General features: G+C 71.8%; 181 protein-coding genes and 2 pseudogenes (2 of these 183 running past the window's edge). 103 read left to right on the plus strand and 80 right to left on the minus strand.

Annotation, left to right across the window (positions count from 1 at the left end; genetic code table 11):
- Positions 1–1,003 carry the 5' portion of a Glu/Leu/Phe/Val dehydrogenase family protein gene (locus HB370_RS31215; RefSeq protein ID WP_244405692.1) on the minus strand. It extends 65 nt beyond the left edge of the window, so only the first 1,003 of its 1,068 coding nucleotides appear in the window; its start codon is at positions 1,001–1,003; the stop codon falls past the left edge of the window.
- Between the two features lie 252 nt (positions 1,004–1,255).
- On the opposite strand from HB370_RS31215, the gene HB370_RS31220 reads away from it, so the two are divergent.
- Together HB370_RS31220 and gcl are read left to right on the plus strand one after the other, a co-directional pair.
- Positions 1,256–2,437, plus strand: a complete 1,182-nt coding sequence (locus HB370_RS31220; RefSeq protein WP_030777985.1) for a helix-turn-helix domain-containing protein — start codon at positions 1,256–1,258, stop codon at positions 2,435–2,437.
- Positions 2,438–2,687: 250 nt separating this feature from the next.
- The gene (gcl, locus tag HB370_RS31225) at positions 2,688–4,475 is read left to right on the plus strand and encodes a glyoxylate carboligase (RefSeq protein WP_030777986.1); all 1,788 of its coding nucleotides are present in this window, start codon (positions 2,688–2,690) and stop codon (positions 4,473–4,475) included.
- A gap of 838 nt (positions 4,476–5,313) precedes the next feature.
- On the opposite strand, the gene HB370_RS31230 is transcribed toward gcl, so the two are convergent.
- The 4 genes from HB370_RS31230 to HB370_RS31245 form a co-directional block, all read right to left on the minus strand.
- Complete coding sequence (locus tag HB370_RS31230; protein ID WP_030777988.1) at positions 5,314–5,547, minus strand: hypothetical protein; 234 nt, start codon at positions 5,545–5,547, stop codon at positions 5,314–5,316.
- Positions 5,548–5,966: 419 nt separating this feature from the next.
- Positions 5,967–7,430, minus strand: coding sequence for a catalase (locus tag HB370_RS31235; protein ID WP_030777989.1), 1,464 nt, complete (start codon positions 7,428–7,430; stop codon positions 5,967–5,969).
- 171 nt (positions 7,431–7,601) lie between these two features.
- Positions 7,602–8,492, minus strand: a complete 891-nt coding sequence (locus HB370_RS31240) for a 2-hydroxy-3-oxopropionate reductase (protein WP_030777991.1) — start codon at positions 8,490–8,492, stop codon at positions 7,602–7,604.
- A 68-nt stretch (positions 8,493–8,560) separates the two neighbouring features.
- On the minus strand, positions 8,561–9,409 hold the full coding sequence (locus HB370_RS31245) for a TIM barrel protein (protein WP_030777993.1): 849 nt from the start codon (positions 9,407–9,409) through the stop codon (positions 8,561–8,563).
- A gap of 149 nt (positions 9,410–9,558) precedes the next feature.
- On the opposite strand from HB370_RS31245, the gene HB370_RS31250 reads away from it, so the two are divergent.
- From HB370_RS31250 to HB370_RS31285, 8 genes are all read left to right on the plus strand, one after another.
- A complete protein-coding gene (locus HB370_RS31250; protein WP_037700656.1) occupies positions 9,559–9,822 on the plus strand; it encodes a hypothetical protein in 264 nt (87 codons plus the stop codon).
- Positions 9,819–10,181, plus strand: coding sequence for a helix-turn-helix domain-containing protein (locus tag HB370_RS31255; protein WP_030777998.1), 363 nt, complete (start codon positions 9,819–9,821; stop codon positions 10,179–10,181). The genes HB370_RS31250 and HB370_RS31255 overlap by 4 nt, the downstream gene beginning before the upstream one ends.
- A 152-nt stretch (positions 10,182–10,333) precedes the next feature.
- Positions 10,334–10,846 (plus strand): 2-oxo-4-hydroxy-4-carboxy-5-ureidoimidazoline decarboxylase, encoded by a 513-nt coding sequence (uraD, locus tag HB370_RS31260; protein ID WP_030778000.1) that lies wholly within the window; start codon positions 10,334–10,336, stop codon positions 10,844–10,846.
- 4 nt (positions 10,847–10,850) lie between these two features.
- A complete protein-coding gene (gene uraH, locus HB370_RS31265) occupies positions 10,851–11,252 on the plus strand; it encodes a hydroxyisourate hydrolase (RefSeq protein ID WP_030778002.1) in 402 nt (133 codons plus the stop codon).
- Between the two features lie 4 nt (positions 11,253–11,256).
- A complete protein-coding gene (gene pucL / locus HB370_RS31270) occupies positions 11,257–12,180 on the plus strand; it encodes a factor-independent urate hydroxylase (protein WP_030778004.1) in 924 nt (307 codons plus the stop codon).
- 64 nt (positions 12,181–12,244) lie between these two features.
- Positions 12,245–13,657 (plus strand): nucleobase:cation symporter-2 family protein, encoded by a 1,413-nt coding sequence (locus tag HB370_RS31275; RefSeq protein ID WP_030778006.1) that lies wholly within the window; start codon positions 12,245–12,247, stop codon positions 13,655–13,657.
- 68 nt (positions 13,658–13,725) lie between these two features.
- Positions 13,726–15,111: an 8-oxoguanine deaminase gene (locus HB370_RS31280; RefSeq protein ID WP_030778009.1), complete on the plus strand. Its 1,386-nt coding sequence runs from the start codon at positions 13,726–13,728 to the stop codon at positions 15,109–15,111.
- 273 nt (positions 15,112–15,384) lie between these two features.
- On the plus strand, positions 15,385–16,782 hold the full coding sequence (locus HB370_RS31285; protein WP_244405694.1) for a nucleobase:cation symporter-2 family protein: 1,398 nt from the start codon (positions 15,385–15,387) through the stop codon (positions 16,780–16,782).
- A 90-nt stretch (positions 16,783–16,872) separates the two neighbouring features.
- Here the strand turns inward: HB370_RS31285 and HB370_RS31290 are convergent, their stop codons facing one another.
- The 7 genes from HB370_RS31290 to HB370_RS31320 form a co-directional block, all read right to left on the minus strand.
- Positions 16,873–17,295, minus strand: coding sequence for an acyl-CoA thioesterase (locus HB370_RS31290; RefSeq protein ID WP_030778013.1), 423 nt, complete (start codon positions 17,293–17,295; stop codon positions 16,873–16,875).
- A gap of 67 nt (positions 17,296–17,362) precedes the next feature.
- Complete coding sequence (locus tag HB370_RS31295; RefSeq protein WP_030778015.1) at positions 17,363–17,983, minus strand: hypothetical protein; 621 nt, start codon at positions 17,981–17,983, stop codon at positions 17,363–17,365.
- Between the two features lie 330 nt (positions 17,984–18,313).
- Positions 18,314–18,814, minus strand: coding sequence for a hypothetical protein (locus tag HB370_RS31300; RefSeq protein WP_167513048.1), 501 nt, complete (start codon positions 18,812–18,814; stop codon positions 18,314–18,316).
- A gap of 84 nt (positions 18,815–18,898) precedes the next feature.
- Positions 18,899–19,498 (minus strand): histidine phosphatase family protein, encoded by a 600-nt coding sequence (locus HB370_RS31305; protein ID WP_030778018.1) that lies wholly within the window; start codon positions 19,496–19,498, stop codon positions 18,899–18,901.
- A 78-nt stretch (positions 19,499–19,576) separates the two neighbouring features.
- Positions 19,577–20,158, minus strand: coding sequence for a DUF4232 domain-containing protein (locus HB370_RS31310; RefSeq protein WP_030778020.1), 582 nt, complete (start codon positions 20,156–20,158; stop codon positions 19,577–19,579).
- A 28-nt stretch (positions 20,159–20,186) separates the two neighbouring features.
- Positions 20,187–22,037 (minus strand): trypsin-like serine protease, encoded by a 1,851-nt coding sequence (locus HB370_RS31315; protein WP_244405696.1) that lies wholly within the window; start codon positions 22,035–22,037, stop codon positions 20,187–20,189.
- Between the two features lie 208 nt (positions 22,038–22,245).
- Complete coding sequence (locus HB370_RS31320) at positions 22,246–23,454, minus strand: pyridoxal phosphate-dependent aminotransferase (protein ID WP_030778025.1); 1,209 nt, start codon at positions 23,452–23,454, stop codon at positions 22,246–22,248.
- A gap of 81 nt (positions 23,455–23,535) precedes the next feature.
- Here HB370_RS31320 and HB370_RS31325 point away from each other — a divergent pair, with 81 nt between their 5' ends.
- Entirely contained in the window at positions 23,536–24,162 is a 627-nt protein-coding gene (locus HB370_RS31325) for a winged helix-turn-helix transcriptional regulator (RefSeq protein WP_030778027.1), read from the plus strand.
- A gap of 142 nt (positions 24,163–24,304) precedes the next feature.
- Here the strand turns inward: HB370_RS31325 and HB370_RS31330 are convergent, their stop codons facing one another.
- The 3 genes from HB370_RS31330 to HB370_RS31340 form a co-directional block, all read right to left on the minus strand.
- Positions 24,305–25,102 carry a hypothetical protein gene (locus HB370_RS31330; RefSeq protein ID WP_030778029.1) on the minus strand — a complete coding sequence of 266 codons (798 nt, stop codon included), beginning with the start codon at positions 25,100–25,102 and terminating at the stop codon, positions 24,305–24,307.
- Positions 25,102–26,364, minus strand: coding sequence for a VWA domain-containing protein (locus tag HB370_RS31335; protein ID WP_030778032.1), 1,263 nt, complete (start codon positions 26,362–26,364; stop codon positions 25,102–25,104). The genes HB370_RS31330 and HB370_RS31335 overlap by 1 nt, the downstream gene beginning before the upstream one ends.
- 223 nt (positions 26,365–26,587) lie before the next feature.
- On the minus strand, positions 26,588–28,105 hold the full coding sequence (locus HB370_RS31340) for an IucA/IucC family siderophore biosynthesis protein (protein WP_030778034.1): 1,518 nt from the start codon (positions 28,103–28,105) through the stop codon (positions 26,588–26,590).
- A gap of 360 nt (positions 28,106–28,465) precedes the next feature.
- Here HB370_RS31340 and HB370_RS31345 point away from each other — a divergent pair, with 360 nt between their 5' ends.
- A complete protein-coding gene (locus HB370_RS31345) occupies positions 28,466–29,998 on the plus strand; it encodes an IucA/IucC family protein (protein WP_030778036.1) in 1,533 nt (510 codons plus the stop codon).
- 183 nt (positions 29,999–30,181) lie between these two features.
- Here the strand turns inward: HB370_RS31345 and HB370_RS31350 are convergent, their stop codons facing one another.
- The 3 genes from HB370_RS31350 to HB370_RS31360 form a co-directional block, all read right to left on the minus strand.
- Entirely contained in the window at positions 30,182–31,321 is a 1,140-nt protein-coding gene (locus HB370_RS31350; protein WP_244405698.1) for a serine hydrolase domain-containing protein, read from the minus strand.
- A 153-nt stretch (positions 31,322–31,474) separates the two neighbouring features.
- Positions 31,475–32,254, minus strand: coding sequence for an NUDIX domain-containing protein (locus HB370_RS31355; protein WP_078637387.1), 780 nt, complete (start codon positions 32,252–32,254; stop codon positions 31,475–31,477).
- Positions 32,251–32,634, minus strand: coding sequence for a hypothetical protein (locus HB370_RS31360; RefSeq protein ID WP_030778043.1), 384 nt, complete (start codon positions 32,632–32,634; stop codon positions 32,251–32,253). Before HB370_RS31360 ends, HB370_RS31355 begins: the two co-directional genes overlap by 4 nt.
- A gap of 48 nt (positions 32,635–32,682) precedes the next feature.
- Here HB370_RS31360 and HB370_RS31365 point away from each other — a divergent pair, with 48 nt between their 5' ends.
- A complete protein-coding gene (locus HB370_RS31365; protein WP_030778044.1) occupies positions 32,683–33,441 on the plus strand; it encodes a DeoR/GlpR family DNA-binding transcription regulator in 759 nt (252 codons plus the stop codon).
- 192 nt (positions 33,442–33,633) lie between these two features.
- Here HB370_RS31365 and HB370_RS31370 read toward each other — a convergent pair whose 3' ends face one another.
- From HB370_RS31370 to HB370_RS31385, 4 genes are all read right to left on the minus strand, one after another.
- A complete protein-coding gene (locus HB370_RS31370) occupies positions 33,634–34,119 on the minus strand; it encodes a hypothetical protein (protein ID WP_030778048.1) in 486 nt (161 codons plus the stop codon).
- A gap of 197 nt (positions 34,120–34,316) precedes the next feature.
- Positions 34,317–35,213 carry an RNA polymerase sigma-70 factor gene (locus tag HB370_RS31375; RefSeq protein ID WP_030778050.1) on the minus strand — a complete coding sequence of 299 codons (897 nt, stop codon included), beginning with the start codon at positions 35,211–35,213 and terminating at the stop codon, positions 34,317–34,319.
- 472 nt (positions 35,214–35,685) lie between these two features.
- Positions 35,686–36,600, minus strand: coding sequence for an MBL fold metallo-hydrolase (locus tag HB370_RS31380; RefSeq protein ID WP_051815404.1), 915 nt, complete (start codon positions 36,598–36,600; stop codon positions 35,686–35,688).
- A gap of 379 nt (positions 36,601–36,979) precedes the next feature.
- The gene (locus tag HB370_RS31385; RefSeq protein ID WP_030778055.1) at positions 36,980–37,879 is read right to left on the minus strand and encodes an alpha/beta hydrolase; all 900 of its coding nucleotides are present in this window, start codon (positions 37,877–37,879) and stop codon (positions 36,980–36,982) included.
- An 85-nt stretch (positions 37,880–37,964) separates the two neighbouring features.
- On the opposite strand from HB370_RS31385, the gene HB370_RS31390 reads away from it, so the two are divergent.
- Together HB370_RS31390 and HB370_RS31395 are read left to right on the plus strand one after the other, a co-directional pair.
- Entirely contained in the window at positions 37,965–38,555 is a 591-nt protein-coding gene (locus tag HB370_RS31390; protein WP_167513049.1) for a TetR/AcrR family transcriptional regulator, read from the plus strand.
- 386 nt (positions 38,556–38,941) lie between these two features.
- Entirely contained in the window at positions 38,942–39,856 is a 915-nt protein-coding gene (locus tag HB370_RS31395; RefSeq protein ID WP_030778061.1) for a HipA family kinase, read from the plus strand.
- 70 nt (positions 39,857–39,926) lie between these two features.
- On the opposite strand, the gene aceB is transcribed toward HB370_RS31395, so the two are convergent.
- Both aceB and HB370_RS31405 read right to left on the minus strand, forming a co-directional pair.
- A complete protein-coding gene (gene aceB / locus HB370_RS31400) occupies positions 39,927–41,552 on the minus strand; it encodes a malate synthase A (RefSeq protein WP_030778063.1) in 1,626 nt (541 codons plus the stop codon).
- A gap of 184 nt (positions 41,553–41,736) precedes the next feature.
- On the minus strand, positions 41,737–42,345 hold the full coding sequence (locus tag HB370_RS31405) for a nucleotidyltransferase family protein (RefSeq protein ID WP_030778064.1): 609 nt from the start codon (positions 42,343–42,345) through the stop codon (positions 41,737–41,739).
- A 215-nt stretch (positions 42,346–42,560) separates the two neighbouring features.
- Here HB370_RS31405 and HB370_RS31410 point away from each other — a divergent pair, with 215 nt between their 5' ends.
- Positions 42,561–42,875: a DUF5955 family protein gene (locus tag HB370_RS31410; protein WP_078637388.1), complete on the plus strand. Its 315-nt coding sequence runs from the start codon at positions 42,561–42,563 to the stop codon at positions 42,873–42,875.
- Between the two features lie 581 nt (positions 42,876–43,456).
- On the opposite strand, the gene HB370_RS31415 is transcribed toward HB370_RS31410, so the two are convergent.
- Both HB370_RS31415 and HB370_RS31420 read right to left on the minus strand, forming a co-directional pair.
- Positions 43,457–43,873, minus strand: a complete 417-nt coding sequence (locus tag HB370_RS31415) for a DUF6234 family protein (RefSeq protein ID WP_030778068.1) — start codon at positions 43,871–43,873, stop codon at positions 43,457–43,459.
- A gap of 97 nt (positions 43,874–43,970) precedes the next feature.
- Positions 43,971–44,768: an IclR family transcriptional regulator gene (locus HB370_RS31420; protein ID WP_030778070.1), complete on the minus strand. Its 798-nt coding sequence runs from the start codon at positions 44,766–44,768 to the stop codon at positions 43,971–43,973.
- 275 nt (positions 44,769–45,043) lie between these two features.
- Between HB370_RS31420 and allB the strand changes: the two genes are divergently transcribed.
- The 3 genes from allB to HB370_RS31435 all read left to right on the plus strand — a co-directional run bounded on the left by allB (position 45,044) and on the right by HB370_RS31435 (position 48,473).
- Positions 45,044–46,381, plus strand: coding sequence for an allantoinase AllB (allB, locus tag HB370_RS31425; protein ID WP_030778072.1), 1,338 nt, complete (start codon positions 45,044–45,046; stop codon positions 46,379–46,381).
- A gap of 39 nt (positions 46,382–46,420) precedes the next feature.
- On the plus strand, positions 46,421–47,536 hold the full coding sequence (alc, locus tag HB370_RS31430) for an allantoicase (RefSeq protein WP_030778074.1): 1,116 nt from the start codon (positions 46,421–46,423) through the stop codon (positions 47,534–47,536).
- A gap of 124 nt (positions 47,537–47,660) precedes the next feature.
- On the plus strand, positions 47,661–48,473 hold the full coding sequence (locus HB370_RS31435) for an AIM24 family protein (RefSeq protein ID WP_030778076.1): 813 nt from the start codon (positions 47,661–47,663) through the stop codon (positions 48,471–48,473).
- 116 nt (positions 48,474–48,589) lie between these two features.
- Here the strand turns inward: HB370_RS31435 and HB370_RS31440 are convergent, their stop codons facing one another.
- Together HB370_RS31440 and HB370_RS31445 are read right to left on the minus strand one after the other, a co-directional pair.
- On the minus strand, positions 48,590–48,985 hold the full coding sequence (locus tag HB370_RS31440; RefSeq protein WP_030778078.1) for a ribonuclease domain-containing protein: 396 nt from the start codon (positions 48,983–48,985) through the stop codon (positions 48,590–48,592).
- A 90-nt stretch (positions 48,986–49,075) separates the two neighbouring features.
- Complete coding sequence (locus tag HB370_RS31445) at positions 49,076–49,276, minus strand: hypothetical protein (protein WP_030778080.1); 201 nt, start codon at positions 49,274–49,276, stop codon at positions 49,076–49,078.
- Positions 49,277–49,468: 192 nt separating this feature from the next.
- Between HB370_RS31445 and HB370_RS31450 the strand changes: the two genes are divergently transcribed.
- From HB370_RS31450 to HB370_RS42090, 10 genes are all read left to right on the plus strand, one after another.
- Positions 49,469–50,740 carry a histidine kinase gene (locus tag HB370_RS31450; protein WP_030778082.1) on the plus strand — a complete coding sequence of 424 codons (1,272 nt, stop codon included), beginning with the start codon at positions 49,469–49,471 and terminating at the stop codon, positions 50,738–50,740.
- Positions 50,741–51,307: 567 nt separating this feature from the next.
- Positions 51,308–52,021: a response regulator transcription factor gene (locus HB370_RS31455; protein ID WP_037700665.1), complete on the plus strand. Its 714-nt coding sequence runs from the start codon at positions 51,308–51,310 to the stop codon at positions 52,019–52,021.
- 132 nt (positions 52,022–52,153) lie between these two features.
- Entirely contained in the window at positions 52,154–52,891 is a 738-nt protein-coding gene (locus HB370_RS31460) for a GntR family transcriptional regulator (protein WP_106980595.1), read from the plus strand.
- A 221-nt stretch (positions 52,892–53,112) separates the two neighbouring features.
- Entirely contained in the window at positions 53,113–54,117 is a 1,005-nt protein-coding gene (locus tag HB370_RS31465) for a sugar ABC transporter substrate-binding protein (RefSeq protein WP_030778087.1), read from the plus strand.
- A complete protein-coding gene (locus HB370_RS31470) occupies positions 54,114–55,157 on the plus strand; it encodes an ABC transporter permease (RefSeq protein ID WP_030778093.1) in 1,044 nt (347 codons plus the stop codon). The genes HB370_RS31465 and HB370_RS31470 overlap by 4 nt, the downstream gene beginning before the upstream one ends.
- Complete coding sequence (locus HB370_RS31475) at positions 55,154–55,924, plus strand: ATP-binding cassette domain-containing protein (RefSeq protein ID WP_030778096.1); 771 nt, start codon at positions 55,154–55,156, stop codon at positions 55,922–55,924. Before HB370_RS31470 ends, HB370_RS31475 begins: the two co-directional genes overlap by 4 nt.
- A 68-nt stretch (positions 55,925–55,992) precedes the next feature.
- Positions 55,993–57,138: an ROK family glucokinase gene (locus HB370_RS31480; RefSeq protein WP_030778098.1), complete on the plus strand. Its 1,146-nt coding sequence runs from the start codon at positions 55,993–55,995 to the stop codon at positions 57,136–57,138.
- Complete coding sequence (locus HB370_RS31485; protein WP_030778100.1) at positions 57,135–57,716, plus strand: hypothetical protein; 582 nt, start codon at positions 57,135–57,137, stop codon at positions 57,714–57,716. Before HB370_RS31480 ends, HB370_RS31485 begins: the two co-directional genes overlap by 4 nt.
- 97 nt (positions 57,717–57,813) lie before the next feature.
- The gene (locus tag HB370_RS31490; RefSeq protein WP_030778102.1) at positions 57,814–60,672 is read left to right on the plus strand and encodes a DEAD/DEAH box helicase; all 2,859 of its coding nucleotides are present in this window, start codon (positions 57,814–57,816) and stop codon (positions 60,670–60,672) included.
- On the plus strand, positions 60,669–62,828 hold the full coding sequence (locus tag HB370_RS42090) for an SWIM zinc finger family protein (protein WP_244405700.1): 2,160 nt from the start codon (positions 60,669–60,671) through the stop codon (positions 62,826–62,828). Before HB370_RS31490 ends, HB370_RS42090 begins: the two co-directional genes overlap by 4 nt.
- A gap of 710 nt (positions 62,829–63,538) precedes the next feature.
- On the opposite strand, the gene HB370_RS31500 is transcribed toward HB370_RS42090, so the two are convergent.
- Positions 63,539–64,501, minus strand: coding sequence for a ScbA/BarX family gamma-butyrolactone biosynthesis protein (locus HB370_RS31500; protein WP_051815406.1), 963 nt, complete (start codon positions 64,499–64,501; stop codon positions 63,539–63,541).
- Between the two features lie 581 nt (positions 64,502–65,082).
- Here HB370_RS31500 and HB370_RS31505 point away from each other — a divergent pair.
- The 3 genes from HB370_RS31505 to HB370_RS31515 all read left to right on the plus strand — a co-directional run bounded on the left by HB370_RS31505 (position 65,083) and on the right by HB370_RS31515 (position 67,401).
- A complete protein-coding gene (locus HB370_RS31505; RefSeq protein ID WP_030778107.1) occupies positions 65,083–65,802 on the plus strand; it encodes a hypothetical protein in 720 nt (239 codons plus the stop codon).
- Positions 65,799–66,572: a glucose 1-dehydrogenase gene (locus HB370_RS31510; protein WP_030778109.1), complete on the plus strand. Its 774-nt coding sequence runs from the start codon at positions 65,799–65,801 to the stop codon at positions 66,570–66,572. Before HB370_RS31505 ends, HB370_RS31510 begins: the two co-directional genes overlap by 4 nt.
- Positions 66,573–66,729: 157 nt before the next feature.
- A complete protein-coding gene (locus HB370_RS31515; RefSeq protein ID WP_030778111.1) occupies positions 66,730–67,401 on the plus strand; it encodes a ScbR family autoregulator-binding transcription factor in 672 nt (223 codons plus the stop codon).
- A gap of 292 nt (positions 67,402–67,693) precedes the next feature.
- Here HB370_RS31515 and HB370_RS31520 read toward each other — a convergent pair whose 3' ends face one another.
- The gene (locus tag HB370_RS31520) at positions 67,694–68,299 is read right to left on the minus strand and encodes a TetR/AcrR family transcriptional regulator (RefSeq protein WP_051815407.1); all 606 of its coding nucleotides are present in this window, start codon (positions 68,297–68,299) and stop codon (positions 67,694–67,696) included.
- 382 nt (positions 68,300–68,681) lie between these two features.
- Between HB370_RS31520 and HB370_RS31525 the strand changes: the two genes are divergently transcribed.
- Together HB370_RS31525 and HB370_RS31530 are read left to right on the plus strand one after the other, a co-directional pair.
- Positions 68,682–69,371: a DUF6882 domain-containing protein gene (locus HB370_RS31525; RefSeq protein WP_030778115.1), complete on the plus strand. Its 690-nt coding sequence runs from the start codon at positions 68,682–68,684 to the stop codon at positions 69,369–69,371.
- A 130-nt stretch (positions 69,372–69,501) separates the two neighbouring features.
- The gene (locus tag HB370_RS31530; RefSeq protein ID WP_030778117.1) at positions 69,502–70,245 is read left to right on the plus strand and encodes a class I SAM-dependent methyltransferase; all 744 of its coding nucleotides are present in this window, start codon (positions 69,502–69,504) and stop codon (positions 70,243–70,245) included.
- A gap of 139 nt (positions 70,246–70,384) precedes the next feature.
- Here HB370_RS31530 and HB370_RS31535 read toward each other — a convergent pair whose 3' ends face one another.
- Both HB370_RS31535 and HB370_RS31540 read right to left on the minus strand, forming a co-directional pair.
- Positions 70,385–71,659: a glycoside hydrolase family 6 protein gene (locus tag HB370_RS31535; protein ID WP_030778118.1), complete on the minus strand. Its 1,275-nt coding sequence runs from the start codon at positions 71,657–71,659 to the stop codon at positions 70,385–70,387.
- 45 nt (positions 71,660–71,704) lie between these two features.
- Positions 71,705–72,670 (minus strand): glycoside hydrolase family 6 protein, encoded by a 966-nt coding sequence (locus HB370_RS31540; RefSeq protein ID WP_030778120.1) that lies wholly within the window; start codon positions 72,668–72,670, stop codon positions 71,705–71,707.
- A 389-nt stretch (positions 72,671–73,059) separates the two neighbouring features.
- Here HB370_RS31540 and HB370_RS31545 point away from each other — a divergent pair, with 389 nt between their 5' ends.
- A complete protein-coding gene (locus HB370_RS31545) occupies positions 73,060–74,073 on the plus strand; it encodes a LacI family DNA-binding transcriptional regulator (RefSeq protein WP_030778122.1) in 1,014 nt (337 codons plus the stop codon).
- Between the two features lie 27 nt (positions 74,074–74,100).
- On the opposite strand, the gene HB370_RS31550 is transcribed toward HB370_RS31545, so the two are convergent.
- The 3 genes from HB370_RS31550 to HB370_RS31560 all read right to left on the minus strand — a co-directional run bounded on the left by HB370_RS31550 (position 74,101) and on the right by HB370_RS31560 (position 78,839).
- On the minus strand, positions 74,101–75,726 hold the full coding sequence (locus tag HB370_RS31550; RefSeq protein ID WP_037700668.1) for a glycoside hydrolase 43 family protein: 1,626 nt from the start codon (positions 75,724–75,726) through the stop codon (positions 74,101–74,103).
- A 682-nt stretch (positions 75,727–76,408) separates the two neighbouring features.
- Entirely contained in the window at positions 76,409–77,395 is a 987-nt protein-coding gene (locus HB370_RS31555) for a Gfo/Idh/MocA family oxidoreductase (protein ID WP_030778130.1), read from the minus strand.
- A 19-nt stretch (positions 77,396–77,414) separates the two neighbouring features.
- Positions 77,415–78,839: an NDP-hexose 2,3-dehydratase family protein gene (locus HB370_RS31560; RefSeq protein WP_078637390.1), complete on the minus strand. Its 1,425-nt coding sequence runs from the start codon at positions 78,837–78,839 to the stop codon at positions 77,415–77,417.
- A 335-nt stretch (positions 78,840–79,174) separates the two neighbouring features.
- Between HB370_RS31560 and rfbC the strand changes: the two genes are divergently transcribed.
- From rfbC to HB370_RS31595, 7 genes are all read left to right on the plus strand, one after another.
- A complete protein-coding gene (gene rfbC / locus HB370_RS31565) occupies positions 79,175–79,783 on the plus strand; it encodes a dTDP-4-dehydrorhamnose 3,5-epimerase (RefSeq protein ID WP_030778136.1) in 609 nt (202 codons plus the stop codon).
- Positions 79,780–80,850, plus strand: a complete 1,071-nt coding sequence (locus HB370_RS31570; RefSeq protein ID WP_030778138.1) for a glucose-1-phosphate thymidylyltransferase — start codon at positions 79,780–79,782, stop codon at positions 80,848–80,850. Before rfbC ends, HB370_RS31570 begins: the two co-directional genes overlap by 4 nt.
- Entirely contained in the window at positions 80,847–81,854 is a 1,008-nt protein-coding gene (gene rfbB / locus HB370_RS31575) for a dTDP-glucose 4,6-dehydratase (protein ID WP_051815411.1), read from the plus strand. The genes HB370_RS31570 and rfbB overlap by 4 nt, the downstream gene beginning before the upstream one ends.
- Positions 81,851–82,735, plus strand: a complete 885-nt coding sequence (gene rfbD, locus HB370_RS31580; protein WP_037700671.1) for a dTDP-4-dehydrorhamnose reductase — start codon at positions 81,851–81,853, stop codon at positions 82,733–82,735. The genes rfbB and rfbD overlap by 4 nt, the downstream gene beginning before the upstream one ends.
- Complete coding sequence (locus HB370_RS31585; RefSeq protein WP_030778143.1) at positions 82,732–83,913, plus strand: dTDP-4-dehydro-6-deoxyglucose aminotransferase; 1,182 nt, start codon at positions 82,732–82,734, stop codon at positions 83,911–83,913. Before rfbD ends, HB370_RS31585 begins: the two co-directional genes overlap by 4 nt.
- A gap of 121 nt (positions 83,914–84,034) precedes the next feature.
- Positions 84,035–85,492 carry a dTDP-4-amino-4,6-dideoxy-D-glucose ammonia-lyase gene (desII, locus tag HB370_RS31590; RefSeq protein WP_030778146.1) on the plus strand — a complete coding sequence of 486 codons (1,458 nt, stop codon included), beginning with the start codon at positions 84,035–84,037 and terminating at the stop codon, positions 85,490–85,492.
- Between the two features lie 275 nt (positions 85,493–85,767).
- Entirely contained in the window at positions 85,768–87,042 is a 1,275-nt protein-coding gene (locus HB370_RS31595) for an OleI family self-immunity macrolide glycosyltransferase (RefSeq protein WP_030778152.1), read from the plus strand.
- Positions 87,043–87,144: 102 nt separating this feature from the next.
- On the opposite strand, the gene HB370_RS31600 is transcribed toward HB370_RS31595, so the two are convergent.
- The gene (locus HB370_RS31600; protein ID WP_030778154.1) at positions 87,145–88,251 is read right to left on the minus strand and encodes a DegT/DnrJ/EryC1/StrS family aminotransferase; all 1,107 of its coding nucleotides are present in this window, start codon (positions 88,249–88,251) and stop codon (positions 87,145–87,147) included.
- Between the two features lie 20 nt (positions 88,252–88,271).
- A complete protein-coding gene (locus HB370_RS31605; protein WP_208974462.1) occupies positions 88,272–90,575 on the minus strand; it encodes a beta-glucosidase in 2,304 nt (767 codons plus the stop codon).
- Between the two features lie 804 nt (positions 90,576–91,379).
- Between HB370_RS31605 and HB370_RS42510 the strand changes: the two genes are divergently transcribed.
- The 10 genes from HB370_RS42510 (at position 91,380) to HB370_RS31685 (ending at position 133,309) form a co-directional block, all read left to right on the plus strand.
- A complete protein-coding gene (locus tag HB370_RS42510; protein ID WP_280117762.1) occupies positions 91,380–103,832 on the plus strand; it encodes a type I polyketide synthase in 12,453 nt (4,150 codons plus the stop codon).
- 42 nt (positions 103,833–103,874) lie between these two features.
- Entirely contained in the window at positions 103,875–115,325 is an 11,451-nt protein-coding gene (locus HB370_RS42110) for a type I polyketide synthase (protein ID WP_244405704.1), read from the plus strand.
- A 69-nt stretch (positions 115,326–115,394) separates the two neighbouring features.
- Positions 115,395–120,329: a type I polyketide synthase gene (locus HB370_RS31650; protein WP_167513051.1), complete on the plus strand. Its 4,935-nt coding sequence runs from the start codon at positions 115,395–115,397 to the stop codon at positions 120,327–120,329.
- 22 nt (positions 120,330–120,351) lie between these two features.
- Entirely contained in the window at positions 120,352–125,955 is a 5,604-nt protein-coding gene (locus HB370_RS31655) for a type I polyketide synthase (RefSeq protein WP_167513052.1), read from the plus strand.
- Between the two features lie 178 nt (positions 125,956–126,133).
- The gene (locus HB370_RS31660; protein ID WP_030787728.1) at positions 126,134–127,435 is read left to right on the plus strand and encodes a P450-derived glycosyltransferase activator; all 1,302 of its coding nucleotides are present in this window, start codon (positions 126,134–126,136) and stop codon (positions 127,433–127,435) included.
- Between the two features lie 41 nt (positions 127,436–127,476).
- Positions 127,477–128,763 carry an L-oleandrosyl-oleandolide desosaminyltransferase OleG1 gene (gene oleG1, locus HB370_RS31665; protein WP_030787725.1) on the plus strand — a complete coding sequence of 429 codons (1,287 nt, stop codon included), beginning with the start codon at positions 127,477–127,479 and terminating at the stop codon, positions 128,761–128,763.
- Positions 128,764–128,767: 4 nt separating this feature from the next.
- A complete protein-coding gene (gene oleG2 / locus HB370_RS31670; protein WP_030787723.1) occupies positions 128,768–130,048 on the plus strand; it encodes an oleandolide olivosyltransferase OleG2 in 1,281 nt (426 codons plus the stop codon).
- Positions 130,038–130,778 (plus strand): class I SAM-dependent methyltransferase, encoded by a 741-nt coding sequence (locus tag HB370_RS31675; RefSeq protein ID WP_030787718.1) that lies wholly within the window; start codon positions 130,038–130,040, stop codon positions 130,776–130,778. The genes oleG2 and HB370_RS31675 overlap by 11 nt, the downstream gene beginning before the upstream one ends.
- A gap of 76 nt (positions 130,779–130,854) precedes the next feature.
- The gene (locus tag HB370_RS31680; protein ID WP_030787716.1) at positions 130,855–132,006 is read left to right on the plus strand and encodes a hypothetical protein; all 1,152 of its coding nucleotides are present in this window, start codon (positions 130,855–130,857) and stop codon (positions 132,004–132,006) included.
- 79 nt (positions 132,007–132,085) lie between these two features.
- Positions 132,086–133,309, plus strand: a complete 1,224-nt coding sequence (locus tag HB370_RS31685) for a cytochrome P450 (RefSeq protein WP_051816006.1) — start codon at positions 132,086–132,088, stop codon at positions 133,307–133,309.
- A gap of 93 nt (positions 133,310–133,402) precedes the next feature.
- On the opposite strand, the gene HB370_RS31690 is transcribed toward HB370_RS31685, so the two are convergent.
- Positions 133,403–135,112, minus strand: coding sequence for an ABC-F type ribosomal protection protein Ole(B) (locus HB370_RS31690; RefSeq protein WP_063854494.1), 1,710 nt, complete (start codon positions 135,110–135,112; stop codon positions 133,403–133,405).
- Positions 135,113–135,548: 436 nt separating this feature from the next.
- Between HB370_RS31690 and HB370_RS31695 the strand changes: the two genes are divergently transcribed.
- From HB370_RS31695 to HB370_RS31720, 6 genes are all read left to right on the plus strand, one after another.
- The gene (locus HB370_RS31695) at positions 135,549–135,749 is read left to right on the plus strand and encodes a DUF5302 domain-containing protein (RefSeq protein ID WP_106980736.1); all 201 of its coding nucleotides are present in this window, start codon (positions 135,549–135,551) and stop codon (positions 135,747–135,749) included.
- 660 nt (positions 135,750–136,409) lie between these two features.
- A complete protein-coding gene (locus tag HB370_RS31700; protein ID WP_051816005.1) occupies positions 136,410–137,687 on the plus strand; it encodes an MFS transporter in 1,278 nt (425 codons plus the stop codon).
- A gap of 292 nt (positions 137,688–137,979) precedes the next feature.
- Positions 137,980–139,281: a 4-carboxymuconolactone decarboxylase gene (gene pcaC, locus HB370_RS31705; RefSeq protein ID WP_030787704.1), complete on the plus strand. Its 1,302-nt coding sequence runs from the start codon at positions 137,980–137,982 to the stop codon at positions 139,279–139,281.
- Positions 139,282–139,319: 38 nt separating this feature from the next.
- Positions 139,320–139,955, plus strand: coding sequence for an MBL fold metallo-hydrolase (locus HB370_RS31710; protein WP_030787701.1), 636 nt, complete (start codon positions 139,320–139,322; stop codon positions 139,953–139,955).
- Between the two features lie 35 nt (positions 139,956–139,990).
- A complete protein-coding gene (locus HB370_RS31715; protein ID WP_030787698.1) occupies positions 139,991–140,770 on the plus strand; it encodes an exodeoxyribonuclease III in 780 nt (259 codons plus the stop codon).
- A gap of 15 nt (positions 140,771–140,785) precedes the next feature.
- Positions 140,786–141,205, plus strand: coding sequence for a DUF6278 family protein (locus tag HB370_RS31720; RefSeq protein ID WP_030787695.1), 420 nt, complete (start codon positions 140,786–140,788; stop codon positions 141,203–141,205).
- A gap of 178 nt (positions 141,206–141,383) precedes the next feature.
- Here HB370_RS31720 and HB370_RS31725 read toward each other — a convergent pair whose 3' ends face one another.
- Positions 141,384–141,995, minus strand: a complete 612-nt coding sequence (locus tag HB370_RS31725; protein WP_030787691.1) for a TetR/AcrR family transcriptional regulator — start codon at positions 141,993–141,995, stop codon at positions 141,384–141,386.
- Here HB370_RS31725 and HB370_RS31730 point away from each other — a divergent pair.
- The gene (locus HB370_RS31730) at positions 141,957–142,280 is read left to right on the plus strand and encodes a VOC family protein (protein ID WP_157855629.1); all 324 of its coding nucleotides are present in this window, start codon (positions 141,957–141,959) and stop codon (positions 142,278–142,280) included. The genes HB370_RS31725 and HB370_RS31730 overlap by 39 nt on opposite strands.
- Before the next feature lie 35 nt (positions 142,281–142,315).
- On the opposite strand, the gene HB370_RS31735 is transcribed toward HB370_RS31730, so the two are convergent.
- Positions 142,316–143,248, minus strand: coding sequence for a LysR family transcriptional regulator (locus HB370_RS31735; protein ID WP_030787688.1), 933 nt, complete (start codon positions 143,246–143,248; stop codon positions 142,316–142,318).
- 70 nt (positions 143,249–143,318) lie between these two features.
- Here HB370_RS31735 and HB370_RS31740 point away from each other — a divergent pair, with 70 nt between their 5' ends.
- Complete coding sequence (locus HB370_RS31740) at positions 143,319–144,206, plus strand: SDR family NAD(P)-dependent oxidoreductase (RefSeq protein ID WP_030787685.1); 888 nt, start codon at positions 143,319–143,321, stop codon at positions 144,204–144,206.
- 75 nt (positions 144,207–144,281) lie between these two features.
- Positions 144,282–145,211, plus strand: a complete 930-nt coding sequence (locus tag HB370_RS31745) for an SDR family NAD(P)-dependent oxidoreductase (RefSeq protein ID WP_030787682.1) — start codon at positions 144,282–144,284, stop codon at positions 145,209–145,211.
- A 13-nt stretch (positions 145,212–145,224) separates the two neighbouring features.
- Here HB370_RS31745 and HB370_RS31750 read toward each other — a convergent pair whose 3' ends face one another.
- Positions 145,225–145,431, minus strand: coding sequence for a hypothetical protein (locus tag HB370_RS31750; RefSeq protein WP_051816004.1), 207 nt, complete (start codon positions 145,429–145,431; stop codon positions 145,225–145,227).
- A gap of 38 nt (positions 145,432–145,469) precedes the next feature.
- On the opposite strand from HB370_RS31750, the gene HB370_RS31755 reads away from it, so the two are divergent.
- Positions 145,470–146,510, plus strand: a complete 1,041-nt coding sequence (locus HB370_RS31755; protein WP_157855628.1) for a hypothetical protein — start codon at positions 145,470–145,472, stop codon at positions 146,508–146,510.
- A 165-nt stretch (positions 146,511–146,675) separates the two neighbouring features.
- On the opposite strand, the pseudogene HB370_RS31760 reads toward HB370_RS31755, so the two are convergent.
- Positions 146,676–146,789: pseudogene (locus HB370_RS31760) on the minus strand (IS5/IS1182 family transposase); the annotation flags it as partial.
- A 568-nt stretch (positions 146,790–147,357) separates the two neighbouring features.
- Here HB370_RS31760 and HB370_RS31765 point away from each other — a divergent pair.
- The 5 genes from HB370_RS31765 (at position 147,358) to ggt (ending at position 152,647) form a co-directional block, all read left to right on the plus strand.
- Entirely contained in the window at positions 147,358–148,101 is a 744-nt protein-coding gene (locus HB370_RS31765; protein ID WP_030787676.1) for an amino acid ABC transporter ATP-binding protein, read from the plus strand.
- Between the two features lie 17 nt (positions 148,102–148,118).
- Positions 148,119–149,045: a glutamate ABC transporter substrate-binding protein gene (locus HB370_RS31770; protein ID WP_030787673.1), complete on the plus strand. Its 927-nt coding sequence runs from the start codon at positions 148,119–148,121 to the stop codon at positions 149,043–149,045.
- On the plus strand, positions 149,042–149,686 hold the full coding sequence (locus tag HB370_RS31775) for an amino acid ABC transporter permease (protein ID WP_030787670.1): 645 nt from the start codon (positions 149,042–149,044) through the stop codon (positions 149,684–149,686). Before HB370_RS31770 ends, HB370_RS31775 begins: the two co-directional genes overlap by 4 nt.
- Positions 149,683–150,561, plus strand: a complete 879-nt coding sequence (locus tag HB370_RS31780; RefSeq protein WP_030787666.1) for an amino acid ABC transporter permease — start codon at positions 149,683–149,685, stop codon at positions 150,559–150,561. Before HB370_RS31775 ends, HB370_RS31780 begins: the two co-directional genes overlap by 4 nt.
- 283 nt (positions 150,562–150,844) lie before the next feature.
- Positions 150,845–152,647: a gamma-glutamyltransferase gene (gene ggt, locus HB370_RS31785; protein ID WP_030787664.1), complete on the plus strand. Its 1,803-nt coding sequence runs from the start codon at positions 150,845–150,847 to the stop codon at positions 152,645–152,647.
- A gap of 58 nt (positions 152,648–152,705) precedes the next feature.
- Here the strand turns inward: ggt and HB370_RS31790 are convergent, their stop codons facing one another.
- Both HB370_RS31790 and map read right to left on the minus strand, forming a co-directional pair.
- Entirely contained in the window at positions 152,706–155,264 is a 2,559-nt protein-coding gene (locus tag HB370_RS31790) for an ATP-dependent Clp protease ATP-binding subunit (protein WP_030787662.1), read from the minus strand.
- 211 nt (positions 155,265–155,475) lie between these two features.
- Positions 155,476–156,243 (minus strand): type I methionyl aminopeptidase, encoded by a 768-nt coding sequence (gene map, locus HB370_RS31795; RefSeq protein ID WP_030787660.1) that lies wholly within the window; start codon positions 156,241–156,243, stop codon positions 155,476–155,478.
- 78 nt (positions 156,244–156,321) lie between these two features.
- Between map and HB370_RS31800 the strand changes: the two genes are divergently transcribed.
- The 8 genes and pseudogenes from HB370_RS31800 to HB370_RS31835 all read left to right on the plus strand — a co-directional run bounded on the left by HB370_RS31800 (position 156,322) and on the right by HB370_RS31835 (position 163,919).
- Positions 156,322–156,573, plus strand: coding sequence for a helix-turn-helix transcriptional regulator (locus HB370_RS31800; protein WP_030606007.1), 252 nt, complete (start codon positions 156,322–156,324; stop codon positions 156,571–156,573).
- Positions 156,574–156,745: 172 nt separating this feature from the next.
- Positions 156,746–157,588, plus strand: coding sequence for a nitrilase-related carbon-nitrogen hydrolase (locus HB370_RS31805; RefSeq protein WP_030787658.1), 843 nt, complete (start codon positions 156,746–156,748; stop codon positions 157,586–157,588).
- Positions 157,589–157,617: 29 nt separating this feature from the next.
- Positions 157,618–158,868 (plus strand): aspartate aminotransferase family protein, encoded by a 1,251-nt coding sequence (locus HB370_RS31810; RefSeq protein ID WP_208974540.1) that lies wholly within the window; start codon positions 157,618–157,620, stop codon positions 158,866–158,868.
- A gap of 71 nt (positions 158,869–158,939) precedes the next feature.
- Positions 158,940–159,239 (plus strand): annotated as a pseudogene (locus HB370_RS31815) (PucR family transcriptional regulator ligand-binding domain-containing protein); the annotation flags it as partial.
- Positions 159,240–159,473: 234 nt separating this feature from the next.
- Positions 159,474–160,868: a dihydropyrimidinase gene (gene hydA / locus HB370_RS31820; RefSeq protein WP_030787651.1), complete on the plus strand. Its 1,395-nt coding sequence runs from the start codon at positions 159,474–159,476 to the stop codon at positions 160,866–160,868.
- Positions 160,869–160,879: 11 nt separating this feature from the next.
- Positions 160,880–161,899, plus strand: coding sequence for a TIGR03842 family LLM class F420-dependent oxidoreductase (locus HB370_RS31825; RefSeq protein ID WP_030787648.1), 1,020 nt, complete (start codon positions 160,880–160,882; stop codon positions 161,897–161,899).
- A gap of 107 nt (positions 161,900–162,006) precedes the next feature.
- Positions 162,007–163,674 carry an NCS1 family nucleobase:cation symporter-1 gene (locus tag HB370_RS31830; RefSeq protein WP_244405708.1) on the plus strand — a complete coding sequence of 556 codons (1,668 nt, stop codon included), beginning with the start codon at positions 162,007–162,009 and terminating at the stop codon, positions 163,672–163,674.
- A gap of 65 nt (positions 163,675–163,739) precedes the next feature.
- Positions 163,740–163,919, plus strand: a complete 180-nt coding sequence (locus tag HB370_RS31835) for a hypothetical protein (protein WP_157855626.1) — start codon at positions 163,740–163,742, stop codon at positions 163,917–163,919.
- 129 nt (positions 163,920–164,048) lie between these two features.
- Here HB370_RS31835 and HB370_RS31840 read toward each other — a convergent pair whose 3' ends face one another.
- Complete coding sequence (locus HB370_RS31840; protein ID WP_030787643.1) at positions 164,049–164,714, minus strand: hypothetical protein; 666 nt, start codon at positions 164,712–164,714, stop codon at positions 164,049–164,051.
- Positions 164,715–164,902: 188 nt separating this feature from the next.
- Positions 164,903–165,967 (minus strand): biotin/lipoate A/B protein ligase family protein, encoded by a 1,065-nt coding sequence (locus tag HB370_RS31845; RefSeq protein ID WP_030787641.1) that lies wholly within the window; start codon positions 165,965–165,967, stop codon positions 164,903–164,905.
- A gap of 240 nt (positions 165,968–166,207) precedes the next feature.
- On the opposite strand from HB370_RS31845, the gene HB370_RS31850 reads away from it, so the two are divergent.
- From HB370_RS31850 to HB370_RS31865, 4 genes are all read left to right on the plus strand, one after another.
- Positions 166,208–168,091, plus strand: coding sequence for a gamma-glutamyltransferase (locus HB370_RS31850; RefSeq protein WP_030787639.1), 1,884 nt, complete (start codon positions 166,208–166,210; stop codon positions 168,089–168,091).
- A gap of 141 nt (positions 168,092–168,232) precedes the next feature.
- Positions 168,233–169,078, plus strand: coding sequence for an inositol monophosphatase family protein (locus tag HB370_RS31855; protein WP_030787637.1), 846 nt, complete (start codon positions 168,233–168,235; stop codon positions 169,076–169,078).
- A gap of 97 nt (positions 169,079–169,175) precedes the next feature.
- Entirely contained in the window at positions 169,176–170,585 is a 1,410-nt protein-coding gene (locus HB370_RS31860) for an NAD(P)/FAD-dependent oxidoreductase (protein ID WP_030787634.1), read from the plus strand.
- 45 nt (positions 170,586–170,630) lie between these two features.
- Positions 170,631–171,146, plus strand: a complete 516-nt coding sequence (locus tag HB370_RS31865) for an O-acetyl-ADP-ribose deacetylase (RefSeq protein WP_030787631.1) — start codon at positions 170,631–170,633, stop codon at positions 171,144–171,146.
- Between the two features lie 355 nt (positions 171,147–171,501).
- Here the strand turns inward: HB370_RS31865 and HB370_RS31870 are convergent, their stop codons facing one another.
- The gene (locus HB370_RS31870; protein ID WP_157855625.1) at positions 171,502–171,987 is read right to left on the minus strand and encodes a LysR substrate-binding domain-containing protein; all 486 of its coding nucleotides are present in this window, start codon (positions 171,985–171,987) and stop codon (positions 171,502–171,504) included.
- 10 nt (positions 171,988–171,997) lie between these two features.
- Here HB370_RS31870 and HB370_RS31875 point away from each other — a divergent pair, with 10 nt between their 5' ends.
- The 6 genes from HB370_RS31875 (at position 171,998) to HB370_RS31895 (ending at position 177,113) form a co-directional block, all read left to right on the plus strand.
- Complete coding sequence (locus tag HB370_RS31875; RefSeq protein ID WP_157855624.1) at positions 171,998–172,411, plus strand: LLM class flavin-dependent oxidoreductase; 414 nt, start codon at positions 171,998–172,000, stop codon at positions 172,409–172,411.
- A gap of 194 nt (positions 172,412–172,605) precedes the next feature.
- On the plus strand, positions 172,606–173,601 hold the full coding sequence (locus HB370_RS31880) for an FAD-binding protein (protein ID WP_244405710.1): 996 nt from the start codon (positions 172,606–172,608) through the stop codon (positions 173,599–173,601).
- Positions 173,508–173,981: a BBE domain-containing protein gene (locus HB370_RS42115; protein WP_244405712.1), complete on the plus strand. Its 474-nt coding sequence runs from the start codon at positions 173,508–173,510 to the stop codon at positions 173,979–173,981. The genes HB370_RS31880 and HB370_RS42115 overlap by 94 nt, the downstream gene beginning before the upstream one ends.
- A 153-nt stretch (positions 173,982–174,134) precedes the next feature.
- Positions 174,135–174,998, plus strand: a complete 864-nt coding sequence (locus HB370_RS31885; RefSeq protein WP_037702494.1) for a methylenetetrahydrofolate reductase — start codon at positions 174,135–174,137, stop codon at positions 174,996–174,998.
- 73 nt (positions 174,999–175,071) lie between these two features.
- Entirely contained in the window at positions 175,072–176,550 is a 1,479-nt protein-coding gene (locus tag HB370_RS31890) for a DNA-3-methyladenine glycosylase 2 (protein ID WP_030787622.1), read from the plus strand.
- An 80-nt stretch (positions 176,551–176,630) separates the two neighbouring features.
- Positions 176,631–177,113: a methylated-DNA--[protein]-cysteine S-methyltransferase gene (locus HB370_RS31895; protein ID WP_030787620.1), complete on the plus strand. Its 483-nt coding sequence runs from the start codon at positions 176,631–176,633 to the stop codon at positions 177,111–177,113.
- A 24-nt stretch (positions 177,114–177,137) separates the two neighbouring features.
- Here HB370_RS31895 and HB370_RS31900 read toward each other — a convergent pair whose 3' ends face one another.
- Positions 177,138–177,875 (minus strand): Sir2 family NAD-dependent protein deacetylase, encoded by a 738-nt coding sequence (locus tag HB370_RS31900; protein WP_030787618.1) that lies wholly within the window; start codon positions 177,873–177,875, stop codon positions 177,138–177,140.
- Between the two features lie 67 nt (positions 177,876–177,942).
- Between HB370_RS31900 and HB370_RS31905 the strand changes: the two genes are divergently transcribed.
- Positions 177,943–178,095, plus strand: coding sequence for a DUF2191 domain-containing protein (locus tag HB370_RS31905; RefSeq protein ID WP_078637661.1), 153 nt, complete (start codon positions 177,943–177,945; stop codon positions 178,093–178,095).
- Between the two features lie 46 nt (positions 178,096–178,141).
- Here the strand turns inward: HB370_RS31905 and HB370_RS31910 are convergent, their stop codons facing one another.
- Both HB370_RS31910 and HB370_RS31915 read right to left on the minus strand, forming a co-directional pair.
- A complete protein-coding gene (locus HB370_RS31910; protein ID WP_030787615.1) occupies positions 178,142–178,636 on the minus strand; it encodes an NUDIX hydrolase in 495 nt (164 codons plus the stop codon).
- A gap of 27 nt (positions 178,637–178,663) precedes the next feature.
- Positions 178,664–179,737: an ADP-ribosylglycohydrolase family protein gene (locus HB370_RS31915; protein ID WP_030787612.1), complete on the minus strand. Its 1,074-nt coding sequence runs from the start codon at positions 179,735–179,737 to the stop codon at positions 178,664–178,666.
- A 161-nt stretch (positions 179,738–179,898) separates the two neighbouring features.
- Here HB370_RS31915 and HB370_RS31920 point away from each other — a divergent pair, with 161 nt between their 5' ends.
- Positions 179,899–181,035, plus strand: coding sequence for a glycerate kinase (locus HB370_RS31920; RefSeq protein ID WP_030787609.1), 1,137 nt, complete (start codon positions 179,899–179,901; stop codon positions 181,033–181,035).
- A 372-nt stretch (positions 181,036–181,407) separates the two neighbouring features.
- Here the strand turns inward: HB370_RS31920 and pssA are convergent, their stop codons facing one another.
- From pssA to HB370_RS31965, 9 genes are all read right to left on the minus strand, one after another.
- Complete coding sequence (pssA, locus tag HB370_RS31925; protein WP_030787606.1) at positions 181,408–182,226, minus strand: CDP-diacylglycerol--serine O-phosphatidyltransferase; 819 nt, start codon at positions 182,224–182,226, stop codon at positions 181,408–181,410.
- 22 nt (positions 182,227–182,248) lie between these two features.
- Positions 182,249–182,899, minus strand: a complete 651-nt coding sequence (locus HB370_RS31930; protein ID WP_030787603.1) for a phosphatidylserine decarboxylase — start codon at positions 182,897–182,899, stop codon at positions 182,249–182,251.
- A gap of 169 nt (positions 182,900–183,068) precedes the next feature.
- On the minus strand, positions 183,069–184,274 hold the full coding sequence (locus HB370_RS31935; protein ID WP_030787600.1) for an acyl-CoA dehydrogenase family protein: 1,206 nt from the start codon (positions 184,272–184,274) through the stop codon (positions 183,069–183,071).
- A gap of 2 nt (positions 184,275–184,276) precedes the next feature.
- Positions 184,277–184,789, minus strand: a complete 513-nt coding sequence (locus tag HB370_RS31940) for a MaoC family dehydratase (RefSeq protein ID WP_030787596.1) — start codon at positions 184,787–184,789, stop codon at positions 184,277–184,279.
- Positions 184,790–184,794: 5 nt separating this feature from the next.
- Entirely contained in the window at positions 184,795–185,757 is a 963-nt protein-coding gene (locus HB370_RS31945) for a CoA ester lyase (protein ID WP_030787593.1), read from the minus strand.
- Positions 185,754–187,781, minus strand: a complete 2,028-nt coding sequence (locus HB370_RS31950) for a protein meaA (RefSeq protein WP_030787590.1) — start codon at positions 187,779–187,781, stop codon at positions 185,754–185,756. The genes HB370_RS31945 and HB370_RS31950 overlap by 4 nt, the downstream gene beginning before the upstream one ends.
- Positions 187,782–187,798: 17 nt before the next feature.
- Positions 187,799–189,136, minus strand: coding sequence for a crotonyl-CoA carboxylase/reductase (gene ccrA, locus HB370_RS31955; RefSeq protein ID WP_030787588.1), 1,338 nt, complete (start codon positions 189,134–189,136; stop codon positions 187,799–187,801).
- A 441-nt stretch (positions 189,137–189,577) separates the two neighbouring features.
- Entirely contained in the window at positions 189,578–190,390 is an 813-nt protein-coding gene (locus HB370_RS31960) for a TetR family transcriptional regulator (RefSeq protein WP_189753555.1), read from the minus strand.
- 136 nt (positions 190,391–190,526) lie between these two features.
- Positions 190,527–192,341, minus strand: a complete 1,815-nt coding sequence (locus HB370_RS31965; RefSeq protein ID WP_030787583.1) for a 3-hydroxyacyl-CoA dehydrogenase — start codon at positions 192,339–192,341, stop codon at positions 190,527–190,529.
- A 434-nt stretch (positions 192,342–192,775) separates the two neighbouring features.
- On the opposite strand from HB370_RS31965, the gene HB370_RS31970 reads away from it, so the two are divergent.
- Positions 192,776–193,357 carry an adenylosuccinate lyase gene (locus HB370_RS31970; protein ID WP_030787571.1) on the plus strand — a complete coding sequence of 194 codons (582 nt, stop codon included), beginning with the start codon at positions 192,776–192,778 and terminating at the stop codon, positions 193,355–193,357.
- Between the two features lie 7 nt (positions 193,358–193,364).
- Here the strand turns inward: HB370_RS31970 and HB370_RS31975 are convergent, their stop codons facing one another.
- From HB370_RS31975 to HB370_RS31985, 3 genes are all read right to left on the minus strand, one after another.
- On the minus strand, positions 193,365–193,889 hold the full coding sequence (locus tag HB370_RS31975; RefSeq protein ID WP_030787568.1) for a GNAT family N-acetyltransferase: 525 nt from the start codon (positions 193,887–193,889) through the stop codon (positions 193,365–193,367).
- Between the two features lie 57 nt (positions 193,890–193,946).
- A complete protein-coding gene (locus HB370_RS31980; protein ID WP_030787564.1) occupies positions 193,947–195,497 on the minus strand; it encodes an alpha/beta hydrolase in 1,551 nt (516 codons plus the stop codon).
- Positions 195,498–195,645: 148 nt separating this feature from the next.
- Positions 195,646–196,695, minus strand: a complete 1,050-nt coding sequence (locus HB370_RS31985; protein WP_030787561.1) for an Rv2578c family radical SAM protein — start codon at positions 196,693–196,695, stop codon at positions 195,646–195,648.
- Positions 196,696–196,827: 132 nt separating this feature from the next.
- Between HB370_RS31985 and HB370_RS31990 the strand changes: the two genes are divergently transcribed.
- From HB370_RS31990 to HB370_RS32050, 13 genes are all read left to right on the plus strand, one after another.
- Positions 196,828–197,271 carry an SRPBCC family protein gene (locus HB370_RS31990; RefSeq protein WP_030787558.1) on the plus strand — a complete coding sequence of 148 codons (444 nt, stop codon included), beginning with the start codon at positions 196,828–196,830 and terminating at the stop codon, positions 197,269–197,271.
- A gap of 161 nt (positions 197,272–197,432) precedes the next feature.
- Positions 197,433–199,823: an MFS transporter gene (locus HB370_RS31995; protein WP_030787555.1), complete on the plus strand. Its 2,391-nt coding sequence runs from the start codon at positions 197,433–197,435 to the stop codon at positions 199,821–199,823.
- Between the two features lie 215 nt (positions 199,824–200,038).
- Positions 200,039–200,890, plus strand: coding sequence for an AfsR/SARP family transcriptional regulator (locus tag HB370_RS32000; protein ID WP_078637659.1), 852 nt, complete (start codon positions 200,039–200,041; stop codon positions 200,888–200,890).
- A gap of 44 nt (positions 200,891–200,934) precedes the next feature.
- Entirely contained in the window at positions 200,935–202,011 is a 1,077-nt protein-coding gene (locus HB370_RS32005) for an SMP-30/gluconolactonase/LRE family protein (RefSeq protein WP_244405714.1), read from the plus strand.
- The gene (locus tag HB370_RS32010) at positions 202,011–203,441 is read left to right on the plus strand and encodes an MFS transporter (protein WP_030787545.1); all 1,431 of its coding nucleotides are present in this window, start codon (positions 202,011–202,013) and stop codon (positions 203,439–203,441) included. Before HB370_RS32005 ends, HB370_RS32010 begins: the two co-directional genes overlap by 1 nt.
- A gap of 56 nt (positions 203,442–203,497) precedes the next feature.
- On the plus strand, positions 203,498–204,532 hold the full coding sequence (locus HB370_RS32015) for an AfsA-related hotdog domain-containing protein (protein ID WP_030787542.1): 1,035 nt from the start codon (positions 203,498–203,500) through the stop codon (positions 204,530–204,532).
- 9 nt (positions 204,533–204,541) lie between these two features.
- Positions 204,542–205,198 carry an HAD family phosphatase gene (locus HB370_RS32020; RefSeq protein ID WP_030787539.1) on the plus strand — a complete coding sequence of 219 codons (657 nt, stop codon included), beginning with the start codon at positions 204,542–204,544 and terminating at the stop codon, positions 205,196–205,198.
- Positions 205,195–205,899, plus strand: coding sequence for a 3-oxoacyl-ACP reductase FabG (gene fabG / locus HB370_RS32025; RefSeq protein WP_030787538.1), 705 nt, complete (start codon positions 205,195–205,197; stop codon positions 205,897–205,899). The genes HB370_RS32020 and fabG overlap by 4 nt, the downstream gene beginning before the upstream one ends.
- 43 nt (positions 205,900–205,942) lie before the next feature.
- A complete protein-coding gene (locus HB370_RS32030) occupies positions 205,943–206,374 on the plus strand; it encodes an ester cyclase (protein ID WP_030787535.1) in 432 nt (143 codons plus the stop codon).
- A gap of 31 nt (positions 206,375–206,405) precedes the next feature.
- A complete protein-coding gene (locus HB370_RS32035; protein WP_030787533.1) occupies positions 206,406–206,660 on the plus strand; it encodes an acyl carrier protein in 255 nt (84 codons plus the stop codon).
- On the plus strand, positions 206,653–207,876 hold the full coding sequence (locus tag HB370_RS32040; RefSeq protein WP_030787530.1) for a beta-ketoacyl-[acyl-carrier-protein] synthase family protein: 1,224 nt from the start codon (positions 206,653–206,655) through the stop codon (positions 207,874–207,876). The genes HB370_RS32035 and HB370_RS32040 overlap by 8 nt, the downstream gene beginning before the upstream one ends.
- A complete protein-coding gene (locus tag HB370_RS32045) occupies positions 207,873–208,970 on the plus strand; it encodes a beta-ketoacyl synthase N-terminal-like domain-containing protein (protein ID WP_030787527.1) in 1,098 nt (365 codons plus the stop codon). The genes HB370_RS32040 and HB370_RS32045 overlap by 4 nt, the downstream gene beginning before the upstream one ends.
- A 15-nt stretch (positions 208,971–208,985) precedes the next feature.
- Entirely contained in the window at positions 208,986–210,662 is a 1,677-nt protein-coding gene (locus HB370_RS32050) for an NAD(P)/FAD-dependent oxidoreductase (protein ID WP_030787526.1), read from the plus strand.
- 2 nt (positions 210,663–210,664) lie between these two features.
- Here the strand turns inward: HB370_RS32050 and HB370_RS32055 are convergent, their stop codons facing one another.
- From HB370_RS32055 to fabD, 18 genes are all read right to left on the minus strand, one after another.
- A complete protein-coding gene (locus tag HB370_RS32055) occupies positions 210,665–211,300 on the minus strand; it encodes a response regulator transcription factor (protein ID WP_244405716.1) in 636 nt (211 codons plus the stop codon).
- A 35-nt stretch (positions 211,301–211,335) separates the two neighbouring features.
- Positions 211,336–212,415 (minus strand): ATP-binding protein, encoded by a 1,080-nt coding sequence (locus HB370_RS32060; RefSeq protein WP_078637658.1) that lies wholly within the window; start codon positions 212,413–212,415, stop codon positions 211,336–211,338.
- Between the two features lie 42 nt (positions 212,416–212,457).
- Positions 212,458–213,006 (minus strand): winged helix-turn-helix domain-containing protein, encoded by a 549-nt coding sequence (locus HB370_RS32065; protein ID WP_051816001.1) that lies wholly within the window; start codon positions 213,004–213,006, stop codon positions 212,458–212,460.
- Positions 213,007–213,151: 145 nt separating this feature from the next.
- Positions 213,152–214,018 carry an NAD-dependent epimerase/dehydratase family protein gene (locus HB370_RS32070; RefSeq protein ID WP_030787518.1) on the minus strand — a complete coding sequence of 289 codons (867 nt, stop codon included), beginning with the start codon at positions 214,016–214,018 and terminating at the stop codon, positions 213,152–213,154.
- Positions 214,019–214,084: 66 nt separating this feature from the next.
- Complete coding sequence (locus HB370_RS32075) at positions 214,085–214,558, minus strand: DUF1772 domain-containing protein (protein ID WP_030787515.1); 474 nt, start codon at positions 214,556–214,558, stop codon at positions 214,085–214,087.
- Positions 214,555–215,388 carry an ester cyclase gene (locus HB370_RS32080; protein ID WP_030787511.1) on the minus strand — a complete coding sequence of 278 codons (834 nt, stop codon included), beginning with the start codon at positions 215,386–215,388 and terminating at the stop codon, positions 214,555–214,557. The genes HB370_RS32075 and HB370_RS32080 overlap by 4 nt, the downstream gene beginning before the upstream one ends.
- Positions 215,389–215,432: 44 nt before the next feature.
- On the minus strand, positions 215,433–216,638 hold the full coding sequence (locus HB370_RS32085; protein ID WP_030787508.1) for an FAD-dependent monooxygenase: 1,206 nt from the start codon (positions 216,636–216,638) through the stop codon (positions 215,433–215,435).
- Between the two features lie 33 nt (positions 216,639–216,671).
- Positions 216,672–217,667 carry an aldo/keto reductase gene (locus tag HB370_RS32090; protein WP_030787507.1) on the minus strand — a complete coding sequence of 332 codons (996 nt, stop codon included), beginning with the start codon at positions 217,665–217,667 and terminating at the stop codon, positions 216,672–216,674.
- A gap of 38 nt (positions 217,668–217,705) precedes the next feature.
- Entirely contained in the window at positions 217,706–218,815 is a 1,110-nt protein-coding gene (locus HB370_RS32095) for a 3-oxoacyl-[acyl-carrier-protein] synthase III C-terminal domain-containing protein (RefSeq protein ID WP_030787504.1), read from the minus strand.
- Positions 218,812–221,175 (minus strand): beta-ketoacyl synthase N-terminal-like domain-containing protein, encoded by a 2,364-nt coding sequence (locus HB370_RS42515; RefSeq protein WP_030787500.1) that lies wholly within the window; start codon positions 221,173–221,175, stop codon positions 218,812–218,814. Before HB370_RS42515 ends, HB370_RS32095 begins: the two co-directional genes overlap by 4 nt.
- Positions 221,176–221,226: 51 nt before the next feature.
- Positions 221,227–222,516: a beta-ketoacyl-[acyl-carrier-protein] synthase family protein gene (locus tag HB370_RS32105; RefSeq protein WP_030787497.1), complete on the minus strand. Its 1,290-nt coding sequence runs from the start codon at positions 222,514–222,516 to the stop codon at positions 221,227–221,229.
- Positions 222,516–222,962 carry a beta-hydroxyacyl-ACP dehydratase gene (locus tag HB370_RS32110; protein WP_051816000.1) on the minus strand — a complete coding sequence of 149 codons (447 nt, stop codon included), beginning with the start codon at positions 222,960–222,962 and terminating at the stop codon, positions 222,516–222,518. The genes HB370_RS32105 and HB370_RS32110 overlap by 1 nt, the downstream gene beginning before the upstream one ends.
- Positions 222,959–224,227, minus strand: coding sequence for a beta-ketoacyl-[acyl-carrier-protein] synthase family protein (locus HB370_RS32115; RefSeq protein WP_030787492.1), 1,269 nt, complete (start codon positions 224,225–224,227; stop codon positions 222,959–222,961). Before HB370_RS32115 ends, HB370_RS32110 begins: the two co-directional genes overlap by 4 nt.
- Positions 224,224–224,676, minus strand: a complete 453-nt coding sequence (locus tag HB370_RS32120) for a 3-hydroxyacyl-ACP dehydratase FabZ family protein (RefSeq protein WP_030787489.1) — start codon at positions 224,674–224,676, stop codon at positions 224,224–224,226. The genes HB370_RS32115 and HB370_RS32120 overlap by 4 nt, the downstream gene beginning before the upstream one ends.
- A 10-nt stretch (positions 224,677–224,686) precedes the next feature.
- Positions 224,687–225,463: a 3-oxoacyl-ACP reductase family protein gene (locus HB370_RS32125; RefSeq protein WP_030787486.1), complete on the minus strand. Its 777-nt coding sequence runs from the start codon at positions 225,461–225,463 to the stop codon at positions 224,687–224,689.
- Complete coding sequence (gene acpS / locus HB370_RS32130; RefSeq protein ID WP_051815999.1) at positions 225,460–225,918, minus strand: holo-ACP synthase; 459 nt, start codon at positions 225,916–225,918, stop codon at positions 225,460–225,462. The genes HB370_RS32125 and acpS overlap by 4 nt, the downstream gene beginning before the upstream one ends.
- Positions 225,899–226,312, minus strand: a complete 414-nt coding sequence (locus HB370_RS32135; RefSeq protein ID WP_030787480.1) for a phosphopantetheine-binding protein — start codon at positions 226,310–226,312, stop codon at positions 225,899–225,901. The genes acpS and HB370_RS32135 overlap by 20 nt, the downstream gene beginning before the upstream one ends.
- Before the next feature lie 85 nt (positions 226,313–226,397).
- Complete coding sequence (gene fabD, locus HB370_RS32140; RefSeq protein ID WP_030787477.1) at positions 226,398–227,363, minus strand: ACP S-malonyltransferase; 966 nt, start codon at positions 227,361–227,363, stop codon at positions 226,398–226,400.
- A gap of 437 nt (positions 227,364–227,800) precedes the next feature.
- Here fabD and HB370_RS32145 point away from each other — a divergent pair, with 437 nt between their 5' ends.
- Together HB370_RS32145 and HB370_RS32155 are read left to right on the plus strand one after the other, a co-directional pair.
- Positions 227,801–229,387: an acyl-CoA carboxylase subunit beta gene (locus HB370_RS32145; protein ID WP_030787475.1), complete on the plus strand. Its 1,587-nt coding sequence runs from the start codon at positions 227,801–227,803 to the stop codon at positions 229,385–229,387.
- 264 nt (positions 229,388–229,651) lie between these two features.
- A protein-coding gene (locus HB370_RS32155) for a biotin carboxylase N-terminal domain-containing protein (protein ID WP_167513053.1) crosses the window boundary here: on the plus strand, positions 229,652–230,686 show its 5' portion. 738 nt of this gene lie beyond the right edge of the window; only the first 1,035 of its 1,773 coding nucleotides appear in the window; its start codon is at positions 229,652–229,654; the stop codon falls past the right edge of the window.

Consider the following 230,686-nt stretch of genomic DNA (forward strand, 5'->3'; position numbering starts at 1 on the left):
CCCGCGCCGTCGTGATCCCCGCGCGCGCGGCCGTCTCGAACAGGCCCGTCAGGGTGTCGGTGATCGACTCGATGCGCTGGACCGCCTTCTCCGGTCCGTCGCCGAGGACTTCGCGCGCGACCGCGTTGACGACACCGCCGGCGTTGGCGATGTAGTCGGGGGCCCAGAGGATGTCGCGCTCCCGCAGCAACTCCGCCACGCCGGGATCGGCCAGCTGGTTGTTGGCCGCGCCCGCCACCGCGCGGCAGCGCAGCCGCGGCACCAGATCCCGGGTCAGCAGGCCGCCGAGCGCGGCGGGGACGAGTACGTCCACCTCGGCGGTGGCCGCCGCGTCGGGTTCGGTGAACACCGCGCCCAGTTCCGTGCCGAGCGAGCGCTTCGCCGGGTCGACGTCGCTCAGCACCAGGTCGGCTCCCGCCGCCGCCAGCTGCCGGGCGATCTGCTCCCCGACGTGTCCCAGGCCGATCACCGCGAATCTCCTGCCCGCCAGGCCCGGCGAGCCGAACAGTGCCAGACAGGTCGAGCGCAGCGCGGCGACGACGCCGAGGGCCGTGAACGGCGAGGGGTCACCGCTCCCGCCGGCGGACTCCGGCCGGCAGAACACGTACTCGGTCCGTTCCCCGATGACCGCCATGTCGGCCGGCCCGGTGCCCGCGTCGGGACCGGTCACATAGGAGCCGCCGAGCTCCGCCACGATGTCGCCGACGTCGTGCAGCGCCGCGCGCCGTTCGTCCGCGGTGACGCTCCGCCCGGGAGGAAGCACCACGACCGTCTTGCCGCCGCCGTTGGGAAGTCCGGCGGCGGCGCACTTGCGCGTCATGCCCTCCGACAGGCGCAGCGCGTCGCGCAGACCGTCCTCCCAGCTGTCGTAGGCCCACATCCGGCAGCCGCCGACCGCACGGCCGAGAGCGGTGGAGTGCACGGCGACGACGATCGGCAGCCCGCTTCGCCGCCCGAGTCGCATCACGACCGATTCATGACCGAACTCCATCGGAGTCTCCACGCGTCCTCCAGTGCACCCAGATGCTTTCGTACCGTCGCTGGGGACCAGGTCCCGCGGCGCCCGCTGTCCAGCCTGCCGACGACCGCTCCGCGGGACCAGAACCGAATCTGAGAACTTCCAGCCGTTGTCTTTGCGAAGTCCACAAAAAAGCAGCAAGCGCGTTCTTGATCGCCTATCGTCGATGCATGGTCGCAGCGCAGCTGCCATACGTTCGCGAGAAGGATCACTACGGAATCCACATCGGGAGGGGCCATGGTGGAGCCCGTGACCGAGGGGGCCGGGGCGCAGGCCGACACCGCCGAGGCGTGGCAGCCCGTCGTCGAACTCTGTGAATCGCTCGCCGCGGAACTGCCCACGGTGATCCCGAAGATCGTCGACCGCATACGGCTCGAGATACCGAGCTATCAGATCGTCGACCGGGAGCAGCAGGAACGTGACGTCACGCGTCACTACCAGGGACTGCTGACCGGGGTGGCCGCACGCCGCTCGCCCACCCGGGAAGAGATCCAGGCCGCGCACGCGCTCGGGGCCGAACGCGCCGCCACCGGCCTGCCGCTGCACGCGCTGGTCGAGGCATACCACGTCGGCTATCGCGAGATGTGGAACGTGCTGCTCGCCCGCGCCCGGTCGCACGACCCCCGGGCCGGCGCACAGCTCGTCTCGATCGTCGGGATGGTCTGGACGTGGGTGCAGCATTCGAGCAGCGCGGCCGCCGAGGCGTACGGCGCCGCCGTCCGCGCCGCCGATGCCACGCTGCTGCGGCTGACCCACCAGTTCCTCGACGGCCTCGTCACCGCCGCGCCCGCGGGCGTCGACCTGGAGCAGCTGGCCGCCGCCCTCACCTTCGACCCGGCCGGCGAGTTCCAGGCGCTGTGCTCACCGGCCGAGGACTGGCCCGACGAGCGCATGATGGAGCTGCGGCACCACCGGTGGCCGGGCACGCTGCGCTGCGCCACGCGCGGCAACCTCATGATCACCCTGGTCCAGGACATCCCGCCGCGGGCCGTGGTCGAAACGGCCCGGCGGCACAACCCCGAGGCGAGCTTCGGCATCGGTCTGCCGCGGACCGGGCTCCCCGGCGCCGCGATGAGCATGGCGGACGCTCGGGCGGCGCTGCCCCTGGCGGATCCCGGCCAGGTGAAGTACTTCGCCGACCACTGGCTGCTCGCCACCTTGGCGCCCACCGCGCAACGCTTCGCGGTGCTGCTGGAGCCGTGCCGCCAGGTCGCGCGACAGCACCCCGACCTGGCGGAGACGGTGCTCAGGTTCGCCGAGAACGGCTTCTCGCTCTCCGCGACCGCCCGCGTCCTGCATGTCCATCCGAACACCGTGAAGTACCGCCTCCAGCGCTGGCAGCAACTCACCGACTGGGACGTACGCACCTGGCAAGGGCTGTCGTCCACCATCATCGCGCTGGGCCTGCCGACGCTCTGAAGCGCTCATCCGGCCGCTGCTCGACCCACCCTTCCTCGGGGCCGCCCGTGTCGCACGGGCGGCCCTTCCGTGCTTTCCGGGGGCTGGACCGCTCTTGACGACCTTCGCCCACCCGCTTACATTGCTTCCAGATAGTAGAAGTTACATTCCGCAATACGGAAAAGATTGCGGAGATTGACAATCGGGAGACTGTGCTCACCGCGGGGCGCGACGGGAGTACGCATCCGAGAGGCCGAAGCAGGAGTACTCGATGGCTCGTATGACCGCTGCCCGCGCGGCAGTTGAGATCCTCAAGCGCGAGGGCGTCACCGACGCCTTCGGTGTGCCGGGCGCGGCGATCAACCCGTTCTACAAGGCCCTCAAGGAGGGCGGCGGCATCCACCACACCCTCGCCCGCCATGTCGAGGGCGCCTCGCACATGGCCGAGGGCTACACCCGTACCAAGCCGGGCAACATCGGCGTGTGCATCGGCACCTCCGGTCCGGCCGGCACCGACATGATCACCGGCCTGTACTCCGCCATCGGCGACTCGATCCCGATCCTGTGCATCACGGGCCAGGCGCCGACGAACGTCATCCACAAGGAGGACTTCCAGGCCGTCGACATCGCCTCGATCGCCAAGCCGGTCACCAAGATGGCGGTCACCGTCCTGGAGGCCGCGCAGGTCCCCGGCGTCTTCCAGCAGGCCTTCCACCTGATGCGCTCCGGCCGTCCCGGCCCGGTCCTGATCGACCTGCCGATCGACGTCCAGCTCACCGAGATCGAATTCGACCCGGAGACCTACGAGCCGCTGCCGGTCTACAAGCCCACCGCCACCCGTGCCCAGATCGAGAAGGCCATCACCTTTCTTCTGGAGTCGGAGCGCCCGGTCATCGTGGCCGGCGGCGGCATCATCGGCGCCGACGCCTCCGACCTCCTGGTGGAGTTCGCCGAGCTGACCCAGACCCCGGTCATCCCCACCCTGATGGGCTGGGGCACGCTGCCCGACGACCACGAGCTGAACGCCGGCATGGTCGGCGTGCAGACCTCGCACCGCTACGGCAACGCCAACTTCCTGGAGTCCGACTTCGTCCTCGGCATCGGCAACCGCTGGGCCAACCGCCACACCGGCTACAAGCTCGACGTCTACCGCCAGGGCCGCAAGTTCGTCCACGTCGACATCGAGCCCACCCAGATCGGCAAGATCTTCCCGCCGGACTACGGCGTCGTCTCCGACGCCAAGGCCGCCCTGGAGCTGTTCGTCGAGGTGGCCAAGGAGCTGAAGGCGGCCGGCAGGCTGCCCGACCGCGGCGCCTGGGTGGCCTCCACCCAGGAGCGCAAGGCCACCCTGCTGCGCCGTACGCACTTCGACAACGTGCCGATGAAGCCGCAGCGTGTGTACGAGGAGATGAACAGGGCCTTCGGACCGGAGACGCGGTACGTCACCACCATCGGCCTGTCCCAGATCGCCGGCGCGCAGATGCTGCACGTCTACAAGCCGCGCCACTGGATCAACTGCGGCCAGGCCGGCCCGCTCGGCTGGACCATCCCGGCCGCGATCGGCGTCGCCAAGGCCGACCCGGACTCCCCGGTCGTCGCGCTCTCCGGCGACTACGACTTCCAGTTCCTGATCGAGGAGCTGGCGGTCGCCGCCCAGCACAAGATCCCCTACGTGCACGTCCTGGTGAACAACGCCTACCTGGGCCTGATCCGTCAGGCGCAGATCGGCCTGGACATCAACTTCCAGGTCAACCTGGAGTTCGAGAACATCAACACTCCGGAGCTCGGCGTCTACGGCGTGGACCACGTCAAGGTCGCCGAGGGGCTCGGCTGCAAGGCCATCCGGGTCACCGAGCCGGACCAGCTGGGCGCCGCCTTCGAGCAGGCCAAGAAGCTCGCCGCCGAGTACCGGGTGCCGGTCGTCGTGGAGGCGATCCTGGAGCGGATCACCAACATCTCGATGAGCCGCACCATGGACATCAGCGACATCTCCGAGTTCGAGGACCTGGCCACCGAGCCCGGCCACGCGCCGACCTCGATCAAGACGCTGAAGGTCTGACAGATCTGACAGGCCCGACAGCCTGAGACAAGCCAGGGGCGGCCCGCCCGGGGGGACGGGCCGCCCCTTCGTCATGCCCCGGCCGGATCCGCCGCCCCCGGAGCCACCACCCCGGCCGCGACGGGCCCCGCCGTCACCGTCCCGGCCGGCCGACGGCGTGCCGTACGCGCGTACGCGCCGTCGAAGCACCGGCGGTAGTCGGTGCCCCGGCCGGACGGGGGCCTCGTCGGCGAGCGCGCCGCGGCCGGTGAAGCGGACCGGCGGGCGAAGTCCGGCACCAGGACGGCCGGCGACCGCTCGCCGTGCCGTCGGGTCCCTGGGGCAGCGGCCCGGCCCGCGCGGGCAGCGCCGTCGGCGCGCCGGCCGGGCCGCCCGGGTGCGCCCGGGCGGAAGCGCGCGCGGCAGCTCCTCGGATGTCGGCCAGGCCCGTGGCCGGCGACGGCCGGGCACACCACGGCCCGCGCGGGCATTGCGGCGGGTACAGACGGCGAGGACCGCCCTCTCCCATGGGCGCCGTACCGGCGCCGCCTCGCGGCCGGCCGCGGTCTTGCGCGGTCGGCGGCCCCGGCCCCCGCGCCCCCGCCAGAGCGGACACGGCGCCGCGGTCGCGCTCCCCCCGTGGCAGCGCGACCGCGCACCGGCCTCCGGCGCGGCGGGAACCGGCCCCGTACGGCCGTGAGGCATCCCCCGTACGAGGCCCCCCACCCCCGTGCCGGCGGGCCCCGCGTGTCGGTAGCCTGCCCGTCCGAAGCGGTGGTCGAAAGCCTCATCCGCCCAGTTCAGAGCTTGATTTGAGGATGGCGTAGCCGGGCTACGACCCCTGCCGCAGGCGGCGCCGTCAGATGTCGTACTCGCCCAGTCCGGGCCAGTCGTCCGGGCCGCCGCCCTGCCATTCGATCAGGTCGCTCTCCTCCACCTCGATCCGGTCGAGGTCGGCCAGCCGGAGGATCTCCACGACGTCGTCCAGGTGCGAGGCGATCCCCAGCGTCACGTCCCCCTCGGTGACCCGCCGGGAGCCGTCCAGGGCGGGGGAGTGGACCACGATGTGCGGGTGCTGTGTCGGGTTGCCCATGCCATCAGCGTGCTGCGGATACCGGGCACGCGCACGCCGGGGCCCCGGTCGCGGACAGCACGAAAGCGCCCCCTCCGAACCGGAGGGAGCGCTGCGCGCACCGTATGGTGACCGTCCGACGGCGCGAGGCTGGGCGCGACAGATCGTTCGCGCCGCCGGACGGAGCTCGGGTACCTCCGCGAAGATGCCGGAGGTGGGGCTGGGACCGCGGTGGCCACGACGGAGGCGGACGTCCCTTCCCTCTGGTCGAGAAGGGGGCCCGGGGTCTCCTTCACCACCGCACTGGCTCGCACGCCACCGCGGTCCTCGCCCTGCCCGCCGCACCGGGTGATCACCCCTCATCCGGATCACCCGGGGCGGCGGGGTCTTCGCGTCCGGGGCACGACCTCCCCGTCACGTCCCGGACGCAGCCTCGGTACTCAGTCCTCGCGCAGGGCGCGGACCGCCTCCTCCACACGCTTGCCGTACTCGGGGTCGGCGGCGTGGAAGTGGGCCAGGTTCTTCTCGATCACGTCGTCACGGGAGACCTGCGAGAGGCCGCCGGCGATGTTCGCGATCAGCCGGGACTTCTCCTCCTCGGACATCAGCCGGTACAGCTCGCCCGCCTGGAAGAAGTCGTCGTCCTTGGTGTGCGCCGGGGCGGCGTGGTTGCCGGTGTGGCCGGTCACCGCCAGCGGGGCGGACAGCGGGCGGCCGGTCTCCACCGGGCCGTCGTAGGAGTTCGGCTCGTAGTTCTTGGCGTGCCGGCCCTGGCCGTTGACCGCCATGAAGCCGTCGCGGCCGTAGTTCTGGGCACCGCCCGGGACCGCCTTCGGGGCGTTCACCGCGAGCAGGGTGTGGTTGACACCGAGGCGGTAGCGGTGGGCGTCGGCGTAGGCGAACAGCCGGCCCTGGAGCATCTTGTCCGGGGACGGACCGATGCCGGGCACGAAGTTGTTCGGGGAGAACGCGGCCTGCTCGACCTCGGCGAACACGTTGTCCGGGTTGCGGTCGAGGACCAGGCGGCCCACGCGCTGGAGCGGGTAGTCCTTGTGCGGCCAGACCTTGGTCAGGTCGAACGGGTTGAAGCGGTAGTCCGCCGCCTCGGCCGCCGGCATGATCTGGACGTACAGCGTCCAGGACGGGTGCACGCCGCGCTCGATCGCCTGGAGCAGGTCGGTCTGGTGCGAGTTGGGGTCCTTGCCCGCCAGCTCCTGCGCCTGCTCGGTGGACAGGCAGCGGATGCCCTGGTTGGTCTTGAAGTGGTACTTGACGAAGAAGCCCTCGCCCTTGGCGTTCGTCCACTGGTAGGTGTGCGAGCCGTACCCGTTCATGTGGCGGTACGACGCCGGGATGCCGCGGTCGCCCATGAGCCAGGTCACCTGGTGCGTGGCCTCGGGGGCGTGCGCCCAGAAGTCCCAGACGTTGTCGGGCTCCTGCTTGCCGGTGAACGGGTCCCGCTTCTGCGAGTGGATGAAGTCGGGGAACTTCAGCGGGTCCTTGATGAAGAACACCGGGGTGTTGTTGCCGACGAGGTCGTAGTTGCCCTCTTCGGTGTAGAACTTCACCGCGAAGCCGCGCGGGTCACGGACCGCGTCGGCGCCGCCGAGGGAGTCGGCGACCGTGGAGAAGCGCACGAAGACCTCGGTGCGCTTGCCGATCTCGCCGAGGAAGTCGGCGTGGGTGTAGCCGGTGACGTCGTCGGTCACCTCGAAGTGGCCGTACGCGCCGGAGCCGCGGGCATGCACGACACGCTCCGGGATCCGCTCGCGGTTGAAGCGCGCGAGCTTCTCCAGGAGGTGCTGGTCCTGGATCAGGAGCGGGCCGCCGACGCCGGCGGAGGCGGAATTCTGGTTGTCGGCGACCGGTGCGCCGGACTCTGTCGTGAGCACGCGCTTCGACATCGTGGACCTTCCGTGCGGGTGTCAGCGGAAAACTGTTTCCGCTTTGTGGAGCCTAGAAGTGGGGCGATCTGAGCGTCAACACTTTGTTGAAGCCGATTCCGGACCGCGGCGCCGCCTGGGCGCGACAGGACAGGTGTCAGCGGCGCCGCGGTCCGGAAGTGCGAGGGGTCGTCAGACCTGGGCGCCGGAGAGGCGCTCGACGGCCCGCAGCAGGGCCGAGTGGTCCAGGCCGCCGTCGCCCTGGGCGCGCAGGCTGGCGACCAGCTGGGCGACCACGGCGCCGACCGGGAGGGCCGCGCCGACGTTGCGGGCGGCGTCGGTGACGATCCCCATGTCCTTGTGGTGCAGGTCGATGCGGAAGCCGGGCTTGAAGTCGCGGTTGAGGAAGTTGTCCTTCTTCCGCGTCAGCACGGTGGAGCCGGCCAGGCCGCCGTTGAGGACGTCCAGGGCGGCCGCGAGGTCCACGCCCGACTTCTCCAGGAAGACCACGGCCTCGGCGCACGCCTGGATGTTCACGGCGACGATCAGCTGGTTGGCGGCCTTCACCGTCTGGCCCGAGCCGTGCGGACCGCACAGCACGATGGTCTTGCCGAGCGCCTCGAAGATCGGCTTGGCCTGGTCGAAGTCGGCCCGCTCGCCGCCGACCATGATGGACAGCACCGCCTCGATGGCGCCGGCCTCGCCGCCGGACACCGGGGCGTCCAGCACCCGGATGCCCTTGTCCTTGGCGGCCTTGGCCAGGTCCACGGAGGTCTGCGGGGTGATCGAGGACATGTCGATCAGCAGGGCGCCGGACCTGGCGTTCTCCAGGATGCCTTCGGGACCGTAGGCGATGGCCTCGACCTGCGGGGAGGCGGGCACCATCGTGATGACCACGTCGGCGTCGCGCACGGCCTCGGCGATGGAGCCGGCCGCGGTGCCGCCGGCGGCGGCCAGGCGGTCCAGCTTCTCCTTCTCCAGGGTGTAGCCGGTGACCTGGTAGCCCGCCTTGATCAGGTTCTCGGACATGGGGGAGCCCATGATGCCGAGGCCGATCCAGGCGATCTTGGGAAGGTTGCTCATGGTGGAGGGTGCCTCTCTTGCTGCGCGTACGTCTGTGAAGGGCGGCTGGTGTGCAGGGGCCGGACGGCTCAGCGGGCCGCGCGCGGGAGCCAGTCGAACGCCTCGGCGCTCGGACGGTCGCCCGGCTTGTACTCCAGGCCGACCCAGCCGTCGTAACCGGCCTTCCTCAGCCGGCCGAGCAGCTCCTCCAGGGGGAGCGAGCCGGTGCCGGGGGCGCCGCGGCCGGGGTTGTCGGCGATCTGCACGTGCCCGGTCTTCGCCGCGTAGGCGTCGATGACCGCGGGCAGGTCCTCGCCGTTCATGGACAGGTGGTACAGGTCCATCAGGAACTTGGCGTTCCCGAGACCCGTCGTCGCGTTCACCTTGTCGACGACCTCCACCGCGGCCGGTGCCGACACCAGCGGGTACAGCGGCGACTCGGGCTTGTTCAGCGCCTCGATCAGCAGGATGGCGCCGATCCGGTCGGCCGCGCGGGCCGCGAGGGCGAGGTTCTCCAGGGCGAGCGCGTCCTGCTCGGCCGGGTCCACGCCCTCGACGCGGTTGCCGTACAGCGCGTTGAGCGCCGTGCAGCCGAGGGAGGCCGCGAAGTCGGCGGCCACGTCGATGTTGGCGCGGAACTTCTCCGACTCCTCGCCCGGCAGCGACAGGGCGCCGCGGTCGGGGCCCGGCAGCTGCCCGGCGTAGAAGTTCAGGCCCGTGAGACGGACCCCCGCGTCCTCGATCGCCTTCTTCAGGGCGTCCAGCTCGGACCGGGCCGGAGTGGGGGAGTCGATCCAGGGCCACCACAGCTCGACCGCGGTGAAGCCCGCCGCGGCGGCGGCCGCGGGGCGCTCCAGGAGCGGGAGTTCCGTGAAGAGGATCGACAGGTTGACGTTGAAGCGCTGGTCTGCGGCGGTGCTCCACTCGAAACCTGGCATTCGGGCCGCGCTCCCTTCCGTTGGTCGAGATTCCGTATTACGGAAGTTCGTTTCTGCGTAATGGAAGATTGCCGTCGTGTGTCGCCGCTTGTCAAGGGGCCTCCGCAAGAGCCGCCCTCCGCGACCGCCCCGCGCGTTAGGTTGGGCGCGTGCGATTGAGAGTGGAGTTCACGACCGAGCCCTTCGACCTGGACGAAGCGCCCGCGCACGCCCTGGTGGCGCGCGAGGTCATAGAGACCGCCGAGCTGGACGCCGTGGACGTCGGGCCCTTCGGCAACACCGCCGAGGGCGGCGCCGACCGCGTGCTCGGCGCGGTGGACGCGCTGCTGCGCAAGGCCCTCCAGGCCGGTGCCACGCGGGTCTCGCTCCAGGTCAACGTGATCGGCGACGAGGCTCGGGAGGGTGATAGGTGACCGGGGACGAGCCCTTCATCGCGGCCGTGAAGCCGCTGGTCGACGCCATGGGCGGGACGATGCTCCCGCCCGACGAGGCCGGCCCCGAGGACGTCGTCCTCGCCTGGGAGGGCGCCGACGTCGTCGCCGTACGCCTGCCCCAGCTCGCCGACTCCCTCGACCACATCCTGGCCGCCATGGAGCGCAAGGAGGGCCGGCCGCTGGCCGATCTGGACCGCAAGGCCAAGCAGGAGGTCGTCCGGATCCTGGAGGCGCGCGGCGCGTTCGCCGTGCGGCACGGGGTGGAGACCGTGGCGAGCGCGCTGGGCGTCAGCCGCTTCACGGTCTACAACTACCTCAACCGCGAGAAGGGTCTCTGACCGGGGCGGGAGTGGGGGCGCAAGGGCCGTTCGGCCCCCAACCCGGCTTGTTACGCGGAATTTTCAACAAAGTGTTGACGTGGTGTTTCCGAGGGCGTTAGCTATCCGCAGCCCGTTCAGCACAACGGCCCGAAGCGGCCACGGAGGCTCCCGTGACTACCACTTCCACGCCCCCGGGCCTGTCCCGGTTCAACGACCTGGAGGAGCGCGAGGCCCTCGCGGCCCTCCTCGAGGCGTGCGCCTCCACCGAGTGGGCCCGGCGACTGCTCGCCGCCCGCCCGTACGCCACCCCGGAGGACCTCTACACCGCCGGCGACGCCGCCATGGCCGAGCTGACCCCCGCGGACCTGGCGGAGGCGATGGCCGGACACCCGCCGATCGGGCGGCCCAAGCCCGGCGACCCGACCTCCGCCCGCGAACAGCGCGGCATGGCCGGTGCCTCCGAGGAGCTCAAGGCGGAGATGCTCGAACTCAACCTGGCCTACCAGGAGAAGTTCGGGCATGTCTTCCTCATCTGCGCCACCGGCCGGACCGGCGAGCAGATGCGCGACGCGGTCAAGGAGCGGATCGGCAACTCGCCCGAGCAGGAGCGGGAGATCGTCCGCACCGAGCTGGGCAAGATCAACCGCATCCGACTGGCCCGACTCGTCGAAGAGGACGCCTGACACCATGAGCACCAGCACCACCGCCTCCGTGTCCACGCACATCCTGGACACATCGATCGGCCGCCCCGCCGAGGGCGTCGCCGTCCACCTCTCCGCCCGCTCGGGGCGCGAGGCGGACTGGCAGGCGCTCGGCGGCTCGGCGACCGACGCCGACGGCCGGTGCAAGGACCTGCCGGCCCTGCCGGAAGGGACCACCCACGTGCGGCTGGACTTCGCCGTCGAGCCGTACTTCGAAAATTCTGCGAAGAAGCAAGCCGATGCGCAGCAGGACGCCCCCGCGAATCGGGACAGCGGTGCCGTGTTCTTCCCCGAGGTGGCGATCACCTTCGCCGTGGTGCCCGGGGAGCACTACCACGTACCGCTGCTGCTCAACCCGTTCGGCTACTCCGTTTACCGAGGGAGCTAGCTACATGCCGACCATCCTGGGACAGAACCAGTACGGCAAGGCCGAGAACCGAGTCGTCAAGATCACGCGGGACGGCGCCACCCATCACATCAAGGACCTCAACGTATCCATCGCGCTGAGCGGCGACATGGAAGAGGTCCACTACTCGGGCTCCAACGCCAACGTCCTGCCGACCGACACCACCAAGAACACGGTGTTCGCGTTCGCCAAGGAATACGGCATCGAGTCGGCCGAGCAGTTCGGCATCCACCTCGCCCGGCACTTCGTCACCAGCCAGGAGCCGATCCACCGGGCGCGCATCCGCATCGAGGAGTACGCCTGGGAGCGGATCGAGACCTCGGACGCCAACAGCAAGTTCATCGGCGCGGACGACGTCAAGCACTCCTTCGTCCGCAAGGGCCAGGAGGTCCGCCTCACCCAGATCACCTACGACGGTGAGAAGTGGGAGGTCATCTCCGGTCTGAAGGACCTGGTCGTGATGAACTCGACCAACTCCGAGTTCTGGGGCTACGTCAAGGACAAGTACACCACCCTCCAGGAGGCGTACGACCGTATCCTCGCCACCCAGGTCTCCGGCCGCTGGCGGTTCAACTGGACCGACGACGCGCAGAAGATGCCCAACTGGGAGAAGTCCTACGAGCAGGTCAAGAAGCACATGCTGCACGCCTTCGCCGAGACCTACTCGCTCTCGCTCCAGCAGACGATGTACCAGATGGGCTCGCGCATCATCAACAACCGCAGCGAGATCGACGAGGTCCGCTTCTCGCTGCCCAACAAGCACCACTTCCTCGTGGACCTGGAGCCGTTCGGACTCAAGAACGACAACGAGGTCTACTTCGCCGCCGACCGCCCCTACGGCCTCATCGAGGCCACCATCCTGCGGGACGGCTGTGAGGCACGTATCCCGGTCGACATGACCAACCTCTGACGCGGGACGCCCGCCCCCGGCCCGGCCTGACGGGCCGGGGGCGCGCTACACCGGAGGGAACAAAATGGCACAGCCTGCAAAGGGGCCGGCGAAAGCCCCGTGTTCCACCCCGCCGGTGCACATGATGGACGCCGTCACGTCCGTGCACCCGGTGGACGAGAAGCTCCACCCCACGCGGCTCGTCCCCGCCGCGCTCCAGCACATCGCCGCGATGTACGCAGGCGTTGTCACTCCTCCGCTCATCATCGGTCAGGCCTGCGGGCTCGACATCGGGGCCCGTACCCGGCTCATCGCCGCGAGCCTGCTCATCGCGGGCATCGCGACCATCCTCCAGACCATCGGCGTCAAGGGCTTCGTCGGCAACCGGCTGCCCTTCGTCAACGCCGCCTCCTCCGCCGGCATCGCCCCCATCCTCGCGATCGCCGAGACCAACGGCAACGGACACCAACTCCCCGCGATCTACGGCGCGGTGATGGTGGCCGGCGCCTTCTGCCTGGCACTCGGACCGTTCTTCGGCCGGCTGCTGCGCTTCTTCCCGCCCCTGGTCACCGGCGTGGTCATCACCCTGATCGGCGTCACGCTGATGCCCGTCCCGGTGGGCTGGGCCCAAGGCGGCGACAAGACCGCCGCCGACTTCGGCGACATGCGCTATCTGGCGCTCGCCGGGTTCACCCTCGCCGTCATCCTGCTGATCCAGCGCTTCGGCACGGGCTTCGTCAAACAGGTCGCCCTGCTGTTCGGACTGCTCATCGGCACCCTGGCCGCGATCCCCTTCGGCATGGCCGACTTCAGCGGCATCAAGTCCGCGCCCGTGGCCGCGCTGCCCACCCCGTTCGCCTTCGGCGCCCCGGAGTTCCAGCCCGCCGCGATCCTCTCGTTGTGCATCGTGATGCTGGTGCTGATGACCGAGTCCAGCGCCGGCATGCTCGCCCTCGGCGAGATCTGCGACCGCCGCGCCGACGCGAAGACCATCACCCGCGGCCTGCGCACCGACGGCCTCGCCACCCTGATCGGGCCCATCTTCGGCGGCTTCCCCACCTCGGCCTTCGCCCAGAACGTCGGTGTCGTCTCGCTCACCCGGGTGCGCAGCCGGTACGTCGTCGCCGTCGCCGGCGGCAGCCTGATCGTCCTCGGCGCCTTCCCGGTCCTCGGCGCGGTCGTCTCCCTGGTCCCCATGCCGGTGCTCGGCGGCGCGGGCATCGTCCTCTTCGGCTCCATCGCCGTCAGCGGCATCCGGACGCTCTCCGAGGCGGGCCTGGACGACAGCTCCAACATCATCCTGGTCGCCGTGGCACTCGGCGCCGGCATCATCCCGCTGGCCGCGCCGACCTTCTACGCCGACTTCCCGGCGTGGGCGCAGACCGTGCTCGGCTCCGGCATCAGCGCCGGCGCGCTCGTCGCCGTCCTGCTGAACCTGTTCTTCCATCATCTCGGCACCCGGCGCCGACAGGCGGCCCCGGCACTCGAATCCTCCTAGGGTCCTGCCGTGCCCACCCCGTGGATCCCCCCTGGTCCACGGGCCGCCACCGAACGACAAGGAAGCAGATGGCACCATCGGCAGCCCAGCGCGTCGTCATCGAGAACTGCGCGATCGCCACCGTGGACGCGGGCGACACGGAGTACGCCTGCGGACACCTCGTCCTCGCCGGCAACCGGATCGAGGCGGTCGGTGCGGGCAAGGCCCCCGAGGGACTGGAGAACGTGGTGCGCCGGATCGACGGGCGCGGCCACCTGGCCACCCCCGGTCTGGTCAACACCCACCACCACTTCTACCAGTGGATCACCCGGGGCCTGGCCACCGACCACAACCTGTTCGACTGGCTGGTCGCGCTGTACCCGGTCTGGGCACGGATCGACGAGCGGATGACGTACGCGGCGGCCCAGGGATCCCTCGCCATGATGGCCCGGGGCGGTGTCACCACCGCCATGGACCACCACTACGTCCACCCGCGCGGCGCCGGCGACCTGTCCGGCTCGATCATCCGGGCCGCCGCCGAGATGGGGGTGCGCTTCACGCTGGCCCGCGGCTCGATGGACCGCGGCGAGAAAGACGGCGGGCTGCCGCCGGACTTCGCCGTCGAGACCCTGGAGGGTGCGCTCGCCGCGACCGAGGAGACCGTCAAGAAGCACCACGACGCCTCCTTCGACGCCATGACCCAGGTGGCGGTCGCCCCCTGCTCCCCGTTCTCGGTCTCCACGGAACTGATGCGCGAAGGAGCCGAGTTGGCGCGCCGGTTGGGGGTGCGGCTGCACACCCACGGCTCGGAGACGGTGGAGGAGGAGAAGTTCTGCCACGAGCTGTTCGGCATGGGCCCCACCGACTACTTCGAGTCCACCGGCTGGCTCGGTGAGGACGTGTGGATGGCGCACTGCGTCCACATGAACGACTCCGACATCCATGCCTTCGCCCGTACGAAGACCGGTGTCGCCCACTGCCCCTCGTCCAACGCCCGCCTCGCCGCCGGCATCGCCCGCGTCCCCGACATGCTGAAGGCCGGCGTCCCGGTCGGCCTGGGCGTCGACGGCACCGCCTCCAACGAGTCCGGCGAACTCCACACCGAGCTGCGCAACGCCCTGCTGATCAACCGGCTCGGCGCCCACCGCGAGCACGCGCTGAACGCCCGTCAGGCGCTGCGTCTGGGCACCTACGGCGGCGCCCAGGTCCTCGGCCGGGCCGCGCACATCGGCTCGCTGGAGCCCGGCAAGCTGGCCGACGTGGTGCTGTGGAAGATGGACACCCTCGCCCACGCCTCCATCACCGACCCGGTGACCGCGCTGGTCTTCGGCGCGCCCGCCCCGGTCACCGCGTCGTTCGTCGACGGCCGGCAGATCGTGGCGGACGGCCGCCTGCTGACCGCCGACGAGGACGCCATCGCCGTCGGCACCCGCGAGGAGGCACGGCGCCTGGCCCGGATCGCCGCTCAGGACTGAAGCGCGGCCCAACCCTTGAGACTCCGGCCGGGAGGGACGGCTCCCGGCCGGGACCCGTGGATCCGAGCGGGATCCACGGCGATGCCGTCTCCGGGGGCGTGTGGACGCACGCCCCCGGAGACGGTTCACCCCCACCACTCCCGTCACGCTCGACACACCCCCGCATCCCCCACGCCGCTTCACACCCCCACAGACTCGTCACCGCTCATTTCGCCACCCCCCTGCGAGGGTCCCGCACGACCCCGCCCCACCTCCATGAAACCCACGTCGACGATGACGTGTCACCCGCCCGGAGGAGCCGCCGTGGCCGCCCATCCCGTAGACGAGAAACTCCCCGCCCTGAAAATGGCGACCAGCGGACTGCAGCACGTGGCCGCCATGTACGCCGGTGTCGTCGCACCACCGCTCATCGTCGGCGCGGCCATCGGCCTCAGCGCGACCGAGCTGACCTTTCTCACCGGCGCCTGCCTGTTCACCGCCGGCCTCGCCACCTTCCTCCAGACGCTCGGCTTCTGGAAGATCGGCGCCCGGCTGCCCTTCGTCAACGGCGTCACCTTCGCCGGTGTCGCCCCCATGACCGCGGTCGTCGCCGCCACCGAGGACAAGTCCGACGCCCTGCCGATCATCTTCGGCGCGGTCATCGTCGCCGGCCTCCTCGGCTTCGTCGCCGCCCCCTTCTTCAGCAAGGCGATCCGCTTCTTCCCGCCGGTCGTCACCGGCTCCGTCATCACCCTGATTGGCGTCTCCCTGCTCCCCGTCGCCTTCGGCTGGGCCCAGGGCCCCGATCCCCAGGCCGAGGACTACGGTTCGACCACCTACCTCACCCTGGCCGGCCTCACCCTGCTCATCGTCCTGCTGCTGCGCCGCTTCACCCGGGGCTTCGTCAAGCAGATCGCCGTGCTGATCGGCCTGGTCGTCGGCACGCTCGTCGCGATCCCGTTCGGCGTCACGGACTTCGGCCCGGTCGCCGACGCCGACGTGGTCGGCTTCCCCACCCCGTTCCACTTCGGCGCCCCCCAGTTCCAGCTCGCCGCGATCCTGTCCCTGTGCGTGGTCATGGTGGTCTCGATGACCGAGTCGACCGCCGACATGCTGGCCCTCGGCGAGATCGTCGAACGGCCCGCCGACGAGAAGACCATCGCGGCCGGCCTGCGCGCCGACACCCTCGGCTCCGCGCTCAGCCCGCTGTTCAACGGCTTCATGTGCAGCGCCTTCGCCCAGAACATCGGGCTGGTCGCGATGACCCGGATCCGCAGCAGGTACGTCGTCGCGACCGGCGGCGGCTTCCTGGTCCTGATGGGCCTGTGTCCGATGGCCGCCTCGCTCATCGCGGTCGTGCCCCGGCCGGTCCTCGGCGGCGCCGGCATCGTGCTGTTCGGCTCGGTCGCCGCGAGCGGCATCCAGACCCTGGTCCGGGCCGGCCTGGACAAGGACAACAACGTGCTGATCGTGGCCGTGTCCCTGGCGGTCGGCATCATCCCGATCACCGCGCCGGAGTTCTACCACTCCTTCCCGGAGACCGCGAAGATCGTCCTGGACTCGGGCATCTCCACCGGCTGTGTCACGGCCGTGGTGCTCAACCTCCTCTTCAACCACCTCGGCAAGGGCCGCGAGGCCCAGGACGTCACCCATCCCATGGAGGCGGGGGAGGAGATCGCCGCCGTCCGCTGACACCGGGCGCCGGGCCGCCACCGGCACCGGCGCCGACCCGGCCGGGGGAGACGGGACACCGTCATCCCCGGCCCCCTTCCGTGCCGGGGCCTACAGGCCGAACACGCCCGGATCCGTCGCCAGTTCCTTGAGCACCGCGCGCGGATCGGCGACCAGCTTGCGCTCGGTGAGATTCATGATGCCGCCCACCGCGGTGATCTCGGCCGCGAGCGTGCCGTCGGTCTTGCGTACCTCCTGCCGGATCCGGAACGTCTTGCCGTCACCCCACTCGAAGGCGCACGTCACGTCGACCTCGTCGCCGGCGAGCAGCTCCCGCCGGAAACCGATGGTCGTCTCCAGGGCCACCGGGCCCACGCCCTGGCCCACCAGCCGGGCCTGGCTGATCCCGGCGGCCTGGAGCAGCGACCAGCGGGCGTGCTCGGCGTAGTTGAGGTACACGGACTGGTTGAGATGTCCCTGGGTGTCGGTCTCGTAACCGCGGACGGTCACCCGGACGGAAAACGGTTCGGCCACTGCGTGCCCTTCTCGTGTACGTGCTGCGGTCGTTCGGTCCTGCGGTCGACCGATCTTGACACGCCGGTCACACCCGGCGCGGCGAGGCCAGCAGAAAGCGGGCCCTCGTCCTGGGCTCGGTGTACTCGCCCGCCTGCCAGCCGGCCTCCTGAAGCGTCGCCGCGCAGGCCGCCAGCGCCGCGGCGTCCGGCGCGTACACCGCGACCGCCTCCGGCTGCGGGGTCGCCCGGACCCGGTACCCGCCCGTGTCCCCGGCCGCCGGGCGGTGCCCGGCCGCCTCCAGCGCCAGCGCGGCGGCCCGCACCAGATGCGTCCGCTCCCAGCCGCACGGCCGGTCCACGGCGCCGTCCGGATTCGTCATCCTGCGCAGCTCCAGCAGCCCCTGCCAGGCGCTGTGCACCTCCCGGAGCCGGGCCGGCCCGGACACCGGCGGCTCCTCCTCGCCGCCGACCCGGGCCGTGAACACCCCCGCGTCCGGCGCGGACTCCGCCCGCGGCTCGGGTATCGCCTCCCGGACGCGATGACCGGCCGGGGTGAGGAAGTGGTCGTGCGGCGGCCGGGGATGCCGGAAGGCCAGGCCCCGCTTCACCAGCGCCGCGAGCTGCGCCGGCGTACCGCGCAGCCGGCCGGTGACCGGATCGGCGGCCTCGATCACCCGCCGCTGCGCGGCGGTCGGCGGTCGGGTCACGGGCTGCTCCTTTCCGACACCGCTGACTTGGGCGGCCCCGCCCGCACGGACGGCCGCCCGGGCCCGTCGTACGGCCCCAGTCGAAGAGTACGGGCGGGGTCTGACAACGTCCGCCGCGCGGTACGCCGACCCAGCCCGCGCCGCCGGTGGCGCGCGCGGGGATGTCACCGGGGACGCTCCTTCGCCCGCCTGGGGCCGCCGGATCGTCGCTCGGGACGCCCCTTCGCCCGCCTGGGGCCGCCGGATCACCGCCCGGGGGCGCCGGATCGCCGCCCGGACCGTCCCACCGTCACTGGGCCTTCCCTCGGTCACGGGCCAGCCGTCCCACCGTCACCGGGCCGGTAGCCATACCGCCAGGCGGCGCGCAGCCCCTGGAACGGGTCGTTCCCCGGTCACCGGGCTGGTCGTGCCTCCCCGGTCACGGGGCTGGTAGCCGTGCTGCGGGGCGGCGCGCAAGCCCTGGAACGGTCGTTCCCCGGTCACCGGGCTGGTCGTGCCTCCCCGGTCACGGGGCTGGTAGCCGTGCCGCGAGGCGGCGCGCAAGCCCTGGAACGGTCGTTCCCCGGTCACCGGGTCGGTCGTGCCTCCCCGGTCACGGGGCTGGTAGCCGTGCCGCGAGGCGGCGCGCAAGCCCTGGAACGGCCGCCCCCTGGCCACCGGGTCGGCCGTGCCCTCCCCGCCACCGGGCCGGTAGCCGTGCCGCGAGGCGGCGCGCAAGCCCTGGAACGGCCGCCCCCTGGCCACCGGGTCGGCCGTGCCCTCCCCGCCACCGGGCCGGTAGCCGTGCCGCCAGGCGGCGCGCAGCCCCTGGAACGGCCGTCCTCCCGTCACCGAGCCGGTATCCGCGCGCCGTCCGGCCCCCCGTCACGACCCGAGACGGGCAGGGGCCGTCACCCCGCCCCCGTACGCCCGTCGCTACTCCGGTGGCCGGATGTTCCAGCCCGCCACCACGGGCCGGCCGTGTTCCGTGCCGAGGCGGCACAGCGCTCCCGTCGCGAGCTGGAAGAGGGCGCCGTGCCGGGGCGACAGGCCCAGGCGGCGGGCGGTGAGGACACGGAGGAAGTGGCCGTGCGCGATCAGCACGACGACCCCCTCGGTGTTGGCGAGCGCGGCGTCGGCCTTGGCCAGCATCCGGTCGGCGCGCTCCCCGACCTGCTCGGGACTCTCCCCCGGACGGTCCGGGGGGCCGGGCGCGACCCCGTCGGTGAACAGGAACCAGCCCGGCCGGCTCCGCTGGATCTCCGGCGTGGTCACGCCCTCGTACCCGCCGTAGTCCCACTCGCACAGGTCGGCGTCGACCCGCGCGTCCGGGATGCCGATCAGCTCGGCGGTCTCGCGCGCCCGCTGGAGGGGGCTGACGAAGGCCGCCCCGATCCGGTGCGAGCGGATCAGCGGGACCAGCAGGCGCGCCTCGTCCCGCCCGCGCTCGGTGAGCGGTACGTCGGTCCGGCCGGTGTGCCGTCCGGACCGCGACCACTCGGTCTCCCCGTGCCGCACGAGAAAGAGGTCACCCATGACGGCACGGTGTCACAGGGCCGCCGCCGCCCGCAGGACGGACTGCGCCAGACGGCGTTCCCCGGTGCCCCGCCGCCGTCAGGCTCCGGCCCCCGCCCGGCGTGGCGGGGCCATGGCGATGGTCTCCCCGCACGCGTCGAGCACGGCCGCCTTCCCGTGCGCGTCCGTGACCGGGACGACCGTGCCGTGTGTGTCGTGCGGCGCCGTGACGGCGGCCTCGTGCTGCCGTACGCACCAGGTGCCCGCGCCCGGCGTGCCGCGGCGGGTGTAGCGCAGGTCCACGGTGACGGAGGCGTGGCCGGGCAGGGCGACGGCCGAGGGCCGCCCGGCACCGGCGCCCTCGATGCCGTCCGCCTTGCCGTTGTGGATCTCCAGGCCCGGGTACCCCGCGAACAGGCAGGCCCCGGAACCCTTGTTGACGGCGGTGAGACGCGCCCCTGACCGGTTGCCTTCCCGCCCGTCGCCGTCGCCGTCGCCGTCGGCGTCGCCGTCGAGCAGCGACAGCGTCCAGGTCAGCGCGGCGGTCCGGCAGGGCGGTGCGGTGGCGTCCGGTGTGGCGGTCGTGGTGGTGTCGCAGGCCGTCAGCGTCAGTCCGGCCATGAGCGTGAGGCCGGCCGTGAGCGCGGCGAGGCCGCCGGCCGGTCGGGTGGTGGCGGGCATCGTTCCCCCTGGAAGTGCCGTGGTGCGGTCAGGTGCCGGGGTGGACCAGCGTGTACTCGGTGCCGAGGCCCTTGGTGCCGGTGTCGGCGTACAGCGTGACCTCCCCGTCGGACCAGCACACGACGAGGTCGTCGGCCGGGCCGTCGTGGCGGAAGGCGCCGGCGGTCAGCACCCGGGCCCGCTGCCACAGGCTGTTCGGGCCGCGCAGACGGGACTTGGTGCCGGGGCCCGCGGCCGAGGTACCGGCGTAGGTGTCGAGCGCGCCGTCCGCCCAGCGCACCAGCAGATCCCCGGCGGCCGTACCGCCGAAGTCGCCGCCGGTCAGCAGGGCCGCCTTGGTCCAGGTGCCGCCCGCGGGCAGGAGCCGGGTGCCGGTGCCGAGGCCGCCGGTGCCGACCCCCGGGTAGAGGGAGAGCCCGCCGTCGGCCCAGCGGACCAGCAGGCCGGTGCCCCCGTCGTCCCGGAACGCTCCGGCGGTGAACTGGGCGGCGTTCTTCCACACGGAGCCGGGTGCCGCCATCCGGATCTCCCGGCCGAGGCCCGAGGGGCCGGGCTGCGGGTAGAGGGTGACCTCGCCGTCGGACCAGCGCACCAGCAGCCCCGCCCGCCGGCCACCGGCGAAGGTGCCGCCGGCCACCGTACGGGCGTGGGTCCAGGTGGAGTTGGCCGGCCGCAGCCGCTTCTCGGCGCCGAACCCGCCCTTGCCGTCGCCCGGGTACAGGGTGACTCCGCCGTCGGACCACACCACCAGCAGATCGCCGTGCCGGTCACCGGTGTACTCGCCCGACGCCGTGAACGCGGCCTTGCGCCAGCGCCCGGCGCCGCCCGGCAGGCTGCCGTTCAGGCCCCGGTACGGGGGCAGGTCGGCGGGCGGGGCCTGATCGGCGACGGCGCGGGCGAGGAGGTTCGCGGCGTCGGCGCCGAACGCGGTGGCGTAGCTGATGTAGTCCACGTTGGCGTCGTTGCCGCCGCCGTTGTAGCCGCCGAGGTTGCCGATGACGTGGCCGGTGCGGGCGTCGTCCTTGTAGTCGGTGATCCAGGGGCTGCCGGAGACCCCGCCGTAGTAGCCGCCGCAGGTCATCGACAGCTGCCGGTAGCCGCGCAACTGACTGGTGGGGACCGTGCACTTGACCGCGCGTCCGGCGCTGTTGTGCCGGTGGGAGGGGTAGCCGACGACGGTGACGCCCCGGTGGGTGTAGCCGGCGGGCCGGGTGAAGGTCAGTCCGCCGCCCACCGCGTCCTGGAGGGACTTGCCCCACTGGTTGGCCGAGACCCGGGCGAACGCGGTGTCCAGGTCGGAGGCGGCCTTCTTGGTGGTGGACGAGCCCCGGTCGGGCACGTACCGCGGGTCGGTGAAGATCCGCTTGACGGGGAAGATGCCGTACGGCTGCCGGTCCGGGGCCGCGCCCTTCACGAACTTGGGGACGAAGATGTAGTCGCCCGTCATGCCCCGCGCGCAGTGGGCCGCGGTGAGCACGATGTTCCGGGCCTTGGTGTCGATGACGCTGCCGGTGCAGTGCCAGGTGGTGCCGCGCGGTCCGTCGGAGCCGAAGAACGTGCCGACCAGCCGGGTGCCCCGGAACAGGGTGCCCTTCGGCCGGGCCGCCGCGGCCGCCGCGGACGACGGTGTCGTCGGGGCGTGCCGCAGCGCGTCGAGCGGCTGGGCTGCGGCCATGCGCTCGGCGGTCCAGAAACGCGCCGCCTGCCGCGCGTCCTGCCCGGCGGCCGGCGCGGGAGCCCCGGCGTGCGCGGCCGGTACCGCGACCGCGGTCAGCACCGCGCAGAGCAGGGCGACGACCACCCCGCGCCCGCCGCGCACGGAGGGCCTTCCGGGCGAGTCCGGGTGCCCGCAGGAGTCCGGGTTTCGGTACGAGAACACTGCTGCTTCCCCCCTGGTCGATGGAGCGGACCGGGGCGCGGCGGTGCGGTGTGCCGCGGTGCTGCGCTGGTCGGGCGCGCACCGAGGACTCGTCGCGGAAGTCCCCCGATCATGCGCGGTGATCTTCGCACAAGCGAGCGAAACGGGCCAACTCGCCGCTTACAACCGGCTTTCTGACCCGCCTTCTGACGGCTTCCGCTCCGGCTCTCTACTGCCGGTACCCGGCGAGGAACCTGCCGATCCGGCCGATGGCCGCCTCCAGATCCTCCGCGTACGGCAGGGTCAGGATGCGGAAGTGGTCGGGCGCGGGCCAGTTGAAGCCGGTGCCCTGGACCACCTGGATCTTCTCGCGCAGCAGCAGGTCCAGGACGAACTTCTCGTCGTCGTGGATCGGGTGCACCTTGGGGTCGATGCGCGGGAAGGCGTACAGCGCACCCTTGGGCTTGACGCAGGACACGCCGGGGATCTCGTTGAGCTTCTCCCAGGCCACGGTCCGCTGCTCGTGCAACCGGCCGCCGGGCCGGGTCAGTTCGCGGATGGACTGGCGTCCGCCGAGCGCGGCCTGGATGGCGTACTGCGCGGGCGCGTTGGCACACAGCCGCATGGAGGCCAGCATGGTCAGGCCCTCCAGGTAGTCCTTGGCGTGCTGCTTGGGGCCGGTGACGACCAGCCAGCCGGAACGGAAGCCCGCCACCCGGTAGGTCTTGGACAGCCCGCAGAAGGTGAGGACGACCAGGTCGGGGGCGAGCGCGGCGGCCGAGTGGTGCACGGCGTCGTCGTACAGGATCTGGTCGTAGATCTCGTCGGCGAACACCATCAGGCCGTGCCGGCGGGCGAGATCGAGGATGCCCTCGACGATCTCCTTCGGATAGACCGCACCCGTCGGGTTGTTGGGGTTGATGATGACCACGGCCTTGGTGCGGTCGGTGATCTTCGCCGCCATGTCGGCCAGGTCGGGGTTCCAGTCGGCCTGTTCGTCGCACAGGTAGTGCACGGCCTTGCCGCCGGCCAGCGTGGTGGCGGCCGTCCACAGCGGGAAGTCCGGCGCGGGGATGAGGATCTCGTCGCCGTCCTCCACCAGCGCCTGGACGGCCATGGAGACCAGTTCCGAGACGCCGTTGCCCAGGAAGACGTCGTCCACGTCGACGTCCAGGCCCAGGGTCTGGTAGCGCTGGGCGACCGCGCGGCGGGCGGAGAGGACGCCCCGGGAGTCGGTGTAGCCGTGCGCCCGCGGCAGCATCCGGATCATGTCCTGGAGGATCTCCTCCGGCGCCTCGAAGCCGAAGGCCGCGGGGTTGCCGGTGTTCAGGCGCAGCACGCTGTGCCCCGCCTCCTCCAGCGCGTTGGCGTGCTCGATCACCGGGCCGCGGATCTCGTAGCACACCTCGCTGAGCTTGTTGGACTGCCGGAACTCCATGGGCCCCTCCGGAAACTCGTGTTGCTTGGTTTTACCAAGTGAGAGCTTGGAAAGTCCAACAACGCGTCTACACTGCGTCGCATGTCACCTCGCCGAAGCTACGACCAGTACTGTTCCGCGGCCCGTGCCCTCGATCTGGTCGGCGACCGCTGGACCCTGCTGATCGTCCGGGAGCTGCTCGCCGGTCCCCGCCGCTACACGGACCTGCACGCGGACCTGCCCGGCGTGAGCACGGACGTACTCGCCTCACGGCTGAAGGAGATGGAACGCGACGGCCTGACGACCCGGCGCCGGCTGCCCCCGCCGGGCGCCGCGTACGTGTACGAACTCACCGCCCGTGGCCGCGAGTTGCTGCCGGTCCTCCAGGCGCTCGGCACCTGGGGCGCGCGGGAACTGGGCGAGCGCAGGCCCACCGACGCCGTGCGGGCGCACTGGTTCGCGCTGCCGCTGCTGCGCGCGCTGGAGGGCGAGGGCCTCCTCGAAGTACGCCTGGAGGAGGGGGAGTTCCACCTCCGCGTCGGCGCCGAGGAGGGGCCGGTCTACGGCGACGGGCCCGCCCCCGGCCCGGCCGACGCCCGCCTGGTGATGGACGCGGCGACCTGCGAGGCCGTCGCCCGAGGCGAACTGGCCCTGCCGGACGCGGTACGGGACGGGCGGGTGACGGTGACCGGGGAGGGCACTCTCGCCAAGGCACTGCGCGAGGCGTGACGCGGGGCTCGGCGGCCGGCGTGAGAAGGGCGCTGCGGCCCGGTGCGGTGGCCGACGTGACAACCGGGCGCTGCGGCCGGTGCGGCAAAGGCGAAGGCCCGCCGGAGCGGCGGGCCTTCACGGAATCTCAAGGACCTAACGGTCAGGCGCCCGGTGGCACCCGGGACGGCCGGCCCGCCCCGCGCGTCAGCGCGTAGCCGCCGATGCCGGCCAGCGCGGCCAGCACACCACCGATGCCGGTCCACACCCAGCGGTCCGACCACCAGCCGGACGACCAGCCGTCGCGGCCGAAGCTGGACAGCACGGCCTCCTTCGAACCCTCCTTCTCCTCTCCGGACTTGACGGCGATACCCGGGACGAGCGGCTTGCCCAGCGAGCCGTCGACCGCCGCCGCGCCGCCGATGTCCTTGGAGTCGACGCGTACTTCGGCGCCGACCGGCTGGCCGAGGTCGGAATCGGCGAGGTCCACCACCGTCAGCCGGATGTAGTACGTGCCCGGCAGCGGGTCGTTGGCCCACGGCTCCGACCAGCCGCGCACCGTACGCAGCACACAGGCCAGTTCCACGGAGCCGGCGTCCGGCGCGGCGGTGCGCGACTGGGCGCCGTACTGACAGGCCTGGCGGCGCCGCAGCCCGTCGTACACGTCGAGCTGCCAGGTCTCGGCGCCGTGCCTGGCCGGGAGCTTCACCGTCGCCTTGACGGTGGGGCGCTGCCCGGTGTCCGCCGGGAAGGACCAGTACAGGTAGTCGCCGGTGGAGCCGGAGGCGGTGGCCCGCTCGCCCTGCTCGATCTCCGCCGCCGTACGGAACGAGGTGCCCGCCTGGGTGGGCGCGCCGTCGTCGGCCGAGGCGCCCGGCGAGGGCGAGGAGTCCGCGGCGGCCGGCCCGGCGGCCAGCCCCAGCGCCAGCAGCGCGGCGCCCAGCACTCGTGTGATCCGCATCAGTTCGTCCTCCAGACCGAGACCCGCCAGCGCGACAGCCAGCCCCACAGCAGACCCGCGAGGAAGCCGGCCAGCACCAGGGCACCGAGCAGCCACCAGCCACGGCCGAGACCGAAGGCGGCCACGTCGCGGTGGCCCGAGGGGCCGTCCACCACATCGAGGGTCAGCTCCAGCGGCAGACCTGGTGTGGTCTTCACGCCCGAGGCCGCCGAGAAGGACTGGGTGACCTGGAGACACACCGTCTCCGCGGGCGCCGAGTCGTCGTCGCTGTCCTGCTTCGGGTAGCGCAGACCGGTGGAGATGACGTCCGTACGGCCGGTGCCCGCGGCCTCGCCGCGCACGATCTCCCGGCCGTGCACGGTCACCGCCCGCAGCAGCACCCCGTAGTGGGGGTTCACGGCCCGGTCGTCCGCCACGCTCACCGAGGCGCGCAGCTCCTGTCCGGGCTCGACGTCCACCTTGTACCAGCGCTGCTGCCCGAACTCCTCGCGGTCGGTGTAGAGACCGGACTTCAGGACGGGGGCCTTCTCGCACCGGTCGGCGCCCTCGGTGGCGACCGGGGTCACCACCGGATCCGCCGCCCGGTCAACCAACTGGCCGACCCGGTCGCTCAGTTCCTCCTTGTGCCGGACGTCGGTGTAGGTACCGCCGGTGGCGTCCGCGATGCAGCTGAGCTGGGCGCGGGTCTTGGCGTCGGGCACCAGGCCGAGGGTGTCGATGGTCAGGCCGATGCCCTTGGCCGCTATCTCCCGGGCCACCTCGCACGGGTCGAGCGGCTGGCAGGTGTCCTCGCCGTCACTGATCAGCACGATACGGCGGGTGCCGTTGCCGCCGTTCAGATCGTCCGCCGCCTTCAGCAGCGCGGGTCCGATCGGCGTCCAGCCGGTGGGCGACAGCGTGGCCACCGCCGTCTTCGCGTCGGTCCGGTCCAGCGGGCCCACCGGGTACAGCTGCGCGGTGTCCTTGCAGCCCTCCTTGCGGTCGTTGCCGCGGTAGTTGGCGCCGAGCGTACGGATGCCGAGCCGGACCTCCTCGGGCGTCGCGTCCAGCACCTCGTTGAACGCCTGCTTCGCCGCGGCCATCCGGGTGCCGCCGTCGATGTCCCGGGTCCGCATGGAACCACTGACGTCCAGCACGAGTTCGACCTTCGGAGCGTCCTGCTCCGTCTCGTCGGCGACCGCGCCGGAGGGGAACGCGATCCCGGCGGTCAGGGCGGCGAACAGAGCACAGACTCCCACCGCCAGCCGTTGTCTTCTGATCATCGCCGGATCCTATTGATCAGACACGCCGGACTCCAAAACGCCGGGTGGGGGCGGACGGTGGGCGCGGGGGCGAGCAGAGCGGGCGGGGCCCGGGCCGGCCGGTGCCAGGTCGTGCCCGAGGTGCTCGGGCGGGAGGCGCGCGGCGGGGCGGCGCCCCGGGTCGCGCACTCGCCCAGCCGCACCATCGGCACCAGCCGCGCCGACCGCCCGCCCCGACCCGTACTCAGCGCGGCACCGATCGCGGCTGCGGCAGCTGCGCCCAGAGGTCCCCCGTACCGGCGGGGGACAGGCGCATCAGCGTCAGCGCCTTCGCGGGGAGCGGGGCCTCGCGCAGGGCGGGCAGGTCCGGGGTGGGCGGGAGGCCGGGGAGGGTTGCCTCCAGGGCGGTGGCCAAGGCCCCGGCGGAGCCTGCCGTGCCGGCCAGGGCACCGCACAGCAGGGAGCCGAAGAGCTTGCGGCGCAGGGCCGTCGGGTCGTCGGTGATCAGCCGGCCGGTGAGGGCGGGCGGGGTGATGCCGTGCCGGGCCAGCCGGGCGGGGCTGACGCGGATGTCGGCCAGATCCCGGTAGACCAGCCGCAGCGGCGTGCCGTCCGCCGCCAGCACCACCAGGAGGTTCTGGCCGTGGGCCTCCAGCGCCACGCCCAGATCCAGCAGCCGCAGGCCCACCGTGAGCGCCAGCCGGGCGAACTCCGCCAGCCAGCCGGGACGGCCGGGCAACGGCGTGGTGGCGAGCGCGGCCACCGGCACCACCCGCTCACCCGGCCCCGCGTACACCTCCGGCGGCTCACGCAGCAGCGCGGCCAGATCGGGGGAGTGCGCGGTGACCGCCCCGAGCGTGCGGGTCAGGTGCAGCAGCCCGCCGGTGCGCGTCACCAGCTCCTCGGCGAAGGCGGACAGCGGCGCCGCCGCCCGCACCGAGTAGGCGGAGATGTCCCGCACCGACGACGTCAGCCGGGCGCTCAGCGCCGTCTTCACATGCGGGCCGCCGGGCAGCGCCAGCGTACGCAGGGACATCAGCGGCCGGGCCGGGCGCCACACGTCGTACGACCGCTTGAGCACATGCGCCGCCTGCCAGGGATGCACCGGCAGCAACAGTCTTCCGCCGTCCCGGAGTTCCGCGGGCCACTGCCCCGACACCAGGCAGTCGGCCGCCGGTACCGGTACCGTGCCCAGCTCCACCACCGGGCCGTGCTCCGGGCCGTACGCCAGCTGCTCCGCCACCGAGAAACCGGGCCGGGACCGGCAGCCCGGGTGGAAGGGGTGCCCGTCGGTCACCCGCCGCTCCCACTCCCAGTCCCTCCCCCCGCCCTCGGCCGGGGGCCACTCGTCCCCCCGCCGCTCCGCGCCGGCCCGGGACAGTGCCAGCGACGCCACGCTGTGCGCCAGCTCCGCCACGAACCCGGCCGCGCCCGGCCCCCCGAGCGCGTCCATCAGCCGCGCCGGATCGTCGTACCGCTCCCGGTCCAGGTGCACGGCGGTGACGTACCCGGCGGTGGCGTACGGGTCCGCATGCGGCCCGCGCAGCCGCCGCCCGTCGGACAGGCGCACCGCGAGCCCGTGCGCGCCGGACTCCCGGCCGGTGACGAACGGCAGCGGCTCGTACGCCAGCGCCCGCCACAGCCGGGTCAGCACGGCGGCCCGCGCGCCGGGCAGCTCCGCCGCGTAACCGGGCAGCAGTTCCGGCCGGACGGCGGCCAGTTCCTCGGCGAACACGGACTCGGTGGCGGGAGCAGGGTGCACGATCGGCTCCTGGGGTAGGCGGGGCACGGCACGATTGTCGGGGACCGCCGGGTACGGCAGTACCGGAACCGGTCGGGTACGGCGGGCCGGGCGCGGCCGGGACGGTTGTTGCGGGACCGGTCGGGTGCGGCGGTGTCGGGAACGGTCGGGTACGGCTGTGTCGGGCATGGCCGGGTACGGCTGTGCCGGGCGTGGCCGGACGGTTGCCGCGCGAACCGGTCGGGTACGGCAGTGCCGGTACCCCCGCGCACGGCAGGGGTGGGGAGCGCCGGGCACGGCAGCCATACTGATCGTCCCCGGCTTCCCGCCGACGCGCCCCGCGTGCGCCGGGACGACCGTGGGCCCCTGGACGACGGACGAATGGAACGCGTGGACCTCACACCCCCCACCGGCGAGGCCGGCCGCCCGGCCGACGCGTACGCGGCAGCGCCCCTGCTCAACTGCCTGCTGCGGGAGGTGGCCGTGCCGCTCCCGGAGGCCGGTGACCGCGGGACGCACCGGCTGCCGGACGTCGGTGACCGCCGGGCCTACCGGCTGCCCGACGGCCGGCTGCTGCGGGTGCGCGCCGGGCGCCGGCCCGCCGACCCCGAGCTGTACGCGGCCGGCGCCTGGCACCGGATCGGCCACCCGGAACTGGTCAAACTGGTCGCGGAGGTGCTGCGCCGGCACACCGGGCTGCCCGGCGGCGATCTGCCCGCCGAGATGATCGACAGCCGGGACGCGGTCGCCGCCCTGCTCACCGCCCGCGCGAGGGCCACGCCCCCCGCGGACCCGTATCTGCGCTCCGAGCAGTCCCTGCTCACCGGCCACCCCTTCCACCCGGCCCCCAAGGCGCGCGGCGGCGGCCCGGTCGCGTCCTGGCTGCCGTACGCGCCCGAGGCGCACGCCCGTTTCCCGCTGGTGCTGCTCGGCGTCCGCGAGGACCAGGTGGCGGAGGAGGGCGACACCGGAGCGCTGGACGCCCTCGGCACCGCCCCGCCGGGCTACCGGCTGCTGCCCGCCCACCCCTGGCAGCTCGACCTCACCGCCCGCGAACTCGCCCCCGCCTTCGCCGACGGCCGGCTGCTGCGGCTCGGCACCACCGCGTTCCCGGTCTGGCCGACGGCCGCCGTCCGCACGGTGTACGAGCCCCGCCGCGACCTGTTCCTGAAGTTCAGCCTGGACGTACGCATCACCAACGACATCCGCCGGCTGTGGCGCCACGACCTGCGCCGGCTGCGCCGTACCGACACCGCCGCCGGGCGTGCCTTCGCGGCACTGGGCCCGCCCGCGGCCTGGCTGAGCGACCGCGGCTACCGCACCGCCGCCTTCGCCTTCGAGGAACTGGCCGTACTGGTCCGCGACGGGCTGCGCGGCCACCTCCTGCCGGGTGCCACCCCGTTGCTCGCGGCGGGCCTTGCCGAGGGCTTCGAGGACAGTCCGCTGGCCGCCACGGACGACCCGGGCGGGTGGTGGGAGGCGTATCTGCGGCAGGTCGTACCGCCCGCCCTGACCGCGTTCGGCACCCACGGGGTGGTCCTGGAGGCCCATCTGCAGAACACCCTGGTCGCCGTGGACGCGGCCGGCACACCCGTGCAGGCCCTGTTCCGGGACGCCGAGGGGGCCAAGCTGCTGCCGGACGTGAGCCGCGCGTCGGGCTGGGAGCGCCTGGTGTACTGCCTGGTCGTCAACCACCTCACCGAGATCGCCGGGGCCCTCGCCGACCACCATCCCGGCTACGACCCGTGGCCCGCCGTGCGCCACGAACTCGCCCGGCACGACCTGCCCGAGATCCCCGCGCTGCTCACCGCGCCCACCCTGCCCGGCAAGACCAACCTGCTGCTGCGCTGGACGGCGGCGGACGGCGCGGACGCCCGCTACCTGCCACTGCCCAACCCGCTGCTGGGCGACTGAATCCGGCCACCGTGTCGCTCGGCGCATCGTTGCCCGCGAGATGTCTCTTCGGCGTTCGTGGTCGCCCAGCTCGTGACGCTTGCCACCGTCTGGGCGTCCTTGCAGCAGGGCGGTCCCGGTGACCCGCCTCCGTCGCCGTAGCGCGGTTCGCAGCGGCACAGGGCAGTGGCCCAGTCGTTCCCCTCACGAGCCGCAGAACTCGGCGTCGACGACCCGCTGTTCGTGGACGTTCCAGTCGCCGTTGAAGTTCAGCGACAGCACGTGATCGCCGTCGGCCGTCGCCATGGTCTCCGAGATGGAGCCCTGGATGCCGCCGTTGTGCCCCCACACCTCGGTGCCGCAGGGCAACGTCATCTTCATCAGTCCCAGGCCGTAGGAGAAGTTCGGCACGTTCTCGATCGACACGGTCGTCATCATCTTCTCCAGCTGAGGCTTCTGAAGGAGCCGGCCGGAGAACAGGGCCCGGTAGAACCGGTTGAGATCACGGTTGTTGGAGATCATCTCTCCGGCGGCGCCCGCGAAGGAGGGGTTCAGCTCGGTGACGTCGTAGATCGCGCTGTCCGGCTCGCCGGGTCCGGCGAGTTCCCCGGTGAGCTTCGAGTAGGCGCGCCCGCTCGGTCCCGGCAGGCGGGCGCTGGTGCCCGGCACACTGGTGGAGTCCAGGCCCAGGGGGCGCAGGACGCGGTGCTCGATCTCGTGGGCGTAGGTGTGGCCGGTGGCCTTCTGGATCACCATGGAGGCGATGACGTAGTTGGTGTCGGAGTAACTCCAGCCGTCGCCGGGGGCGAAGTCGGGCCGGTGGGACATGGCGAGCCGCACGATCCGGCGGGGCGTCCAGGTGTCGTAGCGGTGCCGGAGGAAGTCGGTGCTGAACTCCTTCCTTTTGAAGGTCTCGTCGTCGGTGTAGCTGTAGATGCCGCTGGTGTGGTTGAGGAGCCGCACGAGTTCGACCTTGCTGCCGTCGTTGCCGTTCCCCGCCACCAGACCCGGCAGCCAGTCGTCCACGGTGTCGTCCAGGCTGAGTTTTCCTTCGGCCTCCAGCTGGAGCATCACCGTGGCCACGAACGTCTTGGTGATCGAGCCGATCCGGAAGCGGCCATCGGCGCGCGGCTTCCGGCCGGTCGCCGGATCCGCCGTTCCCGCACGCCCCGCCCAGGTGGTGCGCCCCCGCTCGGCGAGGGCGATACCGCCGGGCGGTCCTTCCCGCACGACCGAGTCCAAGGCCGCCTGGGTGGCCCCGTGTCCGCCGCGCGCGACCGACGCGTCCTCGGGGCCCGCGGCCGACGCCGGCAGGGTGAGGCCGGCGGTGATCGCCGCCGTCACCAGCGCCCCTACGGCAGTGACCCGCAGCCTGCGCCCACCGCGCCCGCGGCCACCCCGCCCGGACGAACGTGCCCCGTCCGCAGTACACGCCTGCTCGTACACGGAAGACTCCCGGTTGTCGGGTGACGACTGAACCGGGCCCAGTATTTTCGCTCAGGGTACGGGTGGGGGATACCGCCGGCCCCCTGCTTGCGGGTAGGGCTGTCCCCCGGCGTGCCCGGCGTGCCCGGCGTGCCCGGCGGCGGGCGGTGCCTGGCGGGCCTGCGGTGCGGCGGGGGCGAAAGGGCCGTCCAGGGCCGCCCATTGCAGGAGCATGATGGTCTTGCCGTCGGTGATGCGTCCGTCGCGGGTCATGGCGAGGGCCTCGGCGAAGGGCAGTTCGAGGACCTCGATGTCCTCCCCCTCCTCCTCGATTCCGCCGCCGGTTCCGGTCCGGTCGCCGGGGGAGTAGGGGGCGGCGAAGAAGTGGAGGCGTTCGGTGACGGAGCCGGGGCTCATATAGGCGTCGAGGACGTGGGTGAGCCGGCCGAGGGTGACGCCGAGTTCTTCGGCCGCCTCCCGGCGGATGGCGGCGGGCGGATCGTCGGCGTCGAGCAGTCCCGCGGCGGCTTCGATGAGCATGCCGTCGGGGTGGTCGTTGACGTAGGCCGGGTAGCGGAACTGGCGGGTGAGCAGGACGCGTTCGCGTGCGGTGTCGTAGGGCAGGACGACCGCGCCGTTGCCGCGGTCGTATGTCTCGCGTGCCTGCCTTTCCCAGCGTCCGTCGCGGCGGCGGTAGTCGAAGGTGGTGCGTCGCAGGACGTGCCAGCCCTGAGAGGTGAGTTCGACGTCGCGGACGACGACATCGGGGTTGCGGCGCAGATCGCGTCCCGCCTGGTCGAGGCCGATGCGGCCGCGGTGGTCGGGGGTGTCCACGCCGGGCCGGGGACTCATGCGTCCCCCTGCCGGTTCAGGGGCGGGATCTGCGCGATGTCGTAGTAGACGGGCAGGCCGCGGCGGCGTGCGGTGGCGACGTCCTGGTCGGCTCCCCGGGAGTCGCCGGGCAGGCGCAGCACGGCGTCGCAGCGGGCCAGCAGACGTTCGGCGGCCGGGTACAGCACCTCGTCGGCGAGGGGATCGGTGGGGCCCGCGCCGGCCGAGCGCAGAACGGGCAGGGCGATCCATTCTCCGATGACGGGAAGGTGGCCCGCGGCGAAGACGGGCCATGCGGCCGCTTCGAGCCGTGCGAGGTTGGCGGCCATGGCCTGCGGGTCGCCGTTGGTGCCGGAGCGATAGGGCCCGGCGATGAGGATGAGCAGGGGCTTGTCGGTCATGGGCGCTACAGTACATGCAGAAACGTGCAAGAACAGGAGAGAATGCGGATGCTGGCTGCTGAACGGCGTGACCACCTGCTGGGCCTGCTCGCCCGGGAGGGCAAGATCGTCGCCAAGGACGTCGCCGCCGAGCTGCGGATTTCCGAGGACACCGTGCGGCGCGACCTGCGCGACCTGGCCGGCGAGGGGTTGTGCCAGCGGGTCTACGGCGGCGCGCTTCCCGTTTCACCGGCGGTGGCGGACTACGGCGCCCGGCAGGCCGTGGCTCCGGACGGTAAACGGAAGGTCGCCTCGGTGGCCGCCGGGCTGGTGCGGCCCGGCGGCGTGGTGATCCTCGACGGAGGCACCACCGCCCTGGCCGTCGTCCACGCGCTGCCGAAGGATCTGGCCTGTACGGTGATCACCCACAGCCCGACGATCGCCGCCGCGCTGCTCGACCATCCGCGAGCCGAGGTCTTCGTACTCGGCGGCCGCCTGTTCAAGCACTCGGCGGTCACCTGCGGCGCGGCCGCCGTCGAGGCCGCGCAGAACGTCTCCGCCGACCTCTTCCTCCTCGGCGTCACCGGCGTGCACCCCGAGGCGGGGCTGACCACCGGCGACGCCGAGGACGCCGCGATGAAACGCGCCCTCGCGGCACGGGCCGCGGACACCTACGTCCTCGCCTCCTCCGAGAAGATCGGCACCGCTTCCCGGTACCGCGTCCTGCCCTGGGAAGAGGTCAGCGGACTCATCACGGACGCGGCCCCGCACGACCCGGTGGTCGAGCGGCTCATGGCGGACGGGGTCGAAGTGCTGACGGCGGGCTGACCACCACGGGCCCGCCTGGGCCGGCCTCCAGGAGGCGGTCGGGAAGCCGTCCCTCGCTCGGACCGGCCACCACCGGCAGGACGGGCCGGAGCCTGCCCGCCGCCACCGCGACGGGCGAGCGCGCGCCCGAAGACCATGCCGGCGGACGCGGTACGCGGTACGGCGAAAGCGGGCCCTGCCACCCGCACCCCCTCAACGAGCGTGTACGTACGCGGATCCCGCGATGCGGAGGGCGGTGTGGGCGTCGCGGCACCGGTTCCGGGCGGCTTCCAACTCCGCCTCCACGTCGGGCGCGAACCGGCCGTCGGCCGCCGCGCCCAGGACTATGTCGTGCAGGTCCACGGCCGTCCGCCACGCGGTCTCGGCGGCGCCCAGCAGCGCGGGGTCCGAGACGACGAGCAGTCCGACCCGGTCGCGGGCGACCGTGGCCGCGCTGCGGGTGGTCGCCCGGGCCGTGCGCTCCTCCTCCGTCCCGCCGGCACCGGCGCGCCGGGACTCGACGACCAGCCAGTGCACTTCACGGTGGCGGACGATGGCCTCCAGCAACTCGGCGACGGCGCGCGCCACCTCCTGACGGTGCGCGTAGTCGCGGGCCCGCCGGTCACCGGACCGCTGGACGTATCCCGCCAGGGCGGCACCGGCCAGGGTGCCGAGCACGGCCACGATGCTGGACCACATCGGTCAGGACTCCTTCGGGATTCGGCGGGTATCCGCGACGGCTCGTCATGGCGTCAAGACGGCTCCGCCCTGCCCGACGGTTCACACCGTGCCCCGGCGATGCCCCGTGCGGCGCACTCGTCAAGTCGTCCGGTCAGGGACGCGGACCCGCGGTGCCGCCACCACGTCAGTGTCGGCCGAAGACTCCAGCCGGCGGATCAGTCGCTCAGCGAGGCCACGTACGGTGCCAGCTTGGCCGGGTTCATCACCCACATGAGCCGGCCGATGCCGTCCGCCGAGATGTCGGCGGTCAGCAGGGCGACCGGCTGCTCGCCGGACGAGACCAGCACGGCCGACCGGCCGTTCGCCTCGACCCACCGGGTCTCCGCCCGCGGCCAGAAGCGCGGAGCGAAGGCGACGAGATACCGCGAGACGTGCGGCCGTCCGACGACCGGGATCCTGGACGCGCCGCGGATTCCGTTCCCGTCCGAGTAGCTGACGACGTCGGCGGCGAGCACGCCCTCCAGTACCAAGAGGTCGCCCGTCCGCGCCGCGGAGAGGAAGACCTCCAGCAGCCGCCGATGGGCTTCCGGGGTGACGGGTTCCTTGCGTTCGGCGGCCAGGTGCCTGCGGCCCCGGCTCACCAGCTGACGGGCGTTGGCCTCGGTGGTCTCCAGGATCTCGGCGACCCGCCGGTAGGGGTAGTCGAACGCCTCCCGGAGCACATAGGCGGTTCGCTCCACGGGATTCAGCTTCTGCAACAGCAGCAGGACCGCCATCTCCAGGGCCTCGGCCCGTTCCGCGCCCAACTGCGGGTCCTGCGCGGTGTCGACGGGTTCGGGAAGCCAGGGCCCGACATAAGACTCCCGGCGTGCCCGCGCCGACTGGGCCACATTGATCGCCAGCCTTGTGGCGACCGTGGTCAGGAAGGCGGCCGGTTCACGGACCTGCGCACGGTCGGTGTTCTGCCACCGCACCCAGGTCTCCTGCACGACGTCCTCGGCCTCCACCGCGCTGCCCAGGATCCGGTACGCGACGCCGAAGAGCTGCGGCCGCGCCGAAAGGAAGTCCTTCGTGGCTCGATCGAGGCTGCCGGGCTGGGCGCCAGCGCGCATGGGTCGTCCCTTCTGGCTTCGGGCGCCCCATGCTACAAGCGGCTGCGTACGGATCTCCTGGTCTATGACGGTTCTCCGCCCCGGCCGGGAGTCCGGACCGCCGCCGCCCACGAGACCCTGACCGACGACGCTCCGAGCCCCCACCACACCACGGCGCACGGCCGTCCCGCGAGCGCCTCGACGACGGAAGCCGTGATCACCGTCCGCCGAGCAACCGTCCCCTCGGCTCCGCCGACGGTCGTCGACGCATGCCCTGCCCGCGCTCCGGGCCGCCACGGACACGGCGTACCGCGTCACCAGGGGGGCGTATACGGCGTGCCCGGCACCGAGTGCCGGATCCCGGGGATCCCGAGCCGTCCCGCCCACCGTCACGGGGACGGGCAGCCCGGGACGGCGGGACCCTACGTGGGCCGGACCGCCCGGGCCGCGTGGCAGGGCCGGCCGCTCACGCGCCGGCCCGCCCGGAGCGCGGTCAGTGATCCCAGACGGCCGGTACGAACCGGAAGGCGTTCCCCGCGACGGCTACGTGGCAGACGGAAGGGAACGACAGGTGGGTGGCCACCAGTTGCTCGCCGCTCGCGGCCAGCTCCTTCAAGAGGCGGATCCGGACGCGGGCCGACTCCTCGGGGTCGTGGTCGAAGCCGTTGTGCCACTCGGGGTTGTCGAACCCGCACTGGAACACGGCGTCACCGGCGAATGTCAGCCGGTCGCCGCCGGACTCCAGCCGGACGATGCTGTGGCCGGGGGTGTGACCGCCGGTGCGGCAGATCCTCACTCCCGGCGCCACCTCGTACTCCGTCTCGAACGGCCGCAGTTGACCGCGGTACACCTCCAGGAACCGCGAGGCGGTCGTCCGGAGCACGCTCGGCACCGGTGCCGGCATGGCGGTGCGGGAGAAGTCGGGCGCCGCCCAGAACTCGGCCTCCGCGGACGCCAGATGGACCCGCAGGTCCGGGCGGAGCCGGCCCCTCAGACCGTCGACGAGCAGCCCGCCGATGTGGTCCATGTGCAAGTGGGTGAGCACCACGTCGGTCACGGACGCGGGATCGATCCCTGCGGCGTCCAGCCGCAGGGCCAGCTGCCCGGCCCGCGGGAAGCCCGGAAACTCCGTCCCCAGCCCGGAATCGACGAGGACGGTCCGGCCGCCGCTGCGCACCACGGCCACATTCAACGGCCAGTCGAGCACCTCCGGGGACAGGAACATGTCACTGAGCCAGGCCGACAGGTCGGCCGTGGCGGCGTTGGTGGCCAGCGTCACGGGGGAGATCGGCAGCACCCCGTCGCTGATCATCAGCACGTCGATGTCACCGACCTTCAGCGCGTAGCGCGACGGAACCAACTCTTCGTTCCTCGGAGCATCCGTGTGTGCGATGTCGACCCGGCTCATGTCGTCCTCCTCTTGAAGCGGTGACCGAAGTCATCGACGGCGTGATGGTCACACCGTCCGGTCATCCCTTCAGTCCGGACGGCGGCCCGCTTTGTGACAGCCGCCCCTGCGGTGGGCGGCGGTGCCGGGTGACGCCGGCGCGACGGCTCGGGCCTCCCTCCCCTGCTGTCACGCTTGGTTGCCATGCTCACTTCATGCTCGAGGCCGGGGACCGGAAGCCGGAGGCGCCTCGTGTCACTCGGCGAGCGGGTACGGTGCAGCATCTCGAAGATGCCTGCCTCTGCGTGCCACTGAGCCGGCGGGGCGACCCGGCGATCGCGGAGCGGGCCCGTGACCGACGGGCCCCGACGGCAAGGGGGATCGCCCTCCTGTCGGAGCGCTAACGGCCGCTGAAGAAGTCGGTGAGGGCGGTGGCGACGGCCTCGGGCTGTTCCTCGGGGATGTAGTGACCGGCGTCGGGCACGAGGACGCCGGTCACGTTCTCGGCCCACGGGCTGAGGGAGGCCGCCATGTCCGGGATCGAGCCGTGGCTGCCGGAGATTCCGAGGACGGGCACGGTCAGTCGTCGTCGCTCGAGTGCCGCGCGGTTCTTGCGCGCGGACTCGGCGGCGTCGCGGTAGTGGGCGAGGCCGGTGCGCAGGCCGCCGTCGACGGCGAGGGCCGCGCCGTAGTGTTCGAGCTCTGCTTCCTCGAACGCGTCGGGCGCGAGGGACTTGGTCTTCAGGAACCAGCTGACGTACTCCCGCTCGCGGCCCACGATCAGCGTCTCGGGCAGGCCGGGCACCACGTGGAACGCGAAGTGCCAGGTCTTGAACGCCAGAGCCGGGTCGAGGGGGACCGCTTCCGGCATGGTGACACCGGGAATTCCGGCGTCGAGCAGCGCGACCCCGCGCAGCCGGCCCTCGTGGTTCAGGGCGAGGGAGAAGGCGACCCAGGCGCCGATGTCGTGCCCGGCGAGCCAGTAGTCCCGCACGCCGAGAGCGTTCACGGCGGCCTGGATGTGCGCGGCGACCGTGTGCGTGTCGTAGCTGAGCTCCGGATGCTCGGAATTGCCTTGGCCCGGCCGGTCGATCGCTATGACCCGGAACCGGTCGGCGAGAGCGGGCATGACCTTCCGCCAGGCCCACCATGTCTGCGGGAACCCGGTGAGCAGGACGACGGCCGGTCCGTCCGGCCGGCCGCCTTCGACGGCGTGCAGGCGGATGCCGTCGGCGTCGACCCAGCGGTGCGTGAATCCGGCCAGGTCTTGCAGGGGCAGGGCGGGGACGGGGTTGGTCATGGGAATCCTCCATCGAGGCGCGTGGACCGTGAGGCGACGCTAGCACGTCTTGAACTGATCAGTTCAAGATGGGAGGATGGGCCGCATGGCAGGCAAGAAGCAGTTCGACATGGACACGGTGCTCGACGCCGCGATGATCCAGTTCTGGCGCTCCGGCTACGCCGACACCTCGCTCGACGACCTGTCCCGGGCGACCGGCCTGAACCGCAGCTCGATCTACTCCTCGCTCGGCGACAAGGACGCGCTCTTCCTCCGCTGCCTGGATCGCTACGCCACGCGCTACGGCGACAAGTACGACGCCGCCCTGTCGTGCGCGGCCGAGGACCCCGTCGCCGCCGTCCGCGCGTTCTTCGACGTCACCCTGGGGCGCATCGCCGATCCCGCCGTGCCCGACGGATGCCTGATGGCCCAGTCGGTCATGGCGAGTCCGGCGCTGAGCCCGGGCGTCGCGGAGCGTGTCAAAGAGTTGTTCGGCCTCCAGCGCCCGCGCCTGCGCACCGCGCTGAAGGCCGGCGGAATGTCCGACGAGGAGGCCGAGGACTTCGCCGTACACGTAGCGGCCGTGAACCAGTCCCTCGCGGTGATGGGCAGGGCCGGGGCGAGCCCGGAGCAACTCCGGGCGATCGTCGGCGTGACCGTCGACGCGCTCGCGCGGGCGCTGAGGCCGGTCGGATAGCCGGCGTATCAAAATCCCGAACGGGTGGGACCGGCGCTCTCTCACCCCCAGCGTGCTGAGGGCTCGCCTCGGCCTTGGTTGTTGCACTGTGCGGGTCGGGGTGTCGGAGTACTGCTGGAGCTGGAGGAGCCCGTGGTGGCGCCGGCGTGATGGCTCGGGCGTCCGTCCGCGGCTGTCACGCTTGGTTACTATGCTCACTTCGTGCCTTGAGGCCGGAGCCGGGGGCCTCCGGCGTGATCGATGGACTGCTGGGGAGGGAGCGACATGAGCGTGCCGGTCGAAACTCCCCAGATTCTCCCCAGGGCTCATCGTGGACATATGCACGGACTGCAGCGCCTTGGACGGGATCATGGAATGCGAGGCCAGCGAGTGGGGAGCCTTCGGAAGTGCTGAGAGAAGTCACCGCGACCCGCTACATCGAACCCTTGCGCTCGGGTGGCTCCGTCCCCGGTGTCGTCGAGGCCGATGACCTCGGCACGTATGTCGTCAAGTTCACCGGGTCCGCGCAGGGGCACAAGGCGCTGGTCGCCGAGGTCATCGTCGGGGAACTCGCCCGGGCGCTCGGTCTGCGCTTTCCCGAGCTGGTGCTCGTGCACTTCGACCCGGCCATCGCCGCCGCCGAGCCGCACCAGGAGGTGCGTGACCTGCACGGCGCCAGCGCGGGGGTGAACCTCGGCATGGACTGTCTGCCGGGGGCCCGGGACTTCACCCCGGAGATCGCCCGGACGTTCCCGGTGGACCCGCTGGAGGCCGGCCGGATCGTCTGGCTGGACGCGCTGACCGTCAACGTCGACCGTACGGTCCACAGCTCCAACCTGATGGTCTGGCCCACGCTCGGCACCGCGCCGGCCCGGCTCTGGCTCATCGACCACGGCGCCGCCCTCGTCTTCCACCACCGCTGGGACACCACGACCCCGGGCCGGCGGTACGACTTCCGGCACCACGCCCTCGGCCACTACGGCCCCGATGTGCGCGCCGCCGACGCCGAGCTGGCGCCCCGGGTGACCGAGGAGCTGCTGCGCGGGATCGTCGCCGAGGTGCCGGACGCCTGGCTCGCCGAGGACGCCGGGTTCGCCACGCCCGACGACGTCCGGGACGCCTACGTCGGCTATCTGCTGGACCGGGTGCGGCTCTCGGCCGAGTGGCTGCCCACCGACTTCCCGAGCCGCGAGCAGCTGGCCGCCGAGGAGGCCGCCCGCGCGGCCCGCACCCAGGCGGGCCGCCCGGACTGGCTGAAGCGCGTCCCCGACCTGCACGGCAAGCCGGCGGCGGAGCAGGACTGGTCGGCGCACCTGGGGTGAGCCGGGACACGACCGGGATGCGACGAAGGGCCCGGGGGGAAGCCCCCGGGCCCATGCGTGGCGGTGACGGTCAGCCGCGCAGCCGCTCGTACGCCGGCAGGGTGAGGAAGTCGGCGTAGTCCTCGTCCAGGGACACCTGGAGCAGCAGGTCGTGCGCCTCCTGCCAGTGGCCGGCCGCGAAGGCCTCCTCGCCGATCTCCTTGCGGATGGCGTCGAGTTCCTCGGCGGCGACCTTGCGGGCCAGCTCCGGGGTGACCTTCTCGCCGCCCGCGAACTCGACCCCGGCGTTGATCCACTGCCAGATCTGCGAGCGGGAGATCTCGGCGGTGGCCGCGTCCTCCATCAGGTTGAAGATGGCGACCGCGCCGAGCCCGCGCAGCCAGGCCTCGATGTAACGGATGCCGACCTGGACGGCGTTGACCAGGCCCTCGTACGTCGGCTTCGCGTCGAGCGAGTCGATGGCGATCAGGTCGGCCGCCGCCACGCGCACGTCCTCGCGCAGCCGGTCCTTCTGGTTGGGCTTGTCGCCGAGGACCTTGTCGAAGGACTCCATGGCGATGGGCACCAGGTCGGGGTGGGCGACCCAGGAGCCGTCGAACCCGTCGTTCGCCTCACGGTCCTTGTCGGCGCGGACCTTCTCGAAGGCCACCTTGTTGACCTCCGGGTCCTTGCGGGACGGGATGAAGGCCGCCATGCCGCCGATGGCGTGCGCGCCGCGCTTGTGGCAGGTGCGGACCAGGAGTTCGGTGTACGCCCGCATGAACGGGGCCGTCATCGTGACCGCGTTGCGGTCCGGGAGGACGAACTTGGCGCCGCCGTCACGGAAGTTCTTCACGATGGAGAACAGGTAGTCCCAGCGGCCGGCGTTCAGCCCGGAGGCGTGGTCGCGCAGTTCGTAGAGGATCTCCTCCATCTCGTACGCCGCCGTGATCGTCTCGATCAGCACGGTGGCGCGGATGGTGCCCTGCGGGATGCCGACGTAGTCCTGGGCGAAGACGAACACCTCGTTCCACAGCCGGGCTTCGAGGTGCGACTCGGTCTTGGGCAGGTAGAAGTACGGGCCCTTGCCGAGGTCGAGCAGCCGCTGGGCGTTGTGGAAGAAGTACAGGCCGAAGTCGACGAGCGCACCGGGGACCGGCGTGCCGTCGGCGTCGACGAGGTGCCGCTCGGTCAGGTGCCAGCCGCGCGGGCGCATGACGACGGTCGCCAGTTCCTCGTTCGGCCGCAGCGCGTACGACTTGCCGGTGCGCTCGTCGGTGAAGTCGATGTTCCGGGTGTAGGCGTCGATCAGGTTGAGCTGGCCGAGGACGACGTTCTCCCAGGTGGGCGCGGAGGCGTCCTCGAAGTCGGCGAGCCAGACCCGCGCGCCCGAGTTGAGCGCGTTGATGGTCATCTTCCGGTCGGTGGGCCCGGTGATCTCGACGCGCCGGTCGTTCAGCGCGGCCGGGGCCGGGGCGACCTTCCAGGAGTCGTCCGCGCGGACGGCGGCCGTCTCCGGCAGGAAGTCGAGGGTGGAGGTGCGGGCGATCTCGGCGCGGCGCTCGGCCCGGCGGGCGAGGAGTTCGTCACGGCGCGGGGTGAACCGCCGGTGCAGCTCCGCCACGAAGGCGAGCGCCGCGTCGGTGAGGACCTCCTCCTGCCGGGGCAGGGGCTCGGCGTCGACGATGGCCAGCGGGGACGGCGCTGGTGCGGACATGAGCTGTCACTTCCTTCAGCGGTGGCACCGGGTGCCAAGTGGCACGAATAGGACAGACAGCGCCCACTGTGCGGTCGGACGCTTCTGAACAGTGGATAGTAGTTTCCTCATCGTGGAACTTCAATGGTCTGTTGACGTCGAGATTCTCTGAGTCGAGCGAAGGTGGCGCTGGGTGCCACCCCGTTCACTCAAGGTGGCTCAGGTCCGCCTCGGTGTCGATGTCGTACGGCTCGGCCACGTCCCCGCACTCCACGAGCCGCAGCTCCGCCCGGTGCGCCCGGAGATAGGCCCGGGCCCCGCGGTCGCCGGTGGCCGTCTCGGCGATGCCCGCCCAGTGCGCCGCCCCCAACAGCACCGGATGGCCGCGTACCCCGTCGTAGGCGGCCGAGACCAGCGACCGCTCGTCCCGGTAGGCACCCAGCACCCGGGCCGCCGCGGCCGGTCCGATGCCGGGCTGGTCGACCAGGCCCGCCAGCGCCGCGCGCACCCCCGTGCCGGCGAGCGAGGCCAGTCCCGCGCGCAGCGAGGAGCCCATGCCCTCGGTCCAGTCCGGGTTGTCCACCAGCACACAGCCGTCCAGTCCGGCGCGGGCCCGCACCTCGTCCGCCGCCGCGCCCAGCACCACATGGATCCGTCCGCACCCGGCCGCGCGCAGCACCTCCACCGCGTGCTCGACCAGGGGCCGCCCGCGGTGCGTCAGCAGCGCCTTGGGGCGTCCGCCGAGCCGTCGGCCACCGCCGGCGGCGAGCAGCAGCCCCGCGACCTCCCCGTGAAGTTCCCGGTTCTCCGTCATGGCTCCTGCATACCCGGCGACGACGGCAACCGGCCGCGCTGCCGAGGTCCGGCGGCGATGGAATCCGGCCGCGCTCCCGGAGCCGGCGGCGACGGAAACCGGCCGCGTGCGCGGTGCCGGTTCCGTTGGGCTGAATTTCGGTCCGCGCTGTGGCGCAGGGGCCCGGAGGTGGCGTTTACTGGCCCGCGCACAAGGGCGTGCCGACGGGGAGGGCTGTGTTGCGGAGCTTGGGGCAGAGGCCGGTGACCGGCATCGACGAGGACCCGAGAGTGGCGGAATTGTGTACCGCCGTGTCCCGGCTGCGCCGCCAGCTCGCGGCGTTACCGGCGGACTTCCCCGACCGGGCGATAGCCGAGGACGAGCTGGCGGCCCTGGCCGCGATGGCCGCCGGAGGAGTCCCGGAGATCCCGCGGCTGCGCGCCTCCCTGCTGCTGATCGCCGGCGCGATCGGTTCGATGAGCGCGCTGGCCCGGGGGCTGTCGCAGGTACGCGCCGCCGTGGACCTGTTCGGCGAGCCGCCGCGGGCCTAGCCGGCCGCCGACAGGGGGGTGGCCAGGCTTCGGCAGGGTTGTGGGGGTGCGTCGCCGGGTGGCGGTCGGGCGTCAGTCGGGCCGTGGCCGGGCTTCGACCGGGGCATGGCCAGGGGGGCGGCCGGCTTGTGATCGGGTGTCGGCTGGGGTGTGGTCGGTGTCGGCCGGGTCTGGTCGGGTGTCGGCTGGGGTGTGGTCGGTGTCGGCCGGGTCTGGTCGGGTGTCGGCTGGGGTGTGGTCGGTGTCGGCCGGGTCTGGTCGGGTGTCGGCTGGGGTGGGGTCGGTGTCGGCCGGGTCTGGTCGGGTGTCGGCTGGGGTGTGGTCGGTGTCGGCCGGGTCTGGTCGGGTGTCGGCTGGGGTGTGGTCGGTGTCGGCCGGGTCTGGTCGGGTGTCGGCTGGGGTGTGGTCGGTGTCGGCCGGGTCTGGTCGGGTGTCGGCTGGGGCGTGGCCAGGTGTCGGCCGGATCGTGATCAGGCGTTGGCCGGGGCCTGGCCAGGTGTCGGTGCCGGGCGGATCGTGGTCGGGTGCCGGGGCGGCCGTGGGTCGGCCGGGGTGTGGTGCGGGGGCGTCCCGGGTCCTGGTCAGTCGCTGTTCCGGCAGCCCGGTGCCGCCGGGATCTCACGGCACCGCTGGTCCTCGTGGGACTGCCGCGCGGCCCCGCCGACGACGATCAGGCAGACCACGGCGGCCATGAGGCCCTGGGTGACCACGGTCACGACGGCCCCGGCCCGCGCGGCGATCACGGCCGCCACGAGGGCGACCGCCCCGACCGCGCCGGCGGCGATCAGGTAGTCCCACAGCGGGTCGGCCGTGACGGTCGATGCCGGGTCCAGGTCGAACCCGGAGCGCCACCACAGGCCGAAGATCACGACCAGGGCGGTCAGTTCGAGGAACACCAGCCCGCAACCGGCACCGATGTCGGCACCCCGGTCGGCGTGCCGGTGCGGCCCGGGGTCGCCGGTGGCGTCGAAGGCCGGCGGGGCGACGGGGAGATCCATGCCGCCACGTTGCCCGCAAGGCGCCCGGGGCGCATGAGTACGGCTACTCGGCCGAACGCGGGACAGTGGCCGGTCGGCCTCCCCGACGCCGAGCCGCTCACCCCTGGTTCTGGCTGGCCAGGGCCGCGGAGAGTTCGCGGGCGATCTGCTGGAGCACCGGCACGATCTTCTCCGTGGCCGTCTCCGTGACCCGTCCGGCCGGCCCCGAGATGGAGATGGCCGCCGCCGTGGGGGAGTCGGGCACGGACACGGCGAGGCAGCGGACCCCGATCTCCTGCTCGTTGTCGTCCACCGCGTAGCCCATCCGCCGTACCTCCTCCAGCGCCGCGAGGAACCCCTCCGGCGTGGTGATGGTCTTCTCGGTGGCCGCGGGCATGCCGGTGCGGGCCAGCAGTGCGCGCACCTCGTCGTCCGGGACCCCGGCGAGCAGCGCCTTGCCGACGCCGGTGGAGTGCGGCAGGACCCGCCGGCCCACCTCGGTGAACATCCGCATCGAGTGCTTCGACGGGACTTGGGCGACGTACACGATCTCGTCGCCGTCGAGCAGCGCCATGTTGGCCGTCTCGCCGGTCTCCTCCACCAGCCGGGCCAGATACGGCCGGGCCCAGGTGCCGAGCAGCCGGGAGGCGGACTCGCCGAGGCGGATCAGGCGGGGGCCGAGCGCGTAGCGCCGGTTGGCCTGCTGGCGTACATAGCCGCAGGCGACCAGCGTGCGCATCAGGCGGTGGATGGTGGGCAGCGGCAGGCCACTGGCCGCGGACAGTTCGCTCAGGCCCACCTCGCCGCCCGCGTCCGCCATCCGCTCGAGCAGGTCGAAGGCGCGCTCCAGGGACTGCACCCCGCCTGCGGCGGGGGGCTTGGCGGAGTCGGTGGTGCTGGCGCTGGACGTCGGCACGGCGCGTTCCTTTCGGGACTGGCGGGAGAGCAGAAGCCTACCCGGCAGTCGGTTGACTCCCCGCTTGTACGTAGCTACGTTCTGCTTGTTGGAATTCTAATTCCGCTTTGTGGAAACGTCCAGAGTGGGTGTGCCCCGCGCGCCCCCTCGAAGGGTGCCTCTTGACGGCGGAGTAGGGGAAGTGAAGACTCCTTCAACAGAACGTTGAAGTCCGTTACGTGGGTGTAAATCCCGTTTCCTGGGTGTGAACAACGGCGGTATAGAGAGGGGTTCGGGTGTCCGACGCTGAACTGGTGCTGCGCTCGACGCGGGTGATCACTCCGGAGGGCACGCGGGCCGCCACGGTCACCGTGTCCGGCGGGAAGATCACGGCCGTCCTGCCGTACGACGCCGAGGTTCCGGCCACGGCCCGGCTGGAGGACGTCGGCGACCACGTGCTGCTGCCCGGCCTGGTCGACACCCATGTGCACGTCAACGACCCGGGCCGTACCGAGTGGGAGGGCTTCTGGACCGCCACCCGCGCGGCGGCAGCCGGCGGCATCACCACTCTGATCGACATGCCGCTCAACTCCCTGCCGCCCACCACCACGGTCGAGCACCTGCGGATCAAGCAGGACGTGGCCCGGGACAAGGCGCACATCGACGTCGGCTTCTGGGGCGGCGCCCTGCCCGACAACGTCAAGGACCTGCGCCCGCTGCACGACGCCGGCGTCTTCGGCTTCAAGTGCTTCCTCTCCCCGTCCGGCGTGGACGAGTTCCCGCACCTCGACCAGGACCGGCTCGCCCAGTCGATGGCCGAGATCGCCGGGTTCGATGGGCTGCTCATCGTGCACGCCGAGGACCCGCACCACCTGGAGAGCGCCCCGCAGCACGGCGGCCCCAAGTACGCCGACTTCCTCGCCTCCCGCCCGCGCGACGCCGAGGACACCGCCATCGCGAACCTCGTCGCGCAGGCCCGGCGCCTGAACGCCCGCGTGCACGTGCTGCACCTCTCCTCCAGCGACGCCCTGCCGCTGATCCGCGCCGCCCGCGCCGAGGGCGTACGCGTCACGGTGGAGACCTGCCCGCACTACCTCACCCTGACCGCCGAGGAAGTCCCGGACGGCGCCAGCGAGTTCAAGTGCTGCCCGCCCATCCGCGAGTCCGCCAACCAGGACCTGCTGTGGGAGGCCCTGGCCGACGGCACCATCGACTGCGTGGTCACCGACCACTCGCCCTCCACCGCCGACCTGAAGACCGACGACTTCGCCACTGCCTGGGGCGGCATCTCCGGTCTCCAGGTGAGCCTGCCGGCGGTGTGGACCGAGGCCCGCAAGCGCGGCCACACCCTGGAGGACGTCGTCCGCTGGATGTCCGCGCGGACCGCCGAGCTGGTCGGCCTGACCCGGAAGGGCGCCATCGAGGCCGGCCGCGACGCCGACTTCGCCGTCCTCGCCCCCGACGAGACCTTCACCGTCGACCCGGCCGGCCTCCAGCACCGCAACCGGGTCACCGCCTACGCCGGCAGGACCCTGTACGGCGTCGTCAAGTCCACCTGGCTGCGCGGCGAACGCATCGTCGCCGACGGCGAGTTCACCGAACCGAAGGGGACGCTGCTCAGCCGGACCCGCTGAATCCCACCCACCGAGCCCCGAAAGGAAGAACTGATCACCGTGACGGCGATACCCAGCTTCACCGGCGACGCGAACCCCTACGGAGGCGGCGACCCGTACGCGGACTACCGCACCGCCGACTTCCCCTTCACCCAGTACGCCAACCTCGCCGACCGGCAGCTCGGCGCCGGTGTCATCGCCGCCAACGACGAGTTCTTCGCCCAGCGGGAGAACCTGCTGGTGCCCGAGCGGGCCGAGTTCGACCCCGAGCACTTCGGCCACAAGGGCAAGATCATGGACGGCTGGGAGACCCGGCGCCGCCGCGGTGTCTCCGCCGAGCACCCCTGGCCCACCGCCGAGGACCACGACTGGGCGCTGGTCCGCCTCGGCGCGCCCGGGGTGATCCGCGGCATCGTGATCGACACCGCCCACTTCCGCGGCAACTACCCGCAGGCCGTCTCCGTCGAGGGCGCCTGCGTACCCGGCTCGCCGTCGCCCGGGGAACTGCTCGGCGACGACGTGAAGTGGACCACCCTCGTCCCGCGCACCCCGGTCGGCGGCCACGCGGCCAACGGCTTCGAGGTCACCGTCGAGCAGCGCTTCACCCACCTGCGGATCAACCAGCACCCCGACGGCGGCATCGCCCGCCTGCGCGTGTACGGCGAGGTCGTCCCGGACCCCGAGTGGCTGGCGGCCCTCGGCACCTTCGACGTGGTCGCGCTGGAGAACGGCGGCCAGGTCGAGGACGCCTCCAACCTCTTCTACTCGCCGGCCACCAACACCATCCAGCCGGGCCGCTCGCGCAAGATGGACGACGGCTGGGAGACCCGCCGCCGCCGCGACCAGGGCAACGACTGGATCCGCTACCGGCTCGTGGCCCAGTCCGCGATCCGCGCCGTCGAGATCGACACCGCCTACCTGAAGGGCAACAGCGCCGGCTGGGTGTCGGTGTCCGTCCGGGACGGCGAGGACGGCGAGTGGACCGAGGTCCTGCCGCGCACCCGCCTCCAGCCCGACACCAACCACCGCTTCGTCCTGCCCGAGGCGGCGGTCGGCACGCACGCGCGGATCGACATCTTCCCCGACGGCGGCATCTCCCGGCTGCGCCTGTTCGGCTCGCTGACCGAGCGCGGCGCGAGCGGCCTGGCCGCCCGCCATCAGGAGCTGGGCGGCTGATCCCCGCTCACGCGCGCGTGGGGCGCCCCGGCCGGACAGCACCGGGGCGCCCCCGCGTCACCCTTCGGGACCCGCGTACCGCCGGTCCGGAACTCTTCCGTCCACCTGACGCGTTCTTTCTGACGTGACCCTTCAGCAAGAGATCGTCGGCAACGCCATGCAGATGGCGGTCGTCAACCTGCGTCCCGGCCAGACCGTGTACTGCGAGGCCGGGAAGTTCCTGTTCAAGACGGCGAACGTGACCATGGAGACCCGGTTGTCCGGCCCGTCGGGCGGCGGCGGACAGCAGCAGGGCGGCTCCGGCGGCATGGGCGGGCTGCTGCGCCAGGCCATGGGCACCGCCATGCAGGTCGGGCAGCGCATGCTCGCCGGTGAGTCGCTGGCCTTCCAGTACTTCACCGCCCAGGGCGGCGAGGGCACGGTCGGCTTCGCGGGCGTGCTCCCCGGGGAGATGCGCGCCCTGGAGCTGGACGGCACGCGCGCCTGGTTCGCCGAGAAGGACGCCTTCGTGGCAGCCGAGTCCAGCGTCGAGTTCGGCATCGCCTTCGCGGGCGGGCGCACCGGCATGAGCGGCGGCGAGGGCTTCATCCTGGAGAAGTTCACCGGGCAGGGCACGGTGATCATCGCCGGCGCGGGCAACTTCATCGACCTGAACCCGGCGGACTTCGGCGGCCGGATCGAGGTCGACACCGGCTGTGTGGTCGCCTTCGAGGAGGGCATCCAGTACGGCGTCCAGCGCGTCGGCGGCCTCAACCGCCAGGGGATCATGAACGCCGTCTTCGGCGGCGAGGGCCTGTCCCTGGCCACGCTGGAGGGCAACGGCCGGGTGATCCTTCAGTCCCTCACCATCGAGGGCCTGGCCAACGCCCTGAAGAAGGCCCAGGGCGGCGACAAGCAGGGCCCGACCGGCGGACTGTTCTCCACCCACGCCGGCTGAGCCTCGGCTTACGCCTGCTGGGCCACCCGTCCGCCGCGACGACCGGGGCCCGGCCGCGGCGGGCCGGGCCCCGGGGTGTCGCGCCGTTCCTCGGGCCGGCCCCGTGGGGGAGGGGCTCAGCAGCCGTAGTCGATCAGCTTGAACGAGGCGTAGTGGTCCGCCGTGTAGTAGTCCTCCTGGTACTGCTGACCGGTGACGATGCGCCGGGCACCGCGGGTGGAGGAGCCCGGGGTGATCACGGTGTACTCGTGGTAGTAGCCGGCCGTGTGGCTGGGCAGGACGCCTTCCCGGTTCTGGAAGACGCTCCCGTCCTGGGAGTACGGATACGGGCCGCCCTGTTCGATCAGTTCCAGGGTGTCGTACGCCTGGGCGGGCAGGCTGCCGTAGCAGATGCTCCCGACCGAGGCCGTCCCGGCGTCAGCCGTGGTGGCGGTGACGGTGCCGCCCACGAGGAGGGCGGACAGGAGGGCGGCCGCTGCACCGATGCGCGTCGCGCGTGGGGGGAATCTCATGGCCTCATCATGACGCGCGTAGAACATGGCATGTCAATGTCAATCACGGATTGTTCGCCGGTACGTCCGATGATTTTTCCGGGGGTTAACCTACGGCCGTTTCCGGCTGTCCGCCGCGGCGAACAGGGCGAGCGCCAGCACCACGAGCGCCACGCTCGCGTAGACCTCGTAGCCGTCGAGGAAGCCCAGGCGCTGCACCAGGCCCACCCGCCAGTCGGTGAACTCGTGCACCAGGCCCATGACGCCCTGCACCAACGCGATGAATCCGACAAGTTCCAGTAGCTGCTTCACCCGGCGACTCTCGCCCGGCGGCGGCCTCCCGCGCATCGGCCGCGCGGCGAGCGCGCACCGCCGAAAGACGCCGCTCCGCGGCGGCGGACCGCGCCGAAAGTTCACCGGCGGTGCGACTTCGGTCGGTGCCGCCGGTCGTACGGTCGCCGATCCCGGTCCGGGGCGGCGGCGGAGCGCGGACCCCGCATAGATTTGCCGACCGTGAGCGACGACGAGCGGACGCGGGCGCCGGGTGGGTTCACGGGACGCCGGTGGCTGTTCCCGTCCGCGCTGATCCATGAGCTGGACCCGGACGCCGGGTCCTCGGGACGACGGCCCCGGCGCACCGCGCGGGACTGGGTCGTCGACTTCTCCTGCTTCCTCCTGGCCGTCCTCATCGGCCTGGCGGCGGCGCGGTCCCTGCCCGAGGAGACCGGCCTGCCGCGCTCCCTCGCCATCCTCGACCAGGTGCTGGGCGCCCTGTCCTGCGCCGCCGTCTGGCTGCGCCGCCGGTGGCCGGTCGGGTTCGCCGTCGCGATGTTCCTGGTCGGCCTGCTGTCCAACTGCTCGGGCGGCGCCGCCATGGTCGCCCTGTTCACGCTCGCCGTGCACCGGCCCTTCCGGTACGTCGCCTGGATCGGCGGCGCCGGCCTCGCGCTGGTGCCGCTGCTGTACTGGGTGCGGCCCGACCCCGACCTGTCCTACACCGGTGTTCTCGTGTTCATCACGCTGCTCACCGTGTCGATCACCGGCTGGGGCATGTTCGTCCGCTCCAAGCGGATGCTGATGCTGAGCCTCAGGGACCGGGCGCACCGGGCGGAGACCGAGGCCCGGCTGCGCGCCGAGCAGGCGCAGCGGCTGGCCCGCGAGGCCATCGCCCGCGAGATGCACGACGTGCTCGCCCACCGGCTCACCCTGCTCAGCGTGCACGCGGGCGCCCTGGAGTTCCGGCCGGACGCGCCCCGCGAGGAGGTCGCGCGGGCCGCCGGGGTGATCCGGGAGAGCGCGCACGAGGCGCTGCAGGACCTGCGGGAGATCATCGGCGTGCTGCGGGCCGGCGACGGAGAGGAGCCCTCCGGCGGGCGGCCCCAGCCGACGCTGGCCGCGCTGGACGCCCTGGTCGCCGAGTGCCGCGAGGCAGGGATGAAGGTCACCCTGGACCATCGCGTCGCCGACCCGGCCGCCGTCCCCGCCTCCGTCGGCCGCACCGCCTACCGCATCGCCCAGGAGGCCCTGACCAACGCCCGCAAGCACGCCCCAGGCACGGAGGTCACCGTCCGCCTGACCGGTGCCCCCGGCGACGGCCTGACCCTCACCGTCGCCAACCCGGCACCGCCCGCCGAGGTCCCGCCCGTCCCCGGCTCCGGCCAGGGCCTGATCGGCCTCACCGAACGCGCCACCCTGACCGGCGGCCGACTCCGGCACGGCCCGCGGCCCGACGGAGGCTTCGAGGTACAGGGGTGGCTGCCGTGGCCGCGGGGGTGAGGGGCCTGGGGAATCGGCCGTCTCGGGCCGGAGGTGCTTCGGGGATTCGCTTCCGGGTGCGGGTGCCTCGGGGATCCGGCGCCCGGGGCTGAGGGGGCCGCGGGGACCCGCCGTCCGGGGGCCGGGGACACTTGGGCATTCGCTTCGGTGCGCGGGAGCTTCGGGAATCCGCCCGGCTGCGGGCGCCTCGGGGGATCAGCCGTCCCGGGGCGTGGGCGCCTCGGGTTGCGGGTGCTTGGAGGGATCTGCCGTCGGGGGCTGCGGACGCGTGGGGGGCGGGGATCCGATGTTCGGGGCCGGGGACGTTTGTGGGAGGTTCGCTCCTGGTTGCGGGTGCCGTCGTGCATTCGCTGTTACGGGCCGGCGACGCTTCGGGGACCCGCCCGGTTGCGGACGCCTTGGGCATCCGCCGTCCCGGGGAGGGGGTGCTCCGGAAATCCGCCCTCGGCTGGGATCGCTTCGGAATCCGCCCCCAGACCGCGGGCGCCTCGGAGGACCAGCCGTCCCGGGCCGCAGGCGTCCCGGGAATCCGCCGGCCCGGTCCGTCGGCCGTGATTACGTAACCCCATGACTGCGACGCCGATCAGACTGCTCCTCGTGGACGACGACCCCCTGGTACGCGCCGGTCTGGCGCTGATGATCGGCGGGGCCGGGGACATCGAGGTCGTCGGGGAGGCCGCCGACGGCGCGGAGGCCGAGGAACTGGTGCGGCGGACCCGGCCGGACGTCGTCCTCATGGACATCCGGATGCCGGCGGTGGACGGGATCACCGCGACCCGGCGGCTGCGCGCGCGGCCCGACGCGCCGCAGGTCGTGGTGCTCACCACCTTCCACGCCGACGAACAGGTGCTGCACGCGATGCGCGCCGGCGCCGCAGGCTTCGTGCTGAAGGACACCCCGCCCGCCGAGATCGTCGACGCCGTGCGCCGGGTCGCCGCGGGCGACCCGGTGCTGTCGCCCGCGGTCACCCGGCAGCTGATGCGGCACGCGGCCGGCACCGCCGCCGACGCCCGGCGGACCCGGGCACGCGAACGGCTGGCGGTCCTGGGCGACCGCGAGCGGGAGGTCGCCGTCGCCGTCGGGCGCGGGCTCGCCAACGCGCGGATCGCCGCGGAGCTGTTCCTCAGCGTGGCCACCGTCAAGGCCCACGTCTCCCGCGTCCTCGCCAAGCTCGGCCTCGACAACCGGGTGCAGATCGCGCTGCTGGTCTACGACGCGGGGCTGCTGGACGGCGACGAGGAGGGAGGCGCCGGCACCGACGGTTTCCAGGGCGCCGGCTGAACCGGTCGCCGGAAATCGCCGCCGGAACCGACCCGCGCCGAATATGTCCGGACAACCTGACTACACGACTTCCCGTCAACCAGGCACCGGACTACGCTCGGCCCCGTGCCGAAACCAGATGTGGGCCCGACCGTGGCGCTCGACCTCCGCGTGGACCGTAGCTCGCCGGTGCCGTTGTACTTCCAGCTCTCCCGGCAGCTGGAGTCCGCCATCGAGCACGGCAGCCTCACCCCGGGCAGCCTGCTGGGCAACGAGATCGAGCTGGCCGCGCGGCTCGGACTGTCCCGGCCGACCGTCCGCCAGGCGATCCAGGCCCTCGTCGACAAGGGGCTCCTGGTCCGGCGCCGCGGCGTGGGCACCCAGGTCGTGCACAGCCAGGTCAAGCGCCCGCTGGAACTGAGCAGCCTCTACGACGACCTGGAGGCGGCCGGCCAGCGCCCCGCCACCCGGGTGCTGGTCAACACGGTCGTACCGGCCCCCGCCGAGGTCGCCGCCGCGCTCGGCGTCCCCGAGGGCGATGACGTGCACCGCGTCGAACGGCTCCGCCTCGCCCACGGCGAACCCATGGCCTACCTGATCAACCACCTGCCGACGGGCCTGCTCGACCTGGACACCGACCGGCTGGAGGCCACCGGCCTGTACCGGCTGATGCGGTCCGCCGGGATCACCCTGCACAGCGCCCGCCAGGCCATCGGCGCCCGGGGCGCCACCGCCACCGAGGCCGAGCGGCTGACCGAGCCCGCGGGCGCCCCGCTGCTGACCATGCGGCGCACCACCTACGACGACACCGGCCGCGCGGTGGAGCTGGGCGACCACACCTACCGCCCGAGCCGCTACTCCTTCGAGTTCCAGCTGCTGGTGCGGTCCTGACCGGGCCCCGGTATTCGATGAGATGTCCGGACAAAGCGACCGTTCCCCGGTCCCCGGTCGTGCCATACCCGGCCGGCATGTCCGATACTGAAGTGTTTGGGGCAGGTGAAATCGCCGCCGGGACGCGCCCACGGTGAGGTCGCCCGCCCCTTATGTACGTCGCGGCAGAGCAGCGGACGTACGTCGGAGCAGAGCAGAAGCGGCAAGAAGGGCACGGCCTCGTGGCACGGTTTCGGACCTGGGTAGGCATAGCGCTGGCGGGGGCACTCTCCGTGTCCCTCGCGGCGTGCAGCAGCACCGGAGGAAAGCGGGCGGAGGACGCCCGCAAGGCCGCCGCCGCCCAGGGCAGGGCGGCGGTGAACACCCCGCGCTGGACCTTCGCGATGATCACCCACTCGGGGGACGGCGACACCTTCTGGGACATCGTCCAGAACGGCGCCAAGCAGGCCGCCGTCAAGGACAACATCAACTTCCTGTACTCCCACGACGACGAGGCCCAGCAGCAGGCCCAGCTGGTGGACGCGGCCGTGGACAAGAAGGTCGACGGCATCATCGTCACCCTCGCCAAGCCGGACGCCATGAAGGCCGCCGTGGCCCGCGCCGAGAAGGCCGGCATCCCGGTGATCACGGTGAACTCCGGCTCCGAGGAGTCCAAGGCCTTCGGCGCCCTCACCCACATCGGCCAGGACGAGACCATCGCCGGCGAGGCCGTCGGTGACGAGCTGAACAAGCGCGGCAAGAAGAAGGCCCTGTGCGTGCTGCACGAGCAGGGCAACGTCGGCCACGAGCAGCGCTGCGACGGCGTCGCCAAGACCTTCCGCGGCACCCTGAGCAAGCTCTACGTCAACGGCACCAACATGCCCGACGTGCAGTCCGCCATCGGGGCCAAGCTCCAGGCGGACAGGTCCATCGACTCCGTCGTCACCCTCGGCGCGCCCTTCGCCGACACCGCCGTGAAGGCCAGGACCGACGCGGGCAGCAAGGCCGAGATCGACACCTTCGACCTCAACCCCAGGGTCGCGGCGGCGCTCGAGGACGGCACCCTCGGCTTCGCCGTGGACCAGCAGCCGTACCTCCAGGGCTACGAGGCCGTCGACCTGCTGTGGCTGTACAAGTACAACGACGACGTCCTCGGCGGCGGCAAGCCGGTGCTGACCGGCCCGCAGATCGTCACCAAGGAGCAGGCCGCCGAGCTGGCCGAGTACACCAAGCGGGGTACCCGATGAGCACGGTCACCGACCACAAGCCGCTGGACGAAAGGCTGCTGCCCGCCTCCCCGCTGCGCAAGCTGCTCGCCCGCCCGGAGCTGGGCTCGGTCGTCGGCGCCCTGGCCGTCTTCCTCTTCTTCGCCTTCGTCGCCGACGGCTTCCTGCGCGCCACCAGCCTCAGCACGGTGCTGTACGCCTCCTCGACCATCGGCATCATGGCCGTACCCGTCGCGCTGCTCATGATCGGCGGCGAGTTCGACCTCTCGGCGGGCGTCATGGTGACGTCGTCCGCGCTGATCTCCTCGATGTTCAGCTACCAGATGACGGCGAACACCTGGGTCGGCGTCGGCGTGTCGCTGCTGGTCACCCTGGCCGTCGGCGCCTTCAACGGCTTCATGCTCACCCGCACCAAGCTGCCCAGCTTCATCATCACGCTGGGCACCTTCCTGATGCTGACCGGCATGAACCTGGGCTTCACCAAGCTGATCGACGGCACGGTCTCCACCAAGACCATCGGCGACATGGAGGGCTTCTCCAGCGCCCAAGCCGTCTTCGCCTCCACGCTCACCGTCGGCGGCGTCGACGTGAAGGTCACCATCCTGTGGTGGCTCGGCATGGTCGCCGTCGCCTCCTGGATCCTGCTGCGCACCCGCACCGGCAACTGGATCTTCGCCGTCGGCGGCAACGCGGACGCGGCCCGCGCGGTCGGCGTCCCCGTGGCCCGCACCAAGATCGCCCTCTACATGGGTGTCGCGTTCGGCGCCTGGGTCTCCGGCCAGCACCTGCTCTTCTCCTTCGACGCCGTCCAGTCCGGCGAGGGCGTCGGCAACGAACTGATCTACATCATCGCGGCCGTCATCGGCGGCTGCCTGATCACCGGCGGCTACGGCAGCGCGGTCGGCTCGGCCGTGGGCGCGCTGCTGTTCGGCATGACCAGCAAGGGCATCGTCTACGCCGAGTGGAACCCCGACTGGTTCAAGTTCTTCCTCGGAGCGATGCTGCTCCTCGCGACCCTGCTCAACGCCTGGGTCCGCAAGCGCGCGGAGGCGACCGCATGACCCTCGTCGAGCTGACCGACGTCAGCAAGCACTACGGCACCGTCCGCGCCCTGGAGGGCGTCTCCCTCGAGGTCCACGCGGGCGAGATCACCTGCGTCCTCGGCGACAACGGCGCCGGCAAGTCGACACTCATCAAGATGATCGCGGGTCTGCACCGGCACGACGGCGGCACCCTGCGCATCGAGGGCGAGGAGACCACCCTCTCCTCCCCGCGCGAGGCCCTGGACCGGGGCATCGCCACGGTCTACCAGGACCTGGCCGTCGTCCCCCTGATGCCGGTCTGGCGCAACTTCTTCCTCGGCTCCGAGCCCCGCAAGGGCGTCGGCCCCTTCAAGCGCATGGACATCGACCTCATGCGCCGCACCACCCGCGAGGCGCTGCTGCGCATGGGCATCGACCTCAGGGACGTCGACCAGCCCATCGGCACTCTCTCCGGCGGCGAACGCCAGTGCGTGGCGATCGCCCGCGCGGTCCACTTCGGCGCGAAGGTCCTCGTCCTGGACGAACCGACGGCCGCCCTGGGCGTCAAGCAGTCCGGTGTGGTCCTGAAATATGTGGCCGCGGCACGCGATGAGGGCCTGGGTGTTGTTCTGATCACCCACAACCCGCATCACGCGTATCTCGTAGGCGACAGATTCGTGCTCCTGAGGAGGGGCACGATGGTGGGCAATTACACACGGGACGAGATCACCCTCGACGAACTGACCCGGCAGATGGCCGGCGGCTCCGACCTGGACGCCCTGCGCCACGAACTGCAACGAGACTGAAGGACGCGTCCCCTCCCTCCCCGCCCCGTACGGCACCCGGCGTGAGCGTGCGGCAGAATCGACCAACGATGAGCACCTACCGCGACCTCACCGCCCCCATCGGCTCCCGCCGAGCCCCCGTCCTGCGCACCGTCGGCACCAGGGAGCGCCGGTCCCACCTGACCGCCCCCCGTGTGCCCACGGTCGGTATCGACATCGGCGGCACCAAGGTCATGGCGGGCGTCGTCGACGCCGACGGCAACATCCTGGAGAAGCTCCGCACGGAGACCCCGGACAAGTCCAAGAGCCCGAAGGTCGTCGAGGACACCATCGTGGAGCTGGTCCTGGACCTCTCCGACCGGCACGACGTGCACGCGGTCGGCATCGGCGCCGCCGGCTGGGTCGACGCCGACCGCAACCGCGTCCTGTTCGCCCCGCACCTGTCCTGGCGCAACGAACCGCTGCGCGACCGCCTCGCCAGCCGGCTGTCCGTGCCGGTCCTGGTGGACAACGACGCCAACACCGCCGCCTGGGCGGAGTGGCGCTTCGGCGCCGGCCACGGCGAGGACCACCTGGTGATGATCACCCTCGGCACCGGCATCGGCGGTGCCATCCTGGAGGACGGCCAGGTCAAGCGCGGCAAGTTCGGCGTCGCCGGAGAGTTCGGCCACATGCAGGTCGTGCCCGGCGGCCACCGCTGCCCGTGCGGCAACCGCGGCTGCTGGGAGCAGTACAGCTCCGGCAACGCGCTCGTCCGCGAGGCCAGGGAGCTGGCCGCCGCCGACTCCCCGGTGGCCTACGGCATCATCGAGCACGTCAAGGGCAACATCGGCGACATCACCGGCCCGATGATCACCGAGCTGGCCCGCGAGGGCGACGCGATGTGCGTGGAGCTGCTCCAGGACATCGGCCAGTGGCTCGGCGTCGGCATCGCCAACCTGGCGGCGGCCCTGGACCCGTCCTGCTTCGTCATCGGCGGCGGCGTCTCGGCCGCCGACGACCTGCTCATCGGCCCGGCCCGGGACGCCTTCAAGCGCCACCTCACCGGGCGCGGCTACCGCCCCGAGGCCCGCATCACCCGCGCCCAGCTCGGCCCCGAGGCGGGCATGGTGGGCGCCGCCGACCTGGCCCGGCTGGTCGCGCGCCGGTTCCGCCGGGCCAAGCGGCGCCGGGTGGAGCGCTACGAGCGTTACGAGCGCTACGCCCAGGCCCGCCGCGACCGGGACACCGCATGACGCCCTCGCTGCCCCACCAGGCCGGCCCGCCACCACGCCCGGCCCGGCCCGCCGAGCCCCCCCGGCACAAGGCCCGGCGCCGGGCCCTCACCCTGCTGATCATCGTCCTGCTCATCGGCGTACCGGCCGGCTATCTGGTGATCTCGGCCAACCAGAGCCGCGACAGCGGCAAGGACAAGGAGGCCAAGTACTCCGCGACCGGCCTCACCGCGGGCTGGCCCTCCAAGGTGCAGCGCCGCCTCTACCAGGTGTCCGTCCCGCACCCCGCCGAGGACGTCGCCTACTACGAGACGAACAACTGGAAGACCAGCCGCCTCTACGTCCAGTTCCGCACCAACCCCGCCGGCCTCGACAGCTTCCTGGGGGCCATGGGCGTACGCCGCGAGCAGCTGCGGAAGGACGAGATCACGATCGGCGACCGCGACCGCGAGGTCAGCGGCTGGACCTTCGGCGGGCGCGGCCCCTGGTGGGGGCTGACCCACGAGCAGAAGAACCCCGCACCGACCCAGGACGTGGTCGTCAACCTGTCCGACCCCCAGCTGCCGATGGTGTACGTCGTCTCCCGCACGGTCCCCTGACCAGGCGCCCTGACCGGGCTCCGGAGCCGATTGTCAGACCCCGCCCGTAGAGTCGAGGACGACTGGTGCGACACACGGGCGGGAGGTGGCAGGACGGATGACGAGCGGAGCGGCCGCGGTGGCCGAGCACACGGAGGGTTCCCGGGAGACACGGGCCGGGCACCCGGCCTGGGTGCGCCTCGCGTGCGTCTATCTGCCCGCGCCCCTGCCCCGCGACGGCCGCCTCGCCTTCTGGGACCCCGCGGGCGACCCGCTGCCCCCGGCCCCCGAGGACACCGCCGAGGAGCTCACGGTCGTCCGCCGGCACGGTGCCGGGGCGCGCCGCCACCGGGTGACCGCGCTGACCCTGCCGCTCGCCGGGGCCCTGCCGCTGCTGGTGCGCGCCCGGCACGACCCGGCCGCCCACCCGGCCACCGCCGCCTGGGGCGCCGCCGCCCTGCACGCGCTGCGGCTCGTCGCCCGCGGCCGGCTGCTGCCCGGCCTGACCCCGGCCGGCCACGACGCCTGGCGGGCCGGCCCGCTGGAGCCCGACGACCTCGCCCACCTGCGCGCGATCGCCGCCGCCCTGCCCCCCGAGGGCCACGCCGTGCCCCTCCCCGGTCCCGGCGCGCTGCGGCTGCCCGAGCCCGAGGCCCTCGTCCGCTCCTTCCTCGACGCGGTCGCCGACACCCTGCCGCGCACCCCCGCCGCCCCCCACGCCTCCGGCCGGCCCTTCGCCGCCCGGGCACCCCAGAGCCTGCCCGCCGCCCAGGAGTGGGCGGCCGAGGTCGCCGCCGGGATGGACGCGGGCGTCCGCGTCTCGCTGCGCCTGGACCTGTCGGCGTACGACGTCTTCGACACCGGCACGAGCGAGGGCGCCCGCGCCGCCGGAGCCGCCGTCGTGCAGGTCCACAGCCTCGCCGACCCCACCCTGGTGGCCGACGCGGCCGCCCTGTGGGCCGGGGAGGCCGACCCGGCGTTCGGGCCCCGCGCGCGCGTGGACGCCGCCCTCGCCGTCCGGCGCGCCGCCCGGGTGTGGCCGCCGCTGGACCGCCTCGCCGAGCAGGACGTGCCCGATGTCCTCGCCCTGTCCGAGGACGAGCTGAACGACCTGCTCGGCGTCGCGGCGAGCCGGCTGGCCGCCGCCGGGGTCGCCGTGCACTGGCCCCGGGACCTCGCCCGCGACCTGACCGCCACCGCCGTGATCCGCCCCGCCCCCGGCTCCGCCACCGACGGCACCGGCTTCTTCGACAGCGCCGAGCTGCTCGGCTTCCGCTGGCAGCTGGCGCTCGGCGGCGACCCCCTCAGTGAGGCCGAGATGGACGCCCTCGCCGAGGCCCACCGCCCGGTCGTACGGCTCAGGGACCGCTGGGTGCTGGTCGACCCCGCGCTGGTCCGCAAGGCCCGCAAACGGGAACTGGGCCTGCTCGACCCGGTCGACGCGCTGTCCGTCGCCCTCACCGGCACCGCAGAGGTGGACGGCGAGACCGTCGAGGCCGTCCCCGTCGGCGCGCTGGCCGCCCTCCGCGACCGGCTCACCGCCGGTCTGAACCCCGCCACTCCACCCCCCGGCCTGAACGCCACCCTGCGCGACTACCAGCTGCGCGGACTGGCCTGGCTCGACCTGATGACCTCCCTCGGCCTCGGCGGCTGCCTCGCCGACGACATGGGCCTCGGCAAGACCGTCACCCTCATCGCCCTGCACCTGAAACGGGCCCGCACCGAACCGACCCTCGTGGTCTGCCCCGCCTCCCTCCTCGGCAACTGGCAGCGGGAGATCACCCGGTTCGCGCCCGGCGTCCCGGTCCGCCGCTTCCACGGCCAGGACCGCACCCTGGACGGCGTCGCCGGCGGCTTCGTCCTCACCACCTACGGCACGATGCGCTCCGCCGCCGCCCACCTCGCCGCACAGCCCTGGGGCATGGTCGTCGCCGACGAGGCGCAGCACGTGAAGAACCCGTACTCGGCCACCGCCAAGGCCCTGCGCACCATCCCCGCCCCCGCGCGCGTGGCGCTCACCGGCACCCCCGTGGAGAACAACCTCTCCGAGCTGTGGGCCCTGCTCGACTGGACCACCCCCGGACTGCTCGGCCCGCTGAAGTCCTTCCGCGCCCGGCACGCCCGCGCGGTGGAGAGCGGCGAGGACACGGAGGCGGCCGAACGCCTGTCCCGGCTGGTCCGGCCCTTCCTCCTGCGCCGCAAGAAGTCCGACCCGGGCATCGTGCCGGAGCTGCCGCCCAAGACCGAGACGGACCACCCGGTGCCGCTCACCCGGGAACAGGCCGCGCTGTACGAGGCGGTGGTGCGCGAATCGATGCTGGCCATCGAGACCGCCGAGGGCATGGCACGGCGGGGCCTGGTACTGAAGATGCTGGGCGCGCTCAAGCAGATCTGCGACCACCCGGCGCTGTATCTGAAGGAACGGCCGGACCCCGAGCGGACGGCAGCCCGCTCCGGCAAACTCGCCCTGCTCGACGAGCTGCTGGACACCCTGCTCGCCGAGGACGGCTCGGCACTCGTCTTCACCCAGTACGTCGGCATGGCCCGGCTGCTCACCGCCCATCTGTCCGCCCGCGCGATCCCGGTCGACCTGCTGCACGGCGGTACCCCGGTCGCGGAGCGCGAGCGCATGGTCGACCGCTTCCAGAGCGGCGAGACCCCGGTCCTTGTGCTGTCCTTGAAGGCCGCCGGCACCGGCCTGAACCTCACCCGCGCCGGCCATGTCGTCCACTTCGACCGCTGGTGGAACCCGGCGGTCGAGGAACAGGCGACCGACCGCGCCTACCGCATCGGCCAGACCCAGCCCGTCCAGGTCCACCGTCTGGTCACCGAGGGCACGGTGGAGGACCGCATCGCCGAGATGCTCGCCGCCAAGCGCGCCCTGGCCGACGCCATCCTCGGCTCCGGTGAGGCGGCCCTGACCGAGCTGACGGACCGCGAACTGTCCGACCTCGTCTCCCTGCGGAGGACGCCATGACGCCCCCCGGCCGCCCCCACCCCGCCGACGCGGCCCGCCGCGCCCTCCGGGAGGCCCGCCGACGGGCGGACACCGAACGGGAGGGCACGGCACCGGGTTCGGCAGAGGGGGAGGAGACGGCCGAGGGGCAGCCTGCGGCGCTGGGTTCGGTGGAAACCGGACCGGGAGGTGCGGGCTCCTCCGTGCGTACGGACGCGGGGGACGACAGCGACCTGGTGCGGGGAGCCGGGCCCGAGCCGGACGACGCCGGTTCCGGCGCGCGTACCGCAGCTGCCGTCGGCCGGCGTCCCGGTGATGTCGCCCGGGAGGCGCTGCGGGCGGCGCGACGGGAAGCGGCGCGCGCGGAGGCGGAGGCCGCCGGGTCGCCGCGCGAGCGGCGGGCGACCGGGCCGACCCGGTCCGCCGGGACGGGCACCTCGTCCCGCTCCGGGCAGGAGGCGGGGACCGCCCGGGCCAAGGCCGTACAGGACATGCGGCATTACCTGGCGACCGCCTTCCGGATGCCCTCGTGGACCGACACCGCCCAGGCCGACCCGGAGGACACGACCGACGGTGCCCTGGAGGACACCACCGACGGCGCTCCGGAAGGCACCGCTGCCGCTGCCGCTGCCGCTGCCGCTGCCGCTCCGCCCGCCGAGCCGGCCCCGGTGACGCGGGAGTCGGCGGAGAGGGGCCGTACGGCGGAGGCGGGCCGTGCGACGGGAACGGGCCGTTCGGTGGAAGCCAGCCCCTCGGCCGAAACCGGCCGTTTGGCGGGGACCGGCCGCTCGGCGGAAGCCGGCCCCTCGGTGGAGACCGGCCATGCGGCGGAGACCGGCCGTTCTGCGCAGACCGGGCCGACGGCCGGTGCTGCGGTGCGGTCGCCTTTCGGGGCCGGGACCATGGGTATGGGCACTCCCCACCGTGACGGTGAACTCCGCCGTACCTTCCCGGCGTTCCCCGCCCGGGAGGGTGGCGGTGCCGGGGAACCGTTCGCCGGCACCTGGTGGGGCAACGCCTGGGTCGGCGCGCTGGAGCGGGGCGCGCTGGACGCCAAGCGCCTGGCACGCGGCCGGGGTTACGCGGACCAGGGCCAGGTGGACGCCATCACCGTCACACCGGGACTGGTGCTGGCGTACGTACGGGGCAGCCGGCCCCGGCCGTACCGGGCGCAGGTACGGGTGCGGACCCTGGAGGACGCGGACTGGGAGCGGTTCCTGGACGCCGCCGCCGACCGGCCGGGGCATATCGCGGCGCTGCTCGACAAGGAGCTGCCCCAGTCGCTGGCCGACTGCGGTGTGCCGTTGCTGCCCGGCCCCGGTGACCTCGTGCCGCGCTGCAGCTGCCCGGACTCCGGTCACCCCTGCAAGCACGCCGCCGCCCTGTGCTACCAGACGGCTCGCCTGCTCGACGCCGATCCCTTCGTCCTCCTCCTGCTGCGCGGCCGGGGCGAGAAGGAGCTGCTCGACGCGCTGTCCCGGCGCAGCGCGGCCCGCGCGGCGCGCGCCGCGAGCGAACGGCAGCCGCGGACCCTGCCGGGCGTGCGAGCCGCCGATGCCCTGGCGCCCCGCCGACTCCCGCCTCTGCCGCAGCCCTTGCCGGTGCCGGCGCACCCCGAGCAGCCCCCTGTGTACCCCTCGGCGCCCGGCGGCCCGGACCCCTTCGCGCTGGACCAGCTGGCAACCGACGCCGCCGCGCGCGCCCACGCGCTGCTCGCCACCGGGCGCGATCCGGTCGGTGAACTGTCCCTGTGGCAGGACGCGGTGCGCCTGGCCGCGGCCCGTCCCGGTTCCGGACTGACCGCGGCGACCCGCACGCTGTACGCCACGCTCGCCGACGCCACCGGCCGTACGCCGGCCGATCTCGCGCGAGCCGTCGCGGCCTGGCGGCAGGGCGGGGAGGCGGGGCTGGCCGTCCTGGAGGAGCCGTGGGACCCGCCGGCCGGCCGTTTCGACCGGGCCCGCCCGCTGCTGCTCGCCGCCGACCTGCCGGCGTTCCGCCCCTGGCGCAACCGCCTCACCCATCCGCGCGGCCATGTCCAGCTGCGGCTGGGCCGCGACGGACTGTGGTACGCCTACGAGTCGGAGCCAGCCCGGGAGGACTGGTGGCCCCGCGGCACCCCGGACTCCGACCCGGTGGGCGCCCTGACCGGCCTCGCCCTACCCGAAGACCTCTGACCCCGCCCCATTTCGACATCCAGCCCAGCGCCGATGGCCTGCCGGGTCGTTCCTGGCTCCGGTCCGCCGGAGGTCCGTCGGCCTTGGTTGTCCGGTGGCGAGTCGCAAGGCCGTGTGTCCGGTTTGCCGGGTTGTTCGTGTCCCGGTCCCGCCCGGAGGTCATGCCAACGCCTCCGGCCACCCCGGCCGACGCTGACTCCGACACAACCCGGCGGCGTTGACCCTGGCTGCCCGGCGACCGACCGTCAGACCCTGCGCTCGATCCGCCGCGTTGTCGCTGACGCCAGCCTGCCGGACGGCCCTTGTCCCGGGCCTCCCGCCCGGCGACCGGCCCAACGACCCCCGTCCCCGTCCCCGGCCTGCCGGGTCTTCGGCAACTCTGACTTATCGGGCGCCCGTTGTGCCTGTGCCTGGCCGCCCGGCGACCAGCCGCGAGGCTCTGGCCCCGGTCCGTCGGAGACCCCCGGCCCCGGCCGCCCGTCCGCCCGGCCCGAGGGCACCCCCTGTCCCCGGGCCTGGTGGGCGGCTTCGGATTCCGGTGGGCCGGACGGCTCCTGACCAGGCCGCCCGGCCACCTCGTACCTCCGTCTGCGCGAAGCCGGCGGTACCGACGCTCCAACGCTCCGACCGTCCCGCCGCACCGCGCCCGGTACGTCGCAGTCGGGCCGTCGCCGGGTCGGCTCCCGTGCGGGTCCAGTCGGTGTGCGGGGTCAGGCCGTGGCCGGGTGGGTCGTCACCGCGCACTCGAAGACGAGCGCGTCGTGCTGCTCGACGGTCACCCGGACGCGGCCGTCGGCGGCTGTCTCGGCCGCGACCCACGCGGGCGCGTCCAGCTCCGCGTACCGGTGGAAGGCCGCGTCCAGGCCCGTGGCGAGGACCGGCTCCGGGCCGAGGTGGTGCTGGGCCGCCTGGCGGGCCGCCTCCAGGAGCAGCATGCCGGGAGCATGGTCGTTCGGGTGGTCGAAGATGATCGGGTGCAGGGTGTTCACCCGCAGCTGCCAGCGGCCGTCGGCGGCGCGGGGCGAGAGCACCACGTCGTGCGGGCGGTCCCGGCCGACGAGCCCGGGCTGGAGCGACGCCGGCAGTTCGACGGCCGCCGCCATGGCCCGCTCGGCGTCCGCGTAGGCCCCGCGCAGCCGCCGGTACAGCGCCCTGCTGTGCGAACTGAACGCGGTCGACGCCGTGCCGAGGTGCTGCCCCTCGCGGGTGGCGGTCACCTCCATCCGCATCCCGCGCAGCACACCGGCCCGCCGCTCGACGTCCTCGCAGCGGATGCTCAGTTCCACGTCGGCCGGGGTGAGCCCGGCGCGCAGCGCGGCCGGGTCCAGGGCGACGTGGAGATCACGCCATATCTGCTTGTGGTCCATGGGGGCGCCGAAGACCGCGTGGGACAGCAGCGGCACCGTCTGCCGCAGTGTCTCGCTGAACAGCAGCGGGTCGTGGAAGCCGGCGGCGGGCCCGTAGAAGGTGTGGGCGCGCGGCCACTGGGCCGTGACCGTGCAGGTGTCCGCGTCCGTCTGGCGCCAGCCGGTGAGGAAGACTTCGGTGACCACCGAGCGGTGGACGTACTCCTTGGGGACGGTTGTCGTCAATGTGGTCAGTCCGACGGGTGTGGTGGGCAGGGCGGCCTGGAAGTCCGTGATCATACTGTCGATGGGCGCAAACGTGGTCATCTTGCCTCTCCCCCTGGGCAGTCGAGGACGGAGTGCTACCGGAACGCAGGTCAAGCCGTGAACGGGACTGGGTGGAGCGCGGTTTGAGCTGAGCGGTGTACGACGGGCGCCACTGTACGGACTGACCGGTTTTTTTTCCAGCCTTTCCCGTCCGTCCCGGCAGGTGGCCGCCGGGCATGTCCGGGCGGGCGCGAACGCGTCGGACAACGCGCCGCCGAGCCCGGCGGACGAGCGCGGACGACGCTGTGCGCACGTGCTGCCTCCGCAGTCAACTCTGCACGCTCCCTTGGGAATTGCAGCCGGTCCCGGACATCCGCGCACGGCGGTCCGGCCCGCTCCGCGCGCCCGTGCGGACGACCGGAACCGGGTCCGGCCAGCCTACTCGGGGCCGGTCGCGGGTGACCCACCGGTGTGACGAGCAGGACACTGTACGTGGACGCCGGGTCCCGGGAACCGAGACGCCGGAACATGATCCATGGACTATCGGCGGCACCCATGTGAAGATCTCAACCGGTCGTCAGGTTTACTCGATTCGCTGTCCACGCGAAGCGCCGGCGGATCGCGGGAGGAGAGATGAATCCATGACCGAGCAGCTCGAGAAGCTCCGCATGGTCGCGCTCAACATCGACGGAGTCCTGCTGAACGACACGTTCAGCCCCGTCATCCACCACTTCGTCACGAGCCGGGGCGGCACCTACTCCGCCCACCTGGAGCGCCGCATCTTCTCCCAGCCGCAGGCGGTCGCGGGCAGGATCCTCGCCGAGGTGTGCGGCATGCGGACCTCCCCGATGGAGACGATCGCCGTCTACTTCGAGGACCGGGCGCGCTACCTCGCGGACCACCCGGTCCGCGTCCTCGACGGCGCGGCGGAACTGCTGCGCAGAATCCGCGCCCTGGGGCTGCGGACCGTCTGCTACGGCGGACTCGACGCCTCCCACTTCGAGCGCTACCTGGGTCACCTGACCGACCTGTTCGACGAACCCCGGTACGTGTGCACCAACGACATCCGTCCCGGCCTGTACGAGATCGCCGTCGACTTCGCCGGACTCGCCTGCGACGAGGTGCTGTTCGTGGACGACGTGGCCCGGGTCGCCGAGGCGGCCCGCGAGCTGGGCGCCCCGTTCATCGGGCACCCCAGCGACTTCGAGCACGGCTACCAGCGGCAGCTCATGGCGGAGACCGGCGCGCGTCACGTCGTCGGCTCGCTCGACGAGATCGACGACGCGCTGCTGCGTACGATCGACGCGGAGGCGCGGGCCGGCACCCTCTGGGCCGGCGCGCCCGGAAAGGCGGTGGCGTGACAGCGGAAGGCGGACTGCTCGCCGGCAAGGTCCTGCTGGTCACCGGGGCGAGCAGCGGCATCGGCGCCGCGACGGCCCGGGTGGGCGCGCGCAACGGTGCCAAGCTGGTGCTGATGGCCCGCCGGCTGCACCGACTGGAGGAGCTGGCGGCCGAGTTGCGGGACAAGGGCACCGAAGTCGCCTGCGCCGACGGCGATGTGACCAGCGCCGAGGACGTGGAGCGGGCGGTACGGCTCGCCGTCGACCGGTACGGCAGGCTCGACGCCGCGTTCAACAACGCCGGTACGACGACCGAACCGGCCCTGCTGCACGAGACGGACGACGCCGACTACGACGCGGTGCTCGACGTGAACGTCCGTGGCGTCTGGCTCTGCATGAAGCACGAGATCAGGGCCATGCTCGCGCACGGGACGGGCGGCGCGATCGTCAACAACAGCAGCATCGCCGGGGTCCGCGCGACCTCGCAGGGGGCGCCCTATGTGGCCGCCAAGCACGCCGTGCTCGGCCTGACCAAGTCGGCCGCGGCCCAGTACGCGGGGCACGGTATCCGGGTGAACGCGCTCGCCACCGGGCTGACCCGGACGGAGATGTCCGAGGGTGTCTTCGCCCGCGACCCGGCGGCCGAGGAGCGCATGCGCCGCCGCAATCCGCAGGGGAGAGTGGCCGATCCGGAGGAGGTGGCCCAGGTCGCGGTGTGGCTCTGCAGCGACCAGGCCAGCTTCGTCACCGGTGCCACCATGGCGGTGGACGGCGGCGCCGGAGCCTGGTGAGTCCCGGCGTCCGGCCAAGGGCGGCCCGGCTCGGCAGATTGGTAAAGTACCAATCATCTGGTTTCTTTTGTCTCCCGGCCTGCACCTCCGCAGGCCGGGATCAGGCATCCGCGTCAGCTCGGAGGGGGTGGCGTGGCGCGGACGAGAGGACTAACACATGGCACAGCAGTTGCGCGCGATCCGAACCCGTGGCGCGATCCTGAACGCGGCGGCGGAGGTCTTCGCGCAGCACGGCTACCACGGTGCCAGCATCGCGCAGATTCTCGAGAAGGCCCAGGTCACGCGAGGGGCTCTGTACTTCCACTTCGCTTCCAAGGAGCAGTTGGTCCAGGGCATCTTCGCCGAGCAGGTGACGGAACAGGGATATCCGCCGCGCACCTACAAGCTCCAGGAACTCGTCGACGAGGCCATGGCGCTGGCCTGCCGGCTGCCGCAGGAGATCATGCTGCGGGCCGGCGCCAAGCTGGCGATGGAGCCGCAGCTCCAGGAACTGACCGACGGGGGCCCCTGGGAGGCGTGGGCGCTGCGGTTCGCCTCCATGGTCCTGGCGGCCAAGGAGCACGGCGAGGTCTATCCGCACGTGGCGCCCGAGGAACTGGGCCGCTTCCTGGTCAGCTCCTGGGTCGGCGCCCAGATAGTCTCGGAGGTGACGTCCGGGTGGCAGGACCTGGAAGAGCGCATCTCCTCCATCTTCGCCTACACGCTGCCCAGCGTCGCGATGCCCGCGATCTTCGCGCAGCTCGACTTCGGACCGGACCGCGGCACCCGGGTGCTCGCCGAGATGCGCGCGGAGGACGCGGCGGCGCTGGTGGCGGAACCGGCGAGCTGACCCCACCGGGCCGGTCGGGTACGGGCTCCCGCACGAGGTGAGCCAAGACCCCGCTCCGGGTCGGCCAAGGTGCCGCGCCGGGTGAATCAATGTCTTGCCGGCGGAACCGGTGGGCGCGGCTCGGCCGGCCGGAGTCGCCGGGTCACGGGCCGGATGCGTACCGGCCGGCTCCGGTGTCCGGTGCGGGCCGGCGGACGTACCGGCTCCCCGCCGGCCGCCATCGGCGTGGACGTCCACCCGATGACGACCGGCTGTCGTTTCACCCACGGGCCGCGGCCGGCGCCCCTCTGCGTCAAGGGGAGGTCGACGTGAGCCGGTCGGCGAAGGCCGGCGAGGCCAGCGCGGGGAGCAGCAGTTCCCAGGCGTCGGTCAGCCAGGCCTCCCGGTCGCGGTCCGCGGGAACCGCCTCCTGATGGAGCGCGAGGGCCAGCGTCAGGTCCACGACGGACTCCACACCGGCGCCGGACCGCAGGCTCCCCTCCTCCCGCGCGCGCAGCACCGTCTGCCGGAGCACCGCGCGCCAGGCGAGCCGGCAGTCCATGGCCGCTCCCAGGGACGGTCCGCGCTCCCGGGCCAGCCTGAGGCCGGCCCGGGTCAGCGGGTCGGTCGCCAGCCGGCCGGCCAGCCCGCGCACCATGCCGCCCAGCGCCCGCAGGGCCGGGACCCCGGGATCGTCCAGGGCCTTCAGCTCGGCGCCGGAGCGCTCGCACGCCACGTACTGCACGGCGTCCGCGAGCGCCGACTTGCTGCTGAAGTGGAACGAGAGCGCGCCCTTGCTCACCGCCGCGCGGTCGCTGACCGTCGCCAGCGTGGTGCCCTCGTAGCCGTCGCGGTCGAATATCTGGGCCGCGGCCAGAAGCAGGGCGTTGCGGGTCTCTTCGGCCCTAACTTGCCTCATGCGGCGGACCCGTTTCGCAGCATATCCACCGTAACTCCGTTCGATGATCACTTGGTGACGGTCAGTCGTAACAGGACGGATATCCAGCTTGCCGCCGCATTCTGGCATGCCCATGGTGTCGCGCGTCGGCGGCGCGTCGTCCGTCGTATGCCCCGCCTCTTCCAGTGAAAGCGCAGTTCACATGGGTATCCCGAGTGCGTGCGGCCTTCTGGGGCTTCGATTGTCCAACGCTGGAACTCGTCTTGTAAACCGAACCCCCGGTTTGTATTGTCGCTGAACTCGCCTTCGGGCGCCCCCATTTGGCTGGATCCGTCCGATGTGAGGGCCCTCGCTCTCTCAGGGTTCGCATGGTCACCTGATCTTCGGCTCATAGAGTTGGGCCATGGCGAGTGAATTCAGTGATGCCTTCCTCCGCGAGGCCGAGCGGCATGCCGCATGGGGCGCCGTCCAGTTGCAGGCCCTGACCGCGTTCCTGCCCGAGGGGCCCTGGACCGCCGACCTGGCGGCATGCCGGTACCGGCAGGGCGACCTGGAACTGCGCGTGGGGGTGCTGGGCACGTACGACACCTCGGAGCAGTCCTGGATGTGGGGCTGGGCGAACCCGGGGCTGCGGGGCACGGAGGTGGTCTCCTCGTCCGCGGCCGTCGAGCGCTACGGGCGGGCGCACGGTATCACCGAACTGACCGAGGAGGTGCTGGACTTGTCGGGTTTCCCGGATCCGCGCCGGGCCGCCGAGACGCTCGCCTTCACCGGCATGGGGGTGGCGGGGGCACCCGGATACATAGGCGCTCCGGCCGGGCCGGCCACCCAGGTGTACTTCCTGCCCGACGACCCCCGGGTGCCGCGCGCCGCCCTGGACGCGGTCGCCCTGCCGCGGACGCTGCTCGACGGCGCGCGGCTGATCGGGCATTCGGCCCGGCACGTCGTCGGCGGGTACTTCGACCACCACGGCGTCCCGCACCGTACGGAGGGCGACCGGATCGTCGCCGAACTGCCCGGCGGCACGGCGGCCGAGGTCACCTTCGACGCGGCCGGACGGATCGCGGGAGTGCAGGCCCGGATCCTCCCGTGAGCCGGGCGTCACGGGCCCGGCCGCCGGGACCTGCCCGCCCCCGCCGGGGACGCGGCCCGGGTTCGTACCGGTGCCGGCCGCGCCGGAAAATCCCGGGCCCCGGCCCGGGTGGCCGTCGTACAGTCGGCGCATGCTCGATGAGGACGGGTACTTCGGGGAGTCCGTCGCGGCGTCGTACGACGAGTCGTCGGCGGAGATGTTCGATCCGCGGGTCGTGGAGCCCGCCGTGGATCTGCTCGCGGAGCTGGCCGGGGACGGCGGGCGGGCGCTGGAGTTCGGGATCGGGACCGGGCGGATCGCCCTGCCGCTCGCGGCGCGTGGGGTCGCGGTGCACGGCATCGACATGTCCCGGGCGATGGTGGACCGGCTGCGGGCCAAGCCCGGCGGGAACGGGATCGGTGTCACCATCGGGGACTTCGCGACCGCCCGGGTCGAGGGGACCTTCTCGGTCGCCTACCTCGTCTACAACACGATCATGAATCTGACCTCGCAGGACGCCCAGGTGGACTGCTTCCGCAACGCCGCCCGCCATCTGGAGCCCGGCGGCAGTTTCCTCGTGGAGGTGGACGTGCCCGACCTGCGGCGGCTGCCGCCCGGGCAGAACGCCGTGCCGTTCCGGGTGGACGAGGGGCGGCTCGGGTTCGACCTGTACGACGTGGCCGGCCAGCTCGTCAGCTCGCACCACGTCTCCGTCCGGGACGGCCGCGGTGAATACCAGGCCTTCCCGTTCCGCTACGTCTGGCCCGCCGAGCTGGACCTCATGGCCCGGCTGGCCGGGATGCGGCTGCGGGCGCGGTGGGACGGGTGGACGCGGGAGCCGTTCACCAGCGAGAGCCGCCAACACGTGTCCGTGTGGGAGAAGGCCGCGGACTGAGGCGCCGGCGACCCCGGGTCGTGGGATCACGGCCACACCGGCAGAGGAAAGACGGTGACCCGCCGGCCGGGACCGAGCGGTGTACCCGCTCCGCCCCGGCCGGACCCGGGGAGCCCCGGCCCCCCGGCCGGGGCTCCGCTCAGTGGTTGAAGGTCAGACGCGGTACCGCGTTGCGGGCCAGGGCGTGGGCCTGGTCGGGCCACCAGGCGCCGGCGGGCGGGTCGACGATGCCGTACTCGGGGTCGACCGTGCCGCCGGTGCCGCGCGTGCAGCTGCCGTCGGACTCGCCGGGGACCTTGATCCACAGGTAGGCGTCGACGAGCGGGACGCCGGTGTCGGCGGTGGGGCGCGGGCCGAGTCCCCGGCCGGGCGCGTTGCACCAGGGCTCCGGGTCGCCGCTGTACTTGCCCGGCTCCGGCGTCCAGGCACCGCGGCCGTTGCGGCTGGTGTCGATGACGAAGTGGCTCAGCTCGTCGGCCGGCGGCGTGCCCGCGTTCTGGTCATACCAGGCGTCGGTCCACCGCCAGGTGGCGGGGTCGGCGGAGGAGACGCTGTTGCCGGGGGTGCCGTCGTTCGGGGCGGCGGACGAGTAGTACTGGCCGGCGCAACAGTCGGCGTGGCCGCGAGCCCATTCGGGGCCCTCGGTGGCGAACCACATGCACTTGGCGACCCAGGTGCCGTACCGGGCGTTGTGGTCGGTGGGATGCATGTTGGACACGTTCAGCGAGAAGCCGTCGCCCTGGCGGACCCCGGCGTCCAGCAGCCGCTGGGCCATGTCGCCGACGGCCCGCCACTGGACGTTGCCGGCGTCCAGGTAGACGGCGGTACGCGGCCTGGCCTTCAGGGTCTTGACGGCGTAGGCGAGGTCGGCGAGGCGCGTGGCCGTGAGTTCACCGGTCGGGTCGGTGGCCGGTCCGCAGTCCCGGGGGAGCAGGGCCAGGCCGTCGGGTTCCACGACGACCGCCGCTGCGCGGTCGCCGATGCCGGCGGCGAAGGCGTCGATCCACTGCCGGTAGGCGGCGGAGGAGGCGGCTCCGCCGCTGGAGTACTGGGAGCAGTCCCGGCCCGGGACGTTGTACGCGACCAGTACGGGCGTCCGGTGCGCGGCGCCGGCCCGGCGGACCAGTGTGCCCACCTTGCCCCGTACCTCTTCGGGCGTGCCCTCGGTGAACCACGTGGCCTGTGGCCAGCTCGCGAGCCTGGCCATGTTCGCGGCGTTCCGCAGGTCGCCGTCGCGGAGGTCCACCAGGGCCTGCTCGGCGGCCTTGCCGTGCGGGTCCGCGTAGAACTTCGTGGCCGGGGTGAGTTCGCCCCGGGCCGGTGCCGCCTGTGCCGGCGTGGCGGTGAGCGCGGCGCAGGCGGCGAGCGCGGCGAGGACGGCGGCCGTGCCGCGTCTCAGGCTGCGTGCTGTCATGACTGCTCCTGGTCGATGGGTGGGTGGGGAGGCGGGCGGGCCGGATCAGTAGCCGTAGATCATCTTGTAGGCGACCTCGGGGAGGAACTGCCCGGCCGAGGAGCCGGTTCCGACACCGCAGTTGCCGTCGGACTCGCCCGGGGTCTTGATCCACAGGAGCATCTCGGCGCCTCCGCCCAGCTGGGTCGGGGTGCCGATGCGGCGGCCCGAGGGGTTGCACCACTGGCCGTTGGAGCCGTTGCCGTTGCGGCTGGTGTCCACGACGAACGGCTTGGTGTACCCGTAACGGCGGCTCAGTTCGCTGTTGACGGCGTTGCCGTAGGCGGTGTTCTCGGCCGTGGTGAAGTAGTTGGAGATGTTGAGCGAGAAGCCGTGGGCCTGGCGGAGGCCGGCGTCGTTGAGGCGCTGGGCCATGGTCGCCGCGCTCGCCCAGCCCGGGTTGCCGGCGTCCAGGTAGACCCAGGTGTTGGGGGCCTGGCGGCTGAACTGGGTGAGGGCGCCGGTGAGCATGGACTGGCGCTCGGCGATCTGGGCCTGCGTCATGCAGCCGTAGTCCCCGAGGGAGTCCGGTTCGAGGAGTACGACGGCGGGGCGGCCGGCGATGCCGCCGGCGAACTGGGAGATCCAGGTGGCGTAGGCGGACGCCGAGGAGGCGCCGCCGGCGGAGTGCCCACCGCAGTAGTCGCGGTTGTAGATGTTGTAGGCGACGAGGAGGGGCAGTTTGTCCTTGGCGTCCGCGGCCCCCGCGTAGGCCCCCGCGGCGGTGCCGATGCTGCCGCTCCAGGAGCCGAACCAACGGGCCATCGGGGTGTTCGCGATCGCGGAGTTGATCGCGGAGGCCCGGCCGTCGCCCGGGTTGGCGGCGACCCACCGTTTCGCACTGGAGTCGGGGTCCGTGTAGAACCCGCTGGTCATGGTGGTCGGGTCGGCCGCGTGGGCGGACGGGGCGACGGCGAACGCCAGCGGCAGGGCGAACAGGCCTGCCACCAGGGCGCGGATTCTGCGGCGCATGGACGGTACCTCGGTTTCCTGGCAAGGGAAGCGCGCACGCCCTCGTCCCGGGCGTGCGACGCGCTGAGGAAGTGCGGTGGTACGACACCCCGTTGGGAGCGCTCCCATTGGAAGCGGTCCCATGGCGCCGTGCGGCCTACGGGGTGTGGTGGGTAATCGTGTGGCGGGCCGCCGGAGCTGTCAAGAGCCGCCGCAGCTCCCGCAGTTCACAGCCGTTCCCGGCCCTTCACGGGACGTGTCCGAGGCTCTAGAGTCCTCGACGTGTTCCAGGTCCTGGAGCCCTGGACGTGTCCAGGCTCCGGGGCCTTGGAACTGGAAGCGGTTCCAGTCTCGTCCAGCGCTCCCGGTCCCCGGGCCCGGACGCCTCCGCAGTGAAAGGCCGAAGAGTGATGGCAGAGGGTGCGCCGCGTCGGCAGCCGACGCTCGACGAGGTGGCCGAACGCGCCGGTGTCTCCCGCTCCGTGGCCTCCCGCGCGCTCAACAACGCCCCGCACGTCAGCCGCGCCAAACGCGAGGCCGTCGAACGGGCCGTGCGGCAACTCGGCTACGTGCCCAATCCCACCGCGCGCGCCCTGGCGACCCGGCAGACGGGAGCCGCCGCCCTGGTCATCTCGGGAGAGGACCCGTCGATCTTCGCGGATCCGTTCTTCGCCCAGGTGATCGTGGGGGCGTCGGCCGCCCTGGAGGAGGCCGGCCTGCACCTGATGCTGTGCCTGGCCGCCTCCGAGCGGGGCCGCGAGCGGGTGGCGGCACTCGTGCGGGGCAAGGGCGCCGACGGCGTCATGCTGATGGCGCTGCGCGAGGGCGACCCGCTGGCCGGGCTGGCCGAGGAGGCCGAGATGCCGGTGGTGTTCGGCGGCCGCCCGGTCGGCGCCATGCCCCGGTGGTACGTGGACGCCGACAACACCGGCGGGGCGCGCGAGGCGACCGAGTACCTCCTCTCCCGCGGCCGCAGGCGCGTCGCCACGATCTGCGGGCGGCTGGACACCGAGGCCGGACGCGCCCGGTACCGCGGCTACCGGGACGCCATGCTGGGCGCCGGCATCGACCCCCTGCCGCCCCGGGAGGCCGATTTCACCGAGGCCGGCGGGGCCGCCGCCATGGCGGCGCTGCTGGCGGAACACGGCGACGTCGACGGGGTGTTCGCGGCCAACGACAACATGGCGGTGGGGGCGCTGCGCACGCTGCGCGAGGCCGGCCGGGCGGTCCCCGCCGAGGTCGCGGTGGTCGGTTTCGACGACCTCGCCGTGGCGCGGGTCGCCGATCCGCCCCTCACCACCGTCCATCAGCCCATCACGGCGCTCGGCCGGGAGATGGCGCGCATGCTCGTCGCGCTCGTGGGCGGGCAGGACCCCACGCCGCTGATCCTCCCCACCCGCCTGGTCGTCCGCGCGAGCGCCTGACGGCTCCGGCCCGCCATCGGGGGCCGGTCAGGGCGTGGACAGCTCGAACCGCGTGACGCGGACCGCGCCGCCGAGTGCCTGCGTGGCGTGATTGAAGAGCGCGAACCGGTACCCCATGAAGAACCGCCAGTCGTTGCCCATCGTGAAGTCCGGCCCGAGACGGGTGAAGTTCGTGCCGTCGGTGCTGTACGAGAAGGTGCCGGGGCGTGGCGCGCCGGGGCGGATGTCGGCGCTCGCGCGCAGCCAGATCCGGCTTCCGGAGACGGGCGCGCTCGCGAGTTCGGTGCCGGTGCCGGTGGTGTTCCAGTTGGTGTCCATGGTCAGTCCGCCGACCCTCGCGATCCGGGTGACGCCGCCGTCGCGCTTGAGGCCGATCCACGCCGAGGAGTCACGCAGCAGCGCGAGTCCGGCGCGGTCGCCGTCCCGCATCGCGGAGTGGTCGAGCTGGACCGTGGCCGTGGAGGTGGGGCCCTGGATGCGGTGGGTGAGGGTGTTGCGGGCCCAGTAGAGGTCGTTGGTGACGGTCGCCGTCCGCAGCGTGAGGCCGTTGCCGGCCGACCACTTGGTGTTGTCCGGGTTGTGGTTCCACTCCCACCTCGGGGAAAGGGCGGTGCTGCTGAAGGTGTCGACGCCGGTCATGGGGGTGACCGGGCGGGGCGGAGCGGGGACGGCCGGGCTGGGATAGGTGGTGCCCCAGGCGCCGTTGACCAGTTGGACGACGGGCCAGCCGTCCGAGGTCCAGGTGACCGGCGCCAGCGCGGGCATCCGGCCGCCGGGGTAGGCGTCGACGAAGGCCAGGTAGTACCAGGCGCCGTTCTGGGTCTGCACCAGCCCGCCCTGGTGCGGGACGCCGCCGCCGGGGATCGGCCCGCGCAGGTCGAGGAGGACCTGCCGCATGGTGTACGGGCCGAAGGGGCCACCGGACGACTTCAGGATGTACTGACCGTTCGCGGGCCGGGTCAGGAAGATGTAGTACTGGCCGTTGATCTTGTAGAAGCGGGAGCCCTCGAGGGTGCCGACGCTGGACGGTGTGGTGAACACCTGCTGCGTACGGACCTGGGTGCGGCCGTCGGGCGACAGCTGGGCCACGTTGATGGTGGTGTTCCCGTACGCCACGTACATGGTGTCGTCGGTGTCGACGAGCAGCCCCGCGTCGTAGTAGGCCGTGCCGATCGTCGTGAGCCGGCTCCAGGGCCCCTCGGCGGCGGTGGCCGTGTAGACGTACGTCTTCGCGAAGTCGATCTGGCCGAGCCAGTAGAAGGTCCTGTTGCTCGGCCGGTAGGCCAGCGACGACGCCCAGATGCCGCGGACGTAGCCGCGGCCGCCGGTCAGGTCGTACTTGGTGCCGAAGTCGAGGACGGGCACCGAGTGACCGGCGATCTCCCAGTTCACCAGGTCGTACGAGCGCAGGACGGGCGCGCCCGGCGAGTAGTGCATGGTCGAGGCCGAGGCGTAGTAGGTGTCACCCACGCGGATGACGTCGATGTCCGCGAAGTCCTGCCAGATCACCGGGTTGGTGTAGGTGGCGGCGGAGGAGGCGGCGGCGTCGGGGGCCGTCCCGCCCAGCGGGAGGGCGGCACCGGCGGCCAGACCGGTGGCGGCCGTCAACGCGCGGCGACGGGACAGTGGTTGGTGCGGCCATGACGGAACCATGGGCGTACTCCTTGCGGCTCGGCCGTTGCGGGGGGCGTTACCTGGAGGTGCCTTGCTTGGAACGACGCCGGAGGTTCGACATCCCGAACATCGGTCGACACACCGGCATCTGGATGATCGAGGGGCGGTGCACCCGCGTCAATCCCCCTCGCAGGATTCGCTCAGGCCGTCGAAACATTCGCGTATCTCCGCTGCCTGGCGTTGACCGTCGGCGGCGAGCGTCGCTCATCGGCCCGTGGAGAGGGTGGCGCCCGTAACACGACGGAGCTCCGCAAAACCCAGGTGGTGCCACCGCGGACGTCCGTGACGATGCCACGCCGGCCGGCGTCCTCGTCATGTCACCGCCGTCGGCGCCGATGATCCTCGCACCGGTCATTTCGAGGGCACCGCCGCCGAGGCTTCGCAGGACAGTAAGTTTCCCGCGACTTCGCCGAACGTTCCGCTTCAGTGGTAACTCCGGGGGAGGCAGAGGGGTGGTGTTCCCGCACGGTGTCTCCCACAGCCCGCATATCTCGCGAACGGCGAAGACTTCGGCTCTGCCGTCCCACCCTGAGTAATACCGCACACGTTTGTTCACGGGTATCGACCCAGGTGTCCCGCGGGAGTACCGAAGTTTCTTCCGCCCCGCGCCCGACCCGAACTCCGGTGTGTTTCTCTTCTCCCTCCGCTTACGGCCCCGGCATCAGCACCAGCGCACCCGCGCCACCGCCATGACGCGCTCGACGAGATCGGCTTGGCGTACGGCGTCGGCGTGGTGCTGTGTGAGCCGGCCGGGACCCTCGCGGACAGCCAGTACGAAGTCCCGGACGAGGTTGGCGAATTGCGCGTCCGGCGGCAGGTCGACGATGTCCAGGGCGTCCTGCCGGTGGATCTCCACACGTGGCCGGTGGGTCTCGGGCGGGGTGAAGGCACGGTCCAGGCGCAGGCGGCCGGCCGTGCCGAAGAGGGTGTACTCCGAGCGGTAGGCGTGCTCCATGCCGAAGGCCAGCTCGGCCACGACGCCGTGCGGTGTGGTGAGCAGCACGTGGCCGGAGACCACCACGTTCCGGCGCCGCTCCCGACGCAGGACCGCGCCGGCCGCGTGCAGGTCGGGGCCCAGGAAGTGCAGTGCCGCCCGCAGGGGGTAGATCCCGATGTCGAGCAGGGCGCCTCCGCCCACGTCGGGCTGGTACCGGATGTCGCCCTCCGGCTTCGGCGGGATCGTGAACGCCGCGGACAGCGAGCGCAGTTCGCCGATCGTCCCGTCCCGCAGGAGGTCCGTGACGGTGCCGTGCTGTGCGTGGTGCAGCGACGTGAAGTTCTCCATCAGGACCAGGCCGCGGGAGCGTGCCAGGGCGATCAGGTCCTCGGCTCCGGAGCGGGTCGCGGTCAGCGGCTTCTCCACCAGGACGTGCCTGCCCCGCAGCAGCGCCGCCTCCACCCAGGGCGTGTGCACCATCACCGGCAGCGGGACGTACAGCGCGTCGATGTCGTCGCGGTCCAGCAGCGCCTGGTGGCCCGGGACCGCCTCGCACCCGAACGCCGCGGCGAAACGGGCGGCGCGGGCCGTGTCCCGGCTGGAGACCGCGACCACGGTGACGTCCGGGTGGGCGAGCAGCGCGGGCACGGTGCGGCGCAGGGCGATGTCGGCGGCACCCAGCACACCGAAGCGCAGACGGGGGGAGGGCATGGGGTTCCCTTCGGGGTGCTCAGCTCAGGGCCTGGATGCAGGCGACGAGGCTGCGCGCCTCCACGTTGACATAGTTGCTGTGGTGCAGCAGGGCGAGGATCTGGTGCAGGGTGAGCCAGCGGAAGTCGCGGGGCACCTCGACCGGGAAGTCGTCCTCGGCCTCCACCACGACGTAGCGGTTCTCCGCGTGGTGGAAGCGGCCGCCCTCCTCCGACTGGAGGGTGTCGTAGCGGATGCGTCCGGGATCGGCCGACAGCACGTAGTCGAGGTAGGCGGGCCGGTACTCGGCGGGCACCGCACGGTAGTTGAGCGGGCGGCACTGCACGGTCGGTGCCATCTCCGGGCCGTTGAGCAGGCCGGCTTCGGTGCGGGCGTGCAGCAGGACGTGGAGGACGCCGCGGATCCGCCTGGTGACGAAGGCGGCCAGACCGGGGCCGACGGGGGCCAGCAACGGCTGGCTCCACGAGGACACCTCCCGGCTGCTGGCCCGGACGCTCACCCCGATGACCCGGAAGTAGTCGCCGTCCTTGTGCGCGATGGCGTGGTCGTCACGCCGCCAGCCGCTGAACGCGGTCTCCTCCAGCGGCACCCGCTGCTGCACCAGTTCCCGCCGGGACCGCTCGTCGGTCAGCCAGCCGAGGATCTCGCCCATGGTGTGCAAGGCGGTGGCACCCCGGGTGAGGGACCGCGTGACCGCGGCGGCGAAGGGAGCCGCGGGCGCCGGCGGCTGCCGGCCGTCCGGTGCCGGATCCGGGGGAAGGCAGGACAGCACCGTGCGGGTGTCCATGTTCACCAGATGCGGCCTCAGCAGCAGCTTCCGCAGCCCGCCGAGGCTGATCCAGTGGAAGTCGTCGTCGAGGGGCACGTCGTCCAGGGCCTCGACCACCATGTTCCGGTTCCGCTTGTGCAGGAACCAGGAGCCCTGCTCGGATTGGAGGACGTCCGCGAGGACCCGACCGCGCCCGCGGGGGGACGCGAAGTACTCCAGGTATCTGACACCGCCGCCGCGGTGGACGCGGGTGTAATTGCTGCGAGTGGCCTGGACGGTGGGGGAGAGCTGAAGGCCGCCGATATTACCCGGTTCGTTCTTTGCCTGCACCAGGACGTGCAGGATGCCGTCGAACCTCTTGACCAGGAGGCCGAGAATGCCTATCTCCGGTTGCACGATAATGGGCTGGGTCCAGCTTCCGAACCAGCAGTGGTCCGTGCGTACCCGGAGTCCTTCGATGGAGAAGAAACGACCGCTGGTATGTCGGAGGTTCCCCGTGTTCTCGTCGAATTGCCACCCCGATAACTCCCTGAACGGTACGTGTTCCACCGTCAGGCGATTGGCCCGGCGGCGCGCGTCCAACCAGGACAGAAACGCGCAGGTCGAGGAGACTTCACTGCCGGCCGTCGGTACCGATCCCATTGCTTCGCTCATCGCGGGAATTCCCCATATCATTGTGATCCAGGACGGCGCCGAACCCGGCCGCTTCCGCGATTCCCATAGGGAGGCGGGTCACCGGATTCGGAAAGACGCTCGCAGAAGGATGTCGACTCGGGATTTCGTGACATTCGATACATCGGGCGGCGCGGCGGCCCGGCTTCTACCTCACGACAGTGTGATCAGCTGATTCCGCTTTGTCAACCCTTGAATGTCCCCGGTGGGTGCGCTACGGTCGTTCAGGACGAGAAAACCGTGTGACTGCGTGCTGCCCTGCGCGGCATGCGGGCCCGATTGAATCGCTCCGAGCCCGAAGGGAAAATCGAGTGCCCAATTCGGCAGAATCGGGATCGATGGAGTTACTCGACGTCGACGGGGCCTGGTTATACACCCCGGAAATCATGCGGGACGAACGGGGAGAATTCCTCGAATGGTTCCGGGGTCGGACATTCCAGGAGAAGATCGGCCACCCCCTCTCGCTGGCCCAGGCCAACTGCTCGGTGTCCCGCAAGGGCGTTCTGCGCGGCATCCACTTCGCCGACGCCCCGCCCGGCCAGGCCAAGTACGTCACCTGCGCCTCCGGCACCGTGCTCGACGTGGTCGTCGACGTACGCCGGGGCTCGCCCACCTTCGGCCGATGGGCCGCCGTCCGACTCGACGCGGCCCGCCACCAGGGGCTCTACCTGGCCGAAGGACTCGGCCACGCGTTCATGGCCCTCACCGACGACGCCACGGTCGTCTACCTCTGCTCACAGCCCTACGTGGCCGAGGCCGAGCGGGCCGTAGACCCTCTCGACCCGGCGATCGGCATCGAATGGCCGACGGACATCGACATCGTCCTGTCGGCGAAGGACACCCACGCACCGTCCCTGGCGCAGGCCGCGGAGACCGGCATCCTGCCGGACTACGAGGAGTGCCGCGCCTACATCGCGGAGGCGGCCGGCGTGGGACCGGCCCGGTGAAGGCCCTCGTACTGGCCGGCGGTTCCGGCACCCGGCTGCGGCCGATCACCCATACCTCCGCCAAGCAACTGGTCGCCGTCGCGAACAAACCGGTGCTCTTCTACGGACTGGAGGCCATCGCGGCCGCCGGGATCACCGACGTCGGCCTGATCGTCGGCGACACGGCCGGCGAGGTCCGCGCCGCCGTCGGCGACGGCGCCAAGTTCGGCCTCGACATCACCTACATCGAGCAGAGCCGCCCCCTGGGCCTCGCCCACGCCGTACTGATCGCCCACACCTACCTCGGCGACGACGACTTCGTCATGTACCTGGGCGACAACTTCATCGTCGGCGGCATCGACGACCTGGTCCGCACCTTCCGCGACGGCAGGCGGCCCGCCGCCCGGATCCTGCTCACCCATGTGTCCGACCCCAGCGCCTTCGGCGTCGCCGAACTCGACGACGACGGCCGCGTCGTGGGCCTGGAGGAGAAGCCCCGGCACCCGAAGAGCGACCTGGCACTGGTCGGCGTCTACTTCTTCACCCCCGCCATCCACGAGGCCGTCCGCGCCATCGAACCCTCCTGGCGCGGCGAACTGGAGATCACCCACGCCATCCAGCACCTCATCGACAACGGCGCCGACATCCAGTCCATGGTCATCGAGGGCTACTGGAAGGACACGGGCAACGTCGCCGACATGCTGGAGGTCAACCGGACCGTACTGGAGGACCTGGAGCCCCGCATCGAAGGCACGGTGGACGAGCACACCGTCGTGATCGGCAGGGTCGTGGTCGGAGAGGGCGCGCGGGTGACGAACTCGCGCATCATGGGCCCCGCCATCATCGGCGCCGGCGCGGAGATCTCCGACTCCTACATCGGCCCGTTCACCTCGGTCGGCGACAACTGCCGCATCACCGGCAGCGAGATGGAGTTCTCCATCATGCTCGCCGAGTCGGCGATCACCGGCGTGCGCCGTATCGAGGGATCACTGATCGGCAGGAACGTCCAGGTGACCCAAAGCCTGCACGCCCCCAACGCCCACCGCTTCGTCCTCGGCGACCACAGCAAGGTGGAGATCCAGTCATGAACCTCCTCGTCACCGGTGCCGCCGGATTCATCGGCTCCCGCTACGTGCACCACCTGCTGGAAGCAGCGCGGGCGGGCGGGGAGCCCGCCCCCGTGATCACGGTGCTGGACAAGCTCACCTACGCCGGCGTCCTCGGCAACGTCCCCGACGACCCCGCCGTCACCTTCGTGCGCGGTGACATCGCCGACGCACCACTGGTGGACTCCCTGATGGCCGAAGCCGACCAGGTGGTGCACTTCGCGGCCGAGACCCACGTGGACCGCTCCATCACCTCGCCCGGAACCTTCGTCCGCACCAACGTCCTCGGCACCCAGGTGCTGCTCGACGCGGCCCTGCGGCACGGCGTCGGCCCGTTCGTGCACGTGTCCACCGACGAGGTCTACGGCTCCATCGAGCACGGATCCTGGCCGGAGCACCAGCCGCTGTGCCCGAACTCGCCGTACTCCGCCTCCAAAGCCTCCTCCGACCTGCTCGCGCTGTCCTACCACCGCACCCACGGCCTGGACGTCCGCGTCACCCGCTGCTCCAACAACTACGGGCCGCACCAGTTCCCCGAGAAGATCGTCCCGCTGTTCGTCACCAACCTCCTCGACGGCCTGCGGGTCCCCCTCTACGGCGACGGCCTCAACGTCCGCGAGTGGCTGCACGTGGACGACCACTGCCTGGGCGTCGACCTGGTCCGCACCCAGGGCCGGCCCGGCGAGGTCTACCACATCGGCGGCGGCACCGAACTGACCAACCGGGACCTCACGGGCCTCCTGCTGGACGCGTTCGGCGTGGGCTGGGACGTCGTGGACCCGGTCGCGGACCGCAAGGGCCACGACCGCCGCTACGCCCTCGACTGCGCCAAGGCCGCGGACGAGCTGGGCTACCGGCCGCGCCGGGACTTCGCCGAGGGCATCGCCCGCACCATCGACTGGTACCGCGACAACCGCGCCTGGTGGGAACCCCTGAAGAAGCGGCCGGCCGGTCCCGCCGCCCCCCGAGAGGCAGCGGCCCCATGAGATGGCTGATCACCGGCGCCGCCGGAATGCTGGGCCGGGAACTCGTCCGGCGCCTCGCCGAGAACGAGGAGGACGTCGCGGCCCTCGGCCACGACCACCTCGACGTCACCCGACCCTCCGCCGTGCGGGCGGCACTCGCCGAGCACCGTCCCGGGATCGTCGTCAACTGCGCCGCCTACACGGCCGTCGACGACGCCGAGACGGACGAGGCCGCCGCTGCCCTCCTCAACGCCGAGGCGCCCCGGCTGCTGGCCGAGGCCTGCGCCCCCCACGGCGCACGCCTCGTCCACCTGTCCACCGACTACGTCTTTCCCGGCGACGCCCGCACCCCCTACGCCGAGGACCACCCCACGGCTCCCCGCAGCGCCTACGGACGCACCAAACGGGACGGCGAGCAAGCGGTGCTGACGGCACTGCCCACCGCCACCGTGCTGCGCACCGCCTGGCTGTACGGGCGCACCGGCCGCAGCTTCGTCCGCACGATGATCGAACGGGAGGCGCGCGGCGGAGCCATCGACGTCGTCGCCGACCAGCGCGGCCAGCCCACCTGGACCGGCGACCTCGCCGACCGCATCATCGCCGTCGGCCGGCACCCCGGCGTCCACGGCATCCTGCACGCCACCAACGCCGGCTCCGCCACCTGGTACGACCTGGCACAAGAGGTCTTCCGGCTCCTCGACGCCGACCCCGGGCGGGTCCGGCCCACCACCGGCGCCGCCTTCCGCAGACCCGCCCCCCGCCCCGCCTACAGCGTCCTCGGCCACGACCGCTGGCGCGGGACCGGCCTGGCACCCCTGCGTGACTGGCGCTCGGCCCTGCGCGAGGCGTTCCCCGACATCCTCGCCGCGGAACACCCACCGACCCGGCGAGGAGCAGCATGAAACGAGGCGTGCACGACCTGGCCCTCTTCGGCGGCGACGCGGCCTTCCTCCAGCCCCTCTACATGGGGCGCCCCAACACCGGTGACCGCAAACGCCTGCTGGACCGCCTGGAATGGGCCCTGGACAACCGGTGGCTGACCAACGGCGGCCCGCTCGTCCGGGAGTTCGAGCAGCGCATCGCCGACCTGGCCGGTGTACGCAACTGCGTCGCCACCTGCAACGCCACCGCGGGACTCCAACTGCTGCTGCGCGAAGCGGAGGTCACCGGCGAAGTGATCATGCCGTCGATGACCTTCGTCGCCACCGCCCACGCCGTCCGGTGGCTCGGACTGCGCCCCGTCTTCTGCGACATCGACCCGGACACCGGCTGCCTCGACCCCAAACTCGTCGAAGCCGCCGTCACCCCCCGCACCGGCGCGATCCTCGGCGTCCACCTCTGGGGCCGGCCCAGCCCGGTCGACGAACTCGCCGCCATAGCCGCCGAGCACGGACTGAAGCTCTTCTACGACGCCGCCCACGCCCTCGGATGCACCTCACGGCAGCGCCGGCTCGGCTCCTTCGGCGACGCCGAGGTCTTCAGCTTCCACGCCACCAAGGTCGTCAACTCCTTCGAGGGCGGCGGCATCGTCACCGACGACGACACCCGCGCCGAGCGCCTGCGCGCGCTGCACAACTTCGGCCTGGGCCACGACGGCGTCGGCGCCGGCATCAACGCCAAGATGAGCGAGGCGGCCGCCGCCATGGGCCTGACCTCCCTGGAGGGCTTCGCCGACGCGGTCGCGAGCAACCGCGCCAACTACGAGCTCTACCGGCAGGAACTCTCCGGCCTCCCCGGCGTCCGGCTCATCGACTACGACCCGGCGGAACGCAACAACTACCACTACGTCATCGCCCTGATCGACGCCGGCGTCACCGGACTCCACCGGGACCTCCTGCTCACCCTCCTGCGCGCGGAGAACGTCGTCGCGCAGCCCTATTTCTCCCCCGGATGCCACCAGCGCGAGCCCTACCGCACCGAGCACCCGGTCTCCCTGCCGCACACCGAACACCTCGCCGAGCAGGTCATCGCCCTGCCCACCGGTCCCGCGGTCTCCCGCGAGGACATCCGACGCGTCTGCGACATCATCCGGGTCGCCGCCGCGCACGGACCGCGGATCACCGCCCAGGCCGGCGCCTAGCGCCAGGTCGAAGCCCCGGGCGCCTCGCGGACGCACGGGGCGGACGCAGGAGGGCGCACCTCCCGGAGGGAGACCCGGCCCGATCCGAACGGAAGACAAGGAAGACAAGGAGCGCACGCGCGTGGCACTTCAGGTCGATCGCACGCCCCTGGACCCGATCGCGGTCTGCGCATGGCCCGGGGGGAACAGCGCCGCCGCCGCGGCACTGCGCCCCCTCATCGAGGAGGACGCCCCCGGCACCGGACTGGAACCCGACCGGCTCGCCGAGCACCTCATAGCCCTGGCCCGACGCTACGGCACCGAACCCTTCACGCCCCTGGAGAGTGCCCGCCGCGGACTCGGCCTGGACCGCGCCACCTTCGCCCGCGTCCTCGCCGTCTTCCACCGCACACCCGCACTGCGCACCGCGGTCGAGCGGGGGCCGGCGGGCATGTACTGGACCAACACCATCCTGCCGCTGGAACGCCGCGGCGTCCTCGACGCCGCGGTGAGGGGCGAGCCCGCCTTCCCCTACAGCGTCGGCCTCTACCCCGGTCCGAGCTGCATGTTCCGCTGCCACTTCTGCGTACGCGTCACCGGCGCCCGCTACCAGCAGTCGGCCCTGACGGACGGCAACGCGATGTTCGCGTCCCTGATCGACCGGATGCCCACCGACAACCCCCACGCCCTGTACCTCTCCGGTGGCCTGGAACCCCTGACCAACCCGGGCACCGGCGACCTCGTCCGCCGTGCCGCGGCGCGCGGTTTCAAACTCTCCCTCTACACCAACTCATTCGCCCTGACCCGGCAGACCCTCGACCGCCAGCCGGGCCTGTGGGACCTGTACGCCCTGCGGACCTCCCTGTACGGGCTCAGCGAGGACGACTACGTCGCCACGACCACGAAGAAGGGCGCCTTCCAGCGCGTCAAGGACAACCTCACCCGCTTCCAGGCCCTGCGCCGGGAACGCGAAGCGCCCGTGCGCCTGGGCCTGAACTACATCATCCTGCCGGGCCGGGCCGGGCGGTTGACCGGGCTGGCCGACTACATCGCCGACCTCAACGACGCCGCCCCCGACCGTCCCGTGGACTTCCTCACCCTCCGCGAGGACTACAGCGGACGGCCCGACGGCAAGCTCGCCCCCGAGGAACGCGTGGAACTGGAGCACGGCCTCGCCGCGTTCGAGGAACGGATCAGGACACGCGCCCCGTCCCTGCACGTCGACTACGGCTACGCCCTCCAGAGCCTGCGCCTGGGCGTCGACGCGGAACTGCCGAGGATCCGGCCGGAGACCATGCGGCCCACGGCCCACCCGCAGGTCGCCGTCCAGGTCGACCTCCTGGGCGACGTCTACCTCTACCGGGAGGCGGGCTTCCCCGGCCTCCAGGGCGCCGAGCGCTACGTCGCCGGCCGGCTGACCACCGGCACGGAACTGGAGGAGGTCGTCCGGCGGTTCGTCACCGAGGGGCGGCAAGTGGCGCCCCGGCCCGGCGAAGAGTACTTCCTCGACGGCTTCGACCAGACCGTCACGGCACGTCTCAACCAGATGGAGACCGACATCGCCGACGGCTGGGCGGAGCACCGCGGTTTCCTGCGCTGATCCGGCATTCCGCCGCGGACCGCGGCCCCCTCCTGGTAAAGTGATCGCCATGGCATTCATGGAGCTCTACCACTGATCGCGGTCCGCGTGCGGTGACTTGGACGGCCTTCGTCCGGCGCCTGCCGCATGCCCGCCCGCAACACCGGCTCCCGTAACGGGGCGAGCCGGTGGTCATCCATCAGTTTCCTTCCGCCCGGCCCGTGTCAGGCCCGTGTGCGCATACCGCCGTACGCCTGCGCCGGTCCCCCGCGGAACACCTCACCGGAGTGAGATCCATGACGAGCGAGCACCGCTCTGCCTCCGTGACACCCCGTCACATCTCCTTCTTCAACATCCCCGGCCACGGCCACGTGAACCCGTCACTCGGCATCGTCCAGGAACTGGTCGCGCGCGGCCACCGGGTCAGCTACGCCATCACCGACGAGTTCGCCGCACAGGTCAAGGCGGCCGGCGCGACGCCCGTGGTGTACGACTCCATCCTGCCGAAGGAGTCCAACCCCGAGGAGTCGTGGCCGGAGGACCAGGAGTCCGCGATGGGCCTGTTCCTCGACGAAGCCGTCCGGGTCCTGCCGCAGCTGGAGGACGCCTACGCCGACGACCGGCCGGACCTGATCGTCTACGACATCGCCTCCTGGCCCGCCCCGGTGCTCGGCCGGAAGTGGGACATCCCCTTCGTCCAGCTCTCCCCGACCTTCGTCGCCTACGAGGGCTTCGAGGAGGACGTACCCGCGGTGCAGGACCCCACGGCCGACCGCGGCGAGGAGGCCGCCGCCCCCGCGGGGACCGGGGACGCCGAGGAGGGTGCCGAGGCCGAGGACGGCCTGGTGCGCTTCTTCACCCGGCTCTCGGCCTTCCTGGAGGAGCACGGGGTGGACACCCCGGCCACCGAGTTCCTCATCGCGCCCAACCGCTGCATCGTCGCGCTGCCGCGCACCTTCCAGATCAAGGGCGACACGGTCGGCGACAACTACACCTTCGTCGGTCCCACCTACGGCGACCGGTCCCACCAGGGCACCTGGGAAGGCCCCGGGGACGGGCGTCCGGTGCTGCTGATCGCCCTGGGCTCGGCGTTCACCGACCACCTCGACTTCTACCGCACCTGCCTGTCCGCCGTCGACGGCCTGGACTGGCACGTGGTGCTCTCCGTGGGCCGCTTCGTCGACCCCGCGGACCTCGGCGAGGTCCCGCCGAACGTCGAGGTGCACCAGTGGGTGCCGCAGCTCGACATCCTGACCAAAGCCTCCGCGTTCATCACGCACGCGGGCATGGGCAGCACCATGGAGGCCCTGTCGAACGCGGTGCCCATGGTCGCGGTGCCGCAGATCGCGGAGCAGACGATGAACGCCGAGCGGATCGTCGAGCTGGGCCTCGGCCGGCACATCCCGCGGGACCAGGTCACGGCCGAGAAGCTGCGCGAGGCCGTGCTCGCCGTCGCCTCCGACCCCGGTGTCGCCGAACGGCTCGCGGCCGTCCGGCAGGAGATCCGTGAGGCGGGCGGCGCCCGGGCGGCCGCCGACATCCTGGAGGGCATCCTCGCCGAAGCAGGCTGACCGCCCCTGCCTGACGGTGCGGCGGGCCGCCCGGCCCGCCGCGTGAGAGTCGGCCCCCGTACCCGACGACGGGTACGGGGGCCGACGCGCGCGGGCCCGGACTCAGCAGGCGGCCACCGCGCCCCGTACCGCCTCGATCACCGCCTTGACGGCGTCGTCGGACAGGTGCGGGCCTATGGGCAGGCTCAGCACCTCCCGGGCGAGCCGCTCCGCCACGGGCTGTGCGCGGGCGGCCTGCCGGCTGCCGGCGTACGCCTCCGACCGGTGCACCGGCACCGGGTAGTGGATCAGCGTCTCGACGCCGGCTGCCGCCAGCCGCTCCCGCAGCGCGGACCGGTCCGCGGAACGAATCACGAACAGGTGCCACACGGGGTCCGCCCACGGCGCCGGCCTCGGCAGCACGATCCCGTCCAGGCCGGCGAGCCCGTCGAGATAGCGCGCCGCCACCGCGGCCCGGCGCTCGGTCCAGGCGTCCAGGTGGGCGAGCTTGACCCGCAGAACGGCCGCTTGCAGCTCGTCCAGCCGGGAGTTGGTGGCCCGGACCTCGTGCCGGTACTTCTCCCGCGACCCGTAGTTGCGCAGCAGCCGCACCCGCTCCGCCAGCTCCGCGTCGTCCGTCACCACGGCGCCGCCGTCACCGAAGCCGCCCAGGTTCTTGCCCGGGTAGAAGCTGAAGGCGGTGGTGGACCACGCGCCCACCCGCCGGCCGTACGCCTGCGCACCGTGCGCCTGGGCGGCGTCCTCCAGGATCCGCACGCCGTGCCGCTCGGCGACCTCGGACAACGCCGCCAGGTCCGCCGGATGCCCGTACAGGTGCACCGGGAGGATCACCCGGGTGCGGGAGGTGATCGCAGCCTCGACGCGCTCCGGGTCCAGGGTGAACGTCGCAGGCTCCGGTTCCACCGCGACGGGCTCCGCACCCGTCGCCGAGACGGCGAGCCAGGTCGCGGCGAAGGTGTGCGCCGGGACGATCACCTCGTCACCCGGCCCGATGTCCATGGCGCGCAGCGCCAGTTCCAGGGCGTCGCACCCGCTGCCCACCGCCACGCAGTGCCGGGCCCCGCAGTAGGCGGCCCACTCCGTCTCGAACGCGGCGAGTTCGGGGCCCAGGAGGTAGCGCCCGGAGTCCAGGACGCGGCCGGTCGCGGCGTCGATGTCGTGCTTGAGCTCCAGGTAGGCGGCCCGGAGGTCCAGGAACGGAACGTCCATGCGTCCTCCGTGGGAGCTGCTCACGGCGCCGTGGCGCTGAGCGGGAGACGGCCGAGGGACGGGCCCACCATGACCTGCCGTCCGGGTCCGGTCACCCAGGTGTGGGCGCCGCTGTCCCAGTTCTGGAGGGCCCTGCGCTCGACGTGCAGGGTCAGCCTCCTGCTCTCGCCCGGCCGCAGCTCGACCTTCCCGTAGGCCGCCAGGGCACGCTTGGCCTGCGCCACCCGCACGTGCGGGGACGGCCCCACGTAGACCTGCGGGACCTCCTTGCCGGTGCGCGTACCGGTGTTGCGCAGCGTGAAGCAGACGTCGAGCCCGCCGTCCGCCGTCGCCGTCACCTTCAGGTCCCGGTAGTCGAAGGAGGTGTAGGACAACCCGTGGCCGAAGGAGAACAGCGGCTGGACGCCCTGCTGTTCGTACCAGCGGTAGCCGGAGTAGATGCCCTCGGAGTAGTCCAGTTGGTCATCGACTCCCGGGTAGCGCCTGGCGTCCCCGGCGAACGGCGTCTGCCCCTCGTCGGCCGGGAAGGTCTGGGTCAGCCGGCCTCCTGGGTCGGCGTCGCCGAACAGCAGGGCGGTGGTCGCCTCGGCGCCGGCCTGGCCCGGGTACCACATGGTGAGCACCGCGGCGGTCTTCCTCAGCCAGGGCATGGTGAGGGAGGAGCCCGTGTTGAGCACCACCACGGTCCGTGGGTTGACCGCGGCCACGGCGCTGATCAGGTCGTCCTGGCGGCCGGGCAGGGACAGCGACGTGCGGTCCCCGTCCTCCGAGCCGTCGTCGTACGCGAAGACGACCGCGGTCCTCGCCGTCCGCGCGATCGACACGGCCCGGTCGATCGCCTCCTGGGCGGCCTGCGGAGTGACCCACGTCAGCTCGAAGGTCATGGGCGACTTCGCCAGGGCCGCGCCGGTGATGCGCAGCTTGTGCGTGCCGGCCGCCAGCCGCATGGGGCGGCTGCTGACGTCGCCGTAGACCAGGCCGACGCCGAACGGCTCCTGGCCGTCGAGTTCGACGTAGGCGTTGCCGCCCTGCGCGCGGGCCGCGATGCGGTAGCTGCCGGTGACCGGCACGGTGATGGTGCCGTCGTAGAGGACACCGCCCCCACCGGCGGGGAACACCTCGCCCGAGGGGCGGGGCGCGGAGAGGGCGGACTGCGGAACGGGAACCCCGACCGTCTCCTCACCGGTGCTGTAGCGCACGGTGCTGCCGGCGCCGGCCCGTTCGCGGATGGTGTCCAGAGGGGCGGACGCGGCGTCCGGCACGATGTACGAACTGCCCAGCCCGGTCACCTTCGGGACCTTGGCGGTGGGGCCGATCACGGCGATGTCCGCCGCCGTCTCCGTGGTCAGGGGAAGGGTGGCGCCCTCGTTGCGCAGCAGGACCGCGCCGTCCTCGGCGACCTGGCGCGCGACCTTCAAGCCGCCCGCGAGGTCGCGCGCCGGGCGGGCGGGCGGATCCTCGTCCAGCAGCCGGAACCGGGCCATCTGCGACACGATGCGGGTGACGGCCTCGTCGAGGGCCGACTCGGGGATGCGTCCCTCCCGGATCGCCGTCTTGAGCGGGTCGCCGAAGAACTTGCCGCCGGGTATCGGCTCGCCCGGGGCGGGTTCGTGGTCCAGCTCGATGCCGAGTTCCTGGTCGAGCCCCTTGGTGAGGGCGTCCGTGCTCTGCGTCGCCAGCCAGTCCGAGGTCACCCAGCCACGGAACTTCCACTGCTCCTTGAGGACCTTGTTCAGCAGTTCGTCACTGCCGCAGGCCGGCTGGCCGTTGACCTTGTTGTAGGCGCACATCACCGAGCCGGTTCCGGCAGCCACGGCGCTCTCGAAACCGGGCAGTTCCCGCTCGCGCAACGTCTGTTCGTCGACGTTCACGTTAACGCTGAAACGATTCTTCTCCTGGTTGTTCGCCGCGTAGTGCTTGGTGGCGGCGATCAGCCCCTGACTCTGGATGCCCTTGATCTCCGCGGCGGCCATCCGCGAGGTGACCAGGGGGTCCTCGCTGAACGTCTCGAAGTTCCGCCCGGCGTACGGCACGCGTATGGAGTTCACCATCGGCGCGAACACCACGTCCTGCCCGAAGGCGCGCCCCTCCCGGCCGATCACCGCCCCGTAGGACCGCGCCAGGCCGTCGTCGAAGGTGGAGGCCAGCGCCACGGGAGCGGGCAGCGCGAGGGACGGCCGGTGGATCGTGATTCCGGCGGGACCGTCGGTGGCCCGCATCTCGGGTATGCCGAGGCGGGGAACGCCCGGCAGGTACACCTTTGCCGACTCATCGCTCGTGTGATAGCTCCAGTGCACGAACGACAGCTTTTCTTCCAGGGTCATCCGAGCCGTCAGAAGACGAGCCGTTTCCCACGGATCGCCCGATTCGGCGACGGACGGAACAGAGGGGAGCAGGGCGAGACCGAGGGCCAGGCCGAGAGTACCCGCGAGGGTCCGTGGCGGGACCGGACTCCTGCGCTGCGCACGGCCGCCGAGACGTAACCGAAGTGATCTCAAAAGGCTTCCAAATCCTCCGCGCCCTCGTGCTGCGAGGCGCATGAAATGGGCGGTTGTCGCGACCACAGTGCACCGTCACCGAAGCCGGAGCAATGCCCGTGAATAAGGTCGCGCCCTTCCGTGGATGATCTCCGCACGAGATCATGCCCAGCTCAAGTGATGGTCATGCACGTACCAAGAAGGGGCTTGCCTGGGGGGCGTGAGCTGATCTAGCGTTGCCGCACGACGACGAGTCGTGAGCGAGGCGAACGCTCTGCCGCTCAGGGGGTGAACAGACGGCAGCCCGGACGTTCGACGAGGGTCAAGCGGAACGCAGGCGACAGGACGCGGCCACCCTCCGAGGCACCCGTGCCGACCATCCTCGCAGGTCCTTCGCCATGCCCGTCGCAACTCTCCGATCGCTGCCGCCGATGGCGACAGCCCGGCACCGAGGCCCCTGGACCAGGAGGCGAAGCGAGGGCCGGCCGCGATGCACGAATCGGACCCAGGCGAACACCGGCACATCCACCCCGGCGCGTGCGGTACGGGCCGCGCCCGATGACGGGCGAACGACGACCGAAAAGCAGACCCCTTGATTCGCTTCCATGGTTGTGGCAGCCGCGGGGAGCGTCGGCAGAGAGGTGGGAAACCATGCATGTCCCCGGCGAGGAAAACGGGCATTCCATTGCCATTGTCGGAATTGCGTGCCGACTGCCGGGCTCTGCCACCCCCCAGGAGTTCTGGAGACTCCTGGCCGACTCCGCAGACGCATTGGACGAGCCCCCCGCCGGCCGTTTCCCGACCGGCTCATTATCCTCGCCCCCCGCTCCGCGCGGCGGATTCCTCGACAGCATCGACACTTTCGACGCGGATTTCTTCAACATCTCGCCCAGAGAAGCCGGTGTCCTCGACCCCCAGCAACGCCTCGCGCTGGAACTCGGCTGGGAGGCGCTGGAAGACGCCGGAATCGTCCCGCGACACCTCAGGGGAACCCGCACCTCGGTCTTCATGGGCGCCATGTGGGACGACTACGCGCACCTGGCGCACGCACGGGGAGAAGCCGCCCTCACCCGGCATTCCCTGACGGGAACGCACCGCGGCATGATCGCCAACCGGCTCTCCTACGCCCTGGGCCTCCAAGGCCCCAGCCTCACCGTCGACACCGGACAATCCTCCTCCCTCGCCGCCGTGCACATGGCCTGCGAGAGCCTGGCCCGCGGCGAATCCGACCTCGCCCTCGTCGGCGGCGTCAACCTCGTCCTCGATCCGGCCGGCACGACCGGCGTCGAGAGGTTCGGAGCACTCTCACCGGACGGCAGGTGCTACACCTTCGACTCCCGGGCGAACGGCTACGCCCGAGGAGAGGGCGGCGTCGTAGTCGTCCTCAAGCCCACCCACCGCGCGCTCGCGGACGGTGACACCGTCTACTGCGAGATCCTGGGCAGCGCCCTCAACAACGACGGCGCCACGGAAGGCCTCACCGTCCCCAGCGCCCGCGCCCAGGCGGACGTCCTGCGACAGGCATGGGAACGGGCACGCGTGGCCCCGACGGACGTCCAGTACGTGGAACTGCACGGAACCGGCACACCGGCCGGCGACCCCGTCGAGGCCGAGGGCCTCGGCACCGCGCTCGGCACCGCACGCCCGGCCGAGGCGCCGCTCCTGGTCGGCTCGGTCAAGACGAACATCGGTCACCTCGAAGGCGCGGCAGGCATCGCGGGCCTCCTGAAGACGGTCCTGAGCATCAAGAACCGGCACCTCCCGGCAAGCCTGAACTTCACCTCGCCCAACCCCCGCATCGACCTCGACGCCCTGCGCCTGCGCGTCCACACCGCGTACGGCCCCTGGCCGAGCCCCGACCGGCCGCTGGTGGCGGGCGTCTCCTCCTTCGGCATGGGCGGGACGAACTGCCACGTCGTCCTGTCCGAGTTACGGAACGCGGGAGGCGACGGCGCCGGAAAAGGGCCGTACACCGGCACGGAAGACCGGCTCGGCGCCACGGAGGCGGAGAAGAGGCCGGACCCGGCAACCGGAAACGGTCCTGATCCCGCCCAGGACACCCACCGCTACCCGCCGCTGATCCTGTCCGCCCGCAGCGACGCGGCCCTGCGCGCACAGGCGGAACGGCTCCGCCACCACCTGGAACACAGCCCCGGACAGCGCCTGCGGGACACCGCCTACAGCCTGGCGACCCGCCGCCAGGTCTTCGAGCGGCACGCGGTGGTCACCGGACACGACCGCGAGGACCTGCTCAACGGCCTGCGTGACCTGGAGAACGGCCTCCCGGCCCCCCAGGTCCTGCTCGGCCGCACGCCCACCCCCGAACCGGGCGGCCTCGCCTTCCTCTTCTCCGGGCAGGGCAGCCAGCAGCCCGGCATGGGCAAGCGACTCCACCAGGTGTTCCCCGGCTTCCGGGACGCCCTGGACGAGGTCTGCGCCGAACTCGACACCCACCTCGGCCGACTCCTCGGCCCCGAGGCCGGCCCGCCCCTGCGCGACGTGATGTTCGCCGAGCGGGGCACGGCGCACAGCGCCCTGCTCTCCGAGACCCACTACACCCAGGCCGCCCTCTTCGCCCTGGAAACCGCCCTCTTCCGCCTCCTGGTCCAGTGGGGCCTGAAACCCGACCACCTCGCAGGCCACTCCGTCGGCGAGATCGCGGCCGCCCACGCAGCAGGCATCCTCGACCTGTCCGACGCGGCCGAACTCGTGGCCACCCGCGGCGCGTTGATGCGTTCCCTGCCCGGCGGCGGCGTCATGCTCTCGGTCCAGGCACCCGAGTCCGAGGTCGCACCCCTGCTGCTCGGCCGTGAGGCCCACGTCGGCCTGGCCGCCGTGAACGGCCCCGACGCGGTGGTCGTGTCCGGCGAGCGCGGCCACGTCGCCGCCATCGAACAGATCCTCCGGGACAGGGGCCGCAAAAGCCGGTACCTGCGCGTCAGCCACGCCTTCCACTCCCCGCTCATGGAACCGGTGCTGGAGGAGTTCGCCGAAGCCGTCGCCGGCCTGACCTTCCGGGCACCGACCACACCCCTCGTCTCCAACCTCACCGGCGCACCAGTCGACGACCGGACCATGGCCACGCCCGCCTACTGGGTCCGGCACGTCCGGGAAGCGGTCCGCTTCGGCGACGGCATCCGGGCACTCGGGAAACTGGGCACCGGCAGCTTCCTGGAAGTCGGGCCGGACGGCGTCCTCACCGCCATGGCGCGCGCATGCGTCACCGCCGCCCCGGAGCCCGGCCACCGCGGCGAACAGGGCGCCGATGCCGACGCCCACACCGCGTTGCTGCTGCCCGCCCTGCGCCGAGGACGGGACGAGGCGCGATCGCTCACCGAGGCCGTGGCACGGCTCCACCTGCACGGCGTGCCGATGGACTGGACCTCCGTCCTCGGCGGCGACGTGAGCCGGGTCCCCCTCCCGACGTACGCCTTCCAACGCGAATCCCACTGGCTGCCGTCCGGAGAGGCTCACCCGCGACCGGCGGACGACACCGAATCCGGCACGGGACGGACCGAGGCGTCCCCGCCGCGGCCGCACGACGTCCTGCACCTCGTGCGCTCCCACGCGGCGGCTGTGCTCGGACATTCCCGGGCCGAGCGGATCGACCCCGACCGCGCGTTCCGCGACCTCGGCTTCGACTCGCTGACGGCGCTGGAACTGCGGGACCGGCTCGACACCGCACTCGGCCTCCGCCTGCCCAGCAGCGTGCTCTTCGACCACCCGAGCCCCGGCGCACTGGCACGCTTCCTCCAGGGCGACGACACGAGGCGCCCCGAACCAGGGAAGACGAACGGCACGCGCGCCACGGAGCCAGGCCCGGACCCGGACGACGAGCCGATCGCCATCGTCGGCATGGCGTGCCGCTTCCCGGGTGGCGTGACCTCTCCGGAGGACCTGTGGCGCCTGCTCGCCGCAGGCGAGGACGCGGTGTCCGGCTTCCCCACGGACCGGGGCTGGAACGTCACTGACTCCGCCACGCGCCGCGGAGGCTTCCTGTACGACGCCGGCGAGTTCGATGCCGCCTTCTTCGGTATCTCGCCGCGTGAGGCGTTGGTGATGGACCCGCAGCAGCGGTTGCTGCTGGAGACGTCCTGGGAGGCCCTCGAACGCGCGGGCGTGAGCCCCGGCAGTCTGCGCGGCAGCGACACGGCCGTGTACATCGGAGCCACAGCGCAGGACTACGGCCCCCGACTGCACGAGTCGGACGACGACTCGGGCGGCTACGTCCTGACCGGCAATACCGCCAGCGTGGCCTCCGGCCGCATCGCCTACTCCCTCGGTCTGGAGGGGCCTGCGGTCACGGTGGACACGGCGTGTTCGTCGTCGCTGGTGGCACTGCACCTGGCGGTGCAGGCGCTGCGCCGTGGCGAGTGCTCACTGGCATTGGCCGGCGGAGCCACGGTGATGCCTTCGCCCGGCATGTTCGTGGAGTTCTCACGGCAAGGGGGCCTCTCCGAGGACGGCCGCTGCAAGGCGTTCGCCGCGACGGCGGACGGCACCGGCTGGGCCGAGGGTGTGGGTGTGTTGTTGGTGGAGCGGTTGTCGGATGCGCGGCGGTTGGGTCATCGGGTGTTGGCGGTGGTGCGGGGGAGTGCGGTCAATCAGGATGGTGCGTCGAATGGGTTGACGGCGCCGAATGGTCCGTCGCAGCAGCGGGTGATCCGTGCGGCGTTGGCTGACGCGGGTCTGGTTCCTGCTGATGTGGATGTGGTGGAGGCGCATGGTACGGGGACGCGGTTGGGTGATCCGATCGAGGCTCAGGCGTTGTTGGCGACGTATGGGCAGGGGCGTGCGGGTGGGCGTCCGGTGGTGTTGGGGTCGGTGAAGTCGAACATCGGTCATACGCAGGCGGCGGCTGGTGTGGCTGGTGTGATGAAGATGGTGCTGGCGCTGGGGCGGGGTGTGGTGCCGAAGACGTTGCATGTGGATGAGCCGTCTGCGCATGTGGACTGGTCGGCTGGTGAGGTGGAGTTGGCGGTTGAGGCGGTGCCGTGGTCGCGGGGTGGGCGGGTGCGGCGGGCTGGTGTGTCGTCGTTCGGGATCAGTGGCACGAATGCGCATGTGATCGTGGAGGAGGCGCCTGCGGAGCCGGAGCCGGAGCCGGAGCGGGGTCCGGGCTCTGTTGTGGGTGTGGTGCCGTGGGTGGTGTCCGGGCGGGATGCGGGGGCGTTGCGTGAGCAGGCGGCACGCTTGGCTGCGCACGTGTCGGGTGTAAGTGCGGTCGATGTGGGCTGGTCGTTGGTGGCCACGAGGTCGGTGTTCGAGCACCGGGCGGTGATGGTCGGCAGTGAACTCGATGCCATGGCGGAGTCGTTGGCCGGCTTCGCTGCGGGTGGGGTTGTGCCGGGGGTGGTGTCGGGTGTGGCTCCGGCTGAGGGTCGTCGTGTGGTGTTCGTCTTTCCTGGTCAGGGTTCGCAGTGGGTGGGGATGGCGGCTGGGTTGCTGGATGCGTGCCCGGTGTTCGCGGAGGCGGTGGCGGAGTGCGCTGCGGTGCTGGACCCGTTGACCGGTTGGTCGCTGGTCGAGGTGTTGCGCGGTGGTGGTGAGGCTGTTCTTGGGCGGGTTGATGTGGTGCAGCCGGCGTTGTGGGCGGTGATGGTGTCACTGGCCCGGACCTGGCGGTATTACGGTGTGGAGCCTGCTGCGGTTGTGGGGCATTCGCAGGGTGAGATTGCTGCGGCTTGTGTGGCTGGGGGGTTGAGTCTGGCCGATGGTGCGCGGGTGGTGGTGTTGCGGAGCCGGGCGATCGCCCGGATCGCTGGTGGGGGCGGCATGGTCTCCGTCAGCCTGCCGGCCGGCCGTGTCCGCACCATGCTGGAGGAGTTCGACGGCAGGGTTTCCGTTGCGGCGGTCAACGGTCCGTCCTCGACCGTGGTGTCGGGTGACGTCCAGGCCCTGGATGAGTTGTTGGCCGGTTGTGAGCGGGAGGGTGTCCGGGCTCGTCGTGTCCCGGTGGACTATGCCTCCCACTCCGCGCAGATGGACCAGTTACGCGATGATCTGCTGGAAGCGCTGGCGACGATCGTCCCTACATCGGCGAACGTACCGTTCTTCTCGACGGTGACGGCGGACTGGCTGGACACGACCGCTCTGGATGCGGGGTACTGGTTCACGAATCTGCGGGAGACGGTCCGGTTCCAAGAAGCCGTCGAAGGGCTCGTGGCTCAGGGGATGGGCGCGTTCGTCGAGTGCAGCCCGCACCCCGTCCTCGTCCCGGGCATCACAGAAACACTCGACACCTTCGACGCCGACGCTGTCGCACTGTCGTCGCTGCGGCGTGACGAAGGCGGCCTGGATCGGTTCCTCACGTCCCTCGCGGAAGCCTTCGTCCAGGGCGTCCCGGTCGACTGGTCCCGCGCCTTCGAGGGTGCGAGCCCCCGCACCGTCGACCTGCCCACCTACCCCTTCCAACGGCAACGCTACTGGCTGCTCGACAAGGCGGCGCAACGGGAACGCGAGCGGCTGGAGGACTGGCGCTACCACGTCGAGTGGCGCCCCGTCACGACACGACCTTCCGCACGGCTGTCCGGTGTCTGGGCCGTGGCGATTCCGGCACGTCTGGCCCGTGACTCACTGTTGGTCGGCGCCATCGACGCACTGGAGCGAGGCGGCGCCCGTGCCGTGCCCGTGGTGGTCGATGAGCGGGACCACGACCGGCAAGCGCTGGTCGAGGCTCTGCGGAACGGGCTGGGCGACGACGACCTCGCCGGTGTGCTCTCCCTTTTGGCCCTCGACGAAGCCCCGCACGGTGACCACCCCGACGTGCCCGTCGGCATGGCCGCTTCGCTGGCGCTCGTGCAGGCGATGGCCGACGCCGCGGCCGAGGTGCCCGTATGGTTCGCGACCCGAGGCGCCGTAGCGGCACTGCCCGGTGAGTCACCGGAGCGACCCAGGCAGGCGCTGCTCTGGGGACTGGGACGGGTCGTCGCCCTGGAACAGCCGCAGATATGGGGCGGGTTGGTCGACCTCCCGCAACACCTGGACGAGGACGCGGGCCGACGGCTGGTCGATGTCGTGGGCGGCCTGGCGGACGAGGACCAGCTTGCCGTACGGGCCTCCTCCGTCCTCGCCCGACGCCTCGTTCGTACGCCGGGTCACCGTATGTCGAGCCAGGCGGGCGGGCGCGAGTGGTCGCCCAGCGGCACGGTCCTGGTGACCGGAGGCACCGGGGCGCTGGGCGCGCACGTCGCCCGCTGGCTGGCCGGCAAGGGCGCCGAGCACCTGGTACTCATCAGCCGTCGCGGAGCGGACGCAGCCGGGGCCGCTGCCCTTCGGGACAGCCTCACGGACATGGGTGTCCGGGTGACCCTGGCCGCGTGCGATGCAGCGGACCGGCACGCACTGGAGACGCTCCTCGACTCGCTGCGCACGGATCCGGCGCAGCTGACGGCCGTCATCCACGCCGCGGGTGCTCTGGACGACGGCATGACGACGGTGCTCACACCGGAGCAGATGAACAACGCCCTGCGAGCGAAAGTCACGGCCACCGTCAACCTGCACGAACTGACCCGGGACCTCGACCTCTCGGCCTTCGTACTGTTCTCGTCCATCTCCGCCACCCTGGGAATCCCCGGGCAGGCCAACTACGCGCCGGGAAACTCGTTCTTGGACGCCTTCGCGGAATGGCGCAGGGCTCAGGGGCTCGTGGCGACCTCCATCGCCTGGGGACCGTGGTCCGGCGGCACCGGCATGGCACATGAAGGGTCGGTGGGCGAACGGCTCCAGCGGCACGGTGTACTCGCCATGGAACCCGCGGCGGCCATCGCTGCGCTCGACCACACGCTGGCGAGCGACGAAACCGCAGTGGCCGTGGCCGACATCGACTGGAGCCGGTTCTTCCTGGCGTACACAGCACTGCGGGCACGGCCCTTGATCGGAGAGATACCCGAGGCACGCCGCATGCTGGAGTCCGGCTCAGGCCCCGGCGACCTCGAGCCGGACCGTGCCGAACCCGAGCTTGCCGTGCGTCTCGCGGGCCTCACCGCGGTCGAGCAGGAACGTCTTCTGGTGCAGCTCGTGAGGGAGCAGGCCGCCGTCGTCCTCGGACATTCCGGCGCCGAGGCGGTGGCTCCGGACCGAGCGTTCAAGGATCTCGGATTCGACTCGCTGACCTCGGTCGAACTGCGCAACCGGCTGAACACCGCCACCGGCCTCAGACTGCCCGTGACGGCCGTCTTCGACTACGCGAGGCCCGCGGCGCTGGCCGGCCATCTGCGCTCCAGGCTGATCGACGACGATGGTGACCACGGTGCCTTGCCCGGCGTGGAGAAGCACGCGATCGACGAGCCGATCGCGATCGTGGGAATGGCATGCCGCTTCCCGGGAGGCATCGCTTCCCCGGAGGATCTGTGGGACGTGCTCACCGCTGGTGAGGACGTTGTCTCCGGACTGCCGCAGAACCGCGGGTGGGACTTGGGGCGCCTGTACGATCCCGATCCGGACCGGGCCGGTACGTCATACATGCGTGAGGGTGCTTTCCTGCACGAGGCGGGGGAGTTCGACGCGGCCTTCTTCGGTATCTCGCCGCGTGAGGCGTTGGCGATGGACCCGCAGCAGCGGTTGCTGCTGGAGACGTCCTGGGAGGCCCTCGAACGGGCCGGCATCACTCCTTCCAAGCTGGCGGGCAGTCCGACCGGTGTGTTCTTCGGCATGTCGAACCAGGACTACGCCGCCCAGGCGGGCGACGTGCCGTCCGAGCTGGAGGGCTACCTGCTCACCGGCTCCATCTCCAGCGTCGCTTCGGGGCGTGTTGCTTACACGTTCGGTCTTGAGGGGCCTGCGGTGACGGTGGATACGGCGTGTTCGTCGTCGTTGGTGGCGTTGCATCTGGCGGTGCAGGGGTTGCGGCGGGGTGAGTGTTCGCTTGCGTTGGTGGGTGGGGTGACGGTGATGTCGTCGCCGGTGACGTTGACGACGTTCAGTCGGCAGCGGGGTTTGTCGGTGGATGGGCGGTGCAAGGCGTTCGCGGCTTCGGCGGATGGTTTTGGTGCTGCCGAGGGTGTGGGTGTGTTGTTGGTGGAGCGGTTGTCGGATGCGCGGCGGTTGGGTCATCGGGTGTTGGCGGTGGTGCGGGGGAGTGCGGTCAATCAGGATGGTGCGTCCAATGGTCTGGCGGCGCCGAATGGTCCGTCGCAGCAGCGGGTGATCCGTGCGGCGTTGGCTGACGCGGGTCTGGCTCCTGCCGATGTGGATGTGGTGGAGGCGCATGGCACGGGGACGCGGTTGGGTGATCCGATCGAGGCTCAGGCGTTGCTGGCGACGTATGGGCAGGGTCGTACCAGTGGGCGTCCGGTGTGGCTGGGGTCGGTGAAGTCGAACATCGGGCATACGCAGGCGGCGGCCGGTGTGGCTGGTGTGATGAAGATGGTGCTGGCGTTGGGTCGGGGTGTGGTGCCGAAGACGTTGCATGTGGATGAGCCGTCACCGCATGTGGACTGGTCGGCTGGTGAGGTGGAGTTGGCGGTTGAGGCGGTGCCGTGGTCGCGGGGTGGGCGGGTGCGGCGGGCTGGTGTGTCGTCGTTCGGGATCAGCGGCACGAATGCGCATGTGATCGTGGAGGAGGCGCCTGCGGAGCCTTCGGTGGAGGAGGGTCCGGGCTCCGTTGTGGGTGTGGTGCCGTGGGTGGTGTCCGGGCGGGATGCGGGGGCGTTGCGTGCACAGGCGGCACGCTTGGCTGCGCACGTGTCGAGCACGGGTGCGGGTGTGGTTGATGTGGGCTGGTCGTTGGTGGCCACGAGGTCGGTGTTCGAGCACCGGGCGGTAATGGTCGGCACTGATCTTGATTCCATGGCGGGGTCGTTGGCCGGCTTCGCTGCGGGTGGTGTTGTGCCGGGGGTGGTGTCGGGTGTGGCTCCGGCTGAGGGCCGTCGTGTGGTGTTCGTCTTTCCTGGTCAGGGTTCGCAGTGGGTGGGGATGGCGGCTGGGTTGCTGGATGCGTGTCCGGTGTTCGCGGAGGCGGTGGCGGAGTGTGCCGCGGTGCTGGACCGGTTGACCGGTTGGTCGCTGGTCGAGGTGTTGCGTGGTGGTGAGGCTGTTCTTGGGCGGGTTGATGTGGTGCAGCCGGCGTTGTGGGCGGTGATGGTGTCACTGGCTCGGACCTGGCGGTATTACGGTGTGGAGCCTGCTGCGGTTGTGGGGCATTCGCAGGGTGAGATTGCTGCGGCTTGTGTGGCTGGGGGGTTGAGTCTGGCCGATGGTGCGCGGGTGGTGGTGTTGCGGAGTCGGGCGATCGCCCGGATCGCTGGTGGGGGCGGCATGGTCTCGGTCGGTCTTTCAGCTGAGCGTGTCCGCACCATGCTCGACACCTACGGCGGCAGGGTTTCCGTCGCGGCGGTCAATGGCCCGTCCTCGACCGTGGTGTCCGGTGACGCCCAGGCCCTGGATGAGTTGTTGGCCGGTTGTGAGCGGGAGGGTGTCCGGGCTCGTCGTGTCCCGGTGGACTATGCCTCCCACTCCGCGCAGATGGACCAGTTACGCGATGAGTTGCTGGAGGCGCTGGCGGACGTCACTCCGCAGGACTCCAGTGTTCCGTTTTTCTCGACGGTGACGGCGGACTGGCTGGACACGACCGCTCTGGATGCGGGGTACTGGTTCACGAATCTGCGGGAGACGGTCCGGTTCCAGGAAGCCGTTGAAGGGCTTGTGGCTCAGGGGATGGGCGCGTTCGTCGAGTGCAGCCCGCACCCTGTCCTCGTCCCGGGCATCACAGAAACACTCGACACCTTCGACGCCGACGCTGTCGCACTGTCGTCGCTGCGGCGTGACGAAGGCGGCCTGGATCGGTTCCTCACGTCCCTCGCGGAAGCCTTCGTCCAAGGCGTTCCCGTCGACTGGACCCATGCCTTCGAGGGTGGACGCCCGCGCTTCGTCGACCTGCCCACCTATGCCTTCCAGCGACAGCGCTACTGGCTGCACGAAGAGCCGCTGCAAGAGCCGGTCGATGAGGCGTGGGATGCCGAGTTCTGGTCTGTGGTCGAACGCGGCGATGCCACAGCCGTGTCCGACTTGCTGAGCACGGACGCCGAGGCTTTGCACACGGTGTTGCCGGCTTTGTCGTCGTGGCGGCGGCGTCGGGTGGAGCATCGACGGCTTCAGGACTGGCGTTACCGGGTGGAGTGGAAGCCTTTCCCGGCCGCGCTTGATGAGGTGCTCGGTGGTGGCTGGTTGTTCGTGGTGCCGCGGGGCTTGGCGGATGATGGTGTGGTTGCGCGGGTGGTGGCTGCCGTCACGGCGCGGGGTGGCGAGGTCAGTGTCGTGGAGCTCGATCCGACCCGTCCTGACCGCCGGGCTTATGCGGAGGCTGTCGCGGGCCGTGGTGTGAGCGGGGTCGTGTCGTTCTTGTCCTGGGATGATCGGCGGCACTCGGAGCATTCTGTTGTTCCCGCCGGTCTTGCCGCGTCGCTGGTGTTGGCGCAGGCGTTGGTTGATCTTGGCCGGGTTGGTGAGGGGCCGCGGTTGTGGCTGGTGACGCGGGGTGCGGTGGTTGCTGGTCCTTCGGATGCCGGTGTGGTGATTGATCCGGTGCAGGCGCAGGTGTGGGGTTTCGGGCGTGTTCTGGGTCTGGAGCATCCCGAGTTGTGGGGTGGGCTGGTGGACCTGCCGGTGGGGGTTGATGAGGAGGTGTGCCGGCGGTTCGTGGGTGTTGTGGCGTCGGCTGGTTTTGAGGATCAGGTGGCGGTGCGTGGTTCGGGTGTGTGGGTGCGTCGTCTGGTGCGTGCTGTGGTGGATGGTGGTGGGGGTGGTTGGCGGCCGCGTGGGACGGTGTTGGTCACGGGTGGTCTTGGTGGTTTGGGTGCGCATACGGCCCGGTGGTTGGTGGGTGGTGGGGCGGATCATGTGGTTCTTGTGAGCCGTCGTGGTGGCAGTGCGCCTGGTGCTGGGGATCTGGTGCGGGAGCTGGAGGGGTTGGGCGGGGCTCGGGTGTCGGTGCGGGCCTGTGATGTGGCTGATCGTGTGGCGTTGCGGGCGTTGTTGTCGGATCTGGGTGAGCCGGTGACGGCGGTGTTCCATGCGGCTGGTGTTCCTCAGTCGACGCCTTTGGCGGAGATCTCTGTCCAGGAGGCGGCTGATGTGATGGCGGCCAAGGTGGCGGGTGCGGTGAATCTGGGTGAGTTGGTGGATCCCTGTGGTCTGGAGGCGTTTGTGTTGTTCTCCTCCAATGCCGGTGTGTGGGGCAGTGGGGGGCAGGCGGTGTATGCGGCGGCGAATGCGTTTCTTGATGCGTTGGCGGTGCGTCGTCGGGGTGTTGGTCTGCCGGCCACGAGTGTGGCGTGGGGGATGTGGGCTGGTGAGGGGATGGCGTCGGTGGGTGGTGCGGCGCGGGAGTTGTCCCGTCGGGGGGTGCGGGCGATGGATCCCGAGCGTGCTGTGGCGGTGATGGCTGATGCGGTGGGTCGTGGTGAGGCGTTCGTCGCGGTCGCTGATGTGGACTGGGAACGTTTCGTCACCGGTTTCGCTTCTGCCCGTCCCCGTCCGTTGATCAGTGACCTGCCGGAGGTGCGTGCTGTTGTGGAGGGCCAGGTCCAGGGCCGGGGCCAGGGGTTGGGCTTGGTCGGTGAGGAGGAGTCGTCGGGGTGGTTGAAGCGGTTGTCGGGGTTGTCTCGTGTGCGGCAGGAGGAGGAGTTGGTGGAGTTGGTCCGTGCTCAGGCTGCCGTTGTTCTCGGGCATGGTTCCGCGCAGGACGTCCCGGCTGAGCGGGCGTTCAAGGAGTTGGGTTTTGATTCCCTCACTGCTGTCGAGCTACGCAACGGGCTGGCCGCGGCCACCGGGATCCGGCTGCCGGCCACCATGGCATTCGATCATCCCACCGCCACCGCCATCGCACGCTTCCTGCAATCCGAACTCGTGGGAAGTGACGACCCGCTGACGCTCATGCGGTCGGCGATCGACCAGTTGGAGACCGGTCTGGCTCTGCTGGAATCGGACGAAGAAGCTCGCTCGGAAATCACGAAGCGATTGAACATTCTTCTGCCCCGCTTCGGAAGCGGAGGCAGTTCGAGAGGCAGGGAAGCAGGACAAGACGCAGGCGAACATCAGGATGTCGAGGACGCCACCATCGATGAGCTATTCGAGGTGCTCGACAACGAACTCGGCAATTCCTGAAAACCTGTCCGACTGCTACCGCGACCTTGACCGGAGAACGCTGTGACGAACGACGAAAAGATCGTCGAGTATCTCAAGCGCGCGACCGTGGACCTGCGCAAGGCCCGGCACCGCATCTGGGAGCTGGAGGACGAGCCCATCGCGATCACGTCGATGGCCTGCCACTTCCCGGGCGGGATCGAGAGTCCGGAGCAGCTGTGGGAACTCCTGTCCGCCGGAGGCGAGGTGCTTTCCGAGTTCCCCGACGACCGCGGCTGGGACCTGGACGAGATCTACCATCCTGACCCGGAACACAGTGGGACGAGCTACGTCCGTCACGGCGGTTTCCTGGATCATGCGACGCAGTTCGACACGGACTTCTTCGGTATCTCGCCGCGTGAGGCGTTGGCGATGGACCCGCAGCAGCGGTTGCTGCTGGAGACGTCCTGGCAGCTTTTCGAGCGCGCAGGAGTCGATCCCCATACGCTGAAGGGAAGCCGGACCGGAGTATTCGTCGGCGCCGCACACATGGGTTATGCGGACAGGGTGGACACTCCGCCGGCGGAGGCCGAGGGCTACCTGCTGACAGGGAACGCCTCGGCCGTTGTCTCCGGGCGTATTTCCTACACCTTCGGCCTTGAGGGGCCTGCGGTGACGGTGGACACGGCGTGCTCGTCGTCGCTGGTGGCGCTGCACCTGGCGGTGCAGGCGCTGCGCCGTGGCGAGTGCTCGCTGGCGGTCGTCGGTGGTGTGGCCGTCATGTCGGACCCGAAGGTCTTCGTCGAGTTCAGCCGGCAGCGCGGACTGGCCAGGGACGGCCGGTCCAAGGCTTTTGCGGCGTCAGCGGATGGTTTCGGCTTCGCCGAGGGAGTTTCGCTGCTCTTGCTGGAGCGGTTGTCGGATGCGCGGCGGTTGGGTCATCGGGTGTTGGCGGTGGTGCGGGGGAGTGCGGTCAATCAGGATGGTGCGTCCAATGGTCTGGCGGCGCCGAATGGTCCGTCGCAGCAGCGGGTGATTCGTGCGGCGTTGGCTGACGCGGGTCTGGCTCCTGCCGATGTGGATGTGGTGGAGGCGCATGGTACGGGGACGCGGTTGGGTGATCCGATCGAGGCTCAGGCGTTGCTGGCGACGTATGGGCAGGGGCGTACCAGTGGGCGTCCGGTGTGGCTGGGGTCGGTGAAGTCGAACATCGGTCATACGCAGGCGGCGGCCGGTGTGGCTGGTGTGATGAAGATGGTGCTGGCTCTGGAGCGGGGTGTGGTGCCGAAGACGTTGCACGTGGATGAGCCGTCTCCGCATGTGGACTGGTCGACCGGTGCGGTGGAGTTGCTGACTGAAGAGCGGCCGTGGGAGCCGGAGGCTGAGCGTCTTCGTCGGGCAGGCATTTCCGCCTTCGGTGTCAGTGGCACGAATGCGCATGTGATCGTGGAGGAGGCACCTGCGGAACCGGAACCGGAGCCGGAGCCGGGAACTCGTGTGGTTGCTGCCGGTGATCTGGTGGTGCCGTGGGTGGTGTCCGGGCGGGATGCGGGGGCGTTGCGTGCACAGGCGGCACGCTTGGCTGCGCATGTGTCGAGCACGGGTGCGGGTGTGGTTGATGTGGGCTGGTCGTTGGTGGCCACGAGGTCGGTGTTCGAGCACCGGGCGGTGATGGTCGGCACTGATCTTGATTCCATGGCGGGGTCGTTGGCCGGGTTTGCTGCGGGTGGGGTTGTGCCGGGGGTGGTGTCGGGTGTGGCTCCGGCTGAGGGTCGTCGTGTGGTGTTCGTCTTTCCTGGTCAGGGTTCGCAGTGGGTGGGGATGGCGGCTGGGTTGCTGGATGCGTGTCCGGTGTTCGCGGAGGCGGTGGCGGAGTGTGCCGCGGTGCTGGACCCGTTGACCGGTTGGTCGCTGGTCGAGGTGTTGCGCGGTGGTGAGGCTGTTCTTGGGCGGGTTGATGTGGTGCAGCCGGCGTTGTGGGCGGTGATGGTGTCACTGGCTCGGACCTGGCGGTATTACGGTGTGGAGCCTGCTGCGGTTGTGGGGCATTCGCAGGGTGAGATTGCTGCGGCTTGTGTGGCTGGGGGGTTGAGTCTGGCCGATGGTGCGCGGGTGGTGGTGTTGCGGAGCCGGGCGATCGCCCGGATCGCCGGTGGGGGCGGCATGGTCTCCGTCAGTCTCCCGGCCGGCCGTGTCCGCACCATGCTCGACACCTACGGCGGCCGGTTGTCGGTGGCTGCGGTCAACGGCCCGTCCTCGACCGTGGTGTCCGGTGACGCCCAGGCCCTGGATGAGTTGTTGGCCGGCTGTGAGCGGGAGGGGGTCCGGGCTCGTCGTGTCCCGGTGGACTATGCCTCCCACTCCGCGCAGATGGACCAGTTACGCGATGAGCTGCTGGAAGCGCTGGCGGACATCACTCCGCAACACTCCAGCGTTCCGTTCTTCTCGACGGTGACGGCGGACTGGCTGGACACGACCGCTCTGGATGCGGGGTACTGGTTCACGAATCTGCGGGAGACGGTCCGGTTCCAGGAAGCCGTCGAAGGGCTTGTGGCTCAGGGGATGGGCGCGTTCGTCGAGTGCAGCCCACACCCCGTCCTCGTCCCCGGTATCGAGCAGACCCTCGACACCGTGGAAGCCGATGCTGTGGCGCTGGGTTCGCTACGGCGTGATGAGGGCGGCCTGGGACGGTTCCTCACGTCCCTCGCGGAAGCCTTCGTCCAGGGCGTCCCGGTCGACTGGTCCCGCACCTTCGAGGGTGCGAGCCCCCGCACCGTCGACCTGCCCACCTATCCCTTCCAACGGCAACGTTTCTGGTTGGAGGGATCCCCGGCGTTGTCTTCGAACGGCGTCGAGGGTGAGGCGGACGTCGCGTTCTGGGATGCGGTCGAGCGCGAGGACTCGGCGGTTGTAGCCGAGGAGTTGGGGATCGACGCCAAGGCTCTGCACATGACATTGCCGGCCTTGTCGTCGTGGCGGCGGCGTGAGCGGCAGCGTCGGAAGGTGCAGCGCTGGCGTTACCGGGTGGAGTGGAAGCGTCTCCCGAATTCGCGGGCACAGGAGTCGCTGCAGGGCGGCTGGTTGCTCGTCGTCCCGCAGGGCCGTGCCGGCGATGTCCGCGTCACTCAGTCGGTGGCGGAGGTGGCGGCCAAGGGTGGTGAAGCCACGGTCCTGGAGGTCGACGCCCTGCATCCCGACCGCGCAGCATACGCCGAGGCCCTCACCCGGTGGCCGGGTGTGCGGGGTGTGGTGTCGTTCCTGGCGTGGGAGGAGCAGGCCCTTGCCGAACACCCCGTTCTGTCTGCGGGTCTGGCGGCATCGCTGGCGTTGGCCCAGGCGTTGATCGATGTCGGCGGGTCCGGTGAGTCGGCGCCGCGTCTGTGGCTGGTCACGGAAGCTGCCGTCGTGATCGGTGCTGCCGACACCGGTGCGGTGATCGACCCCGTACACGCGCAGCTGTGGGGCTTCGGCCGTGTCCTTGCTCTGGAACACCCCGAATTGTGGGGCGGGCTGATCGACCTGCCCGCTGTGGCAGGCGAGCCTGGTTCGATTACCGACCACGCGCATGCCGACCTACTGGCCACGGTCCTGGCCACGATGGTGCAGGCTGCTGCCCGAGGCGAGGACCAGGTCGCGGTCCGGACGACCGGTACTTACGTACCCAGGCTGGTGCGTTCAGGCGGCAGTGCACACTCGGGTGCGCGGAGGTGGCAGCCGCGCGACACCGTACTGGTCACCGGCGGGATGGGACCGCTGACCGCCCACATCGTCCGTTGGCTGGCTGACAACGGTGCCGACCAGGTAGTACTCCTGGGAGGTCAGGGAGCAGACGGCGAGGCCGAGGCGCTGAGGGCCGAGTTCGACGGGCACACGACGAAGATCGAACTCGCGGACGTGGACACCGAGGACAGCGACGCGCTGCGGTCCTTGCTCGACCGCACGACCGGCGAACACCCGCTGCGCGCGGTCATCCATGCGCCGACCGTGGTCGAGTTCGCCTCGGTGGCCGAGTCGGACCTGGTGCGATTCGCCCGCACCATCAGCAGCAAGATCGCCGGCGTCGAGCAGCTCGACGAGGTGCTGAGCGGCATCGACACGGCGCACGACGTGGTCTTCTTCTCCTCCGTCGCGGGCGTCTGGGGAAGCGCGGGGCAGAGCGCCTACGCGGCGGGCAACGCCTTCCTCGACGCCGTCGCCCAGCACCGCCGTCTGCGCGGACTGCCCGGTACGTCGGTGGCCTGGACTCCGTGGGACGACGATCGATCCCTTGCCTCCCTCGGTGACTCGTACCTCGACCGACGAGGACTGCGAGCACTGTCCATACCCGGCGCGCTCGCCTCCCTCCAGGAAGTGCTCGACCAGGACGAGGTCCACGCCGTGGTGGCGGATGTCGACTGGGAGCGGTTCTACGCCGGCTTCAGTGCCGTCCGGCGCACTTCCTTCTTCGACGACGTGCACGACGCCCACCGGCCGGCCCTGTCCACGGCTGCGACCAACGACGGACAGGCCCGGGACGAGGACGGCGGTACGGAACTCGTACGACGTCTGCGTCCGCTGACCGAGACGGAGCAACAGCGAGAGCTCGTGTCGCTCGTCCAGAGTGAAGTCGCTGCCGTCCTAGGCCACTCCTCCACCGACGCGGTCCAGCCACAGCGCGCGTTCCGAGAGATCGGGTTCGACTCACTGACAGCGGTCCAGCTCCGGAACCGGCTTACGGCCACCACGGGCATGCGCCTTCCGACAACGCTGGTCTTCGACTACCCGACCACCAACGGACTCGCCGAGTACCTGCGCTCCGAACTGTTCGGTGTGTCCGGCGCACCAGCTGACCTCTCCGTCGTCCGGAACGCGGATGAGGAGGACGACCCCGTCGTCATCGTGGGGATGGCCTGCCGGTTCCCGGGCGGGATCGATACGCCGGAAGCCTTCTGGAAGCTGCTCGAAGCGGGCGGCGATGTCATCTCCGAACTTCCGGCCAACCGCGGCTGGGACATGGAGCGACTCCTGAACCCGGACCCCGAGGCGAAGGGCACCAGCGCCACACGCTACGGCGGTTTCCTCTACGACGCCGGGGAGTTCGACGCCGCCTTCTTCGGTATCTCGCCGCGTGAGGCGTTGGCGATGGACCCGCAGCAACGGCTGCTGCTGGAAACCGTCTGGGAGCTCATCGAGAGCGCCGGCGTGGCGCCCGACTCGCTCCACCGGAGCCGGACCGGCACGTTCATCGGCAGCAACGGCCAGTTCTACGCACCGCTGCTGTGGAACTCCGGCGGTGATCTGGAGGGCTACCAAGGCGTGGGCAACGCCGGCAGCGTCATGTCCGGCCGCGTCGCCTACTCCCTCGGTCTTGAGGGGCCTGCGGTGACGGTGGATACGGCGTGTTCGTCGTCGCTGGTGGCACTGCACCTGGCGGTGCAGGCGCTGCGCCGTGGCGAGTGCTCACTCGCCATAGCCGGCGGTGTGACGGTGATGTCCACACCGGACAGCTTCGTTGAGTTCTCACGGCAACAGGGCCTTTCCGAGGACGGCCGTTGCAAGGCGTTCGCGAGCACAGCCGATGGTTTCGGCCTCGCCGAGGGCGTTTCGGCGCTGTTGGTGGAGCGGTTGTCGGATGCGCGGCGGTTGGGTCATCGGGTGTTGGCGGTGGTGCGGGGGAGTGCGGTCAATCAGGATGGTGCGTCGAATGGGTTGACGGCGCCGAATGGTCCGTCGCAGCAGCGGGTGATTCGTGCGGCGTTGGCTGACGCGGGTCTGGCTCCTGCTGATGTGGATGTGGTGGAGGCGCATGGTACGGGGACGCGGTTGGGTGATCCGATCGAGGCTCAGGCGTTGTTGGCGACGTATGGGCAGGGTCGTGCGGGTGGGCGTCCGGTGGTGTTGGGGTCGGTGAAGTCGAACATCGGGCATACGCAGGCGGCGGCTGGCGTGGCTGGTGTGATGAAGATGGTGCTGGCGCTGGAGCGGGGTGTGGTGCCGAAGACGTTGCATGTGGATGAGCCGTCACCGCATGTGGACTGGTCGGCTGGTGAGGTGGAGTTGGCGGTTGAGGCGGTGCCGTGGTCGCGGGGTGGGCGGGTGCGGCGGGCTGGTGTGTCGTCGTTCGGGATCAGTGGCACGAATGCGCATGTGATTGTGGAGGAGGCGCCTGCGGAGCCGGAGCCGGAGCCGGGAACTCGTGTGGTTGCTGCTGGTGATCTGGTGGTGCCGTGGGTGGTGTCCGGGCGGGATGCGGGGGCGTTGCGTGAGCAGGCGGCCCGGTTGGCTGCGCACGTGTCGAGCACGGGTGCGGGTGTGGTTGATGTGGGGTGGTCGTTGGTGGCCACGAGGTCGGTGTTCGAGCACCGGGCGGTGATGGTCGGCAGTGAACTCGATTCCATGGCGGAGTCGTTGGCTGGCTTCGCTGCGGGTGGGGTTGTGCCGGGGGTGGTGTCGGGTGTGGCTCCGGCTGAGGGTCGTCGTGTGGTGTTCGTCTTTCCTGGTCAGGGTTCGCAGTGGGTGGGGATGGCGGCTGGGTTGCTGGATGCGTGTCCGGTGTTCGCGGAGGCGGTGGCGGAGTGTGCCGCGGTGCTGGATCCGGTGACGGGTTGGTCGCTGGTCGAGGTGTTGCGCGGTGGTGGTGAGGCTGTTCTTGGGCGGGTTGATGTGGTGCAGCCGGCGTTGTGGGCGGTGATGGTGTCACTGGCCCGGACCTGGCGGTATTACGGTGTGGAGCCTGCTGCGGTTGTGGGGCATTCGCAGGGTGAGATCGCTGCGGCTTGTGTGGCTGGGGGGTTGAGTCTGGCCGATGGTGCGCGGGTGGTGGTGTTGCGGAGCCGGGCGATCGCCCGGATCGCTGGTGGGGGCGGCATGGTCTCGGTCGGTCTTTCAGCTGAGCGTGTCCGCACCATGCTCGACACCTACGGTGGCCGGGTTTCGGTCGCGGCGGTCAATGGCCCGTCCTCGACCGTCGTGTCCGGTGACGTCCAGGCCCTGGATGAGTTGTTGGCCGGTTGTGAGCGGGAGGGTGTCCGGGCTCGTCGTGTCCCGGTGGACTATGCCTCCCACTCCGCGCAGATGGACCAGTTACGCGATGAGCTGCTGGAAGCGCTGGCGGACATCACTCCGCAACATTCCAGTGTTCCGTTCTTCTCGACGGTGACGGCGGACTGGCTGGACACGACCGCTCTGGATGCGGGGTACTGGTTCACGAATCTGCGGGAGACGGTCCGGTTCCAGGAAGCCGTCGAAGGGCTCGTGGCTCAGGGGATGGGCGCGTTCGTCGAGTGCAGCCCGCACCCCGTCCTCGTCCCCGGTATCGAGCAGACCCTCGACGCCCTCGACCAGAACGCCGCCGTACTCGGCTCCCTGCGGCGTGACGAAGGCGGCCTGGACCGACTCCTCACATCCCTCGCGGAAGCCTTCGTCCAAGGCGTTCCCGTCGACTGGACCCACGCCTTCGAAGGCATGACCCCCCGCACCGTCGACCTGCCCACCTACCCCTTCCAACGACAGCACTACTGGCCCAAGCCCGCACCGGCCCCCGGCGCGAACCTGGGCGACGTGGCGTCCGTGGGCCTCACCGCGGCCGGCCACCCCCTTCTGGGCGCGGTCGTGGAGATGCCCGACTCCGACGGGTTGGTGCTCACCGGGCAGATCTCCCTGCGGACCCATCCCTGGCTCGCCGACCACGAGGTGCTCGGATCGGTGCTCCTGCCGGGCACCGCGTTCGTCGAGCTTGCCGTCCAGGCCGCCGACCGCGCCGGTTACGACGTACTGGACGAGCTGACGCTGGAGGCGCCCCTCGTGCTCCCCGACAGGGGCGGCATCCAGGTGCGTCTGGCCCTCGGGCCGTCCGAGGCAGACGGACGCCGGTCCCTCCAGCTGCACAGCAGGCCGGAGGAGGCTGCCGGGTTCCACCGCTGGACGAGGCACGCGAGTGGATTCGTCGTTCCCGGCGGTACCGGGGCGGCGCGGCCCACCGAGCCGGCCGGCGTGTGGCCGCCCGCAGGTGCCGAGCCGGTCGCTCTCGCATCGGACCGGTACGCCCGGCTCGTCGAGCGCGGCTACACCTACGGCCCCTCCTTCCAGGGGCTGCACACCGCATGGCGCCACGGGGACGACGTGTACGCGGAAGTGGCGCTGCCAGAAGGAACACCGGCCGACGGCTACGCCCTGCATCCGGCCCTGCTGGACGCGGCGGTCCAGGCCGTCGGACTCGGCTCGTTCGTCGAGGATCCCGGCCAGGTGTACCTGCCGTTCCTCTGGAGCGACGTGACGCTGCACGCGACCGGGGCCACGTCCCTGCGGGTGAGGGTTTCACCGGCCGGTCCCGACACCGTTGCGCTGGCCCTCGCCGACCCGGCCGGGGCGCCGGTGGCCACGGTGGGCGCCCTCCGTCTGCGTACGACGTCCGCGGCGCAGCTCGCCCGTGCGCGCGGGAGCGCGGAACACGCGATGTTCCGCGTGGAGTGGGTGGAGGAGGGCTCGGCCGCGGACCGGTGCCGGGGCGGCGCGGGCGGGACGACGTACGAGGGGGAACGCGCCGCCGAGGCCGGGGCCGCCGCTGGTACCTGGGCCGTACTCGGCCCCCGGGTGCCGGCCGCCGTCCGGACGATGGGCGTGGATGTCGTCACCGCCCTCGACACGCCGGACCACCCCGCGGACCCGCAGAGCCTCGCGGACCTGGCGGCGCTCGGGGACACCGTTCCCGACGTGGTCGTCGTGACCAGCCTCCTGAGCCTCGCCTCCGGAGCGGATTCCCCCCTAGGGAACCGGCCCCGGCCGACCGCCGCCGAGCAGGACACCGCCGCCACGGTCGCCGGCGTCCACAGCGCACTCCACGCGGCCCTGGACCTGGTGCAGGCATGGCTGGCCGACGAACGCCACACCGCCTCCCGGCTGGTGCTCGTCACCCGGCACGCGATGACCGTCGCCGAGTCCGACCCCGAGCCTGACCTGCTCCTCGCCCCGGTGTGGGGACTCGTGCGGTCCGCCCAGGCCGAGAACCCCGGCCGCTTCGTGCTCGCCGACATCGACGGCGACGAGGCATCCTGGGATGCTCTGCCCCGAGCCGTCGCCTCGGCCGCATCGGAGGTGGCGATACGGGCCGGCGCCGTGTACGTACCGCGGCTGGCCCGCGCCACGGACGAGGGACTGGTCGTGGCCGACGAGGCTGCGGGGCCCTGGCGGCTGGACGTCACGGAAGCGGGCACCCTGGCGAACCTCGCCCTGGTGCCGTGCCCGGACGCCTCCCGCCCGCTGGGCCCCGACGAGGTACGGATCGCCGTCCGTGCCGCCGGGGTCAACTTCCGGGACGTCCTCCTGGCCCTGGGCATGTACCCGGACGAGGGGCTCATGGGCGCGGAGGCGGCGGGCGTCGTCACCGAGGTCGGCGGGGGCGTCACGACGCTCGCGCCAGGTGACCGGGTGATGGGCCTGGTGACCGGTGGATTCGGGCCGGTGGCCGTGACGCACCACCGGATGCTCGTACGGATGCCGCGTGGCTGGTCCTTCGCCGAGGCCGCGTCGGTGCCGGTGGCGTTCCTGACCGCGTACTACGCCCTGCACGACCTGGCAGGCCTGCGCGGCGGCGAGTCGGTGCTGGTGCACTCCGCTGCGGGCGGTGTCGGCATGGCGGCCGTGCAGTTGGCACGGCACTGGGATGCCGAGGTGTTCGGCACCGCGAGCAAGGGCAAGTGGGACGTTCTCGCGGCGCAGGGCCTCGACGAGGAGCACATCGGCTCGTCCAGGACGACCGAGTTCGAGCAGCGCTTCCGCGCGACCAGTGGTGGGCGCGGGATCGATGTCGTCCTGAATGCCCTCTCGGGTGACTTCGTCGACGCCTCGGCGCGTCTCCTGCGCGAGGGCGGCCGGTTCGTCGAGATGGGCAAGACCGACATCCGTACCGACCTCGGCGTCGTCGGGGCGGACGGCGTCCCGGACATCCGGTACGTCGCCTTCGACCTCGCCGAGGCGGGTGCCGAGCGGATCGGGCAGATGCTCGACGAGATCATGGCGCTCTTCGACGCCGGTGTCCTGCGGTTGCCGCCGTTGCGCGCCTGGCCGGTGCGGCGCGCCCACGAGGCACTGAGGTTCGTCAGCCAGGCACGTCATGTGGGCAAGGTCGTCCTCACCGTCCCGGCCGCGCTCGACGCCGAGGGAACCGTGCTGATCACCGGGGCGGGCACGCTGGGAGCCCTGGTCGCCCGCCACCTCGTCACCGAGCACGACGTCCGCCGGCTGCTGCTGGTCAGCCGCAGCGGCGTCGCCCCCGACCTGGCGGCCGAACTCGGTGCGCTGGGCGCCGAGGTCACGGTGGCGGCCTGCGACGTCGCCAACCGCAAGGCGCTCAAGGCCCTCCTGGAGGACATACCGCCCGAGCATCCGGTCACGGGCATCGTTCACACGGCCGGCGTGCTCGACGACGGTGTGGTGTCCGGGCTCACCCCTGAACGGGTGGACACCGTCCTCAAACCCAAGGTGGACGCGGCCCTGACCCTGGAGTCAGTGATCGGCGAACTGGACCTCGACCCGGCCCTGTTCGTGATCTTCTCATCGGCAGCGAGCATGCTGGGCGGGCCCGGCCAGGGCAGTTACGCCGCGGCCAATCAGTTCCTGGACACCCTCGCCCGACACCGGGCGCGCCGCGGGCTCACCTCCGTGTCACTCGGCTGGGGGCTGTGGCACGAGGCCAGCGGTCTCACCGGCGGCCTGGCCGACATCGACCGTGACCGGATGAGCCGGGCGGGGATCGCGCCCATGCCGACCGACGAGGCCCTGCACCTGTTCGACAGGGCAACGGAACTCGGCGATCCGGTACTCCTGCCGATGCGCCTGAACGAGGCCGCGCTGGAGGACCGGGCCGCGGACGGAACACTGCCGCCGCTGCTGAGTGGTCTGGTCCGGGTGCGGCACAGGCCGTCGGCGCGGGCAGGTACCGCGACCGCCGCCCCCGCCACCGGCCCCGAGGCGTTCGCCCGGGAGCTGGCGGCGGCACCGGACCCACGTCGTGCCCTGCGCGACCTCGTCCGCGGCCACGTCGCCCTGGTGCTCGGACACAGTGGCCCCGAGGCCATCGACGCCGAACAGGCCTTCCGGGACATCGGTTTCGACTCCCTGACCGCAGTCGAACTCAGAAACCGGCTGAACGCCGAGACCGGCCTCCGCTTGCCCGGCACGCTCGTGTTCGACTACCCCAACCCGAGCGCGCTCGCCGATCACCTGCTCGAACTCCTCGCTCCCGCGACACAACCCACCGCAGCCCCGCTGCTCGCCGAACTGGAACGGGTGGAACAACTCCTGTCTGCGGCCGCGTCACCCGGCGGACCGGCATCCGCGGTGGACGAGGAGACGCGCACGCTCATCGCCACACGGCTGGCCACCCTTGCCTCGCAGTGGACACACCTCCCGGTCGGTTCGCCGGGCAACGCGGACAACCGCAGCGGCCCCGGCGAGTCCGGGCAGGCCCAGGAATCCGGAGCAACCGGGGAGCACACGGCGGCGTGGACGTCGGACGACGATCTCTTCGCCTTCCTCGACAAGCGGTTGGAGACGTGATGGCCGCCGGCCGAGTCAGCGAGTCCTTTCGTCCTTCTGCTGGGGAAAACGACGCACCGGGAGGTTTTGGTGGCTGAGGCGGAGAAGCTGCGCGAATACCTGTGGCGCGCCACGACCGAACTCAAGGAGGTCAGCGATCGACTCCGCGAGACCGAGGAACGGGCCCGAGAGCCGATCGCCATCGTGGGAATGAGCTGCCGGTTCCCCGGCGGCGGCGACGCCACCGTCAACACGCCCGAACAGTTCTGGGACCTGCTGAACAGCGGCGGTGACGGCATCGCGGGTCTACCCGAGGACCGCGGGTGGGACTTGGGGCGCCTGTACGATCCCGATCCGGACCGGGCCGGTACGTCGTACGTGCGTGAGGGCGGTTTCCTGTACGACTCGGGGGAGTTCGACGCCGCCTTCTTCGGGATCTCGCCGCGTGAGGCGTTGGCGATGGACCCGCAGCAGCGGTTGCTGCTGGAGACGTCCTGGGAGGCATTCGAGAGCGCCGGTATCAAGCGCGCCGCTCTGAGAGGCAGCGACACCGGCGTGTACATCGGCGCGTGGAGCACCGGCTATGCCGGCAGCCCCTACCGCCTGGTCGAAGGCCTGGAAGGCCAGCTCGCCATCGGCACCACACTAGGGGCCGCTTCGGGGCGTGTTGCTTACACGTTCGGTCTTGAGGGGCCTGCGGTGACGGTGGATACGGCGTGTTCGTCGTCGTTGGTGGCGTTGCATCTGGCGGTGCAGGGGTTGCGGCGGGGTGAGTGTTCGCTGGCGTTGGTGGGTGGGGTGACGGTGATGTCGTCGCCGGTGACGTTGACGACGTTCAGTCGGCAGCGGGGTTTGTCGGTGGATGGGCGGTGCAAGGCGTTCGCGGCTTCGGCGGATGGTTTTGGTGCTGCCGAGGGTGTGGGTGTGTTGTTGGTGGAGCGGTTGTCGGATGCGCGGCGGTTGGGTCATCGGGTGTTGGCGGTGGTGCGGGGGAGTGCGGTCAATCAGGATGGTGCGTCGAATGGGTTGACGGCGCCGAATGGTCCGTCGCAGCAGCGGGTGATCCGTGCGGCGTTGGCTGACGCGGGTCTGGCTCCTGCTGATGTGGATGTGGTGGAGGCGCATGGTACGGGGACGCGGTTGGGTGATCCGATCGAGGCTCAGGCGTTGTTGGCGACGTATGGGCAGGGGCGTGCGGGTGGGCGTCCGGTGTGGCTGGGGTCGGTGAAGTCGAACATCGGGCATACGCAGGCGGCGGCCGGTGTGGCTGGTGTGATGAAGATGGTGCTGGCGCTGGGGCGGGGTGTGGTGCCGAAGACGTTGCATGTGGATGAGCCGTCACCGCACGTGGACTGGTCGGCCGGTGCGGTGGAGTTGCTGACTGAAGAGCGGCCGTGGGAGCCGGAGGCTGAGCGTCTTCGTCGGGCAGGCATCTCCGCCTTCGGTGTCAGTGGCACGAACGCGCATGTGATCGTGGAGGAGGCGCCTGCGGAACCGGAGCCGGAGCCGGGAACTCGTGTGGTTGCTGCCGGTGATCTGGTGGTGCCGTGGGTGGTGTCCGGGCGGGATGCGAGGGCGTTGCGTGCACAGGCGGCACGCTTGGCTGCGCACGTGTCGGGTGTAAGTGCGGTCGATGTGGGCTGGTCATTGGTGGCCACGAGGTCGGTGTTCGAGCACCGGGCTGTTGCGATCGGCAGTGAACTCGACTCCATGGCGGGTTCGTTGGCCGGCTTCGCTGCGGGTGGGGTGGTGCCGGGGGTGGTGTCGGGTGTGGCTCCGGCTGAGGGTCGTCGTGTGGTGTTCGTCTTTCCTGGTCAGGGTTCGCAGTGGGTGGGGATGGCGGCTGGGTTGCTGGATGCGTGTCCGGTGTTCGCGGAGGCGGTGGCGGAGTGCGCTGCGGTGCTGGATCCGGTGACGGGTTGGTCGCTGGTCGAGGTGTTGCAGGGCAGGGACGCGACTGTTCTTGGGCGGGTTGATGTGGTGCAGCCGGCGTTGTGGGCGGTGATGGTGTCACTGGCTCGGACCTGGCGGTATTACGGTGTGGAGCCTGCTGCGGTTGTGGGGCATTCGCAGGGTGAGATTGCTGCGGCTTGTGTGGCTGGGGGGTTGAGTCTGGCCGATGGTGCGCGGGTGGTGGTGTTGCGGAGCCGGGCGATCGCCCGGATCGCTGGTGGGGGCGGCATGGTCTCCGTCAGCCTGCCGGCCGGCCGTGTCCGCACCATGCTGGAGGAGTTCGACGGCCGGTTGTCGGTGGCTGCGGTCAATGGCCCGTCCTCGACCGTGGTGTCCGGTGACGTCCAGGCCCTGGATGAGTTGTTGGCCGGTTGTGAGCGGGAGGGTGTCCGGGCTCGTCGTGTCCCGGTGGACTATGCTTCCCACTCCGCGCAGATGGACCAGTTACGCGATGAGCTGCTGGAGGCGCTGGCGGACATCACTCCGCAGGACTCCAGTGTTCCGTTTTTCTCGACGGTGACGGCGGACTGGCTGGGCACGACTGCCCTGGGTGCGGGGTACTGGTTCACGAATCTGCGGGAGACGGTCCGGTTCCAGGAAGCCGTCGAAGGGCTTGTGGCTCAGGGGATGGGCGCGTTCGTCGAGTGCAGCCCGCACCCCGTCCTCGTCCCCGGTATCGAGCAGACCCTCGACGCCCTCGACCAGAATGCCGCCGTATTCGGCTCGCTGCGGCGTGACGAAGGCGGCCTGGACCGGTTTCTCACGTCCCTCGCGGAAGCCTTCGTCCAGGGCGTTCCCGTCGACTGGTCCCGCGCCTTCGAAGGCGTGACCCCTCGCACCGTCGACCTGCCCACCTACCCCTTCCAACGACAGCACTACTGGTTGATGGCGGAAGAGGCACCGGTCTCTCAGCCCCCTCACTCGGAGAACAGCTTCTGGTCGGTAGTGGCCGATGCGGATGCCGAGGCTGCTGCTGAACTTCTGGGTGTCGATGTAGAGGCAGTCGAGGCTGTAATGCCGGCGTTGTCTTCGTGGCACCGGCAGAGCCAACTTCGTGCCGAAGTCAACCAGTGGCGCTACGACGTTGCGTGGAAGCGTCTGACCACCGGGGCGCTGCCCGAAAAGCCGGGCAACTGGCTCGTCGTGACTCCAGCAGGAACCGACACCACGTTCGCTGAGTCGTTGGCGAGGACGGCAGCCGCAGAACTGGGCGTATCCGTCAGCTTTGCGCAGGTGGACACTGCTCATCCTGACCGGTCGCAATACGCGCATGCGCTGCGTCAAGCCCTGACCGGCCCGGAGAACGTCGATCACCTCGTGTCCTTGCTGGCCCTGGACCAGGCCACTGACGACCTCGCCGCCGCACCTTCCTGTCTTGCCGCGTCGCTGGTGTTGGCGCAGGCGTTGGTTGATCTTGGCCGGGTTGGTGAGGGGCCGCGGTTGTGGCTGGTGACGCGGGGTGCGGTGGTTGCTGGTCCTTCGGATGCCGGTGCGGTGATTGATCCGGTACAGGCGCAGGTGTGGGGTTTCGGGCGTGTTCTGGGTCTGGAGCATCCCGAGTTGTGGGGTGGGCTGATCGACCTGCCGGTGGGGGTTGATGAGGAGGTGTGCCGGCGGTTCGTGGGTGTTGTGGCGTCGGCTGGTTTTGAGGATCAGGTGGCGGTGCGTGGTTCGGGTGTGTGGGTGCGTCGTCTGGTGCGTGCTGTGGTGGATGGTGGTGGGGGTGGTTGGCGGCCGCGTGGGACGGTGTTGGTCACGGGTGGTCTTGGTGGTTTGGGTGCGCATACGGCCCGGTGGTTGGTGGGTGGTGGGGCGGATCATGTGGTTCTTGTGAGCCGTCGTGGTGGCAGTGCGCCTGGTGCTGGGGATCTGGTGCGGGAGCTGGAGGGGTTGGGCGGGGCTCGGGTGTCGGTGCGGGCCTGTGATGTGGCTGATCGTGTGGCGTTGCGGGCGTTGTTGTCGGATCTGGGTGAGCCGGTGACGGCGGTGTTCCATGCGGCTGGTGTTCCTCAGTCGACGCCTTTGGCGGAGATCTCTGTCCAGGAGGCGGCTGATGTGATGGCGGCCAAGGTGGCGGGTGCGGTGAATCTGGGTGAGTTGGTGGATCCCTGTGGTCTGGAGGCGTTTGTGTTGTTCTCCTCCAATGCCGGTGTGTGGGGCAGTGGGGGGCAGGCGGTGTATGCGGCGGCGAATGCGTTTCTTGATGCGTTGGCGGTGCGTCGTCGGGGTGTTGGTCTGCCGGCCACGAGTGTGGCGTGGGGGATGTGGGCTGGTGAGGGGATGGCGTCGGTGGGTGGTGCGGCGCGGGAGTTGTCCCGTCGGGGGGTGCGGGCGATGGATCCCGAGCGTGCTGTGGCGGTGATGGCTGATGCGGTGGGTCGTGGTGAGGCGTTCGTCGCGGTCGCTGATGTGGACTGGGAACGTTTCGTCACCGGTTTCGCTTCTGCCCGTCCCCGTCCGTTGATCAGTGACCTGCCGGAGGTGCGTGCTGTTGTGGAGGGCCAGGTCCAGGGCCGGGGCCAGGGGTTGGGCTTGGTCGGTGAGGAGGAGTCGTCGGGGTGGTTGAAGCGGTTGTCGGGGTTGTCTCGTGTGCGGCAGGAGGAGGAGTTGGTGGAGTTGGTCCGTGCTCAGGCTGCCGTTGTTCTCGGGCATGGTTCCGCGCAGGACGTCCCGGCTGAGCGGGCGTTCAAGGAGTTGGGTTTTGATTCCCTCACTGCTGTCGAGCTACGCAACGGGCTGGCCGCGGCCACCGGGATCCGGCTGCCGGCCACCATGGCATTCGATCATCCCAACGCCACCGCCATCGCACGCTTCCTGCAGTCTCAGCTCCTTCCTGACGCCGAGAGCGAGTCGGCCGTGCCGTCTTCACCGGAAGACGAGGTCCGCCAGGCATTGGCGTCCCTTTCCCTGGACCAGCTGAAAGGCGCTGGGCTTCTTGACCCACTGCTCGCTCTGACACGCCTCCGGGAGATCAACAGCACGGTGCAGAACCCTGAGCCGACCACCGAATCGATCGACGAGATGGATGGCGAGAGCCTGCTGCGCCTGGCGCTCGGCGAAATCGACGGCTGAGCCACTGACCACTGGAGCTGACATGCCTGACCCCACCGCCAAATATGTGGAAGCGCTCCGTGCGTCGCTCAAGGAGAACGAACGCCTGCGCCAACAGAATCACTCGCTTCTCGCCGCCTCCCGTGAAGCGATCGCCATCACGGCGATGAGCTGCCGTTTCGGCGGGGGCATCGACTCGCCCGAAGATCTCTGGCGCTTCCTGGCCGAAGGCCGCGACGCGGTGGCGGGGCTTCCCGAGGACCGCGGGTGGGATCTGGATGCCTTGTATCACCCGGACCCGGAGAACCCCGGCACCACGTACGTCCGGGAAGGCGCGTTCCGGTACGACGCAGCCCAGTTCGATGCGGGGTTCTTCGGGATTTCGCCGCGTGAGGCGTTGGCGATGGACCCGCAGCAGCGGTTGCTGCTGGAGACATCCTGGGAGCTTTTCGAGCGTGCCGATATCGATCCGTACACAGTCAGGGGAACGGCGACGGGGATATTCATCGGAGCCGGACATCAGGGCTATGGTCCCGACCCCAAGAGGGCTCCGGAGAGCGTGGCGGGTTACCTGCTGACGGGAACGGCATCGGCCGTGCTGTCCGGGCGTATTTCCTACACGTTCGGTCTTGAGGGGCCTGCGGTCACGGTGGACACGGCGTGTTCGTCATCGCTGGTGGCACTGCACCTGGCGGTGCAGGCGCTGCGCCGGGGCGAGTGCTCACTCGCCATAGCCGGCGGTGTGGCCGTCATGTCGACCCCGGATGCCTTCGTGGAGTTCAGCCGCCAACAGGGCATGGCAAGAGACGGCCGATGTAAGGCATTCGCCGCGGCAGCGGACGGTATGGGATGGGGCGAGGGAGTTTCGCTGCTCTTGCTGGAGCGGTTGTCGGATGCGCGGCGGTTGGGTCATCGGGTGTTGGCGGTGGTGCGGGGGAGTGCGGTCAATCAGGATGGTGCGTCGAATGGCCTGGCGGCGCCGAATGGTCCGTCGCAGCAGCGGGTGATTCGTGCGGCGTTGGCTGACGCGGGTCTGGCTCCTGCCGATGTGGATGTGGTGGAGGCGCATGGTACGGGGACGCGGTTGGGTGATCCGATCGAGGCTCAGGCGTTGCTGGCGACGTATGGGCAGGGGCGTGCGGGTGGGCGTCCGGTGTGGCTGGGGTCGGTGAAGTCGAACATCGGGCATACGCAGGCGGCGGCTGGTGTGGCTGGTGTGATGAAGATGGTGCTGGCGTTGGGGCGGGGTGTGGTGCCGAAGACGTTGCATGTGGATGAGCCGTCACCGCACGTGGACTGGTCGGCCGGTGCGGTGGAGTTGCTGACTGAAGAGCGGCCGTGGGAGCCGGAGGCTGAGCGTCTTCGTCGGGCAGGCATCTCCGCCTTCGGTGTCAGTGGCACGAACGCGCATGTGATCGTGGAGGAGGCGCCTGCGGAACCGGAGCCGGAGCCGGGAACTCGTGTGGTTGCTGCCGGTGATCTGGTGGTGCCGTGGGTGGTGTCCGGGCGGGATGTGGGGGCGTTGCGTGAGCAGGCGGCACGCTTGGCTGCGCACGTGTCGAGCACGGGTGCGGGTGTGGTTGATGTGGGCTGGTCGTTGGTGGCCACGAGGTCGGTGTTCGAGCACCGGGCGGTGATGGTCGGCACTGATCTTGATTCCATGGCGGGGTCGTTGGCCGGGTTTGCTGCGGGTGGTGTCGTCCCCGGGGTGGTGTCGGGTGTGGCGCCGGCTGAGGGTCGTCGTGTGGTGTTCGTCTTTCCTGGTCAGGGTTCGCAGTGGGTGGGGATGGCGGCTGGGTTGCTGGATGCGTGCCCGGTGTTCGCGGAGGCGGTGGCGGAGTGTGCCGCGGTGCTGGATCCGGTGACGGGTTGGTCGCTGGTCGAGGTGTTGCAGGGCAGGGACGCGACTGTTCTTGGGCGGGTTGATGTGGTGCAGCCGGCGTTGTGGGCGGTGATGGTGTCACTGGCTCGGACCTGGCGGTATTACGGTGTGGAGCCTGCTGCGGTTGTGGGGCATTCGCAGGGTGAGATTGCTGCGGCTTGTGTGGCTGGGGGGTTGAGTCTGGCCGATGGTGCGCGGGTGGTGGTGTTGCGGAGCCGGGCGATCGCCCGGATCGCTGGTGGGGGCGGCATGGTCTCCGTCAGTCTCCCGGCCGGCCGTGTCCGCACCATGCTCGACACCTACGGCGGCCGGGTTTCGGTCGCGGCGGTCAACGGTCCGTCCTCGACCGTGGTGTCCGGTGACGTCCAGGCCCTTGATGAGTTGTTGGCCGGTTGTGAGCGGGAGGGTGTCCGGGCTCGTCGTGTCCCGGTGGACTATGCCTCCCACTCCGCGCAGATGGACCAGTTACGCGATGAGCTGCTGGAGGCGCTGGCGGACATCACTCCGCAGGACTCCAGTGTTCCGTTCTTCTCGACGGTGACGGCGGACTGGCTGGACACGACCGCTCTGGATGCGGGGTACTGGTTCACGAATCTGCGGGAGACGGTCCGGTTCCAGGAAGCCGTCGAAGGGCTTGTGGCTCAGGGGATGGGCGCGTTCGTCGAGTGCAGCCCGCACCCCGTCCTCGTCCCCGGTATCGAGCAGACCCTCGACGCCCTCGACCAGAATGCCGCCGTACTCGGCTCGCTGCGGCGTGACGAAGGCGGCCTGGACCGACTTCTCACATCCCTCGCGGAAGCCTTCGTCCAAGGCGTTCCCGTCGATTGGACCCACGCCTTCGAGGGCGTGACCCCTCGCACCGTCGACCTGCCCACCTACCCCTTCCAACGGCAACGTTTCTGGTTGGACGGTTCGCCGGCATCGTCTGCGAATGGCGTTGACGGTGAGGCGGACGCCATGATCTGGGACGCGGTCGAGCGTGAGGACTCGGTCGCTGTAGCCGAGGAGTTGGGGATCGACGCCGAGGCTTTGCACACGGTGTTGCCGGCCTTGTCGTCGTGGCGGCGGCGTCGGGTGGAGCATCGACGGCTTCAGGACTGGCGTTACCGGGTGGAGTGGAAGCCTTTCCCGGCCGCGCTTGATGAGGTGCTCGGTGGTGGCTGGTTGTTCGTGGTGCCGCGGGGCTTGGCGGATGATGGTGTGGTTGCGCGGGTGGTGGCTGCCGTCACGGCGCGGGGTGGCGAGGTCAGTGTCGTGGAGCTCGATCCGACCCGTCCTGACCGCCGGGCTTATGCGGAGGCTGTCGCGGGCCGTGGTGTGAGCGGGGTCGTGTCGTTCTTGTCCTGGGATGATCGGCGGCACTCGGAGCATCCTGTTGTTCCCGCCGGTCTTGCCGCGTCGCTGGTGTTGGCGCAGGCGTTGGTTGATCTTGGCCGGGTTGGTGAGGGGCCGCGGTTGTGGCTGGTGACGCGGGATGCGGTGGTCGCTGGTCCTTCGGATGCCGGTGCGGTGATTGATCCGGTACAGGCGCAGGTGTGGGGTTTCGGGCGTGTTCTGGGTCTGGAGCATCCCGAGTTGTGGGGTGGGCTGATCGACCTGCCGGTGGAGGCGCCCGAACCTGGCTCGACGTGCGACCACACGTATGCCGACCTGCTCGCCACGGTTGTGGCGTCGGCTGGTTTTGAGGATCAGGTGGCGGTGCGTGGTTCGGGTGTGTGGGTGCGTCGTCTGGTGCGTGCTGTGGTGGATGGTGGTGGGGGTGGTTGGCGGCCGCGTGGGACGGTGTTGGTCACGGGTGGTCTTGGTGGTTTGGGTGCGCATACGGCCCGGTGGTTGGTGGGTGGTGGGGCGGATCATGTGGTGCTTGTGAGCCGTCGTGGTGGCAGTGCGCCTGGTGCTGGGGATCTGGTGCGGGAGCTGGAGGGGTTGGGCGGGGCTCGGGTGTCGGTGCGGGCCTGTGATGTGGCTGATCGTGTGGCGTTGCGGGCGTTGTTGTCGGATCTGGGTGAGCCGGTGACGGCGGTGTTCCATGCGGCTGGTGTTCCTCAGTCGACGCCTTTGGCGGAGATCTCTGTCCAGGAGGCGGCTGATGTGATGGCGGCCAAGGTGGCGGGTGCGGTGAATCTGGGTGAGTTGGTGGATCCCTGTGGTCTGGAGGCGTTTGTGTTGTTCTCCTCCAATGCCGGTGTGTGGGGCAGTGGGGGGCAGGCGGTGTATGCGGCGGCGAATGCGTTTCTTGATGCGTTGGCGGTGCGTCGTCGGGGTGTTGGTCTGCCGGCGACGAGTGTGGCGTGGGGGATGTGGGCTGGTGAGGGGATGGCGTCGGTGGGTGGTGCGGCGCGGGAGTTGTCCCGTCGGGGGGTGCGGGCGATGGATCCCGAGCGTGCTGTGGCGGTGATGGCTGATGCGGTGGGGCGTGGTGAGGCGTTCGTCGCGGTCGCCGATGTGGACTGGGAACGTTTCGTCACCGGTTTCGCCTCTGCCCGTCCCCGTCCGTTGATCAGCGACCTCCCGGAGGTCCGTACCGCCCTGCGGAACCAGGAGCAGGAGCAACTCCACGCCCCCGTCCCCGAGGACCGATCGGCACAGCTTCTGCGGCGGCTGTCCATGCTGTCTCCCGCCGGACGGGAAGCCGAACTGGTGAAGCTCGTCCGTACCGAGGCAGCCGCTGTTCTGGGGCACGGCTCCGCGCAGGACGTCCCGGCCGAGCGGGCGTTCAAGGAGCTGGGCTTCGACTCCCTCACCGCTGTTCAGCTACGCAACAGACTGGCCGCCGCCACCGGCACCAGGCTCCCCGCCAGCGCCGTCTTCGACCACCCCCACGCTGCGGCTCTCGCCAGGTGGCTGCTCGCGGGGATGCGGCATGCCGACGGTGGACACGGTGGTGGGCACGCCGGTGGACCCGGGCCGGACGCCGACGAAGGTCGGTCGGCCGGCGCTGGTCACAGCGGAATGCTGGCCGATCTGTACCGGCGTTCCGCCGAGTTGGGCCGGAGCCGGGAGTTCATCGGGCTGCTGGCCGACACCGCGGCCTTCCGCCCGGTGTTCCACGGGCCGGCGGACCTCGACGCGCCGTTGGAGGCCGTTCCGCTGGCGGACGGGGTGCGCAAACCGCAGTTGATCTGTTGCAGCGGGACCGCGCCGGTCGGCGGGCCGCACGAGTTCGCGCGCCTGGCTTCGTTCTTCCGCGGCACTCGTGCGGTCTCGGCGCTTCCGCTGCCCGGCTACCTGCCCGGTGAGCAGTTGCCCGCGGACCTCGACGCCGTGCTCGCCGCGCAGGCCGAGGCGGTCGAGAAGCAGACCGGGGGTGCGCCGTTCGTCCTGGTCGGCTACTCGGCGGGCGGACTGATGGCCCACGCACTGGCCTGCCACCTGGCCGGGCGCGGCACACCGCCGAGCGGTGAGGTGCTGGTGGACGTCTATCCGCCGGGCCGGCAGGAACCGGTGTTCGGCTGGCAGAAGGAGCTCACCGAGGGCATGTTCGCCCAGGACTTCGTGCCCATGGACGATACGCGGCTGACGGCCCTCGGCACGTACGACCGTCTCATGGGCGAGTGGCGGCCGGCGCCCTCCGGACTGCCCACCCTCCTGATCCGGGCCACCGAACCCATGGCGGAGTGGACCGGGGCCATCGACTGGCGGGCCTCCTGGGAGTACGACCACACCGCCGTCGACATGCCGGGGAACCACTTCACGATCATGCGCGAGCACGCGGAGGACGCGGCCCGGCACATCGACGTCTGGCTGAAGGGGCTCACCCCCTGACACCTGCCCGCACCCTGTGACTCCTGCCCGTACCGGCGTCCCGGTCCTCCCGACCCGCGTGCGCAACGGACGAGTCGCTCAGGAGGTCCCCATCGGCATGCCCCGCTTTCCTCCCCCTCTCCGAACGCATCGACGACCCGATCCCCCTCAGGGACCGGTGAAGGAGCGTGTTGCACTCATGCAGGACATGCAAGGCGTACAGCCCGAACAGCCAGTGTCGAACACGCGGCGGACGCAGCTCGAACAGAGCGAACGGCGCACGGAAGCCGCCCAGGAGATGGAGGACAGCGAACTGGGGCGCCGCCTGCAGATGCTCCGCGGCATGCAGTGGGTCTTCGGCGCCAACGGCGATCCGTACGCCCGGCTGCTGTGTGGCATGGAGGATGACCCGTCACCTTTCTACGACGCGATACGGACCCTGGGCGAGCTGCACCGGAGCAGGACCGGAGCCTGGGTCACCGCCGACCCCGGGCTCGGGGGCCGCATCCTCGCCGACCGGAGGCTCGGTGCCCGGAGGCTCGTGGCCGGTGCGGGCGAGACCGACGGGCTGGAGCAGTACGTGCTGCCCGGGCACCAGGCGTTCCTGCGGCTGGAGCGCGAGGAGGCCGAGCGACTGCGGGAGGTCGCGGCGCCGGTGCTGGGGGCCGCGGCGGTCGACGCGTGGCGCCCGCTGATCGACGAGGTCTGCGCGGGGCTCGCGAAGGGGCTGCCGGACACGTTCGACCTGGTCGAGGAGTACGCGGGGCTGGTGCCGGTCGAGGTGCTGGCGCGGATCTGGGGCGTCCCGGAGGAGGACCGCGCCCGGTTCGGGCGTGACTGCCGGGCGCTCGCTCCCGCGCTGGACAGCCTCCTGTGTCCCCAGCAGTTGGCGCTGAGCAAGGACATGGCGTCCGCCCTGGAGGACCTGCGTCTCCTCTTCGACGGCCTCGACGCGACGCCGCGCCTCGCCGGCCCCGCCGACGGTGACGGAACGGCCGTGGCCATGCTCACCGTTCTGCTCTGCACGGAGCCGGTGACCACGGCGATCGGGAACACCGTGCTCGGGCTCCTTCCCGGGCAGTGGCCCGTGCCCTGCACCGGCCGGGTGGCTGCCGGGCAGGTTGCCGGGCAGGCGCTGCACCGGGCGGTGTCGTACCGTATCGCGACGCGGTTCGCCCGGGAGGACCTGGAGTTGGCGGGCTGCGAGGTCAAGTCCGGTGACGAGGTGGTGGTCCTGGCCGGAGCGATCGGCCGGAACGGACCGTCCGCAGCCGCCCCGCCTGCCCCACCGGGCCCAGCGGCCCCGCCCGCCCCGTCGGTCTTCGGTGCCGCCGCCTTCGAGAACGCGCTGGCCGAACCCCTCGTCCGGGCTGTGACGGGAGCGGCCCTCCAGGCCCTCGCGGAGCGGGCCCCCCGGCTGACGGCGGCGGGACCCGTCGTACGACGGCGGCGTTCCCCTGTCGTCGGCGGGCTGCACCGGGCTCCGGTGGCCGCCGCATGAGCATCGCGTCGAACGGCGCGCGCTCGGCCCCCCGCCGGCCCCTGCGCGTGATGATGACCACCTTCGCGGCCAACACGCACTTCCAGCCGCTGGTTCCCCTGGCCTGGGCACTGCGGACAGCCGGGCACGAGGTGCGCGTGGTGAGCCAGCCCTCGCTGAGCGACGTGGTGACGCAGGCGGGGCTCACCTCGGTCCCGGTGGGCACCGAGGCTCCGGTCGAGCAGTTCGCGGCGACCTGGGGCGACGATGCCTACATCGGCGTCAACAGCATCGACTTCACCGGCAACGACCCCGGCCTGTGGACGTGGCCGTACCTCCTGGGCATGGAGACCATGCTGGTGCCGGCCTTCTACGAGTTGCTGAACAACGAGTCCTTCGTGGACGGCGTAGTCGAGTTCGCCCGTGACTGGCGGCCCGACCTGGTGATCTGGGAGCCGCTGACGTTCGCCGGCGCGGTGGCGGCGCGCGTCACCGGCGCGGCCCACGCCCGGCTGCCGTGGGGGCAGGAGATCACCCTGCGCGGGCGGCAGGCGTTCCTCGCCGAGCGTGCCCTGCAACCGTTCGAGCACCGGGAGGATCCCACGGCCGAGTGGCTGGGCCGCATGCTCGACCGGTACGGCTGCTCGTTCGACGAGGAGATGGTCACCGGGCAGTGGACCATCGACACGCTGCCGCGCAGCATGCGGCTGGAGCTGTCCGAGGAGCTGCGCACCCTGGACATGCGGTACGTGCCGTACAACGGACCGGCGGTCGTACCCCCCTGGGTGTGGGAACCGTGCGAGCGGCCCCGGGTCTGTCTGACGATCGGCACCTCCCAGCGTGACTCCGGCCGGGACCATGTCCCCCTCGACCACCTGCTCGACTCCCTCGCCGACGTGGACGCGGAGATCGTGGCCACGCTCGACACCACCCAGCAGGAGCGCCTGCGGGGCGCGGCCCCCGGCAACGTCCGGCTGGTGGACTTCGTCCCGCTGCACGCGCTGATGCCGACCTGCTCGGCGATCGTGCACCACGGTGGTCCGGGCACGTGGTCGACGGCGGCGCTCCACGGCGTCCCGCAGATCATCCTGGACACCTCGTGGGACACACCGGTGCGGGCGCAGCGCATGCAGCAACTCGGGGCGGGCCTGTCGATGCCGGTGGGGGAACTGGGCGTCGAGGCGCTGCGGGACCGGGTCCTGCGGCTGCTGGGGGAGCCGGAGTTCCGCGCGGGCGCCGAGCGGATCCGGGCCGAGATGCTCGCGATGCCCGCCCCCGGTGACGTCGTACCGGACCTGGAACGACTCACCGCGGAGCATGCCACCGGCGCGATGGCGGGAAGGCGGTGAGACGATGCGCGTACTGCTGACCTGCTTCGCCAACGACACCCACTTCCACGGGCTGGTGCCGCTGGCGTGGGCGCTGCGGGCCGCCGGGCACGAAGTCCGCGTGGCCAGTCAGCCCGCCCTGTCCGACACGATCACCCAAGCGGGACTGACCGCGGTGCCCGTGGGCCGGGACACCGCCTTCCTGGAGCTGATGGGGGAGATCGGCGCGGACGTCCAGAAGTACTCCACCGGCATCGACCTGGGCGTCCGCGCGGAGCTGACGAGCTGGGAGTACCTGCTCGGCATGCACACGACCCTGGTGCCCACGTTCTACTCGCTGGTCAACGACGAGCCGTTCGTCGACGGGCTCGTCGCGCTGACCCGGGCCTGGCGGCCCGACCTCATCCTGTGGGAGCACTTCAGCTTCGCCGGGGCGTTGGCGGCGCGGGCCACCGGCACGCCCCACGCCCGCGTGCTGTGGGGGTCGGACCTCATCGTCCGGTTCCGCCGGGACTTCCTCGCGGAGCGGGCGAACCGGCCCGCCGAGCACCGCGAGGACCCCATGGCGGAGTGGCTGGGCTGGGCGGCCGAACGGCTGGGCTCCACCTTCGACGAGGAGCTGGTGACCGGGCAGTGGACGATCGACCCGCTGCCGCGGAGCATGCGGCTGCCCACCGGGACGACGACGGTGCCGATGCGGTACGTGCCGTACAACGGGCGGGCCGTGGTCCCCGCATGGGTCCGGCAGCGTGCGCGGCGGCCCCGGATCTGCCTGACGCTCGGTGTGTCGGCCCGGCAGACCCTGGGCGACGGCGTGTCGCTGGCGGAGGTGCTGGCCGCGCTGGGCGACGTGGACGCGGAGATCGTGGCCACGCTGGACGCCTCCCAGCGCAAGCTCCTGGGGCCGGTGCCGGACAACGTCCGGCTGGTGGACTTCGTGCCCCTGCACGCCCTGATGCCGACCTGTTCGGCGATCGTGCACCACGGCGGCGCCGGTACCTGGCTGACGGCCGCCGTCCACGGCGTCCCGCAGATCGTCCTCGGTGACCTCTGGGACAACCTGCTGCGCGCCCGGCAGACACAGGCCGCGGGCGCGGGCCTGTTCATCCATCCGTCCGAGGTCACCGCGGCCGGGCTCGGTGAGGGCGTGCGCCGGGTGCTGACGGACCCTTCCATCCGGGCCGCCGCACAGCGCGTCCGGGACGAGATGAATGCAGAGCCGACGCCGGGCGAGGTCGTCACGGTGCTGGAGCGGCTCGCCGCGAGCGGCGGACGCGGACGAGGAGGCGGGAACCATGCGGGCTGACACGGAGCCGACCACCGGGTACGAGGACGAGTTCGCCGAGATCTACGACGCCGTGTACCGGGGCCGGGGCAAGGACTACGCCGGCGAGGCGAAGGACGTGGCGGACCTCGTGCGCGACCGGGTGCCGGACGCGTCCTCCCTCCTGGACGTGGCCTGCGGCACGGGCGCGCACCTGCGGCACTTCGCCACGCTCTTCGACGACGCCCGCGGTCTCGAACTGTCCGCGAGCATGCTGGACATCGCCCGCTCCCGCATGCCGGGCGTGCCGCTGCACCAAGGGGACATGCGATCCTTCGACCTGGGCCACGCGTTCTCCGCGGTCACCTGCATGTTCAGCTCCGTCGGCCACCTGGCCACCACCGCCGAACTCGACGCGACGCTGCGGTGCTTCGCCCGGCACACCCGGCCCGGCGGCGTGGCCGTCATCGAACCGTGGTGGTTCCCGGAGACCTTCACCGACGGCTACGTGGCGGGTGACATCGTACGCGTCGACGGCCGGACCATCTCCCGGGTGTCCCACTCGGTACGGGACGGCGGCGCCACCCGCATGGAGATCCACTACGTGATCGCCGACGCCGAGCACGGTCCCCGGCACCTGGTCGAGCACCACCGCATCACGCTGTTCCCGCGGCATGCGTACACGGCCGCGTACGAGAAGGCGGGCTACACCGTCGAGTACCTCGACGGCGGGCCCTCGGGCCGGGGGCTGTTCGTCGGCACCCGGACGTGAACCCGCCCGCGCACCGCCCGATCACCCTGCTCACGCCGTTCACACGGATCACCGGACCACGCGAAGGACCTTTCACATGTCGTACGACGACCACGCGGTGCTGGAAGCGATACTGCGGTGCGCCGGAGGTGACGAGCGCTTCCTGCTGAACACCGTCGAGGAATGGGGAGCCGCCGAGATCACCGCGGCGCTCGTGGACGAGTTGCTGTTCCGCTGCGAGATCCCGCAGGTGGGCGGTGAGGCGTTCATCGGCCTGGACGTCCTGCACGGCGCCGACCGGATCAGCCATGTGCTGCAGGTGACGGACGGCAAGCCGGTCACGTCGGCGGAACCGGCCGGCCAGGAACTGGGCGCCGTACTGGAGTTCACGCTCAGCGACCTCCTGCGGGAGCTGTTCGGCCCGGCGTCCGGCCGCACCGCGGGGGCCTTCGGCGTCTCCTTCCTGCCCGACCTGCGCGGCCCGCGGACCATGGAGGGCGCGGCCCTGGCCGCCCGCGCCACCAACGTGGTGCTGCACGCGACGACCAACGAGACGCCCCCACTGGACCGGCTGGCCCTGCGCTACGAGTCCGACAAGTGGGGCGGCGTCCACTGGTTCACCGGCCACTACGACCGGCACCTGCGGCCGCTGCGCGACCAGGCGGTGCGGATCCTGGAGATCGGCATCGGCGGCTACGACGACCTGCTGCCGAGCGGCGCCTCACTGAAGATGTGGAAGCGCTACTTCCCGCGCGGCCTGGTCTTCGGCGTGGACATCTTCGACAAGTCGGCGTGCGACCAGCCGCGTGTCAAGACGCTCCGCGGCCGGCAGGACGACCCGGAGTTCATGCGCCGCGTCGCCGAGGAGCACGGGCCGTTCGACGTCATCATCGACGACGGCAGCCACATCAACGCACACATGCGGACGTCGTTCTCGGTGATGTTCCCCCACCTGCGCAACGGCGGCTTCTACGTCATCGAGGACACCTTCACCTCCTACTGGCCCGGGTACGGAGGCCATCCGGAGCCCGGTGCCCGTCCGGACACCGCGCTGGAGATGGTCAAGGGACTGATCGACTCGCTGCACTACGAGGAGCGGCCGGACGGCGCGGCCACGGCCGACTACATCGCCAGGAACCTCGTCGGGCTGCACGCCTACCACAACCTCGTCTTCCTCGAGAAGGGCGTCAACAAGGAGGGCGGCATCCCCCACACCGTGCCCCGGGAGCCGTTCTGGAACGACAACTAGCCACGGCCGCAACCAGAGCCGGAAACCGCACCACTGTCCGCGCCACCTCGGAACCACCTCCAGCAAAGGACACACCGCTGTGACCGATACGCACACCGGACCGACACCGGCCGACGCGGTACCCGCCTACCCGTTCAGCCTGCCGCACGCCCTGGACCTCGACCCGCACTACGCCGAACTCCGCCGCGACGAACCCGTCTCCAGGGTGCGCCTGCCCTACGGCGAGGGCACGGCCTGGCTGGTCACCCGCATGTCCGACGCCCGTATCGTTCTGGGCGACTCCCGCTTCAGCACCGCGGCCGCCACCGATCCCGCCACCCCCCGGATGTTCCCCACCCCGCCCGAGCCGGACGGCGTCCTCGCCCAGGACCCGCCGGACCACACCCGGCTGCGGCGGCTGGTGGGCAAGGCCTTCACGGCACGCCGGGTGGAGGAGATGCGGCCCCGTGTCCGCTCCCTCGTCGACTCCCTGCTCGACGACATGGTGGCGCACGGTTCACCCGCCGACCTGGTCGAGTTCCTCGCCGTTCCCTTCCCCGTCGCGGTCATCTGCGAACTGCTCGGCGTGCCCTTGGAGGACCGCGACCTGTTCCGGACCTTCTCCGACGCCATGCTCTCCTCGACCCGGCTCACCGCCGCGGAGATACAGCGGGTCCAGCAGGACTTCATGGTCTACATGGACGGCCTGGTCGCCCAGCGCCGCGACGCCCCCACCGAGGACCTGCTCGGCGCCCTCGCCCTCGCCACCGACAACGACGACCACCTGACCAAGGGCGAGATCGTCAACATGGGGGTGAGCCTGCTCATCGCGGGCCACGAGACGTCGGTCAACCAGATCACCAACCTCGTCCACCTCCTGCTGACCGAGCGCAAGCGCTACGAGTCGCTGGTCGCCGACCCGGCCCTCGTGCCCGCGGCGGTGGAGGAGATGCTGCGGTACACACCGCTGGTGTCCGCCGGCAGCTTCGTCCGCGTGGCCACCGAGGACGTGGAGCTGAGCACCGTGACCGTGCGGGCCGGGGAGCCCTGCGTCGTCCACTTCGCGTCGGCCAACCGGGACGAGGAGGTCTTCGACCACGCCGACGAGCTGGACTTCCACCGTGAGCGCAACCCGCACATAGCGTTCGGGCACGGAGCGCACCACTGCATCGGCGCCCAACTGGGCCGACTGGAACTCCAGGAGGCCCTGTCCGCCCTCGTCCGGCGCTTCCCCACCCTCGATCTGGCCGAGCCGGTCGCGGGACTGAAGTGGAAGCAGGGCATGCTGATCCGCGGACTGGAACGCCAGATCGTCTCCTGGTGACGGCCGGCCGCCCGGCCGCCCGCCGGGCACCGGCGCCACCAGGGCACCGGCCGGGACCGCAGACCCGGCCGGTGCCCCTCGCCCGAGGCCGCCTCACTCCACGAAGCGGCCACCCTCCATGTGCATGCGGCGACCGGTGAACCGCTGCGCGAACATGCGGTCGTGGGAGACCACGACCAGTGCGCCCCGGTAGTGCGCCAGCGCCTCCTCCAGGTCCTCCACGAGCGCGGGCGACAGGTGGTTCGTCGGCTCGTCGAGCAGCAGCAGGTCCGCCGGGTCGCGCAGCAGACGGGCCAGGGCCAGCCGCCTCAACTGCCCGGTGGACAGGTCTCCCACCGCGGTGCCCAGCGCCGAGGGCCGGAAGAGCCCGAATCCCAGGAGCGCGCCCCGGTGTTCCTCCGCGATGCCGGGCAGCCCCGCCGCGAAGGCCGCCAGCAGGCTCTGCTGCCGGTCGGTGATCTCCGTCTCCTGCGGCAGCCAGCCGATGCGCTCCGGGCGCTCGCACTCGCCCTGATCGGGCGCCAGGTCACCGGCCAGCACGCGCAGCAGGGTGCTCTTGCCCGCGCCGTTGTGCCCCGTGATCAGGATGCGCTCACCGGGGTCGACGGTGAAGGACGGGACGTCGAGCCGCGTGCCGACGGTGACCTTGTACAGCTCGGCGAGTGCCCCGCCGCGCCCGACCGTGCCGCCACCCTCCACCCGGGCCCGGAAACGCATGGGTTGAGGGGGCCGCGGCACCGGGTTCTCCTCCAGCCGGCGGACCCGCTCCTTGGCGTTGCGGACCCGCGCGGAGATCTGCTTCTCCACGTTGCGCTGGTGGCGCTGGTTCGACCGCTCGGTGTTGCGCCGCGGGCCGGTGGCCAGGTGGTCGGCGGCGCTGCGGGCCAGTTCCCGCTGGCGTGCCAGGTCCTCCAGCCAGTCCTGGTAAGCCTGCTCCCAGCGGCGCCGCGCGGCCGCCTTGGCTTGCAGGTATCCCGCGTAACCGCCGCCGTGCCGGTTGACGGTGCGCCGCTCGCCGTCCACCTCCCACAGGGCGGTGGCCACGCGCTCCAGGAAGACCCGGTCGTGCGAGACGACCAGCACGCTGCCGCGGTGGGCCCGCAGGCGCTCCTCCAGCCACTCCAGCGCCCCGACGTCGAGGTGGTTGGTGGGTTCGTCGAGCAGCATCAGCTGCGGGGACGCGGCCAGCAGGCAGGCCAGGTTGAGACGCGCCTGCTCACCTCCGGAGAGGCTGCCGAGCCGCCGGTCGCCCGTGATGCCCGCCAGACCGAGGCCGTGCATCGCCGCGTCGACACGGGCGTCCGCCGCGTAGCCGTCGCGGGCCTCGAACGCCTCCAGCAGGTCGCCGTAGGCGCCGAGCAGGCCCTCCAGCTCCTCGGGCTCCGCCCCGGCCAGCGCCTGCTCCGCCTCACGCAACCCCCGCTCCAGGGAGCGCAGTTCGGCGAGGGCGTGGTCGATGGCGTCCTGAACGGTGTCCTCCGGGGGCAGGTCCGGTGTCTGGGGGAGGTAGCCGCAGCCGCCGGGAGCCCGGACGAGGACCTGGCCACCGTCCGGGCGGTCCACGCCGGCGAGCATGCGGAGCAGGGTCGACTTGCCCGATCCGTTCTCACCGATGATGCCGACGCGCTCGCCGAGTGCCACCGACTGGTTGACGCCGTCCAACAGCGGCCGTCCGCCGGGTGCCCGGACGACGTCGTCGAGGACGACCTGGAAGGAACCGGTCTCAGGTTGCGTGGGAAGGAGCTTTTCCGGCGTGCCGGTGAGCGCCGCGGCGCCGGTATCGGAACGGTGTGCGTTCTGCATGGGTGATCCGCCATTCGGAGAAAAAGAGGCAGTGTGGCCAAAAGGGAGCGGCCCACGGCAGACGGCGGAAGAAGAGAACGCCTCGGCGAACGCGGCGCACCCGACGGTGCGCAGCGCGAAAAAAGGGAGGCGAAGAAGCGAGCCGGAGGCGTCGCGATCAGCGGCGGGAGAAGCCGCGTCACCGTCCTGCCGGGAACCCTCGACGGCGCCGGAGCGGAACCGCGTACGCGGTGCTCCTCGGCGCCCGGACTCCCGTGGCGGTATCAGAGGAAGTAGTAACTGACCACGTCGGCACGATAGCAGAGCAGACGGAGCCGGCAGGGGGTCGCGAGGTGCGATGGCTGAATGTGTGCCACGCTTCGGATTTTTTGCTCGCGGGACGACGAGGCCGTGTGCGAACGTGTCCCGGGCAGTCGTTCGTCAGCGGGAGGTTCATATGCAGGACAACCAGGGTGGATCCGGAGCCGAGTCCGAGACCGGGACCGAGAGCGACGTCAAGCGGAAGTTCCGGGAGGCACTGGAGCGCAAGAAGCTCCTCAGCCGGGAACGCCGGGCGCACGAGGACGCTCGTTCCAAGGTGAACGGAACGTCCCGCAATGGCGCCAGGAAGGCGAATTTCCGCCGCAAGGCCGGGTGACACCGACCGCTGCGCACACCCGTGCCCCACAGCTCGACTCCGCTGCGACAGGGGCCTGCCCGCGCCGGGGAACCGGCCCGGGCAGGTGTAGGGTGGCGGGCATGTATCCAGGTGTCGGTTCCCTGAAGCTCCGCCGCCGCGCCTGACGGTGCGGCCCTGAACTCTCGTTTCGCGTGCCCACCGTCGCGGTGTCAGTGCCGGGCGGCTGTTTCGTGCTGCCCGGTTCCGGAGCGAACCTGTGGAGCACACCGTGGGCGCATTCCCCGCAAGGGGCCGGCCTGAGGCCGGCCGACCGATACACGAGTTCACCGATGCGAGCGAGGGCCGCCGGCCCGGGCGCCGGTGGCCGACGACCACCCCTTCCGCACCGGCCCCGACGGGCCCCTCTCGCCGGCGCCGCTCCCGGCCCCGGCCGGCGGCGCCACCCGGGTACGCCGCTCCCGCGGCCCCGGCGGCGCGTGCCGCGCACAGGCCGTACCGGCCCGGCCGTTCGGCCGGTGGACCTCTGCGCCCTGCCGTCCCCGCGGCAACGCTCGCCGGACACGGCGACACCGCCCCTCGGCCGCCGGCCGCCGTCACCACCCCGGGGCGCCGGCGTCTCGCCGCTCTCGCGCCGGCCCCGTCCACGACCGCTCCCGTGCCTGCCGGAAGGGCCGACTCATGACCGAGCGACACCTCCCCGCCGTCCTCGCGCCCCTCGGCCGGCCGGGCTACCGCCGCCTCTTCGCCGCCATGGTCCTCGCCCTCTTCGGGTACGGCGGGTGGACCATCTACCTCGCGCTCCAGGCGCTGGAGCTCGGTGCCTCGGCGCCGGAGCTGGCCTCGGTGGTCGTCTGGACCGGCGTGGGCCTGCTGGCGACGGCGTTCGCCACCGGTGTGGTCGCCGACCGCGCCGCGAAGAGGTCCGTGCTGCTGGCGGTGCTCGTGGCCAACCTGACGACGACGGGCGTCATCGCGGCCCTCTCCCTCGCGGACGGCCTCGCGCTGTGGCACCTCAGCGTGTCGGCGTTCGCCGTGGGGGCCGCCACGGCGTTCTTCTTCCCCGCCTACACCGCACTCGTTCCCGTGGTCGTGCCCACCTCCGACCTCATGGCCGTCAACGGCCTCGAAGGGGCCACGCGCCCGTCCGTCCAGCAGGCGGCCGCCCCCGCCGCCGTCGGGGCACTCGTGGGCGCGACCGTTCCGGCGGCAGGTGCGCTGCTGACCGTGTCCGTGTTCGCCGCGGCGCTGCTGTGCACGCTGGGCCTTCCCCCGGGCGCACCCGAGGCGGAGACCACCCGGACGCATCCCGTGCACGACCTCGTCGAAGGGTTCCGGTTCGCGGCCCGCACCCCGTGGATCCTCGCGAGCGTCGTCTTCGCGGCGCTCATGGGGCTGCTGGTGACCGGCCCGCTGGAGGTGCTCCTCCCCGCGCTCGTGCGGGCCCGGTCCGACAACGGGTCCACCGTCTACGGACTGCTCGTCGCGGTACTGGGTCTCGGCGGCCTGGCCGGGTCGCTGGTCACCGGCTCCCTCACCATGCCGCGGCGTTACCTGACGACGATGCTGGGCAGTTGGGCACTGGGCTGCCTGCCGCTCGGTCTGGTCGCGCTCACGGACCACCCCTGGGTCATCGGCGCGAGCCTGTTCGTCTACGGTGCCCTGCTCAGCGTGGGCCTGGTCATCTGGGGCACGCTCCTGCAGCGGCGGGTGCCGATGGAGATGATCGGGCGGATCGCCGGACTCGACTTCCTGATCACCATCGCCTTCATGCCCGTGTCGATCGCCTTCGTCGGCCTGGTGTCGCAGCAGCTCTCCCACCGGGCCCTGTTCCTGATCGCGGGCCTGGCACCCATCGTGCTCGCGGTGCTCGTGGGCGGCCTTGCCAAGGTGCGCGCCGACGAGACCGCCCATCCGCTCGACGACGACACCCCCCAGGAGGAAGTGACACACCCGTAGGAGGACACCGCGGGATGCCGGCGGCGTGCCGGCCCGCTCCGTATCCACATCCACGGGCCCCGGTACGGCGAGCCGTACCGGCGCGGCGCCGAGCTGCCGTCACCGGCGCCGGCGCCGCCTGTGGGGGACAGGGCCGACGCGACGGTGCGAGGCCGGGCCGCCGGGCGGGCAGCCCCTGCCGCGGGCGGAGCAACCCGGCAGGGAGCGCCCGTTCGAGTGCGGCGGGTGGTAGACCTGTGCAGTCGCAACCTCCGTTACAGGGGCGGTCGTGAGACGTGAGAGGGTCTGGGGCGTGAGTGAGACACCACCGAACACCCTGCAATACCGCTTTGACGGGCCAGAAGAGGCCCCGGTCCTGATCCTGGGTCCCTCACTGGGTACCACCTGGCACATGTGGGACCGCCAGGTGCCGGAGCTGGCCAAGCAGTGGCGGGTGCTCCGGTTCGACCTGCCGGGGCACGGCGGCGCCCCCGCGCACCCCGCCGGATCCGTGGCCGACCTCGCCGCCCGGCTGCTGGCCACGCTGGACGCGCTCGGCGTGCAGCGCTTCGGCTACGCGGGCTGCGCGCTCGGCGGCGCCGTCGGCATCGAGCTGGCCCTGCGCCACCCCGAGCGGCTCGCCTCGCTCGCGCTGGTCGCGGCCTCCCCCCGGTTCGGCACCGCGGACGAGTTCCGGCAGCGCGGCGTGGTGGTCCGTACCAACGGCCTCGACCCGATCGCCCGGACCGCGCCCGACCGCTGGTTCACCGGCGGGTTCGCCGCCGCGCAGCCCGCGATCACCGAGTGGGCCGTGCAGATGGTCCGTACCACCGACCCGGGCTGCTACATCGCCGCCTGCGAGGCGCTGGCCTCCTTCGACGTACGGCCCGAACTCGGCCGGGTGGGCGTGCCGACGCTGGTGCTGGTCGGCTCCGACGACCAGGTCACCGGCCCGGCGGAGGCCCGTACCCTGGTCGCCGGCATCCCCGACGCCCGGCTCGCGGTCGTGCCCGGCGCCTCCCACCTGGTGCCGGTCGAGCAGCCCGCCGCCGTCACCGACCTGCTCGTCCACCACTTCTCCACCGCCTGGCAGCAGCCCTTCGACACCGGGCAGACCGCCCTGCCGGCCGCTGTCGCGCCCGCCGTCCCGGCGCCCGCCCCCGTCGTGCCGGCGCAGGCCGCCCCGGTCGCCGAGATCGCCCCGGCCGCCGTACCGGCCCAGGCCGACGGAGCGCCCGACCGGTACGAGACCGGGCTGAAGATCCGCCGCGAGGTGCTCGGCGACGCGCACGTGGACCGGACGCTGGCGGACTCCGACGAGTTCTCCGGGGACTTCCAGGACTTCATCACCCGCTACGCCTGGGGCGAGATCTGGGACCGGCCGGGCCTGGACCGCCGTACCCGCAGCTGCGTCACGCTGAGCGCGCTGGTCGCCGGCGGCCACCTGGAGGAGCTGGCCGCCCACACCCGGGCGGCGCTGCGCAGCGGACTGACCCCCGCCGAGATCGCCGAGGTACTGCTGCAGACCGCCGTCTACTGCGGGGTGCCGGCCGCGAACAGCGCGTTCCGGGTCGCCCAGCGGGTCATCCGCGAGGAGACCACCCCCGCCGAGTAGTGCCGTGCGCGGCGGGCGCGGGCGTGAAGATGGAAGACATGAAGCTCACGAAGAAGTCCCACGCCTGCGTCCGCCTCGACAAGGACGGCCACACGCTCGTCATCGACCCGGGCGCCTTCTCCGAACAGGACGCGGCGCTCGGCGCGGACGCCATCCTGATCACGCACGAGCACCCGGACCACTTCGACGAGTCCCGGCTGCGGGCCGCCATGGAGAACAACCCGGCCGCCGAGATCTGGACGCTCGGGTCCGTCGCCGAGCGGATCACGGCCGCCTTCCCGGGCCGGGTGCACACCGTCGGCCACGGCGACACCTTCACCGCCGCCGGCTTCGACGTCCAGGTGCACGGCGAACTGCACGCGGTGATCCACCCCGACCTGCCGCGCGTCACCAACGTCGGCTACCTGATCGACGGCGGCGCGGTCTTCCACCCCGGCGACGCCCTCACCGTCCCCGACCACCCGGTGGAGACGCTCCTGGTGCCGGTGATGGCCCCCTGGAACAAGATCTCCGAGGTGATCGACTACGTCCGCGAGGTCGCCCCGCGGCGCGCCTACGACGTCCACGACGCCCTGCTCACCGACCTCGCCCTGCCGATCTACGGCGGCCACCTCGGCCGGCTGGGCGGCACCGACCACCAGCGGCTGGCGCCCGGGGCGGCGGCGGAGGTCTGAGCCCGTTGTCACAGGCTCCGGGTAGGTTGTGAGGCATGCGCATCGCCACCTGGAACGTGAACTCGATCACCGCCCGCCTGCCCCGGCTGCTGGCCTGGCTGGAGAGCAGCGGCACCGACGTCCTCTGCCTCCAGGAGGCCAAGATCGCCGAGGAGCAGTTCCCGTTCGACCAGCTGCGCGAGCTGGGCTACGAATCGGCGGTCCACGCGACCGGCCGGTGGAACGGCGTGGCGGTGCTCTCCCGCGTTGGCATCGAGGACGTGGTCAAGGGCCTGCCCGGAGACCCCGGCTACGACGGCGTGACCGAGCCGCGCGCCATCTCGGCGACCTGCGGCCCGGTCCGCGTCTGGTCGGTGTACGTGCCCAACGGCCGCGAGGTGGGGCACCCGCACTACGCCTACAAGCTCCAGTGGTTCGAGGCCCTGAAGGCGGCCGTGTACGGCGACGCGCGGGGCAGCCGCCCGTTCGCGGTCCTGGGGGACTACAACGTGGCGCCGACCGACGACGACGTCCACGACGTGACGGCGTTCGAGGGCTCCACCCACGTCACCCCCGCCGAGCGCGCCGCGCTCGCCGCCCTGCGCGAGACGGGCCTGGACGACATCGTGCCGCGCCCGCTGAAGTACGACCGGCCCTTCACGTACTGGGACTACCGCCAGCTGTGCTTCCCGAAGAACCGCGGCATGCGCATCGACCTGGTCTACGGCAACGAGCCGTTCGCCAAGGCGGTCAAGGACGCCTACGTCGACCGCGAGGAGCGCAAGGGCAAGGGCGCCTCCGACCACGCGCCGGTGGTGGTCGACCTGGACGTGTGATGCCACGCTGGGGGCATGCGTCTTCCGTTCCTGGGCCCCCGGCACGACAAGAACGGTGAGGCGGCGCCGCCCGCCGACCCCGAGGCGGTCGCCGCGCTGCTGTCCGAGTGCGATCTGCTGCGCGCGCAGGCGGCCCGGGGAGGCGTCCGCCTCGACGACACCCCGGCCTCCCTGGAGGCCCTGGACCAGATGGACCCGCGCTGGCGCGACGACCCCGAGATCCTGCCCTGGCTCGGCCATGACGCCGGGCTGTACCTGGGCACGGTCGTGGTGCGCACGGTGCCCGGCGCGGCCTGGCGGATCCGCTCGGACGGCGAACCCGTCGTACGGCTCGCCTCCGGCCGGACGGTGGAGGTGGTGCCGGCCGGGCAGGAGTGGGCCACGACCGGGGTCCCCGAGCTGTCCCAGCTGTACGCCGAGATCGCCGAGGACTGAACCCGCCCCCGGCCCCCGGCCGCCCGCTGAACTGCGGGATCTCACTGGCCGTGTCGCAAAACGATGCTGCGACGTATCACTTCAGCTTGTGTCTCGCTCCGTGTCCCAGTGAGCCAGTCTCACGAACGGTGCCCTTCCTTGTCCTGTCGCTGCGCGCCAGGGTTCGCCTCTCAGGCGATCACGAGCCGGCGTCCTGTCGCAGGATTGCCCGCGCCGTGCGGGCGGCCTTCTCCTCGGTGTCCGAGAGGGCCGCGATTCCCACACCAAACAGGCCCTGCCGTAGGAAAACTGCCAGGCCGTGGGCGGCAGCGGCGATCCTGAGCAGCAGGTCGAACGCGGCGTCCGGGTCTGAGGCGAACTGCCGGGCCACCGGCAGTAGGAGGCGGGCCACCTCGTCGCCCGCCGCGGCCGGTTCGGCGAACCTGGACCTGTCGAGGCCGGCATTGAAGGTCACATCGAACAGAGCGGGTTCCTCGGCGGCGAATCTGACGTATGCCGCCGCGAAGGACGCCAGTTGATCGGCGGGGTCCTCGATGCCCTTCACGGCCGCGGCGAAGCGATTGCGCTGCTCGCGGTAGCCCTGTGTGGCGAGTTCGGCCAGCAGCGCGTCCCGGTCGGCGAAGTGCTTGTACGGCGCCGCGACACTCACCCCGGCCCGGCGGCTCGCCTCGGCCAGGGTGAAGCCGTGCGGACCTCGCTCGCCGACCAGCTCCAGGGATGCCCGCAGGAGGGAGTTGCGGAGGTCGCCGTGATGGTGGCCGACGGGACGTCGGGTGACGGGAGGGGCCATGCCGGTAGGTTCCTGAGTGATGCGGCGGGCCTGCGGGTGGAGTTCGTCGAACGGTCCGGCTCGCGCCCCGTCTCGCACACCGATGCGTTTGCCGCCACCGCCGCCCAGACCTTCACTCACCTGGCGCTTCAAGTCCCGGATCTCGACGGCGCGTTCGCCCGCCTGACACAGGACTGCGGGGCTGCTGCGGTCTCGCGCCCCGCGCCCGGCGCCAGTGAAGGCATGCGCTGTGCGTACGTCGCCGACCCGGAGGGCAATCTGCTGGAGCTGATCGAGACGTCCTGAGGGGTGCCGGTCGGGCCGGTGCGGCGCGGCACTGCTCAAGCGATGGGATGGGGCGTGTGGACCTCGAGTGCCGTCGCGCGGAGGACGGCGGCCATCCGTGTCACGGCCGGCGTCGGTGGGTCGGGCAGGCGGGCCAGGAGTAGGCGCCGTTGTTCTTGCGGACCGCCGCGGACAGGGAGGATCCGCACGCCGGGGGGTACCGCGGAGACGAGTGAGGCGGGAAGAGTGGTCAGTCCGCATCCTGCGGCGACGAGGTGGAGTTTGGCCAGCCAGTCGCGGGCGGTGAAAGCGATCTCGGGGCGCTCGTCCAGGCCCGGCCACACGCCCATCAGGTGGTCCTCTCTTGATGAGGGCCCGGCGATCCAGCGCTGTCCCCGCAGGTCGGCCACGTCCACGTATGCGCCGCGGGCAAGGGGGTGCGTGGCGGGCACCGCGAGAAGCAGCGGGCGTTCGGTGAGCGTTTGCAGGGCCAGTGGGGGCGACTCGGTGTCCGGCGCGCGGAACGGTGGCGCCGAGGCGAGCAGGGCCAGATCCAGGCTGCCCGCCCGTAGTGCGCGGACCAGTGCCGGGGTGCCGCCCTCGCGGCCGACGACCTCCAGTCCGGGATCGCTTTCACGCAGTGCGGCAAGGGCCCGGGGCAGCAGCACGGCACCGGCGCTGGGCACCCATCCCAGCCGGACCGTTCCGGTCTGCTCCGGCAGGCCCGAGAGTTCCCTGGCGGTCGCGGCGATCTCGTCGAGCACGACCGTCGCGCGGCGCATGACGACACGGCCGGCGGGCGTGAGCCGGGCCCCGTCGCGCCGCCGCTCCAGCAGTTCGGTGCCTGCCGCGCGCTCGATCGCGGCGATCTGCCGGGAGACCGCGGACTGGGTGTAGCCGAGCGACGCCGCGGCCGCGGTGAAGGTTCCCTGTTCGGCCACGGCCCGCAGGACGCGCAACGCAGTCAGTGACACATCAGTGAAGTCCATGATGTTTACGCATGCTAGCTGTTCCCAACTTTCGTTGGACGCATGGACGACGGGTTCCTAGCGTGGAGGCATGACCACTACACGCATCGCTCTCGTCACGGGTGCCAACCAGGGGCTCGGCCGGGCCTTCGCCGAGGGACTCGCGGCCCGCATGAATCCGCAGGACCTGGTGCTGCTCACCGGTCGCAGTCAGCAGCGTGTGGCGGACGCCGCCCGGGACGTCGCCCAGCTGCCCGCCACGCGTGCCCGGGTCGAGGGCCGGGTGCTGGATGTCACGGACACCGAGGCCATCGCCCGTATCGCCGAGGACCTGCGGGCCCGCCACGGAGGGGTGGACGTCGTCATCTCCAACGCGGTCACCCGGCTGCTCCCCGAGGAATCGCAGTCCGAGCGGGCCGATGAGTTCATCGACGTCTCCAACACCGCCACGCACGCGATCCTGCGCTCCTTCGGCCCGGTGCTGCGTCCCGGTGGGCGCCTGCTCGTCGTGGCCAGCAGCCTGGGGACGCTCGGCCACCTCGACGGCCGGCTGCACCACTTGTTCGACGGCGCGAGCCTGGACCAGGTCGAGTACGCCGTGGAGTCGTGGCGCAGCGCCATCCACCACAAGACCGCGCAGGAAGCGGGCTGGCCGCTGTGGCTGAACGTGCCGTCGAAGGTGGCCCAGGTCGCCGCCGTGCGTGCCGTCGCCGCCGAACGCCGCGCCCGGGACCTGGCAGACGGCACGCTCGTCGCAGCCGTCTGCCCCGGCATGGTCGACACGGCGACCTCACGCCCGTGGTTCAGCGACTACAGCCAGGCCCAGTCGCCCGCCCGGGCCGCTGGGGCCGTCCTCGATCTGGTCTTCGCCGAGCACGTCGAACCGGAGCTCTACGGCGAGCTGGTGCGCTTCGGCAAGGTCCTGCCCTGGCACGACGGGACGCCTCCGGTCGAGCAGGACGCCATGCTCGTCCCCTGACCGCACCGGTTTCCGCCCGCCCGCAACACCCCTGTCCGCTTCAACGTCCAGCCCCTTTCAGCAAGGAGCCCCCTCATGAGTGCGCTCACCACCCCGTTCGGTTTCGCCAGCACCGCCGACGAGGTCGTGTCAGGAATCGATCTCACCGGCCGCCGCGCGATCGTCACCGGCGCCTCCTCCGGCATCGGTGCGGAAACGGCCCGCGCCCTGGCGACAACCGGCGCGGCCGTCACCCTCGCCGTGCGGGACGTGGCGGCGGGCGAACGCGTCGCCAAGGACATCATCGGGTCGACCGGCAACCAGGACGTGCGGGCCGCGCACCTCGACCTGACCGACCCCGCGTCCATCACGGCCTTCACCGCCGCCTGGCAGGGCCCGCTGCACGTACTGGTGAACAACGCGGGCGTCATGGCCTGCCCCGAGCAGTACACCGAACAGGGCTGGGAATGGCAGTTCGCCACCAACCACCTCGGCCATTTCGCCCTCGCCACCGGTCTGCACGGCGCGCTGGCTGCCGCCGGCAACGCCCGCATCGTCGTGGTGAGTTCCACCGGTCACCAGCAGTCACCGGTCGTGTGGGACGACGTCAACTTCGCCTTCCGCCCCTACGACCCGTGGCTCGCCTACGGCCAGTCCAAGACGGCCGACGTCCTGTTCGCGGTGGAGGCGACCCGCCGCTGGGCCGACGACAACATCACCGCCAACGCCCTGATGCCGGGTGCCATCTACACGAACCTGCAGCGGCACACCGGCGGCCGGGGCAGCGGCCGCGTCCCCGCCGAGCTGATCAAGACCGTGGAACAAGGCGCCGCCACGTCGGCGCTCCTGGCCACCTCACCGCTGCTCGAAGGCATCGGCGGCCGTTACTTCGTCGACTGCGACGAGACCGAGATCGTCGACCGCCGCTCCGGCACCCTGCACGGCGTGGCCCGCTACGCCGTCGACCCGGCGGGCGCGCGGCGCCTGTGGGACCTGTCGCAGGACCTGATCGCCGGCGCAGCGTGATCGATGGATCCCGTCAGACCGGCTGCACCTGCCGGTCCGCGACCGCCGCATGGATACCGGTGGACGCCTCCGCATCGCCGAACTGCGAGTCGCAGCTGATCCGCACGATGGCATCGATGGGTTCTTCCGCACTGCCGCTCACCGTGTCGGCGAGGTAGTACTCCACGTACTCCCGCACCTGCGGCAGCGCCGCGCAGGTCGGTCCGTATTCGTGCTCCATGAAGCGGCGGAAGTGTCCGTGGGGACACCTCGGGCCGCTTGCGGGACCCGCGCGGCGATCTCCTCGCCGCCGCGGTGGAGATGCAGCCGCAGCCTGTCGCCGTGCCGTCCCCGCGCTCGGCCGTACTCGACGCCGAGCACGCCTCCGTGATCGGCACGGTCGAAGCGGCGCTGGACAGCGCACCCGACGACACCGGCCGGCTGGTCGTCGCAGGCGACGCCTACACCACCTGGACGCTGGAGCACCCCGATGCCCCCCACGAGGCCAACCGGCGCTTGCCACTCCTCACAGGAATTCTCCGGCGAAAACGGTGGAGCAGCAGCTCGCCTTCGACGGGCAGGATCCGCCAGCGAAAACGGAGGTACTGGCCGCGTTGTGAGGGCGTAGCGGTGGCTATGGTCGGCCGGTGGCTGTCCGTCGACCCCCGCAACCTCCAGCGCCGCCATCTGCGATGGCACGCGGTCCTGCAGTCCTTGGCCGCCGGCGACCTCGACGACGCCCGTCGCCGGGCGGACACGGAACTGCACGACAGCGACGTCGGCATGCGTGCGGCCACCGACTGGCGCCTGCTGCTCATCGGTAAGGCCCCCGCTCGGCTCACCGATCTCGCGCACATCCACTGCCTGCTCGCCGAGCCGGGCGGCTGGGCCCAGGTCTTCCACACCTTCCAGCTCGCCCTCGCCCTGAGCGTCGCGGGCGACAGCGACGGCCTCACCGCACTCGCCGCCCGAGCCGCCCGGGACAGCCGGCCCCCCTACGCCACGGTCCTCACCCCCGTCGCCGACGCCCTGGCCCGCATCACCGCAGGCCATCCCGGCAAAGCGGTCGATCTCCTCGTCCGCCTGGGCGACCGGACAGAACACCTCGGTGGTGTACGCGTCGAACGCGAAATCATTCAGGACGCCCTCGCCCGCGCCCTCGTCGACGCCGGACACCCTGACCGTGCCGCACACCTCCTCCATCACCGCGTCACCAGCCGACGCCATCACACCTACGAAGAACTGCTGCTCACCCAGCAACCCGCCGCCCTGCCCTGGAGATGCTGGGACCGGTCTGACTGCCGCCGCGGCGACGGCTGAGCGTGACCGGTCATTGATCTGTCGGATTGCCGGAGGTCAAAGCGGTTTGGACGCCATTTCACTTCGGGCGGTCGAGGGTGGCATATGAGGGTCGCGGCGGTGGCGGTGAAGGCGAGGAAGTGTTCCGGCTTGTGCTCGTAGCGGCGGTGGCCGTCGGCAGCCGGACAGCCAGGACGCGGTCCGCTCCACGACCCAGCGGTGTCGTCCCAGGCGTCGGGATGACTCGACGCCCTCGCGGGCGAGGCGGTGCCCGATGCCCCGGGAAACCAGCCATCGCCGCAAGGGGCAGAGGCACCACTCCGGGACGTGCTTGCGGACCTGGCCGTCGACCAGGGCTTTCAGCAGGAAGGGCTGCGCGACGAGCCGTGCGCCGCGGGCTCGAAGTCGGGAAACAACAGCCTCGCGAGCTCCAGCCGAGACTCGTAGACCACATGGCTTCGTGTCGTGGACGACCAGGACGTGCCGGAGTGGTGCCTCTGCCCCTTGCGCCGGTGAAGGGTTCGCCATGGAGCAGCAGCCCCCAACGCGTCGACCGAGATTTCGGCCCACGGTCGGTTCTCGAAAAGCGGTCTGTTCATCTGACGAACGCTGACTGGCACAGCGAGATCACTCATGCCACTACCCCCACCCCGAGGAACGGCCGACGAATCCAAGATGCCGTCCGGCTGACGCGGGGCGAGGGCAGATCCCACATGAACAGAGCCAGGGCCACCCGCTGGCAAGCCCCCGGCCACTCGCTGACGTAAATACGGCTAATGCCCTGAAGATGCGTGTCGTCCCCCGACCGCACGGCCGGCTGGATAGGTTGCGGCAACCACGACACAGCCGAGAGCGAGTGGGGCTGCGGATGGCCGTCGATCCGTTGATCGAACTGCGCAACGTCAACAAGTACTACGGAGAGCTGCATGTCCTGAGGGACATCGACCTCACGGTCGGCAAGGGGGAGGTGGTCGTGGTCATCGGCCCGTCCGGCTCGGGCAAGTCGACGCTGTGCAGGACGATCAACCGGCTGGAGACCATCGAGTCCGGCACCATCACCCTCGACGGCCGGCCGCTGCCCGCGGAGGGCAAGGCCCTCGCCCGGCTGCGCGCCGAGGTCGGCATGGTCTTCCAGTCCTTCAACCTCTTCGCGCACAAGACCGTCCTGCAGAACGTCTCCCTCGCCCAGGTCAAGGTGCGCCGGCGCAGGCAGGAGGAGGCCGACCGGCGCTCCCGCGAACTCCTGGACCGGGTCGGCCTGCTGAACCAGGCCGGCAAGTACCCCGCCCAGCTCTCCGGCGGCCAGCAGCAGCGCGTCGCCATCGCCCGCGCGCTCGCCATGGAACCCAAGGCGATGCTCTTCGACGAGCCCACCTCCGCCCTCGACCCCGAGATGATCAACGAGGTGCTGGAGGTCATGCGGCAGCTCGCCCGGGAAGGCATGACCATGGTCGTCGTCACCCACGAGATGGGCTTCGCCCGCGCCTCCGCCAACCGGGTCGTGTTCATGGCCGACGGCCGGATCGTGGAGGACCGCAGCCCGGACGAGTTCTTCACCAACCCGCGCAGCGACCGCGCCAAGGACTTCCTCTCCAAGATCCTCAAGCACTGACCGGGGGACCGCGACCCATGTGCCGTACCACCCGTGTGCTCCGCGCCCTGTGCGCGCTGTTCGTGCTGCTGGCCGCCGCCTGCGGCAAGGAGGGCAGCCCGCCCGGCAAGGGACCGGCCGCCGGAAAACTCCCGCACTACCAGGTGGCCCGGGACGTCCGCCTGCCCGCCTCCCGGACCTGGACCCGGGCCAAACGGCGCGGCCACTTCGTCGTCGGCGTCAAGGAGGACCAGCCCTACCTCGGCGAGAAGGACCCGGCCACCGGCACCTACTCCGGCTTCGACATCGAGATCGCCAGGATGATGTCCGCCTCGCTGGGCCTCGCACCGAAGAGCATCCGGTTCCGCACCATCGCCTCCGCCAACCGCGAGACCGCCCTCCAGAACGGCCAGATCGACTACTACGTGGGCACCTACACCATCAACCCCAACCGCAAGAAACTCGTGGGCTTCGCCGGTCCCTACTACATGGCCGGCCAGTCGCTGCTGGTCCGCAAGGACGAGAACACCATCCACGGCCCCCAGGACCTCGCCGGCAAACGCGTCTGCTCGGCCGCCGGCTCCACGCCGTACCAGCGCGTCAAGGCCGACTACCCGAAAGCGGTCCTGGTCGCCTACGACACCTACTCCGTCTGCGTGGACAACCTCCTCACCTACCAGGTCGACGCGGTCACCACCGACGACGCCATCCTCATCGGCTACGCGGCCAAGGTCCCGGAAGAACTCAAGCTCGCCGGGAAGCCGTTCTCCAAGGAGCCCTACGGCATCGGCGTCCCGCACGGCGACAACGCCCTGCGCCTCGCCCTCGACGACGCCCTCGCGGCCCGCGAGAAGAACGGCGACTGGAAGAAGGCGTACGACGCCACGCTCGGCCTGTCCGGCGTGCCCGCACCCCACCCGCCCGCCATCGACCGCTACCCGGCGGGCCGAGCGAGGACGGCATGAACGTACTGACAGACAACTTCTCGGCCTACGGCGCCGGTTTCCTCGGCACCCTCGAACTGACCGTCTACGCTTCCCTGCTGGCCCTCGTACTGGGCTTCCTGATGGCGTCCTTCCGGGTGGCGCCCGTCGGCTCCCTGCGGATCTTCGGCACCGCGTGGGTCACCGTGCTGCGCAACACCCCGCTCACCCTGCTGTTCTTCGCGGTGCTGCTCGGACTGCCCCGGTTCGGACTCGTCCTGCCCTTCGAGGTGTTTGCGGTCCTCGCCCTCGGTTGCTACACCTCCGCCTTCATCTGCGAGGCGCTGCGCTCCGGCATCAACACCGTGCCGAGGGGACAGGGCGAGGCGGCCCGCAGCCTCGGCATGACCTTCGGGCAGACCCTGTCCCTGGTCGTGCTGCCCCAGGCGTTCCGGTCCGTGATCCCGCCCGTCGGCTCCACCCTCATCGCGCTCGCCAAGAACTCCGCGATCGCGGGCGCCTTCAGCGTGACCGAACTGCTCGGCACCTACAAGACGCTCAACGAACTCGGCTACAACATCATCTGGACGTTCGTCTGGATCGCCGTCGGCTACCTGATCATCACGCTCGCCATCAGCGCCGTGTTCCACGCGCTGGAGCGCAGGTGGGGAGTCGCCCGATGACCGCCGCCCCCGCGCTCTACGACGTCCCGGGCCCCCGCACCCGGCGGCGCCACGCCCTCTACGGCGTCCTGTCCACCACCGTCCTCCTCGCGCTGCTCGCCTGGGTCCTCTACCTGCTGTTCCACACCGGCCAGTTCACCGCCACCAAGTGGCTGCCCTTCGAGTACCAGGGCATCCAGCTGCTGTTGCTGCGCGGCCTCGGCAACACCCTGAAGGCGTTCGCGATCGCGGCCGTCCTCTCCCTGGCCCTCGGCGGGGTGCTGGCCACCGGCCGGCTGTCGGACCACCGGCCGGTGCGCGTGCTCGCCACGCTCGTCGTGGAGTTCTTCCGGGCCATGCCCGTGCTGGTGATGATCTTCTTCATCTTCGTGGCGCTGAAGGTGCAGCCGCTGCCCGCGCTGGTCGCCGGGCTCACCCTCTACAACGGCTCGGTCCTCGCCGAGGTCTTCCGCTCCGGCGTGCACGCCGTCGAACGCGGACAGCGGGAGGCCGCGTTCGCGCTCGGCATGCGCAAGACGCAGGTCATGACGCACGTCCTCGTGCCGCAGGCGGTGCGCGCCATGCTGCCCGCCATCATCAGCCAGTTGGTGGTCGCGCTGAAGGACACCTCCCTCGGCTTCCTCATCACCTACGAGGAGTTTCTCCATGCCGGGAAACTCATCGCCTCCAACCTCGACTACGATTTGCCGTTCATCCCCGTAGTGATGGTGATCTCGCCGATCTACATCGGGATGTGCATGCTGCTCTCGTGGTTCGCCGGCTGGGTGTCCCGCCGTGAGCAGCGCAGCCCCAAGACCGAGGCGGTGGCTCACGCCCCGGCCGGCCCTGGGGCGCTGCTGCCCGGTGGGGAGCCCCCCATGGCCCCGAAACCCTGAGGGGGGCGGCAGTTCAACGGGCCAGGCTCGTCCGGCGGCAGCCGGAGATCACTGCTCGCGGAGCGGGACGGACACCTGTGACGGGTCGTCCCCGCAGCGGGGAGAAGGTCAGCTGCGCGCCGGACGGGTTGTGCTCGGCGGTGTGACATCCGCCACCGGCCCGACCGCGCCCGTGCCGTACGCGTGTTCGACTTCCGGCATGGTGGGGCGGGGCACCCCGGCGTACTGTCGGTACAGCACCGTTCTGGTTACGCTGCGCGGACTGTCCCGACGGGAGGTACGCATGGGTCGCCCAGACAAGCGGAAACTGGCGGTTCTGGCGGTCTCGGCCGCCATGGTGTCGGTGGGTGCGGCGGCGCCGCCCGCCGCGCAGGCGAGCGAGACGGCCACCAAGACACCCGTGGCGGTCGGTTACGGCGGAGCCGTCGCCAGCGTCGACGCGGACGCCTCCGCCGCCGGCATCGAGATCCTCAGGCGCGGCGGCAACGCGGTGGACGCGGCCGTCGCCACGGCCGCCGCGCTCGGCGTCACCGAGCCCTACTCCTCCGGCATCGGAGGGGGCGGCTACTTCGTCTACTACGACGCGAAGACCCGCACGGTCCACAGCATCGACGGCCGCGAGACCGCGCCGCTCGCCGCGGACTCCGGCCTGTTCACCGAGAACGGCAAACCGCTCCCCTTCGACCAGGCCGTCACCAGCGGGCTGAGCGTCGGCACCCCGGGCACCCCCGCCACCTGGCAGAAGGCCCTGGAGGAGTGGGGCAGCGAGAACCTGCGTACGGTCCTGAAACCGGCCGAGCGAATAGCCCGCGACGGCTTCACGGTGGACGGCACCTTCCGGGCGCAGACCGCGGCCAACGAGACCCGGTTCCGCTACTTCCCCGACACCGTGAAGCTGTTCCTGCCGGGTGGCCGGCTCCCCGTCGTCGGCTCCACCCTGAAGAACCCCGAACTGGCCCGCACCTACGAGCAGCTGGGCCGCGAGGGCACGTCCGCCGTCTACCGCGGGGACATAGGCGACGACATCGTCAAGACCGTCGAACACCCGCCCGTGGACCCCGCCTCCGGCTGGAACGCCCGCCCCGGCAAACTCGCCGAGAAGGACTTCGCGGTCTACCGGGCCAAGCTCCAGGCCCCGACCAGGGCCTCCTACCGCGGCCTGGACGTCTACTCCATCGCCCCCTCCTCCTCCGGCGGCACCACCGTCGGCGAGGCCCTCAACATCCTGGAGCGGACCGACCTGTCGAAGGCGGACCAGGTCCGGTACCTGCACCGCCTCATCGAGGCGAGCCGCGTCGCCTTCGCCGACCGCGGGCGCTGGGTCGGCGACCCGGCCTTCGAGGACGTACCGACCCGGGGGCTGCTGTCCCAGCGGTACGCCGACTCGCGCGCCTGCCTCATCAAGGACGACGCCGTCCTCGCCAGCCCGCTCGCCCCCGGCGACCCGCGCCGGCCCGCGCCCTGCGGCAAGGGCGGCACCGCGGCCCCGACGACGTACGAGGGCGAGAACACCACCCATCTGACCGTGGCCGACAAGTGGGGCAACGTCGTCGCCTACACGCTCACCATCGAGCAGACCGGCGGCAGCGGCATCACCGTCCCCGGCCGGGGTTTCCTGCTCAACAACGAGCTGACCGACTTCTCCTTCGCCCCCGCCAACCCGGCCGTCCACGACCCCAACCTGCCCGGCCCGGGCAAGCGTCCGCGCTCCTCGGTCGCCCCGACGATCGTGCTCGACCGCCAGGGCCGGCCCGTCGTGGCGGTCGGTTCCCCGGGCGGCGCGACCATCATCACCACCGTGCTGCAGACCCTGACCGGATTCCTCGACCGGCGGCTGCCACTGGTCGACGCGATCGCCGCACCGCGCGCCAGCCAGCGCAACACGGCGAGGACCGAGCTGGAACCGGGGCTGTACGACAGCGAGCTGAGGCGCCGTCTGGAGGCCATCGGGCACTCGTTCAGCACCACCCCCGAGATCGGCGCCGCCACCGGCGTGCAGCGCCTGCCGGACGGCAGGTGGCTGGCCGCCGCCGAGAAGGTACGGCGCGGCGGCGGCTCGGCGATGGTGGTGCGCCCGGCGCGGTAGTCCTCCGGAGTCCTCCGGCCGCCGGACCCGTGCGTCACGACCCCGGCGGCCGGCTGGGTCACAACTCCGGGGCGGGCGGCCGGTCCTGCGGGTCCGGGGCGGGCGGGGCCGCCCGATCGGTGCGGAAGTCCAGCCGCCCGTCCCTGACGTCCACCGTGACCCGGCCGCCCTCGGAGACCGTGCCGTTCAGCAGCAGCCGGGACAGCTGGTTGTCCACCTCGCGCTGGATGGTGCGGCGCAGCGGCCGGGCGCCGTACTCGGGCTGGTAGCCGCGCTCGGCCAGCCAGTCCACGGCCGCGCTTGTGAACTCCACCGACACGCCCTGCCCCTCCAGCAGCCGCCGGGTGCTCTCCAGCAGCAGGTCGGTGATCCGCCGCAGCTGGTCGTTCGTGAGCTGCCGGAAGACCACGATCTCGTCGATCCGGTTGAGGAACTCCGGCCGGAAGTGCTCCCGCAGCGGCCGCAGGATCCGTTCCCGCCGTGCCTCCTCGTCGGCCTCCGTGCCACCGGGTCCGAATCCGATCCCGGCCCCGCGCCGGGTGATCGCCTCGGAGCCCAGGTTGCTGGTCATCACGATGACCGTGTTGCTGAAGTCCACCGTCCGGCCCTGCGAGTCGGTGAGCCGGCCGTCGTCCAGGACCTGGAGCAGGATGTTGAAGACGTCCGGGTGCGCCTTCTCCACCTCGTCCAGCAGGAGCAGCGAGTACGGGTGCCGGCGCACCACCTCGGTGAGCTGCCCGGCCTCCTCGTGGCCGACGTAGCCGGGCGGGGCGCCCACCAGCCGGGAGACGGTGTGCCGCTCCTGGTACTCGCTCATGTCGAGCCGGACCATCCGGTCCTCGCTGCCGAACAGGGCCTCCGCCAGCGCCCGGGCCAGCTCGGTCTTGCCGACGCCGGTCGGGCCGAGGAAGAGGAAGCTGCCGATCGGCCGGTTGGGGCTGGCGAGCCCGGCGCGGGAGCGCAGCACCGCCTCCGAGACCACGGCGACCGCCTCCTCCTGGCCGACCACCCGCTGGTGCAGGTGCTCCTCCAGGCCGAGCAGCCGCTCCTTCTCCTCCTCGGTCAGCCGGCTCACCGGGATGCCGGTCTGCCGGGACACCACCTCGGCGATGGCCTCCGCCGTCACCTCCAGCTGCCCCTCGTCGGCCTTCCCGTCCTCGCTGGCCGCCGCGATCCGCCGGGTCAGCTCGGTGATCCGGTCGCGCAACTGCTTGGCCTGCTCGTAGTCCTCGTCCGCGACCGCCTGGTCCTTGTCCCGGGCCAGCTGTTCCACCTCGCGCTCCATGGCGCGTACGTCCGTGCCCTTCGTGCCGGCGCCGAGCCGGACCCGGGCGCCGGCCTGGTCGATCAGGTCGATCGCCTTGTCCGGCAGCCGCCGGTCGGTGAGGTACCGGTCCGACAGCTCCACGGCGGCCACCAGCGCCTCGTCGGTGTAGCGGACCTGGTGGTGGGCCTCGTACCGGTCGCGCAGCCCGCGCAGGATGCCGATCGTGTCCTCCACCGTCGGCTCCGGCACCAGGATCGGCTGGAACCGGCGGGCCAGCGCCGCGTCCTTCTCGATCCGGCGGAACTCCTCCAGCGTGGTCGCGCCCACGATGTGCAGCTCGCCCCGGGCGAGGGCGGGCTTGAGGATGTTCCCGGCGTCCATCCCGCCGCCGTCGCCGCCGGAACCGGCGCCGACGACGGTGTGCAGTTCGTCGATGAAGACGATCAGCCGGCCGGAGTGGGCGCGGATCTCCTCCACGATGTTGTTCAGGCGCTCCTCGAAGTCGCCCCGGTAGCGGGTGCCGGCCACCACCCCGGTCAGGTCCAGGGCGATCACCCGGCGCCCGGCCAGCACGTCCGGCACGTCCCCGTCGGCGATGCGCTCCGCCAGCCCCTCGACGATCGCCGTCTTGCCGACGCCCGCGTCACCGATCAGCACCGGGTTGTTCTTGCCGCGCCGGGACAGCACCTCGATGGTCTGCTCGATCTCGCTGTCCCGGCCGATCACCGGGTCGATCCGGCCCTGCCGGGCCAGCTCGGTCAGATCACGGCCGTACTTGTCCAGGGTGGGCGTGCCGGTGGGCCGCTGCCGCTCCGGGCGGGGCTGTGTGCTCTCCGGGACCTCCGGCGGCATGGAGCGCGGCTGGAACCGGGCCGCGTGCAGGATGTGCCCGGCCGCCGAGTCCGGGTTCGAGGCCAGCGCGCTGAGCACGTGCTCCGGGCCGATGTACCCGGCGCCGCTGGCCCGCGCCATGTCGTGGGCGTCCAGCAGGGCCCGCTTGACGGCCGGGGTGAGGGACAGCGAGGTCGGCGGCGGGCCCTCGCCCGGCGGGTGCTGTACCGGACCCGCCCGGTCGTCGATCTCCGAGGCGAGCGAGTCCGGGTCCGCGCCCGCCCGGCTCAGCAGGCTCCGGGTGGGCTCCGCCGACACGGCCGCGCGCAGCAGGTGCTGGGTGTCCAGATCCCGGCTGCCGTGCTCGGCGGCGTACTGCGCGGCTCCTCTGACCAGCTCCCGGGCCGGCTGGCTGAGCAGGCGGCCGATGTCGATGTGGCGTGGCGCGCCGCCGCCGGCTCCGCTGAAGAAGCGGGCCAGGAAATCACCGAAGGGGTCAGGAGGGTAGCCGTTGGTCATGGCGTTGCGTTTCCTTCGCTGACGACTGGCTCCGCCGGGTAACCGGGTGGGAGCCGCTCATGCCCACGATGACACGATCCGTTGGGGTGGGCATGTTCGCCTACGAGGGGGTGGTTCCTGCGTTTCGGCGGCTGCGGGGGGCGTCGTGGTCGCTCGCAACCCACGCGGCGGAGCCGCACTGCCGATACCGCCCCGCGCCCCTTCGGGGCGCCTACCGTGCCGTGAGGATGCGGGGGCCCGACTCCGTGATGGCCACCGTGTGCTCGACGTGGGCCGCGCGGGAGCCGTCGTCGGTGCGCAGGGTCCAGCCGTCGGGGGCCTCGTGGTAGCCGTCCTTGCCGCTCGCGATCAGCATGGGCTCGATGGCGAGGACCATGCCGGCCCGGAGCGGCAGGCCGCGGCCCGGGCGGCCCTCGTTCGGGACCTCGGGGTCCTCGTGCATACGACGGCCGACGCCATGGCCGCCGAAGCCCTGCGGGATGCCGTAGCCGGCCGTGCGGCAGGCCCGGCCGACGGCGTGCGCGATGTCCCCGATGCGGTTGCCCACGACGGCCGCCGCGATGCCCGCGGCCAGCGCCCGCTCGGCGGTCTCGATCAGCCGCAGGTCCGCCGGGCGGGGGCTTCCCACCACGAAGCTGATCGCCGAGTCGCTCGCCCAGCCGTCCAGCTCGGCGCCGCAGTCGACGGAGAGCAGGTCGCCGTCGCGGAGCCGGTAGTCCGTCGGGATGCCGTGCACGATCGCGTCGTTCACCGAGGCGCAGATCACGGCGGGGAAGGGGGTCGGGGCGAAGGAGGGGCGGTAGCCGAGGAACGGCGAGGTCGCGCCCGCGTCGCGCAGCACCTCCCGGGCCACCTCGTCCAGCTCCAGCAGTGTGACGCCGACGCGCGCGGCCTCCCGCGCGGCCGTCAGGGCGCGGGCGACCACCTGGCCGGCCGCGTGCATCGCGTCGATCGACTTCTCGGTCTTCAGTTCCACCATGCCAATTACTATACCGGTATTTTAATTGGGTGACGCCCGGCGGGCGGGAAAAGGGGCGACCGGGGGCAGAATGGGGGCATGGTGCGTACCCCTCTCACTCCCGAAGAGCGCGACCGCGGTGAGCGGCTCGGGCGGCTGCTGCGCGAGGCGCGCGGCGACCGGAGCATGGCGGACGTCGCCGCCGCGGCGGGCGTGTCCGCCGAGACGCTCCGCAAGATCGAGACGGGGCGGGCGCCGACCCCGGCGTTCTTCACCGTGGCCGCGCTCGCGGAGGCCCTCGGCCTGTCCATGGACGAGCTGGTGGCGCGGTGCGCCCTGGTGCCCGTCTGAGCCGCCCGTCCACCCCCCGGTGACCGGCTCCGCCACCGGAGTGTGAAACGTGATCGACTCCGTGCTTTGACGACGATGGTCTTGGCAAGGGCCGCCCGGAGGCTTACGTTCGTCCCTCTACCGCCTGCTCTACGGGCGTAGAGGCTCTGACGTCGTGTCGAAGGAGCAGCTCATGGCCAACGTCGTCCGCGCCGCCTTGGTCCAGGCCACCTGGACCGGTGACACCGGGACCATGGTGGCGAAACACGAGGAGCACGCCCGCGAGGCGGCCCGCAGGGGCGCGCGGATCATCGGCTTCCAGGAGGTCTTCAACGCCCCCTACTTCTGCCAGGTCCAGGAGCCGGAACACTACCGCTGGGCCGAACCCGTGCCGGACGGCCCCACCGTGCGCCGCATGCGGGACCTCGCCCGCGAGACCGGCATGGTGCTCGTCGTCCCGGTCTTCGAGGTCGAGCAGTCCGGCTTCTACTACAACACCGCCGCCGTGATCGACGCCGACGGCAGCTACCTCGGCAAGTACCGAAAGCACCACATCCCGCAGGTCGAGGGCTTCTGGGAGAAGTACTACTTCAAACCCGGCAACCTGGGCTGGCCCGTCTTCGACACCGCCGTGGGCAAGGTCGGGGTCTACATCTGCTACGACCGCCACTTCCCGGAGGGCTGGCGCCAACTGGGGCTGAACGGCGCCCAGTTGGTATACAACCCGTCCGCCACCCACCGGGGCCTGTCCGCCCACCTCTGGCAGCTCGAACAGCCCGCCGCGGCCGTCGCCAACGAGTACTTCGTCGCCGCCATCAACCGGGTCGGACAGGAGGAGTACGGCGACAACGACTTCTACGGCACGTCGTACTTCGTCGACCCGCGCGGACAGTTCGTCGGCGACGTCGCGAGCGACAAGAGCGAGGAACTCCTCGTGCGCGACCTGGACTTCGGGCTCGTCGAGGACGTACGGCGGCAGTGGGCCTTCTACCGCGACCGCCGCCCCGACGCCTATGAAGGGCTGGTGCGGCCGTGACCGACCTCTACTCCCGCCACCGCGCCGTCATGCCCGACTGGCTCGCCCTCTACTACGACGACCCGATCGAGATCACCCACGGCGAGGGCCGCCACGTGTGGGACTCCACCGGCCGCAGATACCTGGACTTCTTCGGCGGCATCCTCACCACGATGACCGCGCACGCCCTGCCCGAGGTGACCAAGGCGGTCACCGAGCAGGCCGGCCGGATCGTCCACTCCTCCACCCTCTACCTCAACCGGCCGATGGTCGAACTCGCCGAACGCATCGCCCGGTTGAGCGGCATCCCGAACGCCCGGGTGTTCTTCACCGCCTCCGGCACCGAGGCCAACGACACCGCCCTGCTGCTCGCCACCGCCTACCGGCGCAGCAACACCGTCCTGGCCATGCGCAACAGCTACCACGGCCGCTCCTTCACCGCGGTCGGCATCACCGGCAACCGCGGCTGGTCCCCGACCTCCCTGTCCCCGGTCCAGACCCTGTACGTGCACGGCGGCGTGCGCAGCCGGGGCCCGTTCGCCCACCTCGACGACCGCGCGTTCATCGACGCCTGCGTGGCCGACCTGAAGGACGTCCTCGGGCACACCCGGCCCCCGGCCGCGCTGATCGCGGAACCCGTCCAGGGCGTCGGCGGGTTCACCTCGCCGCCCGACGGACTGTTCGCGGCCTTCCGCGAGGTCCTCGCCGCCCAGGGCATCCTGTGGATCGCCGACGAGGTGCAGACCGGCTGGGGCCGTACCGGCGACCACTTCTGGGGCTGGCAGGCACACGCCCGCAGCGGCCCGCCGGACATCGTCACCTTCGCCAAGGGCATCGGCAACGGCATGTCCATCGGCGGGGTCGTCGCCCGCGCCGAGATCATGAACTGCCTGGACGCGAACAGCATCTCCACGTTCGGCGGCACCCAGATCACCATGGCCGCGGGCCTCGCCAACCTCACCTACCTCCTCGAACACGACCTCCAGGGCAACGCCCGGCGGGTCGGCGGACTGCTCATCGAACGGCTCCGGGCGGCCACCGCCGGGCTGCCCGGGGTGCGCGAGGTGCGCGGACGCGGGCTGATGATCGGCATCGAGCTGGTCAAGCCGGGCACGGACGAGGCCGACCCGCGGGCCGCCGCCGCCGTGCTCGAGGCGGCCCGTCAGGGCGGACTGCTCCTGGGCAAGGGCGGCGGACACGACAGCAGCGCCCTGAGGATCGCCCCGCCGCTGTCCCTCACCGTCGCCGAGGCCGAGGAGGGCGCGGCGATCCTGGAGAACGCGCTCCGGAGCCTGCACTGACGGCGCGCGCTGCCTGCACCGACGAGCCGCGCAGGAGCCCGTCCCGCGCGAGAGAACCGGGGGGTACGGCCATGACCACCGCCTCGGAGTCCCGGCACGGCTGGGAACCCGCCCTGTCCGTCCGCCGGGTGCTCACCCTGGAGCGGGTGTCCGCCGGGGAACCCGAGGTGGTGGCCGGCGCCGACCGGCTGGACCGGCCGGTGCGCCGGGTGCACGTCGCCGAGGCCGCCGATGCCGAGGTGATGCTCAACGGCGGCGAGATGGTGCTCACCACCGGTGTCCTCCCGGCCGGTGACGAGGCCGGGCAGGCCGGGTACATCCGGTCGCCGCACCGGTCGGAGGCCGCCGCCGTCGTGCTCGGCCTCGGCCGGGCCTCGCCGGAGCGGGAGGCGTCGGCGGTGATCAGGGCGGTGAGTCCGGTGCAGGCGGTCTCCGAGCGGCCGACGGTGGCGAACTTGTGCCGGACCGGCCGGGACCGGACCTCTTCGGTCAGTCCGGCCGCCCGGTCGTGGTCACCGACCCCGCCCATCGCGACGCGACCGCGCACCGGGGGCGTACCAGCCGCTGACGGTGCCCTGACCCGAGCCGAGTGACCGAGGAGCAGCATGAGCAGCCGTACCGTCATCCGCCACGGTCTCGTCATCACCGCGTCCGACGAGATCCACGCCGACGTCCTCGTCGAGGACGGCCGCATCGCCGCCCTGGCCACGCCCCACGCGCAGAGCTGGACCGCGGACCGGGTGATCGACGCCACCGGGAAGTACGTCATCCCGGGCGGGGTCGACGTGCACACCCACATGGAGCTGCCGTTCGGCGGCACACACGCCTCCGACACCTTCGAAACCGGCACCCGGGCCGCGGCCTGGGGCGGTACGACCACCATCGTGGACTTCGCGGTGCAGAGCGTCGGCCACACCCTGCGCGAGGGCCTGGACGCCTGGCACGCCAAGGCCGAGGGCAACTGCGCGATCGACTACGCCTTCCACATGATCGTCTCCGATGTGAACGACGAGACGCTCAAGGAAATGGACCTGCTCATCGAAGAGGGAGTGACCTCGTTCAAGCAGTTCATGGCATACCCGGGCGTCTTCTATTCCGATGACGGTCAGATCCTGCGCGCCATGCAGCGCTCCGCCGAGAACGGCGGGCTGATCATGATGCACGCCGAGAACGGCATCGCCATCGACGTGCTGGTCCAGCAGGCGCTGGCCCGGGGCGAGACCGACCCCCGCCATCACGGGGAGGTCCGCAAGGCGCTGCTGGAGGCCGAGGCCACCCATCGCGCGATCCGGCTCGCACAGGTCGCCGGGGCCCCGCTGTACGTCGTCCACGTCTCGGCGACGGAGGCGGTCGCAGAGCTGGCCAGGGCGCGCGACGAGGGGCTGAACGTCTTCGGCGAGACCTGCCCGCAGTATCTGTTCCTGTCCGCCGACAACCTCGCCGAGCCGGACTTCGAGGGCGCGAAGTACGTGTGCAGCACCCCGCTGCGCCCCCGCGAACACCAGGCGAGTCTGTGGCGGGCGCTGCGGACGAACGACCTCCAGGTGGTCTCCACCGACCACTGCCCCTTCTGCTTCACCGGCCAGAAGGAGCTCGGCCGGGGCGACTTCTCCAAGATCCCCAACGGTCTTCCGGGCGTCGAGAACCGCATGGACCTGCTCCACCAGGCCGTCGTGGACGGCCGTATCCCGCGCCGCCGCTGGATCGAGATCGCCTGCGCCACCCCGGCCCGCATGTTCGGCCTGTACCCGAAGAAGGGCACCATCGCCCCGGGCGCCGACGCGGACATCGTCATCTACGACCCGCACGCCGAACAGGTGATGTCCGCCGAGACCCACCACATGAACGTCGACTACTCGGCGTACGAGGGCAAGCGGGTCACCGGCCGCGTCGAGACGGTCCTCTCGCGCGGCGAACCCGTCATCGTCCAGCGGGAGTACACCGGCCGCGCCGGGCACGGGGTCTTCACCCCGCGCTCCACCTGTCAGTACCTGAACTAGGAGTGGCGACCATGGACTTCGGACTCGTCCTGCAGACCGACCCGCCCGCCTCCCGCGTCGTCGCCCTGATGCGACGGGCCGAGCAGAACGGCTTCCGCTACGGCTGGACCTTCGACTCCGCCGTGCTCTGGCAGGAACCGTTCGTGATCCACAGCCAGATCCTGGCGCAGACCGAACGGTTGACGGTGGGCCCGATGGTCACCAACCCGGGCACCCGCACCTGGGAGGTCACCGCCTCGACCTTCGCCACCCTCAACGACATGTTCGGCAACCGCACCGTCTGCGGCATCGGCCGCGGCGACTCCGCGATGCGCGTCGCCGGGCGCAAACCCAACACCCTGGCCCGGATCAGCGAGGCCATGAAGGTCATCCGCGCCCTCGGCCGGGGCGAGGAGGCCGACCTCGGCGGCGCCCGGATCCGCATTCCGTGGATCAAGGAAGGCTCCGAAGTCCCCGTCTGGATGGCCGCGTACGGTCCGAAGGCCCTGAAGATGGCCGGCGAGGAGGCCGACGGGTTCATCCTCCAGCTCGCCGACCTGTATCTGACCGAGTACATGGTGAAGGCGGTCAGGGACGCGGCGGCAGCCGCCGGCCGCGACCCGTCCGAGGTGACGGTCTGCGTGGCCGCCCCGGCCTATGTCACCGAGGACGACTCGCCCGCGGCCCTCGCCCACGCCCGCGAGCAGTGCCGCTGGTTCGGCGGCATGGTCGGCAACCACGTCGCCGACCTCGTCTCCCGGTACGGCGAGGGCTCCGCCGACGTGCCCGCGGAACTCACCGACTACATCAAGGCCCGGCAGGGTTACGACTACGCCCACCACGGGCGCAGCGGCAACCCCGACACCGCGTTCGTGCCCGACGAGATCGTGGACCGGTTCTGTGTCATCGGCCCCGCCGAGCGGCACATCGAGAAGCTGACCGCGCTGCGCGCCCTGGGCGTCGACCAGTTCGCGGTGTACGACATGCACGACGCGCAGGAGACGACCATCGACGTCTACGGCAGCCGCATCATCCCCGCCGTCAACTCCTAGCTGCCGCAGCCTGGTTCGCCGTCCTGGTCACCCCTCCCCGCCAACCCGGGTTGGGGGCCGGCGCCCGCACGGCCGCTCTCATCCGCCCGACGACGACAGGCCGGCCCATGACCGACACCGCCCCCACGGCCGTACCGATACCCGGCCAGATCACCCTCCCCGACGGACGCGTGGAACTCGCGCCCGGCACCCCGCCGCCCAGCGGGCCGTACGCCAACGACGACCTGCTCCCGGTGCCCGCCGCCCGGCGCACCTGGACGACGTACACCTTCTCGGCGCTGTGGGTCGGCATGGCCCACAACACCGCCTCCTGGACCCTCGCCTCCGGGCTGATCGCGGTCGGCATGGACTGGCGGCAGGCGGTGTTCACCATCGCCCTCGCCAACCTGATCGTGCTGGCCCCGATGCTGCTGACCGGGCACGCGGGCCCCAAGTACGGCATCCCCTTCCCGGTGTTCGCCCGCGCCTCCTTCGGCGTGCGCGGCGCCAACCTGCCCGCCGTGGTACGGGCGTTGGTGGCGTGCGGCTGGTTCGGCATCCAGACCTGGATCGGCGGTGAGGCGATCTACTTCCTCGCCGGGAAGCTGATCGGCACCGGCTGGACGGACGCCGCGCACATCGGCGGCCACGCCTGGACCATGTGGCTGTCCTTCGCGCTCTTCTGGGCCCTCCAGGTCGCCATCATCCTGCGGGGTATGGAGACCATCCGCCGCTTCGAGAACTGGGCGGCGCCCTTCGTCCTCGTCGGCGCGTTCGTGATGCTGTGGTGGATGAGCGACCGGGCCGGCGGACTCGGCCCGCTCTTCGCCCAGCCGTCCCGGCTCGGCTGGGGCGGCGCCTTCTGGAAGCTGTTCTGGCCCTCCCTCATGGGCATGATCGGCTTCTGGTCCACGCTGTCGCTGAACATCCCCGACTTCACCCGCTACGGAAAGAGCCAGCGCGCCCAGAACTGGGGACAGGCGCTCGGCCTGCCGACCACCATGACCCTGTTCGCGTTCCTGTCCGTGCTGGTGACCTCCGGCTCACAGGCCGTCTACGGCGAGCCGGTCTGGGACCCGGTGCGGCTCGCGGCGAAGACGGACAACGCGGCCGGACTGCTGTACGCGCTCGTGACCGTCCTCGTCGCCACACTGTCCGTGAACATCGCCGCCAACCTGGTCTCCCCGGCGTTCGACTTCTCCAACGTGGCGCCCGGCAAGGTGAGTTTCCGCACCGGCGCCCTGATCACCGCCGTCCTCGCGGTGCTGATCCTGCCGTGGAGGCTGTACTCCGACCCGCGCGGCTACATCTTCACCTGGCTCGGCCTGGTCGGCGGACTGCTCGGCACCGTCGCGGGCATCCTCGTCGCCGACTACTGGCTGCTGCGCCGCACCCGCCTGGACCTCGCCGCCCTCTATCGCGCGGGCGGCCGGTACTGGTACCTCGGCGGCTGGAACCCGCGGGCGGTCCTCGCCTTTCTCGCGGGCGGCGTCCTCGCCGTCGGCGGCGCCGACTTCACCCCGCTGACCGACGGCCGCCCCATTCCGGCGCTGTCCCCGCTCGCCGACTACGGCTGGGCGGTGGGCCTCGGCACCTCCCTGGTGGTGTACCTCGCGCTGACCCGGCTCGCGCCACCACGACCGGCGGCGGACCGATCGCCCGGCCCGGGGCGGAACGGGCGGAAACCGGCCGGTAGCCGGGTATTGTCCGGCAGGATGCCCCTGGGGCGCGTCAGGACCCGGCTCCCGGACCACGGAAGCGGGCACCATGGCGGCGGACGGGATGCACATGAGTGACGCCGTGACCATGTCCGCGGCCGGCCGGCCGGCCGCGCCGCCGCCGCGCTCGCCCGCACCGCCAGGTGTCCGTACGGCTCGAACCGGAGAACCACACCGGGATACGAGGACCGGAACTCGACGTGCTGACCGGCGGACCGGAGTCACTGCCGGCCGAGTCGGAGGCGGCCGGAGAGGACGGCGCGACGGCCGCGACACCGCGCTGCTCCGGCTGCTGCCGCTGGAGCGCGAGCGCCACCGGATGACCCCGGGACTGCGCGCCGGGGCAGAGGGGCTCCTCGCGATGACCGACGCGATGACGGCCGGCGACACCGGCGCGTTCGTCCGCGAGGCGCGGAGCGTGCCCGCCGGCCGGCGGGGCTTCGGCCGCGGGCTCAGCCCCGGCCGGCGCCCAGCGCGGCCACCGCGGACTTCGCCGCCTTGATGGCGCCCTTGTTGATCTCGTCCGTGGCCGGCGCCTCGCGGGTCTCGAAGTCGCTGCCGCTGTAGGTGACGACGACCAGGGCGTTGGCGGCGCGGACCAGCACCACGCCCTCGCGGGTCTGCTGCTTGTCCTCCGTGGTGAGGCCGACGACGGAGTACGCGGTGTCGCCGAGCCCCGGCACGGCCCCGCCGCCGCTCTTCTCCGCGACCCGCTGCTCGTACTCCTTCTCCGCCTCCTGGTCCGACTCGCCGATCTCGAACGACACGTCGAGCCAGCGGTAGTCGTAGCCGTGTAGCGCGTTCCAGGAGCAGGTGCGGCGGAGCTTGGTGTCCGTGGAGGGGATCTCCTTGCCGGCCGGCTTCGCGCCGGGCACCAGGGACTCCAGGGTGGCGGCGGGGACGGCGGGGCAGGGGGCGGGCGCGGTGGTGTACGTGGGTGCCGCCGTGGTGGCGGACGGGGTGGCCGCGGAGGTTCCGGCGGGCGAGGTCCGGGCCGTCTGGTGCCCGGCGGCGGGCGGGGCGGCGGGGCCGGAGGACAGCAGCCAGCCGGCGCAGGCGAGCACCGCGACCGGTGACAGACGCGCGGTGAGGGCGAGCGGCAGGGGCAGGGGACGCACGGGCACACTTCTCGTGGGGGAGAGGGGTGGAGGGGTCCGCGGGGCGGACGGGGTACGACAGTGTCACATGACTGTCTGTGGCGCGGAAGTGCCAACGCACTGCGTACCCACCCGGTCACGGGCCACGGTCATGACGTACCGGTCTGCCCGTGATGCGCCCCCGCTTCCGCCCCCTCGGACGGCCGGAGTCACGGCACGCGCGCCGTCCACTCCGGGGAGCCGAACTTCGTGCGGGCCAGTTCCTCCGCCCGGGCCAGCTCCTCATCCGTGATCTTGCCGTCGGCCAGGCCGTAGCGCGCGCGGAAGGAGTCGATCATCCGCTCGATGACGGCCTCGCGCGGCAGCCCCGTCTGCCGGCGCAGCGGGTCGACCCGCTTCTTCGCGCTCTTCGTGCCCTTGTCGGACAGCTTCTCCCGCCCGATCCGCAGCACCTCGACCATCTTGTCGGCGTCGATGTCGTACGACATCGTCACGTGGTGCAGCACGGCACCCGGGCCCCCGCCCGGCCCGACCATCCGCTTCTGCGCCGCGCCCGCGATCTTGCCCTGGTCGGTGGCGATGTCGTTCAGCGGCTGGTACCAGGCCCGGACGCCCAGGTCCCCGAGGGCGCCCAGCACCCAGTCGTCCAGATAGGCGTAGCTGTCCTGGAAGGACAGGCCCTGCACCAGGGACTCGGGCACCGACAGCGAGTAGGTGATCGTGTTGCCGGGCTCGACGAACATCGCGCCGCCGCCGGAGATCCGCCGCACCACCTCGACGCCGTGCCGGGCGGCGCCCTGAGGGTCGACCTCGTTGCGCAGCGACTGGAAGCTGCCGATGATCACCGCCGGGGAGCCCCACTCCCACACCCGCAGCGTCGGCGGCCGGCGGCCCGCGGCCACCTCGGCGGTCAGCACCTCGTCCAGCGCCATGTGCAGGGCCGGCGGCTGCGGGGCCTCGTGGATCAGCTGCCAGTCGTAGTCGGTCCAGTCCGTGGCGCGCGCGAGCGCCCGGCGCACCGCGATGCCCACGCCTTCCGAGGTCAGGCCGTACATCACCGTCCCCGCCGGAAGCGCCGCGTCGATGCGCGCGGCCAGCCCCGCCGCGTCGGTGTCCGCGGGGGCGCCCTCCAGGGCGCCGTTCACCGCGTCCAGCGCCTCGTCCGGCTCCAGGAAGAAGTCGCCCGCCACGCGCACGTGCCGCAGCACGCCGTCCTCGACGTCCACATCCACGACGACGAGCTTGCCGCCGGGAACCTTGTACTCACCGTGCACTGCCTTGGCCTTTCGTTCCTGTCGCCGGGGATCAACGTCCGGCCCGCCCGGAGTGTTCCCGGGACGCCGCCCCCGCCCACGGCGCCCCGGCGTGTCATCACTCCAGGCAGGGGCCGGCACCGTGCAGGGACCCGGCGCGGACCGTGCCCGGGCCGCGTATCCGGACGTGCGGCGGGGCAGCTTCCGGTCACGACAGCTTTCCGGGGCAAGCCGGCCGACGCGCGCACACCGAGGTGAGAGATGCGGTTCACGACCCGACCCACCCTGCAAGGCACCTTCGGCATGGTCTCCTCCACGCACTGGCTGGCCTCCCAGTCGGCGATGGCGGTGCTGGAGGACGGCGGCAACGCCTTCGACGCGGCCGTGGCCGGCGCGTTCGTGCTGCACGTCGTGGAACCGCACCTGAACGGGCCGGCCGGCGAGGTCCCGATGCTGCTCGCCCCGGCGGGCGGCGCCGTGCGCGTGCTGTGCGGACAGGGCGTGGCCCCGGCCGGCGCCACCCCGGCCCACTACCGGGACCTCGGACTGGACCTCGTACCGGGCACCGGACCGCTCGCCGCCGCCGTGCCCGGCGCCTTCGACGCCTGGCTGCTCCTGCTGCGCGACCACGGCACCAAGTCCCTGGACGACGTGCTGAAGTACGCCATCGGCTACGCCGAGCACGGACACGCGCCCGTGGAGAACGTCGGCGCGACCGTGGCGAGCGTACGGCGGCTGTTCGAGACCGAGTGGACGACGTCGGCCGAGGTGTACCTGCCCGGCGGCCGGCCGCCCCGCCCCGGCACGCTGCTGCGCAACCCGGCGCTCGCCGCCACCTGGAAGCGGCTGCTGGCCGAGACCGCGCACGCGGGCGACCGGGAGGCACGGATCGACGCCGCGCGCGAGGTGTGGCGCTCCGGCTTCATCGCCGAGGCCCTGGTACGGCAGTCCCGGCGCCCCACCATGGACACCAGCGGCGAACGGCACACCGGCACCCTCACCGAGGCCGACCTGGCCGGCTGGTCCGCCCACTACGAGACCCCGGTGACGTACGACTGGAACGGCTGGACCGTGTGCAAGGCCGGCCCCTGGAGCCAGGGGCCGGTGCTGCTCCAGCAGCTCGCCCTGCTCCCGCCCGAGCTGCCCGCCCCGGGCTCCGCCGACTACGTGCACCTGCTGATCGAGGGCTGCAAGCTCGCCATGGCCGACCGCGAGGCCTGGTACGGCGACGCCGCCGAGGTGCCGCTCGGCGACCTGCTGTCGGACGCCTACAACGCCGGGCGGCGGGCCCTGATCGGCGCGAAGGCCTCCTACGACCTGCGTCCCGGCAGCCCCGGCGGACGGCTCCCCAGGCTGCCCGCACTGGCGCACGCGCGCGTGCCGGCGGGCGCGCGGCCCGGCTTCGACCCGATGGGCGCCGGCGAACCGACCGTCGCCCCGCTGCCCGGCGCGCCCACCCTCGCGGAGGCCACCGGAGAGGCCCAGGCCACCGGTGAGGCGTATACCGCCGGTGAGGCCCAGGTGGCCGCCGACGGCTCGACCCGGGGCGACACCTGCCACCTGGACGTCGTCGACCGCTGGGGCAACATGATCGCGGCCACGCCCAGCGGGGGCTGGCTCCAGTCCAACCCCGTGGTCCCCGAACTCGGCTTCCCGCTCGGCACCCGGCTGCAGATGACCTGGCTGGAGGAGGGCCTGCCGGGCACCCTCACCCCCGGCCGCCGGCCCCGCACCACCCTCACCCCCTCCCTCGCGCTGCGCGACGGGGTACCGGTCCTGGCGTTCGGCACGCCCGGCGGGGACCAGCAGGACCAGTGGCAGCTGCACTTCTTCCTGGCCGCCGCCCTGGGCGCCCCCGTCCGCGGCGGACTCGACCTCCAGGGCGCCATCGACGCCCCCAACTGGCACAACGACAGCTTCCCCGGCTCCTTCCATCCGCGCCGCCGCAGCCCCGGCAGCGTGACCGTGGAGTCCCGCACGGACCCCGGTGTGATCGAGGAGCTGCGGCGGCGCGGCCATGACGTCACCGTCGGCCCCGCCTGGTCCGAGGGCCGCCTGTGCGCGGTGGCCCGGGACCCGGAGACCGGCATCGTCTCGGCGGCGGCGAACCCACGCGGAATGCAGGGCTACGCGGTCGGCCGCTGACGCCCTGCCCGGGCCGCGGAACCTACTGCCCCGCCCGGCGCCGTACCGGCGCACCGCCGCGGGCCCCGCTGTTCAAGCCGGTTCCACCTCTGGGGCACCCGCGGGCCGGGGCTGTCAGTGGGGCGTGGTCTGATGGGGGGCATGATCGAAGAGACGGAAACCATCGAGGAGTTTCTCGCCCGCCGCTCGGCCGACGTGGAGGAGGCGGTCCGCAAGGCCGCCGCGGCCGAGATCCTGCCCCGCTTCCGCCGCCTCGCCGCCCACGAGGTGGACCGGAAGAGCGGCCCGCACGACCTGGTGACGGACGCCGACCGGCTCGCCGAGCTGCGGCTCACCGAGGACCTCGGCGCGCTGCTGCCCGGCTCCGTGGTGGTCGGCGAGGAGGCCGTGCACGCCGACCCGGCGGTCTACGAGGCCCTCCGGGGCGACACCCCGGTCTGGATCGTCGACCCGGTCGACGGCACCCGTCAGTTCGTCCACGGCGACGACGGCTTCTGCACCCTGGTGGCACTCGCCCACCGCGGCACCGTGGTCGCCTCCTGGACGTACGCCGCCGCGCGCGACCGGTTCGCCATCGCCGTCCGCGGCCAGGGCGCCTTCCTCGACGGCGAGCGGCTGTTCGCCGGCCCGCCCGAGCCCGGCCGGGACCTCGTCGTCGCCACCTCCCACCCGGACTACACCACCGACGAGCAGAAGCGCGCGCTGCGCGCCCTGTGGACCGACGGCCTCGCCCCGCGCGCGTGCGGCTCCGCGGGTCTGGAGTACCTCGCGATCGCCCGGGGCGAGCTGGACGCCGTCGCGTTCTCCTGGGAGGCCGCCTGGGACCACGCGGCCGGACTGCTCCTGGTCGAGGAGGCGGGCGGCACGCACCTCACCCTCACCGGCGAGCCGTTCCGCGTCACCGGCGGCAACGCCCTGCCGTTCACCGCCGCGCGGGACGCCGCCACCGCCCGCCGGGTGGCCGGTGTGCTGCGCACCGCCTCCTGACCGCCCGGGGCCACCCGGACCGGGGGAGTGTCAGTGCCCCGGCATATCCTGATCCCGAATGGCCATCGGCTGACGAAGGGGTCCGAAGGTGCCGTCGATGCTCGATGCGGTCGTGGTGGGTGCGGGGCCGAACGGACTGACCGCCGCGGTGGAGCTGGCCCGCCGCGGATTCTCCGTGGCCCTGTTCGAGGCGAAGTCCACGGTGGGCGGCGGCGCCCGCACGGAGGAGCTGACGCTGCCCGGCTTCCGGCACGACCCGTGCTCGGCCGCCCACCCCCTCGGCGTCAACTCCCCGGCGTTCCGCGCCCTCCCGCTCGAGCGGTACGGCCTGGAGTGGCTGCACGCCCCGCTGCCCATGGCCCACCCGTTCCCGGACGGCACCGCGGCCGTGCTGTCCCACTCGGTGGCCGAGACCGCCGCGTCCTTCGGACCGCGCGACGCGGGCCCGTACCGCAGACTGGTCGAGCCGCTGCTCGCCCGCTGGGACACCCTCGTCCAGGACTTCATGTCCCTGCCGCTGACCGCGCTGCCCCGCGACCCGGTCACCCTCGCCCGCTTCGGCCTGGCCGGCCTGCCGCCGTCCACCTGGCTGATGCGCCGCTTCAAGGACGAGCGGTTCAAAACCCTCTTCGCCGGCCTCGTCGCCCATGTGATGGCACCGCTGAGCGGCCTCGCCACCAGCGCCATCGGGCTGGTCTTCGCCCTGTCCGCGCACGCCCGCGGCTGGCCGGTGGCCCGCGGCGGCTCCCAGGCGATCTCCGACGCCCTGGCCGCGTATCTGCGGGACCTCGGCGGTGCGGTGCACACCGACTTCGAGGTCAAGCGCCTGGACGACCTGCCGCCCGCGCGCGCGTACGTCTTCGACACCTCGCCCGCCGCGCTCGCCCGCATCGCCGGCCTCGGCGACTACTACGCGAACTACCGCTACGGCCCCAGCGTGTTCAAGATCGACTACGCGCTGGACGGCCCGGTGCCGTGGACCGCGCCGGAGGCCCGCACCGCCGGCACCGTCCAGATCGGCGCGAGCCAGGCCGAGATCGGCACCGCCCTGCGCGCCGCCGCCCGCGAGGGGCGGGCCCCCGAGCGGCCCTTCATGATCACCGTGCAGCCGAGCGTGGTCGACCCCACCCGGGCCCCCGAGGGCAAGCATGTCTTCTGGGCGTACGGCCATGTCCCGAACGGCTGGTCCGGGGACCTCACCGAGGCCATGGAACGCCAGCTGGAGCGCTTCGCCCCCGGCTTCCGCGACCGGGTGCTCGCCCGCGCGACGGCCGGGCCCGCCGAGATGGCCGCCCGCAACGCCAACTACGTCGGCGGGGACATCGCCTGCGGTGCGGCCTCCGGGCTCCAGCTGCTGCTGCGTCCCAAGCTGTCCCTGTTCCCGTACCACACCCCGCACCCGGCCGTGTTCCTCTGTTCCTCGGCCACACCGCCGGGACCCGGGGTGCACGGCATGTCGGGCCACAACGCGGCCAAGGCGGTCTGGCGGAGACTGAGACAGAGCTGAACCGAGGCGGGCCGAGCCGGAGTTGCCCGGAAAGGTGCGACCGACATGACCAGCATCACCCTCGTCCAGGGCGACATCACCCGGCAGCACGCCGACGCCCTCGTCAACGCGGCCAACTCCTCGCTCCTGGGCGGCGGGGGAGTGGACGGCGCGATCCACCGCCGCGGCGGCCCCGCCATCCTGGCGGAGTGCCGCGCGCTGCGCGCCTCCCGGTACGGCAAGGGCCTGCCCACCGGCCAGGCGGTCGCCACCACGGCGGGCGAGCTGGACGCCCGCTGGGTCATCCACACGGTGGGTCCCGTCTGGTCACCGGCAGAGGACCGCTCGCACCTCCTGGCCTCCTGCTACCGCGAGTCCCTGCGCGTCGCCGGCGAACTCGGCGCCCGCACGGTCGCGTTCCCCGCCATCTCCACCGGCGTCTACCGCTGGCCGATGGCGGACGCGGCCCGCATCGCGGTGGAGGCGGTACGCACCACCCCGACCGCCGTGGAAGAGGTGCGGTTCGTCCTGTTCGACACCTCCGCGTACGAGGCGTTCGCCCGGCACCTGAGCGGTCGGTAGGGGGACCGGGGTCGCGCCCGGAACGGTAGGCGGGCCGGGGCCGTGTGCCGGGCGGCAGGGGGGCCGGGGCCGCAGGCGGGATGGTAGGCAGGCGGGTTGGGGTCGCGCCCGGAACGGTAGGCGGGCCGGGGCCGTGTGCCAGGCGGCAGGGGGGCCGGGGCCGTGCGTGGGACGGTGGGCGGGCCGGGGCCGCAGGCGGGATGGTAGGCAGGCGGGTTGGGGCCGCGCCCGGAACGGCAGGCGGGCCGGGATCGCGGGCGGGACGGTAGGCGGCCGGCCTGGTCACCGTCGGCGACTCCTTCATCACCGGGGCCGCGCCCGCCGGAGGGATCTCGCGCCCCGGGCCGGTGGCCGGTCAGTCCCGGACCGTCGGCGGCAGTACCTCGTCGGGCCGACGCATGGTGCCCGACGGCAGGCCGCCCTGGTCGCGCAGGCGCCGGCAGACGTCCGCCAGCGCGGTGACGCCGACGCAGTTCTCCCCGTCACGCTCGGGCCACACCACGCCGAAGGCGCACGGTTCCAGGTCCGCCACGGTGCGGTAGAGGATGTCGGGCCGGGGGAACAGCTCCGCCGCCACGGCCGGCAGAAAGGCGATCGCGCCGTCGAAGGAGACGGCCGACAGCAGCGATTCCACCCGGCTCACATGGTGGTCGGTGTACCGCACGCGGGTGCCGTCCGGCCGGGGGTCCACGGCCCGGAAGCACCGCTCGACGGGGGACACCTCCTGGGCCAGGCCGACCATCGGCCGCTCGGCGAGGTCCGCCAGCCGCAGCGTGCCACGCCGGGCGAGCGGGCCGGTGGCGGACAGGCACACCCCACGCGACTCCAGCCACCGGGGCACGCGGCTGTGGGTGAAGGACGTGGTGACCGTGCCCGGCTCCGCGCAGCGCCCGCGGCTGCCGATCACCGTCGGCGGCCAGTCGCCGACCCTCGTCCGGGTCGCCGCCGAGCTCGCCGATGCCTGGAACACCCACGGCCCGCCCGGCGCGAGCGACACCGAGGTGCTCGTCATCACCGCCGAGCAGAACGAACGGCTCGACCGGCTCGCCGAGGCCGCCGGCCGGGACCCCGCGAGCGTGCGGCGCTCGTACACCGTCTTCGGCCCGTGGGACCCACGGACCGGACGGCACACCTACGAGGAGATCTTCGAGCGGTTCCTCGCCGCCGGTGTCTCCGAATTCGTCCTCGACTGGCCGGGGGAGGCGCATCTGGAGGAGTTCGAACGAGTCGCCCGTGAGGTGATCCCGCCGCCGCGGACCGGCTGACGGTACCCACCGCGCCGTCCGCACCGGAGCACCACCTCACGAGCACCCACGACGCGATCCTGTGCCGGGTGTCCCGGCCACGAAGCGCCGGGACACCGATGTGCCGCACGGGGGATCACACAGCGATTCGGCAGTTCCACACACGGGTGTTCCGACAGGACACCCGAGGATTCGCGTGAAGGTGTGACACGCACATGACCGAACACACGACCCGCCACCCGGCCGGCCGCACCGTGACACGGGGCGACCGGCAGTACGCCGATCTGGTGAGCGGGCTCAACCAGCGTTACCAGGCCCGGCCCGAGTCCATACGGCTCGTACGGTCCACCGACGAGGTGGTCGCGGCCGTCCAGCAGGCCGTCGACCAGGGCAAGCGGATCAGCGTCCGTTCCAGCGGACACTGCCACGAGGACTTCGTGCACCACCCCGACGTCCAGATGATCGTGGACATGTCGGGCATGAGCGCGGTGTACCACGACGAGCGGCGCGGCGCCGTCGCCGTCGAATCCGGCGCCACCAACCTCCGCACGTACCAGACCCTCTACCCCGAGTGGGGCGTCGTCGTCCCCACCGGGTTCTGCTACTCGGTCGCCATGGGCGGCCACGTCAGCGGCGGCGCCTGGGGACCGCTGTGCCGGCTGCACGGCCTGGTCGTCGACCACCTCTACGCCGTGGAGGTGGTCGTGGTCGACGCCCGGGGCAGGGCCCGCGCGGTGGTCGCCACCCGCGAGGCGGACGACCCCCGCCGCGACCTGTGGTGGGCCCACACCGGCGGCGGGGGCGGTAACTTCGGCATCGCCACCCGCTACTGGTTCCGCTCCCCGGACGCCACGGGCCGCGACCCCGGCGCACTGCTGCCCAAGCCGACGCCACCGCGCCGGACGCGGAGCAGATCCTCGCCGACCACCTCAAGCACATCGGCTACGGCATCGGCGTCGAACACGGCGCGCTCACCCGGCACACGGGCGACCTGCCCGCCCTGCCCCAGTTCGCCGCCCCCCGCCGGCTGCCCTGGCTCCAGGCGGTACGGCTGCTCGGCACCACCAACAGCGTCCTCAACGACCCCACGCTGCGCGCCGAGTACAAGTCCTCGTTCATGCGGGCCGCCTTCCCCGACAGCCACCTGGACGCGCTGTACAAGCACCTCACCCGCGACGACATCGACAACCCGAACATCAGCGTGCAGCTGACGTCGTACGGCGGCCGGATCAACGCGGTGGACCCCGCCGCGACCGCCGCACCCCACCGCGACGCCGCGTTCAAGATGCTCTGGCAGGTGTTCTGGAGCGACCCCGCCGACGACGACCGGTACATCTCCTGGGCCCGCGACTGCTACCGCGAGGTCTACGCGGACACCGGCGGCGTCCCGGTGCCCAACGAGGTCACCGACGGCTGCTACGTCAACTACCCCGACATCGACCTCGGCGACCCCCGGTTCAACACCTCGTCCACCCCCTGGCACACCCTCTACTACCAGGACAACTATCCGCGCCTGCAACGCGTCAAGGCGAAGTGGGACCCGCGGAACGTCTTCCGGCACAGCCAGTCCGTCCAGCCGCCCGCCGCCTGACCGGCAGCCCGGCCCGTACCGCGCGGCCCCCGTCCGACGGGCGCCGCGCGGCCCCGGCCGCCGGATGCGCCCACGCCCTGCCCGCGGGCCCCGGCGGAGCGCGTGACATCATCGTCGGGTCCGGGAACAGCCGTACGAAAGCCGAGAAGCACGATGAACCCCGCTCTGCTGGACGACTTCTCCCTGGAGATGACCGGCAAGGACGTGCCCCGGCTGGAAGAGGCGCAGGGCGGCATCCCGCCGGGCACCCGGATCAACATCACCTTCCTGGCCGGGGAGGACACCGCGACCCGGCTGACGGCGGCCCGTGCGGTCAAGCGGCTCGGCTTCGTCCCCGTACCGCACATCTCCGCCCGCCGGCTGCCCTCCCGGCCCGCCCTGGAGGAGTTCCTCACCGGGCTGGCGGCCGACGGCACCGCCGAGAACGTGTTCGTCGTCGGCGGCGACCCCGCCCGGCCCGAGGGCCCCTACGAAGACGCCCTCGCCGTCCTGCGCACCGGACTGCTGCGCCACCACGGCGTCCGGCACGTCGGCATCGCCGGCTACCCGGAAGGCCACCCCGGCATCACCGACCGCGCCCTGTGGACGGCGCTCACGGACAAGGCGGCCGCCCTCGACGCGGACCGCTTCGACGGCGACGTCATCACCCAGTTCGGCTTCGACGCGGACCCGGTCCTCGCCTGGCTCGAGGACCTGCGCGCCCGGGGCGTGCGCCTGCCCGTCCGGGTCGGCGTCCCCGGCCCCGCCGGGGTGCGCCGGCTGCTGGGCTACGCCACCCGGTTCGGCGTCGGCACCAGCGCCTCCGTCGCCCGCAAGTACGGGTTCTCGCTGACCAACCTCATGGGCACCACCGGCCCGGACCGCTTCCTGCACGCGCTGGCCGAACGCTACGACCCCGGCCGCCACGGTGTGGTGAAGGTGCACTTCTACACCTTCGGCGGACTGCGCGCCACCGCCGAATGGATCGACGGCTTCCGGCGGCAGCACGCCCCCGCCCCCGCGTCGTCGAATCGGTGAAGATCCGGGCCGGCGCAGGTTGATGTCGGTTTTCCGCCAGCGGACGGGGCGGGAGGTGGTCGATGCTGAAGGCATGCGAACAGGCACTCACCTCGACCGGGAGCACTGCGTACGCGCGGTGCGCTCCAAGGACGCGCGGTTCGACGGATGGTTCTTCACGGCCGTCCTGACCACCCGCATCTACTGCCGCCCGAGCTGCCCGGTCGTGCCGCCCAAGCCGGAGAACATGACGTTCTACCCGAGCGCCGCCGCCTGCCAGCAGGCCGGGTTCCGGGCCTGCAAACGCTGCCGCCCCGACACCAGCCCCGGCTCCCCGGAGTGGAACCTGCGCGCCGACCTGGTCGCCCGCGCCATGCGGCTGATCGCCGACGGCGTCGTGGACCGCGAAGGCGTCACCGGACTCGCCGCCCGGCTCGGCTACAGCACCCGCCAGGTCGAGCGGCAACTGCTCGCCGAACTGGGCGCCGGCCCCCTCGCGCTCGCCCGCGCCCAGCGCGCCCGGACCGCGCGGCTGCTCATCGAGACCACCGCGCTGCCCATGTCCGAGATCGCGTTCGCGGCCGGTTTCTCCTCGGTGCGTTCGTTCAACGACACCGTCCGCGAGGTCTTCGCCCTGTCGCCGAGCGAGCTGCGCGCCCGGGTGCCCGCGAGCGGTATCGGCACCCCCGGCGTGCTCACCCTGCGGCTGCCGTTCCGCGCCCCGCTCAACCCGTCCAACCTCTTCGGCCACCTCGCCGCCACCGCCGTACCCGGCGTGGAGGAGTGGCGGGACGGCGCCTACCGCCGCACGCTGCGGCTGCCCTACGGCCACGGCATCGCCGCCCTCACCCCCCGCCCCGACCACATCGCCTGCCGGCTCACCCTGAGCGACCTGCGCGACCTGACCGTGGCCAACAGCCGCTGCCGCCGCCTGCTCGACCTGGACGCCGACCCGGCCGCCGTCGACGAGCGGCTGTGCGCCGACCCGCTGCTCGCCCCGCTGGTCGAGCGCGGCCCGGGCCGCCGGGTGCCGCGCACGGTCGACGAGGCCGAGTTCGCCGTCCGCGCCGTGCTCGGCCAGCAGGTGTCCACCGCCGCCGCCCGCACCCACGCCGCCCGCCTGGTCACCGCGCACGGCAAACCCCTGGACGACCCCGAGGGCGGCCTCACCCATCTCTTCCCCTCGGCCGAGGCGCTGGCCTCCGTGGACCCCGAGTCCCTGGCCATGCCCCGCGCCCGGCGCACCACCTTCACCACCCTGGTCCGGCTGCTCGCCGACGGCGGGGTGCGCCTGGGAGTCGACACCGACTGGGCCGAGGCCCGCGCCCGGCTGCTCGCGCTGCCCGGCATCGGGCCGTGGACGGCCGACGTCATCGCCATGCGCGCCCTCGGCGACCCCGACGCGTTCCTCCCGACCGACCTCGGCATCCGGCGCGCCGCCGGGAAACTGGGCCTGCCGTCCTCACCGCCCGCGCTCACCGCCCGCGCGGAGGGCTGGCGGCCCTGGCGGGCGTACGCGGTGCAGTACCTGTGGGCGACCGACAGCCATCCGGTCAACTTCCTGCCCGCGTAAGCCCCCCGGACCCACCCACCCTGGGACCAGGCCCCCGACACCGGACACCGTGCCCGAGCACTCCGTACGAGGACCCCGCCATGAAGCAGCACACCGTCATCGACAGCCCCTACGGCCCGCTCACCCTCGTCGCCGACGACGGCGTGCTGTGCGGCCTGTACATGGCCGGCCAGCGCCACCGCCCGCCCGAGGAGACCTTCGGCACCCCCGACGACACCCCGTTCGCCGAGGCCGGGGAACAGCTCGCGGCCTACTTCGCGGGCGAGCTGAAGGAGTTCACCGTGCCACTCCGGCTGCACGGCACCCCGTTCCAGCGCCGGGTCTGGGAGCAGCTCACCCGCATCCCGTACGGCGAGACCCGCTCCTACGGCCAACTCGCCGGCGCCCTCGGCAACCCCAAGGCATCCCGCGCCGTCGGCCTCGCCAACGGCAAGAACCCCGTGGGCATCATCGTGCCCTGCCACCGGGTGATCGGCGCGGGCGGCGACCTCACCGGCTACGGCGGCGGCCTGGACCGCAAGCGCCGCCTGCTGGACTTCGAACGCGGAACGGCCCTGTTCTGACCGCCCGCCCCGCCTGCCCGGGCCCTACGCGTCGCCCTGCGCCGCCAGCCGGGCCAGCAGGGCGGGCAGCGCGGTGCCGATCGGTTCGCGGATCACCTCGTCGGCCCGGTCGTCGTACGGCGTCGGCTCGGCGTTGACGACGACGAGCCGGGCGCCGTGGTCGGCGGCGACCCCGGCGAGACCGGCGGCGGGCTGCACCTGGAGGCTGCTGCCGACCGCGATGAACACCTGGCAGGCCTTGGCGATGGCCGCGGCCTCGCCGAGGACCACGGGATCCAGCCGCTCGCCGAACATCACCGTCGCCGGCTTCAGGATGCCCCCGCACCCCAGGCACGGCGGGTCCGGCTCGCCCGCCGCCACCCGGGCCAGCGCGTCCTCCATCGGCCCCCGGGCGTGGCACCGGGTGCAGACCACAGCGCGGGCGCTGCCGTGCAGTTCGAGGACCTTGCGGGCGGGCAGGCCGGCGAGCTGGTGCAGCCCGTCCACGTTCTGGGTGAGGACCCGGACCGGGACCCCGGACCGCTCCAGTTCGGCGACGGCCCGGTGCGCGGCGTTCGGCCGGGCCCCGAGCGCGCCGCTGTCGCGCCGCATCAGCCAGGACCGGCGCCGGATCTCCGCGTCCGCCATGTAGTACTCGTACGTGACCAGCTTCTCGGCCTCCGGATCGCGCCGCCACAGCCCGTTCGGCCCGCGGTAGTCGGGGATTCCGGAGTCGGTGGAGATACCGGCCCCGCTGAGCAGGGCGACGAGGGGCTTGGCCATGCCCCCGAGGGTAGGGCGCGCCCACGGGCCGCCGCGAACGGATAAACGGATAAGCGGGGCGGGCGTCATGGTGCTCGCGGGGGTGGGCAGTCCGCAGGACGCCGTCGAACTCGTGGTCCGGGACCACATCGAGCGCGGGCACCGCACCGAGGCCCGGACCGCCGCCCGGGACGAGGCGCTGCGCGAGGTGGACGCCCGGCCCCGCGACCAGGAGGGCTGAACGCCGGCCGGAGGGCTGAGCACGAGGCGGAGGGCCGAACCGCCGGTCAGGCCACCCGCCGGCCGTTCTCCAGCTCCGCCGTGCCGCCGCCCTCCGCCAGCACGTCCAGGGCGGCCAGCACCCGGCGGCCCAGCGCTTCGGGCAGATACGCCGTCAGGTCCGCGCGGTCGACCAGGCGCCAGGACAGCAGCTCCTCCTCCTGGAGCCGGATGGAATCCAGCTCGGCCCCGGTGAGCACACCGCCGTCGTACAGGTACGCCACCAGCGGCGGCCGGTCCACGCCGTGCACCCAGTCCACCGCGAGCAGCCGGCCCAGCGGGCGGTCCAGCCCGATCTCCTCCAGCGTCTCCCGGCGGGCGCCCTGGCGCGGCGTCTCCCCGGTGTCCGACTCGATGGTCCCGCCCGGCAGCGCCCAGCCCTCGCGGTAGTTGGGCTCCACGAGCAGCACCCGGCCCCCGGCGTCCCGGAAGAGCGCGGCGGCCCCCGCGAGGACCCGGGGCAGACCGGCGATGTACGCGGCGAAGTCAGCAGTGGTGGTCATCGGGACAGGGTAACCAGCCACCCCGCCCTATGAACCCGTCGTCGCCAGGCGCAGGGTGCGTTCGGCCAGCGCACTGATCCGTACGCCGTCGAAGCCGAACACCGCGCTGCGCACCGTGTCCCGCAGCGGCTCCCGCCACTGGGCCGGAATCGCCCGCGCCCCGGTGCGCACCCCGGCCACCGAGCCGGCCGTCGCCCCGTTGGAGTCGGTGTCCAGGCCGCCGCGCACGGTCAGCGCGAGGGTCCGGGTGAAGTCGCCCTCGCCGTACAGCAGCCCGGCGGTGAGGACCGCGGCGTTGGGGACCGTGTGGATCCAGCCGAGCCCGGCGGTCTCCTCGGCCACCGTGGCCAGGGTCTGCTCCCAGGGCAGCCGCGCCTCGTGCAGGCCCGCCACCCGCCGTACGGTCCGGGCCAGGCGGCTGCCCGCCGGCACGACCGCCAGCGCGGTCTCCAGGGCGTCCCGGACGGTCGGGGCGGTGAAGGAGGCCGCGATCAGCGCGGCGGCCCACATGGCGCCGTAGACACCGTTGCCGGTGTGCGAGAGCACCGCGTCCCGGCGGGCCAGATGGGCGGCCCGGACGGGATCTCCGGGGCAGGTCCAGCCGAAGACATCGGCGCGGATCAGCGCGCCGATCCACTCCTGGTACGGGTTGTCGTACGTCGCCGTCAGCGGCGGCTTCAGCCCGCTCGCCAGATTCCGGTACGCGGCCCGCTCCGCCGTGAACGTCTGCAGGTACGGCAGTCTGAGCAGCCACAGGTCGCCGACCTGCTCGGTGCTGAAACCGAACCCGTGGGTCTCCAGCAGGTGCAGGCCGAGGATCGCGTAGTCCACGTCGTCGTCCCGGCAGCTGCCGTCGATCCGGCCGCGCACACAGCACCGCCACTCCGGGCGCAGCGCGGCGGCCTCCGCCGGGTCGGCCGGCTCGGGCAGATAGTCGGTCAGCGGCAGGGCGGCGGCCCGGCGCAGATAGCGGTCGATCCGGTCGCGGGTCCACACCTCGCCCTGCTCGACCGGCTTGCCGAGCATGTTGCCCGCGATCCGGCCGAGCCAGCCGCCGTGCAGCCGGTCGGCGAGGTCCGGGAGGGTGCGCTGGGTGCTCATGGCAGCGGGGTACCCACTTCCGCCCGCTCCGCGCGGCCTTCCAGGGTTCGGGCGGGGCATGACGGCGGGGGTGTCCTGCGGTTATCGTCACAGCGGCGCGACTGGCCCCGCCGTGCGCGGGGCCCGGAGAGCAAGGGGAAGACAAGGTGGCGGACGCTGCAGTGAACGAGGCCCGTCGGGTGCTCATCGCCGCGGACAAGTTCAAGGGCTCGCTGACGGCCGTGCAGGTCGCCGAGCGGGTGACGGCCGGGCTGCGCCGGGTCGTGCCGGACCTGGCGGTCGAGGCGCTGCCCGTGGCCGACGGCGGCGACGGGACCGTGGACGCGGCGGTCGCGGCCGGCTTCGAACGCCGCGAGGTCCGGGTGGCCGGGCCGCTCGGCGAGGAGGTGACGGCAGCGTTCGCGCTGCGCGACGGCACCGCGGTCGTGGAGATGGCCGAGGCGAGCGGTCTGCAGCGGCTGCCGGCCGGGGTCTTCGCGCCCCTGACGGCCTCCACGTACGGCTCCGGGGAACTGCTGCGGGCCGCGCTGGACGCGGGCGCGCGGACCATCGTGTTCGGCGTCGGCGGCAGCGCCACGACGGACGGCGGCGCGGGCATGCTGTCCGCGCTGGGCGCGCGGTTCCTCACCGAGGCGGGCGAGCCGGTGTCCCCGGGCGGCGGCGGACTGGCCGGCCTGGCCCGCGCCGACCTCTCCGGCCTCGACCCGCGGCTTTCCTCGGTCGAGCTGGTGCTGGCCAGCGACGTCGACAACCCGCTCACCGGACCGAAGGGCGCGCCCGCCGTCTACGGCCCGCAGAAGGGGGCCTCGCCGGACGACGTGGAGAGGCTGGACGCGGCGCTGGCCCACTTCGCGAAGGTGCTGGAGGCCGAGGTGGGCCCGCGGGCCGCCGAGTACGCGGCGGCCCCGGGCGCGGGCGCGGCGGGCGGCATCGGCTACGGGGCGCTGCTCCTGGGCGCCCGGTTCCGTGCCGGCATCGACGTCATGCTGGACGTCCTGGGCTTCGCGCCCGCCCTGGAACGGGCGTCCCTGGTGATCACCGGCGAGGGCTCGCTGGACGAGCAGACGCTGCACGGGAAGGCGCCGGCCGGGGTGGCCGCGGCGGCGCGGGCCGCGGGCAAGCCGGTGGTGGCGGTGTGCGGCCGGCTCGCCCTGCCGGAGGAGGCGCTGCGGCGGGCCGGTATCTCGGAGGCGTACCCCCTGACCTCGGTCGAGCCGGACGTCGCCAAGTGCATCGCGGACGCCGGCCCGATCCTGGAGCGACTCGCCGCCCGCCTGGCTGAGGCCCACTTGGCCTGACCTCCTGGGAGCTCCCCCCCCAGCCCCCCCGGCCTTGCCCGCCCACGATCCGTCTCGGCAGGCGGAGGGGTGGCGGCCCGGGCCGGGGCGGGAGTGCCCTGGCGGGGGTCGATGTGGGCTGGCCTCGTGGGGGCTCAGCCCTCTGGCCTTGCCCGCCCACGATCCGTCTCGGTAGGCGGAGGGGTGGCGGCCCGGGCCACGGCCCGAGCCCCGCCCCCCCCGAGGCGGTAGCCGTGTGGGCGCGTTTCGACTTGCCGAGACGGGTGGGCGGGTGGGCAAAGACGGGGGTCTGGGGGCGGAGCCCCCAGGGGCCGGGCACAAGCGAGGGGCCCCCTACCCAACCCGGGTAGGGGGCCCCTCGTCAAAGCGCCGCTACGGCAACTGCGCGGCCCGCGCCTCACGCCGATTGTCGCGGAAGTTGTTCACCCGCCGCGCCGTGGCGAACAGCGGAATCACCGCGCCCATCACCAGCTGCAGCGCGCAGCCCGTCTGCAGCAGCAGCTGACCGCTCGGCGCGTCGAAGGCCCACGCGGCCAGCAGCCCCATCGACAGCACGATCCAGCAGAGCATCGCCCCGGCCAGCCGGCCCCGCGGCTTCGGGTACTCCACCCGGCTCACCATCAGCCACGCCGTCCCCAGGATCGCCAGCAGCGTCGCCACGAACGGCAGCTCCAGCAGCACGATGGAGACGACGGTCAGCGCGCCGAACGGCGAGGGCATGCCCTGGAACATGCCGTCCTTCATCGTCACGCAGCTGAACCGGGCCAGTCTGAGCACCACGGCCAGCAGCACCACGATCGCGCCCACCGCCGCCACCCGCTGGTGCGCGTCGTCGGCGACCATGCCGTAGACGAGCACGAAGTACGCGGGCGCGAGGCCGAAGCTGATCAGGTCCGACAGGTTGTCCAGCTCCGCGCCCATCGGCGACGAGCGCAGCTTGCGCGCCACGAGCCCGTCGAACAGGTCGAAGACCGCCGCGCAGAGCATCAGGATGACCGCCGTGGCCGCGCTGTGGCGGGCCATGCCGGACTCCTGGCTGCCGGTGAGGTGCGGGATCAGGATGCCGGTGGTGGTGAAGTACACCGCCATGAAGCCGCACGTGGCGTTGCCCAGCGTGAGCGTGTCCGCTATCGACAGCCGCAGAGAGAGGGGCATCTCCTCCTCTTCGTCCACGTCGTCGGCCTCGGGCACCCAGCCCGCCTGGGTCTCCGGATCAATCACGGTCAATGCGAGTCACCCCAGCCACGGTCTTCTGTCCGACCTCGACCGCGACCTCCACGCCCTCGGGCAGGTAGAGATCGACACGCGAGCCGAAGCGGATCAGACCGATACGGTCGCCCTGCTCGACCTTCGTGCCCTCGGGGACGTAGGGCACGATGCGGCGGGCCACCGCGCCGGCGATCTGGATCATCTCGATGTCGCCGAGTTCGGTGTCGAAATGCCAGACTACGCGCTCGTTGTTCTCGCTCTCCTTGTTGAAAGCCGGAACAAAGCCGCCGGGGATGTGCTCGACGGACGTCACGGTGCCCGCGAGGGGCGCGCGGTTGACGTGGACGTTGAGCGGGCTCATGAAGATCGCGACGCGGGTGCGGCCGTCCTTCCACGGCATGATGCTCTGCACCACGCCGTCGGCGGGCGAGATGACCCGGCCCTCGGCGATCTCGCGCTCGGGGTCGCGGAAGAACCACAGCATGCCCGCGGCGAGCGCGGTGGCGGGCACGGCGACGGCCCTGGCCGCGCCGGAGCGGCGGGCCCGGACCAGGCTGACGGCTGCGGTGGCGACGGTCGGGAGGAGCCACGGCGATGCTCCGCGCGCGAGGCGTGCGCCTGCCAGGCTGTCGCGGTGTGCAGAGGAGTGGGGCATGGATGACCTTCGTAGCGGATGATGCCGCGCTCTGACGGGGGACGGCGGCTTTCCCGGATCGTACCGGGCGCGGCCCACAACTGGGCAAGCCAGGAAGCCGAGTCGGCGGCCGAAGAACGTCTACGGGGTGTGATCTTCTTCTCGAAGAAAACACCCCGTAACCGGACAATCAGCCCTGGAATCGATACTCTTCGAGCAGCCGGCGGCCGATGATCATTTTCTGGATCTCGGCGGTACCTTCACCGATGAGCAGCATCGGAGCCTCCCGGTACAGGCGCTCGATCTCGTACTCCTTGGAGAAGCCGTAGCCGCCGTGGATCCGGAAGGCGTCCTCCACGACCTCCTTGCAGTACTCGGAGGCCAGGTACTTCGCCATGCCGGCCTCCAGGTCGTTTCGCTCCCCGGAGTCCTTTTTGCGGGCCGCGTTGACCATCATCGCATGCGCGGCCTCGACCTTGGTGGCCATCTCCGCCAGCTTGAACTGAATGGCCTGGTGCTGGGCGATCGGCTTGCCGAAAGTGTGACGTTGCTGGGCGTACCGGACGCCCAGTTCGAAGGCGCGCTGGGCGACGCCGCAGCCGCGCGCCGCCACGTTGACCCGGCCGACCTCCACGCCGTCCATCATTTGGTAAAAACCTCGGCCGGTGACCCCGCCGAGCACCCGGTCGGCCGGAACGCGCAGGCCGTCCATGATCAGCTCGGTGGTGTCGACGCCCTTGTAGCCCATCTTGTCGATCTTGCCGGGGATGGTCAGGCCCGGGCGGACCTCGCCGAAGCCCGGCTCCTTCTCGACCAGGAAGGTGGTCATCGACCTGTGCGGGGCGGTGCCCTCGGGGTGTCCTTCGTCACTGCGGACCAGCACGGCCACGAGCGAGGAGGTGCCGCCGTTCGTCAGCCACATCTTCTGGCCGGTCAGGACGTACTCGTCGCCGTCCCGGACCGCCTTGGACGTGATCGCCGACACATCCGAGCCCAGGCCCGGCTCCGACATCGAGAAGGCGCCCCGGATGGCGCCGGCCGCCATCCTCGGCAGGAAGTGGTCCTTCTGCTCCTGCGTCCCGTGCTGCTTGAGCATGTACGCGACGATGAAGTGGGTGTTGATGATGCCGGACACCGACATCCAGCCACGGGCGATCTCCTCCACGCACAGCGCGTAGGTGAGCAGCGACTCGCCCAGGCCCCCGTACTCCTCGGGGATCATCAGACCGAACAGGCCGAGTTCCCTCAGGCCGTCCACGATCGCTTGCGGGTACTCGTCGCGGTGCTCCAGCTCCGTCGCGACGGGGATGATCTCCTTGTCGACAAAGTCACGGACCGTCGAGAGGATCTCCTGCTGGACGTCGGTCAGACCGGCGGTCTGGGCGAGACGGGCCATCTCTACTTCTCCTGCTGCTTCAGCTCCGGGCGGCCCGGCTGCTCGCCGCCGCGCTCCTTGATGTACGTCTCGGTGGGCACCATCACCTTGCGGCGGAAGACGCACACCAGGGTGCCGTCCTGCTTGTAGCCCTTGGTCTCGACGTGCACGATCCCGCGGTCGTTCTTCGACTTCGAGGGCCACTTGTCCAGCACGGTCGTCTCGCCGTAGATCGTGTCGCCGTGGAAGGTCGGCGCCACGTGCCGGAGCGACTCGATCTCCAGGTTGGCGATCGCCTTGCCGGAGACGTCCGGGACGGACATCCCGAGCAGCAGGGAGTACACGTAGTTCCCGACCACCACGTTCTTGCCGAAGTCGGTCGTCCGCTCGGCGTAGTTGGCGTCCATGTGGAGCGGGTGGTGGTTCATGGTCAGCAGACAGAACAGATGGTCGTCGTACTCCGTGACCGTCTTGCCCGGCCAGTGCTTGTACACCGCGCCGACCTCGAACTCCTCGTAGGTGCGTCCGAACTGCATCGCGCTCACGCCTCCGGGATCTCGAAGGTGCTGGTGCGCCGCATCCCGGCGGCGCGCCCCTTGCCCGCGATGACCAGGGCCATCTTGCGGCTGGCCTCGTCGATCATCTCGTCCCCGAGCATCGCGGAGCCCTTCTTGCCGCCCGCCTCGGAGGTGTAGTACTCGTACGCGTCCAGGATCAGCTCGGCGTGGTCGTAGTCCTCCTGGGAGGGCGAGAAGACCTCGTTGGCGGCGTCGACCTGGCCCGGGTGCAGCACCCACTTGCCGTCGAAGCCGAGGGCGGCGGCCCGGCCGGCCACCTCGCGGAAGCCGTCGACGTTGCGGATCTGGAGGTAGGGGCCGTCGATCGCCTGGAGGTCGTTGGCGCGGGCGGCCATCAGGATCTTCATCAGGATGTAGTGGTAGGCGTCCGCCGGGTAGCCGGGCGGCTGCTCGCCCACGACGAGCGACTTCATGTTGATCGACGCCATGAAGTCGGCCGGGCCGAAGATGATCGTCTCGATCCGCGGCGAGGCCTGCGCGATCTCGTTGACGTTGTTCAGACCGGCCGCGTTCTCGATCTGCGCCTCGATGCCGATCCGGCCGACCTCGAAGCCCATCGTCTTCTCGATCTGGGTCAGCAGCAGGTCCAGCGCCACCACCTGCTGGGCGTTCTGCACCTTGGGCAGCATGATGCAGTCCAGGTTGGGGCCGGCGCCCTCGACCACCGTGACCACGTCCCGGTAGGTCCACTCGGTCGTCCAGTCGTTGACCCGCACCACCCGGGTCTTGCCCGTCCAGTCGCCCTCGTTGAGGAACTTGACGATGGTGTGCCGCGCCTCGGGCTTGGCGAGCGGCGCGCACGCGTCCTCCAGGTCCAGGAAGACCTGGTCCGCAGGGAGGCCCTGCGCCTTCTCCAGGAAACGCGGGTTGCTGCCCGGTACGGCCAGGCAGGAGCGCCGGGGACGAAGGCGGTTGACCGTTGTCATGCGGGGACCTCCAGGGGGTCGAGCTTGTTCGCTTTCCGGATCTCGTCCACGATGCGGCCGATGATCCCGGTGATGTCGAAGTCCTTCGGGGTGAACACCGCGGCCACTCCGGCGGCCCTGAGCTGTTCGGCGTCACCGCTGGGGATGATGCCACCCGCGATCACGGGTATATCTGTGGCACCGGCCACACGCAGCCGCCCGAGCACGTCCGGGACCAGCTGGGCGTGCGAGCCGGACAGGATCGACAGGCCGACCGCGTGGACGTCCTCGGCGAGGGCCGCGTCCACGATCTGCTCCGGGGTGAGCCGGATCCCCTGGTAGACCACCTCGAAGCCGGCGTCCCGGGCGCGCACGGCGATCTGCTCGGCGCCGTTGGAGTGCCCGTCCAGGCCGGGCTTGCCGACCAGGAAGCGCAGTTTGCCGACGCCCAGCTCACGGGCGGTGGCCTCGACCCGGGCGCGCACGTCGGCGAGCGCCGAACCGGCCTCGGCGGGCACGGCCACCGGCGCGGAGGAGACCCCGGTGGGCGCCCGGTACTCGCCGAACACCTCGCGCAGGGCGGCGGCCCACTCGCCTGTCGTCACCCCGGCGCGGGCGCACTCCAGGGTGGCCTCCATCAGGTTCTCGGTGCCCTTGGCGGCCTCCTTCAGCCGCTCCAGCGCCTTGCACGGGCGCGGGTGGTTGAACGGCGGCTGGTAGCGGGTGTCCCGCCAGTGGCGCAGGGCCTCGACGACCCGGGCCTCGACCGCCGGGTCCACCGTCTGGATCGCGGTGTCCAGGTCGGCCGTGAGCGGGTTCGGCTCGGTGCCCTCGAAGATGTTGACGCCGACGATCTTCTCCTCGCCGGACTCGATCCGGGCCCGGCGCTCGGCGTGCGCGGCGACCAGCTGCGACTTCAGGTAGCCGGACTCCACGGCGGCCATGGCGCCGCCCATCTCCTGGATGCGGTCCATCTCGGCGAGGGCGTCCGCGACCAGTTGGTCCACCTTCGCCTCGACCACCTTCGAGCCCTCGAAGATGTCGTCGTACTCCAGCAGGTCGCTCTCGTAGGCGAGCACCTGCTGGATGCGCAGGCTCCACTGCTGGTCCCAGGGGCGGGGCAGGCCCAGGGCCTCGTTCCAGGCGGGCAGCTGCACGGCACGCGCGCGTGCGTCCTTCGACAGGGTCACCGCCAGCATCTCCAGCACGATCCGCTGGACGTTGTTCTCCGGCTGCGCCTCGGTCAGCCCGAGGGAGTTGACCTGGACGCCGTAGCGGAAGCGGCGCTGCTTGGGGTCCTCGATGCCGTACCGCTCGCGGGTGACCTTGTCCCAGATGCGGCCGAACGCCCGCATCTTGCACATCTCCTCGATGAAGCGGACGCCCGCGTTCACGAAGAAGGAGATCCGCGCGACCACGTCGCCCATGCGCTCCGGCGGCACCTGGCCGGAGTCGCGCACGGCGTCCAGGACGGCGATCGCGGTGGACATCGCGTACGCGATCTCCTGCACCGGCGTGGCTCCCGCCTCCTGGAGGTGGTAGCTGCAGATGTTGATCGGGTTCCACTTCGGGATGTGGGAGACCGTGTACGCGATCATGTCCGTCGTCAGCCGGAGGGAGGGCCCCGGCGGGAACACATGGGTGCCCCGGGACAGGTACTCCTTGACGATGTCGTTCTGGGTCGTGCCCTGGAGCCGGGTGATGTCCGCGCCCTGCTCCTCGGCGACGACCTGGTAGAGCGCCAGCAGCCACATGGCCGTGGCATTGATCGTCATCGAGGTGTTCATCTGCTCCAGCGGGATGTCCTGGAACAGCCGGCGCATGTCGCCCAGGTGCGCGACGGGCACGCCCACCCGGCCGACCTCGCCGCGGGCGAGGATGTGGTCGGGGTCGTAGCCGGTCTGGGTGGGCAGGTCGAACGCCACCGACAGACCGGTCTGGCCCTTGGCGAGATTGCGCCGGTACAGCTCGTTGGACGCCTGTGCCGTGGAGTGGCCGGCGTACGTGCGCATCAGCCACGGCCGGTCCTTCTGACGCTCAGTCATCTATGACCTCGGGTGTCTCAGACGTTCCGGAAGCGGTTGATGGCGTCGATGTGCCGGGCGCGCAGCTCCGGATCGCGCACGCCGAGACCTTCCTCGGGCGCCATGCACAGGACGCCGACCTTGCCCTGGTGCAGGTTGCGGTGGACGTCGTAGGCGGCCTGTCCGGTCTCCTCCAGGGAGTACGTCTTCGACAGGGTGGGGTGGATCTTGCCCTTGGCGATGAGGCGGTTGGCCTCGTACGCCTCGCGGTAGTTGGCGAAGTGGGAGCCGATGATCCGCTTCAGGGACATCCACAGGTAGCGGTTGTCGTACTCGTGCATGTAGCCCGAGGTCGAGGCGCAGGTGGTAATGGTGCCGCCCTTGCGGGTGACGTAGACGGAGGCGCCGAAGGTCTCGCGGCCGGGGTGCTCGAAGACGATGTCGATGTCCTCGCCGCCGGTGAGTTCGCGGATGCGCTTGCCGAAGCGCTTCCACTCCTTGGGGTCCTGGGTGTGCTCGTCCTTCCAGAACCTGTAGCCCTCGGCGGTGCGGTCGATGATGTGCTCGGCGCCCATCTTCCGGCAGATCTCCGCCTTCTGGGGCGAGGAGACGACGCAGATGGGGTTGGCGCCGCCGGCGAGGGCGAACTGGGTGGCGTAGGAGCCGAGTCCGCCGCTCGCGCCCCAGATCAGGACGTTGTCGCCCTGCTTCATGGCGGCACCGTTGCGGGAGACCAGCTGGCGGTATGCGGTGGAGTTCACCAGGCCCGGGGCCGCGGCCTCCTCCCAGGTGAGGTGCTTGGGCTTGGGCATCAGCTGGTTGGTCTTGACGAGCGCGATCTCCGCGAGGCCGCCGAAGTTGGTCTCGAAGCCCCAGATGCGCTGCTCGGGGTCGAGCATGGTGTCGTCATGGCCGTCGGGCGACTCCAGCTCCACCGACAGGCAGTGCGCGACGACCTCGTCACCGGGCTGCCAGGCGTTGACGCCGGGGCCGGTGCGCAGCACCACGCCCGCGAGGTCGGAGCCGATGATGTGGTACGGCAGGTCGTGGCGCTTGGTCAGCGGCGAGAGCTTGCCGTAGCGCTCCAGGAAGGCGAACGTCGACACCGGCTCGAAGATCGAGGTCCACACCGAGTTGTAGTTGACCGAGGAGGCCATCACGGCCACCAGGGCCTCGCCGGGGCCCAGTTCGGGCACCGGCACCTCGTCCAGGTGGATCGACTTGCGCGGGTCCTTGTCGCGGGTCTGCAGGCCCGCGAACATCTCCGTCTCGTCCTTGTGGACGGTGATCGCGCGGTACGACTCGGGCAGCGGCAGGGCGGCGAAGTCGGCGGACGTGGCGTCCTGCGACTGGATCGCGTCCAGGATGTCCTTCACGGTCACGGTGTTGCCTCCGGCGGTGAGCGCCCTGAGGGAGGGGCGCCTGAGGGTTCGTCGGTGCTGGGATGCGTGCTGCTGAGGGTGGGAAAGGGGTGCCGTCGGTTCGGCGGGGTGGTGCTTCGGCAGCGCTTTGTGGCGCGGGAGGGTGCCTGTGACGCAGGCGTCCGGGCGCGCGGGCCATGGGCCCTCGGGGACAGCCGGCGAGCAGGTGATCGCTGCCCGCCGGCCGCCCGGACATCCCCAACGTATGACACGCCGTGACAGGTGACAAGGCACTGAGTGCCAGAAATTGCTCTCAGATGAAATCTTTACGTAACAGATGAGCGATGATCGATCAACGCTCGGCAAACGAAACGGGCAGTGGGCGGCACTCAGTGCCACCCACTGCCCGTCTGTCGCGTTCCGGCCGGTTACGGCCGTCGTTTTCCGGCCGCTCCGCTACGACCGTTCCTTCAGCGCCTGTTCGATGGTGCGCATCACCTCGTCGAGCGGGGCATCGGTGCGGGCCACCGTCACCAGGACCTCGCCCTGGGCACCGGAGGCGGCCGCCGGGGTGCGCGGCGTGCTCTCCCGGCCCGCGCCGATGCCGGTGCCGAAGGTCCGGCGGACGATCGCGAACGCGTGGTCGAGCTGGGCCTCCACGTCCCCCTGGCCGCCCGCCCGCAGCCAGCGTCTGAGGACGTGGTTGTGGGCGGTGACCACGGCCGAGGCGGCGACCTCCGCCAGCAGCGGGTCGTCGTTGGCGTCGTCGGCGTGCGCGTGCTCGTCGAAGTGGCCGAGCAGATACCGGGTGAACAGGCGCTCGTAACGGGCCACGGAGGCGATCTCGGCCTCGCGCAGGGTGGGCACCTCGCGCGTGAGCTTGTAGCGGGCCACCGAGATCTCCGGCGCGGCGGCGTACATCCTCATGACCTCTTTGATGCCCCGGCACACGGTGTCGAGCGGGTGCTCGTGCGCGGGGGCGGCGTTGAGCACCGCCTCGGCGCGGACCAGCGTGTCGTCGTGGTCCGGGAAGATGGCCTCTTCCTTGGAGCGGAAGTGGCGGAAGAAGGTGCGCCGGGCGACCCCGGCCGCGGCGGCGATCTCGTCGACGGTGGTGGCCTCGTACCCCTTGGTCGCGAACAGCTCCATGGCTGCTGCCGCCAGTTCCCGGCGCATTTTGAGCCGCTGGGCGGCGGCGCGGCTGCCTGCGGCACTTTCCGGCGCGTCGGGCGTAGCTGGTGTACGTGAGGACTTGGCGGGCTGGGACATGACCCGAACGTACTGCATGTGCGCACGTTGATGCGCAGGTCCGGGATGTCCCCCGCCCGCGGGGGGCGGGGGAGCGGCGGCCGGGTCGAGCAGCCCGCCCCAGTCCGGCTCCGTCCGGAACCGGTCGCCGGCGCCGTCAGCGGCGGGCATACTCGCGGAAGCCGCGGCCGGTCTTGCGGCCGAGGCAGCCCGCGGCCACCAGGTGCTCCAGCAGCGGCGCCGGGGCGAGACCGGGCTCGCGGAACTCGCGGTGCAGCACCTTCTCGATGGCCAGCGAGACGTCCAGGCCGACCACGTCCAGCAGTTCGAACGGGCCCATCGGGTAGCCGCCGCCCAGCTTCATCGCCGCGTCGATGTCGTCCAGGGACGCGTAGTGCTCCTGCACCATCTTGACCGCGTTGTTGAGGTACGGGAACAGCAGCGCGTTGACGATGAACCCGGCCCGGTCGCCGCAGTCCACCGCGTGCTTCCTGATCCGGCCGCAGACCTCGCGCACGGTCGCGTGGACGTCGTCGGCCGTCAGCACCGTGCGGACCACCTCGACCAGCTTCATCGCCGGGGCCGGGTTGAAGAAGTGCATCCCGATCACGTCCTGCGGGCGCGAGGTGGCGCGGGCGCAGGCGACCACCGGCAGCGAGGAGGTGGTGGTGGCCAGGACCGCGCCCGGCTTGCACACCTTGTCCAGCGCCGCGAACAGCTGCCGCTTGACGTCCAGGTCCTCCGCGACCGCCTCCACCGCCAGGTCCACCTCGGCGAAGGCGTCGTAGGAGCCCGCCGGGACGATCCGCCCCAGGGTCTCGGCGGCGGCCTCGGCGGTCAGCCGGCCCTTGTCGACGGAGCGGGCCAGCGACTTGCCGATGCGCGCCTTGGCCGCCTGTGCCTTCTCCTCGCTGCGGGCGGCGAGGACCACGTCGTAGCCGGCCTTGGCGAAGACCTCGGCGATGCCGGACGCCATGGTGCCCGAGCCGGCGACGCCCACGGAGCGCACCGGGCGGCCCCCGGCCCGGCTGTCCCCGGCCGCCGGGGTCAGCGCGTCCGGGACGACCGTCGCGCTGCCCGGCGCCGCGTAGGTGTAGAAGCCGCGCCCGGCCTTGCGGCCGGTCAGGCCCGCCTCGCTGAGCTGCCCCAGGATGGGGGCGGGCGCGTGCAGCCGGTCCCGGGACTCGGCGTACATGGCCTCCAGGACCGTCCGCGCGGTGTCGACACCGATCAGGTCCAGCAGGGCGAGCGGGCCCATCGGCAGACCGCAGCCGAGCCGCATCGCCGCGTCGATGTCCTCGCGGGAGGCGTACTTCGCCTCGTACATGGCCGCGGCCTGGTTCAGATAGCCGAACAGCAGCCCGTCCGCGACGAAGCCGGGGCGGTCGCCGACGGCCACCGGCTCCTTGCCCAGCTCGATCGCCAGGGCGGTGACGGCGGCGACGGCCTGCGGCGCGGTGAGCACCGAGGAGACCACCTCCACCAGCTTCATGGCCGGCGCCGGGTTGAAGAAGTGCAGGCCGAGCACGCGCTCGGGGCGCGCCGAGCCGGCCGCCAGCCGGGTCACCGACAGCGCGTTGGTGCCGGTCGCCAGGATCGTGCCGGGACGGACGATGCCGTCCAGCTCGGCCAGGATCTGCTGCTTGATCTCGTACGACTCCGGGGCCACCTCGATGACCAGGTCCGCGTCGGCCGCCGCGGTGAGGTCGGTGGCGGTGCGCACCCGGGCCAGCATCCCGGCGCGCTCCTCGTCGGTGAGCCGCCCGCGCCGCACGGCGTGGGCGGTGGCGGCCTCGAGGACGGCGAGCGCCCGGGCCGCCTGCTCCTCGCCGACATCGATGCCGATCACCTCGCGGCCGGCCTTCGCCAGGACCTCGGCGATGCCGGTGCCCATGGTGCCGAGGCCGACGACGGCGACCTTCCGCAGCGGGGACGACGGGGACAGAGGGGTGTCGGACAGGGGAGTGGCCATCGCGGGACTCCAGGAATGAGGGTGACGACGAGGAGCGCGCCGGACGCGCCGGCGGAGGGCGCGCCACGGAGCGGAAGGGAGCGCCGGGTGCGCCGGAGCGCACCACGGAGCCAGGGGAATGCGGGTGTTGCCGGGCTGCGAGCGCACACGCCCGGTGAGCGCCGCCGGGCCACGGGCGCGTCCACGCCCGCGCACGGCGGGGGATCCGACCGGCTCTGTCCCGGAGCCGGGTCGTACCGCGGTACATACGGTGTACCGAACCGACGGAAAGCTCGCTCGCGACGGCCGCGTCACCAGACCGTCGCCAGCGGAGTGCGAGGGGTACTCGCTCGTCTGAGCTTAACCGGCGGGTAACGAGCGCGCCAGCCCCTCGAAGCAATCCTTCCGTGTGAGGTGTCTCCCCCGTCCGCCGCGACCCGCCTACGCTGGACCTCGTGGACGAAGAGGAGCGCTCGCTCACGGAACGCTTACGGCAGGAGTCGGGCGGCACGGCCGCGTTCGACCGCCTGCTCGCCACCGGGGACCACGACGAACTCGCCGAGGTGCTCACCGCCCCCGGACAGCCCCTGTGGGCCAGGGAACTGGCCGCCTTCCGGCTCGGCCGGGCGGGCGACCGGCGCGCCTTCGAGGCCCTGGTGCTGCTGCTGAACCACCGCGACCCACCGCGCTGCGCCTCCGCCGCGCACGCCCTCGCCCGCCTCGGCGACCCCCGCACCGCCCGGGCCGCCGCCGCCCTCGCCACCAACGAACTGCGCGTCGCCTACGCCCTGCACCCGGTACGGCTCCTGGTCGCCCTGCGCGCACCGGAGTCCGTGCCCGCGCTGATCACCACCCTGGAGCGGCGGCTCGGCCCGCACGACCCCTACCGGAAGGTCGCCCTCGCCTGTGTGGAGGGCCTGGGCGCGCTCGGCGACGACCGCGCCCGGCGGGTGCTGAACGAGGCGCTGGCGCACCCCGCGCTCGCCGAGGCGGCGGTGCGCGCGCTGGCCCGGCTCCCGCAGCAGCGGCCCGCCTGACGCCCGGTCAGCCGGCCGGACCGCGCACGTACCGCACCTCGGGCACGGGCACGCCGTCCACCTCGAAGGGCTCCTCCGCGCCGTCCGCCCGGAACCCGGCGCGCTCGTAGAAGCGGCGCGCGGGCGCGTTGCCCTTGAGCACCCACAGCAGCAGACGCGTGCCCGCGGGGCACCGCCCGGCCACCGCGTCCAGCAGCGCCCGGCCGATCCCGCGGCCGAGGTGCGCCGGATCGACGTAGATCGCGTACAGCTCGGCGTCCGCCGTGTACGCCTCCCCGTCCCGGTACGGCCCGACCGCCGCCCACCCGAGCACCCGGCCGTCCCGCTCGGCGACCAGATTCACCACCGGGCCGTCGCCGCGCGCGAACCGCTTCCGCCGCCGCTCGGCGTCCGCCGCCACGCTCAGCCGGTCCAGATACGGCTGCGGCACGAGCCCGCGGTAGGCGTGCTGCCAGCCGCGCACGCGGATCTCCGAGACGCGGTCGCAGTCGGCGAGGGTCATCGGGCGGATGCGTAGGTACGGCTCGTCCATGACGGAACCCTAGGGGCGGACGCCGGGTGACGGCCGGGAATTTCGGGTGGCCCCGCGCTACCGGCGGAAACCCAGCAGGCCGTGCAGGACCGCGCCCCGCGAGACCGCCGCCGACTTCGCCGACAGCGGCTCCGGCTCCGGCGACCGGGCGCAGACCGCGTCGGCCGGGCCCGTGCCGCGCGGCACCGTGCCGTCGGCCAGGTACGCGGCCAGATACCGGTCCAGGCAGGCATTGCCGCTCAGCGTGATGCCGTGGTTGCCGCCGCCCTGCTCGACCACCAGGCCGGAGCGGGCCAGCAGCCGGTGCACCGCGACCCCGCCGGCGTACGGGGTGGCCGCGTCGCCGGTCGCCTGGAAGAGCAGCGCGGGCGGCAGCGCGTCCCCCGCGATGTCCACCGGCCGCAGCGGGGCCGTCGGCCAGAACGCGCACGGCGCGTTGTACCAGGTGTTGTTCCAGGCCATCACCGGCGCCTTCGCGTGCGCCGCCCAGGTGTCCGCGCGCCACCGGTGCCAGTCGCGCGGCCAGGGGGCGTCCCGGCACTGCACCGCCGTGTAGACGCTGTAGCCGTTGTCCCCCTCGGCGTCCACGGCGGCGAGCCTGTCGTACGCGGCCAGCAGCGGCCCGGTGTCCCCCCGGTGTACATAGGCCGCGAACGCCTCGGCGAGGTGGGGCCAGTAGCCGTCGTAATAGCCGCCGGGCGTGAAGGTGTCCTCCAGCTCCGCCGCGCCCACCCGGCCCCCGGCCGGCCCGCGCGCCAGCGCCGCCCGCATCGCGTACCAGCGGGCCTCGATCCGCGCGGGGTCCGTGCCGAGCTTGTAGTGCGCGTCGTGCCGGGCGATCCAGGCCATCAGCGCGCGGTGGCGGTCGTCGAAGGCGTGGTCCTGGGCGAGGTTGTCCGCGTACCAGACGCCGGCCGGGTCGACGATCGAGTCCAGCACCAGCCGGTGCACCCGCCCGGGATACAGCTTCGCGTACACCGCGCCCAGATAAGTGCCGTAGGAGTAGCCGAAGTAGCTGATCCGGGGCGCGCCGAGGGCCCGGCGGACCACCTCCAGGTCCCGGGCCGCGCTCACCGTGTCCAGGTACGGCAGCACGTCCGCGTACCCGCGGCCGCAGGACTCGGCGAAGGAGCGCGCGCGGTCGAGGTTCGCCCGCTCCAGCGCGGGGGTGGCCGGGACGGAGTCCGGGCGGGGGGCCGTGAAGTGGCCGGGCGCACAGGTCAGGGCGGGCGTGCTGCGGCCGACCCCGCGCGGGTCGAAGCCGATGACGTCGTAGCGGGCCGCCACGCTTTTCGGCAGCGCCGAGGCGACGAACCCGGCCAGCTCCAGCCCGCTGCCGCCGGGGCCGCCGGGGTTGACCAGCAGCGGTCCCTCGGACGTCGGCGCGGTGTGCGGGACGCGGGTGAGGGCGAGCGTGATCTGCCGGCCCGCCGGGTCGGCGTGGTCCAGCGGCACCCGCACCGAGGCGCACTGGAGCGTGGGGTGGTCGTGGGTGGCGCACGCCGTCCAGACGGGCGCGGGGGCGGTGGCCGCCCGGACGGGAGCGGCGGTGAGCGAGCCCGCCACCACGGCGGCGACCGCGCCCAGCGCGGCTGCGCGTGTTCTCATACGGGTCCTCCCGGGACGCGGGGACGCGGCGGACCGTGCGGCACGGTTCCGCCCGGATCGTCCCGGCGCCGGGGCTCCGGAGAACCCGGCTTCGCGATACTTGACCCGATCGGGCCGCGGGATGCCCCTGAACGCGCCCCCGGCCCGCTCACATCAGGCTGAGCTGCACCGGTTCCGCCGGGCCGGGGGCCGGCGCGGGCGCGGGTGCGGCCGGGCGGATCCGGCGGGCCTGCCCGGAGCGGGCGGGCCCGATGCCGTACTCCTCGGCCAGCTCGTGCACCTGACGGGTGATCCGGCGCTGGTACCACCTGGGCGCGTAGGCGCCCTCCGCGTACAGCCGCTCGTAGCGGGGCACCAGGTGCGGGTGGTGGCGGTCGAGCCAGGTCATGAACCACTCGCGGGCGCCCGGGCGCAGATGCAGCACCAGCGGGGTGACGGAGACCGCCCCGGCCGCCGCGATCGCCCGCACGGTCTCCCGCAGCCGCTCCGGGTCGTCGCTCAGGTAGGGGATCACCGGCGCCATCAGCACCCCGCAGCCGATGCCGTGCTCGGCGAAGGCGCGCACGACCTCCAGCCGGCGCTCGGGCGCGGGCGTGCCCGGCTCCACCGTGCGCCACAGCTCGGTGTCCAGGAAGCCGACGGAGACGGACACGCCCACGTCCGTCACCCCGGCCGCGCGGACCAGCAGCGGCAGGTCGCGCAGGATCAGGGTGCCCTTGGTGAGGATCGAGAACGGGTTCGCGCGGTCGGTGAGCGCGGAGATGATGCCCGGCATCAGCCGGTAGCGGCCCTCGGCGCGCTGGTAGCAGTCGACGTTCGTGCCCATCGCCACGTGCTCGCCCTGCCAGCGGGCCGAGCCGAGCTGGCGGCGCAGCACCTCGGGGGCGTTGACCTTGACCACGATCTGGGTGTCGAAGCCGATGCCGGTGTCCAGGTCCAGATAGCCGTGGGTGGCGCGGGCGAAGCAGTACACGCACGCGTGCGAGCAGCCCCGGTAGGGATTGACCGTCCACTCGAACGGCATGCGCGAGGCGCCCGGCACCCGGTTGAGCACCGAGCGCGCCCGCACCTCGTGGAAGGTGATCCCGCGGAACTCGGGCGTGTCGAACGTCCGGGTGGTCACGGCGTCCGCGCCGAACAGGGCGGCGTCGGCGGCCCGGCCGTGGTCGCCGTCGTCGGTGAGGTTGTCCCAGCGCATGACGCCTCCTCGGTAGCACTGGGCCCAGAATAGAACATGTGTTCCCATGATCGCCCGGACCCCGATTTGGGCCGCCGGGTGCGGGGGTGGTTGGCTTGCCCCGTACCGGAAGACAGGTCCTGGAGGAACGCAATGGCGCAGGTCGAGGCCACTACCGAGCGGGTCGTCGCGGCGGACGCGGAGAAGGTGTTCGACGCCCTCGCCGACTACCGCGGCACCCGGCAGAAGCTGCTGCCCGAACACTTCAGCGAGTACGAGGTGCGCGAGGGCGGCGACGGCGAGGGCACCCTCGTCCACTGGAAGCTCCAGGCCACCAGCAAGCGGGTGCGCGACTGCCTGCTCGAGGTGACCGAGCCCACCGACGGCGAACTCGTCGAGAAGGACCGCAACTCCTCCATGGTCACCACCTGGCGCGTCACCCCGGCCGGCGAGGGCCGCTCCCGCGTGGTCGTCACCACCACCTGGCAGGGCGCCGGCGGCATCGGCGGCTTCTTCGAGCGGACCTTCGCGCCCAAGGGCCTCGGCCGGATCTACGACGCCCTGCTCGCCAACCTCGCCGCCGAGGTCGAGAAGTAGCCCAACCACCCACCGGTGCAAGGGCGTTGATCTCCGGTCGGCCCCTTCACCGGTTCGAGTGGATCTCCGGTCCGGGCCGGGCGGTGCCGTAACCTCAGGCAACCGGTCCCCGTTGTCGCCTCACGCGGGAAACGCGCGAGGCGCAACGAGGGGAGCGGTCCGTGGGCGGGACGACACTGGCGCAGCAGGAGCCGGACGTGGCACCGGCGGCCGGCGAGACGTCCGCGACCGCGCCGCCGCCCCCCGCGCCCGCCGTGCCGCTGACGCCCCGCCGGGTCCGGCTGGTGTTCTCCGGGCTGATGCTGGCGCTGCTGCTGGCCGCCCTGGACCAGATGATCGTCGCCACCGCCCTGCCGAAGGTCGTCGGCGAACTCCACGGCCTGGACAAGATGTCCTGGGCCATCACCGCCTACCTGCTCACCTCCACCATCGGCCTGCCCCTGTACGGCAAGCTGGGCGACCTCGTCGGACGCAAGGGCGTCTTCCAGTTCGCCATCGCCGTCTTCGTCGTCGGCTCCGCGCTGGCCGGCCGGGCCGGCAGCATGGACGAGCTGGTCCTCTACCGCGCGCTCCAGGGCGTCGGCGCGGGCGGCCTCATGATCGGCGTGCAGGCCATCATCGCCGACATCGTGCCGCCCCGGGAACGCGGCCGGTACATGGGATGGATCGGCGCCGCCTTCGGCCTCGCCTCCGTCGCCGGCCCGCTGCTCGGCGGCTACTTCACCGACCACCTCTCCTGGCGCTGGTGCTTCTACGTCAACGTCCCCTTCGGCCTGGTCACCTTCGCGGTCGTCACCGTCGTGCTGAAACTGCCCCGGCCGCCCGTGCGGGCCCGGCTCGACGTGCCCGGCGCCATCCTGCTCGCCGCCGCCTCCACCTGCCTGGTGCTGCTCACCAGCTGGGGCGGCACCGAGTACGCCTGGGACTCCCGGCCCATCCTCCTCCTCGGCGCCGGCGCCCTCGTCAGCACCGTCCTCTTCCTGCTCGCCGAGCACTTCGCCGCCGAACCCCTCATCCCGCTCCGGCTGTTCCGCGACTCCGTGTTCACCATCAGCGGCCTGGTCGGGCTGGTCATCGGCGTCGCCCTGTTCGGCGCCGCCAGCTATCTGCCGACCTTCCTGCAGATGGTCGACGGGGCCAGCGCCACCGAGTCCGGGCTGCTGATGCTGCCCATGATGGCCGGGATCGTCGGCGCCTCCATCATCGGCGGCCACCTCATCAGCCACACCGGCCGCTACCGGATCTACCCCGTGCTCGGCAGCGCCGTCTCCGTCGTCGGCATGTGGCTGCTGTCCCGGCTCCAGACCGACACGCCCCGGCTGCACTACAGCATCTGGATGGCCGTCCTCGGCACCGGCATCGGCCTGGTGATGCCCGTGCTCGTCCTCGCCGTGCAGAACTCCGTACGCCCCGCCGACCTCGGCAGCGCCACCAGCGCCAACAACTACTTCCGGCAGATCGGCGGCAGCGTCGGCGCCGCCGTCTTCGGCACCCTGTTCGCCCAGCGGCTCACCTCCGCGCTGCGCGCCGAACTGCCCCCGGGCACGGGCACCCGCCTGCCCGCCGCCGACTCGATCACCCCGCAGCTCGTCCACGCGCTGCCCCCGGCCCTGCGCGACGCCTACATCCGCGCCTACGCCGACGCGATGCCCCGGGTCTTCCTCTACCTCGTCCCGGTGCTCGCCCTCGGCCTGCTCATCGCCTGCTTCCTCAAGGAGAAACCCCTGGTGTCCCACCACGCCCCCGCCACCGAGGCCACCACCCCGATCCCCCAGGCCCGGATGGCGCCCGCATCCGGGGTACCGGTCTGCGGCCGGGTACAGCACCCGGACGGGAGCGGCGTGCCCCGGGCGGCCCTCACCCTCATCGACAACGCGGGCCGGCAGATCGGCCGGGGCGCCAGCGGCGAGGACGGCCGCTACGCGTTGGCCGTACCGGGTTCCGGTTCGTACGTCCTGATCGCCGCCGCGGGCGGGCACCAGCCGCAGGCCGTCTCGGTGACCGTCGGCGAGCGTTCGGTGGACCTGGACGTGGTCCTCGGCGGTGCCGGACGCCTCGCGGGCAGCGTGCTCACCGCCGACGGCAGCCCCGTCCGGGACGCGGCCGTCACCCTCACCGACGTGCGCGGTGAGGTCGTCGCCTCCACCCGCAGCGGACGCGAAGGCACGTATTCCATGGGGGAGTTGGTGGCCGGTGAGTACACGCTCGCCGCCAGTGCCCCCGCCTTCCGGCCGGCCGCCGTCCCGGTCAGCGTCCAGTCCGCCCGGGAGACCCGCCAGGACATCGAGCTGGCCGGTGGCGCGGTACTGCGCGGCACGGTACGGGCGGGCGGCGGGCGACCGGTCGAGGACGCCCGGGTGACCCTGCTCGACGCGGCGGGGAACGTGGTCGACACCCTCACCACCGGGCCCGACGGCACCTTCCGCTTCGTGGACCTCTCCTCCGGCGAGTACACGGTCATCGCGGCCGGATACCCGCCCGTCGCCACCGTCCTCCAGATGGCCGGCGGCGGCCGTACGGAGCGCGACCTCCAGCTCGGCCACGACTACTGACGGAGCTGCCGAGCGGCGGATGACGGGCGGTACGGGGTGGTGGCACCGTCCGTCACACGGGAGGGCCCACGCGGGGGGCGCAGGTTCCGGCCCCGGCCCGAGGAGCGGCACCGCTGAACCGCCCGGCCCGGTGGCCTGAATGCCTCCTTCGAGGCATTCAGGGTGCACCGTAAGGCGTCTACGTAGTTCCGGGCGGTTCTTCTAGATTCAACGTCATGCCGTCAGTGACCACGTACAGCACCGGGCATCCACCAGACCTGCTCAGCCCCTCACCCGTCACCACCCTGGCCCGCACGGCCGACGCTCCCGAATTCCGCGTTCTCGGCACCCTTGAGGTCCGCCGTGGCACGGCCGTCTACCGTCCGCGCGGCCCGAAGGTGCGCAAGCTGCTGGCCCTGCTCGTCGTGCGCGCCAACGACATCGTCACCATGGACCAGCTCGTCGACGAGCTGTGGGAGGGCGCCCCGCCGGCCACGGCGCAGAACACGGCGCGCACCCACGTCTACCACCTGCGCCAGGAGCTGGGCCGGCAGCTGGGGCCGGATCTGGTGCACGCCCTGCTGGTCACGGAGTCGACGGGATACTCGCTCCGGGTGGACGAGCGGCAGACCGACCTCACCGCCTTCCACGGCTTCTACCGGCAGGGCTGCCGGCAACTGCGGTCCGGCCACGTGGAGTCGGCCTACGAGAGCTTCGGTGCCGCGCTCGGTCTGTGGCGGGGGACCGTGCTGGTGGACGTGCGCCAGGGCCGGGTGCTCACCGCACACGCGCGGGAGATGGAGGAGTTCCACCTCCACGCGCAGGAGAAGCGGATCGAAGCGGCCATGCGGCTCGGCCACTACCACGAACTGCTGCCCCAGCTCATGAACCTGGTGGCCCGTCACCCGTACAACGAGTGGCTGCACGCCCAGCTGATCGACGCGCTGCACCGGGCGGGCCGCCGCGGGGACGCCCTGCGTGCCTTCCAGGACGTACGCACGGTCCTCGCGGACGAACTCGGTGTGGAACCCTCCGCGGACCTCCGACGGGTCCACCAGTGCGTGCTCATGGGCGAGCGCGCGGCCTGACCCACCCCCGCCCCACACCCCCGACACATGACAGAAGGAAAGCCATGTCCCGTGCCAGACCCGTAGCGGCCACCGCCGCGTGCGCCGCCGTCCTCATGACGGTGCTGCCCCTCACCCTGCCCGCGTCCAGCGGCCTGACGGGCCCGGCCCATGCCGCCGGCGCGACCGCGGACCTCCGGACGGACCGGGACGTCATCACCGGGCACGCCACCGAGCTGTACCCCGAGGGTGTCGCCTGGGACCCGACCCGCCGCGCGTTCCTGACCGGCTCCGCCTCCCAGGGCAACCTGTCGGTGATCGGCCTGGACGGCAGCGTCACGGAGCTGGCGCCGAGCATCGGCAAGGTCTCCACGCTCGGTATCCGCGTGGACGTCGCCCGCAATCGCATCCTGGTCGCGTACAGCGACTTCTGGGTCCGCCAGCGTCTGGAGGTCGGCGACCAGCCGCCCACCTCGGGCGTGGCCGTCTTCGCACTGGACACCGGCAGGCTCCAGCGCCGTATCGACGTGGCCGGCGGACGCGAGCGCACCTTCGCCAACGACCTGACCTTCGACTCCCGCGGCGACGTCTACGTCACGGACTCCGTCCACGACACCGTCCAGCGAATCGATCGCGCCGGCCGGGTGACCCCGGTGGCGACCGACCCCCGCTTCGCCGCCGACATCGTCGGCCTGAACGGCATCGTCTGGCACCCGGACGGCTATCTGCTCGCCGTCCGCTACGACACCGGGAAGATGTTCCGGATCACCCCGGGCGCACCGGAGCGCAGCCGGGTGAGCGAAGTGCGGCTGCCGCAGCCGCTGCTGGGCACCGACGGCCTCGCGCTGCGGCCCGACGGCTCGCTGGTCGTCGTCACCAACTCGATCGGGGCCGCCGTCGGCGTACCGGGCGGGGTCGACGCCGTGACCGTCCTCGGCTCCCGGGACGGCTGGCGCACCGCCGACCCCGACCTGCGGTTCGACCCGTGGCCGGTCAGCGGCCCGACGACGGTGGCGATGACCCCGTTCGGCGACTACGCGCTCAGCGGCGAGGTCGGCGAGCTCATGGCCGGCCGGACCTCGGACCTGATCACCCTGCGCCGGGTGCCGGGCTCCGCCCACACGGTGAAGGGACACAGCTGATGGCGACGGCCAAGGGCCCGGCCCCCGTATGGGCGTTGATCGCGACGTCCCTGCCGATGTTCATGGTGTCGCTGGACAATCTCATCGTCACCAACGCACTGCCGGAGATCTCCCGGGAGTTCGGCGTCCGGCAGTCCGAACTCCAGTGGGTGATGAACGGCTACGTGCTCGCCTTCGCCGGCCTGCTGCTGGCCAGCGCGGCGCTGGGCGACCGCTTCGGACGCCGCCGGGTCTTCCTGGCCGGCGTCGCCCTCTTCACGGCTTCCTCCATCGCCTGCGCGCTGGCCGGCTCGGTCGGCATGCTGATCGCCGCCCGGATTGTCCAGGGGGCCGGCGCGGCAGCGATCCTGCCGGTCTCCCTGACACTGGCGGTCGCCGCCGTCCCCCGCAGACAGCGGAACATGGCGGTCGGCGTGTGGGGCGGGGTCAACGGCCTCGGCATCGCGGTCGGGCCACTGGCCGGCGGCCTGGTGACCGAGCAGATCGACTGGAACTGGATCTTCTGGATCAACGTTCCGGTCGGGGCGGTGGCCCTGCCGCTCGCCCTCATGGCGGTCCGGGAGAGCAGGGGCGACAACCGCACCCTGAACCGCCTCAGCATGGTGCTGGTGACCGGGTCCGTCGTCGCCGCCGTCTGGGGCATCGTCGAGGCCGCCGACCACGGCTGGGGACGCGGCACCACGCTGACCGGTCTCGCCGTCGCGGCGGCGTTCGCGGTGGGCTTCGTCCTCTCCGAACGCGTCGGCACCAGCCCGCTCATCCCGCGGCACATGTACCGGGTCCCGGCCTTCGTGCTGAGCAACGTCGTGTCGGTCACGATGTACTTCGGAGTCTTCGGGTCGATCTACTTCCTGACCCAGTTCCTGCAAGGCCCGATGGGATACTCACCGTTCGAGGCGGGGCTGCGGACCCTACCGTGGACCGTCGCCCCGATGATCGTGGTGCCCGTCGCCACCCAGTTCGTGGACCGCGTCGGCGGCGGCGTGCTCCAGGCCGCGGGCTGCGCCCTGCAAGGCATCGGCCTCGGCTGGATCGCCTTCATCGTCACACCGGACGTCGGCTACGGCGCCATGGTGCCGGCGCTGGCCCTGGCCGGCATCGGCATGGGCCTCGTCTTCGCGGGCAACCCCGCCACGGTGATCGCCTCGGTGCGGGAGGCCGAGCACAACAAGGCGTCCGGTGCCAACAACACCAGCCGCGAGTTCGGCGGTGCGCTCGGGGTCGCCGTGCTCACCACCGTGTTCAGCCGGCAGATCACCGGCCACGGCTCCGCTGCCGCCCCGGGGACGTTCACCGACGGCCTCCAGTACGTCCTGTGGGCCGGAGCCGCGGTGGTCCTCCTCGGCGCGCTGAGCGCCCTGTTTATCAAGCGGACCAGGACCGAGGACATCGCTGTGGAGCAGACCCCGGTCACGGCCACCGTCGGCTGACCCGCCCGCCGGGTCCCACGGGAAAGCGGAACCAGAGGAATACGGAGGAAGTGGGCATGACCACGCAGGTGACCGAGGAAACCGTCTCTCCCGTGGATTCGGACATCGCGTACGGGCGCACCATCGACCGTGCTCTCGCGCACCGTTCCGCGATCTCCGAGGTCTTCGTCACGGACGTGCGGGCACTGGGCCCCATGGCGGTGACCGCCGGGATCCACCTCCCGCTGACCCACCTGTACTACAGCGACCACCGGCAACGGCCGAGACTGCACGACTCCCTGCTGTTCCTGGAGGCAGGGCGGCAGGTGGCGATCGCGGGCTCCCACACCCACGTGGGCATCCCCGTCGAGACGATCGCCATCGTGAACACGTTCCGGTTCGCGCTGCGGAACCTGTGGGCCCTGCGCATCGGCGACGAACCCGGCGCACCGCGCATCGACACCGTCTTCTCCGGTACCCCGACCCGGCGCAGCGGCCGCTACCGCAAGGGCCGGCTGGTGCAGCGGCTCTTCATGGGGGACGTGCACATCGGCGACCACTCCATGGACGTCCAGTTCCTCAAGAAGCACGAGAACGACCTCCTGCGCCACGCGCAGCGCGGCTCGGCGGCGCCCCTGACCTCCGAGTTCGCGAAGGACGCCGGGCCCGGGCCGGCCGGCCGGCTTCTCCCGGAGTCGGTGGGCCGCGGCAACCCGCTCAACGTCGTGCTCGCCGACCCCGAGGTCACCGCCGGCTCGGTCACCGCGCGGGTGGTGCCGCGCTTCGACAACCCGGCCCTGTTCGACCACGCCTACGACCACCTGCCGGCCATGGCCCTGGTCGAGGCGGCCCGCCAGGCGGCGATCCTCGCCGCCGGGGCGGGCACCACGGGCCCGGGTGCGGCACAGGCTCCGCTCCCGGTGTACGCGGCCGGGTTCGAGGCGGAGTTCTCCCGCTTCGCCGAGCTGGACCTGCCCTTGTCGGTGACCGCGAGCCGGGTGCCGCCCGGCGCCGCCCGGCACGACGTCCGGGTGGGCTTCCGGCAGGGCGCGCAGGACATCGCCGCGCTCACCGTCACCGTCGTCGACCCGACCCGCCCCTTCGGACTCTGAGGAAGCGTCATGCCCGACACCCCAGCTCCACCCCTTGCCGTCTGGTCGGACTTCGGAGGAGTGCTCACCCCGCCCCTCGGCCACACGATGCGGAAGTTCTGCGCCCGGTACGGCGTCGACCAGGCCGTCCTCGGACGCGCGCTGGCCACGGTCACCGCCCGGTACGGCACCAGCGACATCATGGAGCCCATCGACACCCCGCTGGTGACCGAGGAGGCATGGCTCCGCGAGATCGGGGACGTGCTGGAGGCGGAGCACGACGTCACACTCCGGCTCACCACGATGGCGGACGCCTGGTTCGACGGGCGCGAGACCAACCACGACTGGGTGGCCCGGTTGCGCAAGGCCCGCAAGCGGGGGGCGTTCGTCGGGCTGCTCTCGAACATGGTGCCCGCCTGGGACGGGCACTGGCGGCGCATGATCAGGCCCGAGGAACTCTTCGACGACGTGCTGCTCTCCTTCGAAGTGGGCCACCGCAAGCCGTCCCCGGCCATGTTCGAGCTGGCGTCCCGGCGGGCCGGCGTGCCCCCGAAGCGCTGTGTGCTGGTGGACGACCTTCCGCACAACTGCGCCGGCGCCGAGGCGGCCGGCTGGCGCACGGTCCTGTTCACCGACGCCGCCACGGCGGGCGAACGGCTCGAATCCCTGTGGGACGGCACCGCATGAGCCGCTCCGTACTCGTCACCGGCGGCAACCGAGGCATCGGCCTCGCCGTCGCCCGGGTCCTCGCCGCCGAGGGCCACAAGGTCGCCATCACCTACCGGCAGGGCGAACCGCCGCCCGGCTTCTTCGCCGTACGGTGCGACGTGACCCGCACCGACGACATCAAGGCCGCGGTCGAGCAGGTCACCATCCAGCAGGGACCGGTCGAAATACTGGTCTCCAATGCGGGCATCACCCGCGACCAGTTGCTGATCGGCATGGCCGAGGACGACTTCAGGGCCGTGATGGAAACCAACTTCCAGGCCGCCGTCACCGTCACCCGGGAAGTCGTCCCCGCGATGATCAAGGCCCGCTGGGGCCGGCTCATCTACATGTCGTCCATGAGCGGGATGGCCGGCGCCCCCGGCCAGACCAACTACGCCTCCTCGAAAGCGGCGTTGATCGGCTTCGCCCGGTCGCTCGCCATCGAGGTGGGGCGGCGCAACATCACCGTCAACGTGGTGTCCCCCGGTCTGATCGAGACCGACATGGTGCGGGACATCACCGACACCCGCCGGGCGCAGGCCCTGGACAGGACCGCGCTGGCCCGCCCCGGCACCCCGCAGGAGGTCGCCGCGGCGGTGCGCTTCCTCGCCGGCGACGACGCCTCGTACGTGACCGCCGGAGTCATTCCGGTCACCGGCGGCCTGGGTGCCGGGCACTGAGCCCGCCCCGCGCAGAACCCGTACCACTCCAAGGAGCAACGAGATGAGCAACGACGCACTGGCCCTCGCCACCGAGATGGGCAAGGTCTTCAACGACCTGGACGAGGAGGCCGCCCTCACCTATATCGGCGCCGAGTTCGTCGACCACGAGGCGCCCCCCGGCACCCCGGGCGGCCCGCTCGGTTACCTCGGCACCGCGCGCTGGGTCCACAGCGCCTTCGAGGGCGCCAAGTGGGAGCACCTGGACAGCTTCGCCGAGGGCGACCGGGCCGTGCTCCGGCTGCGCTTCACCGGCCGTCACGTCGGCGACTTCCTCGGCATCGAGCCCACCCAGCGCCCCGTCGACGTCGAGCAGACCCACATCTACCGGGTCGAGAACGGGCTGGTCGTCGAGCACTGGGGCTACCGCCAGGACCTGCTGATGCTGTCCCAGCTCGGCGCCATCACCCTTCAGGCGCCCACCCCGGCCGCCTGATCCCGTCCCACCACCGTCACGAGAGGACATCATGACCGTGCAGACCATGGAACTCAGAGACCAGGTGGCCGCCATCGTCACCGAGGAGCTGGAGCTCGAGGACGGAGAACTGACCGACGAAGGGCACTTCGTCGACGAGTACGAGAGCGACTCGCTCACCCTCATCACCGTCGTCTCCCGCATCGAGAAGGAACTCGGCGTCGTCGTTCCCAAGGAGGAACTGGAGTCCCTGGTCACCCTGCGCGCGCTGATGCTGGCCGTCGAGGGATGCGCGGCCCATGCCTGAAACGCCCTGGCGCCGGGTCGTCGTCACGGGACTCGGCGCGGTCAGCCCGGTCGGAATCGGCGTGCGTGACTTCGCCGACTCCGTCCGGGCCGGCCGGGTCGGCATCGAGCCCGTCCGCAGCTTCGACGCGAGCCCGTTCCCCAGCCGGCAGGCCGCCGAGGTCCACGACTTCGCGCCCGCCGACATCCTGCACCACCTCGACCCGGACCGGTGGGGCCGCAGCGCGCTGTTCGCCGCCGCGGCCTCCCGGCTGGCCGTCCAGGACTCCGGTATCGACCCGGAGCTGCTCTCCGCGGGCCGGTCCGGCTCCATCATGGGCACCACCAGCGGTGAGTCCGCGGTGGGCCAGAGCCTGGGCGGCCAGTGGGTCATTCGGGGACTCAAAGGCCTCGAACCGCGCCTGGTCGGACAACTGCCGGCCGGCCGGATCGCGCAGGCCGTCAACGCCGAACTCGGCCTCGACGGCGACGCCCAGACCATCCCCACCGCCTGCTCGGCCAGCAACTACGCCCTCGGCCACGCCTTCGACATGGTGCGCTCCGGTGAGGCCGACTTCATGCTGGCCGGCGGCGCCGACGCGGTGAACCGGCTGACGCACGCCGGGTTCTACGCCCTGGGCGCGATGGCACACGACCTGCCGCGGCCCTTCGACGCCGGGCGGACCGGCATCGTCACGGGGGAGGGAGGAGCCTCGCTGCTGCTCGAACCCCTCGACCACGCGCTGGAGCGCGGTGCCCGGATCTACGCCGAGGTGCTCGGGTACGCCGCCAACTGCGACGCCTCGCACATGGTCCACCCCGACGCCGCGAGCATCGCCGCGTGCATCCGGGCCGCACACCGCAACGCCGGGATCACCCCGGACGAGATCGACTACATCTGCGCGCACGGCACCGGCACGCCCACCAACGACTCGACCGAGGTGCAGGCCGTCCGGCAGGTGTTCGGCGACCGGCTGCCGCCGATCAGCTCGATCAAGTCGATGCTCGGCCACACCATGGGCGCGGCCAGCGGCTTCGGCGCCATCGCCTGCTGCAAGGCTCTGGAACAGGGCTTTCTGCCGCCCACCGCCAACCTCGTCGAGATCGATCCGGAGCTGGGCCAGGGCGTGGACTGCGTCCCGGTCCGGGGACGGGACGCCCGCCCCCGGATCGTCCAGAACCACGGCTTCGCCTTCGGTGGCAACAACGTCATCACCGTCTTCGGGAGATACTCATGATCACGGCGCCCGTGCAGCCGCTCACCGTCGTCAGCGCCGGAGTGGTGTCCCGCGCGGGGTACGGGCTCGGTGCCCTGGGCGGCCTGCTGGCCGGCGGCGACGTGCCGGACGGCGGCGCCGACGCGGACGCGGGGGAGGGGCCGCCGCTGCGGCTGCGGCCGGTGCCCGGCTTCTCCCTCGCCGACCACCTGGGCCGCAAGGGCATCAAGCACCTGGACCGGCTCACCGGACTGAGCCTGGTCGCCTGCAAGCAGGCGCTGGAGGCGGCCGGCCAGGTCGCCTCCGGTCCGGTCCCGGAGCGCACCGGTGTCGTCCTGGCCACGAACACCGGCAGCGTCGCCGGCTACAGCGACCTCCTGTACGAGACCCTCACCCTCGACAAACCGCAGCTGATCCACCCCGGCAAGTTCTCCCACAGCGTGATGAACTGCAGCGCCGGCCAGATGGCCATCCGGCACCGCCTCAAGGGACTGAACGCCACGGTCGCGGGCGGCCGCAGCGCCGGGCTCTACGCCTTCCGGCACGCCAGGATGGCCATGACGGTGGGGCACGCCGACCGGCTGCTGGTGGGCGGCGCCGAGGAGCTCAGCCTGCCGATGGCCTGGGCGTGGCACCACACCGGGACCCTGCGCGAGGAGGCCTCGGTCGGCGAGGGCTGCGCCATGTTCGTCGTCTCGGCCGAACCGTCCGAACAGGAGCGGGAGTCGGCCCTGGCCGAACTGCTCGCCTGCGAGGTCGGGCACGCCGGGCACCGCGGCCTGCGCAACCGGCTGGCCACGTCCATCACGCGGGCGCTGGAGCGCAGCGGCTGCGCGCCCGGGGACGTGGACGTCGTCTCGCTGGGGGCCACCCACCATGTCGGGCTGGAACGGCTGGAGGAAGGCGCGGTCCGGCTCGCCCTCGGCCGGGTCCCCGAACAGGTGCGGGTCGCCGAGGTGCTGGGCGAGACCTACAGCGCCGGCGGTGCGCTGCAGCTCGCCGCGCTGCTCGCCCGCTGGCAGGACGAGCCGGCCGGGCGGCCGCGTATCGGCCTGGTCACCACTGTCGGCCATGACGGCGACACGGGTGCGCTGGTCGTCCGCGGCCGGGGCTGAGAGCGGGTGAGCCGTATGGAGCAGCGGAGCGAGTGGGACGCCATCGTCGTCGGAAGCGGTATGGGAGGGCTGGTCTGCGCGGCGTACCTGGCGGCCGGCGGACGCAGCGTGCTGGTGCTGGAACAGCACGACGTGGCGGGCGGCAGCAGCCATGTCTTCCGCCGGCGCCGGGCCTACGAGTTCGATGTCGGCGTCCACTACCTGGGGGACTGCGGGCCGGACGGGATCCTGCCCGCGATCTTCTCCGGGCTCGGTCTCGACGGGCGGGTCAGATACCGGGCGATGGACCCGTACGGTTTCGACCGGATCGCCCTGCCGGGCCTCACGGTGGACGTGCCGGTGGGCTGGCCGGCGTACCGCGGACGGCTGGTGGAGGCGGTTCCCGCGGAGGCGGCGGGCATCCTGCGGTTCACCGATGTCTGTGCCGCCGTCGCGGCCGAGACGCGTGCGCTGCTGCTGGCGGAGCATGCCCCCACCCCGGCCGAGGTCATGGCCGGCACCCCGGCGACGGCCCGGTGGGGACGGCGCACGGTCGCGGAACTCTTCGACCACTGCGGTCTCACCCCGCGGGCCCGGACCTTGCTGGCCGCCCAGTCGCCCAACTACGGGATGGGTCCGCACCAGGCGACCGTCTCCCAGCACGCGGCCGTCACCGACCACTACCTGCGCGGCGCCTACTACCCCGAGGGCGGGGGGCAGGTGATGGCCGCCTCGCTGGTCGAGGCGCTGGAGGCGCACGGCGGCGAGCTGCGCACCAGGACCAGGGTGGCGCGCATCCGGGTGGCGGACGGAGCGGTCACCGGGGTGGAGCTGACCGGAGGCGAGGTCCTGCGGGCACCGCTGGTGGTGTCCAACGCGGACTACAGCAGGACCGTGCTCGAGCTGGTGGGCGAGGAACACTTCGGCCGCCGGCTGGTCGACCGGACCCGGCGGGCGACGATGGCGCTGCCCTTCGCCACGCTCTACGTCGCGCTGGACAAGGAGCTCGCGGACCGCCCGAACGCCAACCTGTGGTGGTACCGGGACGGTGACATCGAGGGCGCCTACCAGCGGCTGGCCGAAGGGCGGATCGCCCCGGTGCCCTTCCTCTTCTTCTCCTTCGCCTCCCTGAAGGACCCGGGTGCCCGCAACGTCTGCCCGCCCGGGCACACCAACTTCCAGGTGATGACCCTGTGTCCGCCCGACTACGCGTTCTGGGGCGTCCACGACGGGCCGGCGGCCGGGGAGCGCTACCGGCGCAACGAGGACTACCAGCGGCGCAAGGCCGAGCTGACCGAGGCCATGCTGAGCGCCGCGGAGGAGGCCATCGGCCCCTTCCGCGAGCACATCGTGCACCTGGAGACGGCGACGCCCCTGACACATGAGCGCTACACGCTCACCACCGGGGGGACGCCCTACGGCCTGGCCCAGTGGGGCGGTGCCGGCAACCGCCCCGACACCCGTACCACCGTTGAGGGGCTGCACGTCGTGGGCGCCGGCACCCGGTACGGCAGCGGCATCACCGGCGCCGCCGTCGGGGGTCTGGCCTGTGCCGCGCAGATCCTGGACCGCCGGCTGCTGCCCGAAACGCACCGGGGCGTGCGGCTCGGCGATCCGGATCTGCTGCCCGAACGGGCGGCGGGCTGGGATCCGCTGGCCGTCTCCCGCGGGGCACGGCGGCGGGACGCGCGGGGCCTGGCCGGAATCGGCTGAACCTAGCCCTCGGCCAGGTGCGGTCTGCGGACGATCAGATGGGCGTCGAGCGCCTTGTTCACGGCGTCCACCCGGGACACCGCCCCCAACTTGTCGAAGATGTTGCGCAGATGGCGCTTGACCGTGCCTTCCGCCACCCCGAGCCGATGGGCGATCTGCCGGTTGCTCAAGGCGTTGGCCACCAGGGTCAGGACCTCCCGCTCACGGGGCGAGAGCCCCGTGGGCACCGGCGCGAAGGCGCTGCGCCGGCTCTCCGACTGCGGTATCGCGATGATCGTGTGGGAGTCGCCGCCCCGGATGGCGCGGATCGCCGCGAGCAGGGTCTCGCGGTGCGCGGTCTTGTGCAGATACCCCCGGGCGCCCCGGCGCATCAACTCCTGGACGAGCTGGGGGTCGTCGTGCATGCTGAGGATCAGGACGCACAGGTCGGGCAGGGCACTGGACAGCTCCTCCACCACGGTGGGGGCATGGTGGTCCGGCATCTCCACATCGAGCAGGACGACATCCACCCGGTGCTCGACCGCCAGCTCCAGGATCTGCGCGGACACATCCGTCTGCGCGACGACTTCGAGATCGTCCTCCGCGTTCAGTAATTCGCAGAGGGCGTTGCGCAGCAGGGAATGGTCGTCTACCGCCATGACCCGGATAGGGCCTTCCGGGCGCACCGGGACCGTCATTGTGGTTCCACCTCGTCCAGCGGAACGATAATGGAGATCTGTGTACCGGAACCGACGGCGCTTTTGATGGTCAGGTGCCCGCCGAGTTCTTCCGCACGCTCGTGCAGCGACTTCAGGCCGTTTCCGATCCGGACGCTCGGGTCGAATCCGGCGCCGTCGTCCTCGACCCGGACGACCAGTTCTCGGCCGACGATGTCCGCGGTGATGGACACCTGGGAAGCGTTCGCGTGGCTCACGATGTTGCGCAGGCATTCCCGCAGCATGATGAAAAGGGCGCCCTCCAGGCAGGTGTCCACGCTGTTCGCGCGCTCCTGGATGTGGAAATTCACCACCAGGTCCGAGGCGTCGGCGGCGGTGAGGTACGACGTGAGCGACGCCTGTAGTCCGGGCCGCCCGTCCGTGTCGACGCGCAGGCCGCTCACGATCCCGCGGACCGCGCTCCCCGTGCTGACCAGAGTGTCCTTCAGGCTCCTGAACCGTTCGTCCCGCTCCCGCTCATCCGCCTTGCGCCAGACGGCTTCCAGGAGTTCGAGCTGACGCAGGGCGAGACTGACGTGGTTGCCGACCTGGTCGTGGAGTTCGCGCGAGAGGTTGCGCTGGTTGCGCCGTACGCTCTCCAGTTCGACGACCGGCTTCTCCAGGCTCCGGTGAATCGCGGCGTGCAGATCGGTGAGGGTCCCGGCCAGCCGGCGGGCACCGTCCTCGCCCTGAAGCAGCAGGCACAGTTCCTCGGCGATCACCCGGAACAGCGTCCGGCCCGCCTGGATGCACTGGATCGCCGCTTGATCACGCTCTTCGTCGGTGGTGCAGTCCGGGCGGTAGTCCAGGACCGCGATGGCGGGAACCGGAAGCCGGCCGTTCCGTAAGGAGAATTCGCATTCCATCAGTATTTCGCGCGCGTACCTGGCCGTATGCCACCAGTGCTTGGAAACGGTTCCGAACGGGTTGTGTTCCAGAATGAGGCAGTCGCGGTACCGGCGGATCAATTCCGATTGGCGTGCGGCAAAATTCAGCACCGGATCGTGACTGTCATTGATTTCCGTGGTATTCCTGCTGTCGACTCGGGCAGAGTCCATGCAGCATCCCCCCTCCTGCGGCACTGCGTGCCTGCCGCAATACTACTCTCTTGAACTCGTGGTGTCCGGTGCTTCGATTGGGGGCGCCCAGGTGTGCCGCGGCTGTCTTTCCGGGGGCCACACCTCGTTCTTCCACACGGTGACCGGCTCCTCGCCGCCCTCCCCGGCCGGTTCCACGGGGACCTGGGCGGTCCACCCGTGCCGGCGCAGCAGCTTCCACACGCCCTGGGCGGTGTAGCCGACCTCGAACATGCGCGCGATCAGCAGGCTGACGCGCTGGAGGGACCAGCCGTGGAACTCGTCGTCGAAGCCGTGGGCGCGTGGTCCGCGCCGCAACTCCCGCTCCAGCAGCTCCCACTGCTCCGGGCTCAACCGCTCGACCGACGCGGGCCCGGACGAGCGCAGCGCGTCCACGCCGCCCTGCTCCCACGCCCGACGCCAGCGTCGCACCGAGCGCGCCGTCACCCCCAGGTCCCGTGCGACGGCCTCGGTCCGGTCACCCCGTGCGAACCGGCCGGCCGCCTCCAGGCGCAGTCGTTCCCGCTGTTGCTGCTCCTCGGGCGTCAGCCCGCTCCCTTGCGCGTACCGCATCTCGACTTCCTACCGCAACGATCAAGGAACGTCACGGGTACAGGACCCCACCGGTCCCGTCCTTTCCGCAGTGCGCCGTCCCCGTGTCCGGCCCACGCGGCAAAGGGGCGCCGCGGCTCACGCCGCGGCGCCCCGCCCCGTCCGCTCAGCGGCCGCCGGCCAGATCCGCCAGGGGGTCACGGTGGCGCGGGTTCCAGCCGAGCTCGTCCTGGGCCTTCGTGGTGGCGAACCGCTGATCCAGGAAGAGCGCGTCGGCCAGCGGACCGAGCTTGCCGGCGAGCTCCTCACGGCTGATCGAGCGGGTGCGGCCGGGGATGCCCGCCGCCTGGCCGAGCGCTTCCGCGACCTCACGGGTCTGCACGCTCACCCCGGTCACGCCCAGGTAGTGGCCGCCGGCCGGTGCGGTGAGCGCGCGGGCGTAGAGGTCGGCGATGTCGTCGACGTGCACCAGGGACCAGTGGCTCGTGCCGTCGCCCAGGTAACCGATCGCACCGGCCTGGACGCCCTCGCCCAGGAAGAAGCCGAGCAGGCCGCCGCCCTGTCCGTAGACGATGCCGGGGCGCACGATGACCGGGTGGCTGCCCTGCGTCCGCGTGGCCAGCAGCTGCTCCTCCAGCGGGCCCCGCCAGGCGGTGATCATCGGCGGGGCGAAGGGCGCGTCCTCGTCGGCGAACCCGTCGGTGTCGCCGTAGGTCCAGCTGCCTCCCGTGTGGACGTACGGGTTGCCGCCCGCGCCGGCGAGGAGGGCGTTCGCCGCGGCCCGGTCCACCTCGCCCGACCGCTCGTCCCCGGTCAGCGCGAGATGCACCACGCCGTCGGCCGCGGCGGCCGCTTCACGCAGCACCGTCGCGTCCGTCAGTTCGCCCTTCACCGGTGTCGCACCGAGGTCGGAGACCGTCTTGGCCGACTCGTCCGACCGCACGAGCGCGGTCACCGAGTCGCCCCGTTCCGACAGGATGCGCAGCAGTGAGCGACCGATGTAACCCGATCCGCCAGTGACGAATACCTTCATGAGACTGCCTCTTTCTTGGGGGAGTTGTGGTGCGTTGCGCGCGGTCACCGCCGGGGCCGGAGGGCCTCAGCGGATGGCCGCGCCCAGGAACAGGGCGCACAGGGCGAGCCCTTGGAGCAGGACACGTACGTTGATCACGCTGTCCCAGGTCAGTTGCAGCTGCCGCGCTCCGGTGGCGGTCACGCCCGCCACGGCCGCGGCGGTCAGCTTCTTGTTCACCGGAGCGCTGATACGGCCGTAGATGACGAGCCAGACGATCAGCAGGACGAGGGCGACCGCCCCCGCCACGAGGGCAACGGTGTTCCCGGTGAACGCGGCCGCACCCGTGGTGAGCGCGGTGGCCACGACACCGATCACGCCCGGCACGGACAGCCGCTTGTCTCCGTAGAGGTGGATGAACCCCATGGTGGCCGTGAGGACTTCGTCGTCCACCCGGGCCATGGCCGGCCGCTGGACCAGCGCGGAGAACACATCGGTGCCGTAGATCACGGCGACGGACAGCAGGGCGATGCCGGACAGGATTCCGTGCAGGAGCGTCATCCGTCGGCCCCCACGCGGGTGAGCTTCGGCGGGGCCGTCCAGGAGTGCCCCGCGGTGTCCCCGGCGGCCTGGTCCGCGAGCCACGGGTCGGTGCCGTGGATGTCGTGGATTCGCTCGCGCAGCCACTGGTCGAAGGGGTCCTCGGAGTTCGCCCAGCGACGGGCGGTGCGGGCTGGGTCATCGGTCTCGAAGTAGACGGCGACCTGTCCCTCGCCGGTTCCGGGCAGCGGCCGGAAGACCTCGCGGCCGATGCCCAGCCGGCGGCGGGACGCCTCGTACTCACGCAGCCGGGGGCCGGCCAGCTCGGAGTTGAGCCGGTGCCACGCCTCGGTCTTCCCTGGCCGCACCGGCACCACGCGCACCACCGGCGTACCGGTCGTGCGGGCCGGGCGGCGCGTCCTGCCCGGGGCGAACATCCGCATGCCCAGCTGCGCGAACATGTTGGACGCCACGCCGATCGCCCAGCGCTCCGCTATCAGCCCCTCGTCCAGGCGCCAGACGACGATGCCGGTGGACTCGATGGTGCGCCCGGTGGGCTCCATGCCCAGCAGCTCGCCGAGGTGGGTGCCGTGCCAGGTGTTGTGGATGACGACGTGGTCACCGTCGGCGCTCATGTCCTCGATGACGACCTTGAGGTCCGGGAACGCGGTCCGCAGGCCGGCGATCGTGTACTTGACGCCCTCGACGCCCTCGGGGGCGCCCGGCAGTCCCTCGTGGTCGATGATGTCCGGCCGGTAGATCTCGTCCACCACGGAGAAGTCGCCCTGGTTGACGAACTCGTCGAAGACACGGCGGATGATCGCTTTGTTCTGTTCTGTGGACACTGCCACGCAACTGCCCTTTCTCGTCCCTGTACCGATGTGGATGCCGAGCGTCAGTTCTGGCCCTGGAGACTGCGGCCCTGGCTGCGCCAGCGGGTCCCGTAGGCGACGTGCTCCTTCTCGGCGGCGGCGAACGCCACACGGGTCCAGGCCGCTTTCATGATCTTGTCGCGCACCCAGACGGCCAGCGGGTTCTCCAGCGCGCCGACCCTGCCGATCCGCGAGGCCAGCACCTGCATCGGAGCGGTGCGGACCTGTCGCTCGCTCTCGTACCCGCGCAGTGCGGCACCGACGTCGCCCTTCCGGGTCAGGTGCTCGGCGAGGACGAGCGCGTCCTCGACGGCCAGGCACGCGCCCTGGCCGATGTTGAAGCTCACCGCGTGCGCGGCATCGCCGAGCAGCGTCACCCGGCCCTCGCCCCAGACGCTGTCCGGGCGGCGCTCGATGACGTCGTTGCGGATGATGCTGTCGGGGTCGGTCGCCTCCAGGATCCGGGAGACCGGGTCGACCCAGCCGCGGTGCCGGGAGCGCAGCATCCGCAGGGTGTCCTCACCGGTGCCCTGGTCGCGGCCGCCGGCGGGGCCGTTCGCCACGCTCATCCAGTGCACGACGCCGGGCGCGATGTCGTAGTAGGTGAAGCGGGTGCCGCGCCCGAACAGGCCGAGGAAGCTGCCGGGTGCGATCTCCTCGGGGCCCAGGTGCGCATGGCCGCGCCAGGCGATGTAGCCGGTGTAGTGCGGCGGCTGGGGGCCGCGCAGCTGCGCGCGCACCGCCGAGTGGATGCCGTCGGCGCCCACCAGTACGTCGCCCCGCTCCTCGGAGCCGTCGGCGAACCGCACGGTGACGCCCGTGCCGTCCTGGACGTAACCGGTGACCTGGGCGCCGGTGCGCACGGGCGTGGTGAGGGCGTCCCGCATGATGCCGTGCAGCTGTGAGCGGCCGATGGCGACGGTCGGCTGCCCGTACCGGGCGACGAACTCCCCGACCGGCCAGTCGCCGATGGATCTGCCGCGCCAGTCGGCGAAGGAGCAGATGTCCTGCGCCGGTGCGGTCTCCCGGACCTTCTCCGCGAGACCCAGGTATTCGAGCGCCAGCATGCCGTTGGTCCAGATGTGCAGACCGGCACCGCCATCGCGCAGCTCGGGAGCGCTTTCGAACACAGCGCATTCGATGCCCCGCTGCTGCAGAGCGAGCGCCGCGGCGATGCCGCCGATACCGCCGCCGGCTATCAGGACGCGGCGTGCGCGCGATGCAGACACAAGTGTTCTCCTAGCCTGGTCGGATGGGGATGGTCAGCCTTCGAGCTGCGCCATGTCCTGGGTGGGGTAACGGTCGCCCGCCGTGACCCCGTGCGGGGCGATCCGGTCGATCTCGGCGATGGTCTCGGCGGTGAGCGGGACGGAGAGGGCGCCGACGTTCTCCTCCAGGTATCTGCGGCGCTTGGTGCCGGGGATGGCGACCACGTCGTCACCGCGGGAGAGCACCCAGGCGAGCGCGAGCCGGGTCACGGAGACGCCCACGCGGTCCGCCAGGACACTGAGCGCGTCGACGACCGGCAGATTGCGCCGCAGGTTGTCCTCCGTGAAGCGCGGCGAGATGCGGCGGAAGTCCAGTCCCTCGGGAATGTCCCGCGTGCTGCGGATACCGCCGGTGAGGAAGCCGCGGCCCAGCGGGCTGTAGGCGACGAAGCCGATGCCCAGCTCCCGTACGGTGTCCAGCACGCCGTTGATCTCGACATCCCGGGTGAACAGCGAGTACTCGGTCTGCACGGCGGCCAGCGGGTGCACGGCGTGGGCCCGGCGGATGGTCGCGGCCGATGCCTCGGACACTCCCAGGTGCCGGACCTTGCCCTCCGCGACCAGCTCGGCCATGGCGCCGATGCTCTCCTCGACGGGTACCTCGGGGTCGATCCGGTGCAGGTAGTAGAGGTCGAGGTGGTCGGTGCCCAGGCGGGCGAGGCTGCCCTCGACCGCCCGCTTGATGTAGTCGGGACGGTTGTTGAGCGAACCGGTCAGCCGGCCGTCGGCGTCGATCTCGTTGCCGACCTTCGTCGCCAGGACCACCTGGTCACGCCGGCCGCGGACGGCCCTGCCGACGAGCGCCTCGTTGGTGAAGGGCCCGTACATGTCGGCGCTGTCCAGCAGGGTCACCCCGAGTTCCAGGGCCCGGTGGATCGTCGCGACGGCCTCGGCCTCGTCCGCGTCCCCGTAGCCGAAGGTCATCCCCATGCAGCCGAGGCCCTCGGCCGACACCGTGAGTCCGTCCTTGCCCAAGGTGCGCTGTTCCATTTCTGCCTCCATGACAGTCGTGCTGGTGGGACCGGGGATCACGCGGACGCGGGGGCGGGGGTCCGCCAGGTGAGCGAGAGGCCGGTGTAGATGTAGCGGCTGGCCTCGATGCCGAGCAGGACGACCTTGTGGCCCGGCCGGATCCGGCCCGCCGTCCAGGCGTCGTCGAGGGCGAGCGGTACGGCCGCGGAGCCGGTGGCGCCGACCGCGGCGAGGTTCTCCATGATCTTGCCGTCGAGCGCCGCGTCGTCCGCGGCGGACAGCCCCGCGTCCTCGTACTCGCGGGCGAAGTAGTCCGCGTTGCCCTCGGGCAGGACCAGCGCGTCGAGGTCGGTCAGCGACCAGCCGGAGCGGCGGGCCATGTCCTTGATGGCCGTGACGAAGACCCGGGGCCCGAAGGTCGTGGTCCCCGGCACGTCCACCCGCATGTCGATCAGCCGCTTGCGCCGCAGCTGCTCCGGCTGCGACACGTCGGTACCGCCGCCGATGATCTCCATGCCCGGCTTGCGCAGGCCGCCCATGCAGGCGTTGACGAACGCGAAGTCGTCGGTGTGACCGGCTTCCGCGGGCTCCGCCCGCATCACCACCGCGCCGGCGCCGTCCCCGAAGGTGTACAGCGTCAGCCGCTCGCGCATCCGGACCTTGAAGGGGTCCTTGTTCAGGAACATCGGAGCCATCAGCGGCGAGATGGCCTCGCTGCCGATCACCAGCGCCGTGCGGGCGGTGCCGTCGGCGAGCTGGCGGCGGGCGATGTCCACCGCCTGCACCCAGCCGGCGCAGGCACCGCGCACCTCGATGGCGGCGCACCGCTCAAGACCCAGATAGTGCTGCACGGTCGTGGCGACGTTGGGCAGCAGGTACTCGGGGCTCGCCGTGCAGACCACCAGCAGGTCGATCTCGTCCGCCCCGACCCCCGCCCGCTCCAGGGCCTGGCGGCCGGCGGCCTCCGCCATCCGGCTGTTGGACGTCAGATGCCTGCCGGTGACCGTGTCGATCATCCAGTGCCGGGTGCCGACCTGAATGCCCTCCAGGACGTCGTCCGGCAGCGGGCCGACGATCTTCTCCAGGGCGGCATTGTCGATCGGGTCGCCGGGTACGTGCCCGCCGGTGGCAAGGATCCTCACGCTGAGGTTCTCGGTGGTGGTCATCGGGCGGACTCCCTTTCGGACGTCGGGGCGGGGGCGAGCACGATCGACGTGTGCGTGCCGCCCAGTGAGGAGCTGTTGATGAGGGCGGGCCCCCGGGAAAGGCCGCGCTGCCAGGAGCCGATGGCGAGGACCGCCGCCAACTGGGCGCCGGCCCCCACCGGTTCGCCAAGCGTTCGCTTGGGAGTGCGGACCACCGTGGTAGCACCGTCGAAAACCCGGTCGAGGGCGGCCTGTTCCGGCCGGTCTGCCGCGGCCAGGCCGGCGGCGTTGGCCCACACCTCGGCCAGCTCGGGCGGGGTGAGACCGGCGTCCGCCAGGGCGGCGCGCATGGCCCGCTCGACCCCGGCGCCCGAGCGGTGCCAGCGGCCGACGCCCAACGCGTCGGAGGCCGTCGCGTGCGAGCGGACGACCGCGTGGACCGTCGCGGAGCGCTCCCGGGCCGCTTGGGACCGCTCCAGCACCAGGGCGATGCCGGCCTCCGCCAGCGTGTAGCGCCGCCCGGACACCGGACCGAACAGCGGGATGCTCCGGTAGCCGTCGAGCGCGGCGGGGGAGAAGGCGTCCACGGCGGGGACCACGACGCGGTCGGCCCGTCCGCTGCGCAGCAGGTCGTAGGCGACACCCAGGGCGGCGGCGCCCGCCGCGTGCGCCGAGGTCAGGGTGGACGTCGGGCCCTTGACGCCCAGGGCCATGGCCACCTGCCCGGCCGCGGCGTTGTACACGGTGTTCGGGAAGATCCCGGGGTTGCCCAGGGCCGGCCCGCCGGTGAGTACCGGGAGGAAGAACGCTTCGTTGCTCTCCACCGGCCCGATGCCGGTGCCGAGGACCACACCGGTCTCCGCGCGCTCGCCGGCACCGAGCACCCCCGCGTGCGCCAGGGCGGCCCGGCAGGCGGCGATGGCCAGTTGGGACAGCCGGTCCATGCGCCGGCGCTCCTTGCGGGTGCCAGCCGCGTCCGGGTCGAAGACGGCGCGGGCGACCCGCAGTCCGTCCTCCTCCGCACCGGGGCGGGTGCCGTCCGCGTACGCCTGCCAGAGCGCCTCGGGGCTGTCGCCGGCCGCGGTCAGGGCGCCGAACCCGGTGACGACCACGTCGTCGGGGGCACCGGCCAGGGGCTCGTCGAAGGGTGCGCCGGGGCGGGCGTAGGCGACCGAGGCGTTGGCGCCGCCGAAGGCGAAGTTGTTGGACAGGGCGGCGTCCAGGGCCATCGGGCGCCCGATGCCGGGAATCGGGTCGAGGCCGCACTGGGGGTCGGTCTCGGAGAAGCCCGCAGTGGGCGGGGCGAGTTGGTCGCGCAGCGCGAACACGGTAGCGATGCCCTCGACCGCACCGGCCGCGCCCAGCAGATGGCCCACCATGGACTTAGTGCTGCTCAGCGCGGTCTTCTCGGCGTCCTCGCCGAGCGCCAGGCGCACCGCGTTGCTCTCGGCCGAGTCGTTCTTGGGCGTGCCGGTGCCGTGCCCGTTGATGTACCGCACGTCGGCGGGGGCCAGGCCGGCGGAGGCGAGCGCCCCGCCGATGGCGCGGGCCGCTCCCGCGCCCTCGGGGTGCGGCGCCGTCGGGTGGTACCCGTCGGCCGACAGGCCGTAGCCCCGGACCTCGGCGAGCACGGGCGCGCCGAGCCGTCCGGCGGCCTGGGCCGAGAGCAGGACGAGCATGCCGCTGCCCTCGCCGAGCGAGAGTCCGGAACGGTCCTTGGAGTAGGGCGCCGCGGGCCGGCCGGAGAGCGATTCGAGGCTGCTGAACCCGGCGAACGCCGTCTCGGTGAAGGCGTCGCTGCCGCCGACCAGCATGGCGTCCGCCCGGCCCGCCCGGATCACCTCCAGGGCGTGGGCCACGGCGTGCGCCCCCGAGGCGCAGGCGGTGTTCACCGAGAACACCGGTCCCTTGAGGCCGAACGCGGCGCTCAGCGCCTCGGCCGCCGCCTGCGGCGGCACCAGGGTGTACCGCTGCCAGTCGGGTTCCTCGCCGGCCGCCTTGGCGCGCAGCGCGTGCTCGGCGCTGCGCCAGCCGCCGTTGCAGGTGCCGTAGGCGACGCCCCAGCGCTCCGCCGGGATGTCGGATCCCGGGGTGAGGCCGGTCGCCCGCACGGCCTCTTCGGCCGCGACCAGCGCGAAGTCCACGGAGGGTTCACGGACGCCGTCGTCCGTCGTGTACCTGTGGGCGGGGCGGGCGGTCGCGGTGACCTCCCCGCCGATACGGGTCTGGTAGCCGTCCATCGGCAGGCCGCGCACCGGGCGGATGGCGACGTCTCCGGCCCGGACACCGTCCCAGAACGCCTCGGCGGAGCCGCCCTGAGAGGTGATCGCGCCCACGCCGGAGACCACCACCCGCGCCACGCCGGAAAGCATGTTCTCCATGTGTCTGACTCCTCCTGAGCTGGTCGTCCGTAGGCCTGGGGCGGGCGGGGGCTAGGCGGTCCGGCCCAGCGCCACCGCCACGGCCTGGCCTTCGAGGCCGCGGGCCAGGGCGAGGGCCGTGTCCGGCCGGGACTCGCGGGCCGCCCCGCGGACCAGGTCCATGGCGCAGGCCGGGTCCGGGGAATCGAGGTTGGCGGTCGCGGGGATCGCGCCGTGGTGCAGCGCGAGCGCCGACACCGCGACGTTCAGCGCGCCCGCGCCCCCGACCAGATGACCGGTCTGCGGCTTGACACAGCTGACCGGCACCGAGCGGGCGGCTTCGCCGAGGACGGTGCGCAGGGCGGTGGCCTCGCTGCGGTCACCGATCTTGGTGGCCGACCCGTGCGAGGCGATGTAGCCGATGTCCGAGGGGTGCAGCCGGGCGTCCTCCAGGGCACGCCGCACGCCCCGGACCAGACCGCGGCCCTCCGGGTCGGTGGCGGGCGGGGTCCGGCCGTCATGGCCGTTGCCGACCCCCCGTACCTCGGCGTAGACCCGGGCGCCGCGGGCGAGCGCGCTCTCCTTGTCCTCCAGGACCAGCACCGCGCCGCCCTCGCCGAGGACCGCGCCGCTGCGGTCCTCGTCGTAGGGCCGGAAGGCGGCGGCGCCCAGCTCGTTGCGGGTCGTGAGCACGCCCATGCGGTCCAGGTGGGTCATCGACCACCAGCTGGTCGCGTCGTCGTAGCCGCCGGCGACGATCCGGTCGGCCTCTCCCCGCCTGATGGCGCGCGCCGCCCGGGCGATCGCCGTCGCACCCGCGTCGGCGGTGCCCGCGAAGAAGGCGTTGGCCCCGCGGATGCCGAAGGTCTGCGAGACGTGGAAGACCGCGCCCGGCTGCAGGCCCTCCACGAAGAAGAGCGGCGGCATGACCGTGTCGGCCGTCTCACCGAGCAGCTTCATGTCCGGGGTGCCGTCCGGCCGGCGGATGGGACGCAGGCCCGAGATCAGCTGCCCCATCCGGCCCATCGACTTGTTGCCGCCCAGGAACACCCCGGTGCGCACACCCAGGTCGGTACCGGTGTCGATGCCGGCGTCCCGCAGGGCCAGGGCAGCGGCCGCGAGGCCGAGCCGGTCGCCGCGGTTCATGGTGTTCAACTGCCGCCGGGAGGCGAAGCGCCGCGGGTCGAACCCGTCGATCTCGGCGCCGAGGCGGGTCTGCAGGCACGCGGTGTCGTACTCCTGGATGGGCCGGATGCCGCTGTGTCCCTCGACGATGGCCTTCCAGTTGGCCTCGGGTCCTTCGCCGAGCGCGGTCAGCAGACCGATACCGGTGATCACGACGTCGCGTTCGGTGCCGCTCATCACTGCTCCTTGGGTGAATCGGCCGCGGTGGCCGGCTGAGGGACCCGGCGGGTGACGGTCAGCTGCCGGACGCTGGCGACGATCTCGCCGGCCACCGTCGCGGTGGCCCTGAAGTGGAGGGTGTCCTCGCTGTCCCGGCCGGTGAGTTCCGTGTGCACCGACACCTGGTCGCCGGGGCGGACCGGCTGCCGCCAGCGCACCCGGGTCGCCTCTTGGAGCCGCCAGCCATACGCGGACGGCGGCGCGGCCAGCAGGGCCACGTCGGTGGCGGTCGCGAGGAGCAGGACACCGGGCAGCAGGGGGTGGCGCGGGAAATGCGTGGCGAAGACGTCCAGGGTGTTGGGGACGTCGCGCCGTGCCGTGGCCGCCGTACCGGGCCGTACCCGGACGTCGGACAGCCGCGCGTGCACCGGGTGGGCGTGCGGCGGGGCAGCGGACTCGCTCACCGTGCCGCCTCGTAACCGCCCACGACCAGGCTGATGTTGGTGCCGCCGAACGCGAAGGCGTTGACCAGGGCGTGTGCCACCGGCCGCTCGCGGGCGGTGTTCGGCACATAGTCCAGGTCGAGCTTGCGGTCCGGCGAGGTGAGGTTGATGGTCGGCGGCACCAGCGAGTTCTCGATCGCCCCCACCGCGGCCAGCACGCTGAGCGCGGCACCGGCCGAGGTCAGGTGCCCGGACATCGACTTGGGCGAGCTGATCACCAGGCGGGCGGCGTCCTCGCCGAACACCTTTTTGATGGCGGTGGTCTCGGAGAGGTCGTTGCCCTGGGTGCTGGTGCCGTGTGCCACCACGTAGTCGATGCCGCCGGTGCCCACACCGGAGTCGGCGATGGCACTGGACATCGATTCGATCGCGCCGGAACCGTCGGGCGGGGAGTCGGTGATCCGCCAGGCGTTGAGACTGGATCCGTAGCCGAGGACCTCGGCGTGGACCCGGGCGCCGCGGGCCAGCGCGGACTCCAGTTCCTCCAGGACGAACATGACACCGCCCTCGCCGAGGACGAAGCCGGAGCGCTCGCCGTCGAAGGGCCGGCTGGCCGCCTGCGGATTGTCGTTGTACCGGTCGGTGAGCGCGCCCAGCAGGCTGAACCCGAGGACGTCCATCCAGGACGTCAGCGAGTCGTAGCCGCCGGCCAGCATCAGCGTCGCGTCGCCCTCCTGGATGCTCCGGAACGCCTCGCCGATGGCGTGCCCGGAGCCCGAGCAGGCCGTGCTGATCCCGAGCTGCGGCCCCGTGGCGTCGAGCAGCCGGGCGATGGCGGCCGCCGGGACGTTCTGGCTGAACTCCAGGGCGTCGGACGGGCTGTACGGGATGAACGCGTTCGCGTCGCCGGTGGTCTCCCGCAGTTCGCCGACGTCGAGCAGCCACCGCAGTCCGGGCCGGCCGACACTCGCCCCGACGGAGACTCCCATGTCGCCGCTGTCATAGGTGTCGCGGTCCACGCCCGCGTCGCGCAACGCCTCATGGGCGGCTGCGAGACCGAACTCCCCGGGCCGGGACAGATGGCGCAGGCCCACCTCGCGGGGCACCAGGTCGCGCAGCCGGAAGTCCTTGACCTGACCGGCGATCCGTACCGGGAAGCCCTCGGTCTCGATGGTGGTCAGCTCGCCGACGCCGCTGCGGCCGGTGGCCAGGCCCTCCCAGGTGGCGGGGGCGTCGTTGCCCAGCGGGGTCACGGCCCCGATCCCGGTGATCACTACTCGCTTCATCGCAGCACCTCCGTGCGCAGCAGATGGCGGCCCATCCGTTCGGTGTCCTCCGGGTCCTCCAGCAGGTCGCTGCCGAGGGCGGCGCACATGACGCCGGTGGCCTCCAGCACCGTCCGCCCGCCGACCCGGACGGCGCCGTCCAGGACCACGGCGGTCTCGTCCAGCGAGCCGAAGCCGACGTCGAGTTCGAGCACGTCGCCGGGGCGCACCTCGCCGTGCCACCGCACGTTGGCGGCGCTCGCCAGGGCGGCACGCTTCTTGTAGTCCGTGCTGAGCAGCAGCAGCCAGGTGCCCGCCTGTGCCAGCGCCTCCAGTACCAGCGCGCCGGGCATCACGGGCCCGTCGGGCGTGGGGCTCCAGTAGGGCTCGTCGGCGGAGGTGACCTTGCGTCCCCGCAGGCGTACTCCGGGCTCCCAGTCGTCTATGCGGTCGATCAGATGGAATCTCATGGATCTTCCCCTACTTGGCCCTTCCGAGGCCCAGTTGACCCGCCCAGCCGCCGTCGACCCGCAGCAGTTCGCCGGTGACGTACGCGGCGTCCTCACCCGCCAGGAAGGACACCGCGCCGGCCACTTGCTCCGGCGTGGCGAACTCCCGGAAGGGCAGCTGCCGCTTGATGTTCCGGCCGCCGTCCTTCTCCAGCAGCCCGCCGATCAGGTCGGTGGCCGTGAACCCGGCGAGTACGGCGTTGACCCGTATGCCGAAGCGGGCCAGTTCGACGGCGGCGGCCCGGGTGAACGCGTTGACGGCGCCTTTGGAGGCCGAGTAGTTGGACTGACCGATCCAGCCGCCCTCGCCCATGATCGAGGAGATGTTCACGACGGTGCCGTCCCGCTGGGACATGAAGTGCTCGGCCACGGCGCGCGTGCAGGCGTAGACACCGCCGACGTTGACCTTGACGACTTCCCACCAGTCCTCGAACGCCTGGTCGTAGATGAGCCCGTCCTGGGCGATGCCGGCGTTGTTCACCAGGATGTGCAGCCCGCCCAGGCCGTCCGCGTCGACGGTCTGCCGTACGAGTTCCCGCGCGGCCTCCGGGTCGGACACGTCGGCCCGCAACGCCAGCGCCCGGCCGCCCCGGGCGGTGATCTCCTCGACGACCTGCTCGGCTTCGTCCTTGCGGGAGCGGTAGTTGACGGCGACCGCGGCACCGTCGGCCGCGAGCCGGAGTGCGATGGCCCGTCCGATACCGCGAGAGCCGCCGGTGACCAGAGCGACCCGGCCTTCGAGCGTCATGATTCGTTGTCTCCTTCGGGCGCGCACACCAACAGCGCCTGGGCCAGCGCGATGCCCGCACTGTGTGTCATGGATATGTCGATCTGCTGCATCCCCAGCCGCTCCGCCGTGGCGGCCACCTCGCCGTGCAGACGGGCCCGGGGGCGGCCGGCACGGTCGTTGACGACCTCGATGTCGGTCCACTCCATGCCCGCGCACATTCCGGTGCCCAGTGCCTTGAGAACGGCCTCCTTCGCCGCGAAGCGGGCCGCGAGATGATCGGCGGGGCGGCGCCTGCGCCGGCAGTAGGCCAGCTCCCGCGCGGTGAAGATCCCGTCCTGCCATCCGGTGTCCGCGGACGTCAGTTCGTCGATCCGCGCGATGGCGACGACGTCCGTGCCGACCCGCAGACGGGGTGGTGCGGGGCTGCCGCCGGCCGGCAGCCCCGCGGTGTTCTCAGGCCGCGGCCGTGACAACGGACGCACGTTCGGCGACCATGTCCGTCAGGTTCTGGACGGTGAAGAGGGTGAGCACCTCGTCCGCGACGAGCGTGCCGGACAGTGCGTCCGTGTCGATCTGCGGCAGCACCTTCTTCAACTGCGCGAGCCCGGTCGCGCTGATCACGTCGTCCTCCGAGGCGAACTCCTCGTCCGGGATGCCGCCCTGGATGATCTCGGTCAGGTCGGCCATCTTTATCTTGACCTTGGAAGCGCGCTCGATACGGAAGAGGATGTCGAGGAGGTCGATCGACTCGGCGTCCAGGTCACCGAGGACAGTGGCATCGGGCACGACTTCCTCGGTGTCGAGGCCGAGCGCCTCCGCGATGGCGTCCCGCACGACGACGCTGAGCTCGTTCTCGTTGTTCGGCATTACGTCAGTCACCTTTTTCTCGTTCGGGTCTATGCCTGCTGGGCCGTGCGGCGGCGCGGGTGTGCCACCGCACCGTGCGGCAGGGTCACGCGGGCCCTGCCGGGACGGGCGAGAGCGCGTCGACCAGGGCGCCGAGGCGCCGCTCGTCACCGGTGCTCCGCACCCGCGCGTCGGGGTCGGTACGGCGGACCAGTCCGTTCAGCACACGTCCCGGCCCCACCTCGGTGTACGTCTCCACGGGCAGCTCGCCGGCCCGCAGAACGACGTCCACCCAGCGGACCGGGCCGCTGAGCTGGCGGCGCAGCAGTTCCCGGGCCTGCGCACCGTCGCGCAGGTAGTCGCCGGTCACCGAGCTGATGACGGGCAGCACCGGGTCCGTGAAGGAGTGGCCCGCCAGTTCGCGGGCGAACTCGTTTTCGATCGCGCTCATCAGCGAGCAGTGGAAAGGGGCGCCGACCTTCAGCTCCACCACCTTCTCCGCCCCTGCCGCCCGGGCGGCCCGGCCCGCTTCCCGGACCGCGGACGCCTCCCCGGAGAGCACGGTCTGCAACGGCTCGTTGAAGTTGGCCACCTCGACGAGACCCGTCGCCCGGGCCTGCTCACAGATCCGGATCACCTCCCCGGCGGGCAGTCCCACCACGGCGGCCATCGCACCCGGCCGCCGCTCGGCCACCTCCGCCATCAGACGGCCCCGGACCCGGACGAGGTGGAGCGCGGACTCGGCCGACAGGACTCCGGCGGCCACCAGCGCCGCGTACTCGCCCAGGCTGTGTCCGGCCACGGCGCTCGGCGCGTACCCCGCCTCGCGGAGCACCCGCCAGGTGGCCAGGCTGGTGACGAAGACGGCGGGCTGGGTGATGTCCGTGGCCGCGAGCTGCTCCGCCGTTCCGGTGGTGCACAGCTCGGTCAGGCCCATGCCCAAGGCGGCGTCCGCCTGGTCGAACACCTCCCGGGCGACCGGGTACCGTTCCAGCAAGTGCGTGGCCATCGCGGCCCGTTGAGCTCCCTGTCCCGGGAACATGGCCAGATCAGCGGCACTGTTCGAGTTCATGAGTGAAGATCCTTAGGGAACCGTGGGACCCGCCTTCCCAAGGAGCACCGCGCCGATGGTTTACGGCGGGGTGTGGGCGGGCACGTTGCGCCGGACAGAGGCTTCACACCGCGGGCTTCGATGACCTGGTGCGACGAGGGTGGTCTGGACTGGTCCAGCAGCGCCCTTCAAATCTAAACAAGCCGTGCGGCCGTGCCCACCCTGTCCAATGGGCAGGGGACATGCCTCTTTGGAGGCATTGCCGGTGCCGGGCACGGAGCACTCGCGAGCGTGCGGCACGGGACGCCGGAGCGCGGGGGAGTCCGGCACAGCCCGTGCTTCGGCGCCACCCGTACTTCCGCGCTTCCTTGTTTCTACGCAGTTTTGATCCCGGATTGAACCCCCCTGTGCACCGTCGAAGGTCTCAACTCTCCGCCGGCTCCCGGAAGGAGCGACCCATGACCATCGTCGAGGCTCAGCCGACACAGGCGGCACCGCACCTGAGGTCCACCACCGCGGAACTCACCGAGCTGCGGGAGTCCGTACTGCAAGGACCCGGCCAGGCCGCCACCGACGCCCAGCACGCCAAGGGCAAACTGACCGCGCGTGAGCGGATGGAGCTGCTCTTCGACAAGGGCTCCTACACCGAGGTGGAAGGCTTCCGCCGGCACCGGGCGACCGGTTTCGGCCTGGAGAACCGCCGCCCGTACACCGACGGCGTGGTGACGGGCTGGGGCCTGGTGCACGGCCGTACGGTCTTCGCCTACGCCCATGACTTCCGCGTCTTCGGCGGCGCGCTGGGCGAGGCGCACGCCGAGAAGATCCACAAACTGATGGACCTGGCGGAAGCCGCCGGAGCCCCGGTCGTGGGCCTGTGTGACGGCGCGGGCGCCCGCATCCAGGAAGGCGTGACCGCGCTGGCCGGCTACGGCGGCATCTTCCAGCGCAATGTGCGCAACTCCGGTGTCATTCCGCAGATCAGCGTGATCCTGGGCCCCTGCGCGGGCGGCGCGGCCTACTCCCCGGCGCTGACCGACTTCGTCTTCATGGTCCGCGGCATCTCCCAGATGTTCATCACCGGCCCCGACGTCGTCCAGGCCGTCACGGGCGAGGTCATCACGCAGGACGCGCTGGGCGGCGCGGACGCCCATGCCGCCACCTCGGGCGTGGCCGCCTTCGCCTACGACGACGAGGAGAACTGCCTGGAGGACGTGCGCTACCTGCTGTCCCTGCTGCCCGCGAACAACCGCGAGCTGCCTCCCCAGGCGGCCACCGGCGACCCCGCCGACCGTCGTACCGAGGCGCTCCTCGACCTGGTGCCGGGCGACCCCAACCGCTCCTACGACATGCATCTGGTCATCGAGGAGATCGCCGACAACGGCGAGTACTTCGAAGTGCACGAGCAGTGGGGCACCAACATCATCTGCGCGCTGGCCCGGCTGGACGGCCATGTCGTGGGCATCGTGGCCAACCAGCCCGCCGTCACGGCGGGCGTGCTGGACATCCACGCCTCGGAAAAGGCGGCGCGCTTCGTGCAGACCTGCGACGCCTTCAACATCCCGCTGGTGACACTCGTGGACGTGCCCGGCTTCCTGCCCGGCGTGGATCAGGAGCACGGCGGGATCATCCGGCACGGCGCCAAACTGCTGTACGCCTACTGCAACGCCACCGTGCCACGCGTCCAGCTGATCCTGCGCAAGGCGTACGGCGGCGCGTACATCGTCATGGACTCGCGTTCCATCGGCACCGATCTGTCGCTGGCCTGGCCCGGCAACGAGATCGCCGTGATGGGCGCGGAAGGAGCGGCCAACGTGGTGTTCCGACGCGACATCGCCTCGGCCGACGACCCCGACGAGGCCCGCGTACGGCTCGTCAAGGAGTACAAGTCCCGGCTCATGCACCCGTATTACGCCGCCGAGCGCGGCCTGGTGGACGATGTGATCGATCCGGCGGAGAGCCGTTCCCGGCTGATCGGCGCCCTTGCGATGCTGCGGTCCAAGCAGGTGTCGCTGCCCAGCCGCAAGCACGGGAACCAGCCCCAGTGAGCGCCGGCCCGCCGTGGATACGGATCACCCGCGGGGCCCCCGGTCCCGTGGAGGTGGCGGCGCTGACCGCTGTCCTGCTGACCCTTTCCGGCACGGGCGACGGCGGCGCCGGCACCGTACCGGCGCCGGCCGCCCCGTGGCCGAGGACCCGTACGCGAGGGCGCTCGGCCGGGTCCTGGGCGGCCGGCGACTTCCCGGCCTGGCGTACCGATGGGTGAGCGCCCACCGACCCCGAGCAGCCCAGCAAAGAGGAGACAAGCCGCCGTGCGCAAGGTGCTCATCGCCAACCGTGGCGAAATCGCTGTCCGCGTGGCCCGGGCCTGCCGGGACGCCGGGATCGCGAGCGTGGCCGTCTACGCCGACCCGGACCGCGACGCTGTGCACGTACGGGCCGCCGACGAGGCGTTCGCGCTGGGGGGTGACACCCCTGCCACCAGCTACCTGGACATCGAGAAGGTGCTGCTGGCCGCCAAGCAGTCCGGCGCGGACGCGATCCACCCCGGCTACGGCTTCCTGTCCGAGAACGCCGAGTTCGCCCAGGCCGTTCTCGACGCGGGCCTGATCTGGATCGGCCCGCCGCCGCAGGCGATCCGGGACCTGGGTGACAAGGTCGCCGCCCGCCACATCGCCCAGCGCGCCGGCGCCCCGCTGGTCGCCGGCACCCCCGACCCGGTCTCGGGCGCGGAGGAGGTCGTGGCCTTCGCGAAGGAGCACGGTCTGCCGATCGCGATCAAGGCCGCTTTCGGCGGCGGCGGCCGCGGTCTGAAGGTCGCCCGCACCCTCGAAGAGGTCCCCGAGCTGTACGAGTCCGCCGTCCGCGAGGCGGTGGCCGCGTTCGGGCGCGGGGAGTGCTTCGTGGAGCGTTACCTGGACAAGCCGCGCCACGTGGAGACCCAGTGCCTGGCCGACAGCCACGGCCATGTGGTCGTCGTCTCGACCCGCGACTGCTCCCTCCAGCGCCGACACCAGAAACTGGTCGAGGAGGCCCCTGCCCCGTTCCTTTCGGACGCCCAGGTCGACGAGCTGTACTCGGCCTCCAAGGCGATCCTGAGTGAGGCCGGCTACGTCGGCGCCGGAACCGTGGAATTCCTGGTCGGACAGGACGGCACGATCTCCTTCCTGGAGGTCAACACCCGCCTCCAGGTCGAGCACCCGGTCACCGAGGAGGTTGCCGGCATCGACCTGGTCCGCGAGATGTTCCGCATCGCCGGCGGTGAGGAACTCGGCTACGACGACCCGGTCCTGCGCGGTCACTCCTTCGAGTTCCGTATCAACGGCGAGGACCCGGGCAGGGGTTTC

It is taken from the genome of Streptomyces sp. DSM 40868 (genome assembly GCF_011820545.1).
Taxonomy (GTDB): domain Bacteria; phylum Actinomycetota; class Actinomycetes; order Streptomycetales; family Streptomycetaceae; genus Streptomyces; species Streptomyces eurythermus.

Excerpts from the sequence above, each read along its gene's own strand:
- HB370_RS31220 (WP_030777985.1), top strand. The coding sequence starts at position 1,256 with ATGGTGGAGCCCGTGACCGAGGGGGCCGGGGCGCAGGCCGACACCGCC.
- gcl (WP_030777986.1), top strand. The coding sequence starts at position 2,688 with ATGGCTCGTATGACCGCTGCCCGCGCGGCAGTTGAGATCCTCAAGCGC.
- HB370_RS31230 (WP_030777988.1), bottom strand. The coding sequence starts at position 5,547 with ATGGGCAACCCGACACAGCACCCGCACATCGTGGTCCACTCCCCCGCC.
- HB370_RS31235 (WP_030777989.1), bottom strand. The coding sequence starts at position 7,430 with ATGTCGAAGCGCGTGCTCACGACAGAGTCCGGCGCACCGGTCGCCGAC.
- HB370_RS31240 (WP_030777991.1), bottom strand. The coding sequence starts at position 8,492 with ATGAGCAACCTTCCCAAGATCGCCTGGATCGGCCTCGGCATCATGGGC.
- HB370_RS31245 (WP_030777993.1), bottom strand. The coding sequence starts at position 9,409 with ATGCCAGGTTTCGAGTGGAGCACCGCCGCAGACCAGCGCTTCAACGTC.
- uraH (WP_030778002.1), top strand. The coding sequence starts at position 10,851 with ATGAGCACCAGCACCACCGCCTCCGTGTCCACGCACATCCTGGACACA.
- pucL (WP_030778004.1), top strand. The coding sequence starts at position 11,257 with ATGCCGACCATCCTGGGACAGAACCAGTACGGCAAGGCCGAGAACCGA.
- HB370_RS31275 (WP_030778006.1), top strand. The coding sequence starts at position 12,245 with ATGGCACAGCCTGCAAAGGGGCCGGCGAAAGCCCCGTGTTCCACCCCG.
- HB370_RS31280 (WP_030778009.1), top strand. The coding sequence starts at position 13,726 with ATGGCACCATCGGCAGCCCAGCGCGTCGTCATCGAGAACTGCGCGATC.
- HB370_RS31285 (WP_244405694.1), top strand. The coding sequence starts at position 15,385 with ATGACGTGTCACCCGCCCGGAGGAGCCGCCGTGGCCGCCCATCCCGTA.
- HB370_RS31305 (WP_030778018.1), bottom strand. The coding sequence starts at position 19,498 with ATGGGTGACCTCTTTCTCGTGCGGCACGGGGAGACCGAGTGGTCGCGG.
- HB370_RS31310 (WP_030778020.1), bottom strand. The coding sequence starts at position 20,158 with ATGCCCGCCACCACCCGACCGGCCGGCGGCCTCGCCGCGCTCACGGCC.
- HB370_RS31320 (WP_030778025.1), bottom strand. The coding sequence starts at position 23,454 with ATGGAGTTCCGGCAGTCCAACAAGCTCAGCGAGGTGTGCTACGAGATC.
- HB370_RS31325 (WP_030778027.1), top strand. The coding sequence starts at position 23,536 with ATGTCACCTCGCCGAAGCTACGACCAGTACTGTTCCGCGGCCCGTGCC.
- HB370_RS31330 (WP_030778029.1), bottom strand. The coding sequence starts at position 25,102 with ATGCGGATCACACGAGTGCTGGGCGCCGCGCTGCTGGCGCTGGGGCTG.
- HB370_RS31335 (WP_030778032.1), bottom strand. The coding sequence starts at position 26,364 with ATGATCAGAAGACAACGGCTGGCGGTGGGAGTCTGTGCTCTGTTCGCC.
- HB370_RS31345 (WP_030778036.1), top strand. The coding sequence starts at position 28,466 with ATGGAACGCGTGGACCTCACACCCCCCACCGGCGAGGCCGGCCGCCCG.
- HB370_RS31355 (WP_078637387.1), bottom strand. The coding sequence starts at position 32,254 with ATGAGTCCCCGGCCCGGCGTGGACACCCCCGACCACCGCGGCCGCATC.
- HB370_RS31360 (WP_030778043.1), bottom strand. The coding sequence starts at position 32,634 with ATGACCGACAAGCCCCTGCTCATCCTCATCGCCGGGCCCTATCGCTCC.
- HB370_RS31365 (WP_030778044.1), top strand. The coding sequence starts at position 32,683 with ATGCTGGCTGCTGAACGGCGTGACCACCTGCTGGGCCTGCTCGCCCGG.
- HB370_RS31370 (WP_030778048.1), bottom strand. The coding sequence starts at position 34,119 with ATGTGGTCCAGCATCGTGGCCGTGCTCGGCACCCTGGCCGGTGCCGCC.
- HB370_RS31375 (WP_030778050.1), bottom strand. The coding sequence starts at position 35,213 with ATGCGCGCTGGCGCCCAGCCCGGCAGCCTCGATCGAGCCACGAAGGAC.
- HB370_RS31380 (WP_051815404.1), bottom strand. The coding sequence starts at position 36,600 with ATGAGCCGGGTCGACATCGCACACACGGATGCTCCGAGGAACGAAGAG.
- HB370_RS31385 (WP_030778055.1), bottom strand. The coding sequence starts at position 37,879 with ATGACCAACCCCGTCCCCGCCCTGCCCCTGCAAGACCTGGCCGGATTC.
- HB370_RS31390 (WP_167513049.1), top strand. The coding sequence starts at position 37,965 with ATGGCAGGCAAGAAGCAGTTCGACATGGACACGGTGCTCGACGCCGCG.
- aceB (WP_030778063.1), bottom strand. The coding sequence starts at position 41,552 with ATGTCCGCACCAGCGCCGTCCCCGCTGGCCATCGTCGACGCCGAGCCC.
- HB370_RS31405 (WP_030778064.1), bottom strand. The coding sequence starts at position 42,345 with ATGACGGAGAACCGGGAACTTCACGGGGAGGTCGCGGGGCTGCTGCTC.
- HB370_RS31415 (WP_030778068.1), bottom strand. The coding sequence starts at position 43,873 with ATGGATCTCCCCGTCGCCCCGCCGGCCTTCGACGCCACCGGCGACCCC.
- HB370_RS31440 (WP_030778078.1), bottom strand. The coding sequence starts at position 48,985 with ATGAGATTCCCCCCACGCGCGACGCGCATCGGTGCAGCGGCCGCCCTC.
- HB370_RS31455 (WP_037700665.1), top strand. The coding sequence starts at position 51,308 with ATGACTGCGACGCCGATCAGACTGCTCCTCGTGGACGACGACCCCCTG.
- HB370_RS31470 (WP_030778093.1), top strand. The coding sequence starts at position 54,114 with ATGAGCACGGTCACCGACCACAAGCCGCTGGACGAAAGGCTGCTGCCC.
- HB370_RS31475 (WP_030778096.1), top strand. The coding sequence starts at position 55,154 with ATGACCCTCGTCGAGCTGACCGACGTCAGCAAGCACTACGGCACCGTC.
- HB370_RS31480 (WP_030778098.1), top strand. The coding sequence starts at position 55,993 with ATGAGCACCTACCGCGACCTCACCGCCCCCATCGGCTCCCGCCGAGCC.
- HB370_RS31485 (WP_030778100.1), top strand. The coding sequence starts at position 57,135 with ATGACGCCCTCGCTGCCCCACCAGGCCGGCCCGCCACCACGCCCGGCC.
- HB370_RS31490 (WP_030778102.1), top strand. The coding sequence starts at position 57,814 with ATGACGAGCGGAGCGGCCGCGGTGGCCGAGCACACGGAGGGTTCCCGG.
- HB370_RS42090 (WP_244405700.1), top strand. The coding sequence starts at position 60,669 with ATGACGCCCCCCGGCCGCCCCCACCCCGCCGACGCGGCCCGCCGCGCC.
- HB370_RS31500 (WP_051815406.1), bottom strand. The coding sequence starts at position 64,501 with ATGACCACGTTTGCGCCCATCGACAGTATGATCACGGACTTCCAGGCC.
- HB370_RS31505 (WP_030778107.1), top strand. The coding sequence starts at position 65,083 with ATGACCGAGCAGCTCGAGAAGCTCCGCATGGTCGCGCTCAACATCGAC.
- HB370_RS31515 (WP_030778111.1), top strand. The coding sequence starts at position 66,730 with ATGGCACAGCAGTTGCGCGCGATCCGAACCCGTGGCGCGATCCTGAAC.
- HB370_RS31520 (WP_051815407.1), bottom strand. The coding sequence starts at position 68,299 with ATGAGGCAAGTTAGGGCCGAAGAGACCCGCAACGCCCTGCTTCTGGCC.
- HB370_RS31525 (WP_030778115.1), top strand. The coding sequence starts at position 68,682 with ATGGCGAGTGAATTCAGTGATGCCTTCCTCCGCGAGGCCGAGCGGCAT.
- HB370_RS31530 (WP_030778117.1), top strand. The coding sequence starts at position 69,502 with ATGCTCGATGAGGACGGGTACTTCGGGGAGTCCGTCGCGGCGTCGTAC.
- HB370_RS31535 (WP_030778118.1), bottom strand. The coding sequence starts at position 71,659 with ATGACAGCACGCAGCCTGAGACGCGGCACGGCCGCCGTCCTCGCCGCG.
- HB370_RS31540 (WP_030778120.1), bottom strand. The coding sequence starts at position 72,670 with ATGCGCCGCAGAATCCGCGCCCTGGTGGCAGGCCTGTTCGCCCTGCCG.
- HB370_RS31545 (WP_030778122.1), top strand. The coding sequence starts at position 73,060 with ATGGCAGAGGGTGCGCCGCGTCGGCAGCCGACGCTCGACGAGGTGGCC.
- HB370_RS31550 (WP_037700668.1), bottom strand. The coding sequence starts at position 75,726 with ATGGTTCCGTCATGGCCGCACCAACCACTGTCCCGTCGCCGCGCGTTG.
- HB370_RS31555 (WP_030778130.1), bottom strand. The coding sequence starts at position 77,395 with ATGCCCTCCCCCCGTCTGCGCTTCGGTGTGCTGGGTGCCGCCGACATC.
- HB370_RS31560 (WP_078637390.1), bottom strand. The coding sequence starts at position 78,839 with ATGATATGGGGAATTCCCGCGATGAGCGAAGCAATGGGATCGGTACCG.
- rfbC (WP_030778136.1), top strand. The coding sequence starts at position 79,175 with ATGGAGTTACTCGACGTCGACGGGGCCTGGTTATACACCCCGGAAATC.
- rfbB (WP_051815411.1), top strand. The coding sequence starts at position 80,847 with ATGAACCTCCTCGTCACCGGTGCCGCCGGATTCATCGGCTCCCGCTAC.
- rfbD (WP_037700671.1), top strand. The coding sequence starts at position 81,851 with ATGAGATGGCTGATCACCGGCGCCGCCGGAATGCTGGGCCGGGAACTC.
- HB370_RS31585 (WP_030778143.1), top strand. The coding sequence starts at position 82,732 with ATGAAACGAGGCGTGCACGACCTGGCCCTCTTCGGCGGCGACGCGGCC.
- HB370_RS31595 (WP_030778152.1), top strand. The coding sequence starts at position 85,768 with ATGACGAGCGAGCACCGCTCTGCCTCCGTGACACCCCGTCACATCTCC.
- HB370_RS31600 (WP_030778154.1), bottom strand. The coding sequence starts at position 88,251 with ATGGACGTTCCGTTCCTGGACCTCCGGGCCGCCTACCTGGAGCTCAAG.
- HB370_RS31605 (WP_208974462.1), bottom strand. The coding sequence starts at position 90,575 with ATGACCCTGGAAGAAAAGCTGTCGTTCGTGCACTGGAGCTATCACACG.
- HB370_RS42510 (WP_280117762.1), top strand. The coding sequence starts at position 91,380 with ATGCATGTCCCCGGCGAGGAAAACGGGCATTCCATTGCCATTGTCGGA.
- HB370_RS31655 (WP_167513052.1), top strand. The coding sequence starts at position 120,352 with ATGCCTGACCCCACCGCCAAATATGTGGAAGCGCTCCGTGCGTCGCTC.
- HB370_RS31660 (WP_030787728.1), top strand. The coding sequence starts at position 126,134 with ATGCAGGACATGCAAGGCGTACAGCCCGAACAGCCAGTGTCGAACACG.
- oleG2 (WP_030787723.1), top strand. The coding sequence starts at position 128,768 with ATGCGCGTACTGCTGACCTGCTTCGCCAACGACACCCACTTCCACGGG.
- HB370_RS31675 (WP_030787718.1), top strand. The coding sequence starts at position 130,038 with ATGCGGGCTGACACGGAGCCGACCACCGGGTACGAGGACGAGTTCGCC.
- HB370_RS31680 (WP_030787716.1), top strand. The coding sequence starts at position 130,855 with ATGTCGTACGACGACCACGCGGTGCTGGAAGCGATACTGCGGTGCGCC.
- HB370_RS31690 (WP_063854494.1), bottom strand. The coding sequence starts at position 135,112 with ATGCAGAACGCACACCGTTCCGATACCGGCGCCGCGGCGCTCACCGGC.
- HB370_RS31695 (WP_106980736.1), top strand. The coding sequence starts at position 135,549 with ATGCAGGACAACCAGGGTGGATCCGGAGCCGAGTCCGAGACCGGGACC.
- HB370_RS31700 (WP_051816005.1), top strand. The coding sequence starts at position 136,410 with ATGACCGAGCGACACCTCCCCGCCGTCCTCGCGCCCCTCGGCCGGCCG.
- HB370_RS31710 (WP_030787701.1), top strand. The coding sequence starts at position 139,320 with ATGAAGCTCACGAAGAAGTCCCACGCCTGCGTCCGCCTCGACAAGGAC.
- HB370_RS31715 (WP_030787698.1), top strand. The coding sequence starts at position 139,991 with ATGCGCATCGCCACCTGGAACGTGAACTCGATCACCGCCCGCCTGCCC.
- HB370_RS31720 (WP_030787695.1), top strand. The coding sequence starts at position 140,786 with ATGCGTCTTCCGTTCCTGGGCCCCCGGCACGACAAGAACGGTGAGGCG.
- HB370_RS31730 (WP_157855629.1), top strand. The coding sequence starts at position 141,957 with ATGGTGGCCGACGGGACGTCGGGTGACGGGAGGGGCCATGCCGGTAGG.
- HB370_RS31725 (WP_030787691.1), bottom strand. The coding sequence starts at position 141,995 with ATGGCCCCTCCCGTCACCCGACGTCCCGTCGGCCACCATCACGGCGAC.
- HB370_RS31735 (WP_030787688.1), bottom strand. The coding sequence starts at position 143,248 with ATGGACTTCACTGATGTGTCACTGACTGCGTTGCGCGTCCTGCGGGCC.
- HB370_RS31740 (WP_030787685.1), top strand. The coding sequence starts at position 143,319 with ATGACCACTACACGCATCGCTCTCGTCACGGGTGCCAACCAGGGGCTC.
- HB370_RS31745 (WP_030787682.1), top strand. The coding sequence starts at position 144,282 with ATGAGTGCGCTCACCACCCCGTTCGGTTTCGCCAGCACCGCCGACGAG.
- HB370_RS31750 (WP_051816004.1), bottom strand. The coding sequence starts at position 145,431 with ATGGAGCACGAATACGGACCGACCTGCGCGGCGCTGCCGCAGGTGCGG.
- HB370_RS31765 (WP_030787676.1), top strand. The coding sequence starts at position 147,358 with ATGGCCGTCGATCCGTTGATCGAACTGCGCAACGTCAACAAGTACTAC.
- HB370_RS31770 (WP_030787673.1), top strand. The coding sequence starts at position 148,119 with ATGTGCCGTACCACCCGTGTGCTCCGCGCCCTGTGCGCGCTGTTCGTG.
- HB370_RS31775 (WP_030787670.1), top strand. The coding sequence starts at position 149,042 with ATGAACGTACTGACAGACAACTTCTCGGCCTACGGCGCCGGTTTCCTC.
- HB370_RS31780 (WP_030787666.1), top strand. The coding sequence starts at position 149,683 with ATGACCGCCGCCCCCGCGCTCTACGACGTCCCGGGCCCCCGCACCCGG.
- ggt (WP_030787664.1), top strand. The coding sequence starts at position 150,845 with ATGGGTCGCCCAGACAAGCGGAAACTGGCGGTTCTGGCGGTCTCGGCC.
- HB370_RS31790 (WP_030787662.1), bottom strand. The coding sequence starts at position 155,264 with ATGACCAACGGCTACCCTCCTGACCCCTTCGGTGATTTCCTGGCCCGC.
- map (WP_030787660.1), bottom strand. The coding sequence starts at position 156,243 with ATGGTGGAACTGAAGACCGAGAAGTCGATCGACGCGATGCACGCGGCC.
- HB370_RS31800 (WP_030606007.1), top strand. The coding sequence starts at position 156,322 with ATGGTGCGTACCCCTCTCACTCCCGAAGAGCGCGACCGCGGTGAGCGG.
- HB370_RS31805 (WP_030787658.1), top strand. The coding sequence starts at position 156,746 with ATGGCCAACGTCGTCCGCGCCGCCTTGGTCCAGGCCACCTGGACCGGT.
- HB370_RS31810 (WP_208974540.1), top strand. The coding sequence starts at position 157,618 with ATGCCCGACTGGCTCGCCCTCTACTACGACGACCCGATCGAGATCACC.
- hydA (WP_030787651.1), top strand. The coding sequence starts at position 159,474 with ATGAGCAGCCGTACCGTCATCCGCCACGGTCTCGTCATCACCGCGTCC.
- HB370_RS31825 (WP_030787648.1), top strand. The coding sequence starts at position 160,880 with ATGGACTTCGGACTCGTCCTGCAGACCGACCCGCCCGCCTCCCGCGTC.
- HB370_RS31830 (WP_244405708.1), top strand. The coding sequence starts at position 162,007 with ATGACCGACACCGCCCCCACGGCCGTACCGATACCCGGCCAGATCACC.
- HB370_RS31850 (WP_030787639.1), top strand. The coding sequence starts at position 166,208 with ATGCGGTTCACGACCCGACCCACCCTGCAAGGCACCTTCGGCATGGTC.
- HB370_RS31855 (WP_030787637.1), top strand. The coding sequence starts at position 168,233 with ATGATCGAAGAGACGGAAACCATCGAGGAGTTTCTCGCCCGCCGCTCG.
- HB370_RS31860 (WP_030787634.1), top strand. The coding sequence starts at position 169,176 with ATGCTCGATGCGGTCGTGGTGGGTGCGGGGCCGAACGGACTGACCGCC.
- HB370_RS31865 (WP_030787631.1), top strand. The coding sequence starts at position 170,631 with ATGACCAGCATCACCCTCGTCCAGGGCGACATCACCCGGCAGCACGCC.
- HB370_RS31880 (WP_244405710.1), top strand. The coding sequence starts at position 172,606 with ATGACCGAACACACGACCCGCCACCCGGCCGGCCGCACCGTGACACGG.
- HB370_RS42115 (WP_244405712.1), top strand. The coding sequence starts at position 173,508 with ATGCGGGCCGCCTTCCCCGACAGCCACCTGGACGCGCTGTACAAGCAC.
- HB370_RS31885 (WP_037702494.1), top strand. The coding sequence starts at position 174,135 with ATGAACCCCGCTCTGCTGGACGACTTCTCCCTGGAGATGACCGGCAAG.
- HB370_RS31890 (WP_030787622.1), top strand. The coding sequence starts at position 175,072 with ATGCGAACAGGCACTCACCTCGACCGGGAGCACTGCGTACGCGCGGTG.
- HB370_RS31895 (WP_030787620.1), top strand. The coding sequence starts at position 176,631 with ATGAAGCAGCACACCGTCATCGACAGCCCCTACGGCCCGCTCACCCTC.
- HB370_RS31900 (WP_030787618.1), bottom strand. The coding sequence starts at position 177,875 with ATGGCCAAGCCCCTCGTCGCCCTGCTCAGCGGGGCCGGTATCTCCACC.
- HB370_RS31905 (WP_078637661.1), top strand. The coding sequence starts at position 177,943 with ATGGTGCTCGCGGGGGTGGGCAGTCCGCAGGACGCCGTCGAACTCGTG.
- HB370_RS31910 (WP_030787615.1), bottom strand. The coding sequence starts at position 178,636 with ATGACCACCACTGCTGACTTCGCCGCGTACATCGCCGGTCTGCCCCGG.
- HB370_RS31915 (WP_030787612.1), bottom strand. The coding sequence starts at position 179,737 with ATGAGCACCCAGCGCACCCTCCCGGACCTCGCCGACCGGCTGCACGGC.
- HB370_RS31930 (WP_030787603.1), bottom strand. The coding sequence starts at position 182,899 with ATGCCCCACTCCTCTGCACACCGCGACAGCCTGGCAGGCGCACGCCTC.
- HB370_RS31935 (WP_030787600.1), bottom strand. The coding sequence starts at position 184,274 with ATGGCCCGTCTCGCCCAGACCGCCGGTCTGACCGACGTCCAGCAGGAG.
- HB370_RS31940 (WP_030787596.1), bottom strand. The coding sequence starts at position 184,789 with ATGCAGTTCGGACGCACCTACGAGGAGTTCGAGGTCGGCGCGGTGTAC.
- HB370_RS31945 (WP_030787593.1), bottom strand. The coding sequence starts at position 185,757 with ATGACAACGGTCAACCGCCTTCGTCCCCGGCGCTCCTGCCTGGCCGTA.
- HB370_RS31950 (WP_030787590.1), bottom strand. The coding sequence starts at position 187,781 with ATGACTGAGCGTCAGAAGGACCGGCCGTGGCTGATGCGCACGTACGCC.
- HB370_RS31960 (WP_189753555.1), bottom strand. The coding sequence starts at position 190,390 with ATGTCCCAGCCCGCCAAGTCCTCACGTACACCAGCTACGCCCGACGCG.
- HB370_RS31965 (WP_030787583.1), bottom strand. The coding sequence starts at position 192,341 with ATGGCCACTCCCCTGTCCGACACCCCTCTGTCCCCGTCGTCCCCGCTG.
- HB370_RS31975 (WP_030787568.1), bottom strand. The coding sequence starts at position 193,889 with ATGGACGAGCCGTACCTACGCATCCGCCCGATGACCCTCGCCGACTGC.
- HB370_RS31980 (WP_030787564.1), bottom strand. The coding sequence starts at position 195,497 with ATGAGAACACGCGCAGCCGCGCTGGGCGCGGTCGCCGCCGTGGTGGCG.
- HB370_RS31985 (WP_030787561.1), bottom strand. The coding sequence starts at position 196,695 with ATGCGCTGGGACAACCTCACCGACGACGGCGACCACGGCCGGGCCGCC.
- HB370_RS31990 (WP_030787558.1), top strand. The coding sequence starts at position 196,828 with ATGGCGCAGGTCGAGGCCACTACCGAGCGGGTCGTCGCGGCGGACGCG.
- HB370_RS32000 (WP_078637659.1), top strand. The coding sequence starts at position 200,039 with ATGCCGTCAGTGACCACGTACAGCACCGGGCATCCACCAGACCTGCTC.
- HB370_RS32005 (WP_244405714.1), top strand. The coding sequence starts at position 200,935 with ATGTCCCGTGCCAGACCCGTAGCGGCCACCGCCGCGTGCGCCGCCGTC.
- HB370_RS32010 (WP_030787545.1), top strand. The coding sequence starts at position 202,011 with ATGGCGACGGCCAAGGGCCCGGCCCCCGTATGGGCGTTGATCGCGACG.
- HB370_RS32015 (WP_030787542.1), top strand. The coding sequence starts at position 203,498 with ATGACCACGCAGGTGACCGAGGAAACCGTCTCTCCCGTGGATTCGGAC.
- HB370_RS32020 (WP_030787539.1), top strand. The coding sequence starts at position 204,542 with ATGCCCGACACCCCAGCTCCACCCCTTGCCGTCTGGTCGGACTTCGGA.
- fabG (WP_030787538.1), top strand. The coding sequence starts at position 205,195 with ATGAGCCGCTCCGTACTCGTCACCGGCGGCAACCGAGGCATCGGCCTC.
- HB370_RS32030 (WP_030787535.1), top strand. The coding sequence starts at position 205,943 with ATGAGCAACGACGCACTGGCCCTCGCCACCGAGATGGGCAAGGTCTTC.
- HB370_RS32035 (WP_030787533.1), top strand. The coding sequence starts at position 206,406 with ATGACCGTGCAGACCATGGAACTCAGAGACCAGGTGGCCGCCATCGTC.
- HB370_RS32040 (WP_030787530.1), top strand. The coding sequence starts at position 206,653 with ATGCCTGAAACGCCCTGGCGCCGGGTCGTCGTCACGGGACTCGGCGCG.
- HB370_RS32045 (WP_030787527.1), top strand. The coding sequence starts at position 207,873 with ATGATCACGGCGCCCGTGCAGCCGCTCACCGTCGTCAGCGCCGGAGTG.
- HB370_RS32050 (WP_030787526.1), top strand. The coding sequence starts at position 208,986 with ATGGAGCAGCGGAGCGAGTGGGACGCCATCGTCGTCGGAAGCGGTATG.
- HB370_RS32055 (WP_244405716.1), bottom strand. The coding sequence starts at position 211,300 with ATGGCGGTAGACGACCATTCCCTGCTGCGCAACGCCCTCTGCGAATTA.
- HB370_RS32060 (WP_078637658.1), bottom strand. The coding sequence starts at position 212,415 with ATGGACTCTGCCCGAGTCGACAGCAGGAATACCACGGAAATCAATGAC.
- HB370_RS32065 (WP_051816001.1), bottom strand. The coding sequence starts at position 213,006 with ATGCGGTACGCGCAAGGGAGCGGGCTGACGCCCGAGGAGCAGCAACAG.
- HB370_RS32070 (WP_030787518.1), bottom strand. The coding sequence starts at position 214,018 with ATGAAGGTATTCGTCACTGGCGGATCGGGTTACATCGGTCGCTCACTG.
- HB370_RS32075 (WP_030787515.1), bottom strand. The coding sequence starts at position 214,558 with ATGACGCTCCTGCACGGAATCCTGTCCGGCATCGCCCTGCTGTCCGTC.
- HB370_RS32090 (WP_030787507.1), bottom strand. The coding sequence starts at position 217,667 with ATGGAACAGCGCACCTTGGGCAAGGACGGACTCACGGTGTCGGCCGAG.
- HB370_RS32095 (WP_030787504.1), bottom strand. The coding sequence starts at position 218,815 with ATGACCACCACCGAGAACCTCAGCGTGAGGATCCTTGCCACCGGCGGG.
- HB370_RS42515 (WP_030787500.1), bottom strand. The coding sequence starts at position 221,175 with ATGGAGAACATGCTTTCCGGCGTGGCGCGGGTGGTGGTCTCCGGCGTG.
- HB370_RS32105 (WP_030787497.1), bottom strand. The coding sequence starts at position 222,516 with ATGAGCGGCACCGAACGCGACGTCGTGATCACCGGTATCGGTCTGCTG.
- HB370_RS32115 (WP_030787492.1), bottom strand. The coding sequence starts at position 224,227 with ATGAAGCGAGTAGTGATCACCGGGATCGGGGCCGTGACCCCGCTGGGC.
- HB370_RS32120 (WP_030787489.1), bottom strand. The coding sequence starts at position 224,676 with ATGAGATTCCATCTGATCGACCGCATAGACGACTGGGAGCCCGGAGTA.
- HB370_RS32125 (WP_030787486.1), bottom strand. The coding sequence starts at position 225,463 with ATGACGCTCGAAGGCCGGGTCGCTCTGGTCACCGGCGGCTCTCGCGGT.
- HB370_RS32135 (WP_030787480.1), bottom strand. The coding sequence starts at position 226,312 with ATGCCGAACAACGAGAACGAGCTCAGCGTCGTCGTGCGGGACGCCATC.
- fabD (WP_030787477.1), bottom strand. The coding sequence starts at position 227,363 with ATGAACTCGAACAGTGCCGCTGATCTGGCCATGTTCCCGGGACAGGGA.
- HB370_RS32145 (WP_030787475.1), top strand. The coding sequence starts at position 227,801 with ATGACCATCGTCGAGGCTCAGCCGACACAGGCGGCACCGCACCTGAGG.